We start from the raw sequence: 224036 nt of genomic DNA, 5'->3' as shown, positions 1-224036 counted from the left end.
CTTAACGCCTCCGGTAGAGGAAGGGCCCCTTGTTAACCAGGGCTGGCGGGCGAGCGCGGGCGTGCGGCGGATCAGGCGCGGCTGGAGATCTGCTGGATGGCCCAGGCGTTGCCGTCGGGGTCGGTGAAGAAGACGAAGCCGACGTTGTCCAGCGGGTGCGGCGTGGGGCTCGGGTTGGCGCCCAACACCTGGATCTCGCTGACTTCCACACCCCGTTCGACCAGCTCGGTGCGGGCCCGCTCCAGGTCGGGCACCACCAGTTGCAGGCCCTTGAGGGAACCCGGCGGCATGTCCGGGACGGCGCCCTTGCCGATCACGACGGAGCAGCCGGAGCCGGGCGGGGTCAGCTGGACGATTCGCACGTCGTCGCCGATCACCGTGTCGTGGTCGACGGCGAAGCCGAGCCGGTCGGCGTAGAACGTCTTCGCCCGGTCCACATCGGAGACCGGCACGACCACCACTTCCAACGTCCAGTTCACGGTGTCTCTCCTCGCATCGTCGTTGTCAGGCGCAGCAGGTCGGCGAGCCGCGTGAAGCTCTGCCCGACGCCTCGGGCCATCGGGTAGCGCAGCACGGTGTCCCGTCCCTCGGGGGTGGCGTAGCGCAGCGTGGTGGTGACGGTCGTCCGTCCGGCCAGCTCGGTGAACGCGTGGCTGACCAGCGTCTCGCCCGGGTAGGACTGGTCGTCGAAGAGTTCGGTGCAGACCAGCCGGTGCGGTGGCTCGATCTGCCGGTAGACCCCAGCCTGGACCATCCGGGCCCCTTGCGGGCCCAGTGACACGAACCGCCACCGCCCGCCGACCCGCAGGTCGACGTCGCACTCCGCCAGCCGCCAGCCGCGCGCGCCGTACCACCGAACCAGCAGTGTGGGCTGGGTGAAGGCGGCGAACACCAGGTGTGCCGGCGCGTCGAACAGCCGACTCAGCACGATCTCCCGGTCGCCGGGGGTGTGCACGACGACCGGGTCGTCGACGCCCGTCATCCGTCGGTCCCGTCCGGTTGGGCGTGCCGGTGCTCGGCGGCGGTTTCCTCGACGGCCTGGAGTTCGTCGAGCAGGGCATCGAGGCGCTGGTAACTCTCCGCCCAGTAGTCGCGGTAATTGGCGAGCCAGGCCGTCGCCTCCCGCAGCGGTCGGGCCTCCAGTCGGCACGGCCGGCGCTGGGCGTCCCGCCCGCGGCTGACCAGGCCAGCGCGTTCCAGCACCTTGAGGTGCTTGGAGATGGCCGGCTGGCTCATCGCGAAGGGCTCTGCCAGCTCCGTCACGGTCGCCGCACCTCTGGCGAGCCGGGCGAGGATGGCCCGCCGGGTCGGATCGGCCAGCGCCGCGAACGTCGCGTCCAGCAGTTCGGTGCCCACCGCTCATAACCTCCTGGTTTCATAACCAAGTGGTTTGTATCGCGGATCGACGTCACCGTCAAGCACCTCGACAACACGGAAGGCCCCGGCGAACCGCCAGGGCCTTCCGTGGGACCGGTGCGTCAGCAGGCGTACGCCTCCAGGCGCTGGGCGCGCTCCGGCGCGCGCAGCTTCAGCAGCGTCACCTTCTCGATCTGCCGGATCCGCTCCCGAGACAGGCCGAACTCCCGGCCGACCTCGTCCAGGGTGCGCTGCCGGCCGTCGTCCAGCCCGAACCGGAGCCGGATGACCGCCTGCTCCCGCTGGGAGAGAGTGGCCAGCACGATGCTCACCTCGTTGCGCAGCTCGCCCTGCGCGGCCGCGTCACCCGGCTCAACGCGCGGGTCCACCGCGGCCACGAAGTCGCCCAGCGCGCTCTCGCCATCGTCGCCGACGGCCTGGTCCAGGCTGACCGGCTCCCGGTCGTACGAGATCAGCTCGATGACCTGGAACTCGGGGATGTCCAGCGCCCGGGCGACCTCCGCGACGGTGGGTTCGCGGCCCAGCGTCACCGCCAGCTCGCGGCGGGCCCGGACCATCCGGTTGACCTGCTCCACCATGTGCACCGGGATGCGGATGGTGCGGGCCTGGTCGGCCATCGCGCGGGTGATCGCCTGCCGGATCCACCAGGTGGCGTACGTGGAGAACTTGTAGCCCTTGGCGTAGTCGAACTTCTCCACCGCGCGGATCAGGCCGAGGTTGCCCTCCTGGATCAGGTCGAGAAACGCCATCCCGCGTCCGGTGTAGCGCTTGGCGATGCTGACCACCAGCCGCAGGTTCGCCTCCAGCAGGTGGTTCTTGGCCGCCCGGCCCTCCGCGACGATCAGCTCCAGATCGGCCCGCAGCTCCGGTGAGACGGGGGTGCAGGTGGCCAGCTTCTCGTCGGCGAACAGGCCGGCCTCGATCCGGCGGGCCAGGTCGACCTCCTGAGCCGCGGTCAGCAGCTTCGTCCGGCCGATCCCGTTGAGGTAGGCCCGGACCAGGTCGGTGGAGATGCCGCGCTCGTCGGTGGCGTCCAGGTCGACGAGGACCTCGGTGACCCCGTCGGTGTCGGTGCTGGCGGCCGGGCGCGTCCGGTTTTCCGTCATCTGCAGGACCATCTCTGTCTCTCCCCGTGTCCACGTCTGTGCCGTGTCTCCGGCCCAGTGGTGCCGGTGTGACCCACAGCTTGGCGGGCGGGGCGTAAAACGGGAGTGAGGCGATCGGGCACCCGACAGGAATCCGGTCGGATCGGGGCGGGAGTGTGTCGCCCCGGTGTGTCCTTGCCCGCCCCGGCTACCGTGCCGACGGTCGGCCACCCACGGTCGGCGGCGACAGGAGATGGAGAACGACGTGGTCTTCAAGCGGCTCATGCAGGCGATGGGGGTCGGCGGCCCGTCGGTGGAGACGGTGCTCACCAACCCGAACTGCCGACCGGGCGGCCAGTTGGAGGGCCGTATCCAGGTCATCGGCGGTGACCACCAGGTCGACATCGACCACGTGGCGCTGGGGCTGGTCACCCGGGTGGAGGTGGAGAGCGGCGACAACGACTACGACACCACTCAGGAGTTCCACCGCCAGCAGGTCACCGGTGCGTTCCGGCTGGAGCCCGGGCAGCGACACGACATCCCGTTCCGCTTCGACGTGCCCTGGGAGACACCGGTCACCGAGCTGTACGGGCAGCATCTGCACGGCATGACGATGGGGCTGCGTACGGAGCTGGAGGTGGCCCGCGCGGTAGACAAGAGTGACCTGGACGCGGTCTCGGTGCACCCGCTGCCGGCACAGGAGCGGCTGCTCGACGCGTTGCTGCGCCTGGGGTTTCGGTTCGCCCGCGCTGATGTGGAGCGTGGGCACATCTACGGCGTCCGGCAGACGTTGCCGTTCTACCAGGAGATCGAGTTCAACCCGGCGCCGCAGTACGCCCGCTCGATCAACCAGTTGGAGGTCACCTTCATCGCCGACGGGCAGCAGATGCAGGTGGTGCTGGAGGTCGACAAGCGCGGCGGCGTCTTCACCGAGGGTCGGGACGCCTTCGGCCGCTTCACGGTCGACCACGCCACCGCCGACCGCACCGACTGGACCGCCGAACTCGACGGCTGGCTCCGCCAGTCCCTGTCCCGCCGCGGCCTCTTCTCCTGACCCACCCCTCGGCCCCCGGCCCCGCCGATCAGAGGTCCAGGAGGATGGTGCGGGGGCCGATGTTGGTGCTCTCGACGAGCATGTGGGCGCGGAAGCGGCCGGTCTCCACCTTGGCACCGCGCTCGCGGAGCGCCTCGACGACGGCCGTGACCAGCGGTTCGGCCACCTCGGCCGGGGCGGCGGCCGTCCAGCTCGGACGGCGGCCCTTGCGGGCGTCGCCGTAGAGGGTGAACTGGCTGACCACCAGGACCGGCGCACCGGTGTCGGCCGCGGACCGCTCGTCGTCGAGGATCCGCAGCTCGTGCACCTTGCGGGCCATCGTCCGGGCGGTCTCCGGCGTGTCGCTGTGGGTCACCCCGAGCAGCACCAGCAACCCGTCCTCGATCGCGCCGACCACCGCGCCGTCGACCGTCACGCTGGCCCGGCCGACCGTCTGCACCACCGCCCGCATCAGCCGGTCACCGGCGCGATGAAGCCCCGCTCCACCAGGTGCGCGACGATCGGCCCCGCCGCCTCGGCCAGTTCGTCCGGCTCGACCTCGTGCGCCGCCGCCAGCAGGGCGAGCTGGTCACGTAGCGGCAGCCGGCCGTCGGCCCCGCCGACCAGCGCCAGCACCAGCGGGTCGACCTCCTCGGTCCACCGCAGGCCGTCCGGCATCGCGAGGACCTGCCGGTCCACCGCCCAGCCCTCGTCGCCCATGGTGGCCTCCTGGCGCAGCTGGAGGCCGTCGGCGGCCCGGTAGCGCTCGGCGAGCAGCGCCTCGGTGTCGCGTACCCGCAGGAAGTCCTGACGGTCGAACCAGGCGGCGACCTGGTCGCCCAGCGGCGGCTGCACCCGCTGGCGCAGCTCCTCCACCCGGACCACCGGGTCGTCGTGCCCGCCGCGGCGCAGGGACACGATGCCGAAGCCGATCGCCTCCACCTTGTGCGCGTCGAACCAGTCCAGCCAGGCGGCCATCCGCTCCGGGTCGGCGCTCTCGCCGACATCGGTGAGCCACAGGTTGACGTACGCCATGGGGTCGGCCACCTCGCGCTGGATCACCCAGGCGTTCAGGCCGGTCCCGGCGAACCAGCCGGCCACCCGCTCGTCCCACTCCTCACCGGCGACGTGCACCCAGTTCGCCAGGTACTGCATGGTGCCACCCTCGGTGAGCAGGCCGGGGGCGGCGGCGGCCAGCTCGGCGCCGATCGCGTCACCCACCCGGCCGGAGTCGCGGTAGACGTGCGTGGTGGTGCCGGGGCCGACCACGAACGGCGGGTTGCTCACCACCAGGTCGAAGCGGCGGCCGGCGACCGGTGCGACCATGTCGCCGCGCAGCAGTTCCCAGTCCTGGCCGTTGAGGGCGGCGGTCGTCGCGGCGAAGCGCAGGGCCCGCTCCGAGAGGTCCGTGGCGGTCACGGAGCCGGCGTGGGTGGCCAGGTGCAGGGCCTGGATGCCGGAGCCGGTGCCGAGATCCAGCGCGGTGTCGACCGGCCGGCGGACGGTCGCGCCGATCAGGGTCTGGGTGGCCCCGCCGATGCCGAGCACGTGCTCGGAGTGCAGCGGTCGGCCCGGCCGGGCGCTGGCCGGCACGTCGGCGAGCACCCACCAGTCGTCGCCGTACGGCTCCAGGTCGACGCCGGCGCGCAGGCCGTCGCCGTGCCGCTCGACCAGCCCACCGGCCACCGCCTCCGCCACACTCAGCGGAGCCAGCGCGGCGGCCACGGTCGCCTCCGACTCGGTCTGGTCGCAGATGAACACCCGGATCAGTGTGCCGAGCGGGTCGCGCTCCTCGGTGGCCTTCAGCGCGGCCCGGTAGTCGTTGCGCGCGACCGCGCCGGTGGCCTGCGAGCCGAGCCGACCCGCGATCCCGTTGCTGGTGAACCCGGCCCGGGTCAGCGCGGTGCGCAACGCGTCGACGCCGGCAGGGGAGAGCAGCATTTCGTGTTCGTCCACACCGCCATCCTGCCCCCCGCCGCGCGCCCGGTCCGCGGCACCCGCCGGATCGAACCCGGAGCGTCGGTGTTCGTCCCGGGTCGGCGGCCGGGCAGGATGGGGTCATGACGCTCGTGCTGCCCATCGACCCCGAGGCCAACCGGCTGCTGGAGCGGAGCCCGCTGGCCAGGCTCCTCGGCATGGTCCTTGATCAACAAGTGCCGATGGAGAAGGCTTTCTCCTCGCCGTACATGCTGGCGCAGCGGCTCGGCCACGACCTGGACGCGGCGGAGCTGGCCGGGTATGACCCGGAGGCGCTGGTCGCACTCTTCGCCACCCCGCCCGCCCTGCACCGGTTTCCGAAGGCGATGGCGGCGCGGGTGCAGGACGTGTGTCAGGTCCTGGTGGACCGCTACGACGGCGAGGCCGAGAGGCTCTGGTCGGACGTCGCCGACGGGCCGGAGCTGTTCCGGCGTGTCGCCGAGCTGCCCGGCTTCGGCAAGCAGAAGGCGCAGATCTTCGTGGCCCTGCTCGGCAAGCGGTTCGGCGTGACCCCGCAGGACTGGCGGGAGGCGGCGGGCGGTTACGGCGACCCGGGCGCGTACCGGTCGGTGGCCGACGTCACCGACGCCGACTCGCTGCGCAGGGTGCGGGAGTACAAGCAGCAGATGAAGGCGGCCGCGAAGGCGAAGTCAGCCGACGGCTGACGACCCGGCCGGCGCGCTCGCTCAGGCGGCGGTGGGGTGGGCCAACGAGGCCAGCGCGCGCCGGACGTCGGCGAGCGAGACGGTGGTGGAGTCGTCCAGGTCGGCCAGGCCAGCCTCGATCCACTGCCGCATCAGCGTGGTGACCCCGAGGCCGCGGGCGTCGGCGGCGGCCCGCACCCGCTCGTAGGTCTCCAGCGGCAGCCGGACCGACCGGCTCACCATCGGCACGTCGGTGTCGGGGGTGGGCAGGTCCACCGCCGGGCTCTGGTCGATCAGCTCGGCGATCCGGTCGTCGCCGCTGTGGAACTGCTTGGTCGCGTCGTTACGGTGCATCGTCACGGCCCTCCTCATCGGCGAGATCTCCGCACGGCCTCGTCGTAGCGCTTGGACTCGACGTCGCTCAGCTCCCGGGCGGAGAGGATGTCCCAGTCGTTGTCGGCGCCGTCGGCCTCGGCGAGCAGCACCGCCAGTCGGCGGCCTCGCCGGGCGGCGGCGTAGACCACCATCACGTCGTCGCCCAGGTGGCGGATCACCCGTCGGGCGCTGTGCAGCGCCTCCCAGACTTCCCCGGGCGTGACGTCGTAGACCCTCAGGTTGGCCAACGCCTCGTCGGTGAAGCTGAACCTGCTGCCCACGTCGCGGAGCGTACCACGCGCGTAACACGCACCGGCATGAGTCAAATTTCGCTGATCACGGCCTCGCGGTGACAGGATGGGTCGTAATCCCCTCGAGGAGGTTCATGGTGAAGCGTCAGGCGTACCAGCCGCTTCTGATCACCGACGCCTCGCGCAGCCAGAACGACCAGCTCACCAGCCGTCAGCGCCGCTATGTGCTGATGATGGGCATCCGGGTGGCGTGCATCATTCTCGGCGCGATCCTGGTCGGCGCGAAGGCCCCACTGCTCTGGCTTTGGCTGCCGTTGTGCGCCCTCGGCATGGTGCTCATCCCGTGGCTGGCCGTGCTGCTGGCCAACGACCGCCCGCCCAAGGAGCAGCACCGGCTGGCCAACCGGTTCCACCCCCGCCTGCAGGACGACACCCCGCCGATGAGCCTCACCGCCGAGGAACGCCCGCACAAGGTCATCGACGCCGAACCCTGACCCACCACGGGCGGGCCAGGGTCCGGCAGGTCACGGCCGTGGCCGGGCTCCGACGGTGGAGACGGCCACGGCCCCCAGGTCGGCGGCGCGGTTGAGCGCCGCGGTCGGGGCGGCGCCGGCGAGCCAGGCGGTGAGCAGACCGGCCGCGAAGGCGTCGCCCGCCCCGGTGACGTCCACCACCGCCACCCGCCGGGCCGGGGCCACGCAGACCGGGGCCGAGCGGTCCACCCAGACCGCGCCGGCCGCGCCCCGCTTGACCACCACCCGACGGGCCGTCGCCGACAACGCCCGCCCCTGCGCCGCCGGGTCCAGCCCGCCGGCCAGCACCGTCGCCTCGTCCGCGTTCACCAGCAGCAGGTCGACGTCGCGTACCCAACCCAGGAAGGCCGCCGCGCCGACCCGCCGCAGCGGCGCCGCGGAGGCCGCGTCGACGCTGGTGGTGAGCCCGCGCTCGCGGGCGGCGGCCAGCGCCCGCAGCCCGGCGCCGCGCGACTCGGTGTCCAGCAGGGTGTACGCGGACAGGTGCAGGTGCCCAGCGTCGGGCACCGCCGCGAGGGCCCGCTCGACATGCTCGGCACTGAGCCGCAGGTTCGCGCCCCGCTGGCTGATCATCGTGCGCTCGCCGTCGGTGGCCAGCACGATCACCGTGCCGGTCGGGACGCCCTCGACCCGGTCGACCGCGCAGTCGACCCCCGCACGGTCGAGCTCGGCCACCCGGTCGCGCCCCGCGTCGTCGTTGCCGACCGCGCCGACGAGCGTGACGTCCACCCCCTGCGCGGCGATCCAGGCGGCGGTGTTGGCCGCCTGCCCGCCGCCGCCGAGAGTGATGTCGGCGGCGGTGTCCGAACCCGCCGCGGGCGGGCCGGACAGCACCGCGACCACATCGGTGATCAGGTCCCCGACGACGACCACCCGGGCCGGTCGGGTCATGCCGGGTCGGCGTTGGCGCGAGCGGCGGCGACCGCGATCCGCGCGGCCAGATCGGCGTTGCGCAGGATGATCCGGACGTTCACCGCCAGGCTCGCGCCCTCGGTGGCCGAGTGGAAATGCGCCAGCAGGTACGGGGTGACGGCCTTGCCGGTCACCCCGTCCCGCTCCAGCAGTGCCAGACCCTCGGTGAGGGTCCGGTCGTGCAGCTCCGGGTCGAGCTGCTCGTCGACCGGCAGCGGGTTGGCGACGATCAGGCCGCCGGCGTGCACGGCGTGCCCGTCACGGGCGGCGAGCACGGCGGCGACCTGCTCCGCCGAGTCGACCGACCAGTCCAGGTCGAAGCCTCCGTCGGTGAGGTAGAAGCCGGGGAACCGGCGGGTGCGGTAACCGACCACGGCGACCCCCAGGGTCTCCAGCCGCTCCAGCGTCGCGCCCACGTCGAGGATCGACTTGACCCCGGCGCAGACCACGGCGATCGGGGTCCGGGCCAGGGTGATCAGGTCCGCCGACTCGTCGAAGGTGTGCGCGGCCTCCCGGTGCACCCCACCGAGCCCTCCGGTGGCGAACACCCCGATCCCGGCCGCGGCGGCCACCGCACTGGTCGCGGCCACGGTGGTGGCGCCGTCCGCGCCGGTCGCCGCCGCCACCGCGAGGTCGCGGACGGAGAGCTTGGTCACTCCATCGACGGTGGCCAGGCGGGTTAGCTGCGCGTCGTCCAGGCCGACCACCAGCTCGCCGCCGATCATGCCGATCGTCGCCGGGACCGCCCCGGCGTCCCGGACCGCCTGCTCGATCTCCCGAGCCACCCGAAGGTTCGCCGGCCGGGGCAGGCCGTGCGAGACGATGGTGCTCTCCAGGGCGACGACGGGCCGGCCGTCGTGCAGGGCGTCGGCCACCTCGGTGCCGTAGCTGATGCGAAAGTCAGTCACGGGGGGCACGGTACGGGGTGGGGCCGCGGCCGGCCTCAAGTGGACCCGGCCGTGATGACCTGCCAAACTTGACGGTCGGAGGTGCAGACGTGAGCACAGAGGTTCTCGAGCGTCCGGAGCTGAAGGACGCCGATACCGGTCCCGAGATGTTCCACTACGTCCGCAAGGAGAAGATCGCCGAGAGTGCCGTCATGGGCACCTTCGTCGTCGCGCTCTGCGGGGAGACCTTCCCGGTCACCAAGGCGGCCAAGCCGGGTTCGCCGGTCTGCCCCAAGTGCAAGGAGATCTACGACTCGTACCGCGAGTGAACGACGGCCGCTGTCCCGGCCGGCGACGTAGCCTGCGGCGGTGACCACCTCCACCGCCCTGCTCTTCGCCGACCTGACCGGGGTGGCGGTGTTCGCCGCGTCCGGGGCCTCGGCCGCGGTGGCCAAGCGGCTCGACCTCTTCGGCGTCGCGTTCGTCGGCTTCGTGGCCGCCCTCGGCGGCGGAATCTTCCGGGACCTGGTCATCGACGAGGTGCCGCCGCTGGCCTTCGCCGACTGGCGGTACGCGGCGACCGCCGCCGTCACCGCGCTAGCCGTCTTCTGGCTGCACCCGCAGCTGGCCCGGCTACGCACCACGGTGCTGGTGCTGGACGCGGCGGGCCTCGCGCTGTTCACCGTGACCGGCACGCTCAAGGCGCTCGACGCCCGGGTGCCGGCGGTCGGCGCCTGCCTGATCGGCATGCTCACCGCGATCGGCGGCGGCCTCGGCCGGGACCTGCTCACCGCCGAGATCCCGGTGGTGCTGCGCCGGGAGATCTACGCGGTCGTCGCCCTGGTCGGATCGGTCGTGGTGGTGCTGCTGTACGTCACCGACCAGACCGGGCCGCTGCCGCTCACCGCCGCCGCCGTGCTGGTCTTCGGGCTGCGCCTGATCGCCCTGCGCCGGCGCTGGTCCGTCCCGGTAGCGACGCTGCGCCCGCCCCGTAGCGGTGGCGCGGATCCGCGCACCGACCGGGACTGGTGAGGGCTCAAGCCGACGGGTCGGCGGGGGCTTTCCGTGACCCCGGTGGGCCCGGGGTCTGGGTGGTGGATGTGACCAGCGTGGCGTCGCCTGGGCCGTGGGGCCCGCGCTGGTTATGCTGAGTCGGCCTTCGCGGCAGCTTCTGCGCGGAGGCGTTTTCATGGGCGGCGGTACTCGTGGCCCTCGCCCGGGGTCCGCCGTCGTGCGGTCGGAGAGGAGCTTCGCGTGGCAGCCCGGACGCCGGTGCTCGAGACGTTCCCGGCACTACGTGCCTGGCAGCGCAAGGCCCTGGTGGAGTACCTGCGCCGGCGCAGCGAGGACTTCATCGCGGTCGCCACACCCGGCGCCGGCAAGACCACCTTCGCCCTGCGGATCGCGGCCGAGCTGCTCGGTGACGGCACCATCGAGGCGGTCACGGTCGTCGCCCCGACCGAGCACCTCAAGAACCAGTGGGCCGAGGCCGCGGCCCGGGTGGGTATCCAGCTCGACGCCGCGTTCCGCAACGCCGACGTGCACTCCGCGGCCGACTTCCACGGCGCGGTGGTCACCTACGCGCAGGTGGGGATGGCCCCGCAGGTGCACCGGCGGCGCACCATGACCCGACGCACCCTGGTCATCCTCGACGAGATCCACCACGCGGGCGACTCCCGGACCTGGGGCGACGGGGTGAAGGCGGCCTTCGAGCCCGCCGTACGCCGGCTGATGCTCACCGGGACGCCGTTTCGCTCCGACGACAACCCCATCCCGTTCGTCAGCTACGAGCGCGGCGGTGACGGGCTGCTGCGCTCCCGCGCCGACTCGGTGTACGGCTACTCGGACGCGCTGCGCGACGGCGTGGTCCGGCCGGTGCTCTTCCTGGCGTACTCGGGTGAGACCCGCTGGCGGACCAACGCGGGCGAGGAGTTGGCGGCCCGGCTCGGTGAGCCGATGACCCAGGATCTGGTGGCGCAGGCGTGGCGTACCGCTCTGGACCCGGCCGGGGACTGGATGCCGCAGGTGCTGCGGGCCGCCGACGCCCGGCTCACCGTCCTGCGCAACGCCGGGATGGCCGACGCCGGCGGGCTGATCATCGCCACCGACCAGCAGTCCGCCCGCTCGTACGCCAAGCTGATCGAGCAGGTGACCGGCGAGAAGGCCGCCGTGGTGCTCTCCGACGACGTGGGCGCGTCCGCACGGATCGCGACGTTCGCGGCCTCCGAGCAGCGGTGGCTGGTCGCGGTGCGCATGGTGTCCGAGGGGGTGGACATCCCGCGGCTCGCCGTCGGGGTCTACGCCACCAGCGCCAGCACCCCGCTCTACTTCGCCCAGGCGATCGGCCGGTTCGTCCGGGCCCGCCGGCCCGGGGAGACCGCGTCGGTCTTCCTGCCCAGCGTGCCGCACCTGCTCGGGCTGGCCAGCGAGATGGAGACCGAGCGGGACCACGTGCTCGGCAAGCCCAAGGAATCGGACGGTTTCGACGACGATCTGCTGGAGCGGGCGCAGCGCGACGATCAGGCCAGCGGTGAGCTGGAGAAGCGGTTCGCGGCGCTCTCGGCCACCGCCGAGCTGGATCAGGTGATCTTCGACGGCGCGTCATTCGGCACGGCGGCCCAGGCGGGCACTCCCGAGGAGGAGGAGTACCTCGGCCTGCCCGGCCTGCTCACCGCCGACCAGGTCTCTCTGCTGCTGACCAAACGGCAGGCCGAGCAGCGCCGCCGCAGCGCCGACCGGGCCGCTCAGCCGGCCGGTACGCCCGTCGCGGCGCCGCCGGCACCAATGAGTGCCGCCCAGCGCCGGGTGGCGCTCCGGCGCCAGCTGAACGCTCTGGTGGCCGCCCGGCACCACCGCACCGGCCAGCCGCACGGCAAGATCCACGCCGAGCTGCGCCGGATCTGCGGCGGCCCGCCGAGCGCCCAGGCCACCATCGAACAGCTTGAGGAACGCATCGCCACCGTGCAGACCCTCTGACCCATCCGCCGCATCCGCAGCACCGGACCATCCAGACCGCGACCTGGCCGCGATCGGCGACCGCCCGCCCTCCCCAGCGGCGTCACCTCGCCAAGATCGTGCCAAATCCAGGATGTAGTGGCATCGGCGCGTCGGCGAGACCACTAAATCCTGGATCGAGCACGATCTCCGGCGCGGGGCGCGGGGCGCGGGGCGCGGGGCGCGGGGCGCGGGGCGCGGGGCGCGGGGCGCGGGGCGCGGGGCGCGGGGCGCGGGGCGCGGGGCGCGCGCAGAGAAAAGCCGACCGGAGACACCCTCGGGGTGTCTCCGGTCGGCTATGTCGGGTTGCGGATTCAGTTCGCCATCAGATCGGCGCCACGCCAACTGAAATCGGGCTCCGTTGCGAACCGGACGGTGATCTTCGCGAGATCCTCCGCGTACTTGTTCGCGTGGTGCCCACAGAAAACCAACTCGCTCCCACCCGCCAGAGTGATCCGGAGCTTGCCGGCAGCATTGCAGCGGTCGCACCGTTCATCGGCGGCTGGGGGCGCCACCGTCTCGGGCGGCGGCGTGAGGGTCGAGTTCATCGCCTTCCTCCTCTGGTCGTCACCGATGAACAATCTCTTCGGTCGTTGCTCACCTATCGTGCAACACCCTTGCCGGGCCTTGCCTTCCCTGTGTGCCCGCGGGGGACCGAGGTCACACATGGCTGGGACAGTGTGCCGTGCACCCAGGGTGCCACGTCAACGATCACATTCGTGCATCCGGACGATCACCATCTGGTGTTGCACACCAGGTGGTCAAAACGACACGTTCGGTTGACGAAACCCGCTCAGTCCAGGTAATCCCGGAGGACCTGCGACCGGGACGGGTGACGCAGCTTGGACATCGTCTTGGACTCGATCTGCCGGATCCGCTCCCGGGTCACCCCGTAGACCTGGCCGATCTCGTCCAGCGTCCGCGGCTGGCCGTCGGTCAGGCCGAAGCGCAGGCGTACCACACCCGCCTCACGCTCGGAGAGCGTCTGCAGCACCTGCTGGAGCTGGTCCTGCAGGAGCGTGAACGAGACCGCGTCGACCGCGACCACGGCCTCGGAATCCTCGATGAAGTCGCCGAGCTGGCTGTCGCCCTCGTCGCCGATGGTCTGGTCCAGCGAGATGGGCTCCCGGGCGTACTGCTGGATCTCCAGTACCTTCTCCGGTGTGATGTCCATCTCCTTGGCCAGCTCCTCCGGCGTGGGCTCGCGGCCCAGGTCCTGGAGCAGCTCGCGCTGTATGCGGCCGAGCTTGTTGATGACCTCCACCATGTGCACCGGGATGCGGATGGTGCGGGCCTGGTCGGCCATCGCGCGGGTGATCGCCTGCCGGATCCACCAGGTGGCGTACGTGGAGAACTTGTAGCCCTTGGTGTAGTCGAACTTCTCGACCGCGCGGATCAGGCCGAGGTTGCCCTCTTGGATCAGGTCGAGGAAGGCCATGCCACGCCCCGTGTACCGCTTGGCCAGCGATACGACCAGGCGGAGGTTCGCCTCCAGCAGGTGGTTCTTGGCCCGCTCGCCGTCGCGGGAGATCCAGCCCAGGTCGCGGACCATCTCCCGGGTGAGCTTCTCCTCGCCCTCGTCGGCCGCCCGCAGCCGCTCCGCGGCGTAGAGCCCGGCCTCGATCCGCTTGGCCAGCTCCACCTCCTGCTCGGCGTTGAGCAGCGGGACCTTGCCGATCTGCTTCAGGTATGCGCGCACCGAGTCGGCGGAGGCGGTCAGCTCGGCGTCCCGCCGGGCCTGCTTGAGCGCCTCGGACTCCTCGTCGTCCCACTCGAAGTCGTTGTCGGTGGCCGAGGCGGCGGCGTCGGTCTCGGCGGCCTGGGTCAGCGCGGCCGGCTCCTCGACCACCACGTCCTCGATCGTGGCGGCGAGCTCCTCCGGGTCGATCTCGCCGTCGGCGCCCTCGCCCTTCTTGCCGCCGGCCTTCGCCGGCTTGGCGCCGGCGGCCGCGGCGACCGTCGCCTTGGTGGCCCGGGTCGACTTGGTCGCGGCCTTCGCCGGCGCGGCGGCGGTGGCGACCTCGGCGGTGGTGCCGGCCGCCTTGCGCGGGGCCACCTTCCGCGGGCCCGGCGTGGACGGGCCGTCGTCGGAGGCGGGTGCCTGCTTGGGCGCCGGTGCGGCGGCCTTTTTGGTGGTCTTGGCGGTGGTGGCCCGGGACGCCGGCGTGGTCGAGCGGGCCGCCGCGACCCGGCGACGGGTGCTGGCCGAGCCGTCCACCACCACGGTCACTCCCGCCTCGGAGAGCGCCCGCAGGATCTTCTTGGCCTGGGCCGGAGTCACCTCGGCGGACTCGACGGTGCGCGCGAGCTGAGCCGACGTGAGCTGACCGCCGGCGCTCTGCGCGTGGGCGATCAGAGTGTCGGTGAGCGAGCGAACGTCGGCGCCGGGCTGGCGGGGTTCTGTCACGAATGACCTTCCGGAGGCGAAGAGCGGGTACGGCCGGGTCGTCCGGCACAGCGTGGGGCGACAGGCCGGGCGTTGTGGTGAGGGACCCCCGTGTCCCGGACCGGCCGGTGGTCGGCGGTCCGTGGCGCGTGGGCGCAGGGGTGAATTGTAACGCCGTCTGCGGCGATCATCCTGCGCCGCACGGCGTAACGGCGGCGGGGACCGCCGATTCGGCGCAGATGTGGACTTTGTAAGGATGATACTCACGCGCGGCCCGGAACGGCCCGCTCGTGCGGGAAGGGGACGTGGGATGGACCGTTCGGTGCCGGCGACCGAGGATTTGTTGGCTGTCGCGCTCGACGTTACGCGGGGCGCCGCGGCCACCGCGTACCGGATGCGGGCCGAGGGCGTCACCGTGGCCGCCACCAAGAGTACGGTCACCGACGTGGTCACCGCGGCCGACCGGGCGGTCGAGCGGCAGGTGCTCGACGCGCTGCACCGGCTGCGGCCGGGCGACGCGGTGCTCGGCGAGGAGTACGGCACGGGGGACACCGGGCCGGTCGGGCCGGGCGGCGTGCGCTGGATCGTCGACCCGATCGACGGCACCGTCAACTACCTCTACGGGCTGCCGTACAGCGCGGTGTCGCTCGCCGCCGAGGTGGACGGCGTGGTGGTCGCCGGCGTGGTGCGCAACGTCAGCACCGGCGAGGAGTGGACCGCCACGGCCGGCGGTGGCGCGTGGCGTGACGGCGTCCGGTTGCGCTGTTCCGGCGAGACCGACCTGGGGCAGGCGCTGGTCGCCACCGGCTTCGGCTACGACGCCGGTCGCCGGGCGCACCAGGCCCGGGTGGTGGCCGGGCTGATCGCGCACGTGCGGGACATCCGCCGGCTCGGCGCGGCCGCGCTGGACCTCTGCCTGGTCGCCGAGGGACGCCTGGACGCGTACTTCGAGAAGGGTCTGGCCGCCTGGGACCTCGCTGCCGGTGGGCTGGTGGCCGCCGAGGCGGGTGTGCGGGTCACCGGCCTGGAGGGGCGTCCGGCCGGCCCGGACCTGGTGCTCGCGGCCCCGCCGGCGCTCTTCGCGCCGCTGCACGACCGCCTGGCCGCCCTGGATGCCGCCGGCGGCCCCTGACCGGCGTGGCCGGTGCGTCCGAGGGTCCGTCGGCGACACCGAGCCGGCGGGCGGTGACGGAAGGGGTCAGCGCCCGCCGACCTGCCCGGTCAGTTCTTGGCGACCGGGGACGGGCACGACTCCGGGGGCGCCGCCGGGGCGCCCAGGTCACCGAGGGACTGGTTCACCTCGGTCGTCGTGGCGAGCTGCTGGAAGCGGCTGCCCAGCACCACGTCCACCGTGTCGTCGGTGCGCTTCGGGTCGTAGCCCGGCTCGGCGTTGTTGAGGAAGTACGCCTGCAGCAGGTGCGCCGAACCGACGCCCTTGGGGCCGTACCGCAGCACGGCCACCTCGTCGATCCCCTTGGGCGCGTTGCCGACCTTCTTGACCTGGAACTTGCGGTTGCGGAAGTCGTCCGCGACGCTGCCGGCCCGGCCCGGCTCGTCGGTCGCGTTCAAGACGTTGATCTTGACGTCCTTGGGCTCGTGCAGAGTCACGTCGGCCAGCGGCCAGCCATCGGGGCAACCCTCGGCCGTGCCCGCATTGCCCTGGGTGTCGCGGACCAGCGCGGTGATCACGAAGGCCAGGGCCAGCACCCCGAGCATGCCGACGACGACGAGTGCTCGCACTCGCGCAAAACTCATCTGGGCGCTCCCGGACGTCAGGTGGGTGGCGGCGGCCGCCAACGATCGCACTGACCGGCGGCCGTCGAATACGCCGCTGAGGTTAACGGTTGTCCGGCCGTCGCGTGGAAACAGTCCGACATGCCGGCGCGCCGACCGCGAACCGGGTACTACTACCCCTATCTTCGTGTCGCCTGAGTCACATTGGGAACAACTTGGGGGGCTGGGGCGTACATCTCAGCCGCAAGGGCGGTATACATGCCTCGCCCAAAGGGGGGGTAAGGTTCCGCGCTCGCAGGGGAGTCGCCCCAGCGGGCTCAACCCGTTCGGTCCCCGGGTCGGGTGCCCGACACAACTGGTGGCCGGCCAGCGGAACCGAAACAGCGTCGTCCGGCGTTACAACCGGAAGCGACAACATCGATATGGGAGAGTGAAACCGATGGCCACCGACTACGACGCCCCGCGTCGCGATGAGGTCGACCTCGGCGAGGACAGCCTGGAAGAGCTCAAGGCCCGGCGCGTCGACTCACAGTCGGGCGCGGTGGACGTCGACGAGGCCGAGGTGGCCGAGAGCTTTGAGCTGCCCGGCGCCGATCTGGCCGACGAGGAGCTCACGGTCAAGGTGCTACCGATGCAGCAGGACGAGTTCCGGTGCGCCCGCTGCTTCCTTGTGCACCACCGCAGCCAGCTGGCGGTCGAGCGTAACGGCGAACTGATCTGCCGCGAGTGCGTCTGACACTCACGACACCAGCGGCGGCCTCCTGATCGGGGCCGCCGCTGCCGGTGTAGCGATGCGCCACCGCTGGGTACCTGCTTGACTCGTAGGGGTAGCCACAGCACCGGGAGGTCCGACCCCATGAGCGATCGAGGCGACACCACCGGCGCCGGCGCGGACGACCTCGGCGCCACCGTCGCGGCGTTGACCGCGGACGACATCGAGCCCGCGAAGCGCCGCCAACTGCTCACCCGGATGGTCGGGCAGGCCCGCGCCCGGGGCATCGGCGACCTGTTCAAGCCCCGCTCCGCCGTGCGCTGGATGGTCGACACCGTCGCCGAGATCGCCCCGCACGTACCGGTGCGGGACCTGGCCACCCTGCGCCGGCACTTCCCGGGGCTGGACGACAACGCCCTGGCCGAGCGGTTGATCCGCAACGCGGCCCGGACCACCGCCGGGATCGGCGCCGCCGGCGGGGGAGTCGCCGCCGTCGAGTGGACGGTCGCCCCGACCCTCCTGTCTGCGCCGGTGCTGCTGGCCGCCGAGACGGTCGCCGTGGTGGCGGTCGAGCTGAAGCTGGTCGGCGAGTTGCACGAGGTGCACGGCGTGGCGCTGCCGGCCGCCGGCAGCCAACGGTCGGTCGCCCTGGTGCACTCCTGGGCCACCCAGCGCGGGGTCAACCCGATGCTGCCCGGCGTGGGGGTGGGCGCGGTGCTCGGCACCGCCGCGCGCAAGGAACTGCGGGACACCCTGCTCCGGCGCTTCGGACGCAACCTCACCACGCTCGGGCCGTTCCTCACCGGCGCGGCGGTGGCCAGCTTCCTCAACCGCCGGGCGACCCGGTCGATGGCCGACCAGCTCCAGGTCGACCTGCGTCGGCGCGGCATCGCCCGGCCGGCCCCGCCGCCAGCCCTGCCCGGCCCGCCGACCGGCACCTGAGCGGGCCGACACGCGGCGCCGCCGCGGTCAGCCCGGCTCGCCTGCCGTGCGGTCGACGCGGGCGCGGGCGTCCCGGGCGGTCAGCAGCGCCTCGGCCAGCTCGACCGGATGCCGGGTGCTCACCACCCAGAACGGGGTCGGGTCGGCCGGGTCGTCGAGCACCACCTGCACGGCCCCGCCGATCCACGGCCGCTGGACGACGAAGGCGAGCGGGTCCGCGCCTACCCCGAGCACCTCACGGCGGCCGGCCGCGTCCAGCGGCACCACGTCCGCCACGAAGCGCACCGGCAGCCGGGCGTCGTCCACCCGCAGCTCACCGTCGGCGACCGCGACCCGGATCCGGCCCAGCCACCACAGCCCGGCCGCGGTGGCCGGCAGCAGCACCGCGAACGGCAGCCAGGTGCGGACGCCGTCGGCGCCCATCCAGATCTCGACGGCCAGCAGCGCGGCGCTTGCCAGCCCGGCCAGCCACAACCACCAGGGCAGATCCAGCCGTTCGGCGTACGCCGTGCGGGCCACGACCGGTGGCTGACCGGCGGACGGAGAGGGCGACATGCTCACTCCTGCGAGGGTACGGCGCACGACGGCCCGGGTAACCGGCAGGATGGCAGGGTCACCCCGATCCACCGGATGGAAGAGAGACCCGTGACCGACGTCGTACCCGTGCCCGTACGGCTGCTCGATGCCGAGCTGCCGCTGCCCGCGTACGCCCATCCCGGCGACGCCGGGGCCGACCTGGTGGCGGCCGCGGACGTGGAGTTGCCGCCCGGCGGCCGGGCCCTGGTGCCCACCGGCGTTGCCATCGCGCTGCCCCAGGGGTACGTGGGCCTGGTCCATCCCCGCTCCGGCCTGGCGGCCAGGCTCGGCGTGACGGTGCTCAACGCGCCCGGTACGGTCGACGCCGGCTACCGGGGTGAGATCCTGGTCAACCTGATCAACCATGATCGGGAAACGCCGGCGAAGATCTCCCGCGGCGACCGGATCGCGCAGCTCGTGGTCCAGCGGGTCGCGCGGGCGCGGTTCGAGCCGGTGGCCGAGCTGCCCGGGTCCCAGCGCGGGACCGGTGGGCACGGCTCCACCGGCGGGCACGCCGGGCTGGTGCCGTCGCCGGCGGGCCTGGTCGAGCAGCGGGACGAGCCGAGCCGCGGGCAGACGGAAGAGGTGGCAGGGTGAGTGTGAACAGCGGAGGGTGGGCGCAGTGATCTTCTCCCGAAAGCGGGCCGATGCCGGGCGGCACACCCGTGACGAGCGGACCACCGAGGTCGGCGGCCAGAGCACCGAGGAGTCGACGCCGACGTTGGAGCGCGGCCCGTACGACATCTCCGAGGTCAACGACGACGTGCAGCGGCTCGACCTCGGCAGCCTGCACATCCCGGCGGTCGCCGAGGTGGAGGTGCGGGTGCAGGCCGACCCGCAGGGCGTGATCCAGCAGGTGGTGCTGGTGCACGGGGAGAACGCGCTGCAGCTCGGTGTCTTCGCCGCCCCCCGGTCCGAGGGGATCTGGGACGAGGTGCGCGAGGAGATCCGCCAGTCGCTGCTCCGCGACGGCGCCACCGCCCAGGAGGTCGACGGCGAGTACGGCCCTGAGCTGCACGCCCAGGTGAACACCCCGGACGGCCCGACCAATCTGCGGTTCGTCGGCGTCGACGGGCCGCGCTGGATGGTCCGCGGCGTGTTCCAGGGCCCGGTGGCCCTCGACCCGGCCACCGCCGGGCCGCTCGCCGAGTGCCTGGACGGCCTGGTGGTCGACCGGGGGCAGGAGGCGAAGCCGGTCCGCGAGCCGCTGCCGCTGCGGCTGCCCAAGGAGGTCGCCGACCAGGCCGACGCCGACGCCGAGGCCGGGGACGCGTCCGCCGCTGAACCGCGCCAGGTCTGACCCACGCGCACCGGCCCGCCGGAACCGCCCCCGTCGGCGTACGCTGGCGGCACGGTTCCGGCGTCGCCGGCGGCCGGGCCAGTGCCGGCCGGGGCCGGTGATCGTGGAGAGGGTGACGCGGAGGTCATGACGACCGACGAGAGCCGGGTGTCGCTGCGGCGCATCCTGCAACGGCTCACCGCCAGCGAGGCCGAGATCGACGCGCAGGAGCTGCGTCGGGAGAGCGCCGAGTGCGGCGGTGTCCCGGCCCAGCAGTGTTCCCGGGGCCAGGTGGTCTCGGTCGCCGGTCGACTGCGCACGGTGGTCTACACGCCGCGGACCAACCTGCCCACCCTCGAGGCCGACCTGTACGACGGCAGCGACGTGGTCACCCTGGTCTGGCTGGGTCGGCGGCACATCGCCGGGATCGAGCCGGGGCGGCACCTGACCGCGCGCGGCCGGGTCGCGGTGCGGGACGACCGCAAGGTCATCTACAACCCCTACTACGAGCTGGACTCGCCGAAGTGACGGCGTTGCGGACGGAAGGCCGGCGATGACGACGGGACAGCACCGGGCGGCGCAGCCGGAGACCGGTCCTCAGGACGACGAGCGGCTGCCGACGATCGCCGAGCAGATGGCCGACCAGCTCGGCGGCTGGCGGGGGCTGGTCGAGTCCAGCATCCCGGTGGTGGTCTTCGTCATCGCCAACATCATCGGCGAGCTGCGGCCCGCGGTGATCGCCTCGGTGGCTGTCGCGCTGCTGATCGCCGGGCTGCGGCTGGTCCAACGCCGGCCGATCCGGCACGCGGTCAACGGGCTGTTCGGCGTCGGCATCGGTGCGGCCATCGCCTGGCGTACCGGCGACGAGCGCGACTTCTACCTCCCCGGCATCCTCTACGGCATCGGCTACGGCATCGCCCTGCTGGTCTCGGCGGCCATCCGGCAGCCGCTGGTGGGCTGGATCTGGTCGGTGCTGGTGGCCAAGGGTCGTGCGGAGTGGCGGGACGACCCGAAGCTGGTGCGCACCTTCACCCAGCTGACCGTGCTCTGGGGCGTGGTCTGGCTGGCCAAGGTGGGCGTGCAGGCGGGGCTCTACCTGGCGCACCAGGACACCGCGCTGGGCGTGGCCCGGCTGGCGCTGGGCTACCCGCCGTACGCGCTGCTGCTGCTGATCACGGTCTGGACGGTGCGCCGGGTCACTCGGGAGTCGCAACCGACCCCGCTGCCCGGCGCCTGAGCGCAGCGCCGGGCCGCCGGGCGACGGCTCAGCGGGAGCTGCGGGTCCGCTCGACGCTGTCCGGGCCGAGGATCACCGCCCGGACCTGGTCCTCCACCTCGGCGGTGCAGACGAAGACCAACTCGTCGCCGGCCTCGATCGGGTCGTCCGGGCTGGGCACCAGGACCCGCTTGCCGCGCAGGATCGCCACCAGAGCGGAGTCGCGGGGCAGCGGCACGGCGTGGATCGGCTGACCGACGTACGGCGCGGTCGGCGGCAGCGTGATCTCGACCAGGTTCGCCTCGCCCTGCCGGAAGGTCATCAGCCGGACCAGGTCGCCGACGGTCACCGCCTCCTCGACCAGCGCCGCCATCACCCGCGGCTTGCTCACCGCGACGTCCACGCCCCACTGCTCGGTGAACAGCCACTCGTTTTCGGCCCGGTTGACCCGGGCGACCACGCGGGACACCGCGAACTCGGTCTTGGCCAGCAGCGACACCACCAGGTTGACCTTGTCGTCGCCGGTCGCCGCGACCACCACGTCGCAGCCGGCGACGTTGGCCTCCTCCAGGCTGGCCAGCTCACAGGCGTCGGCCAGCACCCACTCGGCGGCCGGCACCCGGTCCGGGCGCAGCATCTTCGGTTGGCGCTCGATCAACATCACCTGGTGACCGTTGTCGATCAGCTCCTGGGCGATCGAGCGGCCCACGTTGCCGGCGCCCGCGATGGCGATCCGCATGGCTCACTGTCCCCCTTCCGGCGGCGTCGCCGCCACCGACGTGACCGTCGCCACGATGTCGTCACTGACCAGCATGAAGACCTGGTCACCCTCCTGTACGACGGTCGAGGCGGTGGGCAGCGTGCCGATGCCGAAGCGGATCAGATAGGCCACCCGTGCCCCGGTCGCCTCCTCCAGCGCGCGCACCGACCGGCCGATCCAGTCCTTGTGCACCGGGACCTCGACGATCGACACGGTGCTCGTCGGGTCGCGGAAGATCTCCACGTTGCCCTCCGGCACCAGGTGCCGCAGCATCCGGTCCGCCGTCCAGCGCACGGTCGCCACGGTGGGGATGCCCAGCCGCTCGTAGACCTGCGCCCGGCGCTGGTCGTAGATCCGGGCCGCGACCCGGGACACGCCGAACGTCTCCCGGGCCAGCCGGGCGGAGATGATGTTGGAGTTGTCGCCGCTGGAGACGGCGGCGAAGGCGTCCGCCCGCTCGATGCCGGCCTGCCGCAGCACCTCGCCGTCGAAGCCCGCCCCGGTCACCGTTATCCCGGCGAAGTCGGGGCCGAGCCGGCGGAAGGCGTCGGCGTCCTGATCGATCACCGCCACCGAGTGCCCCCGGGACTCCAGGCTGTGCGCGAGGGTCGACCCGACCCGGCCACAACCCATGATCACGACGTGCACGCTGTCCCTCCCAAGGTGCGTACCGCTCCCGCTGCCGGTGGCCTCCGAGTGCGAGCCTGCCACGTCCCGGTCGGAAGCGGGGACCGACCGTACCCCGCCGCTCCAGCCAGCCGTGATCGCCCACCCCCGCGCCCCCGCCGTGGTGGTCGTACTCTTGGCGTTCGTGGCCAGTCCCACCTCGCTGCTGAAGCGGCTGCTCCTCGGTCGACCGTTCCGGTCCGACCGGCTGCAGCACACCCTCCTGCCGAAGCGCATCGCGCTGCCCGTGTTCGCTTCCGACGCGCTGTCCAGCGTCGCGTACGCGCCTGACGAGATCCTGCTAACCCTCTCCATCGCCGGCGCGTCGGCGTACGTCTTCTCGCCGTGGATCGCGCTGGCGGTGGTCGTGGTGATGCTGACGGTGGTGGCCAGCTACCGGCAGAACGTGCACGCCTACCCCTCCGGGGGCGGCGACTACGAGGTGGCCACGGTCAACCTGGGCCCGAAGTTCGGCGTCGGCGTGGCCAGCGCCCTGCTGGTCGACTACGTGCTCACGGTGGCGGTGTCAGTCTCCTCCGGGGTGGCGAACCTCGGTTCGGTGCTGCCCTTCGTGGCCACCCACAAGGTCATGATCGCGGTGGCGGCGGTGGTGCTGCTGAGCGCGGTGAACCTGCGCGGCCTGCGTGAGTCGGGCACCGCGTTCGCCATCCCCACCTACGGCTTCGTGATCGTGATGGGCGGGATGCTGCTCACCGGGCTGGTCCGGGTCTTCGTGCTGGGCGACGAACTCCGCGCGCCGAGCGCCGATCTGGTGATCCAGGCCGAGCACAGCGTGACCGGTTTCGCACTGATCTTCCTGCTGCTGCGGACGTTCAGCTCGGGCGCCGCCGCGCTCACCGGAGTCGAGGCGATCTCCAACGGGGTGCCGGCGTTCAAGGCGCCGAAGAGCCGCAACGCCGCCACCACGCTGCTGCTGCTCGGCACCATCTCGGTGAGCATGCTGGTCGGGATCATCTGGCTGGCCCGGTTGACCCACCTGCAGTTCGTCGAGGACCCGGCCCTGCAGATCGTCTCCGGTCCCGAGGGGTACGTGCAGAAGACCGTCACCACCCAGCTCGGCGAGACGGTCTTCGGGTCCGGGTCGATCCTGCTCTACGTGGTGGCCGGCGTGACCGCCCTGATCCTGTTCCTGGCCGCGAACACCGCGTTCAACGGCTTTCCGGTGCTCGGCTCGATCCTCGCGCAGGACCGTTACCTGCCCCGGCAGTTTCACACCCGGGGCGATCGGCTGGCCTTCTCCAACGGCATCGTCTTCCTCGCCCTCTTCGCGATCGTGCTGATCGTCGGCTTCCAGGCGGAGGTGACCCGGCTCATCCAGCTCTACATCGTCGGGGTCTTCGTCTCGTTCACCGTCTCCCAGGTCGGCATGATCCGGCACTGGAACCGGCGCCTGCGCACCGAGCGGGATCCGGAGGCGCGTCGCCGGATGCAACGGTCCCGGGCCATCAACACGTTCGGCGCGGGCCTGACCGGTACGGTGCTGGTGATCGTGCTGATCACCAAGTTCCTGCTCGGCGCCTGGATCGCGATCGCGGCGATGGCGGTGATCTACCTGTTGATGCTGGCCATCCGTGGGCACTACGACCGGGTCGCCCGGGAGTTGACCCCGCCGGACGAGGGCCGCGCCGTGCTACCCGCCCGCAACCACGCGATCGTGCTGGTCAGCAAGCTGCACCAGCCGACCCTGCGGGCCATCGCGTACGCCCGGGCCACCCGGCCGGACACGCTGACGGCGGTGACGGTCAACGTGGACGACAAGGACACCCGGGACCTGCAGGTCGAGTGGGAACGGCGGGAGATGGCCATCCCGCTCACCGTGATCGACTCGCCGTACCGGGAGATCACCCGGCCGATCCTGGACTTCGTCGCCTCCACCCGCCGTAAGTCGCCCCGGGACGTGGTCACCGTCTTCATCCCGGAGTACGTGGTCGGGCGCTGGTGGGAGAACCTGCTGCACAACCAGAGTGCGCTGCGCCTCAAGGGGCGGCTGCTCTTCGAACCTGGGGTGATGGTGGTCAGCGTTCCGTGGCAGCTCGCCTCGACCGCGAGCAAGAACCTGGACCGGCTGGACGCCACGCTGTCCCGGACCCCGGCGCGCGGCCCGCGGGTGGCCCCGCCCGGCACCCCGCCGCCGGTCGTCAGCGCGCCGTCCGGCGAGAGCGGCCCGGTCGACGGCGGCCCGGTCGGGACCGGCCGTGACTGAGCCGGGAGTACGGCGGGCCGAGACACCACCGCCGCCGGAGCGCGGGCTGGCCGAGGCGGAGCTGGTCGAGCTGACCGTCGACGCGGTCGCCCCCGGCGGGCACTGCGTGGCCCGGGTGGACGGCCAGGTGGTCTTCGTCCGGCACGCGCTGCCCGGCGAGCGGGTGATCGCCGAGGTCACCGAGGTGCACCGGGGGTTCGTCCGCGCCGACGCGGTGACCGTGCTGGAACCCTCGCCGGACCGGGTCGAGCCGCCCTGCCCGTACGCGAAGCCGGGCGCCTGTGGTGGCTGCGACCTGCAACACGTCGCACCCGACGCGCAGCTGGCCTGGAAGGCCGCCGTGGTGCGTGAGCAGTTGGTCCGCCTCGGTGGGCTGACCGACGCCGAGCTGGACCGGCTCGGAGTCCGGGTCGAGGCGCTGCCCGGCGGGCTGCTGGGCTGGCGCTCCCGGGTCCGCTACGCGGTGGACGCCGCCGACCGGGCCGGCCTGCTCAAGCACCGCTCGCACGAGGTGGTGCCGATCGACCGCTGCCGGATCGCCCACCCGGCCATCCAGCAGCTGCCGGTACTCACCCCGACCGGCGCGCGCTGGCCGGCCGCCGAGGCGGTGGAGACCGTCGCCAGCACCGGCGGGGACGTGACCGTCGCGGAGGTCCGCGACGGTGCGGCAACCCCGGTGAGCGGGCCGACGACGGTCCGCGAGGTGGCCGCCGGGCGGGACTGGGAGCTGCCCGCGTCCGCCTTCTGGCAGGTGCATCCGGCGGCTGCGGACACGTTGTCCACGGCTGTGCTGGAACTGCTCGACCCGCGACCGGGCGAGGTGGCCTGGGACCTCTACGGCGGTGCTGGACTGTTCGCCGCCGGGCTGGCCGCCCGGGTCGGTGCGACCGGCCGGGTGACCCTGGTGGAGGCATCCGCCCAGGGCGTCGCCGCCGCCCGGGAGAACCTGGCCGACCTGCCCCGGGTCGAGGTGGTGTCGGCCCGGGTCGAGACGGCGCTGGCCCGCCGACGGATCACCGGCCCGGTCGACGTGGTGGTCCTCGATCCGCCGCGCTCCGGGGCGGGCGCCCCGGTGGTGCGCGCGCTGGCCGCCGCCGGTCCGCGCGCGGTGGCGTACGTGGCCTGCGACCCGGCCGCCTTCGCCCGGGACGTGCGCACCTTCGCCGAGCTGGGCTGGCGGCTGGAGGCAGTGCGCGGTTTCGACCTGTTCCCGATGACCCAGCACGTCGAGCTGGTCGGGCTGCTGCTCCCGCCCGCTGCGCGTTAGCAGGGGACCCTTCCTATACACGAGGCGTTAACAGGGGGCCCTTCCTTCATGCGGATCGTCGGGTTGATGTCGGGGACGTCGTACGACGGGGTGGACGTCGTGGCGGCGGAGTTCACCGCCGAGGGGGACACCCTGTGGCTGCGCCCGCTGGGGCACCGCGGCCTCGACTACGACGAGCGGCTGCGCGCCGAGATCGCCGCGCTGCTGCCACCGGCGGCCACCACCATCGAGGCGGTCTGCCGGCTCGACAACCGCCTCGGAGAGGTCTTCGCCGAGGCGGCGGCGGTCGGCGTGGAGCTGGCCGGCGGGCGGGCCGACGCGGTGGTCTCGCCCGGGCAGACGGTCTTCCACTGGGTCGCCGACGGGGTGGCCCTCGGCACCCTGCAACTGGGCGCGGTGGCCCGGGTGGCCGCCCGGGTCGGCGTACCTGTGCTCAGCGACCTCCGCTCGGCGGACATCGCCCTCGGCGGGCAGGGCGCGCCGCTGGTGCCGGCCTTCGACGCGCTGCTGCTGGACCCGGCAGACGGCGCCGCGGCGCCGCGCGCGGCGCTGAACCTCGGCGGCATCGCCAACCTCACCGTGGTCGCGCCGGGGGCACCGGTGCTCGGGTACGACGTGGGCCCGGCCAACGCCCTGCTGGACGCGGCGGCCCGGCGCTTCCTGGATCGGCCGTGCGACCTCGACGGCGCCCGGGCGGCAGCCGGCCGGGTGCACCCGGGGCTGCTCGCCGAGCTGCTGGCCGAGCCGTACTACGCGGCGCCGCCGCCGAAGTCCACCGGCAAGGAGCTGTTCCACGCCGGCTACCTGGACCGCCACCTGGCCGCGCTCGGCGCGCCGGTGCCGGTGGACGACCTGCTGGCGACGCTGACCGAGCTGACCGCCCGGGTGGTGGCCGCCGAGTGCGACCGGCACGACGTGGTCGAGGTGGTCGCCGCGGGCGGCGGTGTGCGCAATCCCACCCTGCTGGGCCGGCTCGCCGCGCTGGGCGCCGGCCGGTGGCGGTTGCGCGGCACCGACGAGCTGGGCGTGCCCGCGCAGGCCAAGGAGGCGTACGCCTTCGCGCTGCTCGGGTGGCTGTCCTGGCACGGCCTGCCCGGGTCGCTCCCGTCGGTGACCGGCGCCACCCGGGGCGCGGTGCTCGGCTCCTGGACCCCGGCCGGGCCGGCGTACCCCGGAACGCCGGCCGACCCGCCGCGCCGGCTGCGGATCCGGTCCTGACCAGGCACGCGCCCACCCGCCGGGTGACCCGGCCGAACCGTGTCTGACCGAACGCTCAGCCGGCGGGTGCGGACCGGGTCCGAGCGTGCGGTGCTCGGGCCGGGCTGCGGAGTACCGGAGGGCCGATAGACTCTGCGGTCATGAGCGTTGAAGAGGACAGGGCCAACCACGGTCGGCTGCTGGGGACGGTGCGCGGTCCGCAGGACGTCAAGCGGATGTCCGGCGAGGAGCTGGACGTCCTCGCCGCCGAAATCCGGGACTTCCTGATCGCCAAGGTCTCCCGCACCGGCGGGCACGTCGGGCCCAACCTCGGTGTGGTCGAGCTGACGCTGGCCATGCACCGCGTCTTCGACTCCCCCCGCGACCGGCTCCTGTTCGACACCGGTCACCAGTCGTACGTGCACAAGATCCTCACCGGGCGCCAGGCCGGCTTCGACAAGCTCCGCCAGCGCGGTGGCCTCTCCGGCTACCCCAGCCAGGCCGAGAGCGAGCACGACCTGATCGAGAACTCGCACGCCTCCACCGCGCTCTCCTACGCCGACGGCCTGGCCAAGGCGTACGCCCTGCGGGGCGAGGCGCGCAGCGTCGTGGCCGTGGTCGGCGACGGCGCGCTCACCGGCGGCATGTGCTGGGAGGCGCTGAACAACATCGCCACCGCCGGCAACTCCCTGGTCATCGTGGTCAACGACAACGGTCGGTCCTACTCGCCCACCATCGGCGGGCTGGCCGACCACCTCTCCTCGCTGCGGCTCAACCCCGGCTACGAGAAGGTCCTCGACACGGTCAAGGACGCCCTCGGCTCCACGCCGCTCGTCGGCCGGCCGATGTACGAGGTGCTGCACGCGGTCAAGAAGGGCATCAAGGACGCCGTCGCCCCGCAGGCCATGTTCGAGGACCTCGGCATCAAGTACGTCGGCCCGGTGGACGGGCACGACGTGGCGGCGGTCGAGTCGGCGCTGCGCGCGGCGAAGAACTTCGGCGGCCCGGTGATCGTGCACGCGGTCACCCGCAAGGGCTACGGCTACCGCCCGGCCGAGGAGGACGAGGCGGACTGCCTGCACGGCCCCGGCAGCGCCTTCGACGTGGAGACCGGCGCCCTGCTGGCCGCCCCCTCGGTGAAGTGGACCCACGTCTTCGCCGACGAGCTGCTGGCCGTCGCGGACGAGCGGCCGGACGTGGTGGGCATCACCGCCGCGATGGCGGAGCCGACCGGCATCGCCAAGCTGGCCCGCAAGTACCCCGAGCGGGTGTACGACGTGGGCATCGCCGAGCAGCACGCGGCCACCTCGGCGGCCGGGCTGGCGCTGGGCGGCCTGCACCCGGTGGTCGCGGTCTACGCCACCTTCCTCAACCGTGCCTTCGACCAGGTCCTGCTCGACGTGGCGATGCACAAGCTGCCGGTGACCTTCGTGCTGGACCGCGCCGGCATCACCGGCCCGGACGGCCCCAGCCACTACGGCATCTGGGACATGTCGGTCTTCGGGGTGGTGCCCGGGCTGCGGATCGCCGCCCCCCGGGACGCCGCCACCCTGCGCGAGGAGTTGCGCGAGGCGCTGGCCGTCAACGACGGCCCGACAGTCGTGCGCTTCCCGACCGGTGCGGTCGCCGCGGACCTGCCGGCGCTGCGCCGGGTCGGCCCGGTCGACGTGCTGGCCGAGTCGGCCCGCACCGACGTGCTGCTGGTCGCCGTCGGCTCCTTCGGGCAGCTGGGCATGGAGGTGGCCGCCCGGGTCGCCGAGCAGGGCTACGGCGTCACCGTGGTCGACCCCCGATGGGTCCGCCCGGTCCCGGCCGAGCTGGTCGAGCTGGCCGCCGGCCACCGACTCGTGGTCAGCGTCGAGGACGGCGTGCGGGTCGGCGGCGTGGGCGACGCGCTCGGTCAGGCGATGCGTGACGCCGACGTCCGGGTGCCGCTGAAGGACCTGGGCGTACCGGCCGACTGGCACCCGCACGGCACCCGCGCCCAGATCCTCGCCGACCTGGGCCTGACCGCGCAGGACGTGGCCCGGAACGTCACCGGTTGGATTTCCGGTCTGGACGCCACCCCGGACCGCCTCACCCCCACCGACGCCACCGCCCAGAACTGACCCACGGCACACGACGGCGGGCGGCCCCTCCGGGCCCGCCCGTCGTTTCCGTGCGCCCCGGGACGACGGGGTGGGTCAGCGGGGGCTGACCGAGCGGTAGTGGGTCTTGTCGGTGCCGGCGAGGCTGAAGGTCTGGGGGCGTGACGGTTCGGGGATGACCACCAGGCCGGGGCGTTCGACCAGCAGCGGGGTGCCCGGCGGGACGGAGAGCGAGTTGTCCCGGGTGGCCCGCCAGCTGAGCACCACCAGCGGCTGGCCGGGCACCGGCAGTTGGTACGTCTGCAACGGTGTGGCCCGGTCGGCCGGTGAGACCACCGGCGCGCTCCCGTCCGCCGGTCGGTAGACCACCGCGGTCATCGTGCCGGCGTCGGTGGCCCAGCTGAGCTGCTGCAACTCGGCCGGCTCGCCGCCGCCGAGAGCGACCTCGCCGAGCGAGCGGATCGTGAGCTTCGCCATCGGCCAGGACGTCGGCACCGACCGCGGCGCGTCGCGGTCGCCGATCCGGCGGGGGATGCTGCCGAAGGGGCCCCGGTCGTCGGCCAGCACGCAGGTGTCCAGGCCGGTGAGCGCCCGCCGGCCCGTGCCGGACTCGTCGCGTACCAGCGGATAACGCGGATCGGCGGTGCCGGTGCCCAGGTCGAGGAGCCGGTCGGCGGCCCGCCCCCGGGGCAGCGACTCGGTGGCCCGCAGGGTCGCGGTCACCGGGACCGCCGCGCAGGCCGGCACGTCGACCGGCGCGCTGAGGCCGTCGGCGACGGTCAGCGCCCGGCCCTGCGGCCCGAGCAGCCGCTGCACCCGGGCGGAGACCAGGTAGCGCCGGCCGCCGGGGGCCTGCACCGGCAGCACGTCGGAGTAGACCAGGTAGCCGGGGTCGGTGTACTCGGTGGCGCGGGTGACCGCGTACCGGTCGCCGTCGCGGGTGAGTTGCAGCAGCCAGGAGGCGCTCTCGCCGGGCACGTCCGTGGCGACCAGCGCCACCGGGGCGCCCTCGACGCGTCCGGAGAAGAGGATGCCGGACGAGGGCAGGTGCGCCCGATCGTCGGCGGGTGACCGCCAGGCGCGTACCGCGTCGGTGACCGCCGCCGTCGTGGTGGCGTCGCCGGACAGGTCGCCCCGGGGCGGCCACACCGTCAGCGTGCCGTCCAGGCTGTCGTACCCGACCCGCAGATCCTTCGGCTTGCGGTCGGCGACCGGGCCGCATGCCGTGGCGGCCAGCAGGGCGGCCAGCAGGACGGTGAGCGCCCTGCCGTGCCGGCGGTCTGGAGTCACCTGATCCGCCCTCCCGATCGCCTCGTCGTCGCTGTGGGAAAGCGCCATAGTACGAGATGTCCGACGCGACGCCTCCGGTGGCGGTCGGTCCATCCACCACATTGGACGACACCGGGGTTTAAGTACCCTTTCGTCGCTCGGGTAGACTCCGCCGACTGTGACGCCTGCCGAGTCCCGCGCCCTGTCCGCGCCGCACCGGGAGGCGGAGGCCCGCTCCGACGAGACAGTGAGCCACCACACTTCGGCCGCCGCTCCCGTCGCGCCCGCCAGGGTTCCCCGCGTCGCCGAATCCGTGCTCGCGGGGCCGCCCGCGGCGCCGACGTCCGCGCCCGCCGCGGCCGGGGCGGACGAGGAAGCGGAATCCGCAGTGGAGGCCCCGGGCCGGACACGGCGACCTTGGTGGATCGGCTGGACCCGGCGGCGGCAGGACCTGGCCGTGGGTGCGCTGTTCCTGCTCGCTGCGCTCTGGGTGACCAGTCGGCTCTGGCTGGACCCCTCCGGCCGGGTGGCCTCGCTCTACACCGGCGACCCGGCCCAGGTGCAGTTCTTCCTCGCCCACTCGGTACGTGTGGTGCTGCACGGCGAGTTCCCGTTCTACACCGAGCAGTTCAACTACCCCGATGGCGTCAACCTGATGGCCAACACGGCGGTGCTGGCGCTGGGCATCCCGATGGTGCCGGTGACCCTGCTCTTCGGACCGGCGGTGTCCTTCGTGGTGCTGGTGACGCTCGGCCTCGCCGGCACCGCCATGGCCTGGTACACGGTGCTCTCCCGGCACCTGGTGCGCACGCCGCTCGCCGCGGCCGTCGGCGGCTGGTTCTGCGGGTTCTCCCCGGCGATGCTCTCGCACGCCAGCTGGCATCCGAACATCATCAGCCAGTTCCTGCTGCCGTTCATCGTCTGGCGGCTCCTCGTGCTCACCCGGTCCCACCGGCCGGTGCGCGACGGGGTGCTGCTGGCGTTGTTGGTCACCGCGCAGGCGTTCATCAACGAGGAGATCCTGCTCTTCACCGCGATGGCCTGCGGGGTCTTCCTGCTGGCGGTGCTCGCCCAGGAGCCGGCCCGCTGGTCGGCGGTGTGGCGACCGCTGGGCGCCGGTTTGGCCGCCTGCGCGCTGCTGGCCGGGGCGCTGCTGGCGTACCCGCTGTACGTGCAGTTCGCCGGGCCGATGGCGTACCACGGGCTGAGCGACGCGGTGCAGGACTACGGCAACGATGTCGCCGCCTTCTTCGCCCCCGGCTCGCCCACCCTCGGCGGCAACCAGCGGGCCAACATCAACCTGGCGCCGAACTACTCGGAGGAGAACGCCTTCTTCGGCTGGAGCCTGTCGTTGCTCGCCGTCGGTGTCGTGGTGTGGCTGCGGCGGGACCTGATCGTGCGGGCGCTCGCGGTGACCGGCGGGTTCTTCGCCGTGCTCTCCCTCGGCGAACGGATCTCCTGGTGGGACCGGGAGCTGGTCACCGGGCCCTGGCAGTGGCTCGTCCACCTGCCGCTGCTGGACGCGGTGGTGCCGACCCGGTTCGGTCTGATCACCAGCGTGGTGGTCGGTCTGCTGATCGCGCTCGCGGTCGAACGGGCCTGGGCGCTGCGTCCGGCCGACCGGCGCACCGTGCGGAAGCTCGTCGTCGCAGGCCTGGCGTTCGCGCTGCTGCCGGTCGCCCCGATGCCGCTGCGGATGGTGTCCCGGCCGCCGGTGCCGGAGTTCATCACCGCCGACCGCTGGCGGGCGTACGTCGGCCCGGACGAGACGCTGGTGCCGGTCCCGGTGCCCAGCATGGGCAACACGCACGGCATGCGCTGGGCGGCGGCCACCAACCTCGACTTCAAGATTCCCGGCGGCTACTTCCTCGCGCCCCGCAACGGCAACACGGGTGACCCGGGCCGGTTCGGTGGTCGACCGAGCGGAGTGGGTCAGCTGCTGGAGGAGGTGGCGACCACCGGCCGGACACCGAAGCTGGACGACCGGCAGCGCCGCCGCTTCACGGACGAGCTGCGGCACTGGCGGGCGGCGATCCTGGTGCTGCCGGTCCGGCAGCAGAACGTCGAACCGCTGCGGCGTACCGTCGAGGAGTTGGTCGGTCCCGGCCGTCAGGAGCTGGACGTCTGGGTGTGGGACGTCCGGACGCTGACCGACCGCTCAGTCTGATGACCGCCGGGACGGCGTCCACGGCGACCGCGGACCCGGCGCCGGCGGTTTCGGCGCCGGCACGCCGGTCCCGGCCCGCCTGGCTCCCGGACGCCCTGGTGGTGGTCGGCTACCTGGGGTTGGCCGTGCTGCTGACCAGCGGGCAGTGGCGCCACCCCGGGCGGCTCTTCCACCAGGCGGGCGACCAGGTCCTGTTCGAGTGGATGCTGGCCCACGCGGCCCGTGCCGTGGTGGAGGGGGAGAACCCGCTCTACAGCACCGCGTTGAACGCGCCGGACGGCGTCAACCTGATGGCGAACACCTCGGTGCTCGGCCTGGGTGTCCCGCTGACCCCGGTCACCCTGCTCTTCGGCTCGCAGGCGGCGTTCTGCGTGGCGGTCGTCTGCTGCCTCGCCGGCACCGCCACGGCCTGGTACGCGCTGCTGCGCCGCCGGATGGTCACCGCCCGGTCCGCGGCGGCGGTCGGCGGGCTGATCTGCGGCTTCGCCCCCGGCATGATCGCTCAGGCGGGCGCGCACCTGCACATGGCCGCCCAGTTCCTGGTGCCCGCGATCCTCGCCCTGGTGTTCCGGCCCGGACCGGGCGGGGTGTGGCGGCCCGGTGTGGGCCTCGGGCTGCTGCTCGTCTGGCAGGTCTTCATCGGCGAGGAGGTGCTGGTCTTCCTGGCGCTCGCCGCCGGGGTGTTCGCGCTGGGCTACGCGCTCACCGACCGGGTGTCGGCCCGGCGGCTCGCGCCGGCCCTGCTCGGCCGGCTCGGGGTGGCCGCCGTCGTGGCGGCGGTGCTGCTGGCGTACCCGATCTGGTTCCAGTTCCACGGCCCGCAGCACTACTCCGGGATGGCCTTCGCCACGCATGGCTTCCAACTGGACGCGGCGTCGTTCACCGCGTCGGCCCGGCAGACCGTGCTCGGTGACGACTGGCTGCCGGGGCTGCTCTCGCCGAATCCCACCGAGGAGAACTCGTTCTTCGGTCCCGGGCTGCTGGTGCTCGCCGTGGTGGTCGTGATCTGGCTGTGGCGACGGCCGCTGGTCCGCGCGCTGGCCGGCTGCGGGCTGGTCTTCGCTCTGCTCTCGCTCGGCACCGAGCTGCGGGTGGACGGCACGGCCACCGGCATTCCCGGGCCGTACCGGCTGGTCGCCGAGCTGCCGTTGCTCGACCTCGCGGTCCCGGCGCGGTTCGCGCTGGTCTGCGTGCCGGTGCTGGGCGTGCTGATGGCGCTCTCCCTGGACCGGGTCCGGGCGGCATGTCGGCCGAGGACCGCGCCGGGCCTACCGGTGCGGCTGCTGTGGACCGGTGCGGTGGCCGCCGCGCTGCTGCCCCTGGTCCCGACGCCGATCCGGGCCGTACCGGTCGCGCCCGTGCCGGAGTTCGTCGCTGGCGGCGGGTGGCGCCCGCTGGTGCCGCCCGGCCGGACCGTGGTCGCGGTGCCCCCGGTCACCGGTGCCGCGCTGAGCCCGGTGATGCTCTGGTCCGCCCGCACCGGGTTGGCCTTCCGCGCGCCCGGCGGGTACTTCATCGGCCCGACCGGTCCCGACGACCCGGCGGCGCGCTGGGGTGCGCCGGACCGGCCCACCGCCGTGCTGCTGCGCCGGGTGGCCGAGACCGGCGCGGTGCCGGTGCTCACCGACGCCGACCGCCGTCAGGCGGTCGAGGATCTGCGGCACTGGCGGGCCGCGCTGGTGGTGCTCGGCCGACTGGCGCACGGCGAACCGGTCCGCCGGACCGTCGAGGAGCTGCTCGGGCCGGGCCAGCCCGTCGACGGCGGGTGGGTGTGGGACGTCCGAGGCCTCGTCGGCTGACTAGCCCACCAGCGCGCGGACGTCCCAGACCCAGACGTCGTCGACCCGCTGCGGCGGCCCGATCAGGGCGGTGACCAGCTCGCGCAGCACCGCCTCGCGCGGATGCGCTCCGAGCACCACCACCGACGCCCGCCAGAACCGCAGATCCTCGACCGCCTGGCGGCGATTCTCGTCGGTGAGCGCGGGGACCGCGCCAGCGTCCATGGTGGAGTAGATGAGGCTGCTGGTTGGCCGGTTCGGTGCGCCGAAGACTCCCTCGCCCACCTCGTTCGGGCCAATGAAGTAGCCGCCCGGGATGGGGAACTCCTGCCTGGTCAGCGCACTCCAGCGCAGCGTCGGCAGACCGTGCACGTTGCTCGGGATCGGCACCGGCACCAACGTGCGGCCCACCGGCACGTACGGCCGCCAGCCGCCCGCGGTGATGAAGTGTGGCGGCGGGTCCATCGGCTGGGCCGGCAGCGGGCGGGGGAGGAGCGGCAGCACGGCGAGGGCGACCGCCGCGTACCCCACCGGACGCAACCACCGCCGGCGCGACGCGGCCGGTGCCGCTGCGTCGCCGGGCGTCGCCGGGTCCGGCTCGCCGGCACGCGGGGCCGGCACCCGGGCTCGGTCGGCCGCCGAGCGGCCCTGGCGGGACGCCGCGTCCCAGGTCAGTGCGAGCAGCACGCCCACGGCGGCGGTGACCACCAGGCTCAGCCGGGTCGGCATCATCATCTCGACCAGCGGCAGGTCGTCCGACACGTACGACCACGGTCCGCGAATCCCGGTCTCCACGCCGTTGAAGCGCACCCGCGGCCCGATCGAGGCCACGGTGAAGGCCACGATGAGCACCGCGACGATCCGGGCGGCCAACGACCGGCGCACGAGCAGCACCAGGGCCACCACCGAGAGCAGCACCAGCGGCCAGCCGAACCAGGTGTTCTGCTCGGTCAGCCCGATCGTCTGCTCCACCGCCGGGTCACCGGCCCAGGTGTCCCGGGCGAAGGTGACGAAGGCGACCAGGTCCTCGCCCCAGTTGTGGAAGACGCCGCCCTGCAGGCCGCGGTAGGACTGCGGGCCGCTGAACTGGAACCAGATCGGGTACGCGGCGAGCACCAGCGCCAGCCCGCCGGCGACGCCCAGTCCGGCCAGGAACGGGCCCGCCGCGGCGCGCGCCGCGGACGGCCGCTGCACGGTGTACGCCAGCACGACGACCAGGCAGGCCAGCGCGGTGAGCAGCAGCATCTCCTCGTTGATGAAGATCTGGTACGCCACCAGCACCCCGAGCACCAGCCCGTTGTGCCGCCACCGGCCCGGCTCGCCCAGCCGCAGCACCCGCAGCACGATCAGCGGCAGCAGGAAGTTGGACACGAAGTTGGGTTGGCCGTTGGCGTGGTGGATGATCCCCGGCGCGAAGCCGAGGAAGGCGCCACCGACGAAGGCCGCCGCCCGGGAGCGCACCAGGTGTCGGGACAGCACCCAGTACCCGGTGCCGGCGGTGGCCGCCAACGCTCCGCCGAGGTAGAGCGCGTACATCACCTGCGGGCCGAGCAGCATGGTCAGCGGGGCCAGCGGCAGGGTCACCCCGAGCAGCGAGGTGTTGGCCATCATGTTCACCCCGTCCGGGGCGTTCTGCCGCGCCGTGAACAGCGGGTTCTCCAGGTGCCGCAGCGAGTACGCGCCATGCGCGAACAGCCACTCGAACCAGCTGTGGTCGGTGGGCAGGTGCGAGGACACCCGAGCCTGCACGTCCCCCCAGTAATTGAGGCAGACGAAGATGCCCAGCAGCACATAGGCTCCGAGGGCCAACAGGTCGGCACGGGCCGGGCGGCGTCGAGGCCGTCGTGTCGGCTCGACCTCGGCCGGGTCGGCGTCGGTCCTGAAATTCAGCGAAGGGTCTACCACCGGCACGGCCACGACGCGCCATCGTACAGGCGAGGATGCGTCGCTTTTGCCAGGCCGGTACGCCCAACGGCAGGTTTGCGGGGCCCGTGCGCCGGCCAGCCGGAGTCGGGGATGGAAGGACGGTCGGTGTCGTCGATCATCGAGCTGGGCGCGGCGGTGCCGCTGCCGGTGCCGGCCGTCCTGACCGCCGCGACACCGGCCCCACCGGTCCTGCTCTGCCGTCGCCTCGACGGGTCGACCGCGCTGTGGCGGTTCCCGCGGTGACCGGCCCGGTGATCGAGCTCGGTGAGCTGCGGCACGAGCCGGAGCCCGACACGCTGCCCCGCCCGCCCCGCGCCAACAATCGGCCGCTGCGCTGCGCGCTGGTCCTGCTCTTCGTGCTGGCCACCCTCGTCGCCGCCGGGCCGGTGTCCGGGCGGGCCGTGGTGCCGCTGCCGGCCCGGCTCGGGGCCAATGTGGTGGTCACGGGTGACCTGTTCCTGGTCATCGACCCGATCACCCCCGAGACGCCGCAGCGGCGGCTGGCCGCCTTCCGGCTGCCCGGCGGCGAGCCGGTCTGGCAGGCGCCGTTGCCCGCGGAGGGCCGGTACTGGGGAGTCATGCCGCTGGCCGGGATGCTGCTGGTCACCGGGCACGAGATCGGCTCGGACGGCCGGGGCACGCTGACCGTGGTGCTGGACCGGGCGACCGGGGCGTATCGGTGGCAGCAGCCGGGCAACGCCATTCCGCTGACCGACGGCAACCTGCTGCTGCAGTCCGGCGGCGGTGACGAGCCGGGCAGCCTGCGCGCGGTCGACCCGTGCTGCGGCACCGTGCGCTGGCAGCAGACCACCGCCCCGGGTGAGATCAACTACCGGACGGTCGGGTACGCGGTGGACCGGGTGCTGCTCAGCAACGCGGACGGGTCGGTCGAGGTGCGCGACGCGGCCACCGGCAGAATGCTGGCCCGGCGCGACCTGCGGGCGCGCGGCGGGGCGTACGAGACCATGCAGGTGGTGGACGGCCTCCTGCTCACCGTCGGCGGGGCTCGGGCCACGGTCACCGCCTACGAGCTGGACCGGCTGGACCAGCGCTGGAGCACCACCGCCGACGGCTCGCTGTACGCGACGGAATGCGGCCCCGTCGTCTGCCTGCTGACCCGGGCCGGTCGGCTGCGGGCGGTCGATCCCGCGACCGGCCGGGAGTTCTGGAGCAGCGATCGCTGGGGGTGGGTCTGGCCGGTCGCCGGCCGGCTGGTGGCCACCACGTTGAGCAGCGCCGGTCCCGGAGCGGAGGAACTGGTCGTGCTCGATCCGGCGACCGGCCGGGTGCTGGCCGAGCTGGGCCGTTGGGAGCTGGCCGGGTCCGATCTCGGGGGTCCGATGATCGGGCTACGCCGGCATCCCGGCGGCGGGCTGCTCGTCGCCGAGCTGGACGTCCGTGTGGGCGCGGTGCGGATGCTGGACGTGCTGCCGGACGCGACCGGGGAGTGCCAGGCGAGCCCGGGTCGGCTGCTGTGCCGGCGGGTCGACGGCTCGTTCGGGCTGTGGCGGTTACCCGACTGATCACCAGTTGGCCTGGGCGGGCGGCGGGGGCAGCGGCACCGACGCCGGTCGCAGCACGTATGCCACACCGCCGCTGCCCCGTTGCCAGGCCACCTCGAACCGCTGCCGGGGCACGGTACGGCGTACCGCGTCGTCGTCCGGTGCGTACGGGTCGTTGAGCACGGGGTCACCGTCGGCGGTGAAGCCGACCAGCACCATCAGGTGCCCCCTGGTGTCGTACGCCAGCCCCGGCACCTCGCTGGCCCGGAAGGCGGCGGAGACGATCAACGGGATGCCGACGGCGATGAACTCCTCCGCCTCGGCCAGCGACCGCAGCCGGGTGACGAACGCGTCCACCCCGTGCAGCCCGGCGTACGCGGTGTTGAACGGCCAGTTGCCGGCCCCGGCGTACCCGTGGTCGTAGCAGTGCCGGGCGGCGTGCACCACCATCGGGCGCGGGCCGGGCGGCTCCACCCAGGCGTAGCGCTCCGGCGCCGGCTCGGCGCCCCAGTAGGCGAGCACCATCGAGGTGCAGGTGGGGCTGCACCAGGAGTCGCCGCCGCCACCCCACTGCGGGTGCTGGCCGGTGTGCAGCCGCTGCGAGTAGCGCGGAACGTCCAGCACCCTCCCGCGGCCGGCGCCGGCCGGCAGCTCGGGGACCGGACCGGCGGCGGGTGCCCGGTCGACCGCGCCCCCCGGCTCGCCGGCCGGGTCGGTCGGTGGGTGGCCGGTGGCGACCGCGCCGATGCTGCGCAGCACCGGGCCGGCCGGGCTGCCCGCCGGCCGGCACAGGGTCACCCGGGCCTGCCAGCCGGTGACCACCGCCCCGGTCACGATCAGCGTGTCGGTGTCCACCCGGGCGTCGGCGTCGCGCTGCCCGGGCACCGAGGTGCGCCGCACCGCGTGGTCGTCGGCCGCCCAGCGGGCCAGCAGGTACCAACCGGTGCTGGGCCCGTCCCCGTGCCAGCCGCGCAGCTCGACCTCGATCCAGCAGCCGTCGGGGGTGTCGGCGGTCCAGGACGGCACCACCTCGGCGACCGGGAAACCAACCCGGACCGGCGGCGACGTCCAGCTGCCCCGGGCCACCGACGGGTCCGCGTCGACCGGGGTCAGCCCCCGGTCGTCGGCGCGCGGGCCGTCACCGGTGCCGGCCGTCCGGTCCGTTGGCAGGCGGAAGCCCCGGTAGGCGATGTCCCGCAGGGCGGGTGGTGCCGCGATGGTCATGACAGGTCCGTCCGTCGCTCGGTGCCGGAAGCATCGCGTACGCCGCGATGGTCCGCAACGCCGGCCCGCGCGGGCGGCGAGGGACGATGGTTGCCGGCCGGCACTAGGTTGTCGGTGGTCAGCAGCGAGGAGGCCGGGATGCGGGTACTGGTGGTGGAGGACGAGCGCAACCTCGCCGACGCGATCGCGCGCGGGTTGCGCAAGCGGGGCATGGCGGTCGACGTGGCCTACGACGGTGACGCCGGGCACGAGGCGGCGTTCGTCACCCGGTACGACGTCGTCGTGCTGGACCGCGACCTGCCCGGCGTGCACGGCGACCAGATCTGCGCCGACCTGGCCGCCTCCGGCGCGCTGACCCGGGTGCTGATGCTGACCGCGAGTGGCACGGTGGCCGACCGGGTGGAGGGGTTGCAGCTCGGCGCCGACGACTACCTGCCCAAGCCGTTCGCCTTCGACGAGCTGGTCGCCCGGGTGCAGGCGCTGGGCCGGCGGGCCACCCCGGCCGCGCCGCCGGTGCTCGAACTGGCCGATCTGGTGCTCGACCCGGCCCGCCGGGTCGCCACCCGGGCGGGCGTGCCGGTCGACCTGACCAACAAGGAGTTCGGGGTGCTCAGCGAGCTGCTCAAGGCGCGCGGCGCCGTGGTGTCCAGCGAGGAGCTGCTGGAACGGGTCTGGGACGCCAACACGGACCCGTTCACCACGATCGTCCGGGTCACCGTGATGACCCTGCGTAAGAAGCTCGGCGACCCACCGCTGATCGAGACGGTGGTCGGCGCGGGTTACCGCACCGCCGGGGTGGGCGCATGAGCCGCCGTCTGCGGCCCACCCTGCGGTTGCGGCTGACCCTGCTCAACGGCGTGCTGCTGATCGGCGCGGGAGCGATCCTGGTGCTGCTGGCCTGGCTGCTCGTTCGTGACGCGTTGCGACCGACCGACGAGCTGCTGCCGGGCACGACCGTGGTGCTGTCCGACGGCCGGGTGCTCGAGGCCGCCCAGTGGCAGCGCCAGTTGGTCGACGCCGCCTCCGGGGAGTTGCTGGCCAAGGGACTGGTCGCGTTGCTGGCGATCAGCGTGGTCGGGGTGGCCGGCGCGTACGCGGTGGCCGGCCGGGCTCTGCGGCCACTGCACCAGGTCACCGCGACCGCGCAGCGGCTCGGTGAGGCGACCCTGGACCAGCGGATCGGCTACTCGGGCGCCGACGACGAGGTGGCCGAGCTGGCCAAGACCTTCGACGCCATGCTGGACCGGATCGCGTCCGCGTTCGAGGCGCAGAAACGTTTCGTGGCCAACGCCTCGCACGAGCTGCGTACCCCGCTCGCCGTGATGCGGACCGAGATCGACGTGACGCTCAGCGACGACGATGCGGACGCCGCCGAGTACCGCCGGATGGCGACGGTGGTCCGGGACGCCTCGGAGCGGGCCAACGGCCTGGTCGACGCGCTGCTGGTGCTGGCGCGCAGCGAGGCGCAGGCCGGGCGGCGGCTGGGCCGCCGCACCGAGTGTGACCTCGCCGCCGGCACGGCCAACGCGCTGTCGGCGATGCGCCGGGAGGTGGAGCGGATCGGCCTGCGGGTGCAGACGTCGCTGGAGTCCGCGCCGGTGGTCGGCGACCCGGGGCTGCTGGACCGGCTGGCCGGCAATCTGATCGAGAACGCCGTTCGCTACAACCACCTGCACGGCCGGCTCTGGGTGCGCACCGGCACCGACCGCGAGCGCTCCTGGCTGGTGGTGGGCAACACCGGTTTCGAGGTGGACCAGGCCGACGTGCCGGGCCTGTTCGAGCCGTTCCGGCGCGGTGGCCGGGAACGCACCGGGGCCCGTGGTTCCGGCCTGGGGCTGTCCATCGTCCGGGCGGTCTGCGACGCGCACGGCGGCACGGTGCGGGTGATCGCGCAGCCCGGTGGGGGCCTGGAGGTGACGGTCACCCTGCCGTCGGCGGACGCCCCGGCGGTGACCGGCCCGGTGCCCACCGCCGGCTGACCCGGCTCGGCGGGGTTGCGGGCGGCGCGGATCCGATGGCACGATCACGTGTCAGCTCGAGATCGAGAGGGGGTGCGTCGATGTCCACCATGTCAGGCTCCGCGCCCCGGGTCTGCGTCGGCTGACCCCCGGAGGCGGAGCGTCCCCATCCAGTACGGAGGGAACACCCGTGTATCCACGGATCCGCAACATCAGTTTCGACTGTCACGACACGTACGCCCTGGCCGGCTTCTGGTCGGCGGTGCTCGGGTACGCCCGGCATCCCGAGGACGTCCCGGGTGATCCGGAGGCGGCGCTGCTGCCACCGGACGAGGCGACCCCGGACCTGTTCTTCCAGGCGGTGCCGGAGGACAAGGTGACCAAGAATCGGCTGCACATCTGCCTGGAACCCGTCGAACGGACCAGGGACGAGGAGATCGAGCGGGTGCTCGGCGTCGGAGCCACCATGGTCGCCGACCGACGGAACGCCGACGGTACGGGCTGGGCGGTGCTCGCCGACCCGGAGGGCAACGAGTTCTGCGTGGTACGCAGCGCCGGGGAGCGTGTCCCCACCACCACTGTGAAGGACCAAGCGTGAGTTCGACGATTCACAACATCAGCATCGACTGCCACGACACGTACGCGCTGGCCGGCTTTTGGTCGCAGGTCTTCGACTGCCCCCGGCAGCCGGACGACTTTCCCGGTGACCCGGAGGCGATGCTCCTGCCTCCGGGTGGACCGGAGGTGCTGTTCATCGCCGTGCCGGAGGGCAAGGCGGTGAAGAACCGGCTGCACCTGGACCTGCAGCCCGCCGACCGAACCCGGGACGAGGAGGTCGAGCGACTGCTCGCCATCGGCGCGACGCGCGTCGACGACCAGATCAAGCCGGACGGTTCCGGCTGGGTTGTGCTCGCCGACCCGGAGGGCAACGAGTTCTGCGTGCTGCGCAGCGCGCCCGAACGGGAGGCGTCAGCGGCGGCGGCGCGGGCCGCCGCGGAAGACGGCGAACAGGCCTGACCGCCGGCGTACGGCGTCGGGCCCCGGCCACCCGAGGGTGGCCGGGGCCCGTTCGGTCCGTACGGCTCAGGAGCGCTGCTCGACCTGACCCCGGATGGTGACGAACTCGGCCTTCGCCTCCGCGCCGGACTTGAAGAACATCACCACCAGACCCACGCTGCCCTTGTCGGCCCAGACGCAGACGCCCAGCGGCACACCGTCGGTCGTGCCGTCGCCGCAGCGCGCCTCGCCACCGAGCGGACCGGGCTCGACGGCCGCCATCGTGGCCACCCCGAGCTCGGTGGAGAGCCCGGTCACCGCGGTGTCCAACTCCTTCTTCGGGTCCGACATCAGGCCGGACGTGCCGGCGATCATGACGAGGTCCTCCTCGGCGGGGTTGCCGTAGAAGGCGCCGACGGCGCTGGTCTCGTTCTGCACCGTCGACTTCATCTCGGCGACCAGATCGTCGGAGAGCCTCTGCAGCTCCGGGTCGTCGATCTTCGGCCGGCCGGCGAGGGTGGTCGGCGCGACCACCCGCGTGTTGGTGGCGTCGACGACCTCGCCCACCTCGTCCTTGACCGCGAACCAGGTGATCGCCGCGCCGCCGAGGCAGAGCACCAGCACCACGGCCAGCACGATCAGCACGATGCGGCCGACCTTCGACTTCTTCGCGGGTGGCGGGCCGCCAACCATGCTCGGGTCGCCCCACGGCTGACCCTGCTGAGCGGGCGGGAAGCCCTGCGGCGGCGGCGGGAAGCCCTGCTGCGCGGGTGGGAAGCCCTGCGGTGCGGGCGGGAAGCCCTGCGGTGCGGGCGGGAAGCCCTGCGGTGCGGGCGGGAAGCCGGGCTGGCCGCCGGGCTGCGGCGGCACCGGCTGGCCGGGCTGCTGCGGCGGGGGATAGGAACCGTGGGGCGGTCCGTAGGGGTCGGCCGGCGGCTGGGACATCAGTCAGCTCCAAGATCGGATAGCAAAGCGGGTGATTTTAACCCGGTGACGAGTCCGCGCGCTGCCCGCGGCCGGTGCTCCCGTCCTCGGTACGCCGGGGCAGACGCGATCGCGGTGGCCGGCCCGTCCACGAGGGACGGCCCGACCACCGCGATGGTGGTGCCGCGAACGGTCAGGCGGGCAGGCTCGCGGCCCCGCGCGGCAGGAACCGCTGGCCGGTGACGCGCTCGCTGGTGCCGGTCCGGTCCAGGTACGGCGTGACGCCGCCCAGGTGGAACGGCCAGCCGGCGCCGAGGATCATGCACAGGTCGATGTCCTGCGCCTCGGCGACCACGCCCTCGTCCAGCATCAGCCGGGTCTCCTGGGCCAGCGCGTCGAGCGCGTTCTGCTGTACCTGCTCGGCGGTCAGCGGCTGGTCACCCACGACGAGCAGCTTGGCGACCTCCTCGTTGACCTTGTCGTCGACCACGATGGGCTGGCCCGAGTCGGCGATCCGCTTGAGGTTCTCGCTGACGCCGAACCTGTCCGGGTACGCCGCGTGCAGGGTGCCGCCCACGTGGTGCGCGACGGCCGGCCCGACCAGCTGGAGCAGGGCGAGCGGGCGCATCGGCAGGCCCAGCGGGTCCAGTGCGCTGTTCGCCACGTCCAGCGGGGTGCCGGCGTCGACGGCGGCGAAGACGGTGCCCAGGAAGCGGGTGAGCAGCCGGTTCACCACGAACGCCGGGGCGTCCTTGACCAGCACCGAGGACTTCTTGAGCTGCTTGCTCACCGCGAACGCGGTCGCGAGGGTGGCGTCGTCGGTCCGCTCACCCCGGACGATCTCCAGCAGCGGCAGCACCGCCACCGGGTTGAAGAAGTGGAAGCCGACCACCCGCTCGGGGTGCTCCAGCTCCGCGGCCATCTCGGTGATGGAGAGCGAGCTGGTGTTGGTGGCCAGCACCGCCTCCGGCGAGACGATCTTCTCCAGCTCGGCCCAGACCTGCTTCTTGACGCCCAGGTCCTCGAAGACCGCCTCGATGACGAAGTCGGCGTCGGCGAAGGCGCTCTTGTCGACCGTGCCGCTGACCAGGCCGTACAGCTTGGCGGCGGTGCCCTTGTCCATCCGGCCCTTGGTGACGGCCTTCTCAATCTGGGTGTGCACGTAGCCGACGCCCTTGTCCACCCGGGACTGGTCCAGGTCGGTCATCACGACCGGCACCTGGAGGCGGCGGGCGAACAGCAACGCCAGCTGGCTGGCCATCAGGCCGGCGCCGACGATGCCGACCTTGGTGACCGGCCGGGCGAGGCCCTTGTCCGGCGCGCCGGCTGGCCGCTTGGCCCGCCGCTGCACCAGGTCGAACGCGTACAGGCCGCTGCGCAGTTCCTCGGAGAAGACCAGGTCCGCGAGGGCCTCGTCCTCGGCGGCGGTACCGGCGGCGAAGTCGCCGTCCTTCGCCGTCTCCAGCAGGTCGAGCGCCTTGTACGCGGCCGGAACCGCGCCGTGCAGTCGCTGGTCGAGGGTCTGCCGGGCGAAGTAGAGCACGCCCGCCCACATGTCCTTGTCGACCTCGGGCCGGGTCACGGTTACCTGGCCACGCACCACGCCGGCCGCCCACTCCAGAGACCGCTCCAGGAAGTCGGCCGGCTCCAGCAGCACATCAGCGATGCCCAGCTCGGCGGCCTGCTTCGGCTTGAGCATCTTGTTCTGCATGAGCGGGTTCTGGATGATCACCTGGGTGGCGGCGGGGATGCCGATCAGGTTCGGCAGCAGCTGGGTGCCGCCCCACCCGGGCACCAGACCGAGGGAGACCTCGGGCAGCGCGAGGGCCGCGGCGCCGCCGGAGAGCGTCCGGTAGTGGCAGTGCAGTGCCAGCTCCAGGCCGCCACCCATCGCCGCGCCGTTGACGAACGCGAACGTGGGCACGGTGCTGTCCTTCAGCCGGGCGAAGACCCGGTGGCCGAGCCGGCCGATCTCCAGCGCCTGCGCGCGGTCGGCGAGCTGCGGCAGGCCGACGATGTCCGCGCCCACGCAGAAGATGTACGGCTTGCCGGTGACCGCGATGAATGCCGGGTCGGCGGCGAGCGCGGCGGTGATCGCCTCGTCCAGGCTGGCCAGCCCACCCGGGCCGAAGGTGTTCGGCTTGGTGTGGTCGAAGCCGTTGTCCAGCGTGATCAGGGCGGCGGGTCGGTCCAGCCCCGGTACGTTCACCTGACGCAGCAGCGCCCTGGTGACGACCTCGTTCGGTGCGGCGAGCGCGCTCACTTGTTGCCCTCCGTCCAGTGCGGGTTCTCCCAGATCACGGTGCCGCCCATGCCGATGCCGATGCACATGGCGGTCACGCCGTAGCGGACCTCGGGGTGCTCGGCGAACTGGCGGGCCAGCTGGGTCATCAGCCGCACGCCCGAGGAGGCCAGCGGGTGACCGATCGCGATCGCGCCGCCCCACGGGTTGACCCGCGGGTCGTCGTCGGTGATGCCGAAGTGGTCGAGGAAGGCGAGCACCTGGACGGCGAAGGCCTCGTTCAGCTCGAACAGGCCGATGTCGTCGATGCTGAGCCCGGCGATGCGCAGCGCCTTCTCCGTCGACGGGATCGGGCCGACGCCCATCACCTCCGGCTCGACGCCGACGAAACCGAACGACACCAGGCGCATGGCGACCGGCAGGCCCAGCTCGCGGGCGGTGGCCTCGTCGGCGAGCAGGCTCGCGGTGGCGCCGTCGTTCAGGCCGGCCGCGTTGCCCGCGGTGACCTTGCCGTGTGGGCGGAACGGGGTCTTCAGGGTGCCGAGCTTCTCCAGCGAGGTGTCCCGGGGAGCCTCGTCGACGGTGGCCAGACCCCAGCCGCCCTCCGCGTCACGGATGGACATCGACACCAGGTCGTCCTGGAGCTTGCCGTTCGCGTACGCCTTCGCGGTCTTCTGCTGCGAGGCGAGCGCGAACGCGTCGGTGCGCGCCTTGGTGATGTGCGGGACCAGGTCGTGCAGGTTCTCCGCGGTGGCGCCCATGACCAGCGCGGACGGGTCGACCAGCTTCTCCGCGATGATGCGCGGGTTGGGGTCGACGCCCTCACCCATCGGGTGGCGGCCCATGTGCTCGACGCCGCCGGCGATGGCGATGTCGTACGCGCCCATGGCGATGCCACCGGCGACGGTGGTCACCGCGGTCATCGCGCCGGCGCACATCCGGTCGATGGCGAAGCCGGGAACGGTCTTGGGCAGACCGGCCAGCAGGGCGGCGGTCCGCCCGATGGTGAGGCCCTGGTCGCCGATCTGGGTGGTGGCCGCGATGGCGACCTCCTCGACCCGCTCCGGCGGCAGCTGCGGGTTGCGGCGCAGCAGTTCACGGATGCAGCGGATCACCAGGTCGTCGGCGCGGGTGTTGGCGTACATGCCGCCCGCCTTGCCGAACGGGGTACGGACGCCGTCGACGAAGACGACATCCCGAACTTCACGGGGCACTTGAGCCTCCTTTTCGACCATGATCCGGCCTTCGCGCCGACAGACGGCACTCCGGACTGAACGAGGGTCGCCGACACGGGCAGGTCCCCCGGATGCTACTCGCCAGTAACCAAACTCGTCCCCACCCCCCACTGTGGCCCACCCCACACCCGTCGGGCCGGACGGCAATTACTTCATCACCAACCGCGGTCGGGGTGGGGGTGGGTCAGGGGAGTTCGGGGGTGGGAGGGTCCGGGTTGAGGGCGGGCGTGAGGTGGGGGGTGAGGAGGGCGATCTGCCACTCGCGGGCGTTGAAGCCCCGCAGGGTCTCCGCCACGGTGTCCTCGGTGAGCTCCTCCGGTGGGGTCCAGGCCAACCGGCGCACCGAGTCCGGGGTGATCAGATTCTCCGGGGGCAGGTTGTGCTTGCTGGCGATGCGGACCACCACCTCCCGGGAGCGGGCCAGCCGACCGGCCGCCACCGGGTCCCGCTCGGCCCACCGGTGTGGCGGAGGCGGGCCCTCCACCGCGGGCGTGACCGGCAGTGCGTCATCCGGCAGTTGCCGGGCGTCGTCGAGCGCGGCCAGCCAGGTGCGGGCCAGCCGGCGCACCGACCGACCGCCGAAGCCGGGCAGCGTCAGCAGGGTCTTCTCGTCCTTCGGGTCCAACTCGGCAGCGGCGATGATCGCCGAGTCGGGCAGCACCCGGCCGGGCGCGGCGTCCCGCCGGGCCGCGATCTGGTCCCGCGCGTACCACATCGAGCGGACCCGGGCCTGGGCCCGCGCCCCGCGCACCCGGTGGATGCCGGAGGTACGCCGCCAGGGCTCCGCGCGGACCCGGGGTGGGCGGGCCCCGGTCCGGACCAGGGCGGCGAACTCCTCCGCGGCCCAGGCCGACTTGCCCTGCCGGGCCAGCTCGGCGTCCAGCGCGTCACGCAGGTCGGTGAGCATCTCCACGTCCAGGGCGGCGTAGGTGAGCCACGACTCGGGCAGTGGTCGGCTCGACCAGTCGGCCGCCGAGTGGTGCTTTTCCAGGGTGAACCCGAGCAACTGCTCGGTCAGCGCGGCCAGGCCGACCCGCTCGAACCCGGCCAGCCGGGCGGCCAGTTCGGTGTCGAACAGCCGGCGCGGGCGCAGCCCCACCTCGGCCAGGCAGGGCAGATCCTGGCTCGCCGCGTGGAGCACCCACTCGGCCTCACCGATCACGGCGTCCAGCGCGCTGAGGTCGGGCAGCGGCAGCGGGTCGATCAGCACTGTGCCGGCACCGGCCCGGCGCAGCTGCACCAGGTAGGCGCGCTGGCTGTAGCGGTAGCCGGAGGCCCGCTCGGCGTCCAGGGCGACCGGGCCGGTGCCCGCGGCGAAACGCGCCACGACCTCGGCCAGCTCGGTCGGAGTGGCCACCGGATCGGGGGTGCCGTCACGCGGGGCGGTCAGCGGAACGGGCCCACCGTCGGTCGGGTCGACCCCGTCGCCCGCCGGCTGCGGCTGGGCCGACGGCGGGTGCTGGGGTGCGGTGCCCTGGAGCTCTTCGGCGGGCCGACGGCGCAGGGGTGGTTCGTCGGTCACCTGCCAACCCTAGTGCGCGCGGTGATCCGGCGGGTGCAGCCGGTCCGGCGTGTGTCGGTCGGGTGTCCGCAAGGTGGCCTTTGGATGCCGGTCGAGGGTGGTCGACGGGTCAGGTGGCGCCGGCGGGGCGGCGGTCGGACAGGGCGGTCACCCCGGGTGGAGGCAGGCCCGCCGTGGAGGAGAGCAGCGCGCACCAGCCGAGCAGGTGCGGGGTCAGGTCGTCGTCGACCGGGGTCCACGAGGCGCGGATCTCGATGTCACCGGCGGTGGGTGGGCCGGCCAGGTCGCCGAACCGGGTGGACATGGTCTGGGTGACCGTCCCCCCGATGGCGCGGTGACCGGCGTCGTGGGCGTCCAGCGCGTCGGTCAGCCAGGTCCAGCCGACCCCGGGCAGCAGCGGGTCGGCGGCCAGGTCGACCTCCAGCTCGGCGGTCACGTAGGTGACCAGCCGCAGGGTGCCCTGCCATGCCTCGTGCCCGACCGGGTCGTGCAGCAGGATCAGCCGGCCGGTGGTCACCTCGTCGCCGTCGCGCAGCACCGTCGCGGAGAGCGCGAACGCGTACGGGGCCAGCCGCTGGGGGGCACCGACCTCCTCCAGCGTGATCTCCGGCCGGGGCGCCGCCGACCGCAGCCCGGTGACCGCGCGGGCGAAGGTCTCCGGGAGCGCGATCGGGGGGGCCATGCAGGCAGCCTATGCCGCCGTCGGTCCCCCGGCTTCGACGGCGCGCCGACGCCCCGTTCGGCGGCGGGAAGGTGTTCTTCCTTTCACCCCGGGCGGGGAGGGGGTGGGTGCCGTGGCACGATTGCGGCGATGAGCACGGAGACCACGGGCACTGCCGCCCGAGACGGAGAACAGCGCCCCGGAGGGCCGGCCGACTCGCCCTTCATCCGGGCATGCCGGCGCCGGCCAGGCCCGCACACCCCGGTCTGGTTCATGCGGCAGGCTGGCCGCTCACTGCCGGAGTACCGGGAGATCCGGGCGAGCGTGCCGATGCTGGAGTCCTGCCGTCGCCCGGAGCTGGTCACCGAGATCACGCTCCAGCCGGTGCGCCGGCACGGAGTGGACGCGGCGATCCTGTTCAGCGACATCGTGGTGCCGGTCGCCGCGGCCGGGGTCGACCTGGACATCGTGCCGGGCACCGGCCCGGTGGTCGCCGAGCCGATCCGCACCGCCGCCGACGTGGAGCGGATCCGCCCGATCAACCGCGACGACGTCTGGTACGTGGACGAGGCGGTCCGGCAGCTGGTGGTCGAGCTGGGCGACACCCCGCTGATCGGGTTCGCCGGCGCGCCGTTCACCCTGGCCAGCTACCTGGTCGAGGGGGGCCCGTCGCGGACCCACGCGAAGACCAAGGCCCTGATGTACGGCGATCCGGAGCTGTGGCACGCGCTCTGCGGCCGGCTGGCCGAGGTGACGCTCGCCTTCCTCCGGGTGCAGGTCGAGGCCGGGGTATCCGCCGTGCAGCTGTTCGACTCGTGGGCCGGCGCGCTCTCCGAGGCCGACTACCGCCGCTACGTGTTGCCGCACTCGACCGCCGTGCTGAGCGGGCTGGTCGACGCCGGGATCCCGCGGATCCACTTCGGGGTGGGCACCGCCGAGCTGCTCGGCGCGATGGGCGAGGCCGGCGCGGACGTGGTCGGCGTCGACTGGCGGACCCCGCTGGACGTCGCCACCGGCCGGATCGGCCCGGACAAGGCGGTGCAGGGCAACCTGGACCCGTGCGTGCTGCTCGCGCCCTGGCCGGTGGTGGAGGCCGAGGTGCGCCGGATCCTGGACCAGGGCAGGGCCACACACGGGCACGTGTTCAACCTCGGCCACGGGGTGCTGCCGGAGACCGACCCGGACGTGCTGACCCGGGTGGTCGCGCTGGTGCACGAGCTTTCCAGCCGCCGGGCCGACCAGGGCTGACACGCGATGCGGCAGCCCTGGCGGGTGGCGGTGGTCGGCGGCGGGATCGCCGGGCTGGCGGCCGCGGTCCGGTTGCGCGACCGCACACCGGCGGGCACCGAGATCACGGTGTACGAGCAGTCCGGCGCGCTGGGCGGCAAGCTGCGCACCGGGGAGCTGGCCGGGCAGCCGGTGGAGTTCGGCGCCGAGTCGTTCCTGATGCGCGACCCGACGGGCGCCGAGTCCGCCGCGGTGGCGCTGGCCCGCCGGCTCGGGCTGGCCGACGAGATCGTGCACCCCACCGTCGGGCAGGCCGCCCTGGTGGTCGACGGGGGGCTGCGCCCCATCCCGGGCGGCACCCTGGTGGGCGTACCCGGGGATCTGGATCGGGTGCGAACGGTCGCCCGCCCGGTCGCGGACGCCGACACCGACGGTGGCCGGCCGCTGGTCGGGCCCGACGCGGACGTCTCGGTGGGCGCGCTGGTCCGGTCCCGCTTCGGTGACGAGGTGGTCGACCGGTTGGTCGACCCGATGCTGGGCGGCGTGTACGCGGGCCGCGCCGACGATCTCTCCCTGGTCACCACCATGCCGGCGCTGGCCCGGGCGGCCCGGGTGGAGCACACCCTGACCGGCGCGGTCCGGGCGGCGCAGGCCGCCGCGCCGCGCGCTCCCGGCACTCCGGTCTTCGGCACCCTGGCCGGCGGGCTGAGCACGCTGGTCGAGGCGGCGGTGACGGCCAGCGGCGCGACGGTGCGGCGCGACGCCGCGGTCCGGGAACTGACCCCGACCGACACGGGTTGGCGGCTCACGGTCGGCCCGACCCGGGACCCTGAGCTGGTCGAGGTGGACGCCGTGGTGCTGGCCGTGCCGGCCCGCCCGGCGGCCCGGCTGCTCGCCGGCCCGGCCCCGGCGGCCGCCGCGGGCGTCGGTGCGCTGGACTACGCCAGCGTCGCGCTGGTCACCCTGGCGCTGCCGCAGCCGGAGCTGCCCGAGCTGTCCGGCTTCCTGGTGCCGAGCACCGAGGGGCTGCTGATCAAGGCGTCCACCTTCTTCACCACCAAGTGGGGGCACCTGCGCCGGCCCGACGGGCTGGCGCTGGTCCGCGCCTCGGTGGGTCGGTACGGCGAGGAAGCGCAGCTCCAGCGCCCGGACGCGGATCTGGCGGCCACCGTGCACCGGGAGTTGTCGGCGGTACTCGGCGCGCCGCTGCCCGCCCCGGTCGACGGGCACGTGCAGCGATGGGGAGGGGCTCTGCCCCAGTACACCCCCGGGCACGCCGACCGGGTCGCCGCCGCGCGGACGGCGTTGCGGGCCGCGCACCCCACCCTGGTCCTTGCCGGCGCCGGCTACGACGGCGTCGGCATTCCGGTCTGCGTCCGCTCCGGCGAGACGGCGGCCGACGAGATCATCACAGCACTGGGAGGATCGGCGAGATGACCGAGCAGACCAACGCGGCCCGAATGCGGGAGCTGAACGACAGCATCCGCTACACCATGTGGTCGGTGTTCCGGGCCAGCGCCCCGCTGCCGTCGCTGCGGGACAACGTCACCGGTGAGGTCGAGTCCCTCTTCGAGGAGCTGGCCGGCAAGGACGTCGTGATCCGCGGCGTGTACGACGTATCCGGGCTGCGCGCCGACGCGGACATGTTGATCTGGTGGCACTCCGCCTCCAGTGACGCGCTCCAGGACGCGTACCTGCGGTTCCGCCGCACCACGCTGGGGCGGGCGATGACCCCGGTCTGGTCGCAGATGGCGCTGCACCGGCCGGCGGAGTTCAACAAGAGCCACATCCCGGCGTTCCTGGCCGGGGAGGAGGCCCGCCCGTACCTCTGCGTCTACCCGTTCGTCCGCTCGTACGAGTGGTACCTGCTGCCCGACGCCGAGCGGCGCGAGATGCTGGCCGAGCACGGCCGGCAGGCCCGTGGCTACCCGGACGTGCGGGCCAACACCGTGGCCTCGTTCGCGCTGGGCGACTACGAGTGGATGCTCGCGTTCGAGGCCGACGAGCTGCACCGCATCGTCGACCTGATGCGTGACCTGCGTGCCTCCGGCGCCCGCCGGCACGTCCGGGAAGAGGTTCCCTTCTACACCGGTCGCCGCCGCTCGGTCGCCGAGATCGTCAACTGCCTGGTCTGAGCCCGGGGGCGCGGCTCAGAGCGGGCGGAGCATGACCTGTTCGCGGCGTACGCCGTCGGGCAGGAGGTCGCCGAGCTCGTCGGTGCGGCTGAAGCCGGCGCGCTGGTAGAGGGCCTTCGCCGCCGCGTTGTCCGGCATCACACTGAGGCGCAGCCGGTCGGCGCCGCTCTCGCGGGCCCAGTTCGCCACCGCGTCGATCAGTTGGTGGCCGACCTTGCGGCCGCGCCCCTCGGGGTGCACCCACATCGAGATCAGCTCCGCGACGAGCGGGTCCGGCGTGGGTACGCCGCTGGCCATCCCGACCGGCCGCCCGTTCAGGCTGGCCAGCAGGTTGTGCGAGCCGGGGATGCTCAGCCGGTCGCGCCAGCGCTGCTCGCGGTCGCCGTCGCCCTGCCAGTCGGCCAGCCGGGAGCCGAACGCCTCCGGTGCCTCGGTGAGGGCGGCGAGCCGCAGCTCGCGCCAGGTGGGCCAGTCGTCGGGGGTGAGCACGGTCATCTCGATCATGTCGGGATGATGCCGGTGACCGGCGGGGGCGCACCACCGGATTTCCCCGCCGGCCGGCGCCGCACCCCCGCCCGGGTGCGGCGCCGACCGGGGATCAACTGGTCGTCGTGCAGGAGACCAGCGGAACCTGGTTGCTGCCGTTCCACGAGCCGAGGAAACCGAACGTGGTGCTCGCTCCGGCGGCGAGGCTGCCGTTGTGGCTGACGTTGCGCGCGGTGACCAGCGTGCCGTTGCTGGCGACGGCGGCGTTCCACGCCGAGGTGACCTGCTGGCCGTTGGCGTAGTTCCAGCTCACCGACCAGCCCCTGGTGGGTGAGCCGCCGGCGGTCACCCGCACCTCGGCCTGGAAGCCGCCGGGCCACTGGCCGGTGACCGCGTACGTCGCCGTGCAGGCGCCGGCCGGCGGCGGCGTGGTCGGCGGGGGAGTGGTGGGTGGCGGCGTGGTCGGTGGCGGCGTGGTGGGCGGGGGAGTGGTCGGCGGAGGCGTGGTGGGCGGCGGGGTGCCCGGTCCGCCGGAGAAGTCCACGTCACTGCACAGGTAGTACGACTGGTCCAGGTGGCTGGCCTGCCAGATGGTGTAGACGATGTGCCGGCCGGTGCGGCCCGACGCGTTCACCGGGATCTCGATGGAGACGCCGCCGGTCTCCTGCTTCCACTGCGAGGCCGGGGTGTTGCCGATCTGGCCGGACAGCACCAGGTCGTCCCAGCCGAGCGTTTCGGTCAGCGGGTTGAAGCCCTGTCGGGTCACGTACACCCGGATGTAGTCGGCGCCGTGGCTGGCCTGGTCGAAGAAGCGGACCCGGAAGTTGCTCGACACCGGGGTGGCCTTCCAGGCGCCGACGGTGTCCAGGGCGTTGTACCGACCGCTCTGGGTGCGCCCGCCGCTGCACAGTTGACCGTTGGGAATGGCGCCCTGGTGGTTGCCGGCCACGCCCTCGCGGAACAGGCCGTTCCAGTTCCACATGGCGTTCGGGTCGGCCTGCCAGGCCTGCCAGCACATCGGGTCCTCGGTGGCCATCCGAGGGTTCTGGAAGTCGCTGCCCCAGCGTTGCCAGCAGCTGTAGTTGCGCGAGGCCGGGTCAACGACCGAGCCGTGCGCCGAGGCGGGCCGGACCAGTGCGGTGGTCAGCGCGGTGGTGAGCAGGAGCGTGGCGGCCGCCGCGCTGGCGAGCAGCCAGAGCACGCGTGGTGATCGGACGAGAGTGGACATGGAGCCCCCGGGGGGATGAGGTCGGACGACGACACCCGGACCGCCGGGAGATGCCCGCTCCCGTGCCTACTCGCAGGCTCCCGCGATGGCTCTACCCGGCACGATGCCAGGCAGATCGTCAGCCGTCAATGCCGTCGCGACGCATCGGGGTGTGCGGGATGCCGTCCTCGACGTACTCGGGGCCGCTGACCGTGAAGCCGTGCCGGGTGTAGAAGGCGACCAGGTGCGACTGGGCGTCCAGCACGCAGGGCCGGTTGCCCACCACCTCCAGCGCCGCGGTCATCAGCCGGCCGGCGTGCCCGCCGCCGCGCGCGGCGGGGGCCACCACCACCCGGCCGATCCGGGCGACGCCGTCCGGGTCGGCCAGGATCCGCAGGTACGCCAGCGGCGCGCCGCCGTCGGTCAGCCAGAGGTGCCGGGTGCCGGGTTCCACGTCCCGTCCGTCGAGCTCCGGGTACGGGCAGTGCTGCTCGACCACGAACACGTCGATGCGCAGCTTGAGCAGGTCGTGGAAGGTGTGGGCGTTCAGGTCGGCGAAGGACGCCGTCCGGACCTCGATGGTCTGCTGGGGCACCCACCGATGGTAGGCCGTCCGGTCGGGCGGGGCCCGAGGCGTCCTGCCGATGGTCACGGTACGTCCGCCCGGGTGGGGGCGAGGTAGGTGGCGGCCACGGCGGTGAGCAGCAGCGCGCCGCCGACGATCACCGGCAGCGGGAGCGGCTCGTGCAGCAACGCCACGGCCAGCGCCGCCGCGGTGAGTGGTTCGAGCAGGGTCAGTACAGCGGCGACGCTGCCCGCGGTGGTGCGCAGCCCGGCGTAGAACAGCGCGTACGCCACCGCGGTGGTGATCACGCCCAGGTGCAGCAGCAGCGCCACGGTGTCGACGCGTACCGGTACGCCGACCCCGGCGACCAGCGCCAGCGGGGCCAGGGTCAGCGCACCGATCACGGTGGAGATGGTGGTCAGCGTCATCGGCGCGGTGCGCTGCGACACCTGCCGGGTGATCAGGGTGGTCACGGCGTAGCCGAGGCCGGATCCGGCCGCCGCGAGCAGGCCGAGCAGCGGGGCGGGCGCCGCCGTGGTGGGCTCCGCGGTGGCACCGGTGATCAGGGCGAGGCCGGCCACGGCGGCACCCAGCGTCCCGAGCCGCAGCGGGCCGGGCATCCGGCGGGCCCGCACCGATTCCCACGCCGCGGCGAGCACCGGGGCGAGGCCGAGGCTGACCACGGTGGCCACGCCGACTCCGGCCAGGGCCACGGCGGCGAAGTAGAGCGCCTGGTAGAGGCCGAGGCCCACGCCGGTGAGCAGCAGCGGCACCGGCGCCGCGCGCAGGGCGGCCAGGATCGCGCCGAGCCGACCGGCGGTGCACGCCAGCAGGACGAGCGCGGCGATGGCCAGGCGGTGGAAACCGATGCTCACCGGGCTGAGCCCGGTGCTCTCGCGCAACAGTTGCACCGCTACGCCGGTGGTGCCCCACAGCACTCCGGTGACGGTGATCTGGATCAGGCCGGTGCGGGCCTGGGTGACGGCCGGGGCCGGGGCGGCCGGCGGCGCGGTACGGGAGGTGGACACGGGTGCGCTCCGAAAGGGTGAGCCGTTGACGGGACGACGTCGACGGAGCGCGTACGGCGAGGTGGCCGAGTCGGGTCAGTGACCGCTCGGCGAGAGGCGTGGCGCTCCGGTCAGGAGCGCGGCGGGGGCAGGACGCCCAGGAACGGCCGCATTCCACGACCGTACCGCAGGGGCGGGATCAGGCGGGGCGTGCCCCGACGGCGTCGCGGATCTCGGCGCCCTCGGCGCCCTCGACCGCGCGGGCGCAGTGCCCGCAGCAGAAGAACCGGCCGTTGACCTCCACGCCGTGCCCGACGATCTTGATTTCGCAGTGCTCACAGATCGGTGCCAGTCGGTGGATCGCGCACTCGAACGAGTCGAAGGTGTGCACGTCGCCGCTGACCGTGCGCACCTCGAACGCCATCCAGTAGTCGTTGCCGCAGACCTCGCACGTAGCCATAGAAACCCCCGTATCAGGACATGTGTCTTCAGAATGCCTCGCCGTGTGGCGGTACCGGGCGGAATGCCGCTACCCGGACGACCTCAGCGGCGTGTCGGCTCCGGCGTGTCGTCCGTTAGGCCGAGTGAACCGCCGCAGCACCGGGAGGGATCGCAATGATCAAGCGCAACAAACTCTTCGGCAACCAGACCCGGGTCACCTTCTGCCTGCCCCGGGACATCCCGTCCGGCCCGGTGAGCGTGGTGGGCTGCTTCAACGGTTGGGAGCCCGGTCGGCACGAGCTGGTGAGCCGCCGCGACGGCACCCGGACGGTGACCGTGCGGCTCGGGCCGGGCGAGTACCGGTTCCGCTACCTCGCCAGCGGTGGGGTCTGGTTGGACGACGAGTCGGCCGACCAGGTCGACGAGCGGGGTGGCCTGCTCCGGCTCTGACAGAAAACTCGTCACCATCGATGTATTTATCGATGGGGGTCTTTACTGTTAACAAAGTTTAAATTACGTTGAGGGGCACTCACCGGACCTGGAGAAGGAGCTGCCCCGATGCGTCGAAGAATCACCGTCCCGCTGGTGGCGGCGGGCGCCGTCGCCGCCACCCTCACCGTCGCCGCGCCCGCCCAGGCGCACGGCTACGTGTCCGCCCCACCGAGCCGGCAGGCGCTCTGCGCCCAGGGCCGGGTGCCCGACTGTGGGCAGATCAAGTACGAGCCGCAGAGCGTCGAGGGGCCCAAGGGCCTCCGCAGCTGCCACGCCGGCATCGCCCACTTCGCCGTCCTCAACGACGACAGCCGGGGCTGGCCGGCGACGTCGGTCGGCAGCTCGCTGACCTTCACGTGGGTGAACACCGCCCGGCACGCGACCAGCAACTGGGAGTACTGGATCGGCAACACCCGGGTCGCCTCGGTCAACGGCAACGGCCAACAGCCGGGCGCCACCGTCTCGCACAATGTCAACCTCGGTGGCTTCTCCGGCCGGCAGAAGATCCTCGCGGTGTGGAACATCGCCGACACCGCGAACGCCTTCTACTCCTGCATCGACGTGCAGATCGGCGGCGGTGGCGGCCCGGGGCCCAGCCCCACACCGACCCCCACCCCGACTCCGACCCCGCGGCCGACCCCCACCCCGACGCCGACCAACCCGCCTGCGGGCGGCACCTGGGCGGCCGGTCGGGCGTATCAGGTCGGTGACCAGGCCACCTACGGCGGGTCGACGTACCGCTGCCGGCAGGCGCACACCGCCATCGCCGGGTGGGAGCCGCCGAACGTGCCGGCGCTCTGGAGTCAGGTCTGACCGCACGGGTGCGGCCCCGGTCGCACCCGTGTCGCCGTCCTCGCGTGATCGGAGCAACCCGGCATGACCCGCCGAACCCCGCTGGCGCCCCTGCTCGCCGTGCTGCTGCTCACCGCCGCCTGCGCCGGACCGCCCGCGTCGACCCCGTCGGCCGTGCCTCAACCGGCGCCCACGTCCCCGGCCGGGTCGGCAGCGGCCGGGGACGCGCTGAGCGGCATCGACGTGGTCTTCCTGACCACGATGGTCGGGCACAGCGAACGCACCCTGGAGATCGTCCGGCTGGCTCGGGACCGGGTGCGGGACGGCTCGCTGCGCACCCTGGCCGCCGCCATCGACGCGACCGAGGCGGATGAGCTGGCCGCCATGCGCGGCTGGTTGCTCACGGCGGGCCCGAGTGCCAGCGCGGGCGCGCACCACCACGCCGGACACGGCGACGACGCCGCGCTCGACCGGCTACGGGCCGCATCGGACGCCGACGTCGACCGGGTGCTGCGCGAGGTGCTCGCCGACCACCAGCGGGCGGCGGCCGACCTGGCCCGGGCCCAGGTCGACGTGGGCCGCAGCGAGCAGGTTCGCGACCTGGCCCGGCGGATCGAGCAGTCCCGCACCGCCGAGGTCGAGCTGCTGACCGGGGCCGCCGGCCGCGCGGCGGTGACCGGGGTACGCCGCTGACGCCCCGCCGCGCGGTGGCTGCTCAGCTCAGCGCGATTCCAGCCGGATGGAGACCGAGTTGACGCAGTGCCGGGTGTCCTTCGGCGTGAAGCCCTCGCCGTGGAAGACGTGCCCGAGGTGGCTGTTGCAGCGGGCGCAACGGATCTCCGTACGGACCGCGCCGAGGCTGCGGTCCTCGATCTCCTTGACCCGACCCGGGATGGCGTCGTCGAAGCTCGGCCACCCGCAGTGCGAGTCGAACTTCGTGTCGCTGGAGAAGAGTTCCAGCCCGCAGGCGCGGCAGTTGTAGACGCCAGCGGTCTTGGTGTCCACGTACTCACCGGTCCACGGGCGTTCGGTGCCGGCCTCCCGGAGCACGTGGAACTCCTCGGGGGTCAGCCGGACCCGCCACTCGTCATCGGTCTGGGGCAGTTCGTTGTCGTCAAGACTCACGCCCCAACCGTACGTCGAACGTCGGGGGCGTGGCATAAGGTCGCGGGATGGGTGGCACCAAGGCAGCGGTCGCCGAGGTCGAGGTGGCCGGGCACACCGTCCGACTGAGCAGTCCCGACCGGGTGATCTTCCCGCAGCGGGGCTTCACCAAGGCGGACGTCTTCCACTACTACCTCGCGGTCGGCGACGGGATCATGCGCGCCCTGCGGGACCGGCCCACCACGCTGCAACGCTTCCCCGAGGGCGTCGAGGGCGAGATGTTCTTCCAGAAGCGGGTGCCGACCCGGGGTGTCCCGCCCTGGGTGACGACCGCGGAGATCACCTTCCCGAGCGGCCGGAGCGCGGCTGAGCTCTGCCCGGCCGATCTGGCCCACGTGGCCTGGGCGGCACAGATGGGCACGATCGTGTTCCACCCGTGGCCGGTGCGCGCCGCCGACGTGGACCGCCCCGACGAGCTGCGCATCGACCTGGACCCGCAGCCCGGCACCGACTTCGCCGACGCGGCGCGGGCCGCCGGGGAGGTCCGCGCGGTGCTCGACGAGCTGGGCGCCACCGGCTGGCCGAAGACCTCCGGCGGTCGGGGCGTGCACGTCTACCTGCGCATCGCCCCACGTTGGACGTTCACCGAGGTGCGCCGGGCGACCATCGCGCTCGCCCGGGAGGTGGAGCGCCGCTGCCCCGAGCTGGTCACCACCGCCTGGTGGAAGGAGGAGCGGGGCAGCCGGGTCTTCGTCGACTTCAACCAGATGGCCCGGGACCGGACGATCGCCTGCGCGTACTCGCTGCGGGCCAACGCGCGTGCCACCGTTTCCACCCCGGTCACCTGGGACGAGCTGCCCGACGTCGACCCCGACGACTTCGACCTGCGCACCGTCCCGGCCCGGCTCAAGGAGCGGGCCGACCCGCACGCCGGCATCGACGACACCCCGTGGGACATCACCCCGCTGCTGGAGTGGGCCGAGCGGGACGCCGCCGCCGGCCAGGGCGACCTGCCGTACCCGCCGGACCACCCGAAGATGCCCGGCGAGCCCAAGCGGGTCCAGCCCAGCCGCGCCAAGCGCACCCCTGGCGACGACAGCGCCTGACCGACCCCTGCCTCATGGCGGCGGCTGGGCCGTCCATGCCAGAAACCGGTTGAACAACTCCTGCGGGTCGGGTGCGGGGTTGGGGTTGAGCCTGTACAGGTCGGCCGTGGCGTCGAACAGCTGACCGGCCATGTAGATCGACAATGCCACCCGGTCTGCCCGGTACTCCACCCGCATCAGCATCCGGGCGGAGGCGCACGGCCAGGGGGCAGCGCACACCCGGCAGAGCCACAGGGGTCGGCGCGGCAGGTGCTGGTGCACGGGATGAAGGTTTCTCAGTGGACCGCGGTAATCGGCGGGTGAGGTGTTCGGCGCGGGCATACCCTTTACGGTGACCGAGGCGTTGCCTCGGGTCAAGGAGTCTGGTCAACTGTTTACGGTCCGCCGTATGGAGCTGGTGGGCGCTGCGGAGATTCGCGTGATGCTCGGCGGTATCAGCAAGCAGCGGGTGTACGTGATCACCAGTCACCGGAACTTCCCGGATCCGGTGGCGGACCTGGTGCAGGGAAAGGTCTGGCGGAAGTCGGATGTGATGGCCTGGATCAGGGAGCATCGGCCGGAGTTGGCCGAAGGCTGAGAAGGGCCCTCGGCGCGGCCGGGAACTGTCGTACACCTGTTCTAAAATTTGGGTGTGATCGATGAGTTGGCGCGGGCGGAGATTGCGGTGGCGGCCTGCGTCGACGCCGCCGTCTGGGCGCTCTCCGAGCACGATCTGATCGCGGCGCTCGATGCCACGCACCGGCTTCAGCAGCGGCTGGCGGCAGCGCAGTTGGCGGTTGTTCGGCAGTTGCACGGTCGGGGCACCTTGGTCGCGCAGGGCGCGTCCTCGTCGGCGGTGTGGCTGCGCCACCGCCTGCGACTCGACGTCTCCGCCGCCCGTCGGCTGGTCGGCCTCGCCGCCTCAGTCGAGGCGGCTCCGTCCGGCGTGCGCGACGCTCTGGCGAGCGGGGCGGTCACTGTGGAGCAGGCCCGGGTCATCGCCGGCACGGCCGCCGTGGTGTCGGCCTCGGCGGGCGCCGAGGTGGCCGACAAGGCCGTTGGCCTGCTGGTCGAGTGGGCCGAGCAGTTCGACCCGTCGCTGCTGCGCCGGATGGGTGCCCGGATTCTCGACCATGTCGCTCCCGACCTCGCCGACGACCTCGCCGACGACGGCGCCGCGGCGGCCCTCGCCGCCGAGGCCGCCCGGGCTGCGCGCGACCGGCACGTCACCATCTCCGAGCAGGCCGGCGAGCGGCTACGGCTCACCGGCACCCTCGACGCGGAGGGCGCCGCGCTGCTGCGCGCCGTCATCGACCCGCTCAGCGCACCCTCCGGGCCCGACGACACCCGCTCCGCCGGGCAGCGCCGCCATGACGCTCTCGCCGACGTGTGTCGGCTCGCGCTGCGCACCGGTGGGCTGCCGGAGCACGGCGGCGAGAGCGCCCAGGTTGTCGTCACCACCAGCTACGACGGACTGACGCGGCAGTTGCACGCCGGCGCCCTCGACATCGGCCTGCAGCTCACCCCCGACACGGTGCGCCGGCTCGCCTGCGATGCCGCCATCCTGCCCGCGGTGCTCGGCGGTGCCGGCCAGGTTCTCGACGTGGGCCGACAACGTCGCCTTGTCACCGGCCCGCTGCGGCGGGCACTGGTGCTGCGGGACGGCGGCTGTGCCTTCCCGGGCTGCGACCGACCACCCCGCTGGTGCGCCGCCCATCACATCGACCACTGGGCCGACGGCGGTCCGACCAGCCTCGACAATGCGGTGCTGCTCTGCGGCCACCACCACTGACACGTCCACCAGACCGACTGGGCGGTCCAACTCGCTGGCGACGGCCACCCGGAGTTCGTGCCGCCGGCCTGGCTGGATCCCGAGCAGCTTCCGCGTCGCAACCAATACCACCGGCGCACGTGAGGAGCCGATACCGCCAGGGTCAATATCAGGCGTTGCTCGCGGCAGACCTGCCGGCTCACTCAGTACAGGAAACAACATACCGATTGACTTTCGATAGATAGCGAGCGAAGCTCGATGCATGGTGACAGAACATCGAGCGGTTGCCGCTCTCCGGGTCTTTCTCGTGGTGCTGTTCGGGGTCCTGGTCCTGTTCCAGACCTTCTCGCTGCCGGGGCAGTTCGCGCACATGGCCCAGGAGTCGCCGGACGACGCCTACCTTCGGTGGCCGGCGACTGCCGTGGCGGTGTTCTGGGTGCTGTGCGTCCAGGTGGTCATCGTCTCGACGTGGAAGTTGCTCAGCCTGGTCAAGGACGACCGCATCTTCACCGAGGCGTCCCTGAAGTGGGTGGACGCGATCGTGTGGGCCATCGCCGCCGCGTGGGTGGTGCTCGTGGGTGTCTTTCTCTACGTCGGGTTCAACGCGGATGACCCGGGAGTGCCACTCCTGCTGTTCCTCCTGACGGTGGGCGTCACCGTGCTGGGGCTCCTGATGGTGGTGATGCGTGCGCTGCTGCGGCAGGCAACCACGCTGCGGACCGACATGGAAGCGGTGATCTGATGCCCATCGTCGTCCGCATCGACGTCGAGTTGGCCAAGCGCAAGATGAGCGTCGGTGAGTTCGCCGAACGTGTCGGGCTCACGCCAGCCAACGTGGCGGTGCTGAAGAACGGCCGTGCCAAGGCCGTCCGCTTCAGCACGCTGGAAGCGATGTGTCGGGTGCTCGAATGCCAGCCCGGCGACCTGCTCGAGTGGGTTGAAGAGGAGACCTCATGAGGTACGTCCTGACCGTCGCGGCCATTCTCGCGACCGCGCTCGGCGTCGCCGCCATCGTGCACGGCGAGGCCGACGACTCGCCGGGCCTCCAGTTCCTGGGCGTCGTGCTGGTGATCGGCGCGGTTGCGTTCGGAATACGGAACGTTCGGGGCGGCAGCTAGCCGTCCTGGCGTGCGGGCCGAGCTCACCTGACGCTCCCGAGTAACGATCAAGTAACGGGCGCGAACCTTTCCCGGTAGATGACCTGTCTTGATGGTCGTCGGCCCGCCAGGGCCAGGGGAGGCGTCGGATGAAGTTGGTGTGGAGGCGGGCCCGCGAGGCGCGCGGTCTGCTGGTTGCCGCGGTGATCGCCGCCCTGGTCGCCGTCGTGTTGGTCACCGGCCTTTCCGACTACAACCGCCGCGCGGTGGACGCCGGGCAGCGGGCGCTGGTGGCAGCCTCGCCGGCCGAGGAGCGCGGCCTGCTGGTCAGCGGCTCCGGTGGGCGCGACGCCGCCGAGTTCGCCGCCCGGGACGAGGCCGTGCGGGCCGGATTCGACGGCGGGTTCGCCGGCGTCCCGGTCACCGTCGCCGCGGCCCGGTACGGCACCGGCCGGGAGTTGACCGGCGACCTCGGACCCGTGCCCCGCACCGACGACGAGCCCATCTTCGCGAATGTGGCCACGTTCGACGACCTGGCCGGGCACGCGGAGCTGACCAGCGGGGCGTGGCCCCGGCCCGGGGCGAACCCGATCCAGGTGAGCCTCCCCGAGCGGGTCGCCGGCCAGCTGGGCCTGAGTGTCGGCGAACGCGTCCCGGTGCGCGACCGGTCGACCGAACAGCGCGGCGAACTCGTGGTCGCCGGCACCTGGCGGCCCCGCGACCCGACAGACGCGTACTGGCTCCTGGCCCCCGGAGTGGGGGAGGGCGGCGTCGGATCCACCACCTCGTACGGGCCGTTCGCGCTCGACCCGGCTGACTTCGCGGCCACCTTCCCGGGCTCGGTGTCGGCGTCCTGGCTGGCCGAACCGGACCTCGGCGGCGTCGACGCCGCCGACCTGCCGGCCATGCGGAAAGCCCTCACCGAGGCCACCACGGCGGTGCCCGAGGCCGCTCAACTGGGCAGCTCCGGGCAGGCGGTGACCAAGATGGAACTGCTGCTGGACCGGATCGCCCGCGCCGACCTGGTGGGCCGCTCATCGCTCGCCACCCCGCTGCTGCTCATCCTGGTGCTCGGCGGGTACGCGCTGGTGCTGGTCGCGGCCCTGCTGCACGAGGATCGCCGCTCGCAGACCGCGCTGCTGCGCGCCCGTGGCGCCGCTCGCCGGCAGTTGGCCGGCCTGGCCGCCCGCGAGGCGACCCTGGTGGTCGCCCCGGCCGCCGTGCTCGGCCCGCTGATCGCCGGTGAGGCGCTGCGGTACATCCGGCCCGGCGGGTCGGCGGAACTCTCCACCGCCGGCGGTAACACCACCCTGGTCTGGGCGGCCGCCGCGGCCGCCGCGGCCGGCTGCCTGGTCGCCATGGTTCTTCCGGCGCTGCGCAGCGCCGGCACGTACGTGGCGGACATGGCCGCCCGGTCGCGGCCGAACCGGGCCGCGAGCGTCCAGCGGGCCAGCGTCGACCTGGTGCTGGTTGCGCTCGCCGTGCTCGCCTGGGTGCAGCTGCGCCGGTACGCCTCCCCGCTGGCCGGCTCGGGTGGCCGGCTCGGGCTCGACCCGCTGTTGATCGCCGCCCCCACGCTCGGCGTGCTGGCCGGCGCCGTGCTGGCGTTGCGGGTGCTCCCGCCGCTCACGCGGTTCGCCGAGCGGTTCGTCGACCGACGGCCCTGGACGGCCACCATGTTCGGCATGTGGCAGGCCGGTCGGCGTCCACACGCCGGCCCGGTGCTGCTCCTCGCCCTCGCCGTCGGCGGCAGCACTTTGGCCTGGTCCCTGATCAGCACGGGGGAACGGTCCCAGGTTGAGCAGGCCAGTCACACGGTCGGCGCCGACCTGCGGGTGACCGAACGGACCGGGTCAGCCCCGCCGAGCCGCGCCGGTCAACTCTCCGCGCTGCCGGGCGTGGACCGGGTGTTGCCGGCGTGGCGGGACGAGACGCGGGTCGGCCGGGAGGACCTGCCGGTCACCGTGATCGGCGTTGACCCCGCCAGCGCCCCCGGCGTCGTCCGACTCGCCGACCGGCTGAGCGACGAACCGGTGTCGGACCAGTACAAGCGGATGGTCGGGGCGCGGGGGGAGCCCGCGGGCATCGAGTTGCCCGCCGACGCCCGCGCGATCACCGGCACGGTCCGCACCCCGGTGAGCAGGGCCGAACAGCCGCTCCGGGTCGCGGTGTCGCTGCTGGTCACCAGCTCCAACGGGCTCGCCCTGCGGCTGCCGGTAGCCGACTCCGACAGTGCTGGCGCGGCCACCCGGTTCACCGTGCGACTGCCCGACGTGGGCGGGGCGCGGCTGCGGCTGGCCGGGTTCGAAGCCGACGGCGGGCGGGCGGCCGGCAACTCCTACGGGCTCCAGGTGGACGGGTTGACGGTGGTCGTCACTGACGGCACGACCCGGCCCGCCGGGCTGACGGGTGACTGGGTGATGACGGTCCCCGGCAAGAAGTCCTCGCCGGTGGTGACCACCGCCACCGGGTTCGCCGCGGTCAACGCGGTGGAAGTGATTCCGGGCGGGGAGTTCGCGTACCAGCCGCCCACCCGGTTCGCCGTCGTGCCGGCCGACGACAGCACGCCCGTGCCGGTGCTGATGACCCCCGGGGTACGCGACGCACTGAGCCTGAGCGTCGGCGACACCGTCGACCTGACGCTCTCCGGGGCGACGCTCCGGGTCCGCCTGGTCGGTGAGCTGACCGCCGTGCCGGCCACCACCGGGGAGGGGGTGCTGCTCGACCTGCCCGCGGCGGTCGACACGCTGATTCGGGGCGGCGCGGTGCGACCCGTACCGGAGTGGTGGGTCGGCGCCGACGACCCGACGGCCGCCGACCGAGCGGCCAGCGAGCTGCCGGGCGTCACCGTGCTCAACCGGGAGGCGGTCATCGAGTCGGCCGCCGACGACCCGTACTGGCGCGGGTCCCGGACCGGGATGCTCGCCGCGGCGCTCGGCGCGGTGCTCCTCGCCCTGGTCGGCCTCATGGTGGACGTGTGGGCCACCGCGCGGCGCCGGCTGAGCGAGTTCGCGGTGCTGCACACCCTCGGCGCCACGCCTCGGCTGCTGGCCCGGGCGCTGCTGGCCGAACAGACCTTCCTCGCCGGCATCGGCGTGGGGGTCGGGCTGCTGCTCGGCGCCGCGGTCGGGGCCACCATGGCCCCGCTGGTCATCCTCACCCCGGCCGCCGGCCGGCCGGTTCCCCCGGCGACGTTCGCGCTGCCCTGGGTGCCGATCGGCGTGACCGCGGTCGGTCTGCTGCTGGCGGCGCTCGCCTTCAGCGCGTTCATAGCCACCGGCATCCGACAGCGGGTGGCGGCGGTGCAGCTGCGAATCGGGGGAGAACGATGAGCGTCGGCGCGGCCGTCCGGCGGGTCCGGGCGTACGGTGGGCAGTTCCTGCTCCTGGCGGTGCTGACCCTGGTGGTCACGCTGCTCATCAGCGGGGTGCCCCGGCTGGTCAACCGGCTCGCCGAACAGGGGCTGCGCGCCCAGCTGAACAGCGAGCCGGCCGCCCGCCGGGACCTCTCGTACACCTCCGAGTTCCTGACCGCCTCTCCGGTGGATTCGGTCATGGCCGACGCCCGTGGACGGTCCGAGGCCTTGGCCGAGCAGATGCCGCCGCCGGTGCGCTCGGCGGTGGAGGAGCAGTGGTTCAGCGTGGACGTCGCGCCGGCCCGACTGGTCGGCCCCGACCTGGCAGCCCGCAAACTGCTGGTCGACCTGAGTCTGCGTTCCGTCCCCGGCATCCAGCAGGCCGGCACCCTCGTCGAGGGGGCGTGGCCGAACGAGACGTACGTCCCCGGTCGGCCGATCGAGGTGGCGCTCCACGTCGACGTGGCCCGCAAGCTCAACCTGCGGACCGGCAGCCAACTGCGCATCGGTAACGCCACCCAAACCGGTCTCACCGACGCGGCCCCGGTGGTGGTGGTCGGGCTGTTCCGTCCCGTCGACCCTGCGAACGGCATCTGGGACGGGCTGCCACCGCTACAGCGGATCATCGAACCGATCGGGGACGGCCAGCCGTTGATCGTCGTGGGTGTGATCGCCGAGTCGGCCCTCAACAAGCGGGCTGCGGCCGGTTGGTCGGTGCGGTCCGACTGGCGGTACCGGCTGGGCGTCGACCGGATCGACGCGCGCCACGTGGATGAGCTGATCGACGGCCTGCAGGAGACGCAGCGCAGCAAACCGTCGAGCCTCACGTTGACCCAGGGTGTCGATGTTCCGCTGCGCGCGTTCGCCGCCCAGGTCAACGCCGCCCGTACCCTGCTCGCGGTGATCGCGGCCGGCGTGCTGGCCACCCTGGCCGGGCTGATCGTGCTCGCGGCCACCCTCGCCACCCGGCGGCGTCGCTCGGAGTTCGTTCTGCTGCGGGCCCGCGGTGGCGCCGCCACCGCCGGTGCCCGCCGCAGCCTGGCCGAGTCACTGCTGGTGGTGCCGATAGCCGCCGCGGTGGGCTGGTGGCTGGGCACCCTGTTCCCCGGCGTTCCGGACCCGACCGCGCCGTACGCCGCCGCGGCGACCGTCCTGGTCACCCTGGCGCTGCCGCTGGCGACACTGGCGGTACCGGCCGGTGGGGCGGCCCGTCGTGACCTGATCCGGGTACGCCCGTCGGCCCGCCGGCTCACCGTCGAGGTCTCCCTGCTGCTGCTCGCCGGGCTCGCCGCGGTGCTGCTGCGCCGGCGCGGCCTCACCCTCGGCGAGGTGGACCCGCTGCTGGTGTCGGTGCCGGTGCTGCTCGCGGTCGCGGCGGCGGTGCTCGCGCTGCGGGCGTACCCCTGGCCGTTGCTGCTGGTCAGCCGGCTGGCCGCGCGGACCCGGGGCAGCGTGGCCTTCCTCGGCACGGCGCGGGCCGGCCGGTCGGCCGTCGCCGCCCCGCTGGTCGTCGTGGTGCTGGCGATCGGCACCGCGGCGTTCTGCGCGGTGGTCGCCGCCGGCGTCGGCGCGAGCCGGGAACGGGCCGCCGAGCAGGTGGTGCCCGCCGACGCGGTGATCCGCGGGGAGCGCTTCGCACCCGACACCGTCGACGAGCTGGGCCGTCTGCCGGGGGTGCGAGCCGTCACGCGGGTGCTGTTCGAGTCCGATGAGCGACTTGCGGTGGACGAACTCGGCACCGACGCGCGGGTCGCGCAGACGACCGTGCTGCTGGTCGACGGCTTGGGACTGGACACGGTGGCCCGAGAATCCGATGTGGACCTGTCGGTCCCGGCCGCGCTGCGCACCGCTCGGCCCGGACCGGGGCCGCTGCCGGCGATCGTCTCCCCGGCGGTCGCGGCCGACCTGGCCAAGGCCAAGCTGGACCACTCCGCGTTCATCCTGGTGCAGGGCGAGCGGTACGAGTTCCGGGTGGCCGGCACCGAGGAGAGTTTCCCGCTGCTGTCGTCGAACAGCGGCCGGTTCGTCATCCTGCCCTGGCAGGCGCTGCCGGCGCGGAACACCACGCCCGTCCCGACCAGCCTGCTGGTCGCCGGCGACCGGTTGGACCCGGAGGCGCTGCGCCAGGCCGGTGACCAGGGACAGGAGCGGTACCAGCGCACCGGGGCGGTGACCGGCAAGGACCGGCCGATCGGGGTCACCGTCGACACCCGGGCGGGCGTCCGGCGGGATCTCGGTAACGGTGGCGCGAACGGCGTACTGGCCTTCGGGTTCGTGGCCGGCGCCGTCGGCGGCACCGTCCTCGGGTTGCTGGCCATCGCGTTCACCGTGCTGGCCGGTGCGCGAGCCCGGGGCCAGGTGCTGTCCCGGCTGCGTACCCTCGGCCTGTCCCGCCGGCAGTGGCGGGGGCTGCTGCTGGTCGAATTGACCCCGCTGGTCGCGGTGTCGGTGCTGACCGGCGCGCTGGTCGGCGCGGTGCTGCCCCTGCTGCTCAACCCGGTGCTCGGCCTGTCCGCGTTCACCAGTGGTATGCCGGTCCGGGTGGCCTTCGAACCCAGCCTGGTCGCCGCGGTGCTCGTGCTCGGGGCGGTCGCCCTCGGCTTCGCGGTCGCCGTCGAAGCCCTGAACAACCGCCGGTTGCGCCTCGGTGAGGTGCTTCGGCTCGGAGAGGAGAGCTGAGATGACCGCTACCGCCCAGACTCCACTGGTGCCCGACCTGGCCGCCCTGCAACAGCGGGCCGCGCAACGCGCCGCTGAGCGGGCCGGCGGCCAGGACCGGCTCCGTGGGCACATCGTCTGCGACGGCCTGGTGCGCATCTTCAAGACCGAGGGGGTGGAGGTGGTCGCCCTGCAGGGGCTCGACCTGGTCATCGACCGGGGTGAGCTGGTGGCGATCGTCGGTGCCTCCGGCTCGGGCAAGTCGACGCTGCTCAACATCCTGTCCGGCCTGGACACCCCGACCGCCGGTATCGCCCGGGTGGCCGACTACGACCTGCTCGCGCTGTCGGCCAAGCGGCGGCTCAGCTACCGGCGGGAGCTGGTCGGGTTCGTCTGGCAGCAGACCGGCCGCAACCTGCTGCCGTACCTGACCGCGCTGGAGAATGTCGAGCTGCCGATGCAGCTCGCGGGCAAGCGCTCCGGGCGGGCCCGGCGGCAACGAGCCCGGGAGCTTCTCGACATGGTCGGGGTGGGGTACTGCGCGGACCGGCGACCGGGGCAGCTCAGCGGCGGCGAGCAGCAACGGTGCGCGGTGGCGGTGGCGGTGGCCAACGACCCGGAGGTGCTCTTCGCCGACGAGCCGACCGGAGAGCTGGACGAGGCGACCGGCGCCGAGGTCTTCGGGGCGCTGCGCACCATCAACGCCGAGCTGGGCGTGACCATCGTGGTGGTCACCCACGACCACGCCGTGGCCACGCAGGTCCGCCGGACCGTCGCGATCCGCGACGGCCGGACCGCCTCAGAGGTACGCCGGACCGCGCGCGTCGGCGCGGACGGCAGCACCGAGCTGGTCAGCGAGGAGTACGCGGTGCTGGACCGGAACGGCCGGATGCAGCTGCCGGCCGCCTTCGTCGACGCGTTGGCGCTGCGGGAGCGGGTTCGGCTCGACCTGGAGCCGGACCATGTGCAGGTACGGCCCGGTGACCGGGCCACGGGTGGGCAGGAGGCACGGGCGTGAGCCGTCGGAACATGGTGGTGGCGGGAGCGGCCTGGCCCGGTGGTGCGGCCGGGGCCGACGGGCGGACCGGGTCCGCGCCCGGCGAGGTGGTCCGGGTCAGCGGCGTGAGCCGGACCTTCGGCCGGGGCGAGCACGCCGTGCACGCGGTGCGGGACGTCTCGTTCAGCGCCCACCGTGGCGAGCTGGTCGCCATCCGGGGCCGCTCCGGCGCCGGCAAGACCACGCTGCTGAACCTCATCGGCGGGCTGGACCGGCCCGACAGCGGTCAGGTGGTGGTGGCCGGGCACGAGGTGACCGCGGCGGGTGAGGCGGAGCTGTTGCAGCTGCGCCGGGGCACCGTCGGTTTTGTGTTCCAGACCTTCGGGCTGGTGCCGATCCTCTCCGCCGCCGAGAACGTGGGCGTGCCGCTGCGGCTGGCCCAGGTGCCGGCGGCCGAGCGGGAGCAGCGGGTCGCGGTGCTGCTGGAGCTGGTGGGCCTGGGCGGGCATGCGGCGCAGCGACCGTACGAACTCTCCGGCGGGCAGCAGCAGCGGGTGGCGGTGGCCCGCGCGCTGGCCAACGAGCCGGACCTGCTGATCGCCGACGAGCCGACCGGTCAGCTCGACTCGGAGACCGGTCGGTCGATCATGGACCTGCTTCGCGCGGTGGTGCACGCCCGTGGCATGACGGCCCTGGTGGCCACGCACGACCCGGCCCTGATCGACCTCGCCGACCGGGTGCTCAACCTGCGCGACGGTCAGCTGGTCCAGGCGTGATCCGGGCGGTGGTGGCCTCGTGGGGTGAGGGCTGACGTCGCGCGGGACACCACCGTCGGGACCTCAGAGCGCGAGCTTCATGCCCTCGTGGCTGGACACGAAGCCAAGGCCCAGGTAGAAGCGGTGCGCGTCCTGGCGGCTCTTGTCTGTGGTGAGCTGCACCAGGGCACAGCCGCGCTGCCGGGCCTGGTCGACGGCCCAGGTCATCAGATCGCGGCCCAGGCCCTGGCCGCGTCGGTCGGAGCGGACCCGGACCGACTCGATCAGGGAGCGCTCGGCTCCGTGCCGGCCGAGCCCCGGGATGTAGGTGATCTGAAGGCACCCGACCAGCTCGCCGCCCTGCTCGGCGACGATCAGCTGGTTACGGGGGTCGGCGCTGATGTCCGCGAACGCCCGCTCGTACGCCTCGTCGACCTCGGTGAAGTCGCGGGCCTTGCCCAGGACGTCGTCGGCGAGCAGGGTGATGACGGCGGGCAGGTCGGCCCGGATGGCCTCGCGGTAGATCACATCGGTCATGCCGGTGAGCCTGGCACAACGACATCGGCGGATGGGTCGGGTGCCGCTTGCCGGTGCGGGGCAGCATGGGCGGCATGGAAGCCCTGCTGCTGCCGTTCCGCTGGATCTACCGGGCGTTGGTGTGGTTCGCGAACTCGCCGCGCACCCTGATCACGTCGTACCTGCTGATGATCGTGGTGGCCGGGGTGATCTATGGCGAGGTCGAGCAGCGCAGCCCCGCCGACGCCGTCTGGTGGGCGGTGGTGACCGCGTCCACCGTCGGGTACGGCGACATCTCGCCGACCAGTTGGGCGGGCCGCACGCTCGCCGCGCTGCTCATCTCGACCATGGTCCTGCTGGTCATCCCGCTGATCACCGCGCACTTCGCCAGCCGGCTCATCGTCGACGACGACGCCTTCGAGCACGAGGAGCAGGAGCAGCTCAAGGCCGACGTACGCCGGATGCGGGCGCTGCTGGAGGAGTTGGCCGCCCGGCAGGGCATCGAGCTGCCGCCGCTGCCGCGGACCGGGACGGTCACCGGGCCGGGCAGCGCAGCCCCTCCCTGGGAACGGTCAGGTCGATCAGGTAGGCGTCGACCGCGGCGGTGATGCAGGAGGTCTGCGGGTAGGCGGTGTGCCCCTCACCCTCCCAGGTGAGCACCCGGCCGACGCCGAGCATCGAGGCGAGCCGACCGGTCTGCTCATAGGGCGTCGCCGGGTCGCCGGTGGTGCCGACCACCACGATCGGCGGCGCGCCGGCCGCCTGGCCGGTCGGGTACGCGTCCCTCCCGCCCGGCCACTCGACGCAGCTCAGCATGCCGACCGCGAGCGCCGGCCCGAATAGCGGATACTTCGTGCGCCACTGCGACTGCAACTGGCGGATCTGCTCCCGGCTCGGCTTTTCCGTCTCGTCCGCGCAGTTGATGGCGAGGTTGGCGTCGAACAGGTTCGAGTAGTGCCCGTCGTCGCCCCGGCCGGCGTACGCGTCGGCGAGCCGGAACACGTCCTTCGGGTCGCCCTTGGCCAGCCGGTCGATCGCCCGGGCCAGCTCCTGCCAGCCGGACTCGGTGTAGAGCGAGGAGATGACCGCGTAGAAGACCCAGCCGGCGGTGGCCTCCCGCCCGTCGTCGCCGCGCACCGGCGAGACGCGGGCCTTGTCGATCGCCGTGGTGACGGCGGCGCGCGCGTCCGGGGCGATCGGGCAGCGGGCGGCGTTGGCGGAGCACCAGCGGGCGAAGTTGCCGAAGGCCCGCTCGAAGCCGCGGGCCTGGCTCTCCGACCCGGCCACCAGCCGCTGCCGCGGGTCGACCGCGCCGTCCAGGACCAGCGCCCGCACCCGCTGCGGGTAGAGCTGGGCGTAGATGGCGCCGAGCAGCGTGCCGTAGGAGTAGCCCAGGTAGGTGAGCTTCTCGTCGCCCACGGCGGCGCGGACCGCGTCCATGTCCCGGGCGGCCTGCTCGCTGCCGTAGAGCGGCAACTGGTCGCCGTACCGGTCGCCGCAGCCGCGCCCGATCCGCTGGCTGAGCCCCACGAAGCCGTCGAACGCGGACTGGCTGGTCGGATCGGGGTCGTAGCCGAAGCTGGCGTCCAGGTTGGCGTCGGAGATGCACTTGACCGGGCTGGACCGGCTCACCCCGCGCGGGTCGAAGCCGACGATGTCGAAGCGCTCGGTGATCGTGGTGGGCAACCCGCCGAACTGGGTGCCGAAGGAGAGGTAGACGGCGGTGTCGACGCCGGAGCCACCGGGGCCGCCCGGGTTGATTACCAGCGAGCCGACCCGGGCCCGCTGCTTCGTGGACCGGGCCCGCAGCAGAGCTATCTCGAAGGTCTGCCCCGCGCCCGGCCCGGCGGTCGCCCCGCCGCCGGTGCCCCAGTCGCGCGGCACCGCAATCCGGGCGCACTCGTAGCGCATGTTCGGGGCGCCCCGCCCGACCAACTCGTCGGCGACCTCCGGGCAGGCCCGCCAGGTCGGCGTCCCGCCGGCCGGCGCCGCCTCGCCCTCCACTTCGGTACGCGGCGCGAAGGCCGGCAGGGTGCAGCCGGCGGTGAGCAGCGCGGCCACGGCGAAGGCGGCGAGACGACGACGGACCCGGCGACTGGTCGCCATCCGAGGCTGGTCGGCGGTGCGGATCACGTGGTCCTCCGGGATCGGGTCGACGGCCAGGCTACGCCGGGCCGGTGGCGGCCCGGTCCACGGTGGTCGCCGGATCGCCGCGCAGCACCTGGTCCACGTCGAAGCGGATCGGGCGGTCGAGCTGGTCGTAGCGGCAGGAGCGGGGGTCGCGGTCCGGTCGCCACCGGACGAACTGTGCGGTGTGCCGGAACCGGTCGCCCTCCATCGCGTCGTAGCCCACCTCGACCACCAGCTCCGGGCGCAGCGGCTCCCACTCCAGGTTCTTCGTGCCGGTCCACCGGCTCACCCCGCCCGGGATGCGCTGGCCGCGCTCGTGGTCGCCGTGCACCCACGGGTGCTCGCCGCCAATGTCCCGGTAGGGCGCCAGCTCGTCGAGAAGCTCGGCCCGCCGAGCCATGCTGAACGACGCGCTCACCCCCACGTGGTGCAGCACCCCCGCGTCGTCATAGAGGCCGAGCAGCAGCGAGCCGACCACCGGACCGGACTTGTGCCAGCGGAAGCCGGCCACCACCGCGTCCGCGGTGCGGGCGTGCTTGACCTTGGCCATCAGCCGCTTGCCCGGCTCGTACGGAAGGTCGGCCGGCTTGACGATCAACCCGTCCAGCCCGGCGCCCTCGAAGACGTCGAACCAGCGGCGCGCGGTCTCCGGATCGGTGGTGACCTGGGTGACGTGCACCGGCGGACGGACCCCGGCCAGCGCATCGACCAGCCGCTCCCGGCGGCGCGGATAGGGCTGGTCGAGCAGCGCCTCGTCGCCGATGGCCAGCAGGTCGAACGCGACGAAGTCGGCCGGGGTGGTCTCGGCCAGCAGCTTCACCCGGGACGCGGCCGGGTGGATGCGCTGGGCCAGCAGCTCGAAATCCAGCCGGGGCTGGCCGTCCGGGCCGTCCCGCCGGATCACGATCAGCTCCCCGTCGACCGCGCACCGCTCGGGCAACTGCCGGAGGGCCTGCTCGACCACCTCCGGGAAGTAGCGGGTCATCGACTTGCCGCCCCGGCTGGACAGCTCCACCTCGTCGCCGTCACGGAACACGATGCACCGGAACCCGTCCCACTTGGGCTCGTACGTCACCCCGGGCGCGGTGGGCAGCTTGGGGACGCTCTTGGCCAGCATCGGCTCGACCGGGGGGTTGATCGGCAGGTCCACGGCGACCAGTCAATCAGACGGTGCCGACAGTCGTGAGGCAGATCACCGTGGGCGGCGGGGTGGCGTGTCCGCCCCCGCGCCGCTCGTCCTGTCCGGGCGAATCAGATAACCGCAGGTCAGAGCTAGTTTCACGGGATGTCCGAGTGGGTCTGTGACTGCTGCGGGCGGTGGCGGGTGAGCGTGGAGCTGATCCGGGGCCGCTACCGGTACCGGCTGACCCGGCGCTACCCCGAGCGGTTCGGCGGCGGCCGGAACGTGCTCGGCGAGGTCGGCTCGGTGCCCGAGCTGGAGGAACTGTTGCGCCGGCGTACCCCGCTGAGCCTGGCCGACCTGCACGAAGCCGCCTGACTCCCGGCGGCGCCGCCCCCACGGGCCGGCCGGCGGTTGCCACCGTCACGATCCACGGGCAGCCTCGTCTCCATAGCGCGGCGGCGCCGGGCGGCGTCGCCGGGGAGGAGACGCGATGCGGTTTGAAGCCGGCACGGAGATCGCCGCCGATCCCCAGCGGGTCTGGGCGGTCCTGGTCGACGTGCAGCGGTGGCCCGAGTGGACGGCTTCGGTACGCCAGGCCCAGCGGGGGGAGCCGGGGCCGCTCACCGTCGGCGCGACCGTCCGGTTGGACCAGCCGAAGCTGCGGCCGGCGGTCTGGCGGGTAACCGAGCTGACCGAGGACCATGCCTTCACCTGGATCTCCGACACGCCCGGGGTGCGCACCCGCGCGGAGCACCGACTGCTGCCGCTGCCCGGCAGGCCCACCCGGGTCGAGCTGGCCATCACCCAGTCCGGGCCGCTCGCCATGCCGGTCGGCTGGCTCTACGGCGGTCTGCTGCGCCGCTATCTGCGGCTGGAGGCCGACGGGCTCAGGCGTCGGTGCGAACAGGGCTGACCGCCGGCTTCTCCAGCACCGCCAGCCGGATGCCGTTCGGGTCCGGCCGGTGCGCCACGATCCGATAGCCGTGCCGCTGGTACAGCCGCAGGTTGCGGGCGCTGTCCGCGCCGGTGAACAGGGTGAGCCGGGCCACCCGGCCGGCGCAGGCCGCCTCGATCGCGGTGAGCAGCCGTCCGCCGACACCCTGGCCCTGCTGGTCCGGGGCGACCGAGAGCCGCCCGACGTGCGCGGTGTCGCCGTCCAGGTGGGCCCGCACCGAGCCGACCAGCCGCTGCCCCACCCGGGCGGCGAGGACGGTGATGGGACCGGCCAGCACCGCGGCGATCTCGTCCAGTGTCTCGGTCAACGGCGGCAGGAACGGGTCGGTGTAGTGCTGCGCCTCGGTCAGGTACGCGGCGCGCTGCACGGTGAGGATCTCGCCGGCGTCCGCGACACCGGCCGGGACGATGCTCGCCTCGACGCTCATCCGGGCAGCACACCACAGCCGCCGCCGTCCTCGACCGGCGGCCCGCCCGCGCCGGCCGTACCCTGGCCCCTGTCCGAGACGAGGACGAGGGGGAGTGGTGGCCGAGCTGACGTACCCGGAGGTGGGACGCACGCGGCACGGGCCGCTGCCCGGCGGATACCACCACCTGCGCCACCGGTTCGCGCTACCGGCCGGCTGTTTCGAGGCGGCGGCCGAGGCCGTGCTGAGCTGGCGGCTGCACCGCGAAGCCGGGGTGCGGATGCGCACCGACGCCCCGCGGGCCACCGAGGGAGTCGTGGTGAGCGCCGGTCTGGGCATCGGTCCGGCCCGCATCTGGGGACCCTGCCGGGTGATCTGGAGCGAGGACTCGCCCCGGCTCGCCGGCTTCGGCTACGGCACCCTGGCGGGGCACCCGGAGCGCGGTGAGGAGGCGTTCGTGGTCGGCCGCGACGACACCGGCGCGGTCTGGTTCGAGGTACGCGCGTTCAGCCGCCCGGACCGCTGGTTCACGCTCGCCGCCGGCCCAGCCGTCCGGGCGGTGCAGCACGGGTACGCCTGGTGGCTCGGCCGCACCCTGCGCCGGCTCTGCGCCGGCCGCTGAGCGCCGCCGGTCAGAACCGGGCGAACGAGCGGATCGGCGCGCGGGGGCCGTACTTCGGTGCCCGGATGCCGGCGGCCTCCAGCAGCAGACAGACCCGGCCCCGGTGGCCCCGGAAAGGCTCCAGCAGCGCCAGCATCCGGGCGTCGTCGCCCCGTGCCTCGCCGGCGAGCGCCCAGGCCACCGTGTTCGGTATGTGGTAGTCGCCGACGCTGACCGCGTCCGGGTCGCCGTAGGCGGTGCGGATCACCTCGGCGGCGGTCCACGGGCCGATACCCGCGACGGCGGTCAGCCGGCGGGTGGCCTCGGTCGCGTCGGCGCAGCGCTCCAACCGGTCGGCGACCGCGGCGACCCGGCGCAGCGTGTCGGCCCGGCGCTGCTCCACCCCGAACGGGTGGAACACCCAGTACGGGGTGGCGGCCACCGCGGCGGCCTCGGGTGGCAGCAGCAGCGGTTGCAGTGGACCGGGCGCCGGCTCGCGGAAGTGCCGCACGGTCGCCGCGTACGCCCGGTACGCCTCCTTGCCGGTGACCTTCTGCTCGAAGACCGCGCGCAGCAGGCGGGGAAAGAGCTGCCCGGTGGCCGGCATCCGCAGGCCGCGGTGCTCCCGGGCCAACCGGGCGACCAGCGGGTGCGCCGCGGCCAGCTCGGCGAAGCCGGTGAGGTTGTCGCGGAGCCCGGCGATCGAGTCGGCCCGGGCCAGCACGTGCCCGGTGCCCGGCCCGTAGCCCTCGGCGACCAGTTCGCCGCCGGCCGGCCGCAGGGCCAGCGTTGCCGGCCCGTCCGGAGTGCGGGTTGCCCACCAGAAGGTGCCGGCGGCGATGCGCGCGCACGGGTCGTACGGGCTGAAGGTGAGCGACCGGACCGACGCGGCGAGCCGGTAGCCGGCCGGCGGGTGCAGCACCCGGGTCGCGGCGGGCTCGGTCTCGGTCACTCCGCCACTCTGCCAGGTGACGGATCGCCGCCGCGGACCGCCATACCGGCTACGTGTCCGCGCGGGGAGAAGCATGACGGCACGTTCAGTCGGCCGTCCCGGTGTCGGCGTACCCGCTGAACGGCCAGGATTAGTCGGGCGGATCGGCGCAAATCATTCTTATGCGACTATCGCTTGTATGCCATGTATCCGTCCTGTGCTTCTTTGATGGCACGCAGGTGAATATGCTGCTCGGGGCCACCTGCGCGGCCCCTCCGTCCCGATACCGGAGCGGGGTTGGCTGGCCAGCGAGGCGGGTGCGGTTGCGGGTCGTACGCTGCTGATCACAGCGTCCCCTTACCGCGTCGACTCGTCGCGCGGCGTAACGGGGGAGCTGTGGAAAGGCATGCGGTGATGGCTGCGTACGTACTGGTCCGGTCCGAATGGGTGGCGGTCGACGCCACGGTCCCGCAGCAGCGCTGACGGTGGCCGCGAACGACGTGGCCACCCCGGCGGGACGGCCCGAAGCATGATCGCCCTGCGCATCTACCGCCTGATGCCCCAGCCCGTACGCCGCGCCCTGCTAGGCATGCTGCCCGCGCACCGGCGGATGGGCCTCGTGCGCACGTTCTCCCGTCGGCGCGGTGCCGACACCGTGCATCCGCTGGGCGCCCACGTGCGGGTCTCCGACGGCGGCATCCGTACCCGCGCCGAGGTGGTCGCGAAGGCCACCCCCTTGCGGCAGTGGCACCGCAACCTCACCGCCGTCACCACCGCCCTGGAGTCGGCTGGCATCGAATACCACTGCATCCGCAACGACGACCACCTGCGCAGCACGGTCGCCGTCCTCGACGACCAGCGGGGGGCGGTGCGACGCCTGATCCGCTCCGCGCCGGCGCTGTCGGGCGCCCAGGTGCGGGTGGTGCAGGTCAAGCCCGGCCGGGACCAGCCGGACGCCGTGCCGACCGAGGTGTTCCAGGTCTGGTTCCCGGTGACCGACTTCCGCGCCGGCGTGGTCCTCGGCGTCCAGTTCGCGTGCGAGATCGAGTTTTGGAGCCGGCACGGGGACGTGGTCCGCGCGCCCCGGCGCAACGGCGTGGTCGACGAGGCGCCCGCCGAGGCGCAACGGGTCCGGGTCGCCGCGGCACTGCTGAGCCATTTCGTCCCCGAGGCCGACGACCACAGCTACGGCACCCGCCGCGACCTGGCTGTCCGGGCGCCGGACCGGGTGGGCTTCCCGATCGACGCCGTCTACACGTGGGTGGACGGGTCCGACCCGGAGTGGTTGCAGCGGAAGATGGCCGCACTCGGCACCCCCGATGGCCCGCTGCACGCGATCGCGGCAAACACGTCGCGCTACCACAACCGGGACGAGCTGCGGTACTCGATGCGCTCGCTGCACAGCTTCGCACCGTGGCTACGCCGGATTTTCCTGATCACCGACAGTCAGTTGCCCAGCTGGCTCGACCCGAGCCACCCGATGGTCACCGTCGTGTCGCACACCGACCTCTTCGCCGACCTCGGCGGTCGGTCGTCGTTCAACTCGCACGCCATCGAGTCCCGGCTGCACCGCATCGACGGTCTGGCCGAACATTTCCTCTACCTCAACGACGACGTCTTCCTCGGTCGGCCGCTGCCGCCGACGCACTTCGTCCACGCCAACGGGATCGCGAAGTTCTTCCTGTCACCGGCGCAGTTCGGGCTGGGCGAGGCGAAGCCGAGCGACCCGCCGGTGAAGGCTGCCGGCAAGAACAACCGCCGACACATCCAGCGGCAGTTCGGCGTCACGATCACGCAGAAGATGAAGCACACGCCATTCGTGCTCCGGCGCAGCATCATGCGGCAGATCGAGGTCACCCTGCAGGCGGACGTGACGGCCACCGCGCAGCACCGCTTCCGCCACCACGGCGACCTCTCGATCCCGTCGTCGTTGCACCAGTACTGGGCGTACCTCACCGCGCAGGCGGTCCCCGGCGACATCGAGTACGAGTACGCCGACCTCGGTCACCCCTCGACGCCCGCCCGCCTCACCGAGTTGCTCGCTCGTCGGCACCGCGACGTCTTCTGCCTCAACGACACCGACTCGGACCCGAACGCGTTCCAGGAGCAGGAGAGCATGCTGGCCGATTTCCTGCCGCGCTACCTGCCCTTCCCGGCCCCGTTCGAGCTGCCCGACGACGTGATCGCCGAACGCCGGAAGATCGGGGCCACCGACCTGTGGCGACAGGCTCGCGGTGCCGACCGGCGCGGCAGGCAGCTGGACGCGCCGACGACACCCGCACTCCGGGTCGGCAGGCATGCGGACGCGGCCGTGGTGCACAAACCCCGGGTCGGTCCCCGGCTGGACGCGCCCACCCTGCCCTCCGGCCGCATCGCTGCCGGCCGACCTGCCGACCACCAGGCGGAGGAGCGCCGTCGGGGACCGGACCTTCCGCCGCGTTAGGGGCGGTGTCGCGGTCCCCGCTCAGCGGGCCCGGTTGCGGATGCTGCCCCGCTCGAACTGACTGGGCACGGGGAAGTAGCTCTCGAGGAAGGTCATGACGATCCGGCCCTGCTCCTCGGCGTCGAGCTGACCGTGGTGGGTGTCGTTGAGGCAGAACGAGTCGTAGCCCCGGGTCGTCATGATCTGGGTCAGCTGCGGGTGCTCCAACGGCTCGCCGGTGTTGACGTAGCTCATCCGGATGCTGCCCGGCACGGACCGCCCGGTCAGGTAGCCGACGTAGTGATGCAGCGAGGACGCGACCGAGACGTCGGAGTGGGACCGCAGCTGGGACGCGGCGGTGAGCTTCACCTCGTCGGCGAACTGCCGATCCAGCTCGTTGCCGACGCTGCGGGTCATCGCGTACGGCGCGTGCAGCAGGCCATGGGTCAGCGTACGACCGAACGCGTTCCGGATCAGCTGGCGGTTGTTCTTGGCCGCGCTGAAGTTGAAGTCGTCCTCCGCGTCGACGTCGAGCATCGGAATCGGCGTCGGCGAGAGGAAGAACCTCGCCCGGCCGGTCGGATCGAAGAACACCGTCGGCCGGATCGGGCGGCCCAGGAAGAAGTCGTCGTTGAAGTAGATGAAGTGCTCGGCGAGGCCGTCGATGTGGTGCAGTTGCGACTCGATGGCGTGTGAGTTGAACGTCGGCAGGATGCCGCGTCCACCGAACAGCTCGCGGTGATCCACGACGCTGACCCGGGGGTGGTCGGTGTCGAGCCAGGTCGGGGTCTGCCCCGCCGTCACCACGTAGATGTTGCGCACCCACGGGGCGTACATGTCGATGGAGCGCAACGAGTATCGCAGCTCATCCCGATCCCGGAAACGGGCCGACCCGTCCGCCGCCGCGAGCGGGTCGCGCCCCAGCTCCGCGAGGACGCGGTCCTTGGCCGCGCGCCACTGCGGGTCGTCCCCGTCCACCCAGGTGTAGACGACATCGACCGGGAAGTCCAGGTCGGAGATCAGCCGGTGGTTGAAAGGCTCGATGGTGGGATGCTGCCGCCCCCGCACCGTCAGGGTGGCCGGTGTCATGGCCGCCACCGGGACGCTCGGGCCGAGCAGTGTGGTGCGGGTGGCGACCAGCGCCGAGCCGTCCTGCGACGGGGTCCAGAACTCGAGGTCACAGCCGAGCGCGGGCCCGTACCGGAGGGTCCGCGACGACGACACCACCGGCCGGAACAGCCGCAGGCCGACGGCCTCGGCGGCCCGGCTCTCGGCGGTCAGGCACGCGGCGAGGGTCACGGCCGTGACCTTGGCGTCGGTGGTGAGGGTCTCGGCGTAGAAGGGCGCGGCGGAGAACTCCTCCGCGAGGGCGGCGAGCACCGCGTCGCGATGCTCCAGGGCGACCACCACCCGGTGTCGGATGCCGTGGTCGCGCGGCACCCAGTAGGGAATGGCCTGTCTCCAGAGGAGATCGGTCACCGCGGTGAAGTTGGCGTGGGCGGCGTCAGCGGGCGTCAGGTCGTCCCGGACGACGCTGAGGCGGCCGCCGGAGCGGACCAATCCCGCGACCGTCTCCTGGATACGCCCCTCGATGGTCGCCACGTCGGGCCCGCTGGTGATCTGGCCGGGGAGGGAGGCTGCGGGAGCGAAGCCGGATCCGCCGGTGCGTCCGACCCACGCGGCGAGCCGGTCGGCGCCGGCCGATTCGTTGTCAGCGCGCGCCGCGATCAGCTCCGCGAAGAGCTCCTCCCAGCGCCGCATGATCGGCTCGATGCGGTAGTCCTCGGCGGCGCGCAGCGCGCCGGCCCCGAAGTCCTGCCGCAGCCGCTCGTCCGCGATGAGTCTCATCATCGCGTCGGCCAGACCGTCGATGTCGCCGGAGCTGACCAGGAAGCCGTTCTCGCCGTGGGTGATGATCTCCGCTGGTCCGGTCACGATGTCGTACGCCACCGCGGGGACGCCGGCCGCGAACGCCTCCAGCAGCACCAGCGGGAGCGCCTCACCGTCGCGCGAGGACAGCAGCGCGATGCTGGTCTTCGACCACTCCTCGACCATCCGGCCGGTCGGCCCGAGCACCTGCACTTTGTCACTCAGACCGAGGTCGGCGGCCAGGCTGCGCATCTCCGCGAGCAGTGGACCGCCGCCGAAGACCCGTAGCGTCCAGTCCGGATACCTGTCGGCGACCGTGCGGAAGGCGCGGATGGCGTGGTCGATGCGCTTCTCCGACACCATCCGACCCGCCACGCTCACCACCGGGTTGCGGAGGCTGGACCGGGGCCGGAACCCGTCGGGAATGCTGTTCGGGATGACCTCGATCCGCGGGCAGGACGTCGCGAAGGTGTCGACGAACCAGTCCCGGGTGCGATCGGTCAGCACCACCAGCGCGTCCAGTCGCGGCGCGAACTGGAACAGCGGCTCGCCGGTCCCGCCCCGCAACTGCGACGGCCGGTGCTCCTGGTGCACCGTGACCACGGAGGGCGGCGCGAGCGTGACGGCCATGGCCATCAGCGCCGGCGAGGAGGAGACGAGTACGTCGGTGTCGAGCGACCGCAGCGCACGGTCGATCTCCAGGTCGGCGAGGCGGCTGCCCTGCTTCTCCCAACGAGCCGGCATCAACCGGCTCCGGCTGCGGTACAGCGCCTCGTACGTCTCGTCGTCGACGCTCGACGGTCGGGTCGGTCGCGGCGTCGGGCCGGTCAGGTCGACGAGGTAGCGCATCCGCACCCGCTCGTCGGCCTGGAAGAAGCCCTCGTCGCTGGTGCGGTAGACGCTGATCACCTCGACCGTGTGCCGCCGCGAGAGGTGATCGGCCTGGGTGAGGATGGCGCGTTCCGTGCCGCCCATGGCATCGGCGGTCAGCAGGAGGAAGGTGATCTTCAACTCGGTGTCCCCGTGAAACGTGTGAAGCGGAGGCAGGCCACCGCCAGATTGCCGGCTGCGGTGTAGTACGGGCGGTAACCAACGAACTGGTCGCCGTCCAGCGGCAGGACGGCCCGGCTGACGCGGAGGACCGTACGTGGGTCGGTGAGGTCGTGCAGGAACCGGCCGAGCCGGACCACCCGGGTCGCGGAGGTGCGCACCCACGCCTCCCAGATGACCTCCTCGCCCGGCCGGTCCGGCGCCAGGTCGGCGAGGGGTACGACGAACTCGAAGCCGTCGTCGACCGGTGCGATGGGCACGACCACGTCGGCGCCACCGCCCCGCGGCGTGAAGACCACCGCCGGAGCGTCCTGCGGCCGTACGCCGACGAACCGGGCCCGGATCCGGGCCTCGGCGTGGCCGGTCGCGAGCTGGACCACCTCGGCCCGGGCGCGCGCGCCGGTGACCGTGAGCTGGGCGAGCCCGTCGCCGCTGCGCCCCGGCCGGTACAGCCACCCGGACACCGGGTGCGGCGGGTTGCCCACGGTCGGTCCGTCCCGCTCCGGGGTCTCGTCGACCGTCAGGGAGAAGCGACGCTCACCTGCCGCGCCGGCGTCCACCGCGAGCCCCACCGACCAGGTGCCCTTGCCCAGCGCGATCTCGTCGGCGGAGTCACCGAGACGGGCCACCACCTCCACGGCGAGCCGACCGTCCTCCCGCCGGACCGTCGCCGGGCAGCGGAGCGTGTCGCCCTCGCGAACGAAGAAGATCTCGGCCCGGTCGGCCGGGTCGGTGTCGGCCGGCAGCACCGCGTGCACGTGCAGCGTGCGCCCGTCGAGCACGGCGAAGAAGTCGCAGTCGGCCGGTGGCAGCCCGGCGACCGGGTCGTGCCGCAGGCGGGTGACCCGCTCGACGAGCCGGTCGGTGACCAGACCGGCGCGGCGACGGGCACCGTGTACCGCCTGCAGCAGTCGGGGCTGTGCCAACCGGTTGGGCGGATTCATCGGACCCACCCGGGTTCGTCGCTCGCCGGGTCGACACCGCCGGGCGTGGGGGCCTGCCAGCTGGGAATCGCGGCGGCCTCCGGAAGGTACGTCGCCGCCCGGGCCGTCGCCGTCATCCTCGCCCGCTCCGCCTCGACCTCGGGCGGAAGCTCGAACGGCGCCCGGAACGGAAGGTACGCCGAAAGGAAGTCGGTCAGCATGGCGACCTGCTCGGAGAGGAGGACCTCGCCCGAGTCGGTGTCGTTGAGGCAGAACACGTCGCAGTGCCGCCGTGCCAGCAGGTTGGCCAGCTTCACCGGGGTAGACGGGTGGGCCAGGTCGGCGTACGTGTACCGGATCGACCCGGGCACCGCCTGGCCGGAGAAGAACGACCAGTAGTGCTGCAACGAGGACGGGATCGAGAGATCCTGCGGGTGCCGGAACTGATGCCCGGCGGTGCCCACCACCTCGGCCGGCAGGTGTCGCTCGATGTCCTCCAGCACGCTCTTGCGCAGCGGGTACGGGACGTGCCGCATCTTCTGCGTGATGGTGCGCCCGAACCGTTCCTCGAGGTGCTGGCGGTTGTTCTTGCCGGCTGCGGTCACCGGCGCGTCGTAGACGGTCGCCGGGCCGACGTCCAACTGGGCCGGCGACGGAAAGAACTTCGCGATGCCGTTGGCGTGGAAGAACGTGGTCGGGAGCAGCGGGCGCCCGAAGAACATGTCGTCGTTGACGTAGATGAAGTGCTCGCTGAGGCCCGGGATGAGGTGCAGCCGGGACTCGATGGCGTGCGAGTTGAAGGTCGGCAGCTGACCGGTGCCACCGAAGATCTCGCGGTGGCGCACGACCCGCACCATCGGGTGCTCGACGTCCAACCACGGCGGGACCTGGTCGTCGGTCACCAGGTAGATCTGCCGGACCCACGGCGCGAACGACACCACGGAGCGCAGCGAGTACCGCAGCTCGTCGCGGCTGGCGTAGCGGGAGGCGTGCGCGCCGACCAGATTGATCTCGGCCTGCCCGTGCTCGCGCAGGGCCGCGTTCTTCCGTGCCTGCCAGTCGCTGTCGTCACCGTCCACCCAGGTGTAGACGACGTCGATCGGGAAGGTGATGTGCTCGTGGCCGAGGCCGGCGAACTCGGCCCGGGTGCGGTAGGTGGCCGGCCCGCCAGCCGGCACGAAGCGGCTGAGCTGGGACGCCGGGACGCGGATCGTCTCGCCCGTCTCCGGCACGGCCGCCGCGACCTGGTTGCCGCGCGGCGCGACGAGGTCCGCCTCGGGCTTCTCCTGCGGCGACACCGTGCGCCAGAACTCGACCTCACAGGCGAAGGCACTGCCGAGAACGGTGTGGCCGAAGGGGTCGGTGACCGCGTGGAAGACCTGTGCGATCGCATCGGGGTGGTTGGCGCCGACCTCGCGGCGACCCGCGTCGATGAAGCGCAGGGTGACCCCGTCGGTCGACGTGGCCCGGCCGAGCACCTTGAGCACCGTCGCCCTGTGTTTGCGCGACACGGCGATCGCGCTGCGCAGGTCGTCGGCGTGACGCACGTGGAAACCGTCGATCCCGGCCTCGTCGAGCGCCCGGGTCACCAGGTCGAGGTTGCGCTGCCGGAGGGCCAGCGGCGTCGCCTCCTCGACGACCCGAGCATCCACCCGGAGGCCGTCGACATCCCGGACCTGACGCACCTCACCGGGCGCGGTCCGGGATCGGCGGACGGTGACCCGGGTCAGCCGACGGACGAGCCAGAGCTGCCGTTGGGGCGGCACGAGCTGGATGAGTCGCTCCCGGTACGCCTTCGGCACCATACGGTGTGGGCGCAGCATCATCCTCGACCGCCGTTCCGACGCGTACGCGCGTCATTCGCGATCCGGCGGCGCGGGCGGGCCGGGCCACTCCGTCCCGACCACGGAAGGGCAACGATCACCCTGCGTCCCACGCCTTGCCCCCGTTTCCTGTCGCCGACCGGTGAGCGGTCGACGTCGTCCCATCGCCTGTGCGGGCATGCCGCACGGGCGGCCGGCTCACCACGCCGGTCGCGCAGCGGAAAGGTACCAGTGCGATCTCCGCCCGAACACCCTCTCCTCACCTCGGGGTAACTGTCCGTTCGGATTACATCGGGCAAATGGTGCCTTTGCGATCCATGACGTTCCGTCGGTGCCGGTCGCGAACCGTCACTGGCCGGACGAGCAGGCCCGACCAGCTTCGGTGACCTGGTAGATCCGCACGTGGCCCTCCCGGTGGACCAGGGTCAGCCGGTCGCTGTCGTCGAGCCGCTCCTGCTCGTAGTTCGCCGGCCAACCCTTGTAGTCGCGGCCGCCCACCACCAGGTACTCGATGGCGAACCGGCGTACCGTGCAGCCCTGGTTCTTCGGCGCCTTCTTGTTGTTGACCAGCCAACTGAAGGCCCGCCACCGGTCGGTGTAGTTCTCCCGGCCCACCTTCTCGAGCGGCGGGATGCCGAACAGGGTGGGCGTGCCGTAGTCGGCGTAGGACCAGCTCATGAACTGCCGGTGCCGGTCGTACGCGACCACCTTGCCCGGCGGGGTGTGCTCGGCCAGCCACTCGAAGGCCCGGGGGTACTCCTGCCCGACCGGCGCCCGCTGCACCATCGCCTTCCGCAGCGGACGCCATGTGTCGGGCACCAGGGCGAGCGACGCCAAACTCAGCACCACGACCGAGGCCGCGACGGCGGCGGGGGCGGCGGATCCGCGCAGCGTCCCGGCGCGGGCGACGAGCCGCACGAGCAGCCACTGGACTCCCAACCCGATGACGATCGCGCCCGCCACGGTGAGCACCCCGTAGACCGGGAAGATCATCGCACGGGGTCGTTCGCTGTCGCCGTACCAGAGGCTGGCCAGGGCCCGCGCGGCCGACGAACCCGACGCGACGGTCCAGATCCCGACGAGCGTGAACAGCACGCCGGCCAGCAGCCACGGGCGGGCCCAGCGCACCTGCGGCAGCACCAGCGACAGGGGAGACGCGAGCAGACAGGCGATGGCGATCCAGAGGCCAACCTGAACGGCCAGCCCGTGGATCTGGACTTTGGAGCTGTCCGGCAACGGGTAGGCCCACAGCACGTAGCGTTGCGCATCGGTGACCCAGTACTCGATCGCCTTGCCCCACTGGCCGAGCAGGTCGGGCGGTTCGGTGATCCGCTCACCGCCGGCGCCCAGGATGACGCCGAGCAGGGGCACGAGCGAGACGAGGCCCGCGACGGCGGCCGCCCCGACGCCCGCCGCGCTGCGGCGCCAGGTCAGCGCCCCCCTCGCCACCAGGAGTACACCGAGCGCGAGAACGCCAACGAAGAGGACGTCGTACGAGTGCGTCATCACGATGCCGGCGCCCCCGAGACCGGCCAGCAGGCCGAGCCGTACCGGGTGTGGGCCGCGCAGAGCGAGTGCGAGCAGCAGGGCGACCCCACCGGCCAGGCAGGGAGCGGTCTGCTCGTTGACCCGGCCGGAGATCAGCGAGGTCCACATCGGGCCCAGGAAGACCGGGGCGGTGGCGGCGGCGGCCGCGATCACCGGTCCCCCGCGGAGGATCCGGACGGCGGCGTAGATGCCGGCGACCAGGGCGAGCGGCCCGATGACGATCGCCCACGCGGTCATCGTCGTGCTCATCAGCCCGCCGGACAGGTGGGTCGCCTGCGCCCAGGCGACGTTCTCCGCCAGCGGATAGAACTCGCACGAGGTGACCGTATCGGTCGAACCCGAACTGCACGCCGAGGTGATGTCGACACTGTTGGTGTCGAGAATGCGTCTCGCCATGTAGCCGTGGTTCATCGCGTCCCAGCCGGGAGTGGCGACGAGTCGCCCCACGATCGCCCAGCCGTACGCCACGCTCACCACCGACGGCACGGCGACCCCGATCAGGTCGGCGCGACGCGGCAGGACGGGCCGAATCCGGAGGCGCGACGCCAGTGAGCGGCGCTGGTCGTCGTTCGTGTGCTCGGCGCCGCGCTCGGCGGTCGGCCGCTGGTTGTCGGCGGTGCGCCGGCACAGCAGCCGGGAGAGCGCGACCGCGGCGCCGGCCACGAGCAGCTCCACGACGAGCGTCGCCAGGGCGCTGTCGGGAAGCCCGAGCGTGGGCAGCCAGGCCATCGTCAGCGCGATCAGGCCCAGAGTCAGGGCGGGGGCGGCCGCCCAGGCAACCCAGCGGTAGCGCCCCGGCGGAAGGGCGAAGCCGAGCAGCGCCCCAGGCACGACGGCCACGAGGAGGGCGATGAGTGTGGTCAAGATTTCTTACCTCCCGGTGGTTACCGCAGAGCGGCAGCGGCCGGAAGGTTACCGGAACAAGGGCCGGTGGGCGGTACCCACTGCCTGCCTGCCTGCCTGCCGGGCGTCGGCGCCGCCGTCGGGACGGGTCATGCCGCTGAGCCCGGAAGCCCCTCGATACGACGGTGGCCGGCCGCGCCCTCCCCGGCTGCGACCGACCACCGCGCTCTCGTGGCGCCCGGGCTCAGTACGAGTAGCCCGAGCTGCCGGCGTCGTTCGACCCGCTGTCCGCTGGCGGGGCGACCGCCTTCGGCGTCGAGGTGGGCAGGCAGCTGAGGTTCTTCTTGCCGTCCGGCTGGACCACGAACCAGGTGCCGCCGACGGCCTGGCCCTTCCACTGGCCGGGCTTCTTGTCACCGATGTAGCGGTACACCGGCCAGCCGCCGACAGTGAGCTGGCGGGTGCCGTCCTGCCGGGTCACGCTGCCGACCTTGTCGTCGGAGACGCCGGTGAGCTGCGCGTTGCCGTCGGTCAGCGCCGGCGGCCACACCTGCGCGCACTTGTCCACGCAGTTCGATGCGGGCGGGTCGGCGGTGTCCTTGTCGAAGCGGTACAGGATCCAGCCGTCCTGATCGGTGACCACCTTGCCCATCCGGGCGACCTTCTTGCCGATCAACTGCTCGGTCAGGTCGACGTCCGCGGGCGGCGGCGCGTCGGCGGGAGCCTCCGCGGACGCCGAGGCCTCGGGTTCAGCCGCCGCGGTGGGCTCGGCCGCGGCGACGGCGACCGGCTCGGCCGCGCTCGAGTTCGCCCCGTCGTAACCCGCAGGAGCGCAGGCCGTTAGTGCGACCATCGCGCTCGCGACGATGACGGTCCGCTTCATCTGTGCCACGTGCCCTCCTCATTCTTGGCAGTTCACCCATAGGTACGGCAGGAGAGCTGTCAAGGTTGAAGGAGTAACAGTGGTCAATTTCACGTGAATTGATTGAACCGATCCGGGTGCCCGTGCGTGTGCCCGAGCGCGGACCGCTCCGATGCAACGACGCATCGGCGCCGGCCATTGTCATAATGGCCGACGCCGATGCGGTACGCGAACCTACATGGGCACCGTGACCAGCGGACTGGCCACCCCGTTACCGTTCACCGACTGCACCTGGATCTGCTTGATGTCGGCGACCGGGGCCGACGTCGAAGCGCTCAACTCGAGGCCCTGCGGGCGAGTGTTGGTGCCGTAGCCGCCAGGCGGCACCGACCAGGTCGAGATGACCTCCGTGGTCGAGTTCTTCCGCTGCACCACCAGTCGGCAGATGAGCGGGCCGGGCAACCGCTGAAGGCTGAAGTTGATCCGGGTGCCGTAGTCCTTGGTGACCAGGAACATCGTCGTCTGCACACCCGTGGTCGGGTCGGTGGCGTCGACCTGGTCACCCTCCTCCTCGTTACCGCCGACCCCCGGGCCGGAAGGCGCCCCGGTCGGCGCACTCGTCGGCGGCTCGTTCCCCGGCGCGCTCAGCGTCGGCTCGGCGAGCACCCCCGGCGGTTCGTCGTCGGTGACGCTCACGAAACCGACCGCGGTCAGGCCACCGAAGACCACCACCGCCGCGGCGGTGGCGAGCAACTGGCGGAACCGGGTGCGTCGTCGATCGGCGCGGACCGCGACCAGCGTCCGGTCCAGCAGCGCCGGGTCGGTCGCGGCCTGCTCCAGCGCCATCATCGTCTCGCCGTCGATGCCGGAGAGGAGCCCGACGACCGGCACCATCGTCTCCAGCTCGGCCGCGCAGGCCCAGCAGGTGGCGAGATGCTCCTCGAACCGCTCGGTGTCCTGCTCGTCGAGGACGCCCAACGCGTACGCGGCGACGTCCATGTGGTCTGGCCGGCTCATTCTGTCACCCCCCGCTCCTGCAGAGCCGTGCGAAGCGCGCGCAGCGCGTAGTAGACCCGCGACTTGGCGGTGCCGAGTGGAAGCCCCAACTCCTCGGCGGCCTCCGGCACCGTCCGCCCCCGGAAGTACGTCGAGATCAGGATCTCGCGGTGCGACTGACTCAGCGTACGCAGGGCGTCCGCCACGGTCATCGTGCGCAGCACCCGGTCGGTGCTGTCCGCCTCGGCGAACGCGGTCAGGTCCCGGTCGTACGTTTCCGGCGGCCGGGCCTGCTCGCTGCGATGCTCGTCGATCGCGATACGGCGGGCCACGGTGACCAGCCAGGGCCGCAACGACCCCTGCCCCTGCGCGCCGAGGCGGTGCGCGTTGCGCCAGGCCCGCAGCAGCGTCTCCTGGACGATGTCCTCCGCGCGCTGCCGGTCCCCCCCGGTGAGCCGCATGACGAACATCAGCAACGGACCGGCGTGCTCCGCGTAGAGCAGCCGGATCAACTGGTCGGAGTGGCTCGCCTCGGTTGACGTCGCCTGATGGCGCCCGGGCGCCGGTCGCGGCGTCACCGGACCATTCTGGCGAGCGGGCGGTCGTCCGTCGACCCCCCGGGCAGACGAGGTCGGCCGCGACGAGGGACGTGCGGACATCCAGTCCACGCGAATCGCGTCGCCATGCCAACCGGCCGCCACCGCATGCATGCAGACCTCCGGGGTGTCTGTTGACCAACGCCGCCCACCAGGCGGGCCGCCCGGTGGTACGCAGCGCCGCCCCGAGCGGATCAACAAACCGCGAAAAAAGTTCTGCGCTGCCGCTCGGCGGACAGATCAGCGGCGGACGGAGAACAGGCCCGGCGGTGGCGGGTCGGAGCCGGTGGCGTCGGCGTCCCGCACCACCGGAGCACCACCGGCGAAGCGGTCCAGCTCGTCGCCGGCCACCACCCGGCCGGGAAACCAGTCGCCGGCCGCCCGCCGCGTCAGCTCGGCCACCGGAGGCGTGGTCCGCCCGGCGACCAGGACGAGGTTGCCGTACCGACGGCCGCGCAGCACGGCCGCGTCCCCGACCAGGCAGGCCCGGGGCAGCACCGAGCGGACCGTGGCGACCTGCCCGCGGGCGTGCCGCAGCGGCGGGCCGTCCGCGAGGTTCGCCAGGTACCAGCCAGCCGGCCGGAGCACCCGGGCCACCTCGGCCGCGTACTCCACCGAGGTGAGGTGAGCCGGGGTGCGAGCGCCGGCGAAGACGTCGGCGACCACCACGTCGTAGCTGGCGTCCCGGGTGGCGGCCAGCACGGCGCGGGCGTCCTCGACCCGGACCCGCAGCCGGGCATCGGCCGGCCAGGGCAGCGCCCGGCGGACCAGCTCCACCAACGCGCCGTCCACCTCGGACACCCGCTGCGTGGAGCCGGGCCGGGTGGCGGAGACGTACCGGGGCAGGGTCAACGCGCCACCACCGAGGTGCAGCACCCGCAGCGGCTCGCCGGTGGGCGCGATCAGGTCGATCGCCGCGGCCAGCCGCCGGACGTACTCGAACTCCAGGTGGGTGGGGTCGTTCAGGTCGACGTGCGACTGCGGGGCGCCGTCCAGCAGCAGCGTCCACGAACCGGGCCGGTCCGGATCCGGGATCAGCTCGGCCTGCCCGGTGTCCACCTGCTCGACCACCCGGTCACCCGCCCGCTTGCGTCCCATCCCGACCAGTATCCGCGGTCAGCGGCCCGCTCGGGCCGCGGCCGTCAGCGCACGGTGCAACAACCGGGAGTCGCCGAGCAGGGCCCGCAGCCGGCGCTCCAGGCCGGCGATCGGGATCAGGTTCTGCGGGGCCCGTGGGTCCTTGTACGGGGTGGAGGCGAACCGGGGCAGGGTGACCAGCGACAGGTCGGCCAGCTCGATCGCCGCCTCGACGGGCAGGTCGGCGGAGCACTCCACCCGGACGATGCCGGCCCACGGCGCGCCGACAGCCACCGGCAGCCGCAGATACCACGACCAGCCGCCCCACGCCGTGCCGAGCCGGAACACGGGCGAACGTTCACCCGGCGCCAGGGTGGTCACCACCGCGGTCAGCCGGGCTTCCAGGTACTGGCTGTGCTGGGTCTTGATGTAACCGAGTGTGCGCGGCAACTGCCGCCGGCTGCGCAACGGGCCGTCCACCACCAGCAGATCGCCGTCGACCCGGGCGGCGTCGGAGACCGCCACCTCCAGCGCGGTCAGCGGGCCCTGCACGGCAGCCGGCAACTTGGCCAGCTCACCGGTGCCGCCCACCCGGTGCACCGGGTAGCGGATCGCCCCCGCCACCACGTCCTGCGCCGACGGGCTCGCGGTGAACAGGCCCCGGCCCACCCGGGCGCCGGCCAGCTGCGCCGCACCCCGGCCCAGGTCGCAGCGGACCACCCCCGCCGCGTACGAGGCGGCCAACCCGGGGAACGACCCCCCGTCGGCCTCGGCCGTCCAGATGCTCGCGTCGATCCGGCGTACCCCGTCAACCAGCAGCACCACGTCCGGCGCCCGCACTCCCGGCCGTACCCCGATCGCCCGCCAGTCCACGGCCGGCAGCTCCACGTCCGCGTCGACCTGCGCGCTGCTCGGCGTGGCCGGCCCGGCGGCGGACGCCTCGAACGACGCACCGTACGCCGGGTCCCACGAGTCGACGAAGAACGCGGCGTCGGTCACGGAGTCGCGCCTTCGTTCGCGACTGCGGGGCTCCGCTGCGCTGCACTCCTCGCGCTCACCGGCCGGTCCGTTCCACGCGCGCCGAGCGGGCATCCTTGCGCACCTCGAACCGGACCGGGATCCGTTCGGCCAGCGCCGGCACGTGGGTGACCACGCCGACCATCCGGTCGCCCCGGGCGGCCAGGTTTTCCAGGGTGGCCGCCACCGTGTCCAGGGTGGCCGCGTCCAGCGTGCCGAAGCCCTCGTCCAGGACGATCGACTCCAGGGTCGCCGCCGTGGTCGACATCCCGGCCAGCTGCTCGGAGAGCGCGAGCGCCAACGCCAGCGACGCCTGGAACGTCTCGCCGCCGGAGAGCGTGCGCACGCCCCGGCGCAGCCCGGCATCGTGGTGGTCGACCACGAAGAACTCACCCTTGTCGTGCACCAGCTCGTACTGCCCGCCGGAGAGCTCCCGCAGGATGCCCGACGCACCGTCGACCAGCAGGTCCAACGCCTCGGCCAGCAGCCACCGTTCGAAGTTGTTGGCCCGCAGATGCCCGGCCAGCGCGCGGGCCACCTGAGCCTCCCGCTCGTGACCGGCGCGCTGCTCGCGCAGAGTCCCGGCCTGCTCGCGGCGTTCCCGAAGCCGACGCCGGTCGGCCTCGGCCCGCTCCACCGCCACGGTCGCGGCGTGCACCGGATCGTCCGCGACCGGCACGTCCGCGGCGGCGAAGATGCCGGCGATGCTCCGCTGCACCGCGTCGGCCGCCCCCTCGGCCTCGGCGACCACGGCGGCCCGACCGGCCCGGTCGGCGCGGCGCCGGTCCGCCTCGGTGGCCGCCCAACCGGTCAGCGCCGCCCACGCGGCGGAGACGTCGTCCCGGTCGGTCGCGGGAGGGCCGAACCGGGCCAGCCCGTCCCGGATGGTGTCGAAGCCCCGCCAGGCCGCCCGCAGCCGCTCCTCGGCGGCGTCCACCCCGGCGCGGGCCGTTCGGGCCGCGTCCCGGCCGGCCCGAACGGCGGTCGCCGCCTCCTCCAGCGCGCGCCGCAGCCGGGCGTGCTCGGCCAACTCCCGGCGCAACACGGCCGGCTCGGCCGCCCCGGAGAGCTGCCCGGCCAGCTCGGCCAACCGGGCGTCCAGCTGCTCCTGCCGGGCCCGGGCCTGCACCAGCAGCCGTTCCAGGTCACGCGCCGCCGCGTCCCGCTGCTGCACGACCGCCTGGGCGGCCTTCGTTGCGGCCCGCGCCGCCTTGCCGGCCGCCGTGGCGGCGGCCACCGCCGAGTCGGCCGGCACCGCCGGCACCTCGGCCACCGGCTGCTCGCAGACCGGGCAGGCGGCGCCGGGATGCAGGTGCACCCGCAGGCCGACCGCCAGGTCGGTGGCCTTCGCCTCCTCGTGCGCCCGGAAGGCCGCCTCCAGCTCGGCCTCGGCCCGCTCGGCGTCGGCGCGGGCGGCTGCCAGCGACGCTACCGCCGCGGCGTGTTCGCCGTTCGCCGCGGTCACCGTCGCGCGGACCGTCTCGGCCTCGCCGGTCAGCCGGTCGCGGTCGTCGTACGCCCGCAGCAGCATCCGCAGCGCGCTTTCGTCCCCGGCGCCGGCGAGCTCGCCGCGAAGCTTCTCCTCCCGCTCCTCGGCCAGCGAGACGCCGGTGGCCGCCGCCTCGGCGTCGGCCCGTGCCATGGTCACGGCGAGGGCCACCTCGGCCACGCCGCCCGGCGCGCGCACCCCGGTCAGCACGGTGAGCTCGTCGTCGAGGGCGCTCAGCGCCGCCGCCGCCTCGCGCGCCGCGGCCCGGGCCGCCGCCAGCTCCGGCACAGCAGCGGTCACCGCGGCGGCCAGCTCGGTCATCCGGTCGACCCGGGCGTCGGCCTCGGCCAGCGCCTCGTCGTCCACGCCGGTGAGCCCGGCGAGCACCTGGTCGACCGCGTCCAGTCGGGCCTCCGCCTGCGCCGCGCGCGCGGTCGCCCGCTTCTGCACGTCCTCGTAGACGCCGAGGCCGAGCAGGTTGACCAGGATCTGCTGCCGGGTCGCCGGCTTGGCGTGCAGGAAGTCGGCGAACTGGCCCTGCGGCAGCACCACACAGCTGGTGAACTGCTCGTACGGCAGCCCGACCGCCTCCAGCACCGCCTGCTCCATCTCGGCGGGGGTGCCGGCCACCACCTCGCCGAGGTCCTCCGGGCTCAGGCCGGTGTCCAGCTTGGTCACGTCGAAGCCGGCCGGCATCAGCTGCAACCCGGCGTTCGCGGTCTTGACGTTGCCCCGGCCGTCCCGGCGCACCACCCGGGTGGCCACGTACCGGGCGCCGCCGGACTCGAAGACCAGCCGAACCCGGGCCTCCGTCGCCGACGGCGCGAGCGCGTTCGCCAGCCCCCGGGTGCCGCCCCAGCGGGGCACCGTGCCGTAGAGGGCGAAACAGATGGCGTCCAGCACGGTGGACTTGCCCGAGCCGGTCGGGCCGATCAGGGCGAAGAAGTCGGCGTCGGTGAAGTCGACGGTCGTCTCGTCCCGGAAGACCGTGAAACCGGCCATGTCCAGCCGCATCGGACGCATCAGTGCTCGACCTCCTCGAAGAGTTCGTCGAAGAGCTCCCGGACGCCCTCGTCGGCGTGCCCCCGGCTGTCCAGATAGTCGGCGAACAGCTCCCGGGGCGAGCGCCCGGAGCGTTGCGCGATGCGGGCGCCGCTGCCCGGCGCGGCGAGCAGCTCCGGGTCGATCCGGATCTCCAGGGCACGGGGAAGCAGCTCCTGGACCTCTTCGCGGAGGCCGGCGCGGGGCTGCTCCCGCACGTACACCCGTAGCCAGGCGTCCGGCGCCTCGATCTCGGCGAGCTGGGCCAGGGTGCCCCGCACGGTGCGCAGCGCGCTCGCCGCGGTCACCGGCACCTCGCGGACCCGGGCCGCGGTGCTCGCCGTCACCTCGACCACGGTCACGGAGGGGACGTTCTCCTGCTCGCCGAAGTCGACCGCGAGCGGACTGCCGCTGTAGCGCACCGGGCAGGGGCCGATGACCCGCTGCGCCCGGTGCAGGTGGCCCAGCGCCACGTAGTGCGCGGTGGCCGGGAAGACGGTGGCCGGCACGGCGTAGCCGAGCACGGTGTGCGCGTCCCGCTCGCCGCCGCCGGTGGTCGCGCCGGTCACCGTCAGGTGCGCGGTGACCAGGTGCACCCGGTCCGGCTCGGTGAAGCCCTCCGTGAGTCGACCCAGCACCCGTCCCAGGTGGTCGGCGTACGTCTGGTTGGCCTCGGCGGCGGTCAGCTCGTACATCTCCAGCGCGCGCACCGCGTACCGCTGGGACAGGAACGGCAGCGCGGCCAACTGCCACCGCTCGCCGCCGGCGGTGGTGCCGTCGATCACGTGCTCGTCCGGGTTTTCCCGTACCCCGCCGCGCAGCGTGATCCCGGCAGCCTCCGCCCACGGCCGCAGCGCGTCCAGCGCCGGGCCGTTGTCGTGGTTGCCGCCGATCGCGACCACGTCCGCGCCGGTGCGGCGCAGCGCGGTCAGCGCCCGGGTGACCAGCCGGGTGGCCTCGGAGGTGGGCGCGGCCGTGTCGTAGAGGTCACCGGCGACGATGACCAGATCCGGCTGCTCGGCTATCGCGATGTCGATCACCCCGGCCAGCACGGCCTTGTGTTCCTCGGCCCGGGACTGCCCCTTGAGCACCTTGCCGACGTGCCAGTCCGAGGTGTGCAGGATCTTCATGGCTGCGCTGGCCCCCCTAGAACGGGATGTCGTCGTCGGTGCCGCCGCCGGAGCCCACGACGGCGAACGGGTCGGCGGACTGGGTGATCGAGCGCAGCGTCTCCGATGGCGCGCGGCCCGCCTCGGAGACCCGGGTGGCCCAGGCCGGGAACGGGAACTCCAGACAGAGCGGCACGGGGATGTCGGGCTGGTTGACGAACATGGTGCCCGGCTTGGCCAGCAGCGCCCGTTGCCGCTGCGCCGGCGGCAGGAAACCGTACTCCGGGCGGGAGGCCTCGGCCGGGTCGAGCCGGCCGACCACCCGGATCGCCGAGTTGGTGACGATCCGCCGCTCCACCTCGCTCGCCGTCTGCTGGGCGCCGATCAGGATCACGCCGAGCGAGCGGCCCCGCTCGGCGATGTCCAGCAGCACCTCCTTGATCGGCGAGGAGCCCTCGCGGGGGGCGTACTTGTTGAGCTCGTCGAGGACGACGAAGAGCAGCGGCTTGGCGGTTCCGGACTTCTCCTTGCGCTCGAACTCGCTCTTGAGCGTCACACCGACCACGAACCGCTGGGCGCGGTCCGGAAGGTTGTGCAGGTCGACCACGGTGACCTGCGCCGACTCGCTCGTGTTGATCGAGTGCGGGCGGCGGGTGGCGAGGTCGCCGCGGATCAGCCGGGCGAGGTCCTTCTTGCTGCCGATCAACCGCCTCGCGAACGCGTTGACGGTGCCCAGACCGACCGCGCTGCCAGCCCAGTCGGAGCGGGTCTCGTCGTCGTTGAGCTGGTCGACGATGTGGTCGACCAAGTCGCCGTAGGAGCCGAGCCGGACCCCGTCGATGCTCACCCCGCCGTCGGCGGGCTGGGCGTAGCGGGCCAGGTGCGCGGTGACCGAGTGGACCACCATCGTGTACTGCTGGCGCTCGTCGTCGGCGTCGGCGAAGACGTACGGCAGCAGCCGGTCGGCGCAGAACTCGCTCAGCGTCCAGTAGAAGGCGTCGACGCCGGTGAGCCGGCTGCTCACGTCCGGAGTGCCGGCCGAGTCGCCGACCCGGGGCGGGGCGTACACCCGGACGTCGGGGAACGCGCCGGCGGTCAGCCCGAGCTTCGCGTACGCCGCGCGGGTGGGCTCGTCGAGCCGGGTGTTGGGATGGTCGAGGAAGAGCAGGTCCTCGCCCTTGACGTTGAAGATCAGCGCCTTGGCGTTGACCGCGTCGCCGCCCAGCACCCCGGAACGGAAGACCGAGTAGAGCAGGAAGGTGGCGAAGCTGGTCTTGGTGGCCACGCCGGAGATGCCGGAGATGGAGACGTGCGCGCCCCGGCTGCCGTCGAGGAAGTCGGCGTTGAGGTAGACCGGCACCCCGTCGCGACCCATCCCCATCGGGATGCGCCGCTCCATCCGGTCGAAGTGCAGCGCCCGGGCGCGGGCGTCGCCCTCGGCCCGGTGCACCACCGCCCCCGGGGTCGGCGGCACGTAGAACTCCGGGTCGACCCGGGTGGTGGTCACCTCGGCCGCCTCCTGCACCTGCGCGGGCAGCGTGCCGTCGGCGATGGCGAAGACGTCGGAGTCGAACTGGGCGCCCTCGTGCCGGGCCCGGACCTGGGTGACCACCCCGGCGATCGTCACCGGCTCGCGGTCGGGCAGCTCACGCCGCGTCACCACCACGTCGTCGAGCTGGAGGTAGCTGCCGGGGGCCACGGCCGTCCAGAACTGCAACGGGGTGGCGTCGGCGGTGCCCAGCACCCGGCCGACCGGCTCGCCCGGGGTGTCGAGGCCGGCGTCGGTCATCGGGCGACTCGGGTCGGTCGGGCATCACGGTCGGCGCGCATGAGGTGCATCCTGCCCGAGGAGTACGACAGGTTGCCACGCGACGCGGCGGACGACACCATCGCCAGTCAGGCACGCGACGCTGGGTGCCGGGTCAGCGACGGGCCGTTGCCGACCCGGGGTTCACTCGCGGGCGTGGCGGAGCATGAGGACGCCGTCGTCGGCGGCGAGCACGTGCCGCAGCGGCAGCTGCCGGGGTGGCGCGGCGTCGCCGGCGATGATCCGGCCCGGGCCCGGCCCGGCGAGCAACGGCGCGACGGTGAGACACAGCTCGTCCACCAGGTCGGCGGCGGTGAGCGCGCCGAACAGCTGCGGGCCGCCCTCACAGAGCAGCTCGGTCAGCCCACGCTTGTGCAGCTCGTCGAGGCCGGCGGCCAGGTCGACCCGGTCGGTGCCGCAGCGCAGCACGTCGGCGACGTCGGTCAGCCCGGGCTGCGGTTCGGCGCCGGCGTGGGTGAGCACCACCGGGCGGACCGGGGCGTCGGCGAACGCGGCCTGCGCCGGGTCGAGGTCGAGCGAACCGGAGACGACGACCAGCGTCGGGTACTCGGCCAGCCCGTGCTCGCGGCGCCAGGCGCGGCGGCGCTCGTCGAGCCGGACCGCCCGGTAGCCCTCGTGGCGCAGTGTGCCGGCGGCCACCACCAGCGCGTCGCAGAGCATCCGCAGCAGGCCGAACACCCGCTTGTCCGGCTCGCCGGAGAGCCCGGCGGAGTAGCCGTCCACGGTGACCGCGCCGTCCAGGCTGGCCACGAAGTTGACTCGCAGGCGGGGCTGGTCGGCGCGGCCGTAGAGCGCGGTGAGCGCGGCGTCGTCCAGCGGCTGCGCCGCCGGCTCGGGCCAGAGCCGCCGGATCGGGATTCCGACGGTCATTCGCTGGCCGGACCGGTGACCGGAGGGGTCGGTCGGGCGGTACGGTGCTGGCAGTCGCACCAGTTCCGGCCCGGGCAGTCGTCGTGTCGCCGGGCCCGGCACGCTCGGCAGATCATGCTGGCAGCCTAAGCCGCGGGAGGACAGGACAGCATGCCGCGTCAGATCTTCCAGCTGAAGATGTCCCTCGCCGGCGTCCGTCCGCCGGTCTGGCGCCGGGTGCTCGTTCCGGCCGGCTACACGCTGGATCGGCTGCACCGGGTGGTGCAGCACGCGATGGGTTGGCGGGACTGCCACCTGCACTCGTTCGAGATCGACGCGGTGCAGTACGGCGAGCCCGACCCGGACGGCGAGCTGGCGCTGCACGACGAGCTGGACGTGCGGCTCGACGCGGTGCTCGGCAAGGGCAGCCGGTTCTCCTACACCTACGACTTCGGCGACTGGTGGGAGCACGACCTGGTGGTCGAGGACGCGCTGACCGCCGACCCGGAGGAGCGGTACCCGGTCTGCCTGGACGGCGAGCGGGCCTGCCCGCCGGAGGGCATCGGCGGCCCGTCGGGCTACCGGGCGCTGCTGGTGGCGCTGGGCGATCAGGGCGATCCGGCCGACGTCGCCGACCCGGCGCACGCCCTGCTGCTCGACTGGGCGGGCTCCACATTCGACCCCGCCCGCTTCGACGTCGACCGCGCCGGCACTCTGCTGCGCCGCTTCTGCTGACCCCGCGTCGCCCGCCGCAGTGGGCAACCGTGGTGAGTCGCCGGCCGAGGTGCCGGGATTTTCGCGTTTTCGGGTGACCTGCCACCGGGGTCGATGGCGGTAACGATCTGGGAACGCTCCCATCGCCCTATTGACACCCCCGTTACCCGCCGGCAATCTCATGGGAGCGCTCCCGGAGGTGGCGCGGGTCACCCACGCTCCTCCATCCGGCCGCCGGCACCGCCGGCGCCGACCCGGCGCGGCAAGCACCCCCCACCACAAACCACCCAGCCTCACCACCGGAAAGAGGGGTCAGCGAATGAGTGTCACCACGCGGCGTACCCGCCTGGCGGCCGCTGCCCTGGCCGCGATCACCGCAATCGGCGGTCTCGCAGCCTGCGGCAACGACGACGAGCCGGCGGCCGGCGAGAAGCCGGCCAAGCTGGTCGTCGACACCTTCGGCGAGTTCGGCTACGACGAGATCGTCAAGCAGTACGAGAAGGACACCGGAATCAAGGTCGAGCTGCGCAAGACCGCCCAGCTCGGTGAGTACCGGCCGAAGCTGGTCCGCTACCTGGCCACCGGCAAGGGCGCGGCGGACGTCACCGCCCTGGAAGAGGGCATCCTCAACGAGTTCAAGCCCAACCCGCGCAACTGGGCCGACCTCACGCCGCTGGTCGCCGACCACTCCAAGGAGTACCTGCCCTGGAAGTGGGAGCTGGGCAAGGCATCGGACGGCCGGCTGATCGGCCTGCCGACCGACGTCGGCAGCCTCGCGGTCTGCTACCGCAAGGACCTGTTCCAGGCGGCCGGCCTGCCCACCGAGCGCGACCAGGTGTCGGCGCTCTGGACGGACTGGAAGGGCTTCCACGAGGCCGGCCTGAAGTACAAGCAGGGCAGCGGCGGCAAGGCGTTCATCGACTCGATCACCGCCGTCTCCAACGGCGTGCTCTTCCAGGGCAACGGTGATCTGTTCTACGACAAGGACGACAACATCATCGCGGACACCAGCCCCGCGGTGAAGAACGCCTGGGACACCGCCACCTCGATGGCGGACATCTCCGCCAAGGCGCAGACCTGGTCGCCGGAGTGGTCGGGTGGCTTCAAGCAGGGCACCTTCGCGGCCACCTTCTGCCCGTCCTGGATGCTCGGCATCGTCTCGGACAACTCCGGTGCGGCCAACAAGGGCAAGTGGGATGTCGCGGCCGTGCCGGGTGGCGGCGGTAACTGGGGCGGCTCGTGGCTCGCGGTTCCGGAGCAGAGCAAGTACCCGAAGGAGGCGGCGAAGCTCGCCGAGTACCTGACCAACGCGAAGAGCCAGGTGGACGCCTTCAAGCTCAAGGGCCCGCTGCCCACCAACCTGGAGGCGCTGAAGAACGACGCGTTCCTCAGCTACACCAACGAGTACTTCAGCAACGCGCCGACCGGCAAGATCTTCGGGGAGAGCGTCGCCAAGATCCAGCCGATCCACCTGGGTCCGAAGCACCAGGCGGTGAAGGAGAACGCGCTCGAGCCGGCCCTGCGGGCGTTCGAGAACGGGCAGGCCGACAAGGCGAAGGCCTGGGAGCAGTTCACGAAGGACGCAAAGACTCAGGGTGCCTTCTGAGTGATTCCCTGCCGGTGGCGTTCGGGAGTACCCGGACGCCACCGGCCGGTCCCCTCCGCGTAGCTCCCTGCGCGAGGGCCCCCGGGCCTCGCCGGAAAAGGAAATTCGCATGAGCCTGTCGGCCACGACCGCACCGCCGTCGCCAGCAGCACCGCCTTCTCCCGACGTCTCTTCCCGACGTAGCCGGGGAAGGTTTCTCAACCGCCTCGATGTCAAGTACTCGCCGTACCTCTACATCGCCCCCTTCTTCCTGATCTTCGGCGCGTTCGGGTTGTACCCGATGTTGCGTACCGCCTGGATGTCGCTGCACGACTGGGACATGATCGGCGACCGCTCGTTCATCGGCTTCGACAACTACACTCGGCTAGCGTCCGACGAGTACTTCTGGAACGCGCTGGTCAACACGTTCGGCATCTTTGCCCTGTCGACCATCCCGCAGCTGTTGCTCGCCCTCTTCCTGGCGAACCTGCTCAACCGGACCTTCCTGCGCGCCAAGACCTTCTTCCGGATGGCCATCTTCATGCCGAACGTGGTGTCGGTGGCCGCGGTCGCGATCGTCTTCGGGATGCTGTTCCAGCGGGAGTTCGGCCTGTTCAACTGGCTGCTCGGCTTCGTCGGTGTCGACCCGGTCGACTGGGACGGGCACCGCTGGAGTTCCTGGATGGCCATCTCCTCCATGGTCAACTGGCGGTGGACCGGGTACAACACCCTGATCCTGCTCGCCGGCATGCAGGCGATCCCGAAGGACCTCTACGAGGCCGCGGCGATCGACGGCGCCAGCCAGTGGCGGCAGTTCTGGCAGATCACCCTGCCCATGCTCAAGCCCACCTTCATCTTCGTGGTCATCCTGTCCACGATCGGCGGCATGCAGCTCTTCACCGAGCCCCTGCTCTTCGGCAACGGCAACATCATCGGCGGCAACCAGCGGGAGTTCCAGACGCTGGCCATGTACATGTACGAGATGGGCATCGTGAACCTGAACACCGCCGGCTACGGAGCCGCGGTCGCCTGGGCCATCTTCATGATCATCGTTGTGGTGTCGGTGTTCAACTTCCTACTCGTCCGCCGCTCGGCAAAGTGAGGAGAGATCGATGATCTCGGCTTCCCAGCGCCTGTGGCGCACCAGCCCGCTGACCTACATGGCGCTCGTCCTCGCGGCGCTGCTGTCGATCTACCCGTTCTACTACATGATGGTGATCGGCACTCGCAGCCTGGAATCCATCAACGACGTGCCGCCGCCGCTGACCCCCGGCGGAGCGTTCGGTGACAACTTCGGGCGGGTGCTCGACAACGACGCCGCCAACTTCCTCACCGGCATGATGAACTCGATCATCGTCTCCTCGGTGGTCACCCTGTCGGTGGTGCTCACCGGTTCGCTGGCCGGGTTCGCCTTCGCCAAGCTGCGGTTCAAGGGCAGCAACGCCCTCCTGCTGGCGATCATCGTCACCATGATGATCCCGACCCAGATGGGGCTCATCCCGCTCTGGGGCATGATGCAGGACCTGGGGTGGTACGACACCCTCTACGCGGTCACCGTGCCATTCCTGGTCACCGCCTTCGGCGTGTTCATGATGCGGCAGTACGCCAGCCAGGCGATCTCCGACGAGCTGATCGAGGCCGGTCGCGTCGACGGGGCGAGCACGTTCCGGATCTACTGGAGCATCGTGCTGCCCGCGCTGCGTCCCGCCGCCGGCGTCCTCGGTCTGCTGACCTTCATGGAGACCTGGAACTCGTTCCTCTGGCCGTACGCCATCCTCACCCCGGAGAACCCGACCCTGCAGGTCTCGCTCTCCTTCCTCTCGTACGCCTACTACACCGACTACTCCCAGGTGTTCGCCGCCACGGCCATCGGTACCGTTCCGCTGGTCATCGTGTTCATCGTGTTCGGCCGCCAGATCATCGGCGGGATCATGGAAGGTGCCGTCAAGTCGTGAGCAACCCCGCCAGCCCGCCCGCCGTCGGCGTCCTCGACGAGCGCCCCGGGCTGACCTTTCCGCCCGGCTTCCTGTGGGGGGCCGCGACCGCGGCGTACCAGATCGAGGGGGCGGCGGCCGAGGACGGCCGTACCCCGTCGATCTGGGACACCTTCAGCCACACCGACGGCCGGGTGGTCGCCGGGCACACCGGCGACGTGGCCTGCGACCACTACCACCGGCTCGGCGGCGACGTCGCGCTGATGGCGGAGCTGGGGCTCAAGTCGTACCGTTTCTCGGTCTCCTGGCCCCGGGTGCAGCCCGGCGGCGCCGGCGCGGCCAACCCGCAGGGCCTGGACTTCTACCGCCGGCTCGTCGACGAGCTGCTGGCGCACGGGATCGAGCCGTGGCTCACCCTCTACCACTGGGACCTGCCGCAGCCGCTGGAGGACGCCGGGGGCTGGCCGGCCCGGGACACCGCCGCCCGCTTCGCCGACTACACCACGCTGGTCGCCGACGCGCTCGGCGACCGGGTGCGCTACTGGACCACGCTGAACGAGCCGTGGTGCTCGGCGTTCCTCGGCTACGGCTCCGGGGTGCACGCCCCCGGCCGGTCCAACGGAGCGGACGCGGTCCGCGCCGGGCACCACCTGATGCTCGGGCACGGCCTGGCCGTGCAGGCGCTGCGGGCCGCCCGGCCCGGCTCCGAGGTGGGGGTGACCGTCAACCTCTACCCCGTCGACCCGGCCAGCGACGCGCCCGGCGACGTCGACGCCGCCCGGCGGATCGACGGGCTGGCCAACCGGTTCTTCCTCGACCCGCTGCTGCGCGGGTCGTACCCGGAGGACCTGGTGGCCGACCTGAGCGCGGTGACCGACTTCGATCACGTACGCGATGGTGACCTTGCCACCATCTCCACGCCGCTGGACCTGGTCGGGATCAACTACTACAGCCGGCACGTGATCGCCGCCCCGGTCGAGGGGGCCGAGCCGGAGCCGTACTGGCGGGCGCCCTCCTGCTGGCCGGGCAGCGAGGACGTCCGGTTCGTCACCCGAGGCGTCCCGGTCACGGACATGAACTGGGAAATCGACGCCCCCGGCCTGGTCGAGACGCTGCGCCGGGTGCACGACGAGTACACCGACCTGCCGCTCTACGTCACCGAGAACGGCTCGGCGTTCGTCGACACGGTGGTCGACGGGGAGGTCGACGACGTCGACCGGCTCGCCTACTTCGACGCCCACCTGCGCGCCGCGCACGAGGCGATCAGCGCCGGGGTGCCCCTGCGGGGATACTTCGCCTGGTCGCTGATGGATAATTTCGAATGGGCCTGGGGTTACACCAAGCGGTTCGGCATGATCCACGTCGACTACGAAACCCAGGTCCGCATCCCCAAGTCCAGTGCCAGGTGGTACGCCTCGGTGATCCGACGCAACGGTCTGGCCGCACAATAGGCTCGGGCCAGCCATCAGGGCGGTCCCGGTGTCCACGTCCCACAGGTGGCACCGGGCCCGCCCGCCGTCGGAGGAGCAGACGATGACAACGCAGCGCACCCGGTCGCTCGGGCGCCCGACCCTCGACGCGGTCGCGGCGCGCGCCGGCGTCGGTCGGGGCACGGTCTCCCGCGTGGTCAACGGCTCGCCCCAGGTCAGCCCGGAGGCCCGGGCCGCGGTCCAGCAGGCCATCGCCGAGCTGGGGTACGTGCCGAACCGAGCCGCCCGCGCGCTCGTCACCCAGCGGACCGACTCCGTCGCGCTGGTGGTGTCCGAATCCGGCGAACGGGTCTTCACCGAGCCGTTCTTCGCCGGCATCGTGCGGGGGATCAGCTCCGCCCTGCTGGAGACCCCGATGCAGCTCTGGCTGGCCATGGCCCAGTCGGCGGTGGAGCGGGAGCGGGTCGAGCACCACCTGACCAACCAGCACGTCGACGGCGTCCTGCTGCTGTCGTTGCACGACTCCGACCCGCTGCCGACCCTGCTGGAGGAGCGCGGGCTGCCCGCCGTGCTCGGCGGTCGGCCGGCCCGGATGCTGCAACCCGGCGCCCAGCCGGCCTGGTTCGTCGACGTGGACAACGTGGGCGGCGCCCGGCAGGCGGTGGAGTACCTGGCCGGCCGGGGGCGGCGACGCATCGCCACCATCGCCGGCCCGCAAGACATGGGCGCCGGCCTGGCCCGGCTGGCCGGCTACACCGAGGCGGTCAAGGCCAGCGGGACCGGCGTCAACCCCGACCTGATCGCGTACGGCGACTTCAGCGAGGGCAGCGGCGCGGCCGGCATGCGCCGGCTGTTGGACGCCTGCCCGGACCTGGACGCGGTCTTCGTCGCGTCCGACCTGATGGCGTTCGGCGCGCTACGGACGCTGCGCGAGGCCGGCCGGCGGGTGCCCGAGGACGTCGCGGTGGTCGGGTTCGACGACGCGCCGATCGCCCGGCAGGCGGACCCGCCACTGACCACCGTCTTCCAGCCGGTGGAGGAGATGGGCCGGCAGATGGCCCGGCTGCTGGTCGCCCGGATCCGCGGCGACGACCTCCCCGCCCCCCACATCCTCCTGGACACCCAACTGATCCACCGCACCTCCGCCTAGCCCTGGGCCCCGTCCCCGCCGTCCCCAGCCCAGTCCGGCCCCGGCCCCGGCCCACGGCCACCGCCACGATCTCGCGGTGCGCGGTGCGCGGTGCGCCGTCAGGCGGGGGTGGGGGTCCAGCGGCGGAGTTCGCGCTTGGCGAGGGAGGAGCGGTGGACCTCGTCGGGGCCGTCGGCGAGGCGCAGGGTGCGGGTCTGCGCCCACAGGGCGGCCAGCGGGGTGTCCTGGCTGACGCCGGCGCCGCCGTACCCCTGGATGGCCTTGTCGATCACCCACTCCGCCATCGCCGGGGTGCCGATCTTGATCGCCTGGATCTCGGTGTGCGCGCCCTTGTTGCCGACGGTGTCCATCAGCCAGGCCGTCTTGAGCACCAGCAGTCGGGACTGCTCGATGCGCACCCGCGACTCGGCGATCCACTCCCGGACGACGCCCTGCTCGGCCAGCGGCCGGCCGAACGCGACGCGCTCGTTCGCCCGCCGGCAGAGCAGCTCCAACGCCCGCTCGGCCATCCCGATGAGCCGCATGCAGTGGTGGATCCGGCCCGGACCCAGCCGGGCCTGGGCGATGGCGAAGCCGGTGCCCTCGGCGCCGATCAGGTTCTCCGCCGGCACCCGGACGTCGGTGAAGTCGATCTCGGCGTGCCCGCCGTGTGAACCGTCGGTGTAGCCGAAGACGGTCATGCCCCGGCGCACCGTCACGCCCGGGGTGTCCCGGGGGACCAGCACCATGCTCTGCTGGCGGTGCCGGTCGGCGCCGGGGTCGGTCTTGCCCATCACGATGAAGATCTCGCAGCGCGGGTCCATCGCACCGGACGACCACCACTTGCGGCCGTTGATGACGTGCTCGTCGCCGTCGCGGACGATCCGGGTGGCGATGTTGGTGGCGTCGGAGGACGCGACGTCCGGCTCGGTCATGCAGAACGCGGACCGGATCTCGCCTTCCAGCAGCGGCATCAGCCAGCGCTCCCGCTGCGCCTGCGAACCGAACTCGGCCAGCAGCTCCATGTTGCCGGTGTCCGGCGCCGCGCAGTTGACCGCCTCCGGCGCCAGGTGTGGGCTGCGCCCGGTCAGCTCGGCGAGCGGAGCGTACTGGAGATTGGTCAGGCCGGCGCCGTAGCGCGGGTCGGGCAGGAAGAGGTTCCACAGGCCGCGCTTGCGGGCCTCCGCCTTCAGCTCGGCCAGCACCGGGGTACGCGACCACGGGTCGCCGGCGGCCACTTGCTCGGCGTGCACCGCCTCGGCCGGATAGACGTGCTCGGTCAGGAACCGGGTCAGCTCGTCGCGCAGCTCCTCGGTCCGGGTGTCGTACGAGAAGTCCATCACCGCTCCCTGGCGGCGGTCAGCCCGTGCGCGACCAGCGGTGCCACCATCTCGCCGATCCGGTCGAAGCCCTCGCCGAGCGTCTGCCCGAGCGAGTGGCGGTAGTGGATGCCCTCGCAGATGACCGCGAGCTTGAAACAGCCGAGCGCCACGTGCCAGTGCAGCGGCCCGACGTCGACGTCGCTGCGCCCCGCGTACCGGTCGATCAGCTCGGCGCCGGTGGGGAAGCCGGCACGCGGGCCGAGCCCGTCGGCCACCGGGTTGCCGGCGGCCGTCTCGCTGTCGCCCAGCACGTCCCAGTACGTCAACAGCAGCCCCAGGTCGGCCAGCGGGTCACCGAGGGTGGCCATCTCCCAGTCCAGCACCGCGTGCACGGCGACCGGGTCGGCCGAGGCGAGGAGATTGTCCAGGCGGTAGTCGCCGTGCACGATGCGGCCGGCGTTCGCGCCCTCCGGCGCGGTGGTGGCGAGCAGGTCCCGCAACTCGTCGATGCCCGGCAGCGGGCGGCTGCGTGAGCGGTCGAGCTGCCCGGCCCACCGGCGGACCTGCCGGGCCAGGTAGCCCTTCGGGCGGCCGAAGTCGCCCAACCCGACCGCCGCCGGTTCGACGGTGTGCAGCGCCGCGAGAGTGTCCATCATCGCCATGGCCAGCGCGCGGCGTCGCTCGTCGCCCAGCGGATCGGTCTGCCGGCGGGTGCGGAACACCTCGCCGGGCATCCGCTCCATCAGGTAGAACGGCGCGCCGATCACCTCCGGCTCGGTGCAGAGCAGCAGTGCACCCGGCACCGGCACCTCGGTCGGCGCCAGCGCCGAGATGACCCGGAACTCGCGGCCCATGTCGTGCGCGGTCGCCAGCACGTGCCCCAGCGGTGGCCGGCGCAGCACGACCTCGCGGTCGCCGAGGCTCAGCAGGTAGGTGAGGTTGGACTTGCCGCCCGCGATCAGCTGTGCCCGCAGTGGCCCGACGGCCAGCTCGGGGTGGTGTTCCGCCAGATAGCCGGCGAGCCGGTCCAGGTCCAGACCGGCGGGGGACGCCGGAAGGGCCCCCGGCCGGAGCGCATCGACGGCCGGATCGGTCATCCGACTAGTTGATGGCAGCCCGCTCACGTTGTCAAGGTCAGATTTTCCCCTAGGGACATGCCTCTGCAACAGGGACGAAATGGTCAACGCCCAGGCTGTGACCAGCCGGCCGGCGCCGGCCCGCCGAGCGGAGGGACAGACATGTTGCTGCGAGTTCGGGTCACCCTGCCGGACCGTCCGGGCACCCTCGGCCAGGTCGCCCGCACGTTGGGCGTGTCCGGTGCGGACATCGTCCAGGTGGTCGTCCTGGAGCGGCTCGGCGGGCGCGCGGTGGACGACTTCACGGTGGTCTGGCCGGGCGCGGCCCGGGTGGAGCGGCTGCTGGCCGGGCTCGCGGCGATCCCGGGCGTACGGGTCGACGGCGTGTGGCGGGCGATCGGCGCGCCCACCACCACCGGTCAGGACGCCGAGCTGCTGGCCCAGGTCGCCGCGAACCCGGCCGACGGGCTGGCCACGCTGGTCGACGCGGTACCCGGGCTGCTGGCGGCCGACTGGGCCGTCGCCGCCGTGGTGCCGGTGGACTGGGCCTCGCGGGCCGGAGGCACCGGTGGGGCGACCATCGGGCACGCCAGCTGGCGGGCCCCCGTACCGCCGCGACTTCCGGAGGTGACCCCGCTGCGCGGCCGGTCGATGACCACCCCCGACGGCACCCACCACGCGATCGCGCCGTTCGGGCGGGCCGGCCTGGTCCTGGTGGTGGCCCGCGAGCAGAGCGGGACCCTCTCCGCCGCCGCGTTCCACAGCACCGAGGTGGACCGGCTCACCCAGCTCGTCCGGGCCAGCGCGGTGATCCTCGGCGACCGGCTGGACCTGGTCGGCGCGCCCCCGGTGATCGCCGGCCCCTGAGCGGTGGCCCGAGGAGTTCCCGAGCCGTCACCGGCGAGCAACCGGGTGGCAACAGCCCGGGACGAGGCTCGTACCGGGGAAGGGAGCCAACCATGACGTTGTGGCGGATCCGAGCGACCGTGGACGACCGGCCGGGTTACCTGTCGGTCCTCACGGCGAGCCTCGCGCTGCGCGGAGTCAACATCCTCACCGTGCAGGTGCAGCCCACCGAGCACGGCGCGGTGGACGATTTCCTCGTCGACGCGCCGGACGCGCTCGACGAGGCCGAGTTGCTCGCCGCCGTCGAGCGGGGGCGGGGCCGGGACTGCTGGGTGGCGCGCAGCGAGGCGCGTGGCCTGGCCGACCAGCCCACCCGGGTGCTCGGGCTGGCCAGCCGGCTGGTGCGCGACCCGGACGCGACCGGCGAGGCGCTGTCCACCCTGCTCGGCGCCGACTCGGTCAGCTGGCGGCCCGCGTCGACCAGCGTCGACCGGGGGATCATCGGCACCAGGATGCTGCTGGCGGACCCGGCGGGCGGCTCGTTCGCGCTACGCCGGGCCGCGCCGGCCTTCACTCCGGCGGAGTACGCCCGGGCGCAGGCCCTGGTCGAGCTGGCCGCCACCGTGACGCGCCGGGCCGCCGAACAGGTCACCGTGGTGCTGCCCGACGGCGCCGAGCTGGCCGTCCGACCGGCCTGCGCGCACGACCTGCCCGGCGTGCTGGAGCTGCACGAGGGGTGCTCGCCACGCACCCGGCAACGGCGCTACCTGAGCGGGGCGGCGCTGCCGCAGCAGGCCCGGTTGCGCAGGCTGCTGGAGCCGAGCCGAGGGCTGACCCTGCTCGCCACGGCCACCGACGACGGCGGCGTGGAGTCGGTGGTCGCGATGGCGAACCTGCTCGGTGAGGGCGACGAGGCCGAGGTGGCGCTGCTGGTGCGTGACGACTGGCAGCGGCGTGGGCTCGGCTCGGTGTTGCTACGCCGGCTGGCCCGGCACGCCGACCGGGCCGGGTACGCGGCGCTGGTGCTGCACGTACAGGCCGAGAACACCCCGATGCTGCGCACCCTGCGCCGGCTGAACCGGCCCAGCTCGGCCGAGCGTGACGGGACCCTGCTCAGTCTCACCGTCCCGCTCACCGCGGAAAGGAAGGGCACCTTCTTAACGCCTGGTGCATAGGAAGGGCCCCTTGTTAACAACGAGGCAGCTCGCGGAGGTTCACCCGGGGACGGAGCGCGGACGTGTCAACGCGCGGGCGGTTCGCGCTGGCCGCACACGCAGAACCGGTTGCCCTCGGGGTCGGCGAGCACCACGTACGGCGGCTCCGTCGGATGCGGGTCGGTGGGGTAGTGCCCCCACTCCACCCGCCGGGCGCCGAGGGCGAGCAGCCGGTCGAGTTCCTCGTCGAGGCTGCGCTCGCCGGCGTCGAGGTCCATGTGGAACCGAGGGAACTCCTGCACCGGGCTCTCGCTGAGGTCCATCGCGATGGCCAAGCCCGGCGCCCCGGGCGGTGGCTCCAGCACGATCCAGTCATCGCCCTCGAATCGGGGCGCCCGACGACGGTAGCCGAGGGCCGCGGCCCAGAACGTTCCCGCCCGGTCGGCGTCGGACACGCCCAGGGAAAGCTGCGCGATGATCGCCATCTCTTTACGGTACGCCGCCAGGCCCGGTGTTAAGAGGGGCCCCTTGCTATGCACCAGGCGTTAACAAGGGGCCCTTCCTTACATCTCGGTCAGGTGGTGGGGTAGCTGCTGTAGTCGGGGAAGTTGCCGTAGAGCCGGCTGTCGCCGCCGACGGTGACGGCCTGCACGAGGAGGTCACCGCCGACGAACGCGCCCTTCCAGGAGGCGCCCCGCCCGCCGAACGGCTCGTCGCGATCGCCCCGCGAGCGCGGCTTGTTGATGCCCACCTTGAACGCCTGGAGGTCCACCGCGAGCTTGCCGGCCTCGTCGGTGTCGTCGCAGGCCAGCGACGCGACGAGTGCGCCGTTGGAGGCGTTCATGGCGGCCAGCAACTCGTCGGTGGTGTCCACCACGACGATCGTGTCGACCGGCCCGAACGGTTCGGCGTGCATCAGCCGGGACCGTCCGGGCGGGGCGAGCAGCACCGACGGCGCCACGTACGCCGAGGTGTCCTGCCCGGGCAGGAACGGCGCGCCGGTCAGCTTGCCCCGGTGCAGCGGCACCGCGCCGCCGCGGACCGCCTCGTCGACCTTCCGGCGCAGTTCCTCGGCCTTGGCGGCGCTGATCAGCGGCCCGAAGTCCAGCTCGGGTAGCGGGTCGCCGGGCCGCCAGGTCTCCTCGACCGCGAGGGGATGCCCGAATCGGATCGAGGAGACCACCGGCAGGTACATGTCGAGGAACTCGTCGACCAGGTCACGCTGTACGACGAACCGGGGGTACGCGGTGCAGCGCTGCTTGCCGTACTCGAAGCCCTTCCTGAGGTGCGCGGCGAGCATGTCCCACTGGGAGAAGTTCCAGATGCCCCAGGCGTTCAGGCCCTCCTGCTCGATGAAGTGCCGTTTGTCGCTGTCGAGCAGCGCGGCGGCCACCTTGCCCCCGTTGGAGCGCCCGCCGACGAACGCCACCGCGCCGATCTCGGGTGCCCGGACCAGCACTTCGGACAGTTCCTCGCCGCCGCCGGAGACCAGCGTGGCGGGCAGTCCGGCCCGGCGCATCAGCGCGTGCGCGACGGTCAGGCAGACCGCGCCGCCCTGGGACGGGGTCTTGGCGATGACCGCGTTGCCGGCGAGTAGTTGGACCAGTTCGGCGTGCACGAGGACGCTCATCGGGTAGTTCCACGAGGCGATGTTGCTGACCGGGCCGGGTAGCGGCTCGCGGCCGTCGGCCAGCATCCGGTCGATTTCGCCCGCGTACCAGCGGACGCCGTCCAATGCCCGGTCCACATCGGCGCAGGCCAGCCGCCACGGCTTGCCGATTTCCCAGACCAGCAGCAGCGCGAGCAGGTCGCGGTGGGCGGTGAGCGCGTCCAGCGCGTCGATGACCCGCGCCTTGCGGTCGGCGAGCGGGGTCTGGGCCCAGGCCCGGTGCGCGGCGGCGGCGTGCGCGACGGCGGCGCGGGCGGTGTCGGCGTCGAGCCGGGGGAGGTTGATCACCACGGTGTTGTCCACCGGGGTGCGGACCGGGGCGGGGCGGCCGACGGCCCGCCACTCGCCCTCGACCAGGTTGTGCAGGGTGGTGACACCGTCCACCTCGGCGCCGAACGCCTCGGGGGTGGCGGCCACCGCGCGGGCGAGTACGTCGGACCATGCGGTGCCCTCGGCGAGTCGTAGTGCCATCGCGTTCTCCTCAGGGTTGACCGGGGGAGCGGCGGCGTCGATGGCACCGCTGGTGATCGGTACTGTCCCGCGCCGGGTAGCGGGTCAGCAACAGTACGTTTGTCTGGCTGGATGCCCCGAGGCGCGCTCGTCGGACGTTGCGCGCGGCGTTGACCGGCCTGAACTGCGGGTAAGTCTGCCAGCTATTTATTGCCGTCGATGATGTGAGCTATCTCCAGGCGCCGTCGACCGGGTTACCCGTCGGTACGGATCGGCATCCGCAACGGATCAACCGCCACCGACGACGGCGGCCGGCCGCCGGACAGGGTCCGGCGGCCGGCCGCGGGGCCGAGCGGGATCAGCTGGTGAAGGTGATCCGGTCGCGACGGCGCCGCATCATCAGCAGGGCGCCACCGCCGATCAGGGCGACGCCGCCCAGCGCGAGGCTGGTCACGGCCACACCGGTCAGCGGCAGACCGCCGCCATTGTCGGTGCCACCCGCGCCGCCTCCCGTGCTGGCCGAGGCCGAGACGGAGCCCTCGGGTGCGGTCGAGTCGGACGGGGAGACCGAGTCCGACGGCGAGACCGAGTCCGACGGCGAGACCGAGTCCGACGGCGAGACCGAGTCCGACGGGGAGACCGAGGTCGACGGCGAGGCCGAGGTCGACGGCGAGACGGAGCTCGACGGCGTGGGGCTCGGGGACTGGGTGCCCCCGGTGCCGGCGCACGTGTGGGTCAGGTTGAAGAAGTTCTGCGGAACCTGCCCGTGGATGGTCGACTCGCCGCTCTCCAGCTTCCAGCCGGACGGCGTGGCGAACCAGACCTTCTTGGCGCCGTTGTCGGTGGTGAAGTGGCCGTCCGCAAGGGTCTTGTAGGTGTCGGCGGTGCCGTTGTTGTCGGTATCCCAGCCGATCCGCACCGCGTCGACGCTCTCGACGCCCTTGCCGGGCCAGATGAAGACCCAGACGTCCTGGTCGGCCTGCTGGCCTGCCGCGCACTTGCCAAAGCCCTGGTTGAAGCCGTTGTCCGCCGCCAGGATGTGCTCGCCGTCCTGGTGCAGGACGGGATTGGTGACGGTGGTCGATGCCCAAGCCGGGGTGGCGAGAGCGAGACCGGCCGTGGCGGCGGCCGTGCAGACGGCCGCGCGCACCAGGCGCCGACGCTGTGGCATGAGTATTCCTCCGAGATTGGCCGAGGGGACGGCACATGATCCCATGTACGGGATCTTTTGGCGACATCGGTCGATCGGCCTGAGCTGGGACGACGTGCCGGACAGGAACAGGATTCGGGCCAACTTCTGCGGCTTTCCTGCGCGTGTCGCCGTAACACGTACCGCCGCCGCGACGCTCCGCGCGCTCCGGCGGGCTTCCCAACCCGCAGTGCTCACATTACATTGTCGACTATCCATGGGAGCGCTTCCGTGGATCCCCGTGGTGACTCCGCCACCGACAGGAGCCCGCCATGCCCCATCCCACCCGGCCGTCGCCCGGCCGCCCGGACCGGTCCCTATCACCGGTCGCCGACCAACCCTGGCCACGGCGACTGCTCGCCGCCGGCGTCGCCCTGCTCACCGGGCTCGCCCTGGCGGTGGCCGCACCGCCGTCCGGGCCCGCGTCCGCCGCACCGGCCTTCGACTACGCGGAGGCGTTGCAGAAGTCGCTGCTCTTCTACGAGGCGCAGCAGTCCGGCCGGCTGCCCGACTGGAACCGGGTCTCCTGGCGCGGCGACAGCGCGCTCACCGACGGGGCCGACGTCGGGCTGGACCTCACCGGCGGCTGGTACGACGCCGGTGACCACGTGAAGTTCGGCTTCCCGATGGCGTTCAGCGCCACCATGCTGGCGTGGGGCGCGGTGGAATACCGCAGCGGCTACACCGCCTCCGGGCAACTGCCGCACCTGCTGAACAACCTGCGCTTCGTCAACGACTACTTCATCAAGGCGCACCCGTCGGCCAACGTCCTCTACGGACAGGTCGGCAAGGGCGACGACGACCACAAGTGGTGGGGCCCGGCCGAGGTGCTGCCGATGGCGCGGCCCGCGTACAAGATCGATGCGAGCTGTGGCGGCGCGGACCTGGCGGGGGAGACGGCGGCTGCGATGGCCGCCTCCTCGATGGTGTTCCGGCCCACCGACGCGGCCTACGCCGACCGTCTGGTCGGGCACGCCCGGCAGCTCTACACCTTCGCCGACACGGTGCGGAAGTCCTACCACGAGTGCATCACCGACGCGACGAGCTTCTACCGCTCGTGGAGCGGTTGGCAGGACGAGCTGGTCTGGGCCGCGATCTGGCTGCACCGGGCCACCGGCGAGGCCAGCTACCTGGCCAAGGCCGAGAGCGAGTACGACAAGCTCGGCACCGAGAACCAGTCCACCACCCGCTCCTACAAGTGGACCATCGCCTGGGACAACAAGCAGTTCGGGGCGTACGTGCTGCTGGCCAACCTGACCGGCAAGCAGAAGTACGTCGACGACGCCAACCGTTGGCTGGACTACTGGACCGTCGGCGTGGACGGGCAGCGGGTGCCGTACTCGCCGGGCGGCATGGCCGTGCTCGACTCCTGGGGCGCGCTGCGCTACGCCGCCAACACCTCGTTCGCCGCGCTGGTCTACAGCGACAAGACCACCGACACCACCCGCAAGGCGCGCTACCACGACTTCGCCGTCCGGCAGATCAACTACGCGCTCGGCGACAACCCGCGCAACTCCAGCTACGTCATCGGGTTCGGCGCCAACTCGCCGCGCAACCCGCACCACCGCACCGCGCACGGCTCCTGGTGGGACAGCCAGACCGTGCCCGTCGAAACCCGGCACACCCTCTACGGCGCGCTGGTCGGCGGGCCGTCGGCGGCCAACGACGCGTACACCGACAGCCGGTCGGACTACGTGATGAACGAGGTGGCCACCGACTACAACGCCGGCTTCACCTCCGCGCTGGTCCGGCTGGTCTCCGAGTACGGCGGCACCCCGCTCGCCGGCTTCCCGGTCGCCGAGACGCCGGACCTCGACGAGGTGACCGTGGAGACCACGGTGATGCAGGCCGAGCCCCGGGCGACCGGTCTCAAAACGATGATCTACAACAGGTCCGCGTACCCGGCCCGGGCGCTGACCGACGCCCGGTTCCGCTACTACTTCCGCCCGGACGGCGTCGGGCCGGTGCAGGTCACCCCGGGCTACACCCAGGGCTGCCCGTCCCCGACCAGCGCGAGGCAGCTCAGCGGCGACATCTGGTACGTCGAGGTGGACTGCACCGGGCACACCATCGCCCCGGCCGGGCAGTCACAGCACCGGATGGAGGTCCAGTTCAAGATCGGGGTGCCGGAGGGCGGTACCTGGGATCCGACCAACGACCCGTCGTACCAGGCCACCGCCGGGCCGAACCGGAAGGTGCCGCTCTACTCCGGCGGCACCCGGATCTGGGGCGACGAGCCGGGGCCGGCCGTGCCGGACACCACCGCTCCGACCGTGCCGGGTAAGCCGGTGGCGTCCGAGCTGACCCCGAGGTCGGTCACCCTGAACTGGGCGGCGTCCACCGACAGCGGCGGTAGCGGGCTGGCCGGCTACGAGGTTCGCGAGTTCCTGGTCGGCAACGACGTGGTGGGTAACCGGCGGAGGACGGACCGTAGTTATCCACTGGCGGTGGACAACGAGCTGGTGATCCGGCCCGTCACCGGCACCGCACTGACCGTCTCGACGCTGCTGCCGGAGCGGACGTACCAGTTCACGGTCGTGGCCCGGGACGGCGGGCAACTCGTCGGCAGCCTCGCCGATGCTCAGCGTGACCACGCCGCCGGCAGACACCGCCGACACCACCGCGCCCAGCCCGCCCGGCGCCCCGGTCGCCTCGGCGGTCACCGCCACGGGGCTCACCCTGAGCTGGGCGGCGTCGACCGACAACGTCACAACCAGGGCTGGTCGGCGACGGTCAGCCAGACCGGCGCGGCGGTGACCGCGACCAGCCTCTCCTACAACGGCACGGTGGCCCCGGGGGCGTCGGTGAGCTTCGGCTTCAACGGCACGCACAGCGGCAGCAACCCTCGACCGACGGCCTTCACCGTCAACGGGATCGCCTGCGCCCTCGCCTGACGCCCACCGCTACGAGGGATAACCCGGCGGGATTCGGGGCAAGCCAGCGTTGTGCGGGAATTGCTGACCGTCGGGCACGGGACAGCCGACCGGGTGCGGCTGGGGGAACTGCTGACCGGGGCCGGGGTGGCCCTGGTCGTGGACGTGCGGCGGTACCCGGCCAGCCGCACCAACCCGGACGTCCGGCGGGAGGAACTCGAGCGGTGGCTGCCCGAGTGCGGCATCGACTACCGCTGGGAGCCGCGCCTGGGCGGACGCCGCCACGTTCCGGCCGGGGAGCCGGAGCCGGACACATGGTGGACGGTCGCGGCGTTCCGGGCGTACGCCGCGTACACCCGCACGTCGGAGTTCGACGCGGCGTTGGACAAGGTGCTGGCCGACGCGGCCGCGCGGACCACCGCGGTGATGTGCAGCGAGAGCCTCTGGTGGCGCTGCCACCGCCGGCTCATCGCCGACGTCGCGGCGCTCGGTCGCGGGACGCCCGTCGCGCACCTGATGCCGGACGGGCGGCTCAGCCCGCACCGGACGGCCGAAGGCGCCCGCCGGCTGCCCGAAGGGCACCTGTGCTGGGACGGTTGAGGGCCCGGCCGTCGCACCCGATGGCGTACCGGGGTGCCGGCGGCTGGCTAGGCTCGACCCGTGCGGGCACCGAAGCGCGATGACACGGTGCTGTTCGTCGTCTACGACGGGGTGCGGCTGCTCGACGTCACCGGTCCACTGGAGGTCCTCACCGTCGCCAACGAGCACGGCGGGGCGTACCGGTCGGTGCTCGCCTCGCCCGACGGCCGGGACGTGGTCAGCAGCGCCGGCGCCCGGCTCGGCGCCGACGTTGCGCTGCCCGACGTCGTCGCGCCGGTGGGCACCCTCGTCGTGCCGGGCGCGCCCGACTGGCAGGCGGCGGCCGCGGACCGGGCGCTGCTGGACCAGATCTGCCGGCTCGCCGCCGGGGCGCGACGGACCGCGTCGGTCTGCGCCGGGGCGTTCGCCCTCGCCGCGGCCGGCCTGCTCGACGGGCGGCGGGTGACCACCCACTGGGACCTGGCCGACCAGCTCTCCGCGCACTTCCCGGCGGTCACGGTCGACCCGGATCCGATCTTCATCACCGACGGCCGGATCATCACCTCGGCCGGGATCACCGCCGGCATCGACCTCACGCTGGCGCTGGTCGAGGCGGACCTCGGCCCGGAGATCGCCCGCGCGGTCGCCCGGCACCTGGTGGTCTTCATCCAACGCCCGGGCGGGCAGTCCCAGTTCAGCGTCCGGACCAGCGTGGAGGGCACCCGCAACGCCGTGCTCCGCCGGGTGCTGGACGCGGTGGTCGGCGACCCGGCCCGGTCGTACGACCTGGCCGGCATGGCGGCGCTCGGCGGCGTGAGCCCCCGGCACCTGGCCCGGCTGTTCCGGGCCGAGCTGGGCACCACCCCGGCCGGGTACCTGGACCGGATCCGGGTGGAGGCGGCGCGCGGCCTGCTGGAGCGCGGCGACGACACCCTGGACGTGGTGGCCCGGCGAGTCGGTTTCGGCTCGCCGGAGACGATGCGGCGGATCTTCGTGCGGTACGTCGGTGTCAACCCCGGCGCCTACCGGTCCCGCTTCCGCACCACCGGCATCTCCGGCCACCAGTGACCGGCGGTGGTCTCCGGCCGGCGTCCCGACCGGAGACCACCGGGATCACCGGCCGGAGGCGAGTTCGGGTTCGGGGACGACCGCCGGCGCGGGATCAGACTGCCGCAGGGCGACCAGCGCGGCGACGGCGAGCAGCGCCACCGACAGCCAGAGGCCGACCGCGATCCCGCCGGAGTCCGACAGCACGCCGGAGACCAGCGGACCGACCGCCTGGCCGAGCGAGAACGCCACCGTCAGCAGGGCGATGCCGGCGGTCCAGCCGCCGACCGGCAGGGCCCGGCGGGCCAGCACCGTGGCCGCCGTCGGACCGGCCATGAACGCGCTGCCGAACACCACCGCCGAGAGCAGTGCCGCGGGCAGCCCGGCGGGCAGCAGCAGCACCGGCAGCACGCCGAGCAGCACCACCAGGGACACCAACGCCGGTGCCCGGCCACCGGGCAGCCGGCTGACCAGCCGCCCCCACACGGTGAGCGTGGCCAGCGCGGACGCGAGGCCGAGCGTCACGAAGAACGCGGCGACCCCCGGCGTGCGCAGCCCCTCGTCGCGCAGCAGCGCGATCACGAAGGTCAGGTAGCTCACGTAGCCGGCGCCGAAGAGCACGTACCAGACGAAGGTCGGGGCGAGCCGCTCCAGGTCCGCCCGGGGCATGCCGGCGCGGGTGACCCCGGTCACGGGCGCGACTCGGCGGACGGCGAGCAGAGCCGGGACGACCGCGAGCACGGCGGCCCCGCCGAGCAGCAGCCAGCCGACCCGCCACCCGGCGTCCCCGGCCACCGCGAGCGCCGCCGGCACCAGCAGACCGGAGAGCACCACCCCGATGCCGACCCCGGCCATGTAGAGGGCCACCATCGTCGCGGCCCGCCGCTGCCCACCCCCGGCGGACACCCGGGCGGCGAGCGCCGAGCCGAGCACGAAGGTGACCGCCGTGGTCACCCCGCCCACGAAACGCAGCAGGCCCAGCACGGGGTAGTCCGCGCTCGCGGCGGTGAGCAGCAGGATGAGCGCGCTCACCGCGAGGGTGCCCAGGAACGCGGCCCGGTCGCCGAACCGGCGGGCCCAGAACACGGCCGTGCCGGCGCCCAGCAGGTAGCCGGCGGCGTTCGCGGTGTTCAGGCCGCCGGCCTGGGCGTACGTCCAGTGCAGGTCGCCGCGCATGGCGGGCAGCAGCAGGGCGTACGCGAAGCGGGTGAAGCCGAGCGCCACGACCGGCCCGGCGGCCAGGCCGAGCGCGATCAGCGGTTCCCGCCAGGACGGGAATCGGGACATGGTTCCTCCTCGGTCGGCGGGCTCGTCGGCCCGCTGATCAGGTGGAACCCGGCACTGCCGGTGGTCGGTGGCCGGCCGGATGGACCGGTGACCCTCGGATCGGGACATCGGCGGTGGACGCGGTGGTGCCGCCGCTCACTCCACCAGGTCGTCGGCGAGCAGGTCCATCAGCAGGCCGTCGTGCCAGCGCCCGTCCTCGCCGCGCTCGTAGCGGCGCAGCACCCCGACCGGCCGGAAACCGACCTTGGCGTACGCGCGGATGGCGGCGCTGTTCGCCGCCGCCGGGTCGATGGTGAACCGGTGGTGGCCGTACTCCTCGATGAGGTGTCGGGCCAGGGTGCGGATGGCGTCTACGCCGAGCCCGGCGCCGCGTACCGCAGGGTCGAGGAAGATGTCCAGGCTGGCGTGCCGGTAGTCCGGGTCCGGCTCGGCGTACCACTGGATCGCGCCGATCACCCGGCCGTCGTGCTCGATGGCGTACAGGGTCAGCTCGTCGTCGGCCAGGTCGGCGCGAACGGCTTCCACCAGGTCGTCGCCGCCCCGCCACCACCGGCGCACCTCAGGATCGGCGCGGATCGCCGCGAGGGCCGGCACGTCCGCGACCGTCGCCGGTCGCAGAGTCACCGCCCGCCCCCGCAGCATCGGCTCAGCCCCGGATCTCGCCGTGCTCGACGCAGACCGCCGACCAGCCGACCGGCAGCACCTGCACCTTCATCCGGCGGCGGCAGCGGTGGCAGTATCGCGGCGGCTCCAGCTGGCGGGCCGACGCGCAGCCCGGGTGGGCGCCGCCGGCCGCCACCGGCTCACCGCACCGGTCGCACCACAGCTCCGTCGTCGTCATGACCGTCACAGCGTGGCGGAGAGGGCCTTGACCGGCATCTTCAGCTCGTCCAGCAGGTCCAGGTCGGCGGTCGCCGGCCTGCCCAGCGTGGTCAGGTAGTTGCCGACGATCACCGCGTTGATCCCGCCGAGCAGACCGTCGCGGGTGCCGAGGTCACCGAGGGTGATCTCCCGGCCGCCCGCGTACCGCAGGATGGTGCGCGGCATGGCCAGCCGGAACGCGGCGATGGCCCGCAGGGCGTCCTTGCCCTCCACCACCGGGCGGTCACCCAGCGGGGTGCCGGGCCGGGGGTTGAGGAAGTTCAGCGGCACCTCGTGCGGGTTCAGTTCGGCGAGCTGCGCGGCGAACTCCGCCCGCTGCTCGACGGTCTCGCCGAGGCCGAGGATGCCACCGCAGCAGACCTCCATGCCGGAGTCGCGGACCATCCGCAGCGTCTCCCAGCGCTCCTCCCAGGAGTGCGTGGTGACCACGTTGGGGAAGTACGACCGGCAGGTCTCCAGGTTGTGGTTGTAGCGGTGCACGCCCATGTCGACCAGGTCGTCGACCTGCTCCTGGGAGAGCATGCCCAGCGACGCGGCGACCTGGATGTCGACCTCGGCCTTGATGGCGGCGACGCCCTCGCGCATCTGCTTCATTAGCCGGGCGTCCGGGCCGCGGACGGCGGCCACGATGCAGAACTCCGTCGCCCCGGTCTTCGCGGTCTGCTTCGCCGCCTCGACGAGGGACGGGATGTCCAGCCAGACCGAGCGCACCGGGGAGGTGAACAGGCCGGACTGGGAGCAGAAGTGGCAGTCCTCCGGGCAGCCGCCCGTCTTCAGCGAGACGATTCCCTCGACCTCGACCTCCGGACCACACCACCGCATCCGCACGTCGTGCGCGAGCTGGAGGGCGGCGGGCAGGTGCTCGTCGGGCAGGTTCAGCACGGCGAGGACGCCGGCCTCGTCGAGGCCGACGCCGTCACCCAGGACCTGGGTACGGGCCTGGTCGAGGATCTCTGGCATGGCTCGTACCCTACAAGGCCCCCCGGTCAGCCGGAACGGCCCGCCGGCCGGGCGAGCGGGACGGCCGGCGTGGTCGGGATCTAGCGGTACGCGGCAGCCGTCGCATCGGCCCAGCCGCGAGGCTCACGTTCGGTGCGGTCGACCTCGCGTACCGAGTGGATCCGTCGGGCCGGTGGTGGCGGGTGGTAATTTCGCCCGGCGGGTGTCGGCGTGACCGGCGCGGACGGTGGCGAAGGGGTGACGGTGGCGGACTGGCTGGCGGCGCTCGACCGCCGTGCGGATCTGCGGGCGAAGGCCGGGCTGACCCGGCGGCTGCACCCGCGTCCCGCCGCCGACGGCATGATCGACCTGGCCGGCAACGACTACCTCGGCCTGGCCACCCACCCGGAGGTCACCGGTGCCGCCGCGGCGGCGCTGTCGGCGTACGGGCTGGGGGCCACCGGGTCGCGCCTCGTGCGCGGCTCCACCGACGCGCACCAGGCGCTGGAGGACGAGCTGGCGCAGTGGCTGGGCACCGACCGGTCCCTCGTCTTCTCCTCCGGCTACCTGGCCAACCTGGGTGCGTTGCGTGCCCTCGTCCAACCCCGGACGCTGCTCGTCTCCGACGCGCACAACCACGCGTCCCTGATCGACGGCTGCCGGATCTCCGGCGCGGAGACCGTGGTCACCGCCCACGCCGACGTGACGGCGGTGGCCGCCGCGCTCGCGGTGGCCCCGGGCCGCCCGGCGGTGGTGGTCACCGAGTCGGTCTTCTCGGTCGACGGCGATCTCGCCCCGCTGGCCCGGCTGCACGCGGTGGCCCGCCGCTACGGCGCGCTGCTGCTGGTCGACGACGCGCACGCGCTCGGCGTGACCGGTCCGGCCGGCGCCGGGGCGGTCGCCGCCGCCGGGCTCGCCGGCGAACCGGACGTGGTGGTCACCGCAACCCTGTCCAAGGCGCTCGGTGGCGCGGGCGGGGTGGTCGCCGGCCCGGCCGAGTTCGTCCGGCACCTGGTCGAGACCGGCCGCACGTTCATCTTCGACACCGCGCTGCCGCCGGCGGTCGCCGCCGGGGTGCACGCCGCGCTGCGGCTGGCCCGGGCCGGTGATGACCTGCGTACCGAGCTGGCCGAGCGGGTGGCCCTCGCGGTCGACCGGCTGCGTACGGCCGGGTTGACCGTCTCCGCGCCGGACGCGGCCGTGATCTCGGTGACCGCCCCCGGGCCGGAGGCGGCGACGACCTGGGCCGCCGACTGCCGGGACCGGGGTGTCGCGGTGGGCTGCTTCCGGCCGCCGTCGACCCCGGACAACCGCTCCCGGCTGCGCCTCACCGTCAGCGCCGGGGTGTCCCGGCCGGCCTTCGAGCGGGCACTGGACGTCATCGTCGAGTGCGCGCCATGAGCGCGAGGAGTGAGCCGGTGTTGCGAGCCCCGCAGTCGCGAACCGAGATGGCCCCGTGAGCGCGAGGAGTGAGCCGGTGTTGCGAGCCCCGCAGTCGCGAACCGAGATGGCCCCGTGAGCGCGTGGCAGGGGGTGGTGCTGGTCACCGGTACCGATACCGGTGTCGGCAAGACGGTGGTGACCGCGGCGATCACCGCCGCCGCGCAGGCCGCCGGGCTGCGGGTGGCCGTGGTCAAACCAGGTCAGACCGGTACGGCCGGCGGTGAGCCCGGCGACGTGGACGCGGTCAACCGGCTGGCGGCGCCGCTCACCGGTCGCACCCTGGCCAGCTATCCAGACCCGCTCGCGCCGCTGGCCGCCGCCCGGGTCGCCGAGCTGCCGCCGCTGGAGCTGTACACCGCCGTGGACGCCGTCCGTGGCGAGACCGACAAGCACGACCTGGTGCTGGTCGAGGGGGCGGGCGGACTGCTGGTGCCGATGGGGCTGCGCCCGTCTGGTGAGCCGTGGACGATGGCCGACCTGGCGGTGTCGCTCGGGGCGCCCGCCGTGGTGGTCGCCCGTGCCGGGCTGGGCACCCTCAACCACACCGCGCTGACCCTGGAGGCGCTGGACCGCCGGGCGGTGCCCGCCGGCGTGGTGATCGGCGCCTGGCCGAACACGCCGGAGCTGGTGCACTGGACGAACCTCACCGACCTGGTGCCGAACCTGCTCGGCGCGGTGCCCGCCGGTGCCGGCGCGATGGACCCGGGGGTGTTCCGGCGCTCCGCTCCGGGCTGGCTGACGCCGTCGCTGCACGGCGTGCTCGACGACTGGCGTGCCTGGGCCGAGGAGAGCGGCTGAACACCTCACTTTCGTCAGTGTCCGCCCAGGTCGAGCGTGGGTAGCGTGGCCGCCGTGAGGATCGCGAGGTGGCTGGCGGACGGGGCGTCGGGGGTGGTGCGGCGACAGGGTCTGGCGGATGCGCTGCTCTGGGCGGTGCTCGCCGCCCCGATCGGGTACGCGAGGCTGACCCCGCCGCACTCGCGGCACAACCTGGAGTTGCTGCTGGCTGGGCTGACGGTGCTGGCCGTGGCGGTGGCACTGGGACGGCGTCGGCCGCTGGTCGGGCTGCTGCTGGTGGTGCTCGGGTCACTGGTCGACGGCAACTTCGTGTTCGCCATCCCGGTGTTCAGTTACCTGACCGGGCGGCGCAGCGCCGGGGCGGCCCCGGCGGCCGTGCTGTTCGGCGTGATCGCGGTCGGTGGCACGACGCTGAACCTGGGTTTGCTCGGCACCGGGGCGGGCACCTGGTTCCTGCTCGCGTCGGTGCTGCTGTTCGCCGGGGTGTTTCCGTGGCTGGTCGGCCGGTACCGCCGGCAGCAGCAGGAGCTGGCCGACGCGGGCGGCCGGCACGCCGAGGCGCTGGCGCGCGAGCAGCGCGGCGCCGCCGAGCGGATCCGGTTGCGTGAGCGCGCCCGGATCGCCGAGGAGATGCACGACTCGCTCGGTCACGACCTCAGCCTGATCGCGCTGCGCGCCGCCGCGCTGGAGCTCGCCCACGACCTCGATCCCGGGCACCGTGCGGCGGTGGGGGAGCTGCGGACCAGCGTCGCCGCCGCCACGGAACGGCTGCACGGCATCATCGGGGTGCTCCGGGAGGAGGGCGGCCCGGCGGGGCTCCGACCGGCCGGCGAGACCGTCACCGACCTGGTGGACGGGGCTCGGGAGGCCGGGATGGCGGTGCGGCTGGACGCGCCGCCCGGTGCCGTGGAGCTGCCCGGGATGACCGGGCCAGCCGCGCACGGGGTGGTCCGGGAGGCGCTCACCAACGCGGCCCGGTACGCCCCGGGCGCCCCGGTCACCGTCACCCTCGCCCCCTTCGGGGACGGGATCGAGGTGCGGGTGCGGAACGGGCCGCCACCGGCCGGCCCGCTGCCCAGCCCGCCGTCCTCCGGCAGCGGTCTGCTCGCCCTCGCCGAGCGCGTCCGGCTGGCCGGCGGCGTCCTGGACACCGGTCCGCACCCGGACGGTGGTTTCGCGGTACGGGCCCGGCTGCCGCTGTCCGCCGACGCGGCGGACGTCGTTCCCGCCGAGCCGTGGTCGGCCGTGGTTGCCGAGCCCGGCGTGGGGACCGGCGGTGGTGCTGTCGACGGGGTGGAGCGGCCGGTCGACGCCGCGCGTCGGCTGAGCGAGGCCCGCCGCCGGGTACGCCGCAGCCTGTTGACCGCGCTCGCCGCCCCGGCGGGGCTCGCGCTGGCCCTGTCGCTGGTCTACTACTCGTTCGCCACGGCCGGCACGGTGCTGGACGAGTCGGCGTTCGACCGGATGCGGCCCGGCACCCCGCGCTCCGATCTGGCCGATCTGCCCCGCCGGGCGCTCACCCCGCCAACGGGCGCGGAGAAGGTCGGTTGCGAGTTCTACACCGACGGCAACTTCCCCCTCGCCGAGCCGACCTGGCGGCTCTGTTTCACCGATGGCCGGCTGGTCAGCAAGGAGCGGATCGCAGGATGACCACGGATACCTTCGCGGCCACGCCGGTTCGGGTGGTCCTCGCCGACGACGAGGCGATGATCCGGGCCGGCGTCCGCGCCATCCTCGCCGCCGACCCGGGCATCGAGGTGGTCGCCGAGGCCGGCGACGGGCGGACGGCCGTGGAGCTGGTGCGCGCGCACCGGCCCCGGGTGGCGCTGCTGGACATCCGGATGCCGCGCCTGGACGGGTTGGCCGCCGCCGCCGAGATCCGCCGGGTGGCGCCGGACACGGCCACGCTCATGCTGACCACCTTCGGTGAGGACGACCACGTGGCCCGGGCGCTCGGGCACGGTGCCAGTGGGTTCCTGCTCAAGGCCGGCGACCCGCGCGAGCTGATCGCCGGGGTGCACGCGGTCGCCGAGGGCGGGGCGTACCTGTCGCCTCGGGTGGCCCGCCGGGTGATCGAGCTGGGCGCCGGGCGGTTGGCCCGCCGGCCCGCCGCGCGGGACCGGACGGCCGGGCTGACCGAGCGGGAGCGGGAGGTGCTGGCCCTGGTCGGGGCGGGGCTGTCCAACGCGGAGATCGCCCGCCGGCTGCACCTGGTGGAGGGCACCGTGAAGAGCTACCTGACCAGCATCTTCACCCGGCTGGATGTCCGTAACCGGGTGCAGGCCGCGATCATCGCGTACGAGGCGGGGCTGGTCGACGGCTGAGCGGGGGCCCGGGAGCCCCCGCTCAGCGCTCAGGCGTCGCGGCGGCGCAGCGCGGCCCGGCCCAGCAGCAGCGCCGCGCCGGCCCATCCGGCGAGCAGCAGCAGCCCGATCGCGGCCGGGTACGGCTCGGTGTCGCCGGCCATGAAGTGCGCGCCGGCCACGCCCGGGAAGACGTCGGCGATCCGGTTCAGCACGGTGATGTCCGGTTCCTGGAGCGACAGCGGCACGATCATCAGGGTGGCGAAGAGCACGGTGAGGGTGAGCACCGCGCTGCGCAGCGCCGCGCCGAGGCCGAGCGCGAGGACGCCCACCAGCGCCAGGTACGTCGCCACGGCCACGATGTCGCCGATCGTGCCGGCGGCCGGTGCGCTGCCCCACTCGCCCAGCAGCGGCCGGGCGGCCAGTGCGCCGACGCCGCCGAGCAGCAGCCCGAGGACGAAGATGACCGCGCCGGTGACCACGGCCTTGGCCAGCAGCACCCGACCCCGGGACGGGGTGCACTGCAGCGTGGTCCGGATGGTGCCGCTGGTGAACTCGGCGGTGATCGCCAGCAGGCCCAGCGCCAGCACCGCGTACTGGGTCAGCTCGACCGAGTCGATCAGCACGGTGCCAACGGTGACGATGCCCCGGTCGTCGAGCGGGTCGTCGTTGGTGTTGTCGTTGGCCGCGTAGATGGCGAGCTGTGCGGCGCTCGCGGCCATCAGCACCAGCCCGGCCAGCGCCGTCCACCAGGTGGTCCGCACCGAGAACAGCTTGGTCCACTCGGCGGCCACCGCGCCGCGGAAGTCGGCCGGGGCGGGGCGGGTGTCCGGGATGGTGATCGTGCTCATCGTGCCTCGCTTACGGTCGGGCCGCCGGCGTACTCGACGCTGTCAGCGGTCAGCTCCATGAACGCCTGCTCCAGCGACGCGCCGTGCGGGCTCAGCTCGTGCAACCGCACCCCCAGCTCGTACGCCAGGTCACCGATCCGGTCCACGGCGCTGCCGCTGACGGTCAGCTCGTCGGGCCCGGCCGGCTCGACGGTGGCGCCGGCGGCGGTGAGGCGGGCGGCGAGGGTGGCCAGCCCGTCGGGGTGCGGACTGCGGACCCGGACGGCGACGGCGCTGCCCGCGATCACGTCGTCGATCGGCGCGTCGGCCAGCAGCCGTCCCCGGCCGATCACCACGAGCTGGTCGGCGGTGAGCTGCATCTCGCTCATCAGGTGACTGGAGACGAAGACGGTCCGACCCTGGTCGGCCAGCGAGCGCATCAGCTGCCGCACCCAGCGCACCCCGTCCGGGTCGAGGCCGTTGACCGGCTCGTCGAACATCAGCACCGGCGGGTCGCCGAGGAGTGCGCCGGCGATGCCGAGCCGCTGGCCCATCCCGAGGGAGAGGGTCCGGCCCGGCTTGGCGGCGGCGCGCCCGTCCAGCCCGACGGTGTCGAGCACCTCGTCCACCCGGCGCGCCGGGATGCCGTTGCTGCGGGCCATGGCCAGCAGGTGCGCCCGGCCGGCGCGGGCGGGGTGGATGGCCCGGGCGTCGAGCAGGGCGCCCACCTCGTGCAGGGGGCGCCGCAGCTCCCGGTACGCCCGTCCGCCGATCAACGCCTGCCCGGCGGTGGGGCGGTCCAGGCCGAGGATCATCCGCATGGTGGTGGACTTGCCGGCGCCGTTCGGGCCGAGGAAGCCGGTGACCCGGCCGGGTGCGACGTCGACGGTCAGCGCGTCGACCGCGGTGGCCGCCCCGAACCGTTTCGTCAAGCCACGTAATGTGATCATGCGTTGACGCTAGGCGTGCGGACCGCCGCCCCACTGCGCCCGAACGGCACCACCCGACCCTGACTTTCGTCAAGCCGGGGGCGGTTTGGTCACCGTACGTAGTCTTCCAGCAGCGCCGGTGTGAGCCCGGCCCGGTGGATGGCCTTCAGCGCCGCGAGAAGGTCGTCCATGAGCGCCGGCCGGAAGTGCATCAGCAGGACGTCGCCGGGCCGCACCACCTTCTCCGGGGTCTGGTAGCGAACGACCCCCTTGTGCACGGTCTCGGTCCAGTGGAAGACGGCCTTCATGCCGCAGTCGTGCGCGGCCCTCAGAGTGGTGGCGTCACGATCGCCGAACGGTGGGCGGAACAGTGTCGGGCGCTTGCCGAACAGCGTCTCCAACGTGTCCGCCGCCCCGCAGATCTCCTGCTTCTGGAAGTCGTACGACCTGCCGGGCAGTGACGCGTGCCTGCTGGTGTGATTCTCGACGACCCCACCCGCCGCCTCGATCTGCCGGAAGTAGTCGGTGTGTTCCGCCGCCGCCGGCGAGTTGAGGAACATGGTGACCGGGATGTGGGCCTCGCGGATGAAGTCGATCACCGCGGGCGGACGGGCCAGCGCGCCGTCGTCGATGGTGATGAAGGCGACCTTCTGCTTGGTCGGCAGCCGGTGCCAGAACGGGGCCGGACCGTTCGTGGGCAGCGGCACCGGTTGCGGTGGTGGCGCCGCGGGAAAGACCGGCACCTGCGACAGGTACCAGGCCAGGCTCCCGGGTACGGGCTTCTGCGTCGGCGACGGCGAGGTCGACGGTGTCGGGGGCAGGGCGGACGGGCTGGGCTGGGTCGCGGTGATCTGCCGGGCGTGGAATGTCTGGCCGGGGCTGGCTGCGCAGGGACTCAGCGCCAGCAGGGCCAGAAGTGGGACGACGACACGGATCCGACGGGCGGGGGTGGCTGACACGCCCGGAAACCTACCGAGTTGATGTCAGGAGCCGGTCAGCTCGGTGTGGTGATCCTGTCCTCCCGGCGACGGACGATGAAGGCGTCGGGCATCCGGAAGGTGAGATTGTCGGGACACCACGGCGCGCGGACCACGGTCGTTGCGTCGAGCAGCGGCGCGGCCTCGGCCACCACAACGGCCGCCTCCATCCGGGCCAGCACGTCGCCGACGCAGCGGTGCGCGCCCGCCCCGAACGCCAGGTGCCGGCGCGATCCCCGCTGGCCGGGGCGGAACTCGTCCGGCGATTCGACGACTGCCGGGTCCCGGCCGGCGCGGGCCAGCCAGAGTACGAGGCTGGTGCCCGCCGGCACCGCGGTCCCGCCCAGCGTGCTGTCCGCCGCCGCCACCCGGCGCCAGGTGACGATGGGCGGTTCCAGTCGCAGCCCCTCCTCCACCACGTCGGCCACCGTGACCTCGCCGGTGCGGAGCCCGGCCCGCACCGCGGGTTCGCCGGCCAGCCGGTGCAGGAGCAGGGTGAGGAACTGTGAGGTCGTCTCCTGCCCGGCGACGAGCAGGAAGAAGAGCGCACCGACCACGACGTCCGGCGTGTGCCCGGCCGCGCGGAGTTCGGCGGCCAACCCGCCGCCGGTGGCCGCGAAGTCGCGCAGCACGCCGTGGAACCGGCCCACCTCAGTGGCGAGCGCCAACTGGCGGTCGGCGTCCAGCGGCGCCCAGAACAGCTCCAGTGCGGCCCGCGCGAACTCCTTGACCGCGCCGACCGGCGCGTCCGGCAGCTCGACCAGTCGGGCCAGCACCAGCAGTGGCAGGTCGGCGGCGAGTTCCGCGTAGAGATCGACCGGTTCACCGGCGTCGAGCGTCGCGGTCAGCCGGGCGACCCGGTCCCGGACCAGCGCGGTGAGCCAGGGACGCTGCGCGGCGACCCGAGCGGGGTGCAGCGCGTCGGCGACGATCGACCGGATGGCCGGATGGCTGGCACCGGAGTTGTTGGCCAGGGTGGGCGGCAGCCGGAACCGATGCCCGGCGAGCACCCGCAGCGCCGTCACCGGCATCGGAGTCACCGCGTCCAGCGCGTTGTCCGGCCGGTAGGTGACCGGGTCGGCGAGGACCTCGCGGACCAGCGCGTGGCGGGTGGCCACCAGGTGGCGTACGCCGACGTGGTCGGCCACCGTGGCCACGTCCGGCCACGGTGCCCCGACCGCGGACTCCCAGCTCCGGAACAGCACGCCGACACGCTAGCCGGCGGCTCCCGGCAGGCCGGCCCGCAACCGCCAGACGGTGGTGCGCTTCACCCGGACGCTCTCCAGTGCCTCCGGCACCGGCACGTCGTAGTGGGCCAGCTCGTCGAAGCGGTCCCGGGGCAGGAACGCCCGACCGGGGTCCCCGACCAGCACCAGGGCGCCGGCGCGGGTGGCGCGGAGCAGGAACCGCAGCATCCGGCGGGCCATCGCCTCGCTGTAGAAGGCGTCCCCCGCGAGCACGACCTCGGCGTCACCGGCGTCGCCGTCGAGGATGTCGCCGAACTCGGCGTCAACGCGTACTCCGTTGGCCTCGGCGTTGAGCGCGACTGCCGCGACCGCCAGTTCGTCCACCTCGACGGCCCGCACCGACGCCGCGCCGGCGCGGGCGGCGGCGATGGCCACCAGCCCGGAGCCGGAGGCGAGGTCGAGCACCCGGCGGCCGGCGACCAGCTCCGGATGGTCAGTCACGTAGCGCGCGAGGGCCTGGCCGCCGGCCCAGGCGAAGGCCCAGAACGGTGGGGGCCGGTCACTGCTGAACTCACCCTCGGTCAGCTCCCAGAGCCCGATCGGCTCGTCCGCCTGGTGCAGCCGCACCTCCGGGACGAAGGCGACCGGGGCGAGCCGGGCGTGCAGCCGGACGAACGTGCTGGAGAGTTCGGACACCCGGGAATTGTCCCAGCGACCCGGTGTCCGGCGTGTCGCGGGGGAGCGGTGACCGGTTCACCACCGTCGGTGATAACCCGCCCCGTGCTTGCCGCCCGGTGCGAACACACCCGTCTGGTCGGGTCGAGGCCGCGCTCCTAGCGTTGCGGGGTGGGGACGACCGAACGGAGGACGGCGGTGGTGACGGTGTGGCGGTACGCGCTGAGGCTCGGGGTGGTGCTGGCCTGTCTGAGTGGCGTGGAGCTGGTGCTCGCCGCTCCGGCGCAGGCGGCGTTCACCACCGAGCTGAGTGGGTTGCCGGCTCGGTTCACGGCCGGCGACCAGGTGCGTACGGTCTCCGCGGTGGTCTCCCGGACGGACCGGCGCGGTGGATGCGTGAAGGTGCGCTGGTCGATGGTGCTCAGCGTGCAGGGCATCCGACTCGACCAGGTGAAGATGGACCGGGTGGAGGAGACCGGCGACTTCCCGCTGGAGATCCGGACCGAGGGCGACGTGGCCCGGCTGACCGACCGGCAGCTCGACCCCGGCACTCTCTGCCCGAACCGCACGGTCACCGCCCGCTACCGGTTGGCCTTCGCCGAGGACGTCACCGACGGGCGGGTCACCCTCGCCGCAGAGGCGTACGACGAGAACCTGCGCCTGCTGGCCCGGCAGACGGCCACCCGCTCGGTGGTGGGAGTGGGCGGCACCCCGAGCGCGGCGGCGGAGCCGACCGCGACACCGGCGGAGCCGAGCGACCCGGCGACCGAGCCAGCCGGGGCCGAGAGCGACCCGGCGGAGGAGCCGGTCGGCGACGAAGCGATCGACGCGGCCCCTCCCGCGGCCGGCGCTGGTCGTCCGGTGGCGCAGTCCGGCGGTTTCGGTCTGGTGCAGGCCGCGTTCCTGCTCGGCGGATTGCTGCTCTTCCTGGGGGTGGGGTTGCTGCTGCGGCTGCGTCACCTGACCCGAGCGGCGACCGCCGAGGCGGACGACCCACCGGTGGACCGGCGCTGGGAGCGCCCCCCGACCGACCGCTGGCGGCCGGCCCGCTGGTGACCGGGTCGTGGGGCCGTTGAGGATCTGTCCGGCGTTGGCCGGAGGGCCCGCTGGTGACCGGGTCGCGTTGATCGGGGGCCGTCGGGGCCGGCGGAGGTCCGCCGGCCCCGACGGTGTCACTTCGAGAACGCCTGGAACTCGGCGATCCTGACCTGGTCCCGGGCCGGGCTGGCGGTCGCGCAGTCCGTCGTCGTGGCCGGGTCGTTGTCCTGCTCACCGGCGTAGTGCGGGCCGCCGGTGCACTGGCTGGCCAGCACCTCCAGTCGCAGGTGGGTGGCGAGCGTGGTGGGCACCGCGAACGTCCGGAGGTTGATGTCCCGGCTGTACGCCCGGTACGCCCCGCCGGGGAACGCGTCGCCCGCACTGGTGTAGATCCGCTGCCAGCGCGCCGGATCCGCGCAGTCGGTGGTCTTCGCGTTGCAGGCGGACACCGCGAACGAACGCAGCGCGCTGAGCGCGTTCTGACTGCCGGTGTCCGGGTCCGCGACGATCGCCGGGCGCAGCATCGCGCTGACGTTCACCCGCTTGACCACCTGGGGGGCGTCCCCGGGAAGTGCCACGGTGAGCTGCCGGCCGGCCACCCCGTCCAGCGAGGCCCAGTTCGTCGCCTCGGTGTCGTCGCCGATCCGTTCCAGGTTGACCCCGTCGCCGGTGATGGTGGCGCCGGACGCCGTGGACGCGAGGTTGCGGCTCATCCGCAGGTCCACGTACCCGTCGTGACCGGCCTTCGCGACCACGCTGAGCCGCTGGTGCCCGAAGCCGGGCGCCACGGCGAGCAGGTTGTACGTGCCGGCCACCAGCTCCACGGTGTCCGGCAGCGGCGTCGCCGGGTCGGTGTCCGCCACCGGCACCGCCCGCGCCTCGTACTCCCCGGCGTACACCCGGATCGGCGCGTCGGCGCTGTCGCCCCGCGGCCGTAGGGTGAGCGTCGCGTTGCCGCCGCTCGGCGAGGCGAAGCTCGGCGTCGGGTCGGTGTCGGCGGCGCCGTTGGTGACGGCGTCCCGGCCCATTCCGGAGCGCGCGAACTCGGCCCAGATCAGGTCCTGGTTGGCGCCGCCGAAGCGGAGCAGGTCGGCGGTGAGCATGTTGTCGCGCATGTCGAGCATGCTGACCTGGCTGGCGGCCTGGAGCAGGAACGAGTCGAAGACCAGCTGCGACCAGCGTCGGTTGCCCGGGCACTTGTCCGCGGCGACCTTCCCCTGCGCGCACTCCAGTTGCCGTTGCGGGGTGCCGAGGCCGTACCGCTTCACCAGCGCGGACCGGACCCGGAAGTTGGTGGCGCCCCAGATCTCCCCGTCGGCGTGCACGGCGGGTCCACCGGTGTTGTAACCGATGTCGGAGTAGTTGAGCGGGCTGCGGCTGAGGTCGTAGTTGCGGATGCCGCTGACCAGGTTGCCGGTGACGTAGCCGCCGGTGACGAAGGGCGTCTCGCCGGGGGCCCGCAGCCCGTTCTGGAAGAGGTACTCGGCGGCGAGCAGGTCGCCCCAGGACTCACCCATCGCACCGCCCTGGTGGCCGCCGATCCCGCTGTCCGGGCCGGCGATCATCCGGTTGGTGATCGCGTGGGTGTACTCGTGGCCGATCACCGTCATGTCGTAGTCGCCGTCCACGCACGGCGGGTACGGCCCGCCGGCCTGCGGCTGCCACAGGTACATGTTGGTGGTCGGCGGCAGTCCGTCGCGCGGGGTGCCCTGGTTGGCGTTGTTCCGGTTGCCGCTCAGCGCCCCCTGCTGGGCGCGGCCCTGCTCGGCGTCGCCGCCCAACCCGGCCGGGGTGAGGTTGACGGCCTGGAGGTTCCACGCCGACTCGGTGAAGCCCAGCTGGTACGACCAGTCGTGCATCCGGTTGTGCATGGCGAACAGGTTGGCGATCGACGCGTCCGCGTCGTTGCGCTGGGCGGACGTGAACACGTCCGGGTTGCACTTCGCCTGGTGCCACTGGTCGGTGAACGGGTATTCGTAACGGCGTTCCAGGCTGGGCGGGGCCGGGACGACCGGGGTGCCGGCACCCCAGGACAGCACCGTGTTGGCCGAGTTGCCGCGCGAGGTGAAGGTGGGCGTGCCGGTGGCCGCGTCGACATCCCACGGCTGGCCGGTGGCCGGGTCACGGAAGGCCGCCTGGCAGCCCGGCGCGGGGTCGCCGCACCAGCGCACCCGAGGGTCCTGCCCGGGGCCGAGATCGCGGGGCGGGGTGGCCGGGAAGACGGCCCAGCTCGGGTTGTCGGAGTCGAAGTCGACGAGGTCCTCACGGACCAGCACCTGCCCGGTGATCCCGTCCACATAGGTGGTGAAGGCGGCCGGGTGGTCGGTGTCCGCGCTGATCAGGGTCACCTCGTACCCGGCCCGGGGCCCGTCCAGCGGGGTCGGCACGGCCACCGCGCGCACGGTGTGGCTGGCCACCGCGCTGGCGTCCAGCTTGGCGTCGGTGAGCGCGGCGGCGTACGCCTGCTCGGCCGTGCGGGTGGCCGGTGCGGGTACGCCGGTGGTGCGGGCCAGCGAGGAGCTGACTGAGAGCACCGTGCCGCCGGTGACCGCGACGGTGACCAGGCCGTCCGGCCCGGCCGGCAGGTCGCCGAAGCGCTGCCGCAGGGTGACCACCGCTCCGCTGCCGATCGGCCGGACCAGCACCCGTTCCAGGGCGGCCACCGCGGCGGTGTCCATCCCGAACAGGTCCCGGTTGGCGGCCAGGTAGGCGCGGGCGGCGGCCTCCGGGTCGGTGGGCAGCCCGGTGGCGAGCGGGGCGCGGCCGGGGCCGAGCGCCTGCGGGGTGCCGAGCCGGTTCCATCGCACGTCGGGGTCGGCGGCGCGGGCCAGCCCGCGTTGGCGGGCGTCCGGTGCCGCCGTACCCCGGCGGTTGTCGACGTCGGCGTGCTGGTGCCCTTCGGCGAACGGCCCGGACCGGCGCTCGGCGGACGGCGCGCCGCCGGCGGGGGCTGCGGTGCTGACGCCGGTGGGGAGCAGCGCGGCGACCGTCGCCGTCGACGCCAGGATGGCGATGAGCCGGCGTCGACGCCGGCTCATCGGGGGTGACCACTCCGGTTGTGGCACGGGACCTCCTCGTGGGAGCGGATGACCGGCGGCCGCCGGCCGACGCTGCGCGGTAACGCATGTGCATCTGTGGATATCAGCCGGTCGGGGTGGCGGCAAGGTCCGGGCACGCCGACGCGCCGACGGATCGAGATAATTTAACTTTACAAAGTAGGCAGCCTAGTAAAATGAGCGTGACGCGCGCCGGCCCTGGCGCTGGTTCCGCCGCTGCGACGGGCGGCGCGCTCAGGCGACCGGCGACCAGTCGGGGTCGCGGCCGAAGGCGGCAAGGAGGCGGTCCTGCTCGTCGTCGCCGGACACCCGCACCCCGCCCCGGACCAGGTCGTCGCGCCGGTAGTCGTCGACCCGGCCGGCGAACCATCGGGCGCACACCCGCACCACGTCTGGGTCCAGCCGCGGCTCGGCGCCGATCGCCACCGCCACGTCCCAGCCGTGCACCATGTGTTCGGCGAGGAGCTGCTGGAGGTACTCGTCGGCCGGGGTGTCACCGGCGGACAGGTGCACGGTGCGATCGCGCGCGCCGGGATGGGTGGCGGCGATCTCGGCCTGCGCGGCGGCCTCCCGCGCCGTGGTGGCCGGGTCGGCGCCGAGCTGGTCGCCGTCGAACCGGCCGCCCACCTCGTCGACGGTCCGGCCGGCGAGCAGCGGCACGCTCCACCGGTCCTCGCCGACCACATGGTTGACCAGGGTGCGCACGTCCCAGTCCGGGCAGGGTGTCGGGTCGGACCACTGGCCGGGCCCGACCTGGTCAACCCGGTCGACGAACTCGGCCAGGCTCCGGCGGTACGCCTCCAGCAGATCCATGCTGCCGATTGTTCCGGGCGGCGTGGCGAGGCGAGTGGTTTTGCCGGGCCCCGGCAGGGTGATCCGCGCTGGCCGGCGGTCGGCCGCCCGCGGATCAGTCCAGGTCGGTCGGGTCCAAGCCGAGCTCCCGGGCGGTGACCAGGCGGACCCACTCGCCGAACTGCCGGCGGGAGATCACCCGGTCGTGCACGGCGAACTGCACGGCCAGGCCGTCCATCACCGCGCTGATCCGCCAGGCGGCCCCGTCCGGGTCGGCGCACTGGAAGGTGCCGTCGGCGACCCCGGCGGAGATCACCGCGGCGAGGTCCTGCCGCCAGCGCAGGTCGAGCCGGCGGGAGACCTTCTCCACCTCCGGGGTGCGTAGCGACTCGGACCAGCCGTCGATCCACATGGACCAGGAGGTGGCCCGCCCGGCCGGGGTGTAGAGCTTGAGGATCCGGCGGAGCTTGGTCAGCGGCGGGGCCGAGGATCGGGTCACCGCGTCCAGCCGGGCCAGATCCTGCTCGACCGCGTACGCGAGCGCCTGCGCGAGCAGCCGCTCCTTGGTGACGAAGTGGTAGAAAACCAGGGCTTGACTGACCCCGGCGGCCTGCGCCACGTCCGCCGTCCGGGTGTTGGCCAGACCGCGCTCGACGATCACGTCACAGGCGGTGCGCAGCAGGGCATCCAGGCGGATCTCGGCCGCACGTCTCGTCACGACCGTTACGGTAGCCCATCCGACCGAACACGAACAGTTACCCGTCACCGTCCGATCCGCGACGCGACAGTCGGAACCCGGACACTTCCAGACGGTGCCTTCCGTCGTTTTCCTGAGGGCGTACGTCGAGGTCCGCCGGCACCAGCTGACGCGCCGGAACGCTCGTCGCCCGCCGCGCCACCCGGCGACGGGCATCTCGACCCCGCGACGTCGGAGTGTGACGGCTGCCAACCATCAGGGCAGCCCCCTAGGAAGCCTGGCGGTGGTGGGGCTGGTCCCGCCCGGGCGGACGCGCCGACGCGGACCCCGAGTTGGCAGTCGTTCACCGGCTCGGCTAAAGTTCTCATCCGTCACCCGGGAACGCCGGGGGCGTGCGGACGTAGCGCAGCTGGTAGCGCATCACCTTGCCAAGGTGAGGGTCGCGGGTTCGAATCCCGTCGTCCGCTCGGAGCTGCCGCCACGTACGACGGGGGCAACCTCGGTGGGGTGGCCGAGAGGCGAGGCAACGGCCTGCAAAGCCGTGTACGCGGGTTCAAATCCCGTCCCCACCTCAGCAACAAGGCACGGGCGATTGGCGCAGTGGGAGCGCGCTTCCTTGACACGGAAGAGGTCACTGGTTCAAACCCAGTATCGCCCACCAGCAGAAAACGGCTCGTTACCGGAATCCCGGTAACGAGCTTTTCTGTATGCGCTCGCCAGGTCGCGAGCTCGCCAGCTCACTGCGTGAGCGACGTCAGCAGCTCCCGCAGCCAGGCGATCTCGGTGCGGCTGGTGGCGGTGGCGATGCGGAACAGCCCTCGGCGGAAGGGGTCGTCGGGGAAGTCGTCGGCGCGCAGCGGTCGGTCACCGTCCCAGAAGAAGCTCGCCGGCTGGGTGAGGAAGTCGAGCCGTCGCCGCAGCACGGCGGCCTGACCGGCTGGGTCGTCCAGGTGGCGCAGGAAGGCCAGCAGCGTGAACCAGCGGTTCTCGTCGGTGATGAACAGTTCGTCGGGGGTGCGCAGCCGGCGCAGCAGTTCCGCCTGCCCGGCGGGGCTGAGGGTGAGCACGTGCCGTGGCGCCGCCACCTGGCCGGCCTGAACGTCGCGACGTAGCAGGCCCGCGCGCTCCATGCGCTTGATCGTCGGGTAGAGCGTCCCGTCCGCGATGGGCCGGACGTGGCCGGTGAGCGCGGCGACGCGCCTGCGCAGCTCGTACCCGTGCAGCGGGGCGTCGGCCAGGAAGCCCAGTATCGCGAACTCCAACATCGTGTTAGCTTACCTCCACAAAGGGATACCTCGACTTCGAGGTATCGGTCAGGAGGTAGTAATGCACGGCGCCCAGGTGCGGCCAGACGGCACGACGATTCGCTGGGTGGAGTTGCCCGGCGCCGAGCCCGCCCGGGTCTACCTGCACGGGCTCGGCGCCTCCTCACCGGTGTACTTCGCGGCGGTGGCCACCAACCCCACGCTCGCCGGACGGCGCACCCTGATGATGGATCTGCTCGGGCACGGCATCAGCGACCGGCCGGCCGACGCCTCCTACACGCTGGAGGAGCACGCCGACCTGCTCGCCACCGCGCTGACCACGGCCGGGGTCAGCGCCGCGGAGGTGATCGCGCACAGCATGGGCGGCTCGGTCGCCATCGTCCTGGCCGCCCGCCACCCGCACCTTGTCGCGGCCCTGGTTCTTGTCGATGCCACCCTCGACCCGCAGCCTCCGGGCGTCGGGATCCGCGCCCGCTACACCGAGGAGCAGTTCCTGCACGGCGACGGCCGATCCGAGACGCTCGACCGTGTCGGGCCGGCCTGGGCGGCGACGATGCGACTCACCGGTGCGGAGGCGCTCTACCGGACCGCCTCCCACCTCGGCCGCGGCACCACACCCACCATGCGCGACCTGCTGCTCGACCTACCGGTGCCGCGCACCTACCTCCACCCGGCCGACAGCGAGCCGACGGGTGTGCGTGCCCTCACCGACGCCGGCGTGCGGGTGGTCGCCGTGCCGGACGCCGGTCACAACATCATGTTGGACAATCCGGAGGGCTTCGTGGCGGCCACCGCCGAGGCACTGCGGGCGTAGGCCACGCGCTCGCTTCCGGCTCGGCTCAGAAGGTCAGCAGCCGGAACGTGCCCACGGTGCGGAAGCCGAGGCGGCGGTAGACCGGCTCGCCGACGGGCGTCGAGGTGAGTGCCGCCGTGCGGACGCCCCGCCCGGCGGCCAGGTCGAGCGCGGCCCTGGTCATCGCCGCGCCGATGCCCCGCCGGCGCTGCTCGGGCTGGGTGCCGACGAAGTACAGGGTGAGCAGCCCGTGGCTGAGCCAGGCCACGGCCGTCCCGACGATCCGGCCGTCGTCGAGGCGACCGGCCAGCCTGATCACCGTGCCGTCGCCGGCGAACGCCTTCTCCCGCTCGATCGCCGCCGCCGCGCCTTCCGCCGGGATTCCGGACACCCGGGCGTAGGCGCCGACGAACGCGTCCAGGTCGGTGGCTTCGGCGATGTGCAGGCCGGCCGGTGTCGGCGCGCGCCGGATCCGGCGGAGCTTGCCCGGGCCGCCCGTCCGGACCTCACCCTGGTGCCGGCGTTCGTGCACGACTACGACGGACGGCGCGACAAGCTCGACCTGCTTCGGCGGCTCGCCGAGGAGGGTGCCCTGACCCTCCGTGTCGCCGGCCGGTTCCCGCCGGAGGAGGCGTCCCGGGCGCACCGGATCCTTGAGGCGGGCGGGGTGCGGGGCCGGCTGGTCATCGAGTTCTGACGCGGCGGCACCCGGAGCGCCCGGTCCGGCGCCGACCCACCCGCACGCCGCATCGGCCTACCCGGTCGCGGAGAGCAGCGCCTCGGCGAGGTCGGTGCGGGTGTTGAGCAGCGTGCGGCCCTGGCGCTGGGTCACCACCAGACCGGCCGCGCGTAACGCGGTGAGATGTTGGGAGACCCCGCCGGGCGACATGCCACTGCGCCGGGCCAGCTCGGTGGTGCTCACCGGCCCGATCAGCTCGGAGAGCAGCCGGGCCCGGCCGCGCCCGAGCACGGCGGCCAGCGCGTCCGGGACGCCGGTCGGATGCTCCCAGAGCGCGCCGAGCCCACGGGCGGGATAGGCGAGCTGCGGCGCGTCCCCGGCGGACACGCTCGCCACCGACGGCCACACGAAGACCGACGGAACCAGCACGAGGCCCGGACCGTCCGCGACGTCCGGGGCCAGGCAGTGCCGCTGCGCGACGAGCAGGGTGTCGTCCTCCCACCGGACCTGGCGGTGCAGATCGTTGAGGAGCACCGCCGCGCCGTCCTCGGCGAGCAGGCGAGCGCGGGCGGCGACGTCGGCGTCCAGCAGCAGCCGCAGCCGGGGCCAGTGCGGGGCCAGGGCGATCCGCCAGTACGCCTCGATCTCCTCGGTCAGCCGGCGCAGCCCGACCGGCGGGTCTGCGTACAGGGCGGCGAGCGCGGGCGTGCGGTCGCCCGGGTACAGGTCCAGGTGCGCGCGGACGGTGTCGGTCGGGGTGGCGCGGACGGCGGCCAGTTCGGCGGCCAGGTCCGGGATGAGGCCGGCGGGCGGCGGGGTGAGGAAGTCGGCCAGGTAGCTGGGCCGGGCCGGCACCAGCTGCCAGAGCAGCCCGCCGTTAGCGTCGATCAACCCGGCCTCGACCAGCGGTGGACGGACCCGGCGTACCCAGGGCAGGTGGACGGCGTGGTCCCCGGGGTCGCGCAGCACCCGGATGCTCGCGACGACCTCCCACAGGCAGGAGACGGCGAACCGGATGCGGGCGACCGCACCCGCCGACAGGCTGATGGCGACCACGGCACCCCCGGTGGATTCAGCTGGGACTGAAACATTACCGCCAGGGTCGGGGCCGGCCGAGACTTGCCGTGTGAGCGAACAACACACCCGAGCCGAACTGTTCCGATCCCTGCACACACCAGGGTCGCCGCTGGTCCTGGTCAACGCCTGGGATGCCGCGAGCGCCCGCATCGTGGCGGCCGCCGGCGCCCGCGCGGTGGCCACCACCAGCGCCGGCGTCGCCTGGAGCCTGGGTGTACCCGACGGCGACGTCCTCGGCCGCGACGCGGCCGTCGATATGGTCGGCCGGGTCGCCGCCTCGGTGGCGCTGCCGGTCACCGCGGACATCGAGTCCGGGTACGGCGCGACGCCGGCGGAGGTCGGCCTGACCACCCGCGCCGTGCTCGACGCCGGTGCGGTCGGCGTGAACATCGAGGACGCCCGACGCGACGCCGGCGCGCCGTTGCGCGACGTGCCCGACCAGTGCGCCCGGATCGGCGCGGTGCGGGGCGCGGCCGACGCGGCGGGGCTGCCGCTCTACGTCAACGCCCGGATCGACACGTTCCTCAGCGGCGCCGGGGACGTCGACGAGACCGTGGCCCGGGCCACCGCCTATCTCGCCGCCGGCGCGGACGCCATCTTCGTGCCCGGGGTGGTGGACCCCGTGACCATCCGCGCGCTGGTGCGGGCGGTGCCGGCGCCGCTGAACGTGCTCGCCGGGCCGGGTGCGCCGACGGTGGGGGAGCTGGCCCGGCTGGGGGTGGCCCGGGTGAGCCTCGGCTCGTCGGTCGCGGAGGCCGCGTACGCGGTCGCCCGCCGGGCGGCGGACGAGGCCCTCGGCGCGGGCACGTACGGCGCGCTGGCGGACGCCCTCGACTACGGAACGCTCAACGCGCTGATGCGTTGAGCGACGAGGGCCGTGCGGTGCCGGAAGGAGGCGGTGCCTCCCGCGGTCAGTCGGGGTCACGGATGCGACGGGCCGGCCACCTCGATCGAGGTAGCCGGCCCGGCATCGCGTGATCCGCCGGCGCCGCCGGTGGTCGTGTCACAGCGGCGGGCCGATGTCCCGCCGCTCCTCGACCCGGCGGTACTCCACCGGCTGCTCACTGGTGGTGACCACCGCACGGCGGCGACCCCAGATCAGCGTGGTCATGATCAGGCCGAGCACACCGGCCGCCATCAGGATCCAGCCGACCACGTCGAGGTTGATGCCGCCGACGCTCGCGTCCAGCGCGAAGGTGAGCATCGCGCCGAGCGCGATCAGGAAGATGCTGGTGCCGATACCCACGACAGCCTCCTTAGGGGGATGTGGTGCGCTGTCGAGCCCTTCAGTACCCCGGCGCCGACCAACGCAACCCGCCACCGGCCAGGGTGGCGCTCCGGGCGATCTTGCGATCGGGTAGAGTTCACCTGTCGCCGGGGCACACCGGCGACGTGCGGACGTAGCGCAGCTGGTAGCGCATCACCTTGCCAAGGTGAGGGTCGCGGGTTCGAATCCCGTCGTCCGCTCGCGATCCGCCCCACGGGGCCTGGCTGCCGGTTCGGGCGGTCACCACGGGCGATTGGCGCAGTGGGAGCGCGCTTCCTTGACACGGAAGAGGTCACTGGTTCAAACCCAGTATCGCCCACCAACGAAAACGGCTCGTTACCGGAATACCGGTAACGAGCCGTTCCGCGTTGGACGACGTCGCCGTCGGAGCGCGTTCTGCTGTGGGGAGATCCGCTACGGGTGAACACGGGTGCCGCCCGTCGCCACGACCCGGCAGGGTGGACCGCATGAGACTGCTGGTGCTGGGCGGGACGGGTTTCGTGGGTGGTGCGACGGTCGCCGAAGCGGTCCGTCGGGGCTGGTCGGTGACGGTGTTCAACCGGGGGCTGCACGGGTCGACGCCACCCGGCGTACACCGGTTGCGGGGTGACCGGAGCGCGCCGGGCGGCCTGGCGGCGCTGGCGGGCGGTGAGTGGGACCTGGTGGTCGACACCTGGGACAGCGCTCCCCGGGCGGTGCGGGACGCGGCCCGCGCGCTGGTCGGGGCGGTCCCGCACTACGCCTACATCTCCAGCGGATCGGTCTACGCCCCGCCGGCGCCGACGCACGTCGGCGAGGAGGCACCCACTGTGGACGCGTCCGCCGATGCCGTCGACGGGGACTACGCGGAGTGCAAGGCGGGCGGGGAGCTGGCCGCGACGGAGGTCTACGGCGAGCGGGCGCTGCTGGTGCGTGCCGGGTTGATCCTCGGGCCGGGGGAGGACATCGGCCGGCTGCCCTGGTGGTTGCGGCGGGTGGCCCGCGGCGGTGACGTGCTCGCGCCCGGCCCGGTGGACCTGCCCGTGCAGTACATCGACGTACGCGATCTGGTGGGGTGGACGCTGGACCGGGCCGCCGAAGGGGTCGGCGGTGCGTTCAACGTGGTCAGCCGTTCGGGGCACACCACCATGGGTGAGCTGCTGGATTCGGTCGTCAAGGTCACCGGCTCCGGCGCGACGCTGCGCTGGACCGACCCGGCAGCGATCCTGGCCGCCGGCGTCGTGCCCTGGAACGACCTGCCGATCTGGATTCCGCCGCGTCACGAGTTCCGGTGGTTGCAGGAGCGCGGCGTGGAGAAGGCGTACGCGGCGGGGCTGACCTGCCGCCCGGTGACGGAGACCGTCGCCGACACCTGGCGCTGGCTGGACGCGGTGGGGTCGGTGCCGCCGCGTGCCGGCAAGCCGCGCCGGGCGACGGTGGGGTTGGACCCGGCGCGGGAGGCGGCGCTGCTCGCCGCCTGAACGGGGGTTCGTCGAGCGGGGCGGTGGCGCCGGCTCAGGGGGCCGGCGCCACCGGCAGGTCCAGCACCTCGTCGACAGCGCGGCGGGGGGTCGGCCGGCCGGGCTGGCCGTAACCGATCCGCAGCACCATCTGCGGCGTGCCGAACCGGCCCAGTGACAGCCGTAGCTGCTCCCGCGCGCCGGGTACCTCGATCGGCTGGGAGAGCAGCGACACGCTGAGCCCGGCGTCGGTGGCGGTGAGCAGCACCCGTTGCAGGGCCTGCCCGGCGACCACCTGGTCGACGGCGGTGTTGCCCACCGAGCCGAGCACCCCCACCAGTGGCTCCGGCTCGAAGTCGCGCCTCGGGGCTCGGTCGCGCCCGCCGAAACCGCGCGCCGGCAGCACGTCCTGCGGCTCGCCCTGCGGACCGCCGGCCGAGGCCGGCACGCCGTCCGGCGCGGGCTCCTGGCGGAGCCACCGCTCGCGCTCTGACCGGTAGGCGGGGTCACGCTCCAGTACGCGGTGCGCGCCGCGGGCGATCTCGCCGAACGCGGAAAACGCGCTCACCCCGATCAACAGCTCCAGCCAGCACTGCTCGGCGCGGGCCGCCTCGCCGAGCCGCCACCGTGCGTCCGCCGGCACCGGGTTCGGCCAGAACGGCATCCGGTTGCTGAACCGGCGGGGGATGGCGGCGTGCAGGCTCTGCTCGCCGGGCGTGGGCGGGCGCGGAACGTCCGGGACCAGGCGGGCCAGCAGGTCCGGCTCGGCCGGGTCGGGGCGGAGCCGCACCCGGGCCGGGACGCCGGCCACGGCCAGCGCGATCCGCAGGTTGAACAGCGCCGCGCCGCAGGCGATGCGGACACCCCACCCGCTCGGGTCGGTCGCCGGCAGCCGCCGGGCCGGGTCGGCCAGCACCTCGATCCCGCCGTCGCGCAGCCGCAACCGCCACGGCTGGGTGTTGTGCAGCGAGGGTGCCCGGACCGCGTCCACGGCGGCGGTCCGCAGGTGGGCCGATGTGTAGCCGATGTCCATGGCGGTGCTCCTCTCCGATGGCCGGCAGCCGGCGGTGCTCCGACGTTCGCCGCACCCCTACGGTCCGTCCGTCGGGTTGGTGCCGGGCAGGGCCGGACGTCCCGACCCGTCGGGCCCCACCGCCCCTGGCTGGTGCGCCGGCCCACCCCGGACCTCGGACCGCCCCGGTCGGGACCTTCGGCCCGTGCGCGGGTCGCGGGACCGGGGTAGAAACGAGGAATGATCCGGGTGTTCCTCCTCGACGACCATGAGGTCGTCCGCCGTGGCCTGGCCGACCTGTTGCAGAGCAGCGGCGACATCGAGGTGGTCGGCGAGTCCGGCTCCGCCCTGGAGGCGGCCCGCCGTATTCCGGCGTTGCGGCCCGACGTGGCGATCCTCGACGCGCGGCTGCCCGACGGCAACGGCATCGACGTGTGTCGGGACGTGCGCGCCGTCGACTCGTCCATCAAGGGTCTGATCCTCACCTCGTACGAGGACGACGAGGCGCTGTTCGCGGCGATCATGGCGGGTGCCGCCGGGTACGTGCTCAAGCAGATCCGCGGCACCGACCTGGTCGACGCGGTGCGGCGGGTGGCGGCCGGGCAGTCGTTGCTCGACCCGGCGATCACGACCCGGGTGCTGGAGCGCATCCGCAACGGCGTCGAGCAGCCGCGCGAGCTGAAGTCGCTCACCGAGCAGGAGCGGCGGATCCTGGAGTACGTGGCGGAGGGGCTGACCAACCGGGAGATCGCCGGGAAGATGTTCCTGGCCGAGAAGACGGTGAAGAACTACGTCTCCAGCGTGCTGGCCAAGCTGGGTCTGGAGCGCCGCACCCAGGCCGCCGTCCTGGCCACCCGCCTGCTCGGTAAGACCTCCTGAGCCGACCCGCCCCGGTCAGTCGCGCAGCGGCACGGACCAGCTGACCTCGGTGCCGTGCGGCTCGACCGGGCGGACCGTGAAGGTGCCGCCGTGACGTTCGGCGCGTTCGCTCAGGTTGATCAGGCCGCCCCGGGCGGCGGCGGGGTCGCAGCCCACCCCGTCGTCGGTGACCGTGACGGTGACGTGTCTGGCGTCGACGCGGACGCCAACGGTGACCTGGGTGGCCTGCGCGTGGCGTACCGCGTTGGACAGCCCCTCGCGTAACACGGCGGTGAGGTCCGGGCGGACCGCGTCCGGGACGGCGCTGTCCACCGGCCCGGTCAGCTCCAGGTGGGGTTTGTGGCCCAACGACTCGGCGGCCACCTCGATCGCCTCACGGATCTCTGTACGCAGAGCCGCGGTCATCGGCGTACGCAGCTCGAAGATGGTCCGGCGGATGTCCCGGATGGTCGCGTCCAGATCGTCGACGGCGGCGTTGATCCGCTTGGCCACCTCTGGGCGGGTCATCATCGGCGCGGCGCTCTGCAGTTGCAGGCCGGTGGCGAAGAGCCGCTGGATCACCACGTCGTGCAGGTCGCGGGCGATCCGCTCACGGTCCTCCAGGACCACCAGCAGCTCCCGCTCCTCCTGGCCGCGGGCCCGTTCCATGGCCAGCGCCGCCTGACCGGCGAAGCTGCCCAGCAGGGCCACGTCGTCCTCGGTGGCGCCGCCACCGCGGTCCGGCCGGTGGGCCACCACCAGCACGCCGTGCAGGGTCTCGGCGGTGGCCAGCGGGGAGATCACCGCCGGCCCGGTGTGCAGCAGCGCCGGCCACGGGGCGGCGTGCGCGAGATCGTCCACCTGGTCGTGCCGGCCCTCGGCGATCGCCGCGCCGAAGCTGGTGTCGGCGGCCGGCAGGACCGTGCCGACCAGCGCGCGCGCCTGCTCGTCGGCGCCGTCGACCACCTCGACGGTGTACTGCGCGGCGTCGGTGTCGTAGAGCATGACCAGCGCCAGCTCGGCTTCGGCGACCTCCCGGGCGCGGCGGGCGACCAGCGCCAGCGCGTCGGTGCGGCGGACCTCGCCGAGCAGCACCGTGGTGATCTCGGCGGTCGCCGCCAGCCAGCGTTCCCGCCGGTGCGCCAGGGCGTACAGGCGGGCGTTCTCGATGGCCACGCCGGCCGCGGCGGCGAGCGCGACCACGATCTCCTCGTCGTCCTCGGTGAACTGCGCGCCGCCCTGCTTCTCGGCCAGGTAGAGGTTGCCGAACACCTGCTCCCGGATGCGCACCGGCACGCCCAGGAAGCTGTGCATGGGCGGGTGGTTGGGCGGGAAGCCGTAGGAGCGGGGATGCTGGGTGATGTCCGGCATCCGCAGCGGCCGGGGGTCGTCGATGAGCAGGCCGAGCACGCCCCGACCGTGCGGCAGGTCGCCGATCTGCGCGTGCTGCTCCGGGGTGATGCCGTGCACGATGAAGTCGTAGAGCAGCCGGTCCGGGCCGACCACGCCCAGCGCCCCGTACCGGGCGCCGACCAGCTCGCAGGCCGCCTGCACGATGCGTTGCAGGGTGCTGCGCAGATCGAGGTTGGTGCCGATGCCGACCACCGCGTCGAGCAGGGCGCGCAGCCGCTCCCGGCTGGTGACCACCTCGCCGACCCGGTCCAGCATCTCCTGGAGCAGCTCGTCGAGGTGGACCCGGGACAGCGGGCTCAGCCCGAGCGACGGGGTCACCTGGGCTTCCTTGCGGGGCTGTGGCGTGCTGGTCACCGCGCGATGGTATCGCCGGTGCCCGTCCTGTCCAGGCCCGTCAGCCGTGCCCGCCGCGGACCGCGGAGGTGTCGACCACCTGCGCGGTGGTCAGCCGCGGGGTGTGTGGCGGGCCCGCGTGCGCCGGGTCCGCGATCCCCAACCGCAGCACGAGGTACGGGAAGCCGAGGCCGGAGAGCAGCTGTCGCAGGGTCTGCCGGGTGCCCGGCACCTCCACCACCGCGCTGAGCGGCACCGCCGACACGCCGAGCCGGGTGGCGGTCAGCCAGGCGGCGGAGAGCGCCTCGCCGGCGCGCAGCCAGCTGTCCGGTTCGTCCTCGTCGCCGTGCAGCAGCGCGTACACCGCCATGCGGTCGTGGCCGGGGCCTACCGGCAGGCTGCCGGGGCGGCCGAAGTCGCGGGCCGGCACGGTGGTCTGCGGGGGCTGCTCGGGCAGCACCTCCGGCGGCAGCCCGGTGCCGGTGCCGGCGCGGCTGGTCCAGTACGCCAGCTCGGCGCGCAGCGCCGGATCCTCGGCCTCGACCGTGTCGGCGTGCGCCGCCGTGGCGGCCAGCTCCAGCACCTGGTCGCGGTCGAGGATCTGGAGCCGGCAGCCCTCGGCGGTGACCGCTCGGATGATCTCTTCGATCGCGGCGGTGGGCACCGGTTCGTCGCTGACCGGCCGCCGGTCCGTGTGCCGGACCTGCATGCACTGCACCATCCGCATCGCGTCCGGGTCGACCTCGGCGCGGTCCAGGGTGGTCAGCCGGGCCAGCAGCTCGGTGTCGCTCGGGTCGGGCAGCCGCTCCACCACCGCGCGCCACCCCTCGGCGGCCAGCGCCAGCCGGGCGTGGTGCAGGGCCGCGCCGCAGCTCAGGGCGAGCAGCCGGCCCTCCGGGTCGGTGGCCGCGAGCTGGCGGTCGCGGACCGTGCGCAGCTCCAACGCGTCGGGCAGCACCCGCCAGCGCCACGGCTGGGTGTTGTGCACCGAGGGGGCGTGGCCGGCGGTTGCCGCGGCCGCCGCCAGCGCGGTGGTCAGCTGGCCTTCCTGACTCATCGTCACGACCTCTCCGTCTCTGCCAATCGTGCCTGACGTGGCGGTGATGCGCGTGGGGTTGCCCGCTCCATCCTGTGGCATCCGACGACGGCGCGCAGGGGTCGTAGGTCCCGGTCGGGCCGGGTCGTTACGCCCCCGGGGTCAACGTTCCCGGACGACGGCGACCGGGCAGTGGGCGTGCTGGATCAGCTGCTGGCTGACCGAGCCCAGCAGCATGCCGGCCAGCCCGCCCCGGCCCCGACTGCCCACCACCACCAGCCGCGCGTCACGGCTCGCCTCGATCAGCATGGCCGCCGGGCTGCCCGGGACCAGGTCGATGCTCACGGCGAGATCCGGGTACGTCCGCCGCCACGGCTCCAGCGACTGCTCCACGGCGGCCCGCTCGTCCGGCGCTCCGGCCGCCCCGCCGGGGCCCTGGGTCCAGGCGTGCAGCACGCGCAGCGGCACCCGCCGCTGGGCCGCCCGTTCGGCGGCGAAGCCGAGCGCCACCAGCGACGGCTCGGAGCCGTCCACGCCGACCGCCACCGGTCCACCCGACGCGTCGGCCGGTGCCCCGCTGGCCCCGTCCCGGACCACCACGACCGGGCAGTGCCCGTGCGCGGCGACCGCCACCGCCGTCGACCCGACGAGCAGTCCACCGAACCCGCCGTGGCCGCGGCTGCCGAGCACCAGCAGACCGGCCTCGGCCGAGCGTTCCTGCAACACCAGGGCGGGCGGGCCGTCGTACACCTCGCCGGTGACGGTGAGCCCGGGATGCGCGGCGGCGGCCTGCGTCGCCGCCTTCCGGACCAGTTCCTCCACCTGCCGCCGTGCGGTGTCGTCCGGCCAGACGCCGGGCGCCACGCCCGGACCGACCCAGCCGGCCACGGTCAGCCATTCGAAGACGTACGCCAGCCGCACCGGCTGGCCGCTGTGCTCGGCCTCGTCCAGCGCCCAGTCCAGAGCCACCGAGGCGTCGGTCGAGCCGTCGTAGCCGACCAGGATCTCCGCGTCACGCACGTCGTCCTCCTCAGCGGTTGGTCGGATCGGTTTCGCGGATCCAGCGCCACTCCGCGACCTGTGGGTCGTCCTCGCCGTACCGGCGGGTGTAGTCGCGCGCCGACTGCCGGGCGTCGACCATCTGCTGCCGCAGGTGCGCGGCGCGGGCGGCCAGCCCGGGCACACGGTCGATGACGTCGATGACCAGATGGAAGCGGTCCAGGTCGTTGAGCATCACCATGTCGAACGGGGTGGTGGTGGTGCCCTCCTCCTTGTAGCCGCGCACGTGCAGGTTCTCGTGGTTGGTACGGCGGTAGGTGAGCCGGTGGATCAGCCACGGATAGCCGTGGTACGCGAAGATGATCTGGCGGTCCTCGGTGAAGATGGTGTCGAACTCTCTGTCGGTCAGGCCGTGCGGGTGCTCGGTGTCCGGCTGGAGCCGCATCAGGTCCACCACGTTGACGAGTCGCACCTTCAGCTCCGGGAGATGCTGACGCAGCAGCTCGGCGGCGGCCAGCGTCTCCAGGGTGGGCACGTCACCGCAGCAGGCCAGCACCACGTCCGGCTCGGTGCCGCCGTCGTTGCTGGCCCACTCCCAGATGCCCAGGCCACGCCGGGTGTGCTGGATCGCCTCGGTCATCGTCAGCCAGTTCGGTGCCGGCTGCTTGCCGGCCACCACCACGTTGATGTAGTGCCGGCTGCGCAGGCAGTGGTCCATCGTGGCGAGCAGGGTGTTGGCGTCCGGCGGCAGGTAGACCCGAACCACCTCGGCCTTCTTGTTGACCACGTGGTCGATGAAGCCCGGGTCCTGGTGGGAGAAGCCGTTGTGGTCCTGCCGCCAGACGTGGCTGGAGAGCAGATAGTTCAGCGAGGCGAGCGGCTGCCGCCAGGGGATGGCCCGGGTCACCTTCAGCCACTTGGCGTGCTGGTTGAGCATCGAGTCGACGATGTGGATGAACGCCTCGTAGCTGGTGAACAGGCCGTGCCGGCCGGTCAGCAGGTAGCCCTCCAGCCAGCCCTGGCACAGGTGCTCGGAGAGCACCTCCATCACCCGGCCGTCTGGGGAGAGGTGCTCATCGCCCGGCACCGTGCCCGCCACCCAGGCCCGGTCGGTCACCTCGAAGGCGGCGTCCAGCCGGTTGGAGGCGACCTCGTCCGGGCCGAACAGCCGGAACGTCTGCGGGTTGGCGGCGATGACGTCCCGGAGCCACGGGCCGAGCACCCCGGTCGCGCCGGCCATCGGCTCGCCCGGGTGGGGAACCTCCAAGCCGTAGTCGCGGAAGTCGGGCAGGCGCAGGTCGCGGAGCACCACGCCGCCGTTGGTGACCGGGTTGGCGCTCATCCGCCGGTCGCCGCGCGGCGGCAGTGTCCGCAGCTCGTCCACCGGCGCGCCGGTCGCGTCGAACAGCTCCTCCGGGCGGTAGCTGCGCAGCCAGTGCTCCAGCTCGGCCAGGTGCGCCGGGTTGTCGCGTACCTGTGACAGCGGCACCTGGTGGGCGCGGTAGGTGCCCTCCACCTGCTTGCCGTCGACGTCGCGGGGGCCGGTCCAGCCCTTCGGCGTCCGCAGGATGATCATCGGCCAGCGGGGACGCTCGACGACGCCGCCGGAGCGGGCCCTTTGCTGGATCGCGGCGATCTCGTCCAGCGCCCGGTCCAGCGTCGCGGCGAGGGTGCGGTGCACCTGGGCCGGGTCGTCACCGGCCACCACGTACGGCTGGTAGCCGGAGCCGCGCAGGAGGTCGAGCAGGTCCGCCTCGGGGATCCGGGCGAGTACGGTCGGACTGGCGATCTTGTAGCCGTTGAGGTGCAGGATGGGCAGCACCGCGCCGTCGCGGGCCGGGTTGAGGAAGACGTTGGAGAGCCAGCTGCCGGCCAGCGGCCCGGTCTCGGCCTCGCCGTCGCCGATCACGCAGGCCACCACCAGGTCCGGGTGGTCGAAGGCGGCGCCGTAGGCGTGGCTCAGCGCGTACCCCAGCTCGCCGCCCTCGTGGATCGAACCCGGCACCTCCGCCGCCACATGGCTGGGGATGCCGCCGGGGAAGGAGAACTGGCGGAACAGTCGGGCCATCCCCGCCTCGTCGCGCGACACGTCGTGGTAGCGCTCCGACCAGGTGCCCTCCAGCCAGGTGTTGGCCACGATGGCCGGCCCGCCGTGCCCGGGGCCCGTGACGAACATGGCGTTCAGGTCGCGCGCCACGATCACCCGGTTGAGGTGGGCGTAGATCAGGTTGAGCCCGGGGCTGGTGCCCCAGTGGCCGAGCAGCCGCGGTTTGATGTCGTCGGGGGTCAGGGGCTCCCGCAGCAGCGGGTTGTCGAGCAGGTAGATCTGCCCGACGGTGAGGTAGTTCGCGGCGCGCCAGTAGGCGTGCAGTCGGCGCAGCTCGTCGTCGGTGATCGACCGGTTCGGATCGAGTGCGGTGTCCATGATGCTGTGCCTCTCGCAGATCGGGGAGTGGGGCATCCGACGTCCAGCCTCGCCGTCGCCTGCGCCCCGAGGTCAGGGCCGTTGGTCCCGGTTCGGGCGGGCGTCGGGCCCGGTGAGCGGGGCCTCGGCCAGCCCTCGGACGACGATCACGGGGGCCGGGGAGTGGTAGAGCATGGACTGGGCGACCGCCCCCAGCATCCCGCGGCCCGGTTCGTCGCCCCGGGCGGCGACCAGCGCGACCTGCGCCGAGCGGGACACGTCCACCAGCACCTGTCCGGGATCGCCACGGATGACGCGGCACTGGGCCTCCACGTCCGTCCGACGGGTGGAGAACCGGGCCACGACCTCGGCCAGCTGGTCGCTGACCCTGTCGGTGTCCTCGTCGGGCTCCACCACCCGCAGCGCCAGCAGCCGGGTGCAGCGCCGGGCCGCGCACTCGAAGGCCCACTCCAGAGCGAGGGTCGAGCTGGGCGATCCGTCCACCCCGACCAGCACCGGGCCCGGCGGCGGCTGCTCCTGGCGGACCACCAGCAGCGGGCAGCCGGCCCGCGCGGCCAGCTGCACGGCGGACGTGTCGGCCGGAATGCACCTGGCGGTGCCGGCCATCCCGCTGTCGCCGACCGCGAGCAGGAAGGCTGCTTCCGATCGACGGATCAGGATCGGCAACATGCCGCCCTCGACGATCTCCCCGCGGACGGTCAGCCCCGGTTCGATCCCGTGGGCCAGTTGCGCGCCCCGCGTGATCAGATCCTCGGCGTGGTCCCGGGGCGCGGCGACGGTGTCGGCGGAGAAGGCCGCGTGCCAGTCGAAGGTGTGCAGCAGGTGCAGTGGCCGGCCGTGCGCGGAGGCCTCCTGCGCGGCCTGGTGAACGACCGGGAGGTCGCGGTCCGAGCCGAGGCCAACCAGCACCGCTGCATCGGCGGATGTAGCCATCCGACATCACCTCCCGGGCGTCGCGCCCGGCACGACCACGCTGTCCCTGACCGAGGGTAGTCGGGTGGTAACGATGGCGGGCCGGATCGGGCAGCGCCGCCGGACGTGATGGCGGCAGCTCGTCAACGATGGTTGACACGAGTGGCACCGTCAACGTATGTTGACGACATGAGTCAGGCGACGGAACTCGCGGCGGCAGCCGGCAGCACCGACCCCCGGGTCGGGCTGCGCGCCGTCCGCGCGCTGCGCCGGCTGCTCGAGCGGCTCGAGGTGGTCCAGGTGGACAACGCCCGTCGACAGGGCTGGTCCTGGCAGGAGATCGCCGACGCGCTCGAGGTCAGCCGGCAGGCGGTTCACAAGAAGCACGCCGGGCGGCCGGCGGTCAATCAATCCTGGGAGGCGTGATGTTCGAACGGTTCACCGACCGGGCGCGCACGGTCGTGCGGCGGGCGCTGGAGGAGGCGCGGGCCGAGGGCCAGCGCCCGGTCGGCACCGAGCACCTGCTGCTCGCCCTGACGGCCGACGAGGCGGGTCTGGCCAGCCGGGTGCTGGCCGACGCCGACGTACGCGCCGACGACCTGCGTGAGCGAATCCGCCGGCACACCGCCAGCGGTGGCGCCGGCCTCGGTGACGCCGACGCGGCGGCACTGCGGGAAATCGGCATCGACCTGGCCGCGATCGTGGCCCGCATCGAGCAGTCCTTCGGCCCGGACGCCCTGCGCGAGGCCGTGCCGGCGCCGCGCCGACGCTGGGGCCGCCGGCGGTACCTGGGCGGGCCCTTCTCGCCCCGCTCGAAGAAGGCGCTCGAGTTGTCGCTGCGGGAGGCGGTGCGGCTGCGGCACCACCACATCGGCACCGAACACATCCTGCTCGGGGTGCTCCGCGAGGGGCAGGGGATGGGCGCGCTGGTGCTCACCGAGGCCGGGGTCGACCTCGACGACCTGCGCCGCCGGGTGGAGAGCGCGCTACGGACGGCGGCCTGACGATGCGGTGGCCGGCGCGTTGAAACCTGTCTGTGGCACTTCCGACGCGGGCCGCTCGCGGGCTCGCTGAAGCCGCCCCGGTGCTGCACACTGGCGCCGTGGATGCTCGACAGGACAGGCGGCCCTCGGGCGGCGACGGTGGACTGCGCTCCGCCGTGGTGGTCAACCCGGTGAAGGTCGCCGATCTCGACGACCTGCGCCGCACCGTGAACGACGCCCTGGCCGCCGCCGGCTGGCCCGAGCCGCAGTGGTTCGAGACCACCGTCGACGACCCCGGCCGCGGCCAGACCGAGCAGGCCGTCAAGGCCGGCGTCGACCTGGTCTTCGCCTGCGGCGGCGACGGCACGGTGATGTCCTGCGTCAGCGCCCTGGTCGGCACCGACGTGGCGTTGGCCGTGCTGCCTCAGGGCACCGGCAACCTGCTCGCCGCCAACCTGGGTCTCTCCACCGACCTGGCCGCCGGGCTCCAGGTCGCCGTCGAGCGCGGCCGGCGGCTGCTCGACGTCGGCGCCGTCGAGGACCGGTACTTCACGGTGATGGCCGGGATGGGCTTCGACGCCCAGATGCTCGCCGCCACCTCCGAGACCACCAAGGCCCGCATCGGCTGGCCGGCATACGTGGTGGGCGCCGCGCGTCACCTGCGGGACCGGCCGATGCGGGTGCAGATCCGCATCGACGACCGGCCGCCGGTACGCCGCCGGGCCCGCTCGGTGCTGATCGCCAACGTGGGCCGGCTCCAAGGCGGCGTGCGGCTGCTCACCGAGGCCGAGCCGGACGACGGCTGGCTCGACGTCGCCGTGCTCACCCCGCGCAACCTGCGGCACTGGCTCGCGCTCGGCTGGGCGGTGGTCCGCCGCAACGGCCGGGTGCCGCAGATGGAGGTGTTCCGCGGTCGGCGCGTGGTGGTCACCAGCAACCGGGCCCAGCCCCGGGAGCTGGACGGCGATCTCATCTCCCCCAGCCGGCGGCTGCGGGCGGAAGTCCGACCCCAGGCGCTCTGGCTGTGTGTGCCCCAGCCTGAGCAGGCCCCCGACCTGGCCGTCGACGCGCGAAGCGCCGGGGAGCGAGGCGAGCAGCTGATCGAGGAAGCACGCCGTGAGTAGCACCCGGATCGTGCCGGAGACCCGGCTGATGGCCGACGAGGAGCTCTCCGCTGACGACGCCTGGCACACCCTGCGCCGCCAGGGCGGCTGGCACCTGCTGCGGGACGCCTTCATCCGGTTCCGCTACGGCGACGGGTTCAGCCACTCCCGGGCCTTCGGGCTGCAACTCTGCCTGGCCGTGGTGCCGTTCCTGATCGCCCTCACCGGTCTGATCAGCGAGCTGGGCGTCGAGGAGGGCGGCCGCATCGTCGCCGACACCGTGCTGGCGCTGACCCCCGGCCAGAGCGAGCAGATGGTGGCCGAGCTGCTCGGCGAGGGTGAACGCGTCGAGGACGCCGGTGAGCCGGCGCTCACCCTCGGTCTGCTCACCGGGCTGGTCGCACTGACCACCACGATGGCCCAGATCGAACGGGGAGCCAACCGGATCTACGGCGTGGAGCGGGACCGCCCGGCGCTGTGGAAGTACCTCCGCGCCGCCGTGCTGGCCGTCACCGCCGGCCTGCCCGCGCTCGCCGGCTTCCTGATCCTGGTGGGCGGCGGCGCGATGGGCGACTCGGTGCGGGAGCACTACGAGTGGGGCGAGGTCGCCGACGGCATCTGGACCGTGGTCCGCTTCCCGCTGAGCCTCGCGCTGACCGTGCTCGCCGTCGCGGTGCTGTTCCGGCGTGCGCCGCGCCGCAAGCAGCCTGGCCTGTCCTGGCTGTTCTTCGGCGCCGGCATCGCCACCGCGCTGCGGTGGCTCGCCAGCCTGCTGCTCGCCGCGTACGTGCGGTTCAGCGACGGCTTCGGGCAGACGTACGGCGCGCTGACCGGGATGATGGCGCTGCTGCTCTGGGCCAACCTCACCGGGATGGCGCTGTTCGGCGGGCTGGCCTTCGCCGCCCAGCTGGAGGCGCTGCGCATCGGCGTGCAGGAGCCGGCCCAACCGGACCTGTGGAAGCCCGAATCGGACCGCGCCGAGCTCTTCGACACCGGGGACATGACCGCCCTCTAGTGCCCGCCGCCGGTCGCCCGCGTGTACGGGCAGCGCCGATCGGGTAAAGCGCCCTCGCCAATGGACATGGGAGGTGCGGGGTGACGGCGCTCAAAGAGGTGGCGCGGCGTCCGATCGGGCATTTCGCCGAGCGGAGCATCGCCGGCCTGGTAGCCGTCACCGGCGCCGGGGTGGCTTTCGGGCTGCTGTTGTTGCTCGTCCGGATGCGGTGGAGCCCGTTGCAGGACGCCGACCACGCGGTCGCCGAGTGGTTCAACGGTCTCGTCGCCCCGCACCACGCGCTGGTCACCGTGCTCCAGGCGGTGACCGACCTGGGCGGCCGGCCGATCCTCATCTGGCTGGTCACCATCGCCGTGGTCGGGCTGCTGATCCGGCGGCAGCCACGGTTGGCCGTCTATCTGATCATCACCGGGGTCGGTGGCCTGATCCTCGACCCGTCCCTGAAGACGCTGGTCGGTCGGCTCCGCCCGGTCGTGGACGTGCCGATCGCCAGCGCGCCGGGCAACAGCTTCCCGAGCGGGCACGCGCTCGGCTCGTTCGTCGCGTACGGGGCGCTGCTGCTGGTGTTCCTGCCGGCGATGGCGCCCCGGTGGCGTAGGCCGGCGATCGCCGGTACGGCCGTGCTGGTGGCGCTGGTCGGGCTGACCCGGATCGCGCTGGGCGTGCACTTCGTCTCCGACGTGCTGGCCGGCTGGCTGCTCGGCGCCGCCTGGCTGGGCGTCACCGCGTACGCGTTCCGGCTGTGGCGGCGCGAGCGGGGGCGCCCGGTGCCGCCGCTGAGCGAGGGTCTGGAACCGGAGGCCGGGCACGACATCGCCCCCGCCCCGGCCGAGGAGCACGTGCTGGCCCACCCTCGCTCGGCGGTGGCCGAGCTGCTGGTCGGTTGGGTGCTGGTCTTCGGGGCGCTGTACGCCTTTGGCACGTACGTCAGCTACCACGCCAAGGGCACCTTCTTCGCCACGCTCGACACCGAGGTGCCGCGCTGGTTCGCCGATCGGCACACCGAGGTGCTGACCGAGGTGAGCTGGTGGTGGAGCAAGTTCGGCGACACGCACGCCATCCTGCTGATCTCGCTGGTGTTCTGTCCGCTGGTGCTGGCGGTGTGGCGGCGTTGGCGGCCGGTGCTGTTCGTGGCGCTGGCGATGGTCGGCGAGCTGACCCTCTTCCTCGCCTCCGCCCGGGCGGTCGACCGGCCACGCCCGCCGGTGGAGAACCTGGACGGGCAGATGCCCACCTCCTCCTTCCCGTCCGGGCACATCGCGGCGACCATCTGCGTCTGGCTGGCGATCGCCGTCATCGTGCTACCGCGTACCGACCGCTGGTGGCGCTGGATCTTCGTGGCGCTGGCGGTGATCATGCCGGTCGGGGTGGCCACGTCCCGGATGTACCGCGGGATGCACCACCCGACCGACTTCATGGGCGCGATCCTGCTCTCCGCGCTCTGGATCGGGCTGCTCTACCTGGTCATCCGCCCCAACGCCGACCTGAAGGAAGGCAATCAGCCGGCCATCGAGTCGGAGGACGTGGACACCCTCGACGACGAGCTGGCGCGGGCCGGCCGGGCCGACTGAGCGCCGCGCCGTGCTGCGCGTGATGACCTGGAACATCCGTACCGGCGGTCGGGACCGGGGCGGCCCCGACCGGCTGGACGCGGTGGTCCGGGTCGTCACGGCGCAGGCGCCGGACGTGCTGGCCCTGCAGGAGCTGCGCGGCTTCGACCGGGGCGGACTGATGGCCGAGATCGCGGGTCGGGTGGGGATGACACAGCACCTGGCCCGGTCGTGTTTCGGGCAGCCGGTGGCGGTGCTGGCCCGGCCGCCGCTTCGGGTCGTCGCCGCGGGGGCGCTGCGTCGGCCGTTCCACCACGCGGCCGCCCGCGTCGTGGTGGCCACCTCGGCCGGCCCGCTGACCGTGCTCAGCACCCACCTCCACCCGTACTCCGGGGGACGGCGTCGGATGGAGGTCGACTGGCTGGTGGCCGCGGTGCGACGCGCCCAGGGGCCGCTGACGCTGGTCACCGGTGACCTCAACTCGCTCGACCCGACCGTCGACCACACCGCGCGCCTGGCCGGGATGCCCGATCTCTACCGTCGGCGCCACCTGCAGCGGACCGGAGGCGCCGTGGACACCCGCGCTGTCGCCCGGCTGCGGGCCGCCGGCCTGGTCGACCTCTGGCTCTCGTACGCCGCCGGAGCACCGGAGGCCGACGGCCTCACCGTGCCCACCCGGTTCGGCGGGGAGGAGTTCGCGGGGATGCGGCTGGACTACCTGTTCGGCACTGCGGCGGTGGCCGAGCGGAGCCGGTGCGTCCGGGTGGTCCGCGAGGGGGACGCCGAGACCGCCTCCGACCACTACCCCGTCGTCGCCGAGCTGGACCTCGACCCGGCCTGAGCCGGGCCCGTGCGCCCCGGCCCGGGACGCACGGCGCCGGGCGGGTCAGAGGACCAGGTTGAGCAGGACGGTCAGCACGACCGAGGCCACGATCGAGAAGAGGATCATCAGGAGGCAGCCGAGGCCACCGCCGAGCGGGCGGATCTCCGTGTTGCCGAAGCGCATGGGGTTCACCTGTCCGTGAAAGCGGGGGTGGGGGCGAGCGCGACGGCCAGCGGGGTGAGGTAGCGGTGCGAGACCGCCAGGCCGTGCACCAGCACGATCGGCGGCGCCCCGGTCCCGGGATCCGTGCTGCGCCGGGTGTGTGTCCGCAGTCCGCCGACCTGCCGCCACTCGCTGGTCAGCCCGGCGGCCGGCCGGGGCGCGGCCAGCGCCAGCCGCAGTTCGGCCCGACCGAACCGCCCGGCCGGGTTAGCCTCACAGCTCGCGCAGCCGGGGCAGCAGCTGCTCCTGCGCCCAGTCGAGGAACATCGGCTGGGTCTCCCCGCCGATCTGGACGATCGCCACGTGGGTGTAGCCGGCGTCGACGAACTTCCGGAACGCCTCGACGTGCGCGTCCACGTCCGGGCCGCAGGCGATGCCGTCGGCGACGTCCTCCTCGCGGACGAACTGGGTGGCGGCGGCGAAGGAGTCCGGGCCCGGCAGTTCGGCGTTGACCTTCCAGCCCATCCCGAACCAGCGGAACTGGTCGTGCGCGATCTTGCGGCACTCGGCCTCGTCCGGGCCGTAGCAGATGGCCACCTGCCCGTAGCGCGGCTGGCCGGCGCCGCCCGCGTCGTCGTACATCTCGATGATGTGCCGGTCGGGCTCGGTGGCGACGATGCCGTTGCCGTACTCGGCGGCCAGGGTGGCGGACTGTCGGCCCGAGGCGGCGATGGCCATCGGGACCGGCTGCTCCGGGCGGTCCCAGACGTAGGCGTCGGGCACGTCGAAGTGGTTGCCGGAGAAGGTCAGCGACTCGCCGTTGAGCAGCGGTCGGATGATCTGCAGGGCCTCCTCGAACATCTCGTGCCGCTGCTGCACGTGCGGCCAGCCACCGACCACGTGCTCGTTGAGGTTCTCCCCGGCGCCGAGGCCGAGGGTGAACCGGCCGTCCGAGAGCGCTCCGATGGTGCTGGCCTTCTGCGCGACCACGGCCGGGTGGTAGCGGCGGATCGGGCAGGTCACGAAGGACATCAGCTCCGCCCGGGAGGTGGCGTGGGCGACCGCGCCCAGCACCGACCAGGCGTACGGGGAGTGGCCCTGGGCATCCAGCCAGGGATAGTAGTGATCGGAGATCACCAGCTGGTCGAAGCCGGCCGCCTCGGCCCGTACCGCGTGGTCGACCAGTTGCTTCGGACCGGCCTGCTCGCACATCAGGGTGTAGCCGACGCTGACCATTCTGGTTTCTCCTTCCCGCCGACGGATCGTCCCGGGATACCCAGCTCGGCAGCGGTCAACCCTCCCGTCCGGTTCGGACGGGAGGCGCTTGACGGATGACCGTGACCTGCCTACGGTCGGTCTTAACCGGTTAAGAGTGCCGGGTGTGGCGCACACCCTGTGGTGGGGATGACCGCCCCGTGACGGCCCGCGTTCGCGTGGGCCGTCACGGCCGTCCGCCGGCTGCGGCTCGGCCACTGAACCGGTTGCGCCGACCAATCCATCGCCCTACGCTGATGCGTGCGCCGCCGGGATCCGGGCGGCGGCTGTCGGGCTGCAGCCGCCTTCCCCTGTCACGTCCCACCCCTGTCGGGCACCGGGGGTCCTCCCTGAGGAAGGCCATGAAGACTCGACTCTCCGCCGCCGGCGCGGCCCTGCTCGCGCTGCTCGTCGCCGTGCTGGCGTTCGGCCAGCCGGCGCACGCCGCGGCCGGTTTCACCGTCGCGGGCGGCAAGCTGTACGACGCCAACGGCACCGAATTCATCATGCGCGGGGTCAACCACGCGCACACCTGGTACCCACAGCAGACCAGCTCGTTCGCCGACGTGAAGGCGCTCGGCGCGAACACCGTCCGGGTGGTGCTCTCCAGCGGCGACCGGTGGACCCGCAACACCAACGCCGACGTCGCCAACGTCATCTCGCTGTGCAAGGCCAACCGGCTGATCTGTGTGCTGGAGGTGCACGACACCACCGGCTACGGCGAGCAGAGCGGCGCGATCACCCTCGCCCGGGCCGTCGACTACTGGCTCAGTCTCGCCGACGTCCTGGCCGGCCAGGAGAAGTACGTCATCGTCAACATCGGCAACGAGCCCTACGGCAACCAGAACTACGCCTCCTGGGCCACCGACAACGCCAACGCGATCACCCGGCTACGCGCCGGCGGTCTGACCCACACGATCATGGTGGACGCGCCGAACTGGGGGCAGGACTGGTCGTTCACGATGCGCGACAACGCCGCCTCGGTCTTCGCCGCCGACCCGGCCCGCAACACCGTCTTCTCCATCCACATGTACGGCGTCTTCGACACCGCCGCGGAGATCAGCGACTACCTGGGTCGCTTCCGGGCGGCCGGCCTGCCCATCGTGGTCGGCGAGTTCGCCTTCAACCACTCCGACGGCGACCCCGACGAGGACACCATCCTCGCCTACAGCCAGGCCAACGGGATCGGCTGGCTGGGCTGGTCGTGGAGCGGCAACGGCGGCGGCGTGGAGTATCTCGACATGGCCACCGCCTGCAACCCGGCCGGCCTGACCAGTTGGGGCCAGCGGATCTTCAACGGCGCCAACGGCATCCGGCAGACCGCCCGGGAGGCCAGCGTCTTCGGCGGCACCACTCCGCCACCCACCACTCCACCGCCCACCACTCCGCCGCCGACGACCCCGCCGCCGACCACGCCCCCGCCGGCCGGTGGGTGCACGGCGACGTACACGGTCATCGGCCAGTGGCGGGGCGGCTTCCAGGGTGAGGTGCGGGTGACCGCCGGCGCGACCGCGATCACCGGCTGGAGCGCCCGGTGGACCTTCGCCAACGGCCAGAGCGTCAGCCAGTCCTGGAACACGACGCTGACCAGCAGCGGAGCCGCGGTGACCGCGCGCAACGTGGCCTACAACGGCCGGCTGGCCGCCGGCGCCAGCACCAGTTTCGGCTTCCTCGCCAGCTGGACCGGCAGCAACGCCAGGCCGGAGGTGAGCTGCACCGCGAGCTGATCGACGCGCAGGTGGCCGGGCCCGCACCGGGCCCGGCCACCGTGCTCAGCCGTGGTCGGTGCTCCCGGCCAGGTTAACGATGACGACCCCGGCGATGATCAGTGCGATGCCGGCGAGTTTGGCCAGCCCGACCGGCTCATCCAGGAAGACCGCGCCGATCGCCACGATGGTGGCGGTGCCCAGGCCGGACCAGAGGGCGTACGCGACGCCCACCGGTATCTCCTTGACGGCCTGGGCCAGCAGAATGAACGCCAGCAGATAGCCGCCGAGGCAGGCCACCGTCGGCCCGATCCGGGTGAACCCGGCGGTGGTCTTGAGCAGGCTGGTCGCCAGCACCTCGGCGGCGATGGCGATCCCCAGCAGCACGTACGCCATGCGGTCCTCAGTCCTGAGTGTTCGGTGGGTCGGTCGGTCCGGGTTCGGCGGCGAGCCGGGCCGCCCGCACCATGAGGTAGCGATGCTCGGGCAGGCTGCTCGTCCGCCCGGCGGCGGCCCGGTAGTCGGCGATCGCCCGGGCTCGGTCGCCGGCCATCTCGTGCAGGTGCGCGCGGGCGGCGGAGAGCCGGTGGTGCCCGGCCAACCGTGGGTCGTCGGCCAGCGCGTCGAGAGCGGCCAGGCCGGCTGCCGGCCCGTGCACCATGGCGGCCGCCACGGCCCGGTTGAGCGCCACCACCGGGCTGCCGGAGAGCTGTTCCAGCACCCCGTAGAGCGCCAGGATCTGCGGCCAGTCGGTCGCCTCGGTGCTCGACGCCTCGTCGTGCAGCGCGGCGATGGCGGCCTGAACCTGGTACGGGCCGACCGGCCCGCGCGGCAGCGCACGGGTGACCAGCGCGACGCCCTCGGCGATGGCCGAGGCGTCCCAGCGGGCGCGGTCCTGGTCGGCCAGCGAGATCAGCTCACCGGACGGCCCGGTCCGCGCCGGGCTGCGCGCCTCGGTGAGCAGCATCAACGCCAGCAGGCCGGTCGACTCGCTGTCGTCGGGCAGCAGCGTGTGCAGCGCGCGGGTCAGCCGGATCGCCTCCGCCGCCAGGTCGACCCGGCGCAGGTCCGGGCCGGTGGTGCTGGTGTGCCCCTCCGTGAAGATCAGATAGAGCACCTGCCGTACGGCGGCCAGCCGGTCGGCCCGCTCCGCCGGCTCCGGCATCCGGAACGGCAGCCCGGAGGAGCGGATGCGCTGCTTGGCCCGGCTGATCCGTTGCGCCATGGTCGCCTCGGGCACCAGGAACGCGCGGGCGATCTCGGCGGTGCTCAGCCCACCGACCGCCCGCAGGGTCAGCGCGACGGCCGACGCGGGCATGAGCGCCGGGTGGCAGCAGAGGAAGAGCAGGACCAGGGTGTCGTCCCGTTCGGCGGTCAACTCCTCGTCCGCCGCGGGCGCGTGCTGGCGGTCGTCCGGGTCCCGGCGGGCGACCAGGTCCTCGCGGCGGCGCCGCGCCTGCTCGCCGCGGACCAGCTCGATCATCCGGCGGTAGCCGACCTGGATCAGCCAGCCGCGCGGGTTCGCCGGCAGCCCGTCCGCCGACCACTGGGTGGCGGCGGCCAGCAGCGCCTCCTGCACCGCGTCCTCGGCGGTGGCGAAGTCACCGAACCGGCGGGCGAGCACACCGAGGACCTGCGGCGCCAGCTCGCGCAGCAGGTCCTCGACGCGGGGATCGGTGGTGGCCAGCCCTCACAGCTCCTGGGCTGGGGCGGACATGATCGGGTGCACCTCGATCGGCATGTTCAGCGGCCGGCCGCCGGGGCCGGGTGCGGTGGAGATGTACGCGGCCAGCTCCACCGCCCGCTGCGGGCTGTCGCAGTCGACGATCCAGAACCCGGCGAGGAACTCCTTCGTCTCGGCGAACGGTCCCTCGGTGACCACCGGCGCCCCGCCCTCACCGGCGCGGACGATCCGCGCCTGCTGCGGGCCGCCGAGGCCCTGCCCGTCGACCCACTCCCCGGCCGCGGTGAGCTTGCCGTTGACCTCACCCATGAACCCGATGTGCGCCTGGATCTCCTCCGGAGTCCAGGTGTCGATGCCCGGGAAGTCGGTCCCGGCGGCGCTGAACTGCATCAGCAGCATGTACTTCACGATTCGCTCCTCACGCCTGCGCACCATCTTCGGTGCTCTCACCCTGAGGTAGAAGCAGCCGGCACCGTTCTCGACACCCCGGCCAGAGATGTTCCGGGAATTTTCTCAGTCGATGGCGTCGACCTCCAGCACCAGGCTCTGCTCCGGATGCAACGCGGGCACCTGCACCCCCACCCGGGCCAGTGCCGCCCCGCTGAGGGTGACGCCGCCGGCCAGCCAGGCCGGCGCGGACCGGTCGATGGTCGCCGGGGCCGGCACGTCCGACACCGGTCGCACCCGGTACCGCCGGCCCGGGTCCAGACCGGGCAGCCGGACCGCGCCCGGGGTCTGCGCCACCGAGGTGGCCAGCCGGGCCACCGCGTACACCGCTCTGGTGCCGTCGTGGTCGACCACGCCGTGCGCCCAGACGGCCGGGTCCGGATGGTCGACCCGGACCACCCGGCCGGCGTGCAGCAGCGGACGCAGCCGCTTGTGCAGCGCGACCCAGGCGGCCAGCTCGGTCTGCTCGACGGCGCTAATCGACGCGATGTCCCACTCGATGCCGTGGTGGCCGAAGAGCGCGGTGGCTGCCCGGAAGCCGAGGTCGTGCACCCGGTGGGTGGTGTGCGAGCGTTCCGGCCCGACGTGCGTGCCGATCAGCTCCGGTGGCAGCAGCAGCCCCGTCCAGCGCTGGATGCTGAGCCGTTCCAGGGCGTCGTTGCAGTCGCTGGCCCAGACCCGGTCGGTGCGCGCCAGGATGCCCAGGTCCACCCGGGCGCCGCCGGATGCGCAGCTCTCGATCTCCACGCCGGGGTGGCGGCGGCGCAGCTCGTCGAGGAGCCGGTAGACCGCCAGGGTCTGCCCGTGCACCCCGGGGTGGCCGTGGTGCCCGGCCTCGGTGAGGTCCCGGTTGTGGTCCCACTTGAGGTAGCTGATGCCGGGGTGCTCGGTGAGCAGTTTGTCGAGCCGTTCCAGCAGGTGGTCGTACGCCTCCGGGCGACCCAGGTCGAGCACCTGCTGGTTGCGCCAGAGCGGCGGCAGCCGCCCCGGCACGGCCAGCAACCAGTCGGCGTGCGCGCGGAACAGGTCGGAGTCGGGGTTGACCATCTCCGGCTCCACCCAGAGGCCGAACTCCAGACCCCGACCGGTCACGTGGTCGATCAACGGTTGCAGGCCGTCCGGCCAGACGCCCTCGTCGACGAACCAGTCGCCGAGCCCGGCGGTGTCGTCGCGCCGGCCGCGGAACCAGCCGTCGTCGAGCACGAACCGTTCGACGCCGATCTGCGCGGCCCGGTCGGCGAGCGCCCGCAGCCGGTCCAGGTCGTGGTCGAAGTAGACGGCTTCCCAGACGTTCAGGGTGACCGGGCGGGGGGAGCGTGGGTGCCGGGGCCGGGCCCGCAGGTGGGTGTGCAGCACGTCGCTGAGCCCGTCCAGCCCGGCGTCGGACCAGACCGCGTAGAGCAGGGGAGTGGCGTACGACTCGCCGGGGCCGAGCCGGACCTCGCCGGGGGCCAGCAGCTCACCGCCGCCGAGAGTGGACTCGCCGGTGGGCCGGCGCTCGGCGAAGGTGACGTGGTCGCCGCTCCACGCGGTGTGCACCGCCCAGACCTCGCCGTGGCCGAAGCCGAACCCGGCGGTGCCGGCCACCAGCAGCAGGGTGGCGTCGTGCCCGGTGCGCCCGTGCCGGCCTTCCCGGACCCAGCTGCCCAACTGCCACGAGTGCCGCTGCGGGGACCGCTCCCGGCACCACCGGCCGGTCAGGTCGAGCAGTTCGGTGGCGACCGCCGGCACCGGCAGCACCGGGGTCAGTTCGCGCAGCTCGTACGCGTCGTCGCCGTCGTTGCGCAGCCGGTGGCGCAGCAGCAGCAACCCGGTCGGGTCCACCTCGATCTCGATGGTCAGGGACAGCTGTGCGTCCGGGTCGCTGGCCCGTACGGTCACCCGTGCCGAGCCCTCGTCGGCGGGTGGTTCGACGTCGAGGCCGTCCAGGCGGAAGGCGGTGGACCAGCCGGTGCCGCCGCGGTGCCCGGCCAGACCCGGCCGGCCGCTCCAGCCGGCGCTCGGCTCAGGCAGCAGGGAGAGCACGGTCGGCTCGTCGAAGCTGCTCGGCACCACCGGCGGTACGGTCGCGTCGACGAGCTGGCGCAGGTCGTCGTCGTCGAGGTCGCCGATGTCGCCGCCCCAGTGCGCGATCCGGGGCAGCCCCGGGCCGCGCGCGTCGAGCACCAGGCTGGTCCGCGCGCGGCGCAGGTGCAGGATTGTCATCCCTTTGAGGCTCCCAAGGTCAGGCCCCGGACGAAGTGCCGCTGGAGCATAAAGAAGATCACCAGAGTGGGGATCGCGACGAGCACGCTGCCCGCCGAGACCAGGTTGTTGTCGGTGAAGAACTCGCCGCGCAGGTTGTTCAGCGAGCTGGTCACCGGGAACTTGTCGCCGGTGCGCATGAGGACGGTGGCCCAGAAGAACTCGTTGTAGATCCAGGTCACCTCCAGGGTCGCCAGCGCGGCCAGGGCCGGCCGGCACAGCGGCATGGTGACCTGCCAGTACTGCCGCCAGATGCTCGCCCCGTCGACCATCGCCGCCTCGTACAGGTCGCGGGGCAGCGCCTTCATGTAGTTGCTGAGCACGAAGACGCAGAACCCGCACTGGAAGGCCACGTTGATCAGGATCAGACCCCAGTAGCTGTCGTAGAGCAGCTCGGAGTCGCTCATGAACTCCGGCAGTGGCACCTCGGTGAACAGCCGGAACAGTGGGATGAGCAGCGCCTGCTGGGGCAGCAGGTTGGCCGCGGTGAACACCCCGAGCAGCACGAGGTTGAGTTTCCAGCTGAACCGGGCGATGACGAACGCCACGCAGGAGGCGAGGAAGAGCGTCAGCAGCACCGCCGGCACGGTGATGTACACCGAGTTGAGGAAGTGCTTGCCGAACTCCGCGGTCCGCCAGGCGGTGACGTAGTTGTCGAGGGTCCAGCCGCCGAACGAGACGTAGCCGTTGGCGGCGGTGTACTCGTAGGAGCGCAGCGACGTGAGCACCGCCCAGGCGATCGGGAAGAGCCAGGTCAGTGCGACGGTGATGAGGAAGCCGTGCAGCAGCAGCCGGAGCGGGGTCAGCTTGCGGCGGGCCGGGGCCTCGACCCCACCCTCGGTACGCCGGGTCACGGTCGCCGTGCTCATTGCCGGTTCTCCCTCATCACGGTCGCCAGGTAGATGGTGATGAAGACCAGCGAGACGACCAGCATGATGGTGGCCAGCGCCGAGCCGAATCCGATCCGGCTCGCCTCACCCACCACGTTCTGGGTGACCAGGGCGGAGATCAGCTCCAATCCGTTGCGGCCCTTGTTGACCACCCAGACCAGGTCGAACGCGCGCAGTGACTCGATCACCGTCACCACCAGCACGATGATGTTGATCGGCCGCATCACCGGGAACACCACCCGGAAGAACGTCCTGCTCTCCGAGGCGCCGTCGACCGCCGCGGCTTCCCGCAGCGACGGGTCGACGCCCTTCAACCCGGCCAGGTAGAGCAGCATGATGTAGCCGACGTGCCGCCAGCCGGAGGCGACCATCACCGCCCAGATGTTGACGTTCGAGTCGCCGTACCAGTCGACGTTGCTGCCGAACACGGCGTTGATCAGACCCTGGTCGCGGGAGTAGAGCAGCTGCCAGACGAAGCCGATCAGCGCCAGCGAGAGCACCACTGGCAGGTAGAGTGCGGTCTGGTAGAAGCGGCTGCCGCGCAGCTCCTTGTCGAGCAGGACGGCCAGGAACATGCCGAACGGGCTGGCCACCAGGAACAGCGCCGCCAGCCAGAGCAGGTTGTGCTGGATCGCCGGCACGAACGGCGGGTAGATGTTCACCACGTCGCTGTAGTTGCGGGCGCCGACGAATTCGATCTCGTTGAGTGGGCCGATGCCGTCCCAGTTGGTGCCGGAGAGCAGCACGGTGGCCGCTGCCGGCAGCCAGACGAACCCGGTGACGAGCAGCAGCGGGACGAGCACCATCAGCGTGATGACCACGCGGTCGGTGCGGGACAGGAGCCGTAGCCGCCGGCGACGACCACCCGTGGGGGTGGTCGCGGCCGGCGAAGGCACGGCGCGATCCGCTTGGATCAGGGGCAGGTCGGACACGATGTCCTCCCCCTTCCGCCGTCAGTCGGTGAAGATCGACTTCTTCTGGTTCTCGATGCTCGAGGTGAGCCCGCCGATGTCCTTGGGGTCCTTGATGAACTGCTGGAGCGCCGGGATGATCACCGTGGAGGCGAAGTCCGGCCGGGTGTCCCGGTCGAGGAACTGGGCGATCTCGGTGGCCGACCCGACCAGCTCGGCCGCTTTCTTCTGCAGGGCGGTGTAGCCGCTGACGTCCGCGCCGGAGTTGGCGACCAGGGTGGCCGGGTCGTTCTTGACCGTGATGTCCGCGGCCGCCTTGCCGCCGAAGTACTCCAGCAGCTTCCGGGCGTTGTCCTCGTTCTTGGGCTTGCGGGCCATCATGTAACCGTCGATCGGGGCGTCCAGGGCCTTGGCGCCGATCGCCGGGTCGATCTCCGGGAACGTGAAGAAGTCGAGGTCGTTCTGCTCCTCGTTGCTGAACTGCTGGCCGACGAAGAGACCGAGCAGGTACATGCCGCTCTTCTTCTGCTGCAACGACTGCGCCGCCTCCTGCCAGGTGCGGCCGAGGCTGTCCGGCTGGTGCAGGGGGAGCAGGCCGGCCCAGGTGTCGAAGACCTTCTTGACCTTGTCGGAGGTCCAGGCCTCCTTGCCGGCCATCAGGTCGACGTGGAACTGGTAGCCGTTGATCCGCAGGTTGAGGATGTCGAAGGTGCCCATCGCCGGCCAGCCGTCCTTGTCGGCGAAGGCGATCGGGGTCAAGCCGTCCTTCTTCATCTGAGCGGCGAGGGTGGTCAGGTCGTCGAGGGTCTTCGGCGTCTGGTAGCCGTGCTGCTGCCAGACCGACTTGCGGTAGAAGACCGCCCACGGGTAGTACGACGCCGGAACGAAGTACTGCTTGCCATCGTCCCCGGTGGACGCCTTCTTGAAGGCGTCGGAATAGCCGGAGAGCTTGCCCCACACGTCGCTGATGTCGCTGGCCAGGCCCTTCTGGGCGAAGAAGCGCATCCGGTAGCCGGCGAACCAGGTGAACACGTCGTCCGGCTTGCCCTGCAGGTAGTTGTTGATGTTCTCCTGGAACGTGTTGTGGTCGACCGTGTTCACCGCGACCTGGACGCCGGACGAGGTCTTGAAACCGTCCGTGACCTTGGCGAGGACGTCCTTCGGCTTCGGGTCGGACTGGTTCGAGCCGAGGGACACCTCCTTCGACTCGGACCCGCCGGAGTCGTCGCCGCAGCCGGCGAGCAGGCCGGTGCCGAGCAGCGCGCCCGTGCCGGCCGCGCCGGCCAGCAGCGAGCGTCGGTTGATGCCGGCTACGGAGGGCGGTACGAGCCGAGCCAGGTACTCGGCTTGGGATCGGGGACGGGACATCTGTGCCTCCTGCGGATGAAGAGGTGCTACGCCCAAGGGCCGTCGGGGGTGGTGAAGGCAGGTTCAGCGCCGTGAATGCACATTCGGATCCCACGAGAATCCACAATGGCGAACACGAACGGCCATTGGGGCCTCAAGCTACCCGTCCGCCGGGCGCTGTCAAGAGGGCAATTCGCCTCCCGGAACCCAGTCGTGACACGGCCGTTACGTGGTAAACGTTGGAAAAGAAGTCGATGTTGGAACCTGTTGACTTTCGTGGGCTGCCGGGTGCAACCTCAGCTTTCATGCGGCGATGGCAGGGCAACGGCATCTATTTCGGCGGCGACTACAACCCCGAGCAGTGGCCTGAGCAGACCTGGTCGGAGGACGTCGAGCTGATGCGTCGGGCCGGGGTCAACCTGGTCTCCGTCGGCATCTTCTCCTGGGCCCTGCTGGAGCCCACCCCGGGCCGGTTCGAGTTCGGCTGGCTGGATCGGGTGCTGACCCTGCTGCACGACGGCGGCATCCAGGTCGACCTGGCCACCGCCACCGCCAGCCCGCCTCCGTGGCTGGCCCGCGCACACCCGGAGACGCTGCCCCGCCGGGCCGACGGCGCGATCCTCTGGCCGGGCGGGCGGCAGGCGTACTGCCCCAGCTCCCCGGTGTTCCGGGAGCGGTCGCTGGAGCTGGTACGCGCGGTCGCCGGTCGGTACGCCGAGCACCCGGCGGTGGTGATGTGGCACGTCTCCAACGAGCTGGGCTGCCACAACGTGCACTGCTACTGCGACGTCAGCGCCGAGGCGTTCCGCGACTGGCTGCGCGAGCGGTACGGCGACCTGGACCGGCTCAACGACGCCTGGGGCACCGCGTTCTGGAGCCAGCGCTACGGCGACTGGGCCGAGATCAACCCGCCGCGCACCGCGCCGACCTTCGCCAACCCCACGCAGCAGCTGGATTTCCTGCGCTTCTCCTCCGACGAGCAGCGGGCCCAGCTGCGCGCCGAACGCGAGCTGTTGAAGACGCTGGTCCGCCAGCCGGTGACCACCAACTTCATGATCGGCACCGGCATCAAGCACATGGACTACCACTCCTGGGCCGACGACGTGGACCTGGTCTCCAACGACCACTACCTGACCGCCGCCGACCCGCAGGCGCACCTCGGGCTGGCCCTCTCCGCCGACCACACCCGCGGCGTCGCGGGCGGTGATCCGTGGCTGCTGATGGAGCACTCCACCAGCGCGGTGAACTGGCAGCCGCGCAACGTGGCGAAGCTGCCGGGGGAGATGCGCCGCAACAGCCTGGCGCACGTCGCCCGGGGCGCCGACGGGGTGCTGTTCTTCCAGTGGCGGGCCGCCCGGGCCGGCGCCGAGAAGTTCCACTCCGCGCTGGTGCCGCACGCCGGGCCGGACACCAAGGTGTTCCGCGAGGTCTGCCAGCTGGGCGCGGACCTCAGGGCGCTGGCCGAGGTACGCGGCAGCCGGGTGGACGCCGAGGTGGCGATCCTGTTCGACTGGGAGGCGTGCTGGGGCGTCGAGCTGGACTCGCACCCCAGCGTGGACGTCCGCTACGCCGACCGGTTGACCGCCCTGTACGGCGCGCTGTGGCGGGCCGGCGTGACCGCCGACATCGTCCACCCGTCCGCCGGCCTCAGCGGCTACCGGCTGGTCCTGGCACCCACCCTCTACCTGGTCCGCGATGCCGACGCCGACGCGCTGAGCCGGTTCGTCGAGGCCGGCGGCACCGTGGCGATCACCTACTTCAGCGGCATCGTGGACGAGAATGACCACATCCGGCTGGGCGGCTACCCGGGCGCGTTCCGGGAGCTGCTCGGCGTACGGACCGAGGAGTTCTTCCCGTTGCGCGAGGGCGAGCAGGTGCGGCTGGACGACGGCAGCACGGCCGACGTGTGGACCGAGTGGCTGCACCCGGAGGGCGCCGAGGTGCTCGCCTCGTACACCGATGGGCCGTTGCCGGGCGTGCCGGCGCTGACCCGGCGCCCGGTCGGCGCGGGCGCCGCCTGGTACGTCGGCACCCGGCTGGACGAGCCGGCCACCGATCGGCTGGTCGCCCGGCTGCTCGACGAGGCCGGCGTCCGCCCGGCGGCGCCGGCGCCGACCGGGGTGGAGGTGGTCCGGCGCCGCGACGGTGAGCGAAGCTGGCTGTTCGCGATCAACCACACCGGGAGCGAGGTACGGCTCGCGGTGACCGGCACCGAGTTGTTGACCGGAGCACGGTGCGCCGGTGAGCTGACAGTGCCGGCCGGCGAGGTGGCCGTGGTCCGGGAGGATCGGGCTGACGGACCGGCCTGACCCGGTGACAGTCACGGCGCGAAGGAGGTTCCCCAGGTGCTCGCCCAGCAGCGGCAGACCGCCATCCTCGATCTGATCCGCCAGCGTGGCGGCGTACGGGTGAGTCAGCTCGTCAGCCGGTTCGGCGTGTCCGACATGACGATCCGTCGCGACCTGGAGGTGCTGGCCGAACGCGGGCTGGTGGACAAGGTGCACGGCGGCGCGACGCTGGCCGGGCCGGGCTCCGCCGAGGAGCCCGGCTTCGCCGCGAAGTCGATCCGCCAGCAGGCGGAGAAGCGGGCCATCGCCGAGCGGGCGGCGACCATGGTGGAGCCGGGGATGGCCATCGCGCTCTCCGCCGGCACCACCACCGCCGCGCTGGCCACGCTGCTCTCCGACGTGCGGGGGCTGACCGTGGTGACCAACTCGATCCCGGTGGCCGACGCGCTCTACCAGAATCCGCGCGCGGATCAGACGGTGGTGCTCACCGGCGGCATCCGTACCCCGTCGGACGCGCTGACCGGGCCGGTGGCCGAGGCGGCGATCAGCGCGCTCAACGTCGACCTGCTCTTCCTCGGCGTGCACGGGCTCAGCCCGCGGACCGGCTTCACCACGCCCAACCTGCTGGAGGCCGGGGTCAACCGGTGTCTGATCGGCGCGGCCCGACGGCTGGTGGTGCTCGCCGACCACACCAAGTGGGAGACCATCGGCATCGCCACCATCGCCCCCTTGGAAGCGGCCGACGTGTTGATCACCGACGTCGGGCTGCCGGCGGAGGCGCGTACCGCGATCGGCGAGCAGGTCGGCGAGCTGGTCGTCGTCCAGGCCAGCTGACGGCCCGCAGCTCCCAGCCGGTTGGTCCGCTGCCCGGGTCGTCGGGCAAAATGGGTGGCGACGCGACTGGCGGCACCTGGGATGGCAGAACCATCGGGGAGCTCATCGCGGGGGTCGACCGCCTGGGCTTCCGCGCCGAGGAGAGCCATGCCGTCAACCGATGAGCAGACCACCCCGCACACTGCCACTATGCTGCCGGGTCAGCCGGTGGCCGACGCGGTCCTCGCCGATGTTGCCGAGCGGGTGGCCGTGCTCCGCGCCGCTGGCGTCGTCCCGGCCCTGGCCACCGTTCTGGTCGGCGACGACGATGCCAGTGCCGGCTACATCGGCATCAAGCAGCGCCAGGCCGCCCAGTTGGGCTTCGCCTCGCCGCACCGCCACCTGCCCGCCGACGCCACGCAGGAACAACTCCACGAGGTGATCGCCGCCTTCAACGCCGATCCCGCCGTGCACGGGATCCTCGTCCAGTACCCGGTCCCCGACCACCTGGACTACGACGCGGCGTTGCAGAGGATCGACCCGGACAAGGACGTCGACGGCATGCATCCGCTGAACCTCGGTCGGCTCGCGCTCGGGCTGCCGGGGCCGGTGCCCTGCACGCCAGCCGGCATCGAGGCGTTGCTGGCCCACCATGGCATTCCGGTCTCCGGGCGCGAGGTGGTCATCCTCGGTCGCGGTGCCACGCTCGGGCGGCCACTCGCCACCCTCCTCGCCCAGAAGCGCCCCACCGCCAACGCGGCCGTCACCGTCGTGCACACCGGCGTCGCGGACTGGCCCCGATACACCCGCCGGGCCGACATCCTGATCGCCGCCGCTGGCGTACCCGGCATCATCCAGCCCGAGCACGTCAAAACGGGGGCCGTCGTCATCGGCGGCGGCGTGCGGTACGCGGGTCGGCGGCTGCTGCCGGACGTCGACGAGGCGTGCGCCGAGGTCGCCGGGGCGATCACCCCCCGAGTGGGCGGGGTGGGCCCCACCACGGTGGCCATGCTCTTCCGCAACGCCGTGGCCGCCGCCGAGCGTCAGGTCGGCTAGGGAGCATCGGTGGGCAGGCAGGGCCCGCGGTGGTCGGCCGGGCGCGCGCACCGCCGGCGACCGGGCATGATCCGGTCGCAGAACACCCAATGTCGTACGTGCTGCGCGTCCTCGGCCGAGACGGTGGCGCCGGTGACGTCGACCTGCGGCGTCGAGGCCAACGACCGGGCGATCGTACGGGCCAGGTCCAGCGCCCCGGCCAGGTCGGCGACCGTCACCGGCAGGTGGATCACGTGCCGGGGCGGCGGCTCCGCCGGTTCGGTGTACGCCTCCACGGCGAATCGCGGCAGCGGCGTGAAGAGCCCGCTGTACTGGTGTTCCCATCCCGGGCTCACCGCTGACGCCGCTCGGACCAGGCGCCCTGCCAGTCGCACAGCGCCCGCTTCACGCGGGCGTTCTCCCCGCTGAGCCGAGCCAGCCTCGTCGGCGGCGTCAAGAGCGGCACGTTCGGGCGCGCAACCCACTGATTCCGGTTGCACCCTTCCAGGCGGTGGCGTCAGTTGATCGACTCGGTATCGCGGATGTCGGGGTGTCCCGCGACCGGGATACCCCGATTTCGCTGATGTCGAGTTGATCAGCAAGGGGGAAGGGGCGGAGGTTTCAGGTTTTCCGGGCGAGACGGTGCTCGATGAGGACCTGGACACCGTCGAGGATCCGTTGCAGGCCGAACTGGTACAGCCAGTCCCGGTCGGCCTCGGGGTCGTCGGTCGACGCGAAGCCACCGCCGCTGAACGCGGCCATCAGCGCGGGGAACCGGGCCGGATCGATGATCCGGGTGAAGAGCGTCTCGTAAGGGTCGGCGTCGGCGATCGCGGTGGGCGCACCGGCCGCGTGGAACGTCAGGTCGGCGAAGCTGTGCGCCTGGATGAGCAGGATGGCCGACACCTTCTCGTTCTCGTCGAGCGGAGTCGGGCCCAGGGCGCGCAGGCCGTACTCGAACCAGCTGAGCTGGTGCGGGGTGGCGGGCGGGCCGAACATCGACAGCGTCTGCAGGATCCACGGGTGGCGGCGGAGCTTGCGGACCGCGGCCCACGACCAGCGGTCCAGGTCCGACCGCCAGCCCTGGCCGGTCACCAGGTCCGCGGGTGGGGGGCCGACGGCGGCGTCCTGCATGTGCAGGATCAGCTCTTCCTTCTTCGCGACGTGCCGGTAGAGCGACATCGTGGTGAACCCGAGGCTCTTGGCGACCCGGCTCATCGACACGGCGCCGAGGCCGTCGGTGTCGGCGACCTCGATCGCGGCGCCGACGATGCGCGCCAGCGACAGCCCCTCCCGTGCCTCGGGGGCGGGCTTGGCCGTCCAGACCGCCTCGAGCGGTGACATCGCGCGTTCCATGAGGGGTTGATCCTATACCCGGTGTATGGCATACACTGAGTTTATGGCATACACAGTTGAACTTGAATCAGTCACGAAACGGTTCGGCGGTGTCGCCGTACTCGATGGGGTCGACCTGCGGGTCGAACGCGGCAACGTCGCGGCACTGCTGGGGCCGAACGGGGCCGGCAAGACGACGGCGGTGAAGGTGCTCTCCACGCTGCTGCGTCCGGACGGCGGCCGGGCGGTGGTGGCCGGGCACGACGTCGTGTCCGCGCCGGCGGCGGTACGCCGATCGATCAGCCTCACCGGCCAGTACGCGGCGGTCGACGAGATGCTGACCGGCCGGGAGAACCTGGTCCTCATGGGCCGGCTGCGTCACCTGACCAGGGCAGCGGCGCGGGCCCGAGCCGACGAGCTGCTTGACCGCTTCGAGTTGACCTCGGCCGGCGGGCGGCGGGTGTCGACCTACTCCGGCGGAATGGCCCGCCGGCTGGACATCGCGCTGAGTCTCGTGGTCGAGCCCCGGGTCCTGTTCCTCGACGAGCCGACCACCGGGCTGGACCCGCGCAGCCGCCGCGACGTCTGGGGCTCGATCGCGGAACTGGCAGCCGCCGGAGTCACCGTCCTGCTCACCACCCAGTACCTGGAGGAGGCGGACCGGCTGGCGGACCGGATCACCGTGCTGCACGGCGGCCGGGTCGCCGCCGAGGGGACCGCCGAGCAGCTCAAGGCCCGGGTCGGCGGCGAAACCGCGCAACTTGTCCTGCCCGACGCCTACGCGCTCGCCCGCGCCGTGGCGGTGCTCGCCGCGAACGCGGTACCCGCCCGGGAGGACGCCGAGACGCTATCCCTGCACGTGCCCACCGACGGCAGCGCGGCCGCGATACGAGACCTGCTCGGTCTGCTCCACGCCCAGGGCATCGAGGTGGACCGGCTCGCACTGCACCGCCCCAGCCTCGACGAGGTGTTCCTCGCGCTGACCGAGCAGCCGCTGACCGAGCAGCCGCTGACCGAGCAGCCGCTGACCCAGCAGGCGGCCGGGCAGTCGCCGACCGAGCGGGCGTCGGCCGTGGCGGTGACCCGATGACCACGCCTCAGCTGACCCGGATGCCCGGCGTGCTCGTGGACGTGAGCGCGCTGGTCGGTCGCGGTCTGCGACGATCGGTACGCAGCGTCGACGCGTTGATCACCGCGATCCTGCTGCCGGTGCTGATCCTGCTGGCGTTCGTCTACGTCTTCGGTGGCGCGATCGAGACGGGCACCCGGTACCTGACCTATGTCGTGCCGGGGATCGTGCTGATCTGCGCGGCCTTCGGCTCGGCCTCCACGGGCGTGGGGGTGAACCAGGACATGACCACCGGGATGATCGCCCGCCTCCGTTCGTTGCCGGTCCTCGGCTCGGCGGTGCTGATCGGGCACATCGTGGCCAGCGTGGCGCGCAACCTGGTCTCGACCGCCGTCGTGGTCGCGGTGTCGCTCCTCCTCGGCTTCCGGCCGACGGCCTCGGTGCTCGACTGGGTGGCCCTGCTCGGGCTGCTGGCTCTGTTCATGTGCGGGATATCGGCGCTGTCGGCCGCGTTCGGCCTGCTGGTGACGAACGCGGAGGCGGCGGGAGCGTTCTCCTTCGTGGTGCTGTTCCTGCCGTACGTGAGCAGCGCGTTCGTGCCGCCGGAGACGATGCCGGACTTCCTCCAGGGATTCGCCCGCAACCAGCCGATGACGCCACTGGTCGAGACGGTCCGTGGGCTGCTGGTGGGCGGCCCCGTCGCCGAGTCGGCCCCGGCCGCGCTCGCCTGGGCCATCGGGTTCCTGGTGGTGGGCGTGGCCGCGTCCGGCGTGCTGTTCCGGCGCCGAGCGAGCCGCTGACACGACACAACACGCCGACATGGCGACACGGAGTGCCCACCGCCAGCACTTCACAGCCATCTCACAGGGCCTCCCGATAGGGTGCCCACGAGTCAACGTCCGACTCCATGGTGGAGCGGTCGGCTGTCGCACAGGAGTTCCGATGGTCTTCAAGAAGATGTTGAGCGCGTTCGGTGTCGGCGGTCCCAGCGTGGACACCGTGCTGACCAACCCCAACACCCGGCCTGGCCTGACCCTCGACGGGCAGGTCAACCTCGTCGGCGGTGACAGCCCGGCGGCCATCGAGCAGGTGGTGATCGGCCTGGTCACCCGGGTCGAGGTCGAGGGACACGACACCGAGTACGCGGGCACCATGGAGTTTCACCGCATGGCCGTCAGCGGCCCACTCCAGCTCGCGCCGAAGCAGCAGCTCTCGCTGCCGTTCCAGCTGCCGGTGCCGTGGGAAACCCCGATCACCGACGTGTACGGCCAGCGCCTGCACGGCATGACCATGGGCCTGCGCACCGAGCTGGCCGTGGCCCGCGCCGTGGACAAGAGCGACCTGGACCAGGTGGCGGTGCACCCGCTGCCGGTGCACGAGCGGATCCTGGAGGCGTTCCAGCGGCTCGGCTTCCAGTTCAAGCACGCCGACCTGGAGCGCGGTCACATCCGGGGCGTCCAGCAGACGCTGCCGTTCTACCAGGAGATCGAGTTCTTCGCGTCGCCGCAGTACGCCAGCACGATCCGGGAGGTCGAGCTGACCTTCGTGACCAGCCAGCGCGGGGTGGACGTGATCCTGGAGTGCGACAAGCGTGGCGGCTTCCTCAGCGCCGGGCACGACGCGTTCGGCCGGTACCAGGTGTCGCACGCCGACGTCGACCGGGTCGACTGGGCGCAGGTGGTCGACGGCTGGCTGCGCGAGACCACCTCCCGCTACGGCAGTCTGCGCTCCCAGGGCTTCGGGCCGGGTCACGGGCACGGGCACGGGCACGGCCGGGGGCACGGGATGGGCGGAATGGTGGCCGGCGCGGCGCTCGGCGTGGCCGGCGGCATGATCGCCGGCGAGATGATCGAGGACGCCTTCGAGGGTGACTTCGGCGGCGACTTCGGCGAGTAGTCGTCCAGACGCGACAGTGGCCTCCGGGAGATTCCTCCCGGAGGCCACTGCGCGTAGTGCTACCGCGTACCCGGTCAGTGCCGGGCCTTGCGCTCCTCGCTGCTGCGGTGGTTGCTGCCGGCCTTGGCCAGTCCACGGCTACCGAGGTAGCCCAGCGTCAGCAGGGTGATCAGGAACCAGGCGTTGTTGGCGCGGAAGATGTCCACCCCGGCGGAGTTCTTCCCGACTACCTGCGAGGCGACCAGTACGCCGGCCACCGCGATCAGGTAGATCCAGAACTCGGTGGTCTTGAACGCCTGCTTGGTCTCCGTACCGGGTGCCTGCATGTCGTTCCGGCGCCCGTCCTGCATGACCGGCATCTGCCTGGTCTGCGTGTTCTGCATCGACGCCGGGTTCTGGACGTCCGACGTCGGCCGGTTCATCGGCCGGGTGGAAGCAGCCTGCGTGCTCATCTGGTCCTCCTCAGGATGCGATGAGTCGTACCTGCATTCCCTCGCCCCGCTACCGCGTTTCGGCCACGGCACGGTTCGTGTTCAGGCGGGGACATCCCCCGACTACCCGAGCCCCCTGAGCAGGTAACACCCGACCGCCGGCCAAAAAGATCCCGGCCGGCGGTCGGGTGCGGTCAGCGCAGGCCGTTGCGGACCGCGACGCTCACCAGCAGATCCGGGTCGTCGGTGATGATGCCGTCGACACCGAGGTCGATGACCCGCTGCATCACCCGCGCGTCGTCGACGGTGTACGGGATCACCTTCAGGTCGTACCGCGTCTGAAGCGTCCGTACGTCCGGTCCGTGGAAGTATGCCGGGTTCTCCCGCAGGTACCAGTCGGGCGAGGCGACCGTGCCCTGGTGCGGGTCGTGCACCTGCCAGTTCGCCGACACCGTGCCGGCGCCCGCGGCCCGGGTCAGCTTGCCGAGGTCCTGGGACTTCCACCAGTCCAGCCCATCGGTCCACGGGCTCTTCACCGACGGGTCGCCGTACACCGCCTCGAGCGAGCACTCGTCCGCGAGGGTGGTGCACTCGGCCGGGCCGTACTGCCAGACCAGGCCGACCGTGCCGATCCGGCGGTCGAGCTGCCGGGCGTAGGTGATGGTGCGCCAGTCGAACGACTGGATGGTGGCCCGGTCGGTGAAGCCGGCCCGCTGGATCGCGCCGACCAGCTTGCGGGTGAAGCTGCGGTACGGCTCGGTGTCGTTCACCACCGGGCTGATCTTCGTCTCGATGTTCATCCCGATGTCACTGCGGCCACTCGCCTTCACCAGGGCGAAGACCTCGTCCAGCGTGGGAATCCGGGCACCCGGCGCGGGCACCTGAGCGGGCAGTTCGGGCAGTGTCTTCGTGCCGCAGTCGACGGTCTTGAGCTGCGCCAGGGTCAGCTCGTGCACCGGCTTGCCGACGTACGGGAACGAAGGGTCACCGGGGCGCACCGGGGCGGTGTCGACGCAGTGCGAGCCGTTGACCGTGCGGTCGTGCAGCACCACGAGCTTGCCGTCGGCGGTCACCCCGGTGTCCAGCTCCAGCGTGGAGATGGCCCGGTTGGCCAGCGCGTTCGCGAAGGCCGGCAGGGTGTTCTCCGGCCGGGTGGCCCGACCGCCCCGGTGCGCCTGGATGTCGAACGGCGCCGCGTACGCCTTCGGCAGCCGGTAGCCGCGCTGCGCCAGCAGGGCGCGCAGCCGGTCCGGGTAGTCGGTGATGATGCCGTCCACGCCGTCGTCGATGAGCTTGGTCATGGTCGGCAGGTCGTCGACCGTCCACGGGATCACCTTGATCCCGTAGCGGTGCGCCTCGGCGACCATCTCCCGGGTCACGTACGGCTTGTAGCCCGGGTCGGTGACCGTGCCGTTCTGCGGGAAGCCGTGTACCGGGGAGAAGGCGCTGGCGCCGAAGCTGCGGATCGCCTTGATCGGGTTGCCGCCGAAGTCGTCGATGTCCAGCCCGCCGAGCCACGGCGAGGCGCCCGGCTGGCCGGTCTGCAGGAAGTCGTAGTTGGTCAGGGCGACCAGCGGGAGCTTCGGCTCGACCTGGCGCATGCGCATCAGCGCGCCCCAGTCGAAACTCTGGATGGTGACCTGCTTGAGCAGCCCGGCGGCGCGGATCTCGGCCGCGGTGACCCGGACGAACTGCTCGCGGGGCGCGGTCTCGCTCGGCGCGCCGGCCTCCACCTTGGTCTCGACGTTGAGCTTGACGTCCTTCGCCCGATAGCGGTTGACCAGGGCGAACACCTCACGCAGTAGCGGCATCCGGGCACCCGGCACGGCGAGCTGGCCGGGCTTGTCCGCCAGCGTCTTCGAACCGCAGTCGAGGGTGCGCACCTGGGCCAGGGTGAGCGTGTTGATGTACTTCCCGACGTACGGGAACTCCGGGTCACCGGGCGACACCGGGGTGGTGTCGACGCACTTGGTGCCGGTGACCTTCCGGTCGTGGGTGACCACGGCCTGACCGTCCTCGGTGATCTGCACGTCCAGTTCGAGGGTGCTCACCCCGAGCTGGAGGGCGTTGCCGAAGGAGGCGAGGGTGTTCTCCACCCGCAGCCCGAGGCCCCCGCGGTGGGCCTGCACGTCGAATGTCCGGTCCGGTCGCGGCTTCGCCTGGGCGGGCACCGCGAGCCCGGTCGTCACCGTCGCGGCCACCAGGGCCGCGACGGCGGTACGGCGTACTCTGCGCACGCTGTCATCCCCTCCCGCCGGTGGGCGTCTCCCACCGGTCGCCGGACAGCATGGGCATCGTGGACAGCCGGCAGGCGGCCGGCGGACGGCGCGACGGTGAACCGGGGTGGACGACCTCCGGGCCTCGGCGGGTTTGACCGGCCGGCCGTCGGGCACGCAGTCAGTTCCACAGCTTCTGCGAGGTGATGGACGTGCGTGAGGACGACATGCGGCAGGACGCCGCCCGCCAGGCCGAGGACCGGATCGCAGGTGGCGTGTACGGCAAGGGCGCCGTCGACGAGGTGACGGTGCCGCGCACCGATGTGGAGCGGATGATTCAGCAGGACGACCCGGACGATCCGGCGAAGGTGCGGGTCGATCCGCAGGTGCTGCGCGACGGCGGCCCCGTCGGGGGGCAGGGCGCGGTGACCACCACCGGTGGCACCGCCGGTCCGGCGAGCGTTCGCCGGGTGGCCCGGCAGCCGGAGCGGCACCGGGGCAAGGTGGCCCCGACGGCGACCGGCGACGCCACCACCGGCGGTCTGAGCACCCCGATGGGCGGCGGCACCAGCGACCAGTCCACGTCCGCGACCGGTCCGGGCAAGTCCATCAGGGACAGGTCCGTCGGCGACTGACCCTGTCGAGCGAGTTCGCACCGCCGCCCCCGCCGAGCGACCACTCGGCGGGGGCGTTGCGGTTTCCGGGGTACGCCGGTCAGCTGCTCGGGCGCAGGATGCCCAGGCGTTGGGTGGCGCGGGTGAGAGCCACGTACAGGTCGCTGCGCCCGCGCGGCGACTCGGCCACCATCCGGTCCGGATCGACCACCAGCACCGAGTCGAACTCCAACCCCTTGGCCTGCGCGACGGTCAGCACCACCACCCGGCTCTCCAGCTCCGGATGCTCGCCCACCGCGGCCTCCGGCAACGCCGCGGTCACCGTCGCGCCCAGCGCGTCCACCCGGCCGGCCGGCACGATCACGCCGAGCCGGCCCTCGGCCAGCCGGGCCGCCTCCCGGGTGGCCGCCGCCACCAACTCCGCGGCCAACTGCTCGTCCGGCACCGTCCGGTCCCACGGCGGTACGCCGCTCTCCCGCACCGAGCGCGGCGGCCGCAGTGCCGGGTCGATCTCGGCCAGCACGTCGGCGGCAACCGCCATGATCTCGGCCGGGGTGCGGTAGCTGACCGTCAACTCGGTCAACCGCCACCGCTGCGCCACGTACGGCGCGAGAGCATCGGCCCAGGAGGGTGTGCCGGTGAGCGCGCCGGTTTGCGCCACGTCCCCGACGATCGTCATCGACCGGCTCGGGCAGCGGCGCATCAGCAGCCGCCAGGCCATCGGTGACAGTTCCTGCGCCTCGTCCACGATGACGTGGCCGAACGCCCACTTCCGGTCGGCGGCGGCGCGCTGCGCGGTGGTCAGCCGGTCGGCCTCCTCCTGCCGCTCCAGCAGCCGGTCCGCGTCGATCAGGTCGGTGACGCCGAGGATCTCACCACCTTCGGCCTCGTCCTCGACGTCGATCGACCGGGAGCCCCGGGCGATCTCCAGCACGCCCTCGGCGTACTCCCGTTCCATCCTGCGGATCCGGTCCCGCCGGGCGGCGGCGGCCCGCTCGTCCTCGCCGAGCAGCTCGGCGGCCTCGTCCAGCAGCGGCACGTCGGCCGGCGTCCAGCCACCCGGCTCGCGGTGCAGCAGGGCCCGTTCGTCGTCGGTGAGCATCGGCGCGGCGGCGGCGATCCGGTCCGGGTCGGCGTACAGGTCGGCGAGCAGGCGCTGCGGGGTCAGCACCGGCCAGAGCCGGCCGAGGGCGGCCCGGATCTCCGGTTCGTCGCGCAGCTCCCGGCGGATCTCGGCGCGGTCGGCCTCGTCGAGCAGGTTGTCCCCGCCCAGCGGGTCGGCGCCGATCCGCTCGGCCACCTGGTCGGCGAGCGCGTGCACGATCTCCACGTCGAAGAGCGCCCGGGCCAGGTTGTGCGGCCGGTCCGCGCGGCGCACCCGGTCCCGGGCGGTGCGCACGGTCTCCGGGTCGAGGGTCAGCGCCTCCCGCTCCACCTCGATCTCCAGCGGCTCGTCCGGCACCCACTGCCGGTCCCGTACGGCCCGCGCCAGCACCTCGGCGAGCACCGCCCGGCCCTTGAGGGCGGCGGTCTCGGCGGGCTCGGTCCGCTGGGCGCTCACCCCGGGAAAGAGGTCTCCCTGGGTACGCAGCAGCACGCCGGTCTCGGCCAGGGTGGGCAGCACCTGGGAGATGTAGCGCAGGAAGGTCGCGTTCGGGCCGACCAGCAGCACGCCCCGGCTGGACAGCTCCCGCCGGTGTGTGTAGAGCAGGTACGCCGCCCGGTGCAGCGCGACCGCGGTCTTGCCGGTGCCCGGGCCGCCCTGGACCACCATCACCCCGGGCAGGTCGGCGCGGATGATCCCGTCCTGCTCGGCCTGGATGGTCTCCACGATGTCGCGCATCCGGCCGGTCCGGCCGGCGTTGAGCGCGGCGAGCAGCGACGCCTCACCGGTCAGCTCCTCGTGCGCGCCCGGAGCGGCGGTGGAGATGTCCAGCACCTCGTCGTTGAGCCCGGTCACCTTGCGCTGGCGGGTACGCAGGTGCCGCCGACGGCGTACGCCCTGCGGGTTGGCGGCGGTGGCGAGGTAGAACGGGCGGGCGGCGGGGGCCCGCCAGTCCATCAGCAGCGGGTCGTAATCGCCGCTGGTGTCGAAGATGCCGATCCGGCCGATGTAGTGGCGGGCGCCATCGTCGCCGTCGAGGCGGCCGAAGCAGAGACCGTTCTCCACGGCGGAGAACTGCTCGACCTGGTCGGCGTACATCCGTACCGAGCTGTCGCGCTGGGAGCGGTCCTGCAGGGTGCCGCCGGTGTTGCGCAGCTCGCCGGTGAGCCGCTCGGCGGCCTGATCACGCAGCCCGTCCAGCCGGTCGTAGAGCATCGAGACGTACTCCTGCTCGCGACCGATCTCGTCGTCAAGCGGCAATTCGCCGGAACCGCCGGAGTGCCTTGACAAGCCGTCTCCCTAAAGATTAGAATCCTTTGCAGGAACGGCTTTTGAGCCGTTCTTTTTTGTGCCCTCGAACAGTTGAAGATAGCGCGTCCCGCCGGCCTCGACCACGCTGACCGGGGCGGCGCGCTCGGTGATCACGAGGTGGCGGCGGATGATCCTGCGGACCGGGCAACGGGTGGTCTTCATCGGCGACAGCATCACCGACTGCGGCCGGCGGGACACCGCGGCGCCCTACGGCGCCGGCTACGTCAGCCTCGTTCGTGCCCTGGTCGGCGCCCGCCACCCCGAGCTGGACGCGGAGTGGATCAACCGGGGTGTGAGCGGGGACACCGTGCGGAACCTGGCCGCCCGCTGGGACGACGACGCCATCGCCGAGCGTCCGGACTGGCTCTCGGTCATGATCGGCATCAACGACATCTGGCGGCGCTACGGCGACCGGCCCGACGAGGCCGTCCCCCTCGACGAGTACGAGCGCACCCTGCGCGACCTGCTCCGCCGTGCGGTGGACGCCACCGGCTGCCGGCTGATCCTCGGCGACCCGTTCCTGATCGAGGCGGACCGCGGCGACCCGCAGCGCGCCGACACCGACCGGTACTGCGCCGTGGTGGCCGCGCTGGCCACCGAGTTCGACGCGGTGCACGTGCCGACCCAGGCGGCGTTCGACCGGGTGCTCGCGGTCAGCCCGGCGAAGCGTTGGGCCGACGATCGGGTGCATCCGCACCTGCCCGGCCACGCGGTGCTCGCCGACGCGTTCCTCACCGCCCTCGGCGCGACCGCCACCCCCTGACGCCGCCGCCCGGCGCCGGCTGACGGTCCGCTTCGCTCGACCACGGCGCCCACCGGACACGACGGCGCGCCGGGCCGACCGGTGGGTCGACCCGGCGCGACAACACCGGTAAATCAGCCGCGGGCGACCTGGTACAGCCGCTCCGGGGTGACGGCGCCGGCGAGCACCCGGCCGTCGTCGGTGAGGAGCACGCTGAACAGCTTGCCGGCGAGCAGCCGACCGCTGCCCCAATCACCACTGACCGCCGTCAGCCCGCCGAGCAGCTTCGACACGTCGACGTCCGGCGTACCGGCCGGCTTGTCGCGGGCTGGCTTGTCGCCGGCCGGCTTCTCGGTGGCCGGCTTGCCGCCGACGGCCCCGTCGAGGCGGGCCACCAGCACGGTGGTCCAGCCGGTGCCCACGGCGCGTACCTGCGGATCACCCGCCGGCTTGGAGTGGTCGGGCCGGCCCGCGGGCCGCTGCTCGGCCGACTCCTCGGTGACGGTCACACCGGGCGGCGGGTTGAAGGTGAACTGGTCGGCGGCTGGGCGTTGGTAGTCGACCTGGGTGAAGGCCACCTCGAACGCCGGCTGGTCGCTGCCCGTGGCGAGCACCTCGAAGCGCAGCGGCACGTGCTGCTTGGCGTCGATGGCGATCCGTAGCTGGTGCACCAGCGAGTCCTTGTCGCGCGGCTGGAGCACCAGCTCGTACGCGTCCCGCCCGGCGACGGTCGCCGACCGGCCGACGCTGACCTCGGTGCTCGGGTCGACCGCGCGCAACGCCAGGTCGGCTGCCTCCTGCGGGGTTGCCGGCAGGCTCGGCGCCGCCTCGGGCGCCGGACCCCCGGCCATGGCGTCGCCCAGCGTGACGTGGCGGGCGGTGTTGCCGCGGCTCTCCCAGCTCCACACGTCCCGGCCGTTGCGGATGATGTCCTGCTCGCCGAGGGTGTCCAGCAGCGCCACCCGCTGCCGCTCCGGGCCGGAGTACCAGACCCGCAGGGTGTGCGTGCCGGTCAACAGGGTGGTCAGGTCGTTGCCGGGGACCAGCCCGACCAGCGGCGGCAGGCCGAGGTCGGCGCGCTGCACGACCGTGCCGGACAGCCCCTCCAGCCGGGAGGTCTGCAGGTCGACCAGAAGCTGGGCGGCGGTGCGCGGCGGCAGGCTCGGTTCGGCCTCGGCGGCGAACGTGCCGATCGCGGCGCCGCCACCGATGACGGCGACGGCGGCGGTCGCCGGGACCAGCCAGCGCAGGACGGGACGGCTTCTCAGAACGGACATGTGGTACCTCCTGCCGACCATCCTGCCCTCTCGGCGCTGTGAACACGCTGAGGACGCCGATCCGCCTGCTTTGACCCAGGTGGCACCCTTGAGTCGTGCGGTTGCTGGTGGTGGAGGACGAGGCCCGGTTGGCGGCTGCGCTGCAACGCGGGTTGCAGGCGGAGGGGTTCGCGGTGGACGTGGCGGCGACCGGCCCGGCCGGGTTGGACGCCGCCCGGCACGGCGGGTACGACGCGATGATCCTCGACGTGATGCTGCCCGGCCTGTCCGGTTACGAGCTGGTCCGGCGGCTGCGCGCGGAGGAGCACTGGCTGCCGGTGCTGATGCTCTCCGCGAAGGACGGCGAGTACGACCAGGCCGACGGCCTGGACTGCGGCGCCGACGACTACCTCACCAAGCCCTTCTCGTACGTGGTGCTGCTGGCTCGCCTGCGGGCGTTGCTGCGCCGGGGCGCGCCGGAACGCCCGGCGGTGCTGGCCGTCGGCGACCTGCGACTGGACCCGGCCCGGCGGCGGGTGACCCGGGCCGACGCCGAGGTGACGCTGACCGCGCGGGAGTTCGCGTTGCTGGACTACCTGATGCGTCGACCCGGCCAGGTGGTCTCCAAGATCGAGCTGCTGGACCACGTCTGGGACGCCAGCCTGGAGACCGCGCCGAACGCGGTCGAGGTGTATGTCGGCTACCTGCGTCGCAAGCTCGGCCGGGACCGGTTGGAGACCGTCCGGGGCGCCGGCTACCGGCTGGCGACGTGAGCACGCACGTGCCGGCCGACCTGACGGCCGGTGGGCCGACCGCGCCTGAGGCCGCCGCGCCGACCGCCGACCGCCGGGGGACCTCCGCCGGTCCGGCGACCTCGGGCGGTCCGGGGCGCGTCCGCCGGAACTGGCGCAGCCGGGTGCCGGTGCTCGGGCTGCGCGGCCGGCTCATGGCGATCGGGGTGCTCGGCCTCACCGTGGCGCTGGCCCTCGGCGGGGTGGTGCTGCTCGGCGCGCTCGGCTACGTGCTCCAGCGCACCGTGGACACCGAGGCGTTCCGGACCGCCGACGCCGTCGCCCTGCTCGCCGCCGAGGACGCGCTGCCCGACCCGCTGCCGGTGGCCGGTGGGCAGGTCCGCGTCCAGGTGATCGACACACAGGGGCGGATCCGGGCCGCCTCGATCGACGCGGACCGGCTGGTCCCGATGGTCCGCCCGGAGCGGCTGAACGGTGACCGCCGGCAGCGGCTGGAGGTGCAGGCGGAGCGGGTCGGGCTCGCCGGCCCGGTCCGGGTGGTCGCCGTACCGGCCGGCACCGCGGCCGACCCGCTCACCGTGCTGGTCGCCCGCTCGATGGCCGATGTGCGGCACAGCACGCACGTGGTCCGGACCATCCTGCTGGTGGCGTTCCCGCTGCTGGTGGCCGTGCTGGCCGCAGTGGCCTGGCGGGTGGTGGGCGCGACCCTGCGGCCGGTGGAGGCGCTGCGCCGGGGTGCCGAGGAGATCACCGGGCGGGCCGGGACCGGGCGACTGCCGGTGCCCGCCTCGGCCGACGAGATCCACCGGTTGGCGGTCACCCTCAACGGGATGCTGGGCCGGTTGGAGTCCGCCCGGGCCCGGCAGCGGGCGTTCGTCTCCGATGCGGCACACGAGTTGCGCAGCCCGTTGACCAACATCCGGACCGAGCTGGAGGTGGCCCAGCGCCTCGCCGGCCGGACGGACTGGACGGCGGTGACCGCCAACCTGCTCGCCGACACCGATCGGCTGAGCCGACTGGTCGACGACCTGCTGCTGCTGGCCCGCCTGGACGAGACGCCACCGGCCCGGGGGACCGGGCCGGTGGAGCTGGGCGCCCTGCTGACCGAGGTCGCAGGCCGGTACCCGTCGCCGCCGGTGCGGGTGGTGCCGCCGCCCGGCCCGCTGTGGACGGTCGCGAACGCCGACGAGCTGCGCCGGGTGTTGGCCAACCTGGTCGACAACGCGGTCCGGCACGCGTACGGCGCTGTTCTGCTCGCCGTGGAGGCGACACCGGCCAGGAACCAGGAGGCCGCGTACCACCTGGTGACGGTGACCGACGACGGCCCGGGGATTCCGGTGGCCGACCGGGACCGGGTCTTCGGCCGGTTCACCCGTCTGGACGACGGGCGGGCCCGCGACGACGGTGGGGCTGGCCTCGGCCTGGCCATCGTGTGGGAGCTGGTCCGCCGCGCCGGCGGCAGCATCACGCTGACCGACGGCGACGACCAGCAAGGCCTACGGGTACGTCTGCTGCTGCCGGCGTTGCCAACCGACGAGGAGCCACGGGCCGGCCGCTGACCGACGGGGCTCAGCACGCTCAGTGGCGGCGGGTGCAGACCTCGTCGGCGCTGGCCACGGTGTCGGTGGACCAGACGACGGCCACCGTGAAGCAGTAGTCGTTGGCGCGGTTGAGCGCGTAGACGACGAAGCTGGTGGCACCGGCGGGCAGCGTGGCGATGGCGTTCTTACCCTGGCCGGCCCGGCCGGCGGAGACGACCACCGGCCCCTCACCACCGGCCGGGTAGGTCCAGCGCAGGGCGATGTTGTCCCGGTTGTCACGCAGGGCCACCGCGCCCGGTGGGGTGCCCGGCGCGGCCGTGGGCGGCGCCGCGCCGGAAGGGGAGGCACTGTTGCTGGCCGGCGCGCCCGTGCCGGTCGGGGAGGCGGTGCCCGGGCCGGGACGCTGGTCGTCCCCGTCGCCGACCCTCGCCACCCCGGCGATCACCGCCGCGGTGCCCAGCAGCACCACGACCACGCCGGCGACCAGCACCGGCACCAGCCGGTTGCGTCGCGGTGCCGGTGCCCGGTGCACGGGCACCGGCAGCAGCCGGGACGGTGTGTACGGCTCAAGCGGCGCGTACGGATCCGGCGGCGTGTACGCGCCGGGCGGCGTGTACGGCTCGGACGGCTGGTACGGCTCGCCTGGCCGGTGCAGCCGGTACACCCCCGACGCCTCTTCCGCGCCGCCCGCGAGCCCGACCACGGACGGGGGGACCGGTGTGTCGGTGGACTGGCGGGCGGGCTCGTCCGCCGGATCGGATGGCCACGTGAAGCCCACCGACCCACCCGGTTCGTCGGCCGGCGACCGAGGACTCGGCACCGCGCCGCCGCCGGCCACGCCCCCATGGCCGGCCAGCGCCTCATCGTCGCCGATGGCAGGGCCGGCCGCCGGATCGGCGTGCTGGGGCGGGGGAGCGGGTGGGTGATAGCCGGACCCGACCGCTCCGTCCCCGTGTGACGGGGCCCGGGCGGCCGGCACCACGGGGCTGTCCCGGGGCGTCTCGTCGGCGCAGGCGTGATCGGGGTTGGCCGCCGCCCGAGCCAGCGCCGCCACCTGCACGGCCAGCGGATCGTCGGCGGGAAGGTGCTGTCGGCACAGCTCGCGGGCCAGCGCCAGGTTGTCGTGCGCCTCGGCGAACTGCCCACAGTCGCGCTGCATCGCGCCGAGCCGGGCCAGCATCTTGATGCCGCTGGGATGCCCGTCGCCGTACACCTCGCGGTGCAGCTCCCAGGCGTCCTGGAGCCGGTCGCGGGCCACCGTGCACTGGCCGCGGGCGTACTCGACGGTGGCCAGGTCGGCGTGCGCGGCGAGCACCCGCAGCGACTCCGGGCCGTCCTGGGCGGTCAGCTCGATGATGACTTCCTGGTAGAGCCGGGCGGCCCGGGAGTGGCTGCCGACCCGGTGCAGCACCGCGGCCAGGGTCGCCGCGGCAGCCACGGTGCGCGGGTCGGAGCGGCCGTGCAACCGGGTGGTGGCCGCGTACGCGAAGGCGGCCCAACCCCGGGCGGAGTGCGGCTCGCCGAGCGCGACCAGCACCCGCGCCTGGAGGCTGGCGGCCTCGGCCAGCTCGGTAGTGGCGTTGGCCGGGCGCGGGTCGGCGTCGGTGAGCGCGTCGGAGAGCAGCCGCTGTGCGCCGGTCAGGTCGCCGGCGGACACGAGGTGGTGCGCCTGATCAGTCAGTTCGCCGAAGCCGGAGGGCACGCCCCATCGTGCTCATCCGACGACGGTAAGTACAAGACCCGCGCCCGTGTCGATCGGTCAGGATCTGCTCAGGTGCTCGGCCAGCGTCTCGCTGATCCGGCGCAGCTGGTCGACCTGGGCCGGGCTCAACGCGTCGAACAGGTGCCGGCGTACGCCCTCGACGTGGCCGGGGGCGGCAGCGGCGAGGGTGGCGAAGCCGGCGTCGGTGAGCAGTGCGACCTGCCCACGCCGGTCGGTGGCGCACTCCTCGCGGCGCACCCAGCCGGCCGCCTCCAACCGGGCCACGGCGTGCGAGAGTCGGCTCCGCGACGACCCGGTCGCCTCGGCCAGGTCACTCATCCGCAGTCGCCGGTCGGGGGCCTCGGAGAGCCGGACCAGGATCTCGTAGTACGCGTGCGGCATCCCCGCGTCGCGTTGCAGCTCGCGGTCGAGCGTGTCCATCAGCGCGCGGGAGGCGGTGAGGAACGCCCGCCAGGTGCGCTGCTCGTCGGAGTCCAGCCAGCGGGTCATGACCGTCATCATACCCGCAATGGTTGAGAGCTCAACTAAACCGCGCTAGCCTGGAGCCATGGGAATCCATCGACTCAACCACGCCGTCCTCTACGTCAGTGACCTCGCCCGTAGCGTCGCCTTCTACCGCGACGTGCTGGGCTTCCGCCCGGTGGCGATGACCCCGGACGGATTCCGGGGCGCCACCTTCCTCCAGGCCCCCGACTCGACCAACGACCACGACCTCGGCCTGTTCGAGATCGGCGCCGGCGCCGGGCGGTCGACCGCCGGCCGCGCCACCGTCGGGCTCTACCACCTGGCCTGGGAGGTGGACACCCTCGACGAGCTGGCCGCCACCGCCGAGCGGCTCTCGGCCGCCGGCGCTCTGGTCGGCACCTCGGACCACGGCACCACCAAGAGCCTCTACGGGCAGGACCCGGACGGCCTGGAGTTCGAGGTGGTCTGGCTGGTCCCGGCCGACCGGCTCGACGACGACGCGCTGGCCGCCCGCAAGCGGATCGGCCGGCTCGACCTGGCCGCCGAACGGCAGCGCTACGGCGGGCAGACCCGCGGCGGGGTGGGGATCTCCGTCCCGGCCTGACCGCTCGTAGGGTAGAACGGACCGATGTCGACCGACCGGACCACCGACTTCCTCCGCGAGCTGCTGGTCCGCCAGTTGACGACCTGGCTGCCCGCGGCCCTGCACCGCTCCAGGCGGGCCACCATCGCCCTCGCCTGGGCCGGTGACGACGCCGGCGGCGCCGAGGCCGCGCTGCGGGTGGTCGCCGGGCACGCCGACCAGGTGCGCGGCCGGCGGGTGACCGTGCTGGTGCTGGCCGACGGCGCCGCTGAGCTGCCGACCCGGCTCGGCCCGGTCGAGGCGGAACTGCCCGCCGAGGTCACCGTGCACCTGCTGCCGGGCGTCCCGGACCGGCTGCCGGTCGCGGTGAAGGCGGCCGGCGCCGCCGGCTCTCCGCTGTTCTGCTTCCTGGACCTGCCCGGCGCCGTGGCCCCGGAACTGGTCACCGCCGCGAGCAACGGCCGCACGGGGGAGCTGTTGCTGCACGCCGACAGCGGCACCCGCGACGCGCTGGTCGGCGCCGGCTTCCCGCTGGTCGCCGAGGTGGCGCCGGTGCTGCCCGACGGTGCGGCGGCGGGCGTGATCGCGTTCGGCAGCCGATCGGACCGGAGCCTGGAGGCCGTGCGCGACGCGCTCTGGGCCGTCGGCGCGGACCTCGACGTGCGCCTGTCCGACCCGGCCGACCCGGCGGGCGCGCCGGTCGACGTGGCCGGCGACCCCGACCCCGAGCCGCTGGCCCGCGAGCTGCTGGCCGAGCTGCGCCGGGGCGGGCCGCGGCCGGTCACCGAGCTACGCCGGCACACTCTCACCGCGACCGTCTACCGTGCCTCCGACGCCACCCGGGCACTCACCGCCCTGCTCGACGCGGGCGACGTGCGCCGCGAACGCGAGGCCGGCCGGCTGGCCGGCGACGAGATCATCAGTTCGACGCGCTGAGCGCGCCCAGCCGCCCCGGTCGGTGTCCGACCGCCCGCGGACGCCGAGCGGGGTGCCGGTGAATCACCGGCACCCCGCTCGACTCCCGGGACACTACGACCGGGACTTGTCCTGCTTCCAGGACAGCGGACCCGGCAGGTCGACCCGGTGCGCCCGAGCCCTGGAGTTCCAGGACCAACGCCCGATCTTGATGCTCCACGAGGAGAAGCCGTTCTCGGTGAAGTTCAGGATGATCGGACCGATCTTCTTGCGCTTGCGAAACATGAGGCCCATCGGAGGACTCCCCTCGTCACCGTTCCCTGCCGTGTCGAGATCGAACATTCCCGAACCGGTGAATTCCGAAACCCACTCGGTGTCCGGCATGGACGGTTGCCCGATGCGGCGTCGCGGTCTCCATTCCGGAGACGAGCTGCGGCCCGACGGCTCAGGCCGGGACGGGGTTCCGGTCCAGCGCGAGAACCCGGGTGACGCTGCCGTCCTCCTCGGTCACATCCTGCTGGTGGACGAAGCCGAGCTTGGCCAGCAGCCCGAGTGAGGCGTGGTTGGCGTCGGCCACCGTGGCGTACACCCGGGGCAGGTCGAGACGGTCGAAGCCGTACCGGACCAGCGCGGTGGCCAGCTCGGTGCCCAGGCCGCCACCCCACGCCGGCTTGGCGAGCGCGTAGACGAGCTCGTGGCCCTCGACGTCGTCGGTCCGCTTGATCTCGGCGTGCCCGACGTAGCGGCCGTCCCGACGGACCGCCCACACGTCGAAGAGGTCGTCGGCGTAGACCCGGCTGAACACCCGCCCGAACAGGTCGCCGGCGTCCGCCTCGGTCATCGGCCCGTCGCCCATGAACCGGCCCACCTCGGGGTCGGCGAGCAGCGCGACGAAGTCCTCGGCGTCGGCCGGTCGGTAGGGCTCCAGCAGCAGACGGTCGGTGCGCAGGGTGGGCGTGGGCATCAGCGGGGCTCCCAGGCGTCAGGCAGAGCGGTGAGCTTGCGGACGTGGGCCGGCAGCCGACCGCTGATGATCGCGGCGAGGCTCACCTCGTCGACCACCCGACGGACCGCGGCGCGTACCGCCACCCAGAGGCCGGGCAGGTTCTCCGCCGCGCCCTCGTACCGGGTCTCCTCCGGGCGCAGGCCGCGTACCCCGGCCAGCGGACCCTCCACGGCGCGCAGCACCGCGCCGACGGTCACCTCGCGCGGCGGACGGGCGAGCGTGTAGCCGCCCTCGGCGCCACGCTGGGCGCGGACGATGCCGGCCCGGCGCAGATCGGCCAGGACCGCCTCCAGGAACTTGCGGGGCATGTCCTGCTCCGCGGCGATGGCCTGGGTGGACAGCAGCGAGGGGTACGCGGTGGCGAGGCTCAGCGCCGCCCGTACCGCGTAGTCGCCGCGCGCGGAGATCTGCACCCTGCCATCATGCCCGGCTGGCGCCGATGCCCGGTCCCGCGGGCTGTCCGGGTGGGGCGGCGTGACCGCCGTTGGCCGGCTCGCCGGGGGCACCGGGGCGGAACCAGCCGGCATTGGCGGTCGCCGCTTCGGCCGGTGACCGGGGCCGGACCACCCGGGCGGCGGCCGGCTGGTCCCGGGCGGCCCGGAACGCGCCGGGGCTGAGCCCGATCTCCCGGGTGAAGAAGCGGCCGAAGTTGGTGGGTTCGGAGAAGCCCAGGTCCCGACCGATCCGGGCGATCGGCTCGTCGGTCGCGGCGAGCAGCCGTCCGGCCTGCAACGCGACCCGCTCGTCGATGACCTGCTTGGCGCTGCGCCCGGTGACGGCCAGGCAGGCCCGCGTCAGGGTCCGTACCGAGCAGCCGAGGGCGGCGGCGTAGTCCTCCACCCGCCGGGTGTACTGGTAGGCGTGCTCCACCTCGCGGCAGAACCGGTGGAACGTCTCGGCCTCGGGCCGGCCACCCGACCGGTCCCCGCCGGGCAGCGCCAGCCGCAGCAGCAGCACGGCGAGCTGGTGGCGGAGAAGGGCGCGGCCGGCGGGGGTGTCGCGGTGCCGCTGGCAGTCCACCGCCAGCTGGCTCACCTCGCTGATCACGGCGTCCTCGTCCTCGCCGGCCAGCTGCCGCCAGGTCGGCGGCGCGTCCGGGTCCACGTCGAGACCGCGCAGCGCCTCGGAATCCCAACCGACCACGGTGGCGTCGAACTGTGGGCCGGCGCAGCGCAGCACCTGGCCGGCGCGCACCCGCAGCAGCGTGCCGGGCCGGCACGGCAGCAGGTGGAAATCCAGCTCGGCGTCGCCGTGCCCACGGGTGGTGAGGATCAGCAGCTCCCGCTCGACGAACACCGGACGGAGCCAGCCCCGGTCGCCGGCCAGGTCGGCCAGCGCGAACGTGGCGATCTCGTCGGGGACGGGTGGCGCCGCTCCGATCATTGCCGCAGGAAGGGGACCGGTGGAGACCATCGCCTGCGACGGTAGCCCGAACCGCAGGTCACCGCATCCCGGCCACCGGCGGATCCGGCGCGCCGCCACGGGCTTGTCGCGGTCCCGGCGGCCGGGCTACGTTACCCGGCGGTAGCGCCGTCCGGTCTCCGGTCCGCCCGGCGCCCCGCCGGCCGCCCGCCGGACCGGCGGACCCGCCGACTCGCGATGGGATGGGCATGACGCAGCTGTTCTCGGTCGAAGGCAAGACGGTCCTGGTCACCGGCGGGTCGCGGGGGATCGGTCTGATGATCGCCCAGGGCTTCGTCCGGGCCGGCGCGCAGGTGATCATCTCGTCCCGCAAGGCGGACGTCTGCGAGGCGGTCGCCAAGGAACTCTCCGCCGAGGGGCGCTGCGAGGCGATCCCGGCCGACCTGGGCGCCGACGCCGGGGCCGAGTCGCTGGCCGCTGCCGTGCGGGAGAGCTTCCCCCGCCTCGACGTGCTGGTCAACAATGCCGGCGCGACCTGGGGCGCCCCGCTGGAAAGCTACCCGGAGGCCGCGTTCGACAAGCTCTGGGCGGTCAACGTCAAGGCCGTCTTCCGGCTGACCACCGCGCTGCTGCCGGCGCTGCGCGCCGCCGCCAGCGCCGACGACCCGGCCCGCGTGATCAACATCGGGTCGATCGACGGCATCCGGGTGCCGTGGATGGAGGTGTACGCGTACTCGGCCACCAAGGCGGCCGTGCACATGCTCACCCGCAGCCTGGCCCACCATTTGGCCGGCGAGCAGATCACCGTCAACGCGATCGCGCCCGGCCCGTTCGAGAGCAAGATGATGGCGTTCGCCCTGAACGACCCGGCGAGCCGGGCCAGCATCGAGCAGCAGGTGCCGCTGGGCCGCATCGGGCGCCCGGAGGACATGGCCGGCACGGCCATCTACCTCTCCTCCCGGGCCGGCGCGTACCTCACCGGCGCGGTCATCCCGGTCGACGGCGGCATCACCACGCACGGCTGAGCACCGGCCGACCCGGAGCGGGCAGGCCCGCGTACTCCCGGGGTGTGCCGGAGCCGCGCGGTCGGCAGATCCGCGCGGCCCCGTCATGGCCGGTGTTGCCCGTTCGGGCGGTGGTCAGCGACCGGCGAGCAGCCGGTTCACCGCCGTGTCGACGTCCAGGTGCTCGGCCTCGCGGCCGCGCGGGACGACGACGTAGGTCCGTCGAAGGAAACGCACCAGGACGCTGCGCGGCACCTCGAAGAGGGCGTTGCCGTCCGGTGACGACAGGGCCAGCGCGACGAAGTCGCCGCGCGGGGTGGCCCAGGGCCAGACCCGCACATCACCGATGCCGGCTGGCTCGTCTAGGCCGGTGACGAGCAGTTCGCGAGCGAAGGACCAACTCACCGCCTCGCCGCCAGCTGATTCGGCATGGAACAGGACATGGACCGCATACGGGTCAGCAGGGTCGTAACGCAGACTGGCACGCACCGGCAATGCGGTGGCGTCAGGTGCGACGAGCCTTAGCGACGTCTCGACCTCTACGGTCGTCGGTCGGATGACACTCATGGACGTTCTCCCCCCGGCACCGCTGCGGAACGCGCGTGTCCCGCTTTTCCCATACTCAGGTGCTACTCCTGGCTACGCTCCGCCATACGCTGACTTCACCCAGTGGTGGGAAGGGGGACGGAAAGGCCGCGTGAATGTGAGGATTCATGTAGGATTTCCGGTTCTGCCCAGTGCGTGATCCCGCCCGGCATCGGGTGGCTCAGTCGTCGACTTACTCCGGTAACGTCCAGTCGGCCGTTGCAGTGACGGGCCCGAGCGACACTGGGGGGTGAAATGGTCGCGAAGCGATCCTCAGTGGATCCGGCAGCGGCGTCCGGTCCGCCGAACGTCGCGGTCCGAGCAGCCGAAAAGCGGGGGTACGCAGTGCCAATGGAGCAGCCCGAGCGGTCCGGTCGGCCGGCGTCCGAGCCCGGCCGTCCCGGTGCCGGAGAAGCGGGCCGTTCTGGCGCCGTTGGCACGGGCCGTGCCGTCCGGGACGGGGCCGGTCGTGCCGGTGGCCTCCTCGTGGTGGCGGACCCGCCGCGGCGCCCCAACTGGCGGGAGCGGATCTCCACCACCCTCGACCTGATCCGGGCCAACCCCACCGGCCGGATCACCCTCAAGATCTTCATTGCGATCGCCGGGGCGTTGGTCGTGACCATCGGCATCGCCCTCATCCCGCTACCCGGGCCGGGCTGGCTGCTGGTCATCGCCGGGCTCGGCATCTGGGCCGTCGAATACCACTGGGCCCGCCGGCTGCTCGGCTTCACCCGCCGACACGTGCACGGCTGGACCAACTGGGCGAAACGCCAGTCGCTGCCGGTGCGAATCGTGCTCGGCTCCGTCGGCCTGGTCTTCGTGGCCGTGGTGGTGTGGCTGTCACTCAAGTACAGCCTCGGCATCGACGTGGTGGCCGCCGCGATGCACTACCTCGCGACGCACTGACCCCGGATTTCCGGTCTGGTTCCACGATCGGGTAGAGTCAGTGGCGCTGAGGGCGATTAGCTCAGTGGGAGAGCGCTTCGTTCACACCGAAGAGGTCGCTGGTTCGATACCAGCATCGCCCACCGTAAGTATTTGCAGGTACGAAGCCCGTTACCGGAGTAGCCGGTAACGGGCTTCGCTGTATGTGCGGCTTACGTTGGGAGCAGTTGGGGAGCAGCGGCGGAGGTGGCGGTCCCGGTCGGGTCATTGCTGGCGATCCGATTGACCGCCCTCATGTGCGACGCCGCCACCGGGGAAACCGGGCCCAGTACGCCGATCGGGCCGCTTGCCGATGCCTACACCTTCGGGCGCAACGCCTGCAGTACGTTCGTGCGGCGGCGCGACTCTCCGATCGTCGCGCGCGCTTCGCGGATAGCTGCTTGCGTCCGCGAAACGCTATCCCGTTGGTGGGTCAGGTCGGCCTCGATGCCGAGATTCTTGGACTCCGCCCGCCATTCCGGGTGGGCCGCCTCCAGCCAGGCCCTCGCCTCCTCGGCGATCTGACGCGACCGCTCATAGAACGGATGCTCCGACTTGAATGGAGCCCAGGCGACACCGCCGGGCGTGAGGTCGTACACGTCCAGGAAGGTCCACGACCATTTGCTTGTGGTGTTGGTTGCCTCGGCGGTGCGTTTCCCGGGCGGTTTAAGCACATACTCCTTCGCAGGCGCTACGCCACGCATAATCTGTGGCGCGGCCCATGCCCAGTCGCGATCGCGATCGCCCTGCCGGTCCGGGCCGGCATTAAGCACATAACGATCCTCGATGAGTTCGGTGGAACGAACCGTGGTCCACTCGGTGAAATAGGGCTCGGCGGGGTCAACCTTCCCCCGCCCGGCGACCCACGTCCTCCAGTCGATACATGCGGGCTCGACGCTGATGGCCAGCGGATGTCCCACTGAGCTCGTCCACGTGTAGACCGTTGCCTTCTTGGCCATGCGCCGACTCCTCACGTTCTGGGGGACGTTGCAGATACTGCCTGATCGGTGCGACATACACGGCCCGGGGACCCGTGGAGCAGGCCCGCGATCCCCGGCGCGACGCGGACGAAGACACCGAACGGCACCACCTTTGACGACCGGCCCGGACAGCACCTCACCAACCTGGTCCGCGAACTGGACCAGCGGGTCCTCCTGCAACGCTTTCAGCGACAGCCGCACCCTTTGAGACGCACGAAGACGCCGAATTTGTGGATCTCCGAGACAATTCCGCGCACCACCGTCGCCGCGCTGCGGCTGACGTCCAGACACGGCAGAACTCTGTAGCCGAGATGGCGATCTGCGGCTCCTGACCAGGTACACGATTATCCGCTGACGGCTCCGCTCGGGGGCCGTTCGACGCCGTGGCGTCGGCGATGCCTGGCGTCCCGGACAAGGGTCAGGGCGATGACGAGAAGGCCGAGCAGGGCGACGACGGCATTGGCAGCCGTGAGGAACACGGCCTCGCCATGGGTGGCGTGGTCGAGGTGGGTCACGTGGTAGAAGAAGTGGGGTATGGCGAAGGTCGAGAAGGCCGCCGCCGCGGGGATGGTGAACACGGCTCGAGGTGCGACGAACGCTATGCCGAGGACGACGGCGAGGCCGAGGGTGGCTCCGCCGAAGTCTCGCGCGTAGTGCTCGCTGAATGGCGGGGTGAGGGCGACGGTCGGAAAGTTCTTGTAGAAGCTCTCGGGAAAGGCCTGGTTCCAGAACCCGACGACGAGTTCGTCGAGGAAGAGAACGGCTAGGGCGATCCGGATCAGCGCGGTCACCGCAGAGCCTCGGGTGCGGTCTTCTGGCGTGACGGGTGTCGGGCGAGGACGACGGGCTCGTGGCCGGCAGCCCCAACGGTGTCGACGACGCGTATTCCGACACAGCCGGTCCCGCCGGCTACCGCGATACGCACTGAGTTACCTCCCGATCCACGTCAGCCGCGACCCTGCAGTGGCGCGTCGCCCGGTCCGGGCGCCGGTGCGAAAGGGACATCAACCGTTGTGCCATCACTGTTGGTCCTACCTATCTGACTTCCCGCCAAGGCCAAAGTTCAGCAAAACGCCTAAAACGTGGAATGCTCACGCGCGCTCGGCGCCGAGGCCGGCGAGCTACGCCTGCCGGCGGTGTAGACACCGCGTGAAAGCGTCATGATCGCGAGAAGGAGAGCGAGTACGGCCACGCCCGCGGCGGCGTAGAACGCGACCACTCCACCGTGGGTGACCCGGGCTCGGAACGGGTTCGCCGCGGCGGCAGCCGCCGCGCCCGCTCCCACGGTGAACGCGGCCGTGCCGGCCACCGGGTGTCCATCGGTGACGGTTGCTCGCCAGCTGATCTCGTACCCGCCGTCGGGCATACCCGCATCCACCGGCTGGACCAACGTCGCGCCTCTGACGGCCGGTCGACCGCCGGCCCAGTCCGTTCCCGTGCGGTCCATGATCGTGACGGTGCTGTCCGGGGTGATCGCGGCGGCGAACACCACCTCAACCCGGCGCGGGGCAGTCGGAAGCGCGGCACCGTCCGCCGGCGTGATCGAGTGCGTCGCGCCGTGGGCGAACACCGGGGTCGGCGCGACCGCCAGCGGGAGACCAGCAGCGAGCCCGACCGTGACGATCAACCCGAGGGTACGACGAATGAGAGGTGCCCGGCCGGTGCCGGGCTCGCCGGTCACGCCCTCGGCGACACGTCCGTACATGGCATGCTCCCTTCGCCGCCGCCGACCGCGGCGTCCGAAAGTGGGACCGAGCTGCGCCGCGATTCGTGACAGCAGGGCTGGCCGCTCGGCGGCCTGTCACGAATCGGAGAGCTGCTCGGTCCGAACCGGTGACAGCACGCCCACCACCGGCGATGGGCATCCGACGCGCCCAGCTCCGTCGGCTGGCACCCCTGAGGCGACAGCTCGGACGCCGGGCCGGGACAGCGCAAGGAGCAACAACTCGTGACCATCATCATCCGCATCGCATTGGCGATCTTGTTCGTCGACAACGCCATGGTCGGGCTCTGGAACGCGATCTGGCCGGCGAGCTTCTACACGAACTTCCCGACGGTGGACCTCACGCCGCCGTTCAGTGAGCACTACGCGCGGGACTTCGGCAGCGCATCACTGGCGATCGCGTTGCTGCTGGGCATCGCGGCGGTCAAACCCAAGGCCCACTTCGTCATCCCCGCCGCGGCGGCCTACTCGATCTTCGGGGTGCCGCACTTCTTCTACCACCTCGCCAACATGGAGAACGCCACCATCGGTGAGGCGATTCTCCTCACCACCGGAAACGCGGCCGTGGCGCTCGTCGGCCTGGTGATCATCCTGCTTACGGTGCTGCGTGACCGCCGAGCGGCTCGGCTCGGCTTCGCGCCGGCTCTGGCCGCCCACTGGGAGAAGTGATGGTTCCCGAATCCCGCCGGCCACCTCGGTCGGCCGCGCTACCCAGCGCGTTCTGCGCGGTCGTCGCCGAACGACGCCTCCTCGAGAACATCGCACACCGCCTGCTCGGCTCAGCCGCGGCGGCGGAGTACGCGGTACAGGAAACATACGTCCGCTGGTACACGATGCGGGACGACGAACAGGACAGCATCGACAGCCCGGTCACCTGGCTCATCGGCACGCTCGTGCGGATCTGTGTCGATCTACTTGAATCGGCCCCTCGCCGTACCGACGGCCAGACCGTCCACCGAGCAGGTCACCCCACTCTTGCGGGCCCGGTGCCCCGACGATGGCGTGCCTGGCGTGACGCGCCGACGCTGTAGTACGGCCGTGCGGGGTATCCACATGTGCGCCGGTGCTCAGCGACAGCGGCGATATCGGCAGTGGATTGCGCTCATCCGCACATCCGAGGATAGAAGGGACGAGGCGTCAGTCATGGCAGGGCTAGGGAAAGAGGGGACACTGCTCGACGCCCTCGGGGTGTTCGACGCGGTCCGTCCCCGGCTCTTCGGCATCGCCTACCGGATGCTCGGCAGCGTCACGGAGGCGGAGGACGTCGTGCAGGACGCCTGGCTCCGGTGGCAGCAGACCGATCGCAGTCAGGTACGGGACCCGATCGGCTTCTTGATCACGACCACCTCTCGAGTCGCTCTGAACGCCGCGACATCGGCTCGCGCCCGCCGCGAGCTCTATCCCGGGCCGTGGCTACCCGAGCCCGTCGACACGTCCGCCGATCCGATGTTCCAGGCCGAACGGAACGAGTCGCTCGAACTTGCCGTGCTGCTCCTGTTGGAACGGCTCACCCCGGCCGAGCGAGCGGTGTACGTGCTGCACGAGGCGTTCGACTACCCGTTCCGGCTGGTTGGCGAGGTACTCGGCATCAGTGAGGCGAACGCGCGGCAGCTCGGCCGACGCGCCCGGATGCACCTGGCCCAGGAGCGGCGCGGTCCGGTCGCCCGCGCGGAGCACGGCCGTCTGCTGCGTGCATTCCTCACCGCCGCCCGATCCGGAGACCTGACCCAGCTCGAGAAACTGCTCGCCGAGACAGCCGTTTCCTACGCCGACGACGGCGGCACCGTCCGGGCCGCACAGGTGCCCATCGTCGGACGCGACAACGTGGCGCGTTACATCCTGGGACTGGTCCGCAAGTTCGGGAGCGACCTCTCGTTGGAGATCGTCGAATCCAACAACCAGGCCGCGATCCTCCTGTCGCGGGCAGGAACCGCCGTCGGGTTGGTCACCGTCGACGCCTCACCCGACGGTATCGAACGAGTGTTGATCATCCTCAACCCGCAGAAGCTGAACCAGTTCCAGCGATAACAGTCGGTGTCGAGGCGAATCACATGACCGCATTTAGTGTGCGGCGGTTCAGCGGCGGCTGCCCGTCGATTGGCTGACTGCCTGAGTCGTCGTCGACACGTCGCGCCGGCCGCACGGATGGGATCGTTGGCGGATGGCGGAGTCACTCGACCTGCATCTGGAGTTCGATCGGGGTGCGGGGTTCCCGGGTCGTTCGCTGGAGAGTGCGCTACGAGAGAGCATTCGGACCGGCCGGTTGCGGGCCGGGTCGCGTCTGCCCGGGAGCCGGAGCCTGGCCACTGACCTGGGCCTGGCCCGGGGCACGGTGGTGCAGGCGTACGCGCAGCTGGTGGCGGAAGGGTGGCTGGTGTCGGCGCCCGGCTCGGGCACCCGGGTCGCGGACGTACGCCATGATCTGCCCGACTCGCGGCGGAAACCACGGCCGTCGACGGCGTCCGGGTCGGCCATCGAGTTGCGGCCGGGAATTCCTGATCTCGCTTCGTTTCCGCGCGCGGCCTGGGCCGGCAGCGTCCGCCGGGCGCTGGCGACGGCGTCGCGCGGCACGCTGGACTACCCCGAGCCGACGGGGCTGCCCGCGTTGCGGGCGGCGTTGGCCGGGTATCTCGCGCGTACTCGCGGGGTGCGCTGCGACCCGGACGCTGTGGTGATCACCGCGGGATTCACCCAGGGTCTGTCCCTGCTGGCGCGGGCGCTGCACAGGCGCGGCGTACGCGCCATCGCCACCGAGAATCCCGGCCTGGCCCACCACCGCATGGTGCTCCGTGCTGCGGGCCTGACGGTCACCCCGCTCACCGTCGGCGCGGGCGGAGCCGACCCGGACGAGGCGGCGGGCCAGGCCGCGCTGCTCACCCCGGCGCACCAGCATCCGACCGGGGTGGTGCTCGCCCCGCAGCACCGCTACCAGTTCATCGCCTGGGCGCGGGAGCACGACGCGTTCCTGATTGAGGACGACTACGACGGGGAGTTTCGCTACGACCAGCGGCCGGTCGGCGCGATGCAGGCGCTGGCGCCAGAGCGGATCGTGTACGCCGGCAGCACGAGCAAGTCGCTGGCGCCGGGCGTGCGCCTGGGCTGGTTCGTTGTTCCCGAGCCCCTGCGCCGCGACCTTGCTGACGTGATCCTGGAGGCCGGCGCCGCGGTCTCGTCGATCGACCAGCTGGCGATGACCGACCTGCTCACGCAGGGCCACTACGACCGACACATCCGCCGCATGCGCCTGACCTACCGGCGCCGCCGGGCCGAGCTGGCCGACCGCCTGGCCGAGGTGACCACCACCCCACTGGAGGGCATCGCGGCTGGCGTGCACGCACTGCTGCCGCTGACCTCGGCGACGCACGAGCGCGGGCTGATCCGGGCCGGACACCGCCAAGGCCTGCACCTGACGGGCCTGTTCAGCAGTGGCTACTGGCACGATCCGGCGGATGAGCGGCAGGCAGCGGCCCTGATCCTCGGATACGCGGCGCCGCCAGCACACGACTGGAAGGCGGCGCTGACCGGACTTGGCCAACTGGTCCATCAGACCCGTTGCTGAGTGGTCCATTCCGTTGGTCCGGGCGGAGTTACGTTCGATGCATGCAGACCATGAAAATCGGGAACAACGAGCTCGTCTTGCTCGGCACGGCCATGCCGCCGGAGCTGCCGAAGGGCTCGCACGTGATGACGGCGACGATCGAACTGCCGCCGGGCGACCCCGGCTCGCCGCCGCACCGGCACTCCGGGCCGGTCTTCGGCTACATGCTCGAAGGCGAGATGATCTTCGAGCTGGAGGGCGAGCCGGAACGGGTGATCAAGGCCGGCGAGTCGTTCTGGGAGCCAGGCGGCGACGTCATCCACTACCAGGCCGCCAACAACCTGCCCGACCGGGTGAGCAAGTTCCTGGTCGTCATGGTGTGCGCGCCTGGCCAGGAGATGCTGGTGCTGGTCAGCCCCGAGGAACTCGAACAGCGCAAGGATCGCCGCGCGTCCCGCGAAACTGACGGAGAAGCCTGATCATGCGTATCCTTCTCGCCGGTTCGACCGGCGTCATCGGCCGTCGGCTCGAGCCGCTCCTGACCGCCCAGGGGCATGAGGTCGCCGGGCTGGCCCGCAACGGCGCGGTCGCCGTTGACGTTCTCGACCGGGAAGCGGTGGTGGCCGCCGTCCGCTCCGTCCGGCCAGACGTGGTGATGCACCAGTTGACCAGTCTGAGCACGGGCGACTTCGCTGCCAATTCGCGGCTGCGCCGGGTCGGGACCCGCAACCTGGTCGACGCGGCGCTCGCTGCCGGGGTACGCCGGATCGTGGCGCAGAGCATCGCCTGGGCGTACGAGCCGGGCGCCGAGCCCGCGCCCGAGAACACGGCGCTTGACCTCGGCGCCCCCGAACCGCGGCAGACCAGTGTGGCCGGTGTCGCCGCGCTCGAGTCCGCCGTACAGGAAGCACCCGAGTGGATCGTGCTGCGGTACGGCACCCTCTACGGTCCGGGCACCTGGTACGCCCGGGACGGCCAAATGGCTCAGTTCGCCGCTGCCGGCAAGGTCCCCGCTGACGCGGACGTGAGCAGCCTGCTGCATGTCGACGACGCCGTCGCCGCCGCGCTCGCCGCCCTGGACTGGCCGTCCGGCGCGGTCAACATCTGCGACGACGAGCCCACCCCGGCCGCGAAGTGGGTGCCCGCGTTCTGCGCGGCGGCGGGGGTCGCGGCCCCGGCGGTGACCGAGGGCGAGCGGCACGGCTGGGCGCGGGGAGCGAGCAACCACTACGCCCGCAAGCACCTCGGCTGGACCCCGAATTATCCCTCCTGGCGAGGGGGATTCGCCGTCCTGTGAGCCGTCCGCCCGCCTTCCGCCGCGCTGCGCAGCATCCGCCCCGCGCCGCGCTTGCCCGGACTCGGCGGAAGGTCGCTGTGGAGCCGCGGGGCGGGCAGCGCCGCTGACACGCCCCGTTCGAGGGTCCATCATGGAGCGTGAGCGCGGTGTACCGTCGCCGCATGACGGTGCTGCAGGAGTTTGTCGCCGCTCTTTCCAGCGGCCGGATCCAGGTTGTCGACCTCACCGCTCCGCTCTCGGACCAGACCCCGATCCTGGGTCTGCCCGAGCAGTTCGGCCAGACCTGGCCGTTCCGGCTCAGCGAGATCAGCCGGTACGACGACCGCGGTCCGGCCTGGTACTGGAACAACTTCTCCACCGGCGAGCACACCGGCACCCATTTCGACGCCCCGGTGCACTGGGTCACCGGTCAACAGGGCGCGGACGTGTCGCAGGTCCCGGTGAGCCAGTTGATCGCCCCGGCGGTGGTGATCGACCACGCCGCCGACGCCGTCGACGACCCTGACTTCCTGCTCGAGGTCGAGCACATCAAGGCGTGGGAGGCGGAACACGGTGCCCTGCCCGCCGGTGGCTGGCTGCTCTACCGCACCGGTTGGGACGCGTACAGCGACGACCCGGAGCGGTACGCCAACGCCGGGCGTACCCCGGGCATCTCCGTCGAGTGCGCCCGCTGGCTGGCCGAGGAGTCGCCGATCCAGGGCGTCGGGGTGGAGACGGTCGGCACCGACGCGGGCGCCGCGCATTCGTTCGACCCGCCGTTCCCGTGCCACTCGTTCCTGCTCGGCCAGGAAAAGTACGGCCTGACCCAGCTACGTAACCTGGCGCAACTGCCGGCGACCGGCGCGGTGGTGATCGCCGGACCACTGCCGATCGTCTCCGGGTCCGGCAGCCCGTGCCGGGTCCTCGCGCTGGTCGAACGGTAGGACCGGGCCGCAGATGCGGGTATCCGAGGTGGTCGGGCGGGTTCTGTACGGACACGGCGCGCGGTACGTCTTCGGGGTGGTCGGCAGCGGCAACTTCCATGTCACGAACGCGCTTGTGGCGGCCGGCGCCCGGTTCGTGGCGGCGGCCCACGAGGGCGGCGCGGCGAGCATGGCGGACGGGTACGCCCGCACCTCCGGGACGGCGGGCCTGCTCTCGGTGCACCAGGGTCCGGGCGTCACCAACGCGCTGACCGGCCTCACCGAGGCCGCGAAGAGCCGTACCCCGATGGTGGTCCTGGCCCCGGAGGCGACCGAGCCCCGGTCGAACTTCTTCATCGACCTGCCGGCGCTCGCCACCTCGGTCGGGGCCGACTTCCACCGGGTACGCGCGACGCACGCGGCCGAGGACGCGGGTGCGGCGTACCGCGCCGCTGCCCGGGGCGCGACGGTCGTGCTGGGCCTCCCGTTGGAGGTGCAGCGCACAGTGACCGAACCGTGGTCCGGCCCGGTCCCTGCGGTCGCGCCGCCCCCGGCCACCGCCCCGCAGGTCGAGCCGTTGCTGGCCGCGCTCCAGGCCGCACGTCGACCGGTCTTCATCGCGGGTCGGGGCGCCAGGGCGGCCCGGGAACCGCTGACCCGGCTCGCCGATGCGTGCGGCGCGCTGCTCGCGGTCTCGGCCGCGGCGAAGGGACTGTTCGCCGGGAACCCGTGGAACATCGACGTGGCCGGCGGCTTCGCCACCCCGCTCGCCGCCGAGCTGATCGGCGCGGCGGACCTGGTCGTCGCCTGGGGCAGCACGCTGAACATGTGGACCACCCGGCACGGCGAGCTGATCCCGCCCTCCGCCGTCGTCGTCCAGGTAGACCACGACCCGGCCGCGTTCGGGGTGAACCGCCCGGTCGACCTGACGGTGGCCGGCGAGGTGGCGGCGGTCGCCGAGGCGGTGCTCGGTCGGCTGGGCGCCGGCTCCACGGGGCCCGTGGATGCCGGGACCGGCGGCTGGCGTACGCCGGAGCTGGCACAACGGATTCGCGACCACGGCCGGTGGCGGACGGTCCCGTATCGGGACGAGAGTGGGTCGGCGCGGGCCGGCGCCCCGGCGACGATCGACCCGAGGACGCTCTCGGCCGTCCTGGACGACCTGCTGCCGCCCGACCGGACGGTGGTGGTCGACTCCGGCAACTTCATGGGCTACCCGTCGATGTGGCTCGACGTGCCGGACGTGGCCGGATTCTGTTTCACCCAGGCGTTCCAGTCGATCGGGCTCGGCCTGGCCAGTGCGCTCGGCGCGGCGGTCGCCCGGCCGGACCGGCTCACCGTCGCCGCGGTCGGCGACGGTGGCTTCGTCATGTCCGCGACCGAACTGGTCACCGCCGTCCGGCTGGCGCTACCCCTCCTCGTGGTGATCTACGACGACGCGGCGTACGGCGCCGAGGTGCACCACTTCGGCCCGGACGGGCACCCGTTGGAGACGGTCACCTTCCCCGAGACCGACCTGGCCGCGATCGCCCGTGGTTACGGCTGCGACGGGTTGACCGTCCGGACCGTCGACGATCTCGGGCCGGTACGCCGCTGGCTCGCTGGTCCCCGTACCCGGCCGCTGGTAATCGACGCCAAGGTCTGCGCCGCGCGCGGCTCATGGTGGCTCGAGGAGGCGTTCCGTGGCCACTGAGCCACCGCCGTGCGTACGGCGTCCCGGCCGCTGGGTCGACGAGCGCATGACCCGCGGCTGGCCGGTTCCCGCCGCCCGCCGCTCGGCGAATGGCAGGGTGATGTCCATGAACAGGAAGCACGTCGCCGATTGGCTCGCCGCCTACGAGCAGGTTTGGCGGACGCCGGGCACGGACGCGCTGGTCACGCTCTTCACCGAGGATGCGACCTACCAGCAGGGGCCGTACTGGACGCCTGTCGCCGGCCTGCCGGCCATCGCCCGGATGTGGGAAGAGCAGCGCAACGGTCCCGACGAGGTATTCCAGATGACCAGGGAGATCGTCGCAGTCGACGGCGACACGGCGGTGTCGCGCCAGGAGGTCCGCTACGGCGACCCGGTCAACCAGGAGTACCGCGACCTGTGGATCATGCGATTCGCGGACGACGGACGTTGCCGGTCGTTCGAGGAGTGGCCGTTCTGGCCGGGACAGCAGCCGGCTGCGGCTCCGGACGGTTCGTGACCCGAGGACCTCGTACACCTCCGAGGTTCTACTTGCCCCCACCGGCCGAACCTGGCGTCGTACACGCGGTGGGGGCAGGCGCGATCGCCTGCCCCCACCGGTCGGTCTGGTTCCGTTAGCCCAGGTACTTCTCCCACGGGCCGGTGATGGCCAGGGTGAGGCCGGGGTCCTGCATGTTGACGAAGAGCACCTTGCCGTCGGCGGTGAAGGTCGGTCCGCAGAACTCTGAGTCGTTGAGCTGGTTGCGGGCGATCGCGTACGTCGGGCCGCCCGGGACGGTGCTGAGCACGTGGGAGGCGCCCGAGCCGTCCTCAGCGAGCACGAGGCTTCCCCACGGGGTGACGGTCACGTTGTCCGGGCCGTCGAAGGTGAGGTCGTTGTACCGGACCGGCGTCCCCTCCTCCGAGGCGGTCTGGTGCGGGAAGTACGTCACGAGCTGGATGGTTTGGGCCTCGTAGTTGTAGAACCAGACCATGCCATCGTGCGGAGCCGCGTCCGCCGGCAGGTCACCGTCGTCCCAGGCGTAGGAGTTGACCACGTATACGCCCTCGTCGGTGCCCCACACGCCCTCGAACTTGCGTCCGCGCGTGACCTGGCCATCGGTGAACTGCTCGCGCACGGGCTTGTTCCGCGCGTCGCGGTCGGGCACCTCGATCCACCGTACGGGGAAGGGCCGGCCCAGCTGAGCGGAGGTCAGGTAGGCGACGTCCGGCAGCACCGAGCCGTCGTCCATGATGATCTGCATGGCGGCGAGGACGCCGGCGTTCGGTGCGAGGCGGGTGAGCACGCCGGGACCGAGCTTGACGCCGCGCGGCGCCGTCCAACGGTAGAAGAGGCCGTTGGGCCCGTCGGCATCTTCGGAGAGGTAGACGCTGGTCCGGTCCTTGTCGACCGCCAGGGCCTCGTGGGAGTAGCGGCCCAGGCACTTGATCGGCCGCGGGTCCGCGCTGCCGTCGGCCGAGACCTCGAAGACGTAGCCGTGATCCTTCTGGTAGACGCCGGACCGGCCGCCCTCTTCCCATTCGTCGCCGGCGCGGTCCTCGGTCTCCTCACAGGTGAGCCAGGTCCCCCAGGGGGCCGGCCCGCCGGCGCAGTTGGAGATGGTGCCGGAGAGGGCGACGAACTCACCCAGGTTCCGCCCCGCACGGTCCGTCTTGATCACCGTGCAACCGCCGGCGTCGACGGCGCCCGAGTCGTACACCGTGCCCTTGACGTGCGGTACGCCGAACTCGGCGCCCGGGTCGATCTCGTGGTTCTGGATCAGGGTGTAACGGCCGTGTCCGGCGTCGTAGACGGCCATGCCGTCGTGGTCGGCCGGGGTCATGCCCTGGCCGCGGTCGAGCCGGGTGACACCGGTCCGGGTGACCACGGTGTAGCTGAAGCCCTCGGGCAGGGCCAGGATGCCGTCGGGGTCGTCCACGAGCGGCGGGAAGGGCACGTGGCCGGCCTTGACCGGCGGGTGAGGCCGGCCCGGGTTGGCCTGCGCCAGGGACGGCAGGCCGCCGGCGACGACAAGGCCTACGCCGGCGGCGGCGCCGCCAGCGAGAAAGGTACGACGAGAGGAAGGCACGTGGATCAGCTCCTGGTCCAGACAAGTGCGACGATCGACAGCCAACTCCTGCGGACAGACACCGACAGGTCGCCTAGGGGATCGATTGGTGACATCGGAGTGAAGAATCAGCGCCACTCCCGCATCGCCAGGCCGGCGGCCTACCGCCTCCGAGAAACACGGCCGCCCTCGTGGGTCAGCAGGTGTGACCGTTTGTGGTGCGGGCCGGAGGGTAGTTGGGTGGTTATGACCAGCCCTGAGCAGAGTCAGCAGGAGAGAGCCCTCGAGACCGGCGAGGTGTATCAGGACGCCGAGGGACGCCGAACGACCGACCCGGGCTCCGGGGCGGCGCACGCCGAAAGTGAAGCCGACCGCAACGCGGAGCACCTGAAGCGGGGCGAGGTTGGGCCGCGCGTCCCGGAGGAGTAGCCCGGTCCGTCCGGCAGTGCATGTTCAAAACCTGCGTGACCCCGAGCAACGAGGGGCGCGGCTACGTGCTGCACCGCCGATAGAAGGAGCGCTTGGGCGATGAGCGCTACCGCCTCCTGAACCGTGTGTCGCTCGGCCGGCCGCTGGTGGTCGGAAGCAAAGATGCACCCTCGTACGTCCGCTATCAGTCGGTGGTGCGGATGCCACGGGAGCGCCGGAGCGCGTTGACCCCGGAGTCCGGCCTGTGCCCCCTCAGATTGGGGCAGGCAGCGAGACCATCGGGGTATGAACAACGCCGGCGGTGACAGTGTTTTGCGCTGTCACCGCCGGCGCGGGTGCTTCTCCTGGTTCGGTTAGCTGGTGCCGAAGTACGGCCAGTACGGCAGTTTCTCCGACGTGTACCGGTCGTAGTTCCCGGCGTACCTGTAGGGCACACCGGCCCAGTCCTCGCCGAAGTCGACATCGACGGCCCAGACCGGCGCCGGGGCGTCGTCGTACACCGTCTGATGAGTGCACCCGCCGGAGGCCTTGAACTTGCTGACCTCTTCGCTGGAGTTCGAACCGTACTTCAACAGGACGCGGGCGATCACGCCCCGCCCGTTGGCGAGCCTGTCCCAGACGCAGGCCGTCACCTCGACGTTGTACGTACCGTCCCCCGGGGTGTACCAGTACTCGACAAAGAGCTGGTATTCGCCGATCTTCTGGTTGCTGGAGTTATACATGGGCACGGGCACGTTCCCCGTGCCCTTGTAGCCCGAATAGTGCCGCAGCGCGCTGTTGTTGGGCAGGTTCGACACGGCGAACGCGGTCGACGGGGCAAGGAGGGCCACCACCGTTGCGATGACCGCCGCGATGCCGGCCTTGCGCAAAATTCTCTTCATCGCGCGATCATGGACGGACCGTCCCGGTCCTGTCGATCTCGTTGCGCTGTAGCGCAAACTCACCGGTCAGGCATCCGAAGTTCTGGTCAAGCGGCAAGTTGTCGACCTTGTTTGGGTTGATACCCAAGCATTGACTTCCGTCTTAGTTGCAGCCGGTATGAGGCAGCCAGGCGCGATGCCGACGAGGCGCTGAAGCCCGCGCTGAAGAGAGTCTTGGGGCACCATCCCAGTCGATCCGGTCGGCGGAATCGTGACGGCTGGCCGGCCGTCAGACTGGACGCACGTCCAGTCGACCGGGGGACCGTCATGCTTCGGATTCACTTCACCGCTGCGGACCTCGTCCGCACCCGGATCGCCTGTACGCCTGATCCGCTGTGGGAAAGCATGCTCAGCATGCACTGGCTGCGGCTCCGGTGCCAGGATCCGCTGCTGGCCGTGTGGCGGCAACGAACGTGCGGGTTGCTGCATCAGCGCCACGGACACCGGGCCGAGGTTGCGTTGCCCTTGTCGATCAACCCGCCGGTGGGCTACTTCCCGGACTTCCTCACCCCGACCGAGGCGGCCGGCGGGTTCGAGCCGGGACTGGACGCCCTGCTGCGCACGCCCAAGGCCAGACTCGCCATCGACCTGGCGACGCTCCGGTCGACGGGGGTCCGGCTCTCGTCGGCCGTCGCGGATCTGGCGGCCGGCGACGTGACCGCCCTGCGCCAGCTCGGGGCCGGCCTTCAGCTCTACTACCGGCTCGCGATCCTGCCCCTGTGGAACGTGATCCGCTCCGCGTTCGACGCCGACCGGGCGTTGCGGTCCCGACGGCTGCTGAACCAGGCCTGTCGGCGCTGCTCAACGACCTGCACCGGACCGCCAGGTTCGACGGCGGCGTCCTGACGATCACCGACTACATCGCCGAGCGTGACCTCCACCTGGACGGTAGGGGGTTGCTGCTCGTGCCCTGCTACTTCAAGCGGCACGACAAGCCGATGGTGCTCGCCGATCCGCTGCTGCCACCGGTGTTGATCTATTCCATCCATCCACACGCCCGGGTGGTGTCGACGGCGGCTGCGGCCGGATCCCTGTCGGCGCTGGTGGGCGATACCCGGGCCGCCATCCTGGTGCTGACCGCCGAAGGCGGGACCACGTCGGAGATCGCCCACCGGCTCGACATCAGCGTCCCGTCGGCGAGCAGGCACCTGGCCGTGCTGCGCTCCTCGGGTCTGGTCACCAGTGCCCGCGACCGCAACGCCGTGCACCACACGCTCACCCCGCTGGGCCTGGCGCTGCTAAGCGCCGGATGACCCGGTAGATCGGGCGTCACTCCACCGGACGCGGGCGCTCCAGGCCGGGCTCCGGATTAACCTGGTCGATGTCAGCGGACAACCGACATGTCAGCATGCGATTGGATACGCCGAGCGAGACCGCTGCTGGTTCTTGTCAAGGTGCGAGGCCGGCCTGGATCGCCAGGATGGCGGCGCGTACGCGGTCGCGGCTGCCGGTCTTGGCCAGCACGTTGGTGACGTGGGTCTTGACGGTGCTCATGGATAGGTAGAGGCGTTCCGCGATCTCGTTGTTGTTGAGCCCGGCACCGATCAAGGCGAGCACGTCGGTCTCCCGAGCGGTCAGCTGGTAGGCGGCCAGTTCCACGCGGGTGGCCGGCCCGGTCGCGCGTACCCGGTCGAGTACGGCGCCGGTGACCTCGGCGGAGAGGATCGCCTCGCCGGCCGCGACGGTGCGCACCGCGGCGATCAGGTCGCGGGCGCTGCACCGCTTGAGCAGGAACCCGCGCGCGCCGGAGGCGATGGCGTCCAGGACGTAGGCGTCGTCGTCGAAGGTGGTTACGACGATTACGGCCGGGGCGTGCGGGATCGCGGCCAGTTCGCGGGTGGCCTGCAGGCCGTCGAGCACCGGCATGCGGATGTCGACGAGGGCGACGTCGATGCGGGAGTCGTGACGCACGGCTTCGAGCAACTGCCGGCCGTCGGCAGCCTCAGCTGCGACGTGGATGTCGGGTTGGGAACGCAGGATCAGGCTGAAGCCGTCGCGGACCAGCTGCTGGTCGTCGGCAATCGCGACACGGATCACGGTGTCGCCACCGGCAGGTTGGCCTGCATCAGGGTGCCGCCGCCGGAGCGTTGGCTCAGCTCCCAGCTCCCACCGCGTGCGCGCACGCGCTCCTCGATGCCGAGCAGGCCCGAGCCGCGCGTGGGTGCATGGGGTGGCCCGATGCCGTCGTCGCTGACCCGCAGACGGACGTGGTCGCCGACGCGGACCAGTTCGACCCAGGCGGCCGTGGCTTTCGCGTGGCGGGCGATATTGGTGAGGGCCTCTTGGGCGATCCGGTAGGCGGTCAACACGCCGATCTCGTCCAGGCCGGGCTCAGCGTCCAAGCGTACCTGCACCGTCACGCCCTGCTGGCGCAGCGGCTGCGCGAGCAGCTCGTCGATGTCGGACAGGCGTGGCGGCGCGGTCACCGCGATCGCCGCGTTCGGATCGCGCAGGTGCACGACGAGCGTATCGAGCTCACTCAGTGCGGTGCGTCCGCTGCCCGCGATCGCCTGCAGCGCCGCCCCGGGGTCGTCGCTGAGCTGCCCCGCCTCGGCCTGAACCACCATCGCGGTGACGTGGTGGCCGACCACGTCATGCAGCTCGCGGGCCAGGTTTGTGCGCTGCTCGAGCCAGGCCGCCTGGCCGCGCAGCTCGCCTGTCTCCTGAGCGAGGGCGTAGCCGCGTGACCACGACCGCAACAGGGTCGCCAGGAGGTAGCCGGCCGCCACGAAGACGAACGGCTGCTCGTACAGCCCCCGCTGGTTGATCAGCGCGGTAGCGAGGGCGCCGACCGCGCCGATCAAGCCACCCACCCACCCCAGCCACGGGCGTCGGGCCGGGTCTTCGCAGATCGAGACGAACACGAGGCCGGCGGCCGCGAGGCCCAACTGCACCGACTCTCCGGTGCTCACCATCGCCACGAACCCGGCGGAGACCGCGAAGACCAGGGCCCGGTAGCGGGGCCGCAGCGTCATGGCCACGAGGCCGACGGGCAGTACCAGCCACGCCCAGCCCGCCGGCACGGACAGGCCCCCCTCGACGGTCGTGACGACGACGGCGACGATCAAGCCCGCCACTCCGTAAGCGAGCCGGCGCACTCGCTCGGGGTCGCGCAACCATTCCCGGATACCAGTCATCACCTGCACAGTCTCTGCGACCAGCGCGTTAACCGGCCAGGTACCCAGGTACCAGATCGGCCGGCACCCCGGTGCCACCCCCGCGACCAGATCGGCACCGCGGCACGTTCCGCCCGGAACGCTCACAGCACGACGCTGCAGGGGTGACTCTTGTTGACTCCCGCACCGCCATCAACGTCGGCCCTCTTCGTACGGTTCCCAACTACATCACCGTCATCCGCACGGTCGCCGCTGTCACCGTCGGTGTCGCCGCCCTCGTCGCCGGCTCAGTGGTACTGCTGGCGGTGGCGTACGGAATTTACTGGCTCGGCGACGTGCTCGACGGCTGGGCCGCCCGCCGGCTCGGACAGGAGACCCGGGCGGGGGCCGTCCTCGATATCGTGAGCGACCGCGCGTGCACCGCGGTGCTCTGCGTAGGTCTGGTCTCACTCGTACCCGATGTCGCGGTCGTGGCCCTGGTGTTTCTGCTCTCGTTCCTGGTGCTGGACACCATGCTGTCGCTGGCGTTCCTGTGCTGGCCCGTGATCAGCCCCAACTACTTCTATCTGGTTGACCGGCGGGTATGGGCGTTGAACTGGTCACCCCTGGCCAAGGCCGCCAACACCGCCGGGGTTGTCGGCGCCGTCGCGTTCGGGCAGCACCGGCTGGCGCTGGCCGTCGCCGTCGCCGTCGTCGCGGTCAAGCTGTGGTCAGCCGCAGCGGTGGTCCGCCTGCTCGAACGGGACGGCCGGGCGTGAGCAGCCTCGCCGAGGTGGCGGTGGCGCTCGGGTACGGTCTCGCCTCGGCGCTCGTCCCGGTCGTCAACGCCGAGGCGTACGCCGTGGTCGCCGGGCAACGTGGCGGCCACGCTCTGGTCGCCGTACTCGCTCTGGGGCTCGGGCAAACCGCCGGCAAACTGCTCCTGTTCGAAGCTGCGCGTCACGGAACGGGGCGGCTGGCCCAGAAGCTCGCGCACCGGAGCCGATCAGGTCGCGCGGCGGCCCGGGCCGCTCGTTGGGCCGGGCGGATCCGGCGCTGGCTCTCCCGCCGCCGCACCGCCGTTCCGACGGTGCTCGTCTCCGCCACGGTCGGGGTTCCACCGTTGGCCGTAGTCAGCCTCGCCGCCGGCACCGCAGGCCTTCGACGCTGGGAGTTCGCCGTCGCGTGCCTGCTCGGCCGGGTGATCCGTTTCGCCCTCCTCGCCCTGCCAGCGGCGCTGGCCTAACCCCCGCTTGACTCGACGAGTACTGGCGTCCGGCGGCGGGAGCAAAACCCCGTACCCTGGCGCGGTGATCGACTTTCGCGCGGCGGTTGAAGCACGCGACCTCGACGCCGTCGCGGCGGCCCTGGCCGACAACGTGGTGTTTCGCAGCCCGGTGGCGTTCAAGCCCTATCCGGGCAAGGCGATCACCGCGGCGATCCTGCGCGGCGTGCTGCGGGTGTTCGAGGACTTCCGGTACGTCCGTGAGCTGAGCGGCGACGGCGGTCGCGATCACGCGCTGGTGTTCGAGGCGCGGATGGGCGACGTCGCCGTCGAGGGCTGCGACTTCCTGCACCTGGACGAAAGCGGCCTGATCGATGAGTTCACGGTCATGGTTCGTCCGCTGTCCGCCGCACAGGCCCTGGCCGCCGCGATAGCCGCCCAATTCGAGCAGATCCAGCGTGAGGCCACCGCCGGCCAGTCGTAGGCACTCGTCGGAGGGGGCACGACGACGCCGGTGCGGGGAGATCGGGCCACATGACGACATGCGCGACCGGGACACGTGACGGGCATTAACGCTTTTGCTGCCGGACCCCTCGGGCGTCACGCAACGTCCTCCAGACGGTGAGTGGCCAGGACGCCGAGGCACCGGGGTACGCGCGTCCGGCGGCATGCTCGCTGGTCCCTCCTGCGAGGGAGTGCCTTCCCCTGCCGGCGGGGGCCGCCCGCGCCCGGGCGCCGGGAGGATCGGGTGCATGAACACATCGGCATCGACCGCTCGCAGGAGCGGCCACGGCCTGACGTACGCAGTGCTCGGCTGGGCCGTGGCATACGGGGGCGTACGTCTGGCGTGGACCGTGGGCGAGGCTCCGGAGTTCGGGCAGTTCGGGTCGGACCTGGTCGGTTTCACCGGCTGGCGGTCAGTGGCGTTGTGCGTGGCCGCGGGCGTCCTGGCGGTTGCTCTGGACCGGGCGGCGACATGGCGGCCGGCGCTTGCGGGAGCCGCCTGGACGGTCGCGGGGGCACTGGTCGCGGCAGCCGCGATTCTGCTGCCGGAGTTGGTGGGCTTCCTGCTGTTCACGGTCGGCCCGTACTTCGACCCGGTGGCGTTCGCCAGCCGGCTCGGTTGTGTCACCGGAGCGGTTCTGCTCGGTCTGGCCACCGCTCGCTATCAGCGGCGTACCCGGGGCGACTGTCCGGACTGCTGCCGGACGGTCCGACCGGGCCCGCGGCGCTCAGCACCCGCGCGGTGGGCGCGCTGGGCCGCGTACGCCGCAGTCGCCGGCCTCGTCACCCGCTTCGCGGCCCAGGTCGTGGTGGGATTCGACGGACTCACGCACGACGCCTCCGTGATCGGGCTGGAGATCGGCCTGTTGCTGGCCGGAGTGCTGCTGCCGCTGGCACTGGTACACCGCTGGGGCGAGATCTGGCCGGGGTGGGTGCCGCTGCTCGCCGGCCGCACGATCCCTCGTCTGCTGCTGCTGGTGCCCGGCTTCGGGCTCGGGGCGGGCCTTGTGGCCTACTTCGGTATGGGGCTGTTGCAGTTGACGTCAGGGTCGATCAGCCAGTTCTCCGACACGTTCCTCTGGGTGGCGATGTCGGCGTACTGCATCCTGGGGCTCGGACTCCTCGCGGCGTCAAGCGACTACCACCTGCGCACCCGCGGTGCGTGCGGGGCCTGCGGCCGGTGACCGGTTCTACTCGGGCCAGCACCAGGGGATGGCGGCCCCTTCAGCGGGGGAGCGTCGGCACGGCCGGGCCTCAGTGCTGAACGAGACCGCCGACCGGGACGGAGGCGACGTGGCCGGATACCGGAAGGGTCTGCGCCAGTGCGAGACCAACGTCGACAAGCGACGATCGGCGTAGGCGAGCTACGTCGTGGATCGGAGTCCAGATCGATTCGGCGGTTTCGCCGTTCGGCTCGGGCCGGAGGGCGCCACCGGTGATACGGACTCGGTAGAAGATGCCGACATTCTGGTGCTCGGTCCCTAACCGCGCCTCGGCAGCGGGAATCACTCTCGAGTCCACACCCAGCAGGCGTTCGACCACCGCGTCGCAGCCGGTCTCCTCGGCGACCTCACGGATCACCGCGTCGAACGGATCCTCCGCGTGCTCGACCATGCCGCCGGGGAGGGTCCAGTGCGTGTCTCCCGTCGGTGGCACGTAACGGGCGAGCAGTACCCGTTCGTCCTCGATGCACACGGCGTACGCCGCCAACCGAAAACTCATCCTCGGACCTCCCGCCCAGACCCTAGCGCCCGTCGACCGGCTCGTCGGCGGCGAGCTTGAGCCAGCGGTGCAGGCACTCCGCATGCGGCGCCCGTCAGGACGTCGCGACCGACTGCCCGCTGCGGTTGCCCGTGCCTGTGGCGTGCCCGGGGCGGCGGGTGAGCACCCGGGGGCCGGCCTCGGTGATCGCGATGGTGTGCTCGGAGTGGGCCGTGCGCGAGCCGTCCGCGGACCGGATCGTCCACCCGTCCTCATCAAACTTGATCTTGTCGGTGCTGCGGCAGAACCACGGCTCGATCGCGATCGTCAGGCCGGGCTTGAGCTTCATGCCCCGGCCGGGGCGGCCGTTGTTGGGCACGTGTGGGGCGTCCTCATGCATGGTGCGGCCGATGCCGTGCCCGCCGAATTCGGTGTTGACCTGGTAGCCGTAGCGGCGGGCGACTCCGCCGATGGCGGCGGAGATGTCGCCGAGCTGGTTGCCCGGCCGCGCGGCGTCGATTGCGGCCTCCAGAGCGACCTCGGTGGCCTCGATCAGCTTCAGGTCATCCGCAGAGGGGGTGCCGACGATGACGGACAGTGCGGAGTCGGCGACCCAGCCGTCGATCCCGACCGCCATGTCGATGCTCAGCAGGTCACCGTCACGCAGGGCGTAGTCGTGCGGCAGGCCGTGCAGCACGGCGTCGTTGACCGAGAGGCACAGGACGTTGCGGAACGGTCCGCGGCCGAACGTCGGCGTGTAGTCCCAGTAGCAGGACTCGGCGCCACGCTCCTTGATCCGGCGGCGGGCGTGGTGCTCGAGGTCCATCAGGTTGACCCCGACGGCGGCGACCTCACGCAGCTCCGCCAGCAGCTCGCCGACGAACTGGCCGGCCACGGCCATCCGTCCGATCTCCTCCGGGGACTTAAGCTCGATCACGACCAACCCTTCCTCTCGGTAGCGGTATATTTATACCACGCTGGTCGGGGGTGTCCGCCGGGTCGGCGTTGCCGGTCCGAGAAGGCGGATCTATCCTGCTCACATGGTTCGCCCACCGCTCACACCGGAACAGATCGCAGCGGGGCAACGTCTCGGGGCGGCGCTTCGGGTCGCGCGAGGTGGCCGCAGCCTCGTCGAGGTGGCCCTGGCGGCCGGCATCTCGCCGGAGACGCTGCGCAAGATCGAGGTGGGTCGGCTCCCGGCACCCGCGTTCGGCACCGTGGTCTGCCTCAGCGAGGTCCTCGGCGTCGCGCTCAGCGACCTGGCCGAGGTGTGGCTGGCCGACCTGCGCGTCCGCGAAGCGTCCTGAGGACCTGTCCGGCTGAGCCCACACCTCAGCGGCGGCCCGGATAGAGCGCGCGGGCACCGAGCTCTTCCTCGATGCGGATGAGCTGGTTGTACTTCGCCGTCCGGTCCGAGCGTGACAGCGAACCTGTCTTGATCTGACCGCAGCTGACGCCCACCGCCAGGTCCGCGATCGTGGTGTCCTCGGTCTCGCCGGATCGGTGCGACATCACCACCCGGTAGCCCGCCTTGTGGGCGGCATCCACCGTCGCGAGGGTTTCGGTGAGGGTGCCGATCTGGTTGACCTTGACCAGGATCGCGTTGGCGTAACCGTCTTCGATGCCGTCGCGCAGCCGATTGACATCGGTGCAGAAGACGTCGTCGCCGACCAGTTGGACCCGGTCGCCGGCCAGGGCCGTGAGCCGCTTCCAGCCGGCGAAGTCGTCCTCGGCCATCGGGTCCTCGATCGAGCTGATCGGGTACCGGGAGACCAGGTCGAGGAGGTAGTCGACGTGCTCCTCCATGGTCCGGGTACGGCCCTCGCCGGCGTACTCGTAGACGCCGTCCCGGTAGAACTCCGAGCTGGCCGGGTCCAGGCAGATGGTGATGTCCTGGCCAGGCTCGTAGCCGGAGTCCTCGATGGCGCGCAGCACGAACCGCAGTGCCTCGTCGGCGGTCGCGAAGTTCGGCGCGAAGCCGCCCTCGTCGCCGACGTTGGTGCTGTGCCCGGCCGCGGCCAGGGATCGGCGCAGGGTGTGGAACACCTCGGAGCCCATCCGCACGGCCTCGAAGAAGTTCGCCGCACCGACCGGAGCGATCATGAACTCCTGGAAGTCGAGCGGGTTGTCGGCGTGCGCCCCACCATTGATGATGTTCATCATCGGCACCGGCAGCAGGCGGGCACCTACCCCACCCACGTAGCGGTAGAGCGGCTGGCGATGGGCAAGGGCCGCGGCCTTCGCCGTGGCGAGGGAGACGCCCAGAATGGCGTTCGCGCCGAGACGGCCCTTGTCCTTCGTGCCGTCCAGCTCGATCATCGTCTCGTCGACCAGCGCCTGGTCCTCCGCATCGAGACCGAGCACCGCCTCGGCGATCTCCCCGGTGACCGCGGCGACGGCGTTGCTGACGCCCTTGCCATGGAAACGTCCCGGGTCGCCGTCACGCAGTTCGACCGCCTCGTTCGCCCCGGTCGACGCGCCGGACGGCACGGTGGCCCGGCCGGCCGAGCCGTCCGCCAGGACCACATCCACCTCGACAGTGGGGTTGCCACGGCTGTCCAGGACCTGTCGACCGATCACCCGGCTGATAGCTGTCATCACGTACTCCCTGTTCTCGCCTGTCTACGGGGCCAGACTGACAGAGAAATGCGGTCCCGCCACCGCGACGATGAACACCTTGACCTGCACCTTGAGGTGCGGGTTTAGGGTTGTCGGATGCGAGTGGGTGAGCTGGCACGCCGCACTGGGACGACTGTGCGTGCCCTGCGGTATTACGAGTCGGCCGGGCTGGTCGTGCCACGGCGGCTGAGCAACGGCTATCGCGACTACGAGCCGATCGCCCTACGCCTGGTCGCGCAGATTCGCGAGCTCATGGCGCTGGGTCTCACCGTCGAGGAGACCCGCCCGTTCGTCGAGTCGATCACCGACGGGTCTGACGACGCGGATGTGTGCGCGGCGGCACTGGCGACGTATCGGAGCACCGTCGACGCTGTCCAGGAACGTATCGGCAAGTTGACCGCCCAGCGCGACGCCCTCGACGCGCGCCTCGACGCAGCCGCGAGTCAGGTGGTGACCGGTGGCCCGGCCGCTGGCGCCAACCCCGCAGGCCTGGTTGGCACGCCTCTGCCGCCGCTGAGCTTCTACGCCACCGACGGTCGGCCGGTCGATCTCGGCGCCCTCGGCCCTGGACGCAGCGTCATATTCATCTATCCACTCAGCGGGCGACCGGGTGTCGACCTGCCCAGGAGCCTGCTGGAGATCCCCGGCGCGCGGGGCGGCACCGAGCAGGCCACCTGGCTCCGCGACCACCACACGGAGATCCTCAGCGCTGGAGTGGCGCGCGTCTACGGGCTGTCCGCACAGTCAACCGGCTACCAGCGTGAACTGGTGCACCGGCTCCGCCTGCCGTACCCCCTGATACCCGATCCGCGGCTGACCCTGGCCGCCGAGCTCGGGCTGCCCACCTTCACGGCCGGCGATATGACGCTCTACGAGCGGCTGACACTGATCGTCACCGACGAGGTGGTCGAGCACGTGTTCCACCCGATCCCGGAGCCCGCGTCCCACGCACTGGACGTCATGCGGTGGCTCACCAAACGGCGCCCGACTGTCCGGTAAGGCGCAGCCATCGGCGCGTCCCGACCAGGGGCGTTGATCAGCAACGCTGGTCCCGGAAATTGCGGCTTGACCAATGGCATGTTATCGCTCACAGTCGATGTCTGGGGACGACGGCACCTGCGGCTTACCGGGCGAGCCTGCTTCGTCGACCTCGAATCATCGCGTGCGCCAGGGCATGCCGACGTCTTGTTAGCGCTGACACCTCCGACGTCTACGCCCGGCCACGCGTCCCGGTCCGCCAATCTCCCGGCAGACCGGTACGGCTCCTGGTCATTGGAGGAAGATCATGTCTGCCCTTGGTAGGTCTTCATCTCCCGCGCCGCCGTCGCGGCGGCGCGGAACATTGCTACGGGTCGTCGCCGCTGGCGTGCTGGCGGTGGTGGTCGGTGGTGCCGCCGCGGCGGTGGTGTCGACGCCCGCCGCCGCGGCGACGGTCGACACGAGCGCCTGGTACGTGTTGATCAACCGCAACAGTGGCAAGGCGTTGGACGTGTACAACCTGGCCACGAATGACGGTGCGCGGATCGTGCAGTGGGCGCGGAACAACGGCAATCAGCAGCAGTGGCAGTTCGTGGACTCCGGTGGTGGCTACTACCGGTTGCGGTCGCGGCTGTCGGGCAAGGTGCTGGACGTCTACAACTTCTCGACCGCCAACGGTGCGAGCATCGTGCAGTGGAGTGACGGTAACGGGGTCAACCAGCAGTTCCGGTTGGCCGACTCCGACGGTGGCTACGTCCGGTTGATCAACCGGAACAGCAACAAGGTGGTGGAGGTGCAGGGCGCCTCGACCGCCGACGGCGGGAGCATCGTGCAGTACGACGACTGGAACGGCAACAACCAGCAGTGGCAACTCGTCCGCGTCGACGGCGGGGGCAACCCGACCACGCCGCCGCCGGGCACGTGCGCTCTGCCGTCGACGTACCGCTGGGCCTCGACGGGCTCGCTGGCCAACCCGAAGTCGGGGTGGGTCTCGCTCAAGGACTTCACCTACGCCCCCTACAACGGCCGGCACCTGGTCTACGCGACGACGCACGACACCGGGACCAGGTGGGGTTCGATGAATTTCGGCCTCTTCACCAACTGGTCCGACATGGCCTCGGCCAGCCAGAACACGATGTCCTTCTCCACCGTTGCGCCCACGCTCTTCTACTTCGCCCCGAGGAACATCTGGGTGCTTGCCTATCAGTGGGGTGGGACCGCTTTCTCCTACCGGACGTCGAGCGACCCCACCAATGCGAATGGGTGGTCGTCGGAGCAGGTGCTCTTCTCCGGAAGCATTTCCGGCTCGGGTACGGGACCGATCGATCAGGCACTGATCGGTGACAGCACGAACATGTACCTGTTCTTCGCCGGGGACAACGGGAAGATCTACCGGGCCAGCATGCCCATCGGAAACTTCCCGGGCAGTTTCGGCTCGACGTCAACGGTGATCATGAGCGACACGACGAACAACCTGTTCGAAGCCGTTCAGGTCTACAAGCTTCAGGGCCAGAACCGGTACCTCATGCTCGTCGAGGCGATCGGCTCGCAGGGACACTACTTCCGCTCGTTCACGGCCACCAGCCTGGGCGGTTCGTGGACACCGCAGGCCGCGACCGAGAGCAACCCCTTCGCCGGCAAGGCCGACAGTGGCGCCACCTGGACCAACGACATCAGCCACGGTGAACTGGTTCGCGGCAACGCCGATCAGACCATGACCGTTGATCCCTGCAATCTGCAGTTGCTCTACCAGGGACGATCCCCCAGCTCCGGCGGCGACTACGGCCTCCTACCGTACCGGCCGGGCCTGCTGACACTGCAGCGCTGAGGTGAACGGGCGGGCTCGGTGCGAAGCCGAGCCCGCTGCCCTGGGTGCTCATCAATCGGCGCGGGCGCGCAGGACGAAGCCCACGGCGATTGTCCCCAGAACCAGAACGATGTAGAGGATCACCAGCGCCCTGCCCCGCCGTCGCTGCCGCACCGGTTCCGAGCCGGTCCGCTCAGAGCCGCGGGCAACGGCTGAGCTCAACTGCTCGAAACCCGCTACCTCCCCGGCTGGCGTCAACCAACTCGTCTCCTCCACATGCGGCAACGGTGGTGGACCGGAGACGTCCTGTGTCTCGTAGAGAGGTTCTATGCGCGGCGGCAGCCGACGGAACCGGTTGTCCATGCCACGACTGTGGCAGAGGCTGTAAAGCCGGGCCGATGCCAGTGAACGAGCGTGCACTGGTGACTGCCCGAGCCGTGGCAGTCACATGGTGCGAATGTGGCCGACACGCTGGGCGACGGCTATGGTTTGCGGCATGCAGGACCGGCGCACTTCTCGGCGCGTCGGCGAGCGGATGCCGCTGCCGACGATGCTGCTGCTTGCCGTCCTCGTGATGGTGCTCTCGGCCACCCGGTCGATCGGCCTGTGCATCGTGTTCCGCTCCGCACGGCGGGCGATCCCCGGTTGCGTGCCTGCCTGGTCGGCGGATCGTGCTCCGCCGCACCACGCGCGCGCCTTCGCCTGACCCACTCGCCCCGGCCCGCGCCGGTCCCCGCCTGGGAGCATCATGCCCACTTCGTGCGTTCCCGCATACCCGCTTCCGCCCTCGACACCTCCCGCCACCCAGATGCCGGGGCGGTGCACATGCTGACCCCCGGCGCGTACGCCCGCCCGGGCGTACGGCATCCTCTCGCTCTCGACCTGGGCACGTCGACCGTGCGGCTCTGGAGCCCGACGCGCGGTGCGGTCGTCACCGCACCGGCCGTCATCGCGCCGGGACCGTCCGGACGGCATCTCGTCGGTCACGCCGCGCTGGATGCGGTCGCCTCTACCGCCGGGAAACTCACCTGGCCGGTTCGTGACGGCGTGGTGGACAACTTCTTCGCCTGCGTGTACCTGCTGCGGGTGCTCAGCGCCGCCACCGGTCGGCCCAGCGATGACGAATCCCCGGTCCTGGTCGGCGTCCCGGCCACCGCGACGGCGCGGCAGAAGAACACCCTGATCGCGGTGGTACGTCGGGCAACCGGCGGGCGGGTCGCCGTGGTCGAGGAACCACTCGCGGCGGCGCTTGCCTGCCGTCCCGGACCCGACTCCGACGACGTGCTGGCCGTGGACATCGGCGACGGGCGTACAGAGGTCGCCCGCATCACCGACGGGACGGTCGTGGCCGCCGAACGCGCGGACGTGACCAACACGGTTGATCAGATCCCGGCGATCGCCGCTTGCGTGCGACGCCTGAACGCCGGACCGCAACTGGTCCGGCGGTTGCTGCTCACCGGTGGCGGTGCCACTCATCCGGATCTCGCCGCCCGGCTGGCCGCCATGACCGGCCGCACCGTGACCATGCCCGCCGAACCGCACCTTGCCACGCTCGCCGGCCTGCGCCTGCTGTTGACCCGCTGAGCCGTTTCGCCGCTTGCTTCTGGAGTCGTCATGAATGTCGAACTGACCCCGCTGCCCGGTATCGGGTTACGCCGCATGTTCACCACCGCCGAAGGCCGCCGCGTCGGCGTGGTCACGCACCATTCAAGCGGCCGGCGCGATCTCGTCTACGAGTCCCACGACGATCCCGACGCCACCTGCAGCCTCACCCTGACCCGATCCGAGGCCATAGCCCTCGCCGGGCTCCTGGGCATCCTCGACGTCGTCGATGTCGCGGAACTGTCTCGCGCGTAGGACCTGTGGCTGCCGTGCCACCTGTGCGGCACGGCAGCCACATCCGGTGTCACCTGTTGTGCTTTTCCTGGCACGGCACGCAGAAGCGAGCGTGCGGGAGAACCTCGAGCCGCTCGGCCGGGATGTTCTTGCTGCACTTCTGGCAGGCACCGTAGGTGCCGTCGGTGATCCGGTTCAGCGCACCCGTGATCTGTTCGATGTTGCGGCGGGTGGCCGCCAGCAGCGCGGCCTGGTTGTGGGCCTCGCTGGGGTCGCCGGTGTCCGCGTTGAGCTCGGTCAGTTCCCGCAGCCGAGCCGTCTGTGTGGCGAAATCGTCCGCCAGGGACGCTCGCAGATCAGCCAGCCAACGCTGGTCGACAGTTCGATGATCGACGCTCATGGTCTGCCCTTCAAAAGGAACGGAAAAAGAAAAAGGGCCGAAGCTTGAATAGCTTCGCCCTGGCGGTCGTTCTGGGTGCAACGATTCCGCGGGAGGGCCTCGGTTGGTTCGCGCCGGGCTCGACAGCCTGTACGTGGGCGCGATGTGCGTTGTGCGGACAACCGGCACTCGCATCCCGGCCATACGGCGCGCCGCCGTCGCCACGTGGACAGCGCCGACTGCCGTCACATCTGTGACGGCAGGCGAGCGGAACGTCACCGGCGGCATGCCTCCACCATAGGGCGATATTGCCCTAAAGCCAACGCCGTCCGACAGATGATCACCGCAGCGGGCAGTCCGTGATCGGACCGGCGTGATCTTGTTGCCGTGCCGCCTGGGACAAACCTGGCGTGGCCTCGGAAGTCTCAGCCAGTCGGCGGCGTACGGGCATGACCACGACCCACTCGCCGCGCCGTTCGTCGAATCCGGGCGGGCCGGAAAATGGGCGTACGACATCGACGATGGCAATGGGCTGGATTTCGCTGATCTTGGCCTTGGGCGAGTGCCGGCTACCACCCGGTGACCAGGGGCTCGTTGAGCCAGCGCGTACCGGCACCGTGCCCCCGGCCGGTCGGCGCGTGGGTCATCAAATCGGACGATTCGCGTCCGTTTATGGTAGGTTCTGGGGATGTCTGACCTGGACCCGGAGCAGGGCGTCCGCGCGGACGCCCGGCGCAACCGACGCCAGCTGATCGCGGCGACGCGGGAGGCGATCGCCTCCCGCGGGCTCGACGTCTCGGCTCTGGACATCGCGACGGCGGCGGGCGTGGGGGTGGGCACCCTGTACCGGCGCTTCGGCACCAAGGAAGCGCTGCTCGACCACGCGGTGCTCGGCCTCTACGACGAGCTCTGCGGCACGGCGCAGGTCTGTCTGGAGCGCCCCGATCCATGGGAGGGCCTGGCGGAGTTCGTGATGGAGTTGGCCGGAGCGCACCGGGACAGCCGCGGACTGGCCGAGGTCACCGCGGCGTGCGAAAGGCCGCCGTCGCCCGAGCTCGCACAGCGGACCACCGCACTGCAGGACGCTGTCGCGCGGCTGACCGAGCGGGCGCGCGCCGCAGGTGCCCTACGTGACGACGTGACCTGGCAGGACATCCTGATCTTCTCGCGGGCGGCGTTGGACACCGACCACTGCCTCGGCGTCGACGCGGGACCCGACGGGTGGCGTCGAGTCGTCACCATCCTGCTCGACGGGATACGCGCCCCCGGGCGAACCTCACTTGAGGGGCCGGCGCCGCACGTCCACGGGACAGGATGACGGACCTCGCGTGGGGTGAGCTGCGACGCCCCGTCACGCCTGCTTTCTTTGGCGGTCGAGGAGTTGGTCCAGGGCGGCCGCGGTGTTGATGAGGGAAAGGTGGCTGAACGCCTGGGGAAAGTTGCCGGTCTGCTCGCCGCTTGAAGCGATCTCTTCGGCGTAGAGGCCCAGGTGGCTACTGAAGGTCAGCATCTTCTCGAAGGCGAGGCGGGCGTCGTCAAGCCGTCCGGCGCATGCGAGGGCTTCCACGTACCAGAAGGTGCACATGTTGAATGTGCCTTCGTCGCCGGGTAGCCCGTCGGGGGAGGCGGCCGGGTCGTATCGGTAGACAAGGCTGTCGGAGACCAGTTCGTCCTCGATCGCGCGGAGTGTGGACTGCCACATCGGATCGGTCGGCGTCACCAAGCCGACGGACGGCATGGTGAGTAGCGCGGCGTCGAGAACGGACTCCCCATAGCTCTGGACGAAGGAACGGCGACTGGGGTCGTAGCCGTACCCCATGATCTGATTGTAGATGGCGTCTCGTTGCTGGCCCCAGCGGATGGTGTTGCCGGGGCGGCCGTGTCGTGCGGCGAGGCGGATGGCGCGGTCGAAAGCCACCCAGGACATCATCCGGGTGTAGGTGTAGTTGCGGGGGTGCCCTCGGCTCTCCCAGATACCGGCGTCGGGCTGGTTCCAGTTGTCGCAGAGCCAGTCGACGACTTTGGCGGTGCAGCGCCAGACCTCGTGTGAGGCGCGGATGCCTTGTTCGTCGGCGACGTGCATCGCGTACAGCACCTCACCGTGGATATCGAGCTGCAACTGGTCGGTGGCGCTGTTGCCGACACGGACAGGGCCGGAGCCGCGGTAACCCTCGAAGGTGTCGAGTATCTCGTCAGGCGGAACCGGCGTACCGTCGACGCGGTACATGATCTTCAGCGGGACGTCGTTGTCGCCGGCTTCGTGGACGCGCTCGTCGAGCCACTCCGTGTACCGGCTGGCCTCCTCGGTGAACCCGAGCCCCAGGAGAGCGTGTACCGAGAATGAGGTATCGCGGATCCAGGTGTAGCGGTAGTCCCAGTTCCGGGTGCCGCCAACCTTCTCCGGTAGCGCGGCGGTCGGGGCCGCGATCATGGCGCCGGTGGGTGCGTACGTCATGAGTTTGAGGGTGATGGCGGAGCGCGCGACCATCTCGCGCCAGCGTCCACTGTAGCTGGAGCGGCCGAGCCAGCGGCGCCAGTAGTCGTGGGTCTGCTGGAACATCGACTCGACCTCGTCAGGGGGGATGGCGCGGGGTCCGTGGGTGGAGGCGGTCTCCACAACCATCCCGCCGGTGTCGCCCTGACCCAACGTGGCGAACATGAGCAGGTCGTTGCAGATGTCGTGGATGTCGGAGTCGTCCACGAACCGCTCGACCGGGTGGACCGCATTGACGGTGAGTGTCATTGCGGAGCTGCGGAAGGCGGCGCCCTCGGCCCGCAACTCCAGATCGTGGTGGGTGCGGCCGTAGTTGAAACGAGGTCGACATTCGATGCGGAACCGCATACTGAAGTGATCTCAACAAGATTCGGGTAGGTAGCGGTACTCGAAGTGCGTGAGATGAAGTGCGGCGCGGACGGTCGCGCCCATTCTGCCGGGGCTGACGGTGCTGTGGCGCAGGGTGCGCCAGCGGCCGGTGAGGATCGCGAAGCCGCGTTCTCCTTGGCAGCGCAGCGATCGAAGCAGGCTGTTGTGGGTGCGGTTGTCGACGGCGAGGCGGCGGCCGTCGGCGGGTTGCTTGTAGGGGGTGTGAATACCCTGGCCAGCGCCTTCGTAGCCGGAGTCGGCCAGGGTGGGCAGATCCAGCTGCGAAGCGGCCCAGTAGAGGGCGCCGGTGACATCCAGGCGTTGGGCGCAGGTCAGGTCGTGCAGGTGTCCGGGCATCGCGTCCGAGGTCCAGAT

At 72.4% G+C, this 224036-nt stretch carries 218 protein-coding genes, 6 tRNA genes and 5 pseudogenes; 117 read left to right on the top strand and 112 right to left on the bottom strand.

Features of this window, described 5'->3' with window-relative positions:
- Nucleotides 1-71 precede the first annotated feature (71 nt).
- The 4 genes from ABZU69_RS05225 to sigB all read right to left on the bottom strand — a co-directional run bounded on the left by ABZU69_RS05225 (nucleotide 72) and on the right by sigB (nucleotide 2483).
- Nucleotides 72-479: a VOC family protein gene (locus ABZU69_RS05225; protein WP_354963138.1), complete on the bottom strand. Its 408-nt coding sequence runs from the start codon at nucleotides 477-479 to the stop codon at nucleotides 72-74.
- Nucleotides 476-982, bottom strand: coding sequence for an SRPBCC family protein (locus tag ABZU69_RS05220; RefSeq protein ID WP_354963137.1), 507 nt, complete (start codon nucleotides 980-982; stop codon nucleotides 476-478). Before ABZU69_RS05220 ends, ABZU69_RS05225 begins: the two co-directional genes overlap by 4 nt.
- A complete protein-coding gene (locus tag ABZU69_RS05215; RefSeq protein ID WP_354963136.1) occupies nucleotides 979-1356 on the bottom strand; it encodes a metalloregulator ArsR/SmtB family transcription factor in 378 nt (125 codons plus the stop codon). The genes ABZU69_RS05220 and ABZU69_RS05215 overlap by 4 nt, the downstream gene beginning before the upstream one ends.
- Nucleotides 1357-1478: 122 nt before the next feature.
- Nucleotides 1479-2483 carry an RNA polymerase sigma factor SigB gene (sigB, locus tag ABZU69_RS05210; RefSeq protein ID WP_354963135.1) on the bottom strand — a complete coding sequence of 335 codons (1005 nt, stop codon included), beginning with the start codon at nucleotides 2481-2483 and terminating at the stop codon, nucleotides 1479-1481.
- A 244-nt stretch (nucleotides 2484-2727) separates the two neighbouring features.
- Here sigB and ABZU69_RS05205 point away from each other — a divergent pair, with 244 nt between their 5' ends.
- Nucleotides 2728-3516, top strand: coding sequence for a sporulation protein (locus tag ABZU69_RS05205; RefSeq protein WP_354963315.1), 789 nt, complete (start codon nucleotides 2728-2730; stop codon nucleotides 3514-3516).
- Between the two features lie 28 nt (nucleotides 3517-3544).
- Here ABZU69_RS05205 and dtd read toward each other — a convergent pair whose 3' ends face one another.
- Together dtd and ABZU69_RS05195 are read right to left on the bottom strand one after the other, a co-directional pair.
- Nucleotides 3545-3967 (bottom strand): D-aminoacyl-tRNA deacylase, encoded by a 423-nt coding sequence (gene dtd / locus ABZU69_RS05200; protein ID WP_354963134.1) that lies wholly within the window; start codon nucleotides 3965-3967, stop codon nucleotides 3545-3547.
- A complete protein-coding gene (locus ABZU69_RS05195) occupies nucleotides 3967-5451 on the bottom strand; it encodes a methyltransferase (RefSeq protein WP_354963133.1) in 1485 nt (494 codons plus the stop codon). Before ABZU69_RS05195 ends, dtd begins: the two co-directional genes overlap by 1 nt.
- 104 nt (nucleotides 5452-5555) lie before the next feature.
- Here ABZU69_RS05195 and ABZU69_RS05190 point away from each other — a divergent pair, with 104 nt between their 5' ends.
- Nucleotides 5556-6137, top strand: coding sequence for an HhH-GPD-type base excision DNA repair protein (locus ABZU69_RS05190; protein ID WP_354963132.1), 582 nt, complete (start codon nucleotides 5556-5558; stop codon nucleotides 6135-6137).
- 21 nt (nucleotides 6138-6158) lie between these two features.
- On the opposite strand, the gene ABZU69_RS05185 is transcribed toward ABZU69_RS05190, so the two are convergent.
- Complete coding sequence (locus ABZU69_RS05185) at nucleotides 6159-6470, bottom strand: hypothetical protein (RefSeq protein WP_354963314.1); 312 nt, start codon at nucleotides 6468-6470, stop codon at nucleotides 6159-6161.
- A gap of 14 nt (nucleotides 6471-6484) precedes the next feature.
- The gene (locus ABZU69_RS05180; protein WP_231930849.1) at nucleotides 6485-6772 is read right to left on the bottom strand and encodes a hypothetical protein; all 288 of its coding nucleotides are present in this window, start codon (nucleotides 6770-6772) and stop codon (nucleotides 6485-6487) included.
- Nucleotides 6773-6876: 104 nt separating this feature from the next.
- Here ABZU69_RS05180 and ABZU69_RS05175 point away from each other — a divergent pair, with 104 nt between their 5' ends.
- Nucleotides 6877-7236 carry a DUF3099 domain-containing protein gene (locus tag ABZU69_RS05175; RefSeq protein WP_354963131.1) on the top strand — a complete coding sequence of 120 codons (360 nt, stop codon included), beginning with the start codon at nucleotides 6877-6879 and terminating at the stop codon, nucleotides 7234-7236.
- Between the two features lie 30 nt (nucleotides 7237-7266).
- On the opposite strand, the gene ABZU69_RS05170 is transcribed toward ABZU69_RS05175, so the two are convergent.
- Together ABZU69_RS05170 and ABZU69_RS05165 are read right to left on the bottom strand one after the other, a co-directional pair.
- Entirely contained in the window at nucleotides 7267-8166 is a 900-nt protein-coding gene (locus ABZU69_RS05170) for a PfkB family carbohydrate kinase (RefSeq protein ID WP_354963130.1), read from the bottom strand.
- Nucleotides 8163-9095: a pseudouridine-5'-phosphate glycosidase gene (locus ABZU69_RS05165; protein WP_354963129.1), complete on the bottom strand. Its 933-nt coding sequence runs from the start codon at nucleotides 9093-9095 to the stop codon at nucleotides 8163-8165. Before ABZU69_RS05165 ends, ABZU69_RS05170 begins: the two co-directional genes overlap by 4 nt.
- Before the next feature lie 89 nt (nucleotides 9096-9184).
- On the opposite strand from ABZU69_RS05165, the gene ABZU69_RS05160 reads away from it, so the two are divergent.
- The 3 genes from ABZU69_RS05160 to ABZU69_RS05150 all read left to right on the top strand — a co-directional run bounded on the left by ABZU69_RS05160 (nucleotide 9185) and on the right by ABZU69_RS05150 (nucleotide 12050).
- Nucleotides 9185-9403 (top strand): DUF3039 domain-containing protein, encoded by a 219-nt coding sequence (locus ABZU69_RS05160; RefSeq protein ID WP_007456912.1) that lies wholly within the window; start codon nucleotides 9185-9187, stop codon nucleotides 9401-9403.
- A gap of 40 nt (nucleotides 9404-9443) precedes the next feature.
- Nucleotides 9444-10106, top strand: a complete 663-nt coding sequence (locus ABZU69_RS05155; protein WP_354963128.1) for a TRIC cation channel family protein — start codon at nucleotides 9444-9446, stop codon at nucleotides 10104-10106.
- 222 nt (nucleotides 10107-10328) lie between these two features.
- The gene (locus ABZU69_RS05150) at nucleotides 10329-12050 is read left to right on the top strand and encodes a DEAD/DEAH box helicase (protein WP_354963127.1); all 1722 of its coding nucleotides are present in this window, start codon (nucleotides 10329-10331) and stop codon (nucleotides 12048-12050) included.
- Between the two features lie 332 nt (nucleotides 12051-12382).
- Here the strand turns inward: ABZU69_RS05150 and ABZU69_RS05145 are convergent, their stop codons facing one another.
- Together ABZU69_RS05145 and ABZU69_RS05140 are read right to left on the bottom strand one after the other, a co-directional pair.
- A complete protein-coding gene (locus ABZU69_RS05145; RefSeq protein ID WP_354963126.1) occupies nucleotides 12383-12616 on the bottom strand; it encodes a hypothetical protein in 234 nt (77 codons plus the stop codon).
- Between the two features lie 245 nt (nucleotides 12617-12861).
- Nucleotides 12862-14475 carry an RNA polymerase sigma factor gene (locus ABZU69_RS05140; protein ID WP_354963125.1) on the bottom strand — a complete coding sequence of 538 codons (1614 nt, stop codon included), beginning with the start codon at nucleotides 14473-14475 and terminating at the stop codon, nucleotides 12862-12864.
- A 289-nt stretch (nucleotides 14476-14764) separates the two neighbouring features.
- Here ABZU69_RS05140 and ABZU69_RS05135 point away from each other — a divergent pair, with 289 nt between their 5' ends.
- Nucleotides 14765-15586 (top strand): inositol monophosphatase family protein, encoded by an 822-nt coding sequence (locus ABZU69_RS05135; RefSeq protein WP_354963124.1) that lies wholly within the window; start codon nucleotides 14765-14767, stop codon nucleotides 15584-15586.
- Nucleotides 15587-15675: 89 nt separating this feature from the next.
- Here the strand turns inward: ABZU69_RS05135 and ABZU69_RS05130 are convergent, their stop codons facing one another.
- Nucleotides 15676-16194, bottom strand: coding sequence for a LytR C-terminal domain-containing protein (locus ABZU69_RS05130; protein WP_354963313.1), 519 nt, complete (start codon nucleotides 16192-16194; stop codon nucleotides 15676-15678).
- Nucleotides 16195-16627: 433 nt separating this feature from the next.
- Between ABZU69_RS05130 and ABZU69_RS05125 the strand changes: the two genes are divergently transcribed.
- Both ABZU69_RS05125 and ABZU69_RS05120 read left to right on the top strand, forming a co-directional pair.
- Entirely contained in the window at nucleotides 16628-16924 is a 297-nt protein-coding gene (locus ABZU69_RS05125) for a DUF4193 domain-containing protein (RefSeq protein WP_007075406.1), read from the top strand.
- A 120-nt stretch (nucleotides 16925-17044) separates the two neighbouring features.
- Nucleotides 17045-17842, top strand: coding sequence for a hypothetical protein (locus tag ABZU69_RS05120; protein ID WP_354963123.1), 798 nt, complete (start codon nucleotides 17045-17047; stop codon nucleotides 17840-17842).
- A gap of 27 nt (nucleotides 17843-17869) precedes the next feature.
- Here ABZU69_RS05120 and ABZU69_RS05115 read toward each other — a convergent pair whose 3' ends face one another.
- On the bottom strand, nucleotides 17870-18397 hold the full coding sequence (locus ABZU69_RS05115) for a DUF3093 domain-containing protein (RefSeq protein WP_354963122.1): 528 nt from the start codon (nucleotides 18395-18397) through the stop codon (nucleotides 17870-17872).
- A 75-nt stretch (nucleotides 18398-18472) separates the two neighbouring features.
- Here ABZU69_RS05115 and dut point away from each other — a divergent pair, with 75 nt between their 5' ends.
- The 4 genes from dut (at nucleotide 18473) to ABZU69_RS05095 (ending at nucleotide 20934) form a co-directional block, all read left to right on the top strand.
- Entirely contained in the window at nucleotides 18473-19015 is a 543-nt protein-coding gene (gene dut, locus ABZU69_RS05110; protein WP_354963121.1) for a dUTP diphosphatase, read from the top strand.
- A 25-nt stretch (nucleotides 19016-19040) separates the two neighbouring features.
- Nucleotides 19041-19718, top strand: coding sequence for a DUF3710 domain-containing protein (locus tag ABZU69_RS05105; protein ID WP_354963120.1), 678 nt, complete (start codon nucleotides 19041-19043; stop codon nucleotides 19716-19718).
- A gap of 126 nt (nucleotides 19719-19844) precedes the next feature.
- Complete coding sequence (locus ABZU69_RS05100; RefSeq protein WP_089017103.1) at nucleotides 19845-20225, top strand: OB-fold nucleic acid binding domain-containing protein; 381 nt, start codon at nucleotides 19845-19847, stop codon at nucleotides 20223-20225.
- Nucleotides 20226-20250: 25 nt separating this feature from the next.
- Nucleotides 20251-20934, top strand: a complete 684-nt coding sequence (locus tag ABZU69_RS05095; RefSeq protein WP_354963119.1) for a DUF3159 domain-containing protein — start codon at nucleotides 20251-20253, stop codon at nucleotides 20932-20934.
- 28 nt (nucleotides 20935-20962) lie between these two features.
- Here ABZU69_RS05095 and ABZU69_RS05090 read toward each other — a convergent pair whose 3' ends face one another.
- Both ABZU69_RS05090 and ABZU69_RS05085 read right to left on the bottom strand, forming a co-directional pair.
- Nucleotides 20963-21652, bottom strand: coding sequence for a TrkA family potassium uptake protein (locus tag ABZU69_RS05090; RefSeq protein ID WP_354963118.1), 690 nt, complete (start codon nucleotides 21650-21652; stop codon nucleotides 20963-20965).
- Nucleotides 21653-21655: 3 nt separating this feature from the next.
- On the bottom strand, nucleotides 21656-22321 hold the full coding sequence (locus ABZU69_RS05085; RefSeq protein ID WP_354963117.1) for a TrkA family potassium uptake protein: 666 nt from the start codon (nucleotides 22319-22321) through the stop codon (nucleotides 21656-21658).
- A gap of 163 nt (nucleotides 22322-22484) precedes the next feature.
- Here ABZU69_RS05085 and ABZU69_RS05080 point away from each other — a divergent pair, with 163 nt between their 5' ends.
- From ABZU69_RS05080 to dxs, 4 genes are all read left to right on the top strand, one after another.
- Nucleotides 22485-24563, top strand: coding sequence for an APC family permease (locus tag ABZU69_RS05080; protein ID WP_354963116.1), 2079 nt, complete (start codon nucleotides 22485-22487; stop codon nucleotides 24561-24563).
- On the top strand, nucleotides 24556-25830 hold the full coding sequence (locus tag ABZU69_RS05075) for a TRAM domain-containing protein (protein ID WP_354963115.1): 1275 nt from the start codon (nucleotides 24556-24558) through the stop codon (nucleotides 25828-25830). The genes ABZU69_RS05080 and ABZU69_RS05075 overlap by 8 nt, the downstream gene beginning before the upstream one ends.
- Nucleotides 25831-25878: 48 nt before the next feature.
- Complete coding sequence (locus tag ABZU69_RS05070; protein ID WP_354963114.1) at nucleotides 25879-27048, top strand: anhydro-N-acetylmuramic acid kinase; 1170 nt, start codon at nucleotides 25879-25881, stop codon at nucleotides 27046-27048.
- Between the two features lie 140 nt (nucleotides 27049-27188).
- On the top strand, nucleotides 27189-29135 hold the full coding sequence (dxs, locus tag ABZU69_RS05065; RefSeq protein WP_354963113.1) for a 1-deoxy-D-xylulose-5-phosphate synthase: 1947 nt from the start codon (nucleotides 27189-27191) through the stop codon (nucleotides 29133-29135).
- A 75-nt stretch (nucleotides 29136-29210) separates the two neighbouring features.
- Here dxs and ABZU69_RS05060 read toward each other — a convergent pair whose 3' ends face one another.
- Nucleotides 29211-30365, bottom strand: coding sequence for a hypothetical protein (locus ABZU69_RS05060; RefSeq protein ID WP_354963312.1), 1155 nt, complete (start codon nucleotides 30363-30365; stop codon nucleotides 29211-29213).
- 442 nt (nucleotides 30366-30807) lie between these two features.
- On the opposite strand from ABZU69_RS05060, the gene ABZU69_RS05055 reads away from it, so the two are divergent.
- Entirely contained in the window at nucleotides 30808-32550 is a 1743-nt protein-coding gene (locus ABZU69_RS05055) for a hypothetical protein (RefSeq protein WP_354963311.1), read from the top strand.
- The gene (locus tag ABZU69_RS05050; RefSeq protein WP_354963112.1) at nucleotides 32550-34349 is read left to right on the top strand and encodes a hypothetical protein; all 1800 of its coding nucleotides are present in this window, start codon (nucleotides 32550-32552) and stop codon (nucleotides 34347-34349) included. Before ABZU69_RS05055 ends, ABZU69_RS05050 begins: the two co-directional genes overlap by 1 nt.
- On the opposite strand, the gene ABZU69_RS05045 is transcribed toward ABZU69_RS05050, so the two are convergent.
- Nucleotides 34350-36239: a hypothetical protein gene (locus ABZU69_RS05045; RefSeq protein ID WP_354963310.1), complete on the bottom strand. Its 1890-nt coding sequence runs from the start codon at nucleotides 36237-36239 to the stop codon at nucleotides 34350-34352.
- 120 nt (nucleotides 36240-36359) lie between these two features.
- On the opposite strand from ABZU69_RS05045, the gene ABZU69_RS05040 reads away from it, so the two are divergent.
- Together ABZU69_RS05040 and ABZU69_RS05035 are read left to right on the top strand one after the other, a co-directional pair.
- Entirely contained in the window at nucleotides 36360-36497 is a 138-nt protein-coding gene (locus ABZU69_RS05040; RefSeq protein ID WP_354963111.1) for a hypothetical protein, read from the top strand.
- On the top strand, nucleotides 36494-37777 hold the full coding sequence (locus tag ABZU69_RS05035) for a PQQ-binding-like beta-propeller repeat protein (protein WP_354963110.1): 1284 nt from the start codon (nucleotides 36494-36496) through the stop codon (nucleotides 37775-37777). Before ABZU69_RS05040 ends, ABZU69_RS05035 begins: the two co-directional genes overlap by 4 nt.
- On the opposite strand, the gene ABZU69_RS05030 is transcribed toward ABZU69_RS05035, so the two are convergent.
- Nucleotides 37778-38980 (bottom strand): peptidase C39 family protein, encoded by a 1203-nt coding sequence (locus tag ABZU69_RS05030; protein ID WP_354963109.1) that lies wholly within the window; start codon nucleotides 38978-38980, stop codon nucleotides 37778-37780.
- Nucleotides 38981-39118: 138 nt separating this feature from the next.
- Between ABZU69_RS05030 and ABZU69_RS05025 the strand changes: the two genes are divergently transcribed.
- The 4 genes from ABZU69_RS05025 to ABZU69_RS05010 all read left to right on the top strand — a co-directional run bounded on the left by ABZU69_RS05025 (nucleotide 39119) and on the right by ABZU69_RS05010 (nucleotide 41955).
- Nucleotides 39119-39787, top strand: a complete 669-nt coding sequence (locus tag ABZU69_RS05025; protein ID WP_354963108.1) for a response regulator transcription factor — start codon at nucleotides 39119-39121, stop codon at nucleotides 39785-39787.
- Nucleotides 39784-40959 carry a HAMP domain-containing sensor histidine kinase gene (locus ABZU69_RS05020; RefSeq protein WP_354963107.1) on the top strand — a complete coding sequence of 392 codons (1176 nt, stop codon included), beginning with the start codon at nucleotides 39784-39786 and terminating at the stop codon, nucleotides 40957-40959. The genes ABZU69_RS05025 and ABZU69_RS05020 overlap by 4 nt, the downstream gene beginning before the upstream one ends.
- Nucleotides 40960-41128: 169 nt before the next feature.
- Nucleotides 41129-41536: a VOC family protein gene (locus tag ABZU69_RS05015; protein WP_354963106.1), complete on the top strand. Its 408-nt coding sequence runs from the start codon at nucleotides 41129-41131 to the stop codon at nucleotides 41534-41536.
- Nucleotides 41533-41955, top strand: a complete 423-nt coding sequence (locus ABZU69_RS05010) for a VOC family protein (protein ID WP_354963105.1) — start codon at nucleotides 41533-41535, stop codon at nucleotides 41953-41955. The genes ABZU69_RS05015 and ABZU69_RS05010 overlap by 4 nt, the downstream gene beginning before the upstream one ends.
- Nucleotides 41956-42021: 66 nt before the next feature.
- Here ABZU69_RS05010 and ABZU69_RS05005 read toward each other — a convergent pair whose 3' ends face one another.
- The 5 genes from ABZU69_RS05005 to ABZU69_RS04985 form a co-directional block, all read right to left on the bottom strand.
- Nucleotides 42022-42879 carry a hypothetical protein gene (locus tag ABZU69_RS05005; RefSeq protein ID WP_354963104.1) on the bottom strand — a complete coding sequence of 286 codons (858 nt, stop codon included), beginning with the start codon at nucleotides 42877-42879 and terminating at the stop codon, nucleotides 42022-42024.
- Nucleotides 42880-43051: 172 nt separating this feature from the next.
- Complete coding sequence (locus ABZU69_RS05000; protein WP_354963103.1) at nucleotides 43052-45121, bottom strand: 3-hydroxyacyl-CoA dehydrogenase NAD-binding domain-containing protein; 2070 nt, start codon at nucleotides 45119-45121, stop codon at nucleotides 43052-43054.
- Complete coding sequence (locus ABZU69_RS04995) at nucleotides 45118-46314, bottom strand: acetyl-CoA C-acyltransferase (protein WP_354963102.1); 1197 nt, start codon at nucleotides 46312-46314, stop codon at nucleotides 45118-45120. The genes ABZU69_RS05000 and ABZU69_RS04995 overlap by 4 nt, the downstream gene beginning before the upstream one ends.
- A gap of 205 nt (nucleotides 46315-46519) precedes the next feature.
- Nucleotides 46520-47857, bottom strand: a complete 1338-nt coding sequence (locus ABZU69_RS04990; protein ID WP_354963101.1) for a ribonuclease D — start codon at nucleotides 47855-47857, stop codon at nucleotides 46520-46522.
- A 109-nt stretch (nucleotides 47858-47966) separates the two neighbouring features.
- Nucleotides 47967-48539, bottom strand: coding sequence for a DUF3000 domain-containing protein (locus tag ABZU69_RS04985; RefSeq protein WP_354963100.1), 573 nt, complete (start codon nucleotides 48537-48539; stop codon nucleotides 47967-47969).
- Between the two features lie 129 nt (nucleotides 48540-48668).
- Here ABZU69_RS04985 and hemE point away from each other — a divergent pair, with 129 nt between their 5' ends.
- From hemE to hemQ, 3 genes are read left to right on the top strand one after another with little or no spacing between them, the layout of a single operon-like run.
- Nucleotides 48669-49766 carry a uroporphyrinogen decarboxylase gene (hemE, locus tag ABZU69_RS04980; RefSeq protein WP_354963099.1) on the top strand — a complete coding sequence of 366 codons (1098 nt, stop codon included), beginning with the start codon at nucleotides 48669-48671 and terminating at the stop codon, nucleotides 49764-49766.
- A 6-nt stretch (nucleotides 49767-49772) separates the two neighbouring features.
- A complete protein-coding gene (hemG, locus tag ABZU69_RS04975; protein WP_354963098.1) occupies nucleotides 49773-51182 on the top strand; it encodes a protoporphyrinogen oxidase in 1410 nt (469 codons plus the stop codon).
- Nucleotides 51179-51880, top strand: coding sequence for a hydrogen peroxide-dependent heme synthase (gene hemQ / locus ABZU69_RS04970; protein ID WP_354963097.1), 702 nt, complete (start codon nucleotides 51179-51181; stop codon nucleotides 51878-51880). The genes hemG and hemQ overlap by 4 nt, the downstream gene beginning before the upstream one ends.
- A gap of 15 nt (nucleotides 51881-51895) precedes the next feature.
- On the opposite strand, the gene ABZU69_RS04965 is transcribed toward hemQ, so the two are convergent.
- The 5 genes from ABZU69_RS04965 to ABZU69_RS04945 form a co-directional block, all read right to left on the bottom strand.
- Nucleotides 51896-52384, bottom strand: coding sequence for a GNAT family N-acetyltransferase (locus ABZU69_RS04965; RefSeq protein WP_354963096.1), 489 nt, complete (start codon nucleotides 52382-52384; stop codon nucleotides 51896-51898).
- Nucleotides 52385-52478: 94 nt separating this feature from the next.
- Complete coding sequence (locus ABZU69_RS04960) at nucleotides 52479-53594, bottom strand: lytic polysaccharide monooxygenase (protein WP_354963095.1); 1116 nt, start codon at nucleotides 53592-53594, stop codon at nucleotides 52479-52481.
- 118 nt (nucleotides 53595-53712) lie between these two features.
- Nucleotides 53713-54168, bottom strand: a complete 456-nt coding sequence (locus tag ABZU69_RS04955) for a GNAT family N-acetyltransferase (protein ID WP_354963094.1) — start codon at nucleotides 54166-54168, stop codon at nucleotides 53713-53715.
- A 53-nt stretch (nucleotides 54169-54221) separates the two neighbouring features.
- A complete protein-coding gene (locus tag ABZU69_RS04950) occupies nucleotides 54222-55166 on the bottom strand; it encodes a DMT family transporter (RefSeq protein WP_354963093.1) in 945 nt (314 codons plus the stop codon).
- 178 nt (nucleotides 55167-55344) lie between these two features.
- Nucleotides 55345-55605 (bottom strand): Prokaryotic metallothionein, encoded by a 261-nt coding sequence (locus tag ABZU69_RS04945; protein ID WP_089017074.1) that lies wholly within the window; start codon nucleotides 55603-55605, stop codon nucleotides 55345-55347.
- Nucleotides 55606-55760: 155 nt separating this feature from the next.
- Here ABZU69_RS04945 and ABZU69_RS04940 point away from each other — a divergent pair, with 155 nt between their 5' ends.
- From ABZU69_RS04940 to ABZU69_RS04930, 3 genes are all read left to right on the top strand, one after another.
- The gene (locus tag ABZU69_RS04940; protein WP_354963092.1) at nucleotides 55761-56036 is read left to right on the top strand and encodes an isoamylase early set domain-containing protein; all 276 of its coding nucleotides are present in this window, start codon (nucleotides 55761-55763) and stop codon (nucleotides 56034-56036) included.
- A 108-nt stretch (nucleotides 56037-56144) separates the two neighbouring features.
- Complete coding sequence (locus tag ABZU69_RS04935; protein WP_354963091.1) at nucleotides 56145-56891, top strand: lytic polysaccharide monooxygenase; 747 nt, start codon at nucleotides 56145-56147, stop codon at nucleotides 56889-56891.
- Nucleotides 56892-56954: 63 nt separating this feature from the next.
- On the top strand, nucleotides 56955-57563 hold the full coding sequence (locus tag ABZU69_RS04930) for a DUF305 domain-containing protein (protein WP_354963090.1): 609 nt from the start codon (nucleotides 56955-56957) through the stop codon (nucleotides 57561-57563).
- A gap of 27 nt (nucleotides 57564-57590) precedes the next feature.
- Here ABZU69_RS04930 and msrB read toward each other — a convergent pair whose 3' ends face one another.
- On the bottom strand, nucleotides 57591-57995 hold the full coding sequence (msrB, locus tag ABZU69_RS04925; protein ID WP_354963089.1) for a peptide-methionine (R)-S-oxide reductase MsrB: 405 nt from the start codon (nucleotides 57993-57995) through the stop codon (nucleotides 57591-57593).
- A 47-nt stretch (nucleotides 57996-58042) separates the two neighbouring features.
- Here msrB and ligD point away from each other — a divergent pair, with 47 nt between their 5' ends.
- Complete coding sequence (gene ligD / locus ABZU69_RS04920) at nucleotides 58043-59080, top strand: non-homologous end-joining DNA ligase (RefSeq protein ID WP_354963088.1); 1038 nt, start codon at nucleotides 58043-58045, stop codon at nucleotides 59078-59080.
- A gap of 12 nt (nucleotides 59081-59092) precedes the next feature.
- On the opposite strand, the gene ABZU69_RS04915 is transcribed toward ligD, so the two are convergent.
- A complete protein-coding gene (locus ABZU69_RS04915; protein WP_354963087.1) occupies nucleotides 59093-59341 on the bottom strand; it encodes a hypothetical protein in 249 nt (82 codons plus the stop codon).
- A 127-nt stretch (nucleotides 59342-59468) separates the two neighbouring features.
- On the opposite strand from ABZU69_RS04915, the gene ABZU69_RS04910 reads away from it, so the two are divergent.
- The 9 genes and pseudogenes from ABZU69_RS04910 (at nucleotide 59469) to ABZU69_RS04870 (ending at nucleotide 69713) form a co-directional block, all read left to right on the top strand.
- Nucleotides 59469-59657 (top strand): hypothetical protein, encoded by a 189-nt coding sequence (locus tag ABZU69_RS04910; protein WP_354963309.1) that lies wholly within the window; start codon nucleotides 59469-59471, stop codon nucleotides 59655-59657.
- A gap of 54 nt (nucleotides 59658-59711) precedes the next feature.
- Nucleotides 59712-60974: pseudogene (locus ABZU69_RS04905) on the top strand (DUF222 domain-containing protein).
- A gap of 118 nt (nucleotides 60975-61092) precedes the next feature.
- Nucleotides 61093-61572 carry a DUF2975 domain-containing protein gene (locus tag ABZU69_RS04900; protein ID WP_354963086.1) on the top strand — a complete coding sequence of 160 codons (480 nt, stop codon included), beginning with the start codon at nucleotides 61093-61095 and terminating at the stop codon, nucleotides 61570-61572.
- Nucleotides 61572-61787 (top strand): helix-turn-helix transcriptional regulator, encoded by a 216-nt coding sequence (locus tag ABZU69_RS04895; RefSeq protein WP_238648963.1) that lies wholly within the window; start codon nucleotides 61572-61574, stop codon nucleotides 61785-61787. Before ABZU69_RS04900 ends, ABZU69_RS04895 begins: the two co-directional genes overlap by 1 nt.
- Entirely contained in the window at nucleotides 61784-61948 is a 165-nt protein-coding gene (locus ABZU69_RS04890) for a hypothetical protein (protein WP_354963085.1), read from the top strand. Before ABZU69_RS04895 ends, ABZU69_RS04890 begins: the two co-directional genes overlap by 4 nt.
- Nucleotides 61949-62076: 128 nt before the next feature.
- A complete protein-coding gene (locus ABZU69_RS04885; RefSeq protein WP_354963084.1) occupies nucleotides 62077-65259 on the top strand; it encodes an ABC transporter permease in 3183 nt (1060 codons plus the stop codon).
- Nucleotides 65256-67961, top strand: a complete 2706-nt coding sequence (locus ABZU69_RS04880) for an FtsX-like permease family protein (RefSeq protein WP_354963083.1) — start codon at nucleotides 65256-65258, stop codon at nucleotides 67959-67961. The genes ABZU69_RS04885 and ABZU69_RS04880 overlap by 4 nt, the downstream gene beginning before the upstream one ends.
- Before the next feature lies 1 nt (nucleotide 67962).
- Nucleotides 67963-68958, top strand: a complete 996-nt coding sequence (locus tag ABZU69_RS04875) for an ABC transporter ATP-binding protein (RefSeq protein WP_354963082.1) — start codon at nucleotides 67963-67965, stop codon at nucleotides 68956-68958.
- Complete coding sequence (locus tag ABZU69_RS04870; protein WP_354963081.1) at nucleotides 68955-69713, top strand: ABC transporter ATP-binding protein; 759 nt, start codon at nucleotides 68955-68957, stop codon at nucleotides 69711-69713. Before ABZU69_RS04875 ends, ABZU69_RS04870 begins: the two co-directional genes overlap by 4 nt.
- A 63-nt stretch (nucleotides 69714-69776) precedes the next feature.
- Here the strand turns inward: ABZU69_RS04870 and ABZU69_RS04865 are convergent, their stop codons facing one another.
- The gene (locus tag ABZU69_RS04865; protein ID WP_354963080.1) at nucleotides 69777-70229 is read right to left on the bottom strand and encodes a GNAT family N-acetyltransferase; all 453 of its coding nucleotides are present in this window, start codon (nucleotides 70227-70229) and stop codon (nucleotides 69777-69779) included.
- A gap of 74 nt (nucleotides 70230-70303) precedes the next feature.
- Here ABZU69_RS04865 and ABZU69_RS04860 point away from each other — a divergent pair, with 74 nt between their 5' ends.
- Nucleotides 70304-70816, top strand: coding sequence for a potassium channel family protein (locus ABZU69_RS04860; protein ID WP_354963079.1), 513 nt, complete (start codon nucleotides 70304-70306; stop codon nucleotides 70814-70816).
- On the opposite strand, the gene ABZU69_RS04855 is transcribed toward ABZU69_RS04860, so the two are convergent.
- Nucleotides 70743-72314, bottom strand: a complete 1572-nt coding sequence (locus ABZU69_RS04855; protein WP_354963308.1) for an alpha/beta hydrolase — start codon at nucleotides 72312-72314, stop codon at nucleotides 70743-70745. The two genes, ABZU69_RS04860 and ABZU69_RS04855, sit on opposite strands and share 74 nt — an antisense overlap.
- Before the next feature lie 58 nt (nucleotides 72315-72372).
- Complete coding sequence (locus ABZU69_RS04850) at nucleotides 72373-73488, bottom strand: ATP-dependent DNA ligase (RefSeq protein WP_354963078.1); 1116 nt, start codon at nucleotides 73486-73488, stop codon at nucleotides 72373-72375.
- Nucleotides 73489-73623: 135 nt separating this feature from the next.
- Between ABZU69_RS04850 and ABZU69_RS04845 the strand changes: the two genes are divergently transcribed.
- Nucleotides 73624-73836, top strand: coding sequence for a hypothetical protein (locus ABZU69_RS04845; protein ID WP_151490326.1), 213 nt, complete (start codon nucleotides 73624-73626; stop codon nucleotides 73834-73836).
- Nucleotides 73837-73951: 115 nt separating this feature from the next.
- On the top strand, nucleotides 73952-74374 hold the full coding sequence (locus tag ABZU69_RS04840) for an SRPBCC family protein (protein ID WP_354963077.1): 423 nt from the start codon (nucleotides 73952-73954) through the stop codon (nucleotides 74372-74374).
- Here ABZU69_RS04840 and ABZU69_RS04835 read toward each other — a convergent pair.
- Nucleotides 74349-74843: a GNAT family N-acetyltransferase gene (locus ABZU69_RS04835; protein ID WP_354963076.1), complete on the bottom strand. Its 495-nt coding sequence runs from the start codon at nucleotides 74841-74843 to the stop codon at nucleotides 74349-74351. The genes ABZU69_RS04840 and ABZU69_RS04835 overlap by 26 nt on opposite strands.
- Before the next feature lie 97 nt (nucleotides 74844-74940).
- Here ABZU69_RS04835 and ABZU69_RS04830 point away from each other — a divergent pair, with 97 nt between their 5' ends.
- Nucleotides 74941-75444, top strand: a complete 504-nt coding sequence (locus ABZU69_RS04830) for a DUF1990 domain-containing protein (protein WP_354963075.1) — start codon at nucleotides 74941-74943, stop codon at nucleotides 75442-75444.
- Nucleotides 75445-75454: 10 nt separating this feature from the next.
- On the opposite strand, the gene ABZU69_RS04825 is transcribed toward ABZU69_RS04830, so the two are convergent.
- Nucleotides 75455-76375 carry a DNA-3-methyladenine glycosylase 2 family protein gene (locus tag ABZU69_RS04825; RefSeq protein ID WP_354963074.1) on the bottom strand — a complete coding sequence of 307 codons (921 nt, stop codon included), beginning with the start codon at nucleotides 76373-76375 and terminating at the stop codon, nucleotides 75455-75457.
- 508 nt (nucleotides 76376-76883) lie between these two features.
- Here ABZU69_RS04825 and ABZU69_RS04820 point away from each other — a divergent pair.
- Nucleotides 76884-78797 (top strand): stealth family protein, encoded by a 1914-nt coding sequence (locus ABZU69_RS04820; RefSeq protein ID WP_354963073.1) that lies wholly within the window; start codon nucleotides 76884-76886, stop codon nucleotides 78795-78797.
- 21 nt (nucleotides 78798-78818) lie between these two features.
- Here the strand turns inward: ABZU69_RS04820 and ABZU69_RS04815 are convergent, their stop codons facing one another.
- The 13 genes from ABZU69_RS04815 to ABZU69_RS04755 all read right to left on the bottom strand — a co-directional run bounded on the left by ABZU69_RS04815 (nucleotide 78819) and on the right by ABZU69_RS04755 (nucleotide 97717).
- Nucleotides 78819-81656 carry a stealth conserved region 3 domain-containing protein gene (locus ABZU69_RS04815; RefSeq protein WP_354963072.1) on the bottom strand — a complete coding sequence of 946 codons (2838 nt, stop codon included), beginning with the start codon at nucleotides 81654-81656 and terminating at the stop codon, nucleotides 78819-78821.
- Nucleotides 81653-82639 (bottom strand): hypothetical protein, encoded by a 987-nt coding sequence (locus ABZU69_RS04810; RefSeq protein WP_354963071.1) that lies wholly within the window; start codon nucleotides 82637-82639, stop codon nucleotides 81653-81655. Before ABZU69_RS04810 ends, ABZU69_RS04815 begins: the two co-directional genes overlap by 4 nt.
- Nucleotides 82636-84441 (bottom strand): stealth family protein, encoded by a 1806-nt coding sequence (locus tag ABZU69_RS04805; protein ID WP_354963070.1) that lies wholly within the window; start codon nucleotides 84439-84441, stop codon nucleotides 82636-82638. The genes ABZU69_RS04810 and ABZU69_RS04805 overlap by 4 nt, the downstream gene beginning before the upstream one ends.
- 348 nt (nucleotides 84442-84789) lie before the next feature.
- Nucleotides 84790-86853: a DUF6541 family protein gene (locus ABZU69_RS04800; RefSeq protein WP_354963069.1), complete on the bottom strand. Its 2064-nt coding sequence runs from the start codon at nucleotides 86851-86853 to the stop codon at nucleotides 84790-84792.
- Nucleotides 86854-87076: 223 nt separating this feature from the next.
- The gene (locus ABZU69_RS04795; RefSeq protein WP_354963068.1) at nucleotides 87077-87724 is read right to left on the bottom strand and encodes a hypothetical protein; all 648 of its coding nucleotides are present in this window, start codon (nucleotides 87722-87724) and stop codon (nucleotides 87077-87079) included.
- Nucleotides 87725-87928: 204 nt separating this feature from the next.
- Nucleotides 87929-88711, bottom strand: coding sequence for a zf-HC2 domain-containing protein (locus ABZU69_RS04790; protein ID WP_354963067.1), 783 nt, complete (start codon nucleotides 88709-88711; stop codon nucleotides 87929-87931).
- Nucleotides 88708-89400: a sigma-70 family RNA polymerase sigma factor gene (locus ABZU69_RS04785; RefSeq protein WP_354963066.1), complete on the bottom strand. Its 693-nt coding sequence runs from the start codon at nucleotides 89398-89400 to the stop codon at nucleotides 88708-88710. Before ABZU69_RS04785 ends, ABZU69_RS04790 begins: the two co-directional genes overlap by 4 nt.
- Before the next feature lie 126 nt (nucleotides 89401-89526).
- Complete coding sequence (locus tag ABZU69_RS04780) at nucleotides 89527-90384, bottom strand: fused MFS/spermidine synthase (protein WP_354963065.1); 858 nt, start codon at nucleotides 90382-90384, stop codon at nucleotides 89527-89529.
- 18 nt (nucleotides 90385-90402) lie between these two features.
- Nucleotides 90403-91362: a hypothetical protein gene (locus ABZU69_RS04775; RefSeq protein ID WP_354963064.1), complete on the bottom strand. Its 960-nt coding sequence runs from the start codon at nucleotides 91360-91362 to the stop codon at nucleotides 90403-90405.
- 55 nt (nucleotides 91363-91417) lie between these two features.
- Entirely contained in the window at nucleotides 91418-93892 is a 2475-nt protein-coding gene (locus ABZU69_RS04770; protein ID WP_354963063.1) for an SMC family ATPase, read from the bottom strand.
- A complete protein-coding gene (locus ABZU69_RS04765) occupies nucleotides 93892-95040 on the bottom strand; it encodes an exonuclease SbcCD subunit D (RefSeq protein ID WP_354963062.1) in 1149 nt (382 codons plus the stop codon). The genes ABZU69_RS04770 and ABZU69_RS04765 overlap by 1 nt, the downstream gene beginning before the upstream one ends.
- Before the next feature lie 16 nt (nucleotides 95041-95056).
- Nucleotides 95057-96808: an ATP-binding protein gene (locus tag ABZU69_RS04760; protein WP_089017047.1), complete on the bottom strand. Its 1752-nt coding sequence runs from the start codon at nucleotides 96806-96808 to the stop codon at nucleotides 95057-95059.
- A gap of 162 nt (nucleotides 96809-96970) precedes the next feature.
- Nucleotides 96971-97717 (bottom strand): pyrimidine reductase family protein, encoded by a 747-nt coding sequence (locus ABZU69_RS04755; RefSeq protein WP_354963061.1) that lies wholly within the window; start codon nucleotides 97715-97717, stop codon nucleotides 96971-96973.
- Nucleotides 97718-97867: 150 nt separating this feature from the next.
- Between ABZU69_RS04755 and ABZU69_RS04750 the strand changes: the two genes are divergently transcribed.
- The 6 genes from ABZU69_RS04750 (at nucleotide 97868) to ABZU69_RS04725 (ending at nucleotide 104509) form a co-directional block, all read left to right on the top strand.
- Nucleotides 97868-98431, top strand: coding sequence for a plasmid pRiA4b ORF-3 family protein (locus ABZU69_RS04750; RefSeq protein WP_354963060.1), 564 nt, complete (start codon nucleotides 97868-97870; stop codon nucleotides 98429-98431).
- Nucleotides 98432-98729: 298 nt separating this feature from the next.
- Nucleotides 98730-100016, top strand: a complete 1287-nt coding sequence (locus ABZU69_RS04745) for an extracellular solute-binding protein (RefSeq protein WP_354963059.1) — start codon at nucleotides 98730-98732, stop codon at nucleotides 100014-100016.
- A gap of 109 nt (nucleotides 100017-100125) precedes the next feature.
- Entirely contained in the window at nucleotides 100126-101097 is a 972-nt protein-coding gene (locus tag ABZU69_RS04740; RefSeq protein ID WP_354963058.1) for a sugar ABC transporter permease, read from the top strand.
- Between the two features lie 10 nt (nucleotides 101098-101107).
- Nucleotides 101108-101950 carry a carbohydrate ABC transporter permease gene (locus tag ABZU69_RS04735; protein WP_354963057.1) on the top strand — a complete coding sequence of 281 codons (843 nt, stop codon included), beginning with the start codon at nucleotides 101108-101110 and terminating at the stop codon, nucleotides 101948-101950.
- A complete protein-coding gene (locus tag ABZU69_RS04730; RefSeq protein ID WP_354963056.1) occupies nucleotides 101947-103380 on the top strand; it encodes a GH1 family beta-glucosidase in 1434 nt (477 codons plus the stop codon). The genes ABZU69_RS04735 and ABZU69_RS04730 overlap by 4 nt, the downstream gene beginning before the upstream one ends.
- 82 nt (nucleotides 103381-103462) lie before the next feature.
- Nucleotides 103463-104509 carry a LacI family DNA-binding transcriptional regulator gene (locus tag ABZU69_RS04725; RefSeq protein WP_354963055.1) on the top strand — a complete coding sequence of 349 codons (1047 nt, stop codon included), beginning with the start codon at nucleotides 103463-103465 and terminating at the stop codon, nucleotides 104507-104509.
- 98 nt (nucleotides 104510-104607) lie between these two features.
- Here the strand turns inward: ABZU69_RS04725 and ABZU69_RS04720 are convergent, their stop codons facing one another.
- Together ABZU69_RS04720 and ABZU69_RS04715 are read right to left on the bottom strand one after the other, a co-directional pair.
- On the bottom strand, nucleotides 104608-105828 hold the full coding sequence (locus tag ABZU69_RS04720) for an acyl-CoA dehydrogenase family protein (RefSeq protein ID WP_354963054.1): 1221 nt from the start codon (nucleotides 105826-105828) through the stop codon (nucleotides 104608-104610).
- Nucleotides 105828-106907, bottom strand: coding sequence for a phosphotransferase family protein (locus ABZU69_RS04715; RefSeq protein ID WP_354963053.1), 1080 nt, complete (start codon nucleotides 106905-106907; stop codon nucleotides 105828-105830). The genes ABZU69_RS04720 and ABZU69_RS04715 overlap by 1 nt, the downstream gene beginning before the upstream one ends.
- Before the next feature lie 141 nt (nucleotides 106908-107048).
- Between ABZU69_RS04715 and ABZU69_RS04710 the strand changes: the two genes are divergently transcribed.
- Both ABZU69_RS04710 and ABZU69_RS04705 read left to right on the top strand, forming a co-directional pair.
- Nucleotides 107049-107753 carry an amino acid-binding protein gene (locus ABZU69_RS04710; protein WP_354963052.1) on the top strand — a complete coding sequence of 235 codons (705 nt, stop codon included), beginning with the start codon at nucleotides 107049-107051 and terminating at the stop codon, nucleotides 107751-107753.
- Nucleotides 107754-107845: 92 nt separating this feature from the next.
- Complete coding sequence (locus tag ABZU69_RS04705; RefSeq protein ID WP_354963051.1) at nucleotides 107846-108907, top strand: GNAT family N-acetyltransferase; 1062 nt, start codon at nucleotides 107846-107848, stop codon at nucleotides 108905-108907.
- A 65-nt stretch (nucleotides 108908-108972) separates the two neighbouring features.
- Here ABZU69_RS04705 and ABZU69_RS04700 read toward each other — a convergent pair whose 3' ends face one another.
- The 3 genes from ABZU69_RS04700 to ABZU69_RS04690 all read right to left on the bottom strand — a co-directional run bounded on the left by ABZU69_RS04700 (nucleotide 108973) and on the right by ABZU69_RS04690 (nucleotide 112176).
- A complete protein-coding gene (locus ABZU69_RS04700; protein ID WP_354963050.1) occupies nucleotides 108973-109371 on the bottom strand; it encodes a VOC family protein in 399 nt (132 codons plus the stop codon).
- A gap of 89 nt (nucleotides 109372-109460) precedes the next feature.
- Nucleotides 109461-111026 carry an aldehyde dehydrogenase family protein gene (locus ABZU69_RS04695; RefSeq protein WP_354963049.1) on the bottom strand — a complete coding sequence of 522 codons (1566 nt, stop codon included), beginning with the start codon at nucleotides 111024-111026 and terminating at the stop codon, nucleotides 109461-109463.
- A gap of 337 nt (nucleotides 111027-111363) precedes the next feature.
- Nucleotides 111364-112176: an LPXTG cell wall anchor domain-containing protein gene (locus tag ABZU69_RS04690; RefSeq protein ID WP_354963048.1), complete on the bottom strand. Its 813-nt coding sequence runs from the start codon at nucleotides 112174-112176 to the stop codon at nucleotides 111364-111366.
- A gap of 290 nt (nucleotides 112177-112466) precedes the next feature.
- Between ABZU69_RS04690 and ABZU69_RS04685 the strand changes: the two are divergent.
- From ABZU69_RS04685 to ABZU69_RS04675, 3 genes and pseudogenes are all read left to right on the top strand, one after another.
- Nucleotides 112467-115088 (top strand): annotated as a pseudogene (locus tag ABZU69_RS04685) (glycoside hydrolase family 9 protein).
- Between the two features lie 51 nt (nucleotides 115089-115139).
- The gene (locus ABZU69_RS04680; protein WP_354963047.1) at nucleotides 115140-115667 is read left to right on the top strand and encodes a DUF488 domain-containing protein; all 528 of its coding nucleotides are present in this window, start codon (nucleotides 115140-115142) and stop codon (nucleotides 115665-115667) included.
- A gap of 60 nt (nucleotides 115668-115727) precedes the next feature.
- Complete coding sequence (locus ABZU69_RS04675) at nucleotides 115728-116714, top strand: DJ-1/PfpI family protein (RefSeq protein ID WP_354963046.1); 987 nt, start codon at nucleotides 115728-115730, stop codon at nucleotides 116712-116714.
- 45 nt (nucleotides 116715-116759) lie between these two features.
- Here the strand turns inward: ABZU69_RS04675 and ABZU69_RS04670 are convergent, their stop codons facing one another.
- From ABZU69_RS04670 to bioB, 4 genes are all read right to left on the bottom strand, one after another.
- Nucleotides 116760-117980, bottom strand: a complete 1221-nt coding sequence (locus tag ABZU69_RS04670) for a YbfB/YjiJ family MFS transporter (RefSeq protein WP_354963045.1) — start codon at nucleotides 117978-117980, stop codon at nucleotides 116760-116762.
- Between the two features lie 135 nt (nucleotides 117981-118115).
- The gene (locus tag ABZU69_RS04665) at nucleotides 118116-118622 is read right to left on the bottom strand and encodes a GNAT family protein (protein ID WP_354963044.1); all 507 of its coding nucleotides are present in this window, start codon (nucleotides 118620-118622) and stop codon (nucleotides 118116-118118) included.
- 4 nt (nucleotides 118623-118626) lie between these two features.
- Nucleotides 118627-118821, bottom strand: a complete 195-nt coding sequence (locus tag ABZU69_RS04660) for a hypothetical protein (RefSeq protein WP_354963043.1) — start codon at nucleotides 118819-118821, stop codon at nucleotides 118627-118629.
- Between the two features lie 5 nt (nucleotides 118822-118826).
- Nucleotides 118827-119822, bottom strand: a complete 996-nt coding sequence (gene bioB, locus ABZU69_RS04655; RefSeq protein ID WP_074318140.1) for a biotin synthase BioB — start codon at nucleotides 119820-119822, stop codon at nucleotides 118827-118829.
- Between the two features lie 243 nt (nucleotides 119823-120065).
- Here bioB and ABZU69_RS04650 point away from each other — a divergent pair, with 243 nt between their 5' ends.
- The 4 genes from ABZU69_RS04650 (at nucleotide 120066) to ABZU69_RS04635 (ending at nucleotide 124366) form a co-directional block, all read left to right on the top strand.
- Nucleotides 120066-121202, top strand: coding sequence for an 8-amino-7-oxononanoate synthase (locus tag ABZU69_RS04650; protein WP_354963307.1), 1137 nt, complete (start codon nucleotides 120066-120068; stop codon nucleotides 121200-121202).
- Nucleotides 121203-121337: 135 nt separating this feature from the next.
- On the top strand, nucleotides 121338-122042 hold the full coding sequence (gene bioD / locus ABZU69_RS04645) for a dethiobiotin synthase (protein WP_354963306.1): 705 nt from the start codon (nucleotides 121338-121340) through the stop codon (nucleotides 122040-122042).
- Between the two features lie 54 nt (nucleotides 122043-122096).
- Nucleotides 122097-123692 carry a histidine kinase gene (locus tag ABZU69_RS04640; protein ID WP_354963042.1) on the top strand — a complete coding sequence of 532 codons (1596 nt, stop codon included), beginning with the start codon at nucleotides 122097-122099 and terminating at the stop codon, nucleotides 123690-123692.
- Nucleotides 123689-124366, top strand: coding sequence for a response regulator transcription factor (locus tag ABZU69_RS04635; RefSeq protein ID WP_354963041.1), 678 nt, complete (start codon nucleotides 123689-123691; stop codon nucleotides 124364-124366). Before ABZU69_RS04640 ends, ABZU69_RS04635 begins: the two co-directional genes overlap by 4 nt.
- A 29-nt stretch (nucleotides 124367-124395) precedes the next feature.
- Here the strand turns inward: ABZU69_RS04635 and ABZU69_RS04630 are convergent, their stop codons facing one another.
- The 5 genes from ABZU69_RS04630 to ABZU69_RS04610 all read right to left on the bottom strand — a co-directional run bounded on the left by ABZU69_RS04630 (nucleotide 124396) and on the right by ABZU69_RS04610 (nucleotide 128964).
- Nucleotides 124396-125196: an ABC transporter permease subunit gene (locus ABZU69_RS04630; RefSeq protein ID WP_354963040.1), complete on the bottom strand. Its 801-nt coding sequence runs from the start codon at nucleotides 125194-125196 to the stop codon at nucleotides 124396-124398.
- On the bottom strand, nucleotides 125193-126125 hold the full coding sequence (locus tag ABZU69_RS04625) for an ATP-binding cassette domain-containing protein (RefSeq protein ID WP_354963039.1): 933 nt from the start codon (nucleotides 126123-126125) through the stop codon (nucleotides 125193-125195). Before ABZU69_RS04625 ends, ABZU69_RS04630 begins: the two co-directional genes overlap by 4 nt.
- An 89-nt stretch (nucleotides 126126-126214) precedes the next feature.
- Nucleotides 126215-127063, bottom strand: a complete 849-nt coding sequence (locus tag ABZU69_RS04620) for a polysaccharide deacetylase family protein (RefSeq protein WP_354963038.1) — start codon at nucleotides 127061-127063, stop codon at nucleotides 126215-126217.
- A 35-nt stretch (nucleotides 127064-127098) separates the two neighbouring features.
- Nucleotides 127099-128286, bottom strand: coding sequence for a cytochrome P450 (locus ABZU69_RS04615; protein WP_354963037.1), 1188 nt, complete (start codon nucleotides 128284-128286; stop codon nucleotides 127099-127101).
- A 9-nt stretch (nucleotides 128287-128295) separates the two neighbouring features.
- Nucleotides 128296-128964 carry a 50S ribosomal protein L11 methyltransferase gene (locus ABZU69_RS04610; protein ID WP_354963036.1) on the bottom strand — a complete coding sequence of 223 codons (669 nt, stop codon included), beginning with the start codon at nucleotides 128962-128964 and terminating at the stop codon, nucleotides 128296-128298.
- Between the two features lie 150 nt (nucleotides 128965-129114).
- Here ABZU69_RS04610 and ABZU69_RS04605 point away from each other — a divergent pair, with 150 nt between their 5' ends.
- On the top strand, nucleotides 129115-129999 hold the full coding sequence (locus tag ABZU69_RS04605) for a hypothetical protein (RefSeq protein ID WP_354963035.1): 885 nt from the start codon (nucleotides 129115-129117) through the stop codon (nucleotides 129997-129999).
- Between the two features lie 116 nt (nucleotides 130000-130115).
- Here the strand turns inward: ABZU69_RS04605 and ABZU69_RS04600 are convergent, their stop codons facing one another.
- The 3 genes from ABZU69_RS04600 to ABZU69_RS04590 form a co-directional block, all read right to left on the bottom strand.
- On the bottom strand, nucleotides 130116-133046 hold the full coding sequence (locus ABZU69_RS04600; protein WP_354963034.1) for a M36 family metallopeptidase: 2931 nt from the start codon (nucleotides 133044-133046) through the stop codon (nucleotides 130116-130118).
- Between the two features lie 225 nt (nucleotides 133047-133271).
- Complete coding sequence (locus tag ABZU69_RS04595; RefSeq protein WP_354963033.1) at nucleotides 133272-133850, bottom strand: TIGR03086 family metal-binding protein; 579 nt, start codon at nucleotides 133848-133850, stop codon at nucleotides 133272-133274.
- Nucleotides 133851-133944: 94 nt separating this feature from the next.
- Entirely contained in the window at nucleotides 133945-134547 is a 603-nt protein-coding gene (locus ABZU69_RS04590) for a TetR/AcrR family transcriptional regulator (RefSeq protein ID WP_354963032.1), read from the bottom strand.
- Between the two features lie 373 nt (nucleotides 134548-134920).
- On the opposite strand from ABZU69_RS04590, the gene ABZU69_RS04585 reads away from it, so the two are divergent.
- The 3 genes from ABZU69_RS04585 (at nucleotide 134921) to ABZU69_RS04575 (ending at nucleotide 135187) form a co-directional block, all read left to right on the top strand.
- Nucleotides 134921-134993, top strand: a tRNA-Gly gene (locus tag ABZU69_RS04585).
- A gap of 34 nt (nucleotides 134994-135027) precedes the next feature.
- Nucleotides 135028-135098, top strand: a tRNA-Cys gene (locus ABZU69_RS04580).
- 14 nt (nucleotides 135099-135112) lie between these two features.
- Nucleotides 135113-135187: transfer RNA gene (locus tag ABZU69_RS04575), tRNA-Val, on the top strand.
- A gap of 76 nt (nucleotides 135188-135263) precedes the next feature.
- Here the strand turns inward: ABZU69_RS04575 and ABZU69_RS04570 are convergent.
- Nucleotides 135264-135791 (bottom strand): PadR family transcriptional regulator, encoded by a 528-nt coding sequence (locus ABZU69_RS04570; RefSeq protein WP_354963031.1) that lies wholly within the window; start codon nucleotides 135789-135791, stop codon nucleotides 135264-135266.
- 61 nt (nucleotides 135792-135852) lie between these two features.
- Here ABZU69_RS04570 and ABZU69_RS04565 point away from each other — a divergent pair, with 61 nt between their 5' ends.
- Nucleotides 135853-136605: an alpha/beta fold hydrolase gene (locus ABZU69_RS04565; protein WP_354963030.1), complete on the top strand. Its 753-nt coding sequence runs from the start codon at nucleotides 135853-135855 to the stop codon at nucleotides 136603-136605.
- A 25-nt stretch (nucleotides 136606-136630) separates the two neighbouring features.
- Here the strand turns inward: ABZU69_RS04565 and ABZU69_RS04560 are convergent, their stop codons facing one another.
- Nucleotides 136631-137116: a GNAT family N-acetyltransferase gene (locus tag ABZU69_RS04560; protein WP_354963029.1), complete on the bottom strand. Its 486-nt coding sequence runs from the start codon at nucleotides 137114-137116 to the stop codon at nucleotides 136631-136633.
- On the opposite strand from ABZU69_RS04560, the gene ABZU69_RS04555 reads away from it, so the two are divergent.
- Nucleotides 137024-137281, top strand: coding sequence for a zinc-binding dehydrogenase (locus ABZU69_RS04555; protein ID WP_354963028.1), 258 nt, complete (start codon nucleotides 137024-137026; stop codon nucleotides 137279-137281). The genes ABZU69_RS04560 and ABZU69_RS04555 overlap by 93 nt on opposite strands.
- Before the next feature lie 57 nt (nucleotides 137282-137338).
- Here ABZU69_RS04555 and ABZU69_RS04550 read toward each other — a convergent pair whose 3' ends face one another.
- Complete coding sequence (locus ABZU69_RS04550) at nucleotides 137339-138319, bottom strand: DUF5937 family protein (protein ID WP_354963027.1); 981 nt, start codon at nucleotides 138317-138319, stop codon at nucleotides 137339-137341.
- Between the two features lie 70 nt (nucleotides 138320-138389).
- Between ABZU69_RS04550 and ABZU69_RS04545 the strand changes: the two genes are divergently transcribed.
- Entirely contained in the window at nucleotides 138390-139205 is an 816-nt protein-coding gene (locus ABZU69_RS04545; RefSeq protein WP_354963026.1) for an isocitrate lyase/phosphoenolpyruvate mutase family protein, read from the top strand.
- Between the two features lie 138 nt (nucleotides 139206-139343).
- Here the strand turns inward: ABZU69_RS04545 and ABZU69_RS04540 are convergent, their stop codons facing one another.
- Nucleotides 139344-139586: a DUF6458 family protein gene (locus tag ABZU69_RS04540; RefSeq protein WP_354963025.1), complete on the bottom strand. Its 243-nt coding sequence runs from the start codon at nucleotides 139584-139586 to the stop codon at nucleotides 139344-139346.
- Between the two features lie 148 nt (nucleotides 139587-139734).
- On the opposite strand from ABZU69_RS04540, the gene ABZU69_RS04535 reads away from it, so the two are divergent.
- From ABZU69_RS04535 to ABZU69_RS04525, 3 genes are all read left to right on the top strand, one after another.
- A tRNA-Gly gene (locus tag ABZU69_RS04535) sits at nucleotides 139735-139807 on the top strand.
- Between the two features lie 47 nt (nucleotides 139808-139854).
- Nucleotides 139855-139929 (top strand) — tRNA-Val (locus ABZU69_RS04530).
- Between the two features lie 145 nt (nucleotides 139930-140074).
- Nucleotides 140075-141067 carry an NAD-dependent epimerase/dehydratase family protein gene (locus ABZU69_RS04525; protein ID WP_354963024.1) on the top strand — a complete coding sequence of 331 codons (993 nt, stop codon included), beginning with the start codon at nucleotides 140075-140077 and terminating at the stop codon, nucleotides 141065-141067.
- 34 nt (nucleotides 141068-141101) lie between these two features.
- On the opposite strand, the gene ABZU69_RS04520 is transcribed toward ABZU69_RS04525, so the two are convergent.
- Nucleotides 141102-142079, bottom strand: a complete 978-nt coding sequence (locus ABZU69_RS04520; protein ID WP_354963023.1) for a nitroreductase — start codon at nucleotides 142077-142079, stop codon at nucleotides 141102-141104.
- Nucleotides 142080-142298: 219 nt separating this feature from the next.
- On the opposite strand from ABZU69_RS04520, the gene ABZU69_RS04515 reads away from it, so the two are divergent.
- Entirely contained in the window at nucleotides 142299-142937 is a 639-nt protein-coding gene (locus tag ABZU69_RS04515; RefSeq protein ID WP_089017008.1) for a response regulator transcription factor, read from the top strand.
- 15 nt (nucleotides 142938-142952) lie between these two features.
- Here the strand turns inward: ABZU69_RS04515 and ABZU69_RS04510 are convergent, their stop codons facing one another.
- The 5 genes and pseudogenes from ABZU69_RS04510 to ABZU69_RS04490 all read right to left on the bottom strand — a co-directional run bounded on the left by ABZU69_RS04510 (nucleotide 142953) and on the right by ABZU69_RS04490 (nucleotide 150055).
- Entirely contained in the window at nucleotides 142953-144584 is a 1632-nt protein-coding gene (locus ABZU69_RS04510; RefSeq protein WP_354963305.1) for a GAF domain-containing protein, read from the bottom strand.
- A 139-nt stretch (nucleotides 144585-144723) separates the two neighbouring features.
- Nucleotides 144724-145756: pseudogene (locus tag ABZU69_RS04505) on the bottom strand (nitroreductase); the annotation flags it as partial.
- 104 nt (nucleotides 145757-145860) lie between these two features.
- Complete coding sequence (locus tag ABZU69_RS04500) at nucleotides 145861-146718, bottom strand: universal stress protein (RefSeq protein WP_354963022.1); 858 nt, start codon at nucleotides 146716-146718, stop codon at nucleotides 145861-145863.
- Between the two features lie 10 nt (nucleotides 146719-146728).
- Entirely contained in the window at nucleotides 146729-149122 is a 2394-nt protein-coding gene (locus tag ABZU69_RS04495; protein ID WP_354963021.1) for a phosphoketolase family protein, read from the bottom strand.
- 72 nt (nucleotides 149123-149194) lie between these two features.
- Nucleotides 149195-150055 carry a universal stress protein gene (locus tag ABZU69_RS04490; protein ID WP_354963020.1) on the bottom strand — a complete coding sequence of 287 codons (861 nt, stop codon included), beginning with the start codon at nucleotides 150053-150055 and terminating at the stop codon, nucleotides 149195-149197.
- Between the two features lie 168 nt (nucleotides 150056-150223).
- Between ABZU69_RS04490 and ABZU69_RS04485 the strand changes: the two genes are divergently transcribed.
- The 7 genes and pseudogenes from ABZU69_RS04485 (at nucleotide 150224) to ABZU69_RS04455 (ending at nucleotide 155526) form a co-directional block, all read left to right on the top strand.
- The gene (locus ABZU69_RS04485) at nucleotides 150224-150460 is read left to right on the top strand and encodes an HTH domain-containing protein (RefSeq protein WP_074318164.1); all 237 of its coding nucleotides are present in this window, start codon (nucleotides 150224-150226) and stop codon (nucleotides 150458-150460) included.
- A pseudogene (locus ABZU69_RS04480) lies at nucleotides 150460-150642 on the top strand (Clp protease N-terminal domain-containing protein); the annotation flags it as partial. The gene ABZU69_RS04485 and the pseudogene ABZU69_RS04480, both read left to right, overlap by 1 nt.
- A gap of 189 nt (nucleotides 150643-150831) precedes the next feature.
- Nucleotides 150832-151011, top strand: a pseudogene (locus ABZU69_RS04475) (Clp protease N-terminal domain-containing protein); the annotation flags it as partial.
- Between the two features lie 125 nt (nucleotides 151012-151136).
- Nucleotides 151137-152141: a diacylglycerol kinase family protein gene (locus ABZU69_RS04470; protein ID WP_354963019.1), complete on the top strand. Its 1005-nt coding sequence runs from the start codon at nucleotides 151137-151139 to the stop codon at nucleotides 152139-152141.
- Nucleotides 152134-153135 (top strand): YihY/virulence factor BrkB family protein, encoded by a 1002-nt coding sequence (locus ABZU69_RS04465; protein WP_354963018.1) that lies wholly within the window; start codon nucleotides 152134-152136, stop codon nucleotides 153133-153135. The genes ABZU69_RS04470 and ABZU69_RS04465 overlap by 8 nt, the downstream gene beginning before the upstream one ends.
- An 80-nt stretch (nucleotides 153136-153215) precedes the next feature.
- Entirely contained in the window at nucleotides 153216-154706 is a 1491-nt protein-coding gene (locus ABZU69_RS04460) for a phosphatase PAP2 family protein (RefSeq protein WP_354963017.1), read from the top strand.
- Nucleotides 154707-154716: 10 nt separating this feature from the next.
- Nucleotides 154717-155526, top strand: coding sequence for an endonuclease/exonuclease/phosphatase family protein (locus ABZU69_RS04455; RefSeq protein WP_354963016.1), 810 nt, complete (start codon nucleotides 154717-154719; stop codon nucleotides 155524-155526).
- A gap of 417 nt (nucleotides 155527-155943) precedes the next feature.
- On the opposite strand, the gene ABZU69_RS04450 is transcribed toward ABZU69_RS04455, so the two are convergent.
- Nucleotides 155944-156906 (bottom strand): TIGR03557 family F420-dependent LLM class oxidoreductase, encoded by a 963-nt coding sequence (locus tag ABZU69_RS04450; protein ID WP_354963015.1) that lies wholly within the window; start codon nucleotides 156904-156906, stop codon nucleotides 155944-155946.
- Nucleotides 156907-157286: 380 nt separating this feature from the next.
- Between ABZU69_RS04450 and ABZU69_RS04445 the strand changes: the two genes are divergently transcribed.
- Entirely contained in the window at nucleotides 157287-158651 is a 1365-nt protein-coding gene (locus ABZU69_RS04445; protein ID WP_354963014.1) for a cellulase family glycosylhydrolase, read from the top strand.
- A gap of 45 nt (nucleotides 158652-158696) precedes the next feature.
- Here ABZU69_RS04445 and ABZU69_RS04440 read toward each other — a convergent pair whose 3' ends face one another.
- The 7 genes from ABZU69_RS04440 to ABZU69_RS04410 form a co-directional block, all read right to left on the bottom strand.
- Nucleotides 158697-159026 (bottom strand): multidrug efflux SMR transporter, encoded by a 330-nt coding sequence (locus ABZU69_RS04440; RefSeq protein WP_354963013.1) that lies wholly within the window; start codon nucleotides 159024-159026, stop codon nucleotides 158697-158699.
- A gap of 7 nt (nucleotides 159027-159033) precedes the next feature.
- Entirely contained in the window at nucleotides 159034-160317 is a 1284-nt protein-coding gene (locus ABZU69_RS04435) for a sigma-70 family RNA polymerase sigma factor (RefSeq protein WP_354963304.1), read from the bottom strand.
- A 3-nt stretch (nucleotides 160318-160320) separates the two neighbouring features.
- The gene (locus ABZU69_RS04430; protein WP_354963303.1) at nucleotides 160321-160713 is read right to left on the bottom strand and encodes a YciI family protein; all 393 of its coding nucleotides are present in this window, start codon (nucleotides 160711-160713) and stop codon (nucleotides 160321-160323) included.
- A gap of 114 nt (nucleotides 160714-160827) precedes the next feature.
- A complete protein-coding gene (locus tag ABZU69_RS04425; protein WP_354963012.1) occupies nucleotides 160828-162966 on the bottom strand; it encodes an alpha-galactosidase in 2139 nt (712 codons plus the stop codon).
- Nucleotides 162963-163874 (bottom strand): carbohydrate ABC transporter permease, encoded by a 912-nt coding sequence (locus tag ABZU69_RS04420; protein ID WP_354963011.1) that lies wholly within the window; start codon nucleotides 163872-163874, stop codon nucleotides 162963-162965. Before ABZU69_RS04420 ends, ABZU69_RS04425 begins: the two co-directional genes overlap by 4 nt.
- Complete coding sequence (locus ABZU69_RS04415; RefSeq protein WP_354963010.1) at nucleotides 163871-164827, bottom strand: sugar ABC transporter permease; 957 nt, start codon at nucleotides 164825-164827, stop codon at nucleotides 163871-163873. The genes ABZU69_RS04420 and ABZU69_RS04415 overlap by 4 nt, the downstream gene beginning before the upstream one ends.
- Before the next feature lie 21 nt (nucleotides 164828-164848).
- Complete coding sequence (locus ABZU69_RS04410; protein ID WP_354963009.1) at nucleotides 164849-166174, bottom strand: ABC transporter substrate-binding protein; 1326 nt, start codon at nucleotides 166172-166174, stop codon at nucleotides 164849-164851.
- A 284-nt stretch (nucleotides 166175-166458) separates the two neighbouring features.
- Between ABZU69_RS04410 and ABZU69_RS04405 the strand changes: the two genes are divergently transcribed.
- The 3 genes from ABZU69_RS04405 (at nucleotide 166459) to ABZU69_RS04395 (ending at nucleotide 170310) form a co-directional block, all read left to right on the top strand.
- Nucleotides 166459-168462: a beta-galactosidase gene (locus ABZU69_RS04405; protein ID WP_354963008.1), complete on the top strand. Its 2004-nt coding sequence runs from the start codon at nucleotides 166459-166461 to the stop codon at nucleotides 168460-168462.
- Between the two features lie 36 nt (nucleotides 168463-168498).
- Nucleotides 168499-169275: a DeoR/GlpR family DNA-binding transcription regulator gene (locus tag ABZU69_RS04400; RefSeq protein ID WP_354963007.1), complete on the top strand. Its 777-nt coding sequence runs from the start codon at nucleotides 168499-168501 to the stop codon at nucleotides 169273-169275.
- Nucleotides 169276-169464: 189 nt separating this feature from the next.
- Nucleotides 169465-170310 carry a tetrahydrofolate dehydrogenase/cyclohydrolase catalytic domain-containing protein gene (locus tag ABZU69_RS04395; protein WP_354963006.1) on the top strand — a complete coding sequence of 282 codons (846 nt, stop codon included), beginning with the start codon at nucleotides 169465-169467 and terminating at the stop codon, nucleotides 170308-170310.
- Here the strand turns inward: ABZU69_RS04395 and ABZU69_RS04390 are convergent.
- Complete coding sequence (locus ABZU69_RS04390; protein WP_354963302.1) at nucleotides 170307-170543, bottom strand: hypothetical protein; 237 nt, start codon at nucleotides 170541-170543, stop codon at nucleotides 170307-170309. The genes ABZU69_RS04395 and ABZU69_RS04390 overlap by 4 nt on opposite strands.
- Before the next feature lie 367 nt (nucleotides 170544-170910).
- Nucleotides 170911-171633, bottom strand: coding sequence for a TetR/AcrR family transcriptional regulator (locus ABZU69_RS04385; protein WP_354963005.1), 723 nt, complete (start codon nucleotides 171631-171633; stop codon nucleotides 170911-170913).
- A 55-nt stretch (nucleotides 171634-171688) separates the two neighbouring features.
- Between ABZU69_RS04385 and ABZU69_RS04380 the strand changes: the two genes are divergently transcribed.
- The 3 genes from ABZU69_RS04380 to ABZU69_RS04370 all read left to right on the top strand — a co-directional run bounded on the left by ABZU69_RS04380 (nucleotide 171689) and on the right by ABZU69_RS04370 (nucleotide 174589).
- Entirely contained in the window at nucleotides 171689-172714 is a 1026-nt protein-coding gene (locus ABZU69_RS04380) for an ATP-binding cassette domain-containing protein (RefSeq protein WP_354963004.1), read from the top strand.
- On the top strand, nucleotides 172711-173493 hold the full coding sequence (locus ABZU69_RS04375; protein ID WP_354963003.1) for an ABC transporter permease: 783 nt from the start codon (nucleotides 172711-172713) through the stop codon (nucleotides 173491-173493). Before ABZU69_RS04380 ends, ABZU69_RS04375 begins: the two co-directional genes overlap by 4 nt.
- Nucleotides 173494-173635: 142 nt before the next feature.
- Complete coding sequence (locus ABZU69_RS04370; protein ID WP_354963002.1) at nucleotides 173636-174589, top strand: sporulation protein; 954 nt, start codon at nucleotides 173636-173638, stop codon at nucleotides 174587-174589.
- Between the two features lie 74 nt (nucleotides 174590-174663).
- On the opposite strand, the gene ABZU69_RS04365 is transcribed toward ABZU69_RS04370, so the two are convergent.
- Together ABZU69_RS04365 and ABZU69_RS04360 are read right to left on the bottom strand one after the other, a co-directional pair.
- The gene (locus ABZU69_RS04365) at nucleotides 174664-175041 is read right to left on the bottom strand and encodes a hypothetical protein (protein WP_354963001.1); all 378 of its coding nucleotides are present in this window, start codon (nucleotides 175039-175041) and stop codon (nucleotides 174664-174666) included.
- 173 nt (nucleotides 175042-175214) lie between these two features.
- The gene (locus ABZU69_RS04360; RefSeq protein WP_354963000.1) at nucleotides 175215-177257 is read right to left on the bottom strand and encodes a glycerophosphodiester phosphodiesterase family protein; all 2043 of its coding nucleotides are present in this window, start codon (nucleotides 177255-177257) and stop codon (nucleotides 175215-175217) included.
- 191 nt (nucleotides 177258-177448) lie between these two features.
- On the opposite strand from ABZU69_RS04360, the gene ABZU69_RS04355 reads away from it, so the two are divergent.
- On the top strand, nucleotides 177449-177871 hold the full coding sequence (locus ABZU69_RS04355) for a hypothetical protein (RefSeq protein ID WP_354962999.1): 423 nt from the start codon (nucleotides 177449-177451) through the stop codon (nucleotides 177869-177871).
- A 79-nt stretch (nucleotides 177872-177950) separates the two neighbouring features.
- Here the strand turns inward: ABZU69_RS04355 and ABZU69_RS04350 are convergent, their stop codons facing one another.
- Together ABZU69_RS04350 and ABZU69_RS04345 are read right to left on the bottom strand one after the other, a co-directional pair.
- Nucleotides 177951-180245, bottom strand: coding sequence for an ATP-binding domain-containing protein (locus ABZU69_RS04350; RefSeq protein WP_354962998.1), 2295 nt, complete (start codon nucleotides 180243-180245; stop codon nucleotides 177951-177953).
- Nucleotides 180246-180254: 9 nt separating this feature from the next.
- Nucleotides 180255-180380, bottom strand: a complete 126-nt coding sequence (locus tag ABZU69_RS04345) for a hypothetical protein (protein WP_354962997.1) — start codon at nucleotides 180378-180380, stop codon at nucleotides 180255-180257.
- A 13-nt stretch (nucleotides 180381-180393) separates the two neighbouring features.
- Here ABZU69_RS04345 and ABZU69_RS04340 point away from each other — a divergent pair, with 13 nt between their 5' ends.
- Nucleotides 180394-181029: an SGNH/GDSL hydrolase family protein gene (locus tag ABZU69_RS04340; protein ID WP_354962996.1), complete on the top strand. Its 636-nt coding sequence runs from the start codon at nucleotides 180394-180396 to the stop codon at nucleotides 181027-181029.
- Between the two features lie 113 nt (nucleotides 181030-181142).
- Here ABZU69_RS04340 and ABZU69_RS04335 read toward each other — a convergent pair whose 3' ends face one another.
- Entirely contained in the window at nucleotides 181143-182285 is a 1143-nt protein-coding gene (locus ABZU69_RS04335; protein WP_354962995.1) for a sigma-E factor regulatory protein RseB domain-containing protein, read from the bottom strand.
- A 95-nt stretch (nucleotides 182286-182380) separates the two neighbouring features.
- On the opposite strand from ABZU69_RS04335, the gene ABZU69_RS04330 reads away from it, so the two are divergent.
- Together ABZU69_RS04330 and ABZU69_RS04325 are read left to right on the top strand one after the other, a co-directional pair.
- A complete protein-coding gene (locus tag ABZU69_RS04330; RefSeq protein ID WP_354962994.1) occupies nucleotides 182381-183037 on the top strand; it encodes a response regulator transcription factor in 657 nt (218 codons plus the stop codon).
- A 173-nt stretch (nucleotides 183038-183210) separates the two neighbouring features.
- A complete protein-coding gene (locus tag ABZU69_RS04325; RefSeq protein WP_354963301.1) occupies nucleotides 183211-184575 on the top strand; it encodes an ATP-binding protein in 1365 nt (454 codons plus the stop codon).
- Nucleotides 184576-184594: 19 nt separating this feature from the next.
- Here ABZU69_RS04325 and ABZU69_RS04320 read toward each other — a convergent pair whose 3' ends face one another.
- Both ABZU69_RS04320 and ABZU69_RS04315 read right to left on the bottom strand, forming a co-directional pair.
- A complete protein-coding gene (locus ABZU69_RS04320) occupies nucleotides 184595-186259 on the bottom strand; it encodes a tetratricopeptide repeat protein (RefSeq protein ID WP_354962993.1) in 1665 nt (554 codons plus the stop codon).
- Between the two features lie 57 nt (nucleotides 186260-186316).
- Nucleotides 186317-186778: a MarR family transcriptional regulator gene (locus ABZU69_RS04315; RefSeq protein WP_354963300.1), complete on the bottom strand. Its 462-nt coding sequence runs from the start codon at nucleotides 186776-186778 to the stop codon at nucleotides 186317-186319.
- 49 nt (nucleotides 186779-186827) lie between these two features.
- Between ABZU69_RS04315 and ABZU69_RS04310 the strand changes: the two genes are divergently transcribed.
- Nucleotides 186828-187349 (top strand): VOC family protein, encoded by a 522-nt coding sequence (locus tag ABZU69_RS04310; RefSeq protein ID WP_074318189.1) that lies wholly within the window; start codon nucleotides 186828-186830, stop codon nucleotides 187347-187349.
- A 24-nt stretch (nucleotides 187350-187373) separates the two neighbouring features.
- On the top strand, nucleotides 187374-188264 hold the full coding sequence (locus tag ABZU69_RS04305; RefSeq protein ID WP_354962992.1) for a hypothetical protein: 891 nt from the start codon (nucleotides 187374-187376) through the stop codon (nucleotides 188262-188264).
- 93 nt (nucleotides 188265-188357) lie between these two features.
- Here ABZU69_RS04305 and ABZU69_RS04300 read toward each other — a convergent pair whose 3' ends face one another.
- From ABZU69_RS04300 to ABZU69_RS04285, 4 genes are all read right to left on the bottom strand, one after another.
- Entirely contained in the window at nucleotides 188358-188537 is a 180-nt protein-coding gene (locus ABZU69_RS04300; RefSeq protein WP_089016974.1) for a DUF4236 domain-containing protein, read from the bottom strand.
- 151 nt (nucleotides 188538-188688) lie between these two features.
- Nucleotides 188689-189207 (bottom strand): GNAT family N-acetyltransferase, encoded by a 519-nt coding sequence (locus ABZU69_RS04295; protein WP_354962991.1) that lies wholly within the window; start codon nucleotides 189205-189207, stop codon nucleotides 188689-188691.
- Nucleotides 189207-189662 (bottom strand): Rrf2 family transcriptional regulator, encoded by a 456-nt coding sequence (locus ABZU69_RS04290; protein WP_354962990.1) that lies wholly within the window; start codon nucleotides 189660-189662, stop codon nucleotides 189207-189209. The genes ABZU69_RS04295 and ABZU69_RS04290 overlap by 1 nt, the downstream gene beginning before the upstream one ends.
- A 7-nt stretch (nucleotides 189663-189669) precedes the next feature.
- Nucleotides 189670-190632 carry an AraC family transcriptional regulator gene (locus ABZU69_RS04285; RefSeq protein ID WP_354962989.1) on the bottom strand — a complete coding sequence of 321 codons (963 nt, stop codon included), beginning with the start codon at nucleotides 190630-190632 and terminating at the stop codon, nucleotides 189670-189672.
- A 227-nt stretch (nucleotides 190633-190859) separates the two neighbouring features.
- Between ABZU69_RS04285 and ABZU69_RS04280 the strand changes: the two genes are divergently transcribed.
- A complete protein-coding gene (locus tag ABZU69_RS04280; RefSeq protein ID WP_354962988.1) occupies nucleotides 190860-191636 on the top strand; it encodes a glucose 1-dehydrogenase in 777 nt (258 codons plus the stop codon).
- A 114-nt stretch (nucleotides 191637-191750) separates the two neighbouring features.
- Here the strand turns inward: ABZU69_RS04280 and ABZU69_RS04275 are convergent, their stop codons facing one another.
- Complete coding sequence (locus ABZU69_RS04275; RefSeq protein ID WP_007457244.1) at nucleotides 191751-192182, bottom strand: SsgA family sporulation/cell division regulator; 432 nt, start codon at nucleotides 192180-192182, stop codon at nucleotides 191751-191753.
- Between the two features lie 273 nt (nucleotides 192183-192455).
- Here ABZU69_RS04275 and ABZU69_RS04270 point away from each other — a divergent pair, with 273 nt between their 5' ends.
- Both ABZU69_RS04270 and ABZU69_RS04265 read left to right on the top strand, forming a co-directional pair.
- Entirely contained in the window at nucleotides 192456-193106 is a 651-nt protein-coding gene (locus ABZU69_RS04270) for a TIGR02611 family protein (protein ID WP_354962987.1), read from the top strand.
- Between the two features lie 50 nt (nucleotides 193107-193156).
- Nucleotides 193157-193228, top strand: a tRNA-Val gene (locus tag ABZU69_RS04265).
- Between the two features lie 213 nt (nucleotides 193229-193441).
- Here the strand turns inward: ABZU69_RS04265 and ABZU69_RS04260 are convergent.
- The 3 genes from ABZU69_RS04260 to ABZU69_RS04250 form a co-directional block, all read right to left on the bottom strand.
- On the bottom strand, nucleotides 193442-194083 hold the full coding sequence (locus tag ABZU69_RS04260) for a hypothetical protein (RefSeq protein WP_354962986.1): 642 nt from the start codon (nucleotides 194081-194083) through the stop codon (nucleotides 193442-193444).
- Nucleotides 194084-194448: 365 nt separating this feature from the next.
- On the bottom strand, nucleotides 194449-194895 hold the full coding sequence (locus tag ABZU69_RS04255) for a hypothetical protein (RefSeq protein WP_354962985.1): 447 nt from the start codon (nucleotides 194893-194895) through the stop codon (nucleotides 194449-194451).
- Between the two features lie 284 nt (nucleotides 194896-195179).
- Nucleotides 195180-195809, bottom strand: a complete 630-nt coding sequence (locus ABZU69_RS04250; protein ID WP_354962984.1) for a copper resistance CopC family protein — start codon at nucleotides 195807-195809, stop codon at nucleotides 195180-195182.
- Between the two features lie 243 nt (nucleotides 195810-196052).
- On the opposite strand from ABZU69_RS04250, the gene ABZU69_RS04245 reads away from it, so the two are divergent.
- The 9 genes from ABZU69_RS04245 to ABZU69_RS04205 all read left to right on the top strand — a co-directional run bounded on the left by ABZU69_RS04245 (nucleotide 196053) and on the right by ABZU69_RS04205 (nucleotide 203756).
- Complete coding sequence (locus ABZU69_RS04245; protein WP_354962983.1) at nucleotides 196053-196496, top strand: hypothetical protein; 444 nt, start codon at nucleotides 196053-196055, stop codon at nucleotides 196494-196496.
- A complete protein-coding gene (locus tag ABZU69_RS04240) occupies nucleotides 196496-196858 on the top strand; it encodes a sigma factor (RefSeq protein ID WP_354962982.1) in 363 nt (120 codons plus the stop codon). The genes ABZU69_RS04245 and ABZU69_RS04240 overlap by 1 nt, the downstream gene beginning before the upstream one ends.
- 112 nt (nucleotides 196859-196970) lie before the next feature.
- Nucleotides 196971-197855: an RNA polymerase sigma factor SigJ gene (sigJ, locus tag ABZU69_RS04235; RefSeq protein WP_354962981.1), complete on the top strand. Its 885-nt coding sequence runs from the start codon at nucleotides 196971-196973 to the stop codon at nucleotides 197853-197855.
- 133 nt (nucleotides 197856-197988) lie between these two features.
- On the top strand, nucleotides 197989-199386 hold the full coding sequence (locus ABZU69_RS04230) for a PLP-dependent aminotransferase family protein (protein ID WP_354962980.1): 1398 nt from the start codon (nucleotides 197989-197991) through the stop codon (nucleotides 199384-199386).
- Nucleotides 199387-199427: 41 nt separating this feature from the next.
- Entirely contained in the window at nucleotides 199428-199844 is a 417-nt protein-coding gene (locus ABZU69_RS04225; RefSeq protein WP_354962979.1) for a cupin domain-containing protein, read from the top strand.
- 2 nt (nucleotides 199845-199846) lie between these two features.
- On the top strand, nucleotides 199847-200662 hold the full coding sequence (locus ABZU69_RS04220) for an NAD(P)-dependent oxidoreductase (RefSeq protein WP_354962978.1): 816 nt from the start codon (nucleotides 199847-199849) through the stop codon (nucleotides 200660-200662).
- Between the two features lie 161 nt (nucleotides 200663-200823).
- The gene (locus ABZU69_RS04215) at nucleotides 200824-201585 is read left to right on the top strand and encodes a cyclase family protein (protein ID WP_354962977.1); all 762 of its coding nucleotides are present in this window, start codon (nucleotides 200824-200826) and stop codon (nucleotides 201583-201585) included.
- Nucleotides 201586-201598: 13 nt separating this feature from the next.
- Entirely contained in the window at nucleotides 201599-203257 is a 1659-nt protein-coding gene (locus tag ABZU69_RS04210; protein WP_354962976.1) for a thiamine pyrophosphate-binding protein, read from the top strand.
- Between the two features lie 106 nt (nucleotides 203258-203363).
- On the top strand, nucleotides 203364-203756 hold the full coding sequence (locus tag ABZU69_RS04205) for a nuclear transport factor 2 family protein (protein ID WP_354962975.1): 393 nt from the start codon (nucleotides 203364-203366) through the stop codon (nucleotides 203754-203756).
- A gap of 115 nt (nucleotides 203757-203871) precedes the next feature.
- On the opposite strand, the gene ABZU69_RS04200 is transcribed toward ABZU69_RS04205, so the two are convergent.
- A complete protein-coding gene (locus ABZU69_RS04200; protein WP_354962974.1) occupies nucleotides 203872-205326 on the bottom strand; it encodes an alkaline phosphatase PhoX in 1455 nt (484 codons plus the stop codon).
- A gap of 761 nt (nucleotides 205327-206087) precedes the next feature.
- Entirely contained in the window at nucleotides 206088-206615 is a 528-nt protein-coding gene (locus tag ABZU69_RS04195) for a hypothetical protein (protein ID WP_354962973.1), read from the bottom strand.
- A gap of 306 nt (nucleotides 206616-206921) precedes the next feature.
- Here ABZU69_RS04195 and ABZU69_RS04190 point away from each other — a divergent pair, with 306 nt between their 5' ends.
- Together ABZU69_RS04190 and ABZU69_RS04185 are read left to right on the top strand one after the other, a co-directional pair.
- The gene (locus ABZU69_RS04190) at nucleotides 206922-207500 is read left to right on the top strand and encodes a hypothetical protein (RefSeq protein WP_354962972.1); all 579 of its coding nucleotides are present in this window, start codon (nucleotides 206922-206924) and stop codon (nucleotides 207498-207500) included.
- 59 nt (nucleotides 207501-207559) lie between these two features.
- A complete protein-coding gene (locus tag ABZU69_RS04185) occupies nucleotides 207560-207907 on the top strand; it encodes a winged helix-turn-helix domain-containing protein (RefSeq protein WP_354963299.1) in 348 nt (115 codons plus the stop codon).
- 136 nt (nucleotides 207908-208043) lie between these two features.
- Here ABZU69_RS04185 and ABZU69_RS04180 read toward each other — a convergent pair whose 3' ends face one another.
- Complete coding sequence (locus ABZU69_RS04180; RefSeq protein WP_354962971.1) at nucleotides 208044-208691, bottom strand: response regulator transcription factor; 648 nt, start codon at nucleotides 208689-208691, stop codon at nucleotides 208044-208046.
- Nucleotides 208688-209917, bottom strand: a complete 1230-nt coding sequence (locus tag ABZU69_RS04175; protein ID WP_354962970.1) for a sensor histidine kinase — start codon at nucleotides 209915-209917, stop codon at nucleotides 208688-208690. Before ABZU69_RS04175 ends, ABZU69_RS04180 begins: the two co-directional genes overlap by 4 nt.
- A gap of 17 nt (nucleotides 209918-209934) precedes the next feature.
- Between ABZU69_RS04175 and ABZU69_RS04170 the strand changes: the two genes are divergently transcribed.
- From ABZU69_RS04170 to ABZU69_RS04155, 4 genes are all read left to right on the top strand, one after another.
- The gene (locus ABZU69_RS04170; RefSeq protein WP_354962969.1) at nucleotides 209935-210528 is read left to right on the top strand and encodes a CDP-alcohol phosphatidyltransferase family protein; all 594 of its coding nucleotides are present in this window, start codon (nucleotides 209935-209937) and stop codon (nucleotides 210526-210528) included.
- Complete coding sequence (locus ABZU69_RS04165) at nucleotides 210525-210995, top strand: VTT domain-containing protein (RefSeq protein WP_354962968.1); 471 nt, start codon at nucleotides 210525-210527, stop codon at nucleotides 210993-210995. The genes ABZU69_RS04170 and ABZU69_RS04165 overlap by 4 nt, the downstream gene beginning before the upstream one ends.
- A 64-nt stretch (nucleotides 210996-211059) precedes the next feature.
- Nucleotides 211060-211458, top strand: a complete 399-nt coding sequence (locus ABZU69_RS04160) for a nuclear transport factor 2 family protein (RefSeq protein WP_354962967.1) — start codon at nucleotides 211060-211062, stop codon at nucleotides 211456-211458.
- 268 nt (nucleotides 211459-211726) lie between these two features.
- A complete protein-coding gene (locus ABZU69_RS04155) occupies nucleotides 211727-212662 on the top strand; it encodes a hypothetical protein (protein WP_354962966.1) in 936 nt (311 codons plus the stop codon).
- A 70-nt stretch (nucleotides 212663-212732) separates the two neighbouring features.
- Here ABZU69_RS04155 and ABZU69_RS04150 read toward each other — a convergent pair whose 3' ends face one another.
- Entirely contained in the window at nucleotides 212733-213188 is a 456-nt protein-coding gene (locus tag ABZU69_RS04150) for an NUDIX domain-containing protein (protein ID WP_354962965.1), read from the bottom strand.
- 106 nt (nucleotides 213189-213294) lie between these two features.
- A complete protein-coding gene (gene map, locus ABZU69_RS04145) occupies nucleotides 213295-214116 on the bottom strand; it encodes a type I methionyl aminopeptidase (protein ID WP_354962964.1) in 822 nt (273 codons plus the stop codon).
- 103 nt (nucleotides 214117-214219) lie between these two features.
- Between map and ABZU69_RS04140 the strand changes: the two genes are divergently transcribed.
- Entirely contained in the window at nucleotides 214220-214486 is a 267-nt protein-coding gene (locus ABZU69_RS04140) for a helix-turn-helix transcriptional regulator (RefSeq protein WP_089016955.1), read from the top strand.
- Between the two features lie 25 nt (nucleotides 214487-214511).
- Here the strand turns inward: ABZU69_RS04140 and eno are convergent, their stop codons facing one another.
- Entirely contained in the window at nucleotides 214512-215777 is a 1266-nt protein-coding gene (gene eno, locus ABZU69_RS04135; protein ID WP_354962963.1) for a phosphopyruvate hydratase, read from the bottom strand.
- Nucleotides 215778-215894: 117 nt separating this feature from the next.
- On the opposite strand from eno, the gene ABZU69_RS04130 reads away from it, so the two are divergent.
- Together ABZU69_RS04130 and ABZU69_RS04125 are read left to right on the top strand one after the other, a co-directional pair.
- Nucleotides 215895-216797, top strand: a complete 903-nt coding sequence (locus tag ABZU69_RS04130; RefSeq protein ID WP_354962962.1) for a MerR family transcriptional regulator — start codon at nucleotides 215895-215897, stop codon at nucleotides 216795-216797.
- Between the two features lie 286 nt (nucleotides 216798-217083).
- Nucleotides 217084-218604 (top strand): non-reducing end alpha-L-arabinofuranosidase family hydrolase, encoded by a 1521-nt coding sequence (locus ABZU69_RS04125; RefSeq protein WP_354962961.1) that lies wholly within the window; start codon nucleotides 217084-217086, stop codon nucleotides 218602-218604.
- A gap of 51 nt (nucleotides 218605-218655) precedes the next feature.
- Here the strand turns inward: ABZU69_RS04125 and ABZU69_RS04120 are convergent, their stop codons facing one another.
- Entirely contained in the window at nucleotides 218656-218946 is a 291-nt protein-coding gene (locus tag ABZU69_RS04120) for a hypothetical protein (RefSeq protein ID WP_354962960.1), read from the bottom strand.
- A 133-nt stretch (nucleotides 218947-219079) separates the two neighbouring features.
- Here ABZU69_RS04120 and ABZU69_RS04115 point away from each other — a divergent pair, with 133 nt between their 5' ends.
- Genes ABZU69_RS04115 through ABZU69_RS04105 form a run of 3 tightly spaced genes read left to right on the top strand, consistent with a single transcriptional unit; the run spans nucleotide 219080 to nucleotide 220440 of the window.
- Complete coding sequence (locus tag ABZU69_RS04115) at nucleotides 219080-219289, top strand: hypothetical protein (RefSeq protein ID WP_354962959.1); 210 nt, start codon at nucleotides 219080-219082, stop codon at nucleotides 219287-219289.
- 53 nt (nucleotides 219290-219342) lie between these two features.
- Nucleotides 219343-220167 carry a rod shape-determining protein gene (locus tag ABZU69_RS04110; protein WP_354962958.1) on the top strand — a complete coding sequence of 275 codons (825 nt, stop codon included), beginning with the start codon at nucleotides 219343-219345 and terminating at the stop codon, nucleotides 220165-220167.
- Between the two features lie 30 nt (nucleotides 220168-220197).
- Nucleotides 220198-220440: a potassium transporter TrkA gene (locus ABZU69_RS04105; RefSeq protein ID WP_354962957.1), complete on the top strand. Its 243-nt coding sequence runs from the start codon at nucleotides 220198-220200 to the stop codon at nucleotides 220438-220440.
- Between the two features lie 49 nt (nucleotides 220441-220489).
- Here ABZU69_RS04105 and ABZU69_RS04100 read toward each other — a convergent pair whose 3' ends face one another.
- Nucleotides 220490-221086 (bottom strand): TraR/DksA C4-type zinc finger protein, encoded by a 597-nt coding sequence (locus ABZU69_RS04100; protein WP_354962956.1) that lies wholly within the window; start codon nucleotides 221084-221086, stop codon nucleotides 220490-220492.
- Nucleotides 221087-221486: 400 nt separating this feature from the next.
- On the opposite strand from ABZU69_RS04100, the gene ABZU69_RS04095 reads away from it, so the two are divergent.
- Nucleotides 221487-222116, top strand: a complete 630-nt coding sequence (locus ABZU69_RS04095; RefSeq protein WP_354962955.1) for a TetR/AcrR family transcriptional regulator — start codon at nucleotides 221487-221489, stop codon at nucleotides 222114-222116.
- 33 nt (nucleotides 222117-222149) lie between these two features.
- Here ABZU69_RS04095 and ABZU69_RS04090 read toward each other — a convergent pair whose 3' ends face one another.
- Nucleotides 222150-223640: a glycoside hydrolase family 15 protein gene (locus ABZU69_RS04090; RefSeq protein ID WP_354962954.1), complete on the bottom strand. Its 1491-nt coding sequence runs from the start codon at nucleotides 223638-223640 to the stop codon at nucleotides 222150-222152.
- Between the two features lie 12 nt (nucleotides 223641-223652).
- Nucleotides 223653-224036 (bottom strand): transposase family protein (locus ABZU69_RS04085; protein WP_354962953.1); only part of this gene is annotated, 384 nt, incomplete at its 5' end.

Origin of the sequence: Micromonospora sp. NPDC005206 (genome assembly GCF_040608175.1) — a bacterium.
Taxonomy (GTDB): Bacteria; Actinomycetota; Actinomycetes; order Mycobacteriales; family Micromonosporaceae; genus Micromonospora.
The sequence above is the reverse complement of the archived record's forward strand: the minus strand, read 5'-3'. Positions and strand labels throughout refer to the sequence as shown.

Coding starts and splice junctions, on each gene's coding strand:
- ABZU69_RS04715 (WP_354963053.1), bottom strand. CDS start 106,907: ATGACCGATCCGGCCGTCGATGCGCTCCGGCCGGGGGCCCTTCCGGCG.
- ABZU69_RS04880 (WP_354963083.1), top strand. CDS start 65,256: ATGAGCGTCGGCGCGGCCGTCCGGCGGGTCCGGGCGTACGGTGGGCAG.
- dtd (WP_354963134.1), bottom strand. CDS start 3,967: ATGCGGGCGGTGGTGCAGACGGTCGGCCGGGCCAGCGTGACGGTCGAC.
- hemE (WP_354963099.1), top strand. CDS start 48,669: ATGAGCACGGAGACCACGGGCACTGCCGCCCGAGACGGAGAACAGCGC.
- ABZU69_RS04510 (WP_354963305.1), bottom strand. CDS start 144,584: ATGCTGGACCGGGTCGGCGAGGTGGTCACCAGCCGGGAGCGGCTGCGC.
- ABZU69_RS04755 (WP_354963061.1), bottom strand. CDS start 97,717: ATGACCGTCGGAATCCCGATCCGGCGGCTCTGGCCCGAGCCGGCGGCG.
- ABZU69_RS04210 (WP_354962976.1), top strand. CDS start 201,599: ATGCGGGTATCCGAGGTGGTCGGGCGGGTTCTGTACGGACACGGCGCG.
- ABZU69_RS05100 (WP_089017103.1), top strand. CDS start 19,845: ATGACGACCGACGAGAGCCGGGTGTCGCTGCGGCGCATCCTGCAACGG.
- ABZU69_RS04835 (WP_354963076.1), bottom strand. CDS start 74,843: ATGAGCGTCGAGGCGAGCATCGTCCCGGCCGGTGTCGCGGACGCCGGC.
- ABZU69_RS04735 (WP_354963057.1), top strand. CDS start 101,108: ATGATCTCGGCTTCCCAGCGCCTGTGGCGCACCAGCCCGCTGACCTAC.
- ABZU69_RS04385 (WP_354963005.1), bottom strand. CDS start 171,633: ATGTCACCGCTCGAGGCGGTCTGGACGGCCAAGCCCGCCCCCGAGGCA.
- ABZU69_RS04425 (WP_354963012.1), bottom strand. CDS start 162,966: ATGACAATCCTGCACCTGCGCCGCGCGCGGACCAGCCTGGTGCTCGAC.
- ABZU69_RS04205 (WP_354962975.1), top strand. CDS start 203,364: ATGAACAGGAAGCACGTCGCCGATTGGCTCGCCGCCTACGAGCAGGTT.
- ABZU69_RS04270 (WP_354962987.1), top strand. CDS start 192,456: ATGGTCGCGAAGCGATCCTCAGTGGATCCGGCAGCGGCGTCCGGTCCG.
- ABZU69_RS04960 (WP_354963095.1), bottom strand. CDS start 53,594: ATGTCCACTCTCGTCCGATCACCACGCGTGCTCTGGCTGCTCGCCAGC.
- ABZU69_RS04325 (WP_354963301.1), top strand. CDS start 183,211: ATGGCGATCGGGGTGCTCGGCCTCACCGTGGCGCTGGCCCTCGGCGGG.
- hemG (WP_354963098.1), top strand. CDS start 49,773: ATGCGGCAGCCCTGGCGGGTGGCGGTGGTCGGCGGCGGGATCGCCGGG.
- ABZU69_RS05185 (WP_354963314.1), bottom strand. CDS start 6,470: ATGCACCGTAACGACGCGACCAAGCAGTTCCACAGCGGCGACGACCGG.
- ABZU69_RS04625 (WP_354963039.1), bottom strand. CDS start 126,125: ATGATCACATTACGTGGCTTGACGAAACGGTTCGGGGCGGCCACCGCG.
- ABZU69_RS04230 (WP_354962980.1), top strand. CDS start 197,989: ATGGCGGAGTCACTCGACCTGCATCTGGAGTTCGATCGGGGTGCGGGG.
- ABZU69_RS04280 (WP_354962988.1), top strand. CDS start 190,860: ATGACGCAGCTGTTCTCGGTCGAAGGCAAGACGGTCCTGGTCACCGGC.
- ABZU69_RS05175 (WP_354963131.1), top strand. CDS start 6,877: ATGGTGAAGCGTCAGGCGTACCAGCCGCTTCTGATCACCGACGCCTCG.
- ABZU69_RS04670 (WP_354963045.1), bottom strand. CDS start 117,980: ATGTCCCGATTCCCGTCCTGGCGGGAACCGCTGATCGCGCTCGGCCTG.
- ABZU69_RS04845 (WP_151490326.1), top strand. CDS start 73,624: ATGTCCGAGTGGGTCTGTGACTGCTGCGGGCGGTGGCGGGTGAGCGTG.
- ABZU69_RS04405 (WP_354963008.1), top strand. CDS start 166,459: ATGCGGCGATGGCAGGGCAACGGCATCTATTTCGGCGGCGACTACAAC.
- ABZU69_RS04785 (WP_354963066.1), bottom strand. CDS start 89,400: ATGCATGCGGTGGCGGCCGGTTGGCATGGCGACGCGATTCGCGTGGAC.
- ABZU69_RS04965 (WP_354963096.1), bottom strand. CDS start 52,384: ATGATCGAGATGACCGTGCTCACCCCCGACGACTGGCCCACCTGGCGC.
- eno (WP_354962963.1), bottom strand. CDS start 215,777: ATGACAGCTATCAGCCGGGTGATCGGTCGACAGGTCCTGGACAGCCGT.
- ABZU69_RS04750 (WP_354963060.1), top strand. CDS start 97,868: ATGCCGCGTCAGATCTTCCAGCTGAAGATGTCCCTCGCCGGCGTCCGT.
- ABZU69_RS04130 (WP_354962962.1), top strand. CDS start 215,895: ATGCGAGTGGGTGAGCTGGCACGCCGCACTGGGACGACTGTGCGTGCC.
- ABZU69_RS05145 (WP_354963126.1), bottom strand. CDS start 12,616: ATGAACTCGACCCTCACGCCGCCGCCCGAGACGGTGGCGCCCCCAGCC.
- ABZU69_RS04900 (WP_354963086.1), top strand. CDS start 61,093: ATGGTGACAGAACATCGAGCGGTTGCCGCTCTCCGGGTCTTTCTCGTG.
- ABZU69_RS04810 (WP_354963071.1), bottom strand. CDS start 82,639: ATGAATCCGCCCAACCGGTTGGCACAGCCCCGACTGCTGCAGGCGGTA.
- ABZU69_RS04115 (WP_354962959.1), top strand. CDS start 219,080: ATGCAGGACCGGCGCACTTCTCGGCGCGTCGGCGAGCGGATGCCGCTG.
- ABZU69_RS04450 (WP_354963015.1), bottom strand. CDS start 156,906: ATGGTCAGCGTCGGCTACACCCTGATGTGCGAGCAGGCCGGTCCGAAG.
- sigJ (WP_354962981.1), top strand. CDS start 196,971: ATGGCAGGGCTAGGGAAAGAGGGGACACTGCTCGACGCCCTCGGGGTG.
- ABZU69_RS04895 (WP_238648963.1), top strand. CDS start 61,572: ATGCCCATCGTCGTCCGCATCGACGTCGAGTTGGCCAAGCGCAAGATG.
- ABZU69_RS04375 (WP_354963003.1), top strand. CDS start 172,711: ATGACCACGCCTCAGCTGACCCGGATGCCCGGCGTGCTCGTGGACGTG.
- ABZU69_RS05050 (WP_354963112.1), top strand. CDS start 32,550: ATGACCGCCGGGACGGCGTCCACGGCGACCGCGGACCCGGCGCCGGCG.
- ABZU69_RS04790 (WP_354963067.1), bottom strand. CDS start 88,711: ATGAGCCGGCCAGACCACATGGACGTCGCCGCGTACGCGTTGGGCGTC.
- ABZU69_RS04705 (WP_354963051.1), top strand. CDS start 107,846: ATGACGTTGTGGCGGATCCGAGCGACCGTGGACGACCGGCCGGGTTAC.
- ABZU69_RS05135 (WP_354963124.1), top strand. CDS start 14,765: ATGGACCGTTCGGTGCCGGCGACCGAGGATTTGTTGGCTGTCGCGCTC.
- ABZU69_RS05020 (WP_354963107.1), top strand. CDS start 39,784: ATGAGCCGCCGTCTGCGGCCCACCCTGCGGTTGCGGCTGACCCTGCTC.
- ABZU69_RS04780 (WP_354963065.1), bottom strand. CDS start 90,384: ATGGGACGCAAGCGGGCGGGTGACCGGGTGGTCGAGCAGGTGGACACC.
- ABZU69_RS04515 (WP_089017008.1), top strand. CDS start 142,299: ATGATCCGGGTGTTCCTCCTCGACGACCATGAGGTCGTCCGCCGTGGC.
- ABZU69_RS04720 (WP_354963054.1), bottom strand. CDS start 105,828: ATGGACTTCTCGTACGACACCCGGACCGAGGAGCTGCGCGACGAGCTG.
- ABZU69_RS04310 (WP_074318189.1), top strand. CDS start 186,828: ATGGGAATCCATCGACTCAACCACGCCGTCCTCTACGTCAGTGACCTC.
- ABZU69_RS05025 (WP_354963108.1), top strand. CDS start 39,119: ATGCGGGTACTGGTGGTGGAGGACGAGCGCAACCTCGCCGACGCGATC.
- ABZU69_RS04660 (WP_354963043.1), bottom strand. CDS start 118,821: ATGACGACGACGGAGCTGTGGTGCGACCGGTGCGGTGAGCCGGTGGCG.
- ABZU69_RS05190 (WP_354963132.1), top strand. CDS start 5,556: ATGACGCTCGTGCTGCCCATCGACCCCGAGGCCAACCGGCTGCTGGAG.
- ABZU69_RS04095 (WP_354962955.1), top strand. CDS start 221,487: ATGTCTGACCTGGACCCGGAGCAGGGCGTCCGCGCGGACGCCCGGCGC.
- ABZU69_RS05030 (WP_354963109.1), bottom strand. CDS start 38,980: ATGACCATCGCGGCACCACCCGCCCTGCGGGACATCGCCTACCGGGGC.
- ABZU69_RS04525 (WP_354963024.1), top strand. CDS start 140,075: ATGAGACTGCTGGTGCTGGGCGGGACGGGTTTCGTGGGTGGTGCGACG.
- ABZU69_RS04315 (WP_354963300.1), bottom strand. CDS start 186,778: ATGACGGTCATGACCCGCTGGCTGGACTCCGACGAGCAGCGCACCTGG.
- ABZU69_RS04155 (WP_354962966.1), top strand. CDS start 211,727: ATGAACACATCGGCATCGACCGCTCGCAGGAGCGGCCACGGCCTGACG.
- ABZU69_RS05170 (WP_354963130.1), bottom strand. CDS start 8,166: ATGACCCGACCGGCCCGGGTGGTCGTCGTCGGGGACCTGATCACCGAT.
- ABZU69_RS04215 (WP_354962977.1), top strand. CDS start 200,824: ATGACGGTGCTGCAGGAGTTTGTCGCCGCTCTTTCCAGCGGCCGGATC.
- ABZU69_RS04765 (WP_354963062.1), bottom strand. CDS start 95,040: ATGAAGATCCTGCACACCTCGGACTGGCACGTCGGCAAGGTGCTCAAG.
- ABZU69_RS05070 (WP_354963114.1), top strand. CDS start 25,879: ATGCGGATCGTCGGGTTGATGTCGGGGACGTCGTACGACGGGGTGGAC.
- ABZU69_RS04935 (WP_354963091.1), top strand. CDS start 56,145: ATGCGTCGAAGAATCACCGTCCCGCTGGTGGCGGCGGGCGCCGTCGCC.
- ABZU69_RS04260 (WP_354962986.1), bottom strand. CDS start 194,083: ATGGCCAAGAAGGCAACGGTCTACACGTGGACGAGCTCAGTGGGACAT.
- ABZU69_RS04570 (WP_354963031.1), bottom strand. CDS start 135,791: ATGTTGGAGTTCGCGATACTGGGCTTCCTGGCCGACGCCCCGCTGCAC.
- ABZU69_RS04105 (WP_354962957.1), top strand. CDS start 220,198: ATGAATGTCGAACTGACCCCGCTGCCCGGTATCGGGTTACGCCGCATG.
- ABZU69_RS04495 (WP_354963021.1), bottom strand. CDS start 149,122: ATGGACACCGCACTCGATCCGAACCGGTCGATCACCGACGACGAGCTG.
- ABZU69_RS04690 (WP_354963048.1), bottom strand. CDS start 112,176: ATGCCACAGCGTCGGCGCCTGGTGCGCGCGGCCGTCTGCACGGCCGCC.
- ABZU69_RS04250 (WP_354962984.1), bottom strand. CDS start 195,809: ATGTACGGACGTGTCGCCGAGGGCGTGACCGGCGAGCCCGGCACCGGC.
- ABZU69_RS04120 (WP_354962960.1), bottom strand. CDS start 218,946: ATGGACAACCGGTTCCGTCGGCTGCCGCCGCGCATAGAACCTCTCTAC.
- ABZU69_RS04300 (WP_089016974.1), bottom strand. CDS start 188,537: ATGGGCCTCATGTTTCGCAAGCGCAAGAAGATCGGTCCGATCATCCTG.
- ABZU69_RS04410 (WP_354963009.1), bottom strand. CDS start 166,174: ATGTCCCGTCCCCGATCCCAAGCCGAGTACCTGGCTCGGCTCGTACCG.
- ABZU69_RS04565 (WP_354963030.1), top strand. CDS start 135,853: ATGCACGGCGCCCAGGTGCGGCCAGACGGCACGACGATTCGCTGGGTG.
- bioB (WP_074318140.1), bottom strand. CDS start 119,822: ATGCCAGAGATCCTCGACCAGGCCCGTACCCAGGTCCTGGGTGACGGC.
- ABZU69_RS04275 (WP_007457244.1), bottom strand. CDS start 192,182: ATGAGTGTCATCCGACCGACGACCGTAGAGGTCGAGACGTCGCTAAGG.
- ABZU69_RS04875 (WP_354963082.1), top strand. CDS start 67,963: ATGACCGCTACCGCCCAGACTCCACTGGTGCCCGACCTGGCCGCCCTG.
- ABZU69_RS04890 (WP_354963085.1), top strand. CDS start 61,784: ATGAGGTACGTCCTGACCGTCGCGGCCATTCTCGCGACCGCGCTCGGC.
- ABZU69_RS04985 (WP_354963100.1), bottom strand. CDS start 48,539: ATGGCCCCCCCGATCGCGCTCCCGGAGACCTTCGCCCGCGCGGTCACC.
- ABZU69_RS04885 (WP_354963084.1), top strand. CDS start 62,077: ATGAAGTTGGTGTGGAGGCGGGCCCGCGAGGCGCGCGGTCTGCTGGTT.
- ABZU69_RS04395 (WP_354963006.1), top strand. CDS start 169,465: ATGCTGCCGGGTCAGCCGGTGGCCGACGCGGTCCTCGCCGATGTTGCC.
- ABZU69_RS04285 (WP_354962989.1), bottom strand. CDS start 190,632: ATGATCGGAGCGGCGCCACCCGTCCCCGACGAGATCGCCACGTTCGCG.
- ABZU69_RS04485 (WP_074318164.1), top strand. CDS start 150,224: ATGAGTCAGGCGACGGAACTCGCGGCGGCAGCCGGCAGCACCGACCCC.
- ABZU69_RS04770 (WP_354963063.1), bottom strand. CDS start 93,892: ATGCGTCCGATGCGGCTGGACATGGCCGGTTTCACGGTCTTCCGGGAC.
- ABZU69_RS04305 (WP_354962992.1), top strand. CDS start 187,374: ATGTCGACCGACCGGACCACCGACTTCCTCCGCGAGCTGCTGGTCCGC.
- ABZU69_RS04725 (WP_354963055.1), top strand. CDS start 103,463: ATGACAACGCAGCGCACCCGGTCGCTCGGGCGCCCGACCCTCGACGCG.
- ABZU69_RS04940 (WP_354963092.1), top strand. CDS start 55,761: ATGATCAAGCGCAACAAACTCTTCGGCAACCAGACCCGGGTCACCTTC.
- ABZU69_RS04710 (WP_354963052.1), top strand. CDS start 107,049: ATGTTGCTGCGAGTTCGGGTCACCCTGCCGGACCGTCCGGGCACCCTC.
- ABZU69_RS04340 (WP_354962996.1), top strand. CDS start 180,394: ATGATCCTGCGGACCGGGCAACGGGTGGTCTTCATCGGCGACAGCATC.
- ABZU69_RS04225 (WP_354962979.1), top strand. CDS start 199,428: ATGCAGACCATGAAAATCGGGAACAACGAGCTCGTCTTGCTCGGCACG.
- ABZU69_RS04665 (WP_354963044.1), bottom strand. CDS start 118,622: ATGCTGCGGGGGCGGGCGGTGACTCTGCGACCGGCGACGGTCGCGGAC.
- ABZU69_RS04090 (WP_354962954.1), bottom strand. CDS start 223,640: ATGCGGTTCCGCATCGAATGTCGACCTCGTTTCAACTACGGCCGCACC.
- ABZU69_RS04910 (WP_354963309.1), top strand. CDS start 59,469: ATGGAGCTGGTGGGCGCTGCGGAGATTCGCGTGATGCTCGGCGGTATC.
- hemQ (WP_354963097.1), top strand. CDS start 51,179: ATGACCGAGCAGACCAACGCGGCCCGAATGCGGGAGCTGAACGACAGC.
- ABZU69_RS04365 (WP_354963001.1), bottom strand. CDS start 175,041: ATGAGCACGCAGGCTGCTTCCACCCGGCCGATGAACCGGCCGACGTCG.
- ABZU69_RS04740 (WP_354963058.1), top strand. CDS start 100,126: ATGAGCCTGTCGGCCACGACCGCACCGCCGTCGCCAGCAGCACCGCCT.
- ABZU69_RS04445 (WP_354963014.1), top strand. CDS start 157,287: ATGAAGACTCGACTCTCCGCCGCCGGCGCGGCCCTGCTCGCGCTGCTC.
- ABZU69_RS04840 (WP_354963077.1), top strand. CDS start 73,952: ATGCGGTTTGAAGCCGGCACGGAGATCGCCGCCGATCCCCAGCGGGTC.
- ABZU69_RS04380 (WP_354963004.1), top strand. CDS start 171,689: ATGGCATACACAGTTGAACTTGAATCAGTCACGAAACGGTTCGGCGGT.
- ABZU69_RS04490 (WP_354963020.1), bottom strand. CDS start 150,055: ATGGCTACATCCGCCGATGCAGCGGTGCTGGTTGGCCTCGGCTCGGAC.
- ABZU69_RS04295 (WP_354962991.1), bottom strand. CDS start 189,207: ATGCCCACGCCCACCCTGCGCACCGACCGTCTGCTGCTGGAGCCCTAC.
- ABZU69_RS04595 (WP_354963033.1), bottom strand. CDS start 133,850: ATGGATCTGCTGGAGGCGTACCGCCGGAGCCTGGCCGAGTTCGTCGAC.
- ABZU69_RS04195 (WP_354962973.1), bottom strand. CDS start 206,615: ATGAAGAGAATTTTGCGCAAGGCCGGCATCGCGGCGGTCATCGCAACG.
- ABZU69_RS04190 (WP_354962972.1), top strand. CDS start 206,922: ATGCTTCGGATTCACTTCACCGCTGCGGACCTCGTCCGCACCCGGATC.
- ABZU69_RS04420 (WP_354963011.1), bottom strand. CDS start 163,874: ATGAGCACGGCGACCGTGACCCGGCGTACCGAGGGTGGGGTCGAGGCC.
- ABZU69_RS04930 (WP_354963090.1), top strand. CDS start 56,955: ATGACCCGCCGAACCCCGCTGGCGCCCCTGCTCGCCGTGCTGCTGCTC.
- ABZU69_RS04865 (WP_354963080.1), bottom strand. CDS start 70,229: ATGACCGATGTGATCTACCGCGAGGCCATCCGGGCCGACCTGCCCGCC.
- ABZU69_RS04430 (WP_354963303.1), bottom strand. CDS start 160,713: ATGCTGCTGATGCAGTTCAGCGCCGCCGGGACCGACTTCCCGGGCATC.
- ABZU69_RS04695 (WP_354963049.1), bottom strand. CDS start 111,026: ATGGCACTACGACTCGCCGAGGGCACCGCATGGTCCGACGTACTCGCC.
- ABZU69_RS04860 (WP_354963079.1), top strand. CDS start 70,304: ATGGAAGCCCTGCTGCTGCCGTTCCGCTGGATCTACCGGGCGTTGGTG.
- ABZU69_RS04520 (WP_354963023.1), bottom strand. CDS start 142,079: ATGGACATCGGCTACACATCGGCCCACCTGCGGACCGCCGCCGTGGAC.
- ABZU69_RS04630 (WP_354963040.1), bottom strand. CDS start 125,196: ATGAGCACGATCACCATCCCGGACACCCGCCCCGCCCCGGCCGACTTC.
- ABZU69_RS04140 (WP_089016955.1), top strand. CDS start 214,220: ATGGTTCGCCCACCGCTCACACCGGAACAGATCGCAGCGGGGCAACGT.
- ABZU69_RS04805 (WP_354963070.1), bottom strand. CDS start 84,441: ATGCTGCGCCCACACCGTATGGTGCCGAAGGCGTACCGGGAGCGACTC.
- ABZU69_RS04440 (WP_354963013.1), bottom strand. CDS start 159,026: ATGGCGTACGTGCTGCTGGGGATCGCCATCGCCGCCGAGGTGCTGGCG.
- ABZU69_RS04100 (WP_354962956.1), bottom strand. CDS start 221,086: ATGCCGCCGGTGACGTTCCGCTCGCCTGCCGTCACAGATGTGACGGCA.
- ABZU69_RS05220 (WP_354963137.1), bottom strand. CDS start 982: ATGACGGGCGTCGACGACCCGGTCGTCGTGCACACCCCCGGCGACCGG.
- ABZU69_RS04240 (WP_354962982.1), top strand. CDS start 196,496: ATGGTTCCCGAATCCCGCCGGCCACCTCGGTCGGCCGCGCTACCCAGC.
- ABZU69_RS04125 (WP_354962961.1), top strand. CDS start 217,084: ATGTCTGCCCTTGGTAGGTCTTCATCTCCCGCGCCGCCGTCGCGGCGG.
- dxs (WP_354963113.1), top strand. CDS start 27,189: ATGAGCGTTGAAGAGGACAGGGCCAACCACGGTCGGCTGCTGGGGACG.
- ABZU69_RS04370 (WP_354963002.1), top strand. CDS start 173,636: ATGGTCTTCAAGAAGATGTTGAGCGCGTTCGGTGTCGGCGGTCCCAGC.
- ligD (WP_354963088.1), top strand. CDS start 58,043: ATGGGTGGCACCAAGGCAGCGGTCGCCGAGGTCGAGGTGGCCGGGCAC.
- ABZU69_RS05125 (WP_007075406.1), top strand. CDS start 16,628: ATGGCCACCGACTACGACGCCCCGCGTCGCGATGAGGTCGACCTCGGC.
- ABZU69_RS04635 (WP_354963041.1), top strand. CDS start 123,689: ATGACCACGGATACCTTCGCGGCCACGCCGGTTCGGGTGGTCCTCGCC.
- ABZU69_RS05005 (WP_354963104.1), bottom strand. CDS start 42,879: ATGTCCCAGCCGCCGGCCGACCCCTACGGACCGCCCCACGGTTCCTAT.
- ABZU69_RS05120 (WP_354963123.1), top strand. CDS start 17,045: ATGAGCGATCGAGGCGACACCACCGGCGCCGGCGCGGACGACCTCGGC.
- ABZU69_RS04220 (WP_354962978.1), top strand. CDS start 199,847: ATGCGTATCCTTCTCGCCGGTTCGACCGGCGTCATCGGCCGTCGGCTC.
- ABZU69_RS04335 (WP_354962995.1), bottom strand. CDS start 182,285: ATGTCCGTTCTGAGAAGCCGTCCCGTCCTGCGCTGGCTGGTCCCGGCG.
- dut (WP_354963121.1), top strand. CDS start 18,473: ATGGAAGAGAGACCCGTGACCGACGTCGTACCCGTGCCCGTACGGCTG.
- sigB (WP_354963135.1), bottom strand. CDS start 2,483: ATGACGGAAAACCGGACGCGCCCGGCCGCCAGCACCGACACCGACGGG.
- ABZU69_RS05090 (WP_354963118.1), bottom strand. CDS start 21,652: ATGCGGATCGCCATCGCGGGCGCCGGCAACGTGGGCCGCTCGATCGCC.
- ABZU69_RS04945 (WP_089017074.1), bottom strand. CDS start 55,605: ATGGCTACGTGCGAGGTCTGCGGCAACGACTACTGGATGGCGTTCGAG.
- ABZU69_RS05095 (WP_354963119.1), top strand. CDS start 20,251: ATGACGACGGGACAGCACCGGGCGGCGCAGCCGGAGACCGGTCCTCAG.
- ABZU69_RS05115 (WP_354963122.1), bottom strand. CDS start 18,397: ATGTCGCCCTCTCCGTCCGCCGGTCAGCCACCGGTCGTGGCCCGCACG.
- ABZU69_RS04745 (WP_354963059.1), top strand. CDS start 98,730: ATGAGTGTCACCACGCGGCGTACCCGCCTGGCGGCCGCTGCCCTGGCC.
- ABZU69_RS04700 (WP_354963050.1), bottom strand. CDS start 109,371: ATGGCGATCATCGCGCAGCTTTCCCTGGGCGTGTCCGACGCCGACCGG.
- ABZU69_RS04760 (WP_089017047.1), bottom strand. CDS start 96,808: ATGACCGACGCCGGCCTCGACACCCCGGGCGAGCCGGTCGGCCGGGTG.
- ABZU69_RS04855 (WP_354963308.1), bottom strand. CDS start 72,314: ATGGCGACCAGTCGCCGGGTCCGTCGTCGTCTCGCCGCCTTCGCCGTG.
- ABZU69_RS04820 (WP_354963073.1), top strand. CDS start 76,884: ATGATCGCCCTGCGCATCTACCGCCTGATGCCCCAGCCCGTACGCCGC.